Source organism: Mastigocladopsis repens PCC 10914, assembly GCF_000315565.1.
In the GTDB taxonomy this organism is placed as follows: domain Bacteria; phylum Cyanobacteriota; class Cyanobacteriia; order Cyanobacteriales; family Nostocaceae; genus Mastigocladopsis; species Mastigocladopsis repens.
In genome coordinates this window covers 5,148,866-5,379,551 of record NZ_JH992901.1, presented here as the reverse complement: position 1 = coordinate 5,379,551, position 230,686 = coordinate 5,148,866, and the positions used below count along the sequence as shown (strand labels likewise).

Below are 230,686 nucleotides of genomic sequence, written 5' to 3'. Positions count from 1 at the left end.
CAGTACATATTCTTTAACTACCACAACTACATGGACTAATGCTCAAGCACAAGCACAAGCTGCTGGAGGAAGCCTGGTTACTGTCAACGATATTAATGAGCATAATTTTCTTCTGAGTGCGTTCGGCACTACTGAATCTTTCTGGATTGGGTTTACTGATCAAGATGAAGAAGGTGTATTTGAATGGATTAGTGAGGAACCTGTCATATTTAAAAATTGGGTTCTAAGTGAGCCAAATAATTATGATGGTAGTGAAGACTATACTGCGATGAACCAACATACAGCCGGAGGTTGGAACGACCTAAATGGTCAGAATGTTTTGAGGGGTATTATCGAAGTTAAAACCACTTCCGTTCCTGAACCTTCTTCTACACTGACTTTCTTGGTCGTTGGTGCTTTAGGTGGAGGTTCATTGCTGAAGCGCAGACGGCAATAAACGGCTGAGGATAGTGGAATCGCTGCTATAACGGCGTTCTAAAATTGTCCTTTGCCAGTTGCGAAAACTTCGTGACACTAACCGGAACGTGGGTTAAAGCTTAACCGATGCGTGACAAGTTAAGGCGTGGGAGGGGTCAAACTGTTGCTTTTTTAATGCAGTCTCCTTATCCTCCCATCTTCCCACTCTCGACTGAAGACAGAGTAACATCAGGCAAACAAACTGAAGGAGTGGACGCAACTAAACAGTCAAAGGGAACAGATGAACAATATCAAGGAAATCTTTCGTGTCATCCTTGCTGTATGTATGATTGTCGCCGGAGTAACGCACTTTACGTCTCCAGACCAATATGTCAAAATTGTGCCGCCGCAACTGCCCTACCCTCTACAATTAGTTTATCTGAGTGGCTTTTATGAGATTTTGGGTGGTATTGGGTTATTAGTCCCACCTCTAAGTCAAGCTACTGCTTGGGGACTAATTGCTCTTTTTATCGCTGTTTTTCCAGCCAATATCAACATGGCCGTTAATAACATTCAGATTGAACATATACCAAATTCGCCCTGGTTACAAGCTGTAAGACTTCCTTTTCAGGCGGTTTTAATTGCCTGGGCTTGGTGGTATACAAAACCTTCAAATCCAGAAAAACAAGCTTCCATCATTCCCAAGTCTCTCATTCCCAAGGAACTGGAACAATTGCAGTGAGTCCCTTTTGCAGACCTCTGGGTAACCGCTTCTAAACAGGAGATAGAACAGAGGTAAAATAATGAGGGTGCAAGCGGAGTCGATATGGCTATATCAAAGACGGTTCAACAATTGCGGGCTGAATGGATAACTCCGGAAAATTTCCGTCGATACGGACAGGTGATTTTTGCTCAGTTAGACGGCACATCGTTTGATGCAGAAGATGCTCAACTCGTACTTGACAAAGGTATTCCCCGCTTTTATATCATGCAGCTGCACCGCAGAGGGCGGAAATTTCACACCATCACTCGCCATGTGCAATGCACTCAATGTTTGGGTTCATTGGAAGGGAAGGACTGGTTGATTGCCGTTTGTCCTCCTAATAATAATATAGATGAACCATCTCTAGAAGACATTGCTGCTTTCCGCATTCCAGGAAATTGCTTTATCAAGTTGGAGGTAGGAACTTGGCACGCTGGACCCTATTTTGAGCATGAAACCGTGGATTTTTACAATTTGGAATTAAGTAATACAAATGTGGTGGATCATTTCACTCACAATTTTCTCAACAGTCACAATTTGGAGTTTGAGTTTGAGATTTTGTCATTGAAATAGCACTTGATTCCAATCTTCTAAACCAATTATTCTACGCTTCCTAGGAATGAGTCTCGCCAAGAGTAATATCGCCTGCCGAAAATTCGACGACCTTCAATGACACCCTTTTCCAAAACCTTTAGGCTTTTTTCCAGTAGGATAATGTCTGATGACTCTCTGGCAATATCTACACCGGTATCGACGGAAATAGCAATATTGGCATTTCGTAGCGATACAGCATCGTTAATGCTATCGCCTATGTAGCCAACTATATGACCTTTGCGCTTTAGGATACCGATAACCCGGGCTTTTTGCATAGGCGACATTTTGGCAAACACTGTGGTGGTGTCCACGATGTCTGCCAGTTCTTCATCACTCATGCGTTCCACCTCACTACCCAGGACGCTATGGTGAACGTAGAGTCCTACTTGTTTGCAGATTTTACGAGTGACAATATCGTTGTTGCCTGTGATCACCTTAACACTAACCCCATGCTCTTGAAAGGTAGCAAGTGCCTCTGCAGCACTATCGTTAGGTGGGTCGAAGAAGGCTAGATAACCCACCAGTATGAGGTTGCTTTCATCTTTAATTTCATACTTATCTTTGGGTGGAGAAACCTCCTTGTAAGCAACAGCAATCACGCGCAGCCCTTCTTCATTTAGTCTCCGTGTCACTTGCAATACTTCTTGATTCAAGGACTCGCTCATGGGAACAACCTGCCCATTGAATTTGGCGTGAGTGCAGAGGCGAGCAATTTCTTCCACTGCTCCCTTGCAAATCAATATGTGCTGCTGTTGGTATTTCAAGACCACTGACATCCGATGACGAACAAAGTCAAAGGGCACTTCATCCACTTTGCAGTATTCCTCTGCGGGTTTTAAGGTGGTTTTCTGTTCTACGTGCTTTAGTAAAGCGACATCTAGCAGGTTCTTCAAACCCGTCTGGTAGTAAGTATTGAGATAGCCGTACTTGAGGGGTTCCTCGTTTTCTTGACCATGAATATCGGTATATCGCTCCAAAGTAATTTTGCCTTGGGTCAGTATGCCTGTCTTATCGGTACAAAGTATATTCATCGCACCCAAGTTTTGAATGGCACTCAGGCGCTTGATGATGACCTTCTGCTTTGCCATCGCTAAGGCTTTCTGTGCTAGGTTCACCGTGACAATCATGTGCAATATTTGTGGAGTTAAGAAAGTGGCGATCGCCCAGTTCCCCTTACCAATGCCATTGAGCAGGAACACAACTGACACCATAACCGCTATCAAGCCAATCAGTCTCCAGTTCCAACCGTTAACCCCTTTTCCAAAACTAGTCAACGCCTGTTTGCTAGCCATATTCTTTGCCAGCCAACCCAAGCAGGTGCGCTTGCCGGTTGCAACTATGACTGCTATTGCTGTGCCACTGACTACGCTTGTTCCCATAAAGCCAACTGTGGACGTGTCCAACGGATCTCTGCTGTTGCGACTGTGACTAATTGCCATCTTCTCAACCACACTGCCCAAAGTGTTGTGTTTCTTAAGGGAAAGGGCTTCTTGAAGGAGAACTGCTTGGCTGACAAACAAATCCTTGGTAAACAGTAGTCGTACATCAGCTGGTATCATGTCTCCAGCTGATAAGTGAACAATATCCCCTGGCACCAAGTCCTTGATGGGAATTTCTTTACGCCGTTCGCGATTAAAGCGTTTGTCCAAGCGGCTAACAGTAGCAGTCACACTCACCATTGCCTTGAGTTTTTCCTCTGTTTGTATAGAATAATACTCCTGCACAAAGCACAGTAATCCCCTCACCATCACCAGGAGCATCAGCACAATCGTTATCTCCATGTTTTTGGTCAGGTAGGAGACAATCGCCAACCCCATGAAGATATAGATGAGAGAGTTATTAAAAGAATTTAGCAGTAGGAAATACCACTTCGCAGGTTTTCCATAGGTCACTTCATTGCAGCCATACTGCTTGAGCCGATGGCAAGCTTCTGCTTCGGTCAATCCCTTACGGCTAGTATTGAGGAATACCAGTAATTTCCCTAATTCGGTGTTTGCTTCTTGCACCACAGGCATTGATGGTCGTAGGGGCTGAGGTTTCTCCTGGCGTAGTTTAAACAGCGATGGTAACGAAACTTGCATAGCTTCACGTCTATTACGGTATGAAATTTCTTGTGGGAATACAGTTTTACGAATCAAGTTTTGTACAGTGAACAGTTATCAGTAAGAAGACGCAAGACTAATAATTATTCACTAGAACTCTTGCAAAAGTATATTTTTTTATAAAACCACTGATGGACGAGGCAGTGCGTTGCGGAGAGAAGTTGCAAGGAGGGTTTCCCTCCGGGCAAACTGAGCGCAAAGCGCACGCTACGCGTTAGCAAAGCTCCTCCGCAGGAGGCACGGGGGGTTCCCCCCGTTGTAGCAACTGCCGTACCGATGCACACTGATGAATTATCTGTGTAAATCTCGTGTAGCCTACGGCACGACTTACGCCTACATCTATGGTTTATTTTTAAAGATAATTGACTTTTGCAAGAAATCTACTATTTGCTGGATACTGATTTGTTCAATTTGTCATGCTTGAATTACATGTTTTCACCACTTTGCATGATGAAATATGCTGATTTTTTAAATAAAAAATCAGAGATCAGCCTAATTCATGCATGACTGTTGTGATAGGAAAAATCGATGACAAAGACGATAACCCAACTCCTTGACATCTTCTCAAAAGTTCAGGAACTGGGAACTATAAATTATGCAGTTGAAATTAAACTTTGCATCGTTCATCTCCTTTTTTTGCAGTCGCTGTGCCCAGTGCCGACCAGAGATGAACCGCATAACTCTATATGAGAGCCAGTAGGGGCAGATTCATCACAGAATTCGTCAACTGTCCACGGCAGGAACTCTGGTCTGGGTCTTCGTCAGACACGATGGATTCCTCAATAGTAGTTTGGCTACTACTACTACCAGAAGCCTCCATTTCACCTTTCTCCTTACGAAATGGTTTTACGATTTTGAATTCAGAAGTTAGAAAAAAAAGGTTCTAACTAAGGAGCTTCAAGATAACACAGAAATATTTCTGCATTTATCTTAATTAAGACAAAGGAATTAATACCTATTAGGAGTATAGCAAAGAGTTTTCATATTAGGATAGTTACCGAAAAAAGATAATCATGGTTAATTTAGTAAAACGTTGTTGTTTTTAGTCTTAGATGAAAATTCGACTTTTGTCTTGAGCCAAACGGTAGAGGAGCATCTCATAATTAGTCGTTTATCTTTGTCATGAAAAACGACTAACATGACCAAGATAAACGACTAATGATTATTGGCTAAGAACAACTTTAATCAGAAAAAATGTAGTTTGAATGCGTTACAGGCAGCAAATAAGCAACCATAAAAAAAAGTAATATATATTACATCGCTTTTAAGAGTAAAATAAAAGGCTACTAACTCCTAAATAGTTTTAGATTTCAAACAGATACCTAAAACCTTTCTGTAGAAGCTGCTCTCTTAACTGAGATATGCGCTAACGTAGGGGATAAATAACCCTCTTTTAGAAACGTTGATACGGGAACCAGAGTTATTTTCAGGTTACGTGGAGAAGAATGAGGTCTTGGTCTAGCTAATGTTCAGAGGTTTGCCATGCATGAACTGGTTCAAACTGTCTTAAAGAGTGATGAGAAAACTGCTCTGCGTCATTTGGTCAATGCTCTGAGTGCCTCAGGTAAAAGGTACTTCCTGAGGAATGAAATTCAGCAAGCTTTTGCCGACTACTGTCAGCATTCGCAAAAGCCAGCCTACTTCTTCCACTCTTCCTCTCTAGGAAAACTAATACACTACACCCATGAAATGATTTCGGAGGAGGAAAGTACCTGGTTCCTTGTCCGACCAAGGATTGGTAGCCAAGAAGTTTGGCGGCTGGGAGCAAATATGACAAGCTTCGAGCAAATGACTTCAAAGGCTTTACTAGATGTGGGCGATCGCCTAGTTAACCGCTCTCAACCCCAAATCTTAGAAATTGACTTCAGCCAATTTTACCACGGATACCCCAGAATTAGCGACCCGAGAAACATTGGTCAGGGTCTAGGCTTCCTCAACCGTTACCTGTGCAGCCAAGTCTTGACAGACCCAGAATACTGGTTAGAGGTCTTGTTTGACGTTCTTCACCGACGTTCTTACGATGACATCCCCTTGCTCATCAATGCTCGCATTCTCTCAGGTTCCCAGCTCGCCAAACAAGTGAAGCAAGCCCTAAGTTTCCTCAGCGAACGTCCTCATAACGAACCCTACGAAAAATTTCGCTTTGACCTGCAAGAACTTGGCTTTGAACCTGGTTGGGGTAACACCGCATCGCGGGTTCGTGAAACCTTAGAACTCCTTAAGCGACTGATTGACACTCCAGAACCAGCCATCATAGAAGCCTTTGTCTCCCGTGTTCCGACAGTCTTTCGCGTTGTCCTCGTTTCCATACACGGCTGGGTTTCCCAAGAAGGTGTGCTGGGAAGACCAGAAACAACAGGTCAAGTCATCTACGTTCTTGAGCAAGCTCGTCACTTAGAAAATAAACTGCAAGAAGAAATCAAACTTGCTGGACTAGACCTACTGGGTATCCAACCCCAAGTCATCATTCTGACTCGCCTCATACCCAATTGTGAAGGAACACTCTGCAACCTACGCTTGGAAAAAGTTGACGGAACAGAAAATGCCTGGATTTTGCGCGTTCCTTTTGCTGAGTTCAATCCTAATGTGACTCAAAACTGGATTTCTAAATATGAGATTTGGCCGTATTTAGAAACATTTGCCCTGGATGCAGAAAAAGAACTCCTTGCACAGTTTCAGGGGAGTCCGGATCTGATCATTGGCAACTACAGCGATGGTAACTTAGTTGCCTTTCTGCTGGCGCGCCGTCTGAAAGTCACTCAGTGCAACATAGCTCACTCTTTAGAAAAGCCCAAACACCTGTTCAGTAACTTGTACTGGCATGATTTAGAGGATAAATACCACTTTAGCGCACAATACACTGCTGATATCATCGGGATGAATGCAGCAGACTTCATCATCACATCCACCTACCAGGAAATTGTGGGGACACCCGACACACTGGGTCAGTATGAGTCTTACAAATGTTTTACTATGCCCGAGCTGTATCATGTGGTCGATGGGATTGACCTGTTTAGTCCTAAGTTCAACAAGATACCGCCAGGGGTCAATGAAAATATCTTCTTCCCCTATAACCAAATACAAGACCGAGATATTTCTGTTAGCAAAAGAGTCCAAGACCTACTTTTTACCCGCGAAGACCCCCAAATTCTCGGACACTTGGATAACCAAAGCAAGCGACCCATCTTCGCGGTTGGTGCCATCACTCCTATCGATAACCTTGCCGGCTTGGCCGAATGCTTTGGCAAAAGTCAGGAATTGCAGGAGCGTTGCAACTTAATTATTGTGACTGATAAGCTGCATCCACACCAAGCCATAAATTCAGAAGAAGCAGGAGAAATCGAAAGACTCCACAACATTATCAACGAGTATAATCTTCACGGTCACATCCGTTGGGTGGGAATACAGCTGCCCATTGCTGACCTTGGGGAAGCATACCGTGTTATTGCGGATTTTGCCGGAATTTTCGTCCATTTTGCCCGCTTTGATGCCTTCGGACGAACCATTCTCGAAGCTATGAGTTCCGGGTTGCCAACTTTCGCCACTCAATTTGGCGGTTCCTTAGAAATTATCGAAGATGGAGAAAATGGTTTTCATCTTAATCCAACAGACCTAGAAGGAACAGCCAAAACGATATTGAACTTTGTTGACCAGTGCAATGCTTATCTAGAACACTGGGATAAAATATCAGAGTGGGCAATTCAGCACATCCGTAACAAATATAACTGGCAGTTACATACCAAGCAGTTGTTATTGCTCTCTAAAATCTATAGCTTTTGGAACTTTGTCAATCAAGAAAGCGGCGAAGCTAGATCTCGCTACCTGGAAACTTTATTCCATCTGCTCTACAAACCTAGGGCTGAAAAAATTTTGGAACAACATATGCAAAGGTAACGGTTTCATCTCAAAAACCCTGGTTTGTTATGGATAAAACAGATTATTCCCACCACTTTATTTATACAGATTGGACACTCATCGAAACTCAGCTAAACCCCAACAAGACTCACCACAGAGAAACTGTTTTCACAATTGGCAACGGTTATCTGGGAACGCGGGGTAGTTTTGAGGAAGGTTTTACTCATGCATTGCCAGCGACCTTCATTCACGGGGTCTATGATAATGTTCCTCTTGTCTACACAGAACTTGCCAACTGTCCTGACTGGTTGCCATTGGTTGTGAGTGTCGATGGCGATCGCTTCCGCACCGAACGCGGCGAGATATTGAGCTATGAGCGGCAGCTTGACCTCCGTCGTGGTATTGTGAGCCGTAAGATACGCTGGCGCAGTCCAGGCGGTAAGACCATAGACCTCTACTTTGAACGTTTCGCGAGTCGAGCGGATGAGCATGTGTTGGGGTTGCGCTGTCAGTTAACGCCTGTAGATTGTGACGTTTTGATTGAAGTTCAGGGTAGCATCAACGGCTATCCCGAAAATCAAGGTTTCAACCACTGGGAATGGATAGACCAGGGCAAGACCGACCAAGGAACTTGGCTACACCTGCGGACTCGCAACACCCGCATTAGTTTGGGCATGGCTGCTGGAATGACAGTATCGGGAACTGACGCCGCGATACAAGTCACCAGTCCACCAGGCTATCCGACTTTGACCAGCACATTCCAAGCTTCTTCAGGACAGACCATAACGGTGGATAAGCTGGTGACAGTTTTTACATCGCGAGAGGTGGAGAATGCTTTGCAAGCAGCTTGTGATAAACTTGTTCAACTGCCTGCTTATTCGGCGCTCATAGATGCCCATGAACAAGCATGGGATGAAGCGTGGCACAAAAGCGACATTATAATTGAGGGAGATACGAAGGCACAACTTGCCGTCCGTTACAGTATCTTTCAATTGCTCATCAGCGCCCCACAGTATGATGATAAAGTGAGTATCCCAGCGAAAACGCTTTCAGGTTTTGGCTATCGCGGTCATATATTTTGGGATACCGAAATTTTTATCCTGCCCTTTTTCATTTACACTCAACCAAAACTTGCTCGCAACTTGCTCAGTTACCGCTACCATACGTTAAATGGTGCGAGACGCAAGGCATTACATTACGGGTATAAGGGGGCAATGTATGCTTGGGAAAGCGCGGATACGGGTGATGAAGTAACACCGCGTTGGTTGCCTCCTAATGATTTTTACGGAGAAGACATCCGGATTTGGTGTCGCGATCGCGAAATCCACATTAGTGCTGATATCACTTACGCCGTCTGGTACTATTGGCAAGCAAGTGGCGACGACGAGTGGATGCGGGACTGCGGCGCGGAAATTATTCTAGATACCGCTGTCTTCTGGGGGAGTCGTGTTGAGTATGACACCAAGGACGAACGGTATGAAATTCGCGGTGTGATTGGAGCAGATGAGTACCACGAGTTTGCAGACAACAACGCCTTCACGAACCGCCTGGTGCAATGGCACTTACAGAAAGCGCTCTTAGTCTATGACTGGCTGCGTAACATTTACCCCGACCGAGCTAGTACACTAGAGCGGCAACTGCAACTCACCTCAGGACGGATTTCTCGTTGGCAAGACATCATCAATAATATATGGATTCCCTACGACCCATCGACAGGACTTATTGAGCAGTCCGAGGGATTTTTCCAATTAGAAGATATCAACTTGGCTGACTATGAACCACGTACGCGCTCAATTCAAGCCATTATAGGTATTGAAGCAGGGAACAAGCGGCAGGTGCTTAAACAGCCAGATGTGTTGATGCTTCTCTATTTAATGCGGCAATCACAGGAATTTCCCTACACCCAAGAAATGCTGCAGAAAAACTGGGACTACTATGCACCTCGTACGGACATTACTTATGGCTCATCTCTTGGACCTGCGATTCACGCCATCTTAGCCTCAGATTTGGGCAAATCAACAGAGGCTTACGAACGGTTTATGCAAGCCGCATTGGTAGATATAGAAGATGTTCGTGGCAACGCTGAGGATGGGATTCATGGGGCTAGTGCTGGTGGTGTTTGGCAAGCAGTAATTCTAGGTTTTGGTGGTGTCCAACTTGCAGAAGATAGACCAACAGCAACGCCACAACTGCCTCCGGGGTGGAAACGTTTGCAGTTTAAACTTCACTGGCGTGGCGAGTGGCACGAGTTTGACCTGCGTCCAGGGCAAGATCACCTGGCGCCTCTCAATATCCGGGGAGTTATCTTCGATTTGGATGGTGTTCTCACAGATACAGCAGAATACCACTACTTAGGCTGGCAAAAGCTGGCAGATGAAGAGGGACTGCCCTTTACTCGTCAAGCAAACGAAGCTCTGCGGGGTGTGTCTCGCCGGGAGTCGCTGCTCAAGATAGTTGGTAGCAAAAAATACTCAGAAGCACAATTCCAAGAGATGATGGACCGCAAGAACCGCTACTATGTGGAATATATCCAGACAATGACACCAGCGGATTTATTGCCGGGGACAATTGTGTTGTTGGATGAGTTGAGGCAAGCTGGTATTAAGATAGCTCTTGGCTCTGCAAGTAAAAATGCTCGAACGGTGATAGAGAAACTGGGTATTAGCGATCGCATTGATATAATTGCAGACGGTTACAGTGTGCAGCGTCCAAAGCCAGCACCAGATCTGTTTCTCTATGCTGCCGACCAGCTAGGACTCGAACCTGAGCAATGTATCGTTGTAGAAGATGCAGCAGCAGGCATTGAAGCTGCTCTCGCGGCTGGAATGTGGGCTGTAGGACTTGGTCCTACTGAACGAGTGGGAGCGGCTCACGTTGTTTTACCTAGTCTTGCAGGCGTCCACTGGGCAGAACTACGAGACAAATTGAGCAGCAGTAAGTAATGAGCAGTGAATTCTCCTCACTGAAGTTATGGGTATTTTCTACTCACAATTCGCTTGCTCGTCTCCATATTTAATAACAATTAATAACAAAGCGTTCACCCCTCAAGGGGTGGGCGCTCTGCGCCATCGCGTTCTTTTTGTTTTGCTTGAGTAAGAGCTTTTTCAGCAGCATTTATAAGAGCGCCAGGGTCAGTTTCCGACTCTGGAATCATGCTAGCAACACCCAAACTCACAGTTAAAACATTAGCTGGAAGACCACCGACGCCAGGATATTCGTAAGCAATCTTCAAAGCTTTGACTTGCTCGCGGATTTTTTCAGCGATAGATATAGCAGTCATAGCATCTGTTTGAGCGAGAATGGCAAATTCTTCACCATCATAACGAGCTACTAATACAGAACTACGTTCATAACTGGCATATGAAGTACTCTTAACAGTGCTAGGTTGTGAGAAGCTGCTCAGACGCTTCACGCAATTATAAACAACATTAGCAATTTGTCGTAAACAATCATCTCCTGCTGTATTTCCGTAGTTCTTTTTATAAATTTTAAAAAAGTCAATTTCGCACAAAATCAGTGACAGGGGAGTGCATTCGCGAGCGGCTTTTTTCCACTTTATTTGCAAGTAGGTGTGAAAGGTGCGGCGACTGATGAGTTGAGTCAGTTCATCCACAGCAGAGAGAACTTGTAATTGCTGGTTCTCTTTTTCCAACTGATTCACAACAGAATTGTTCCAATCCTCTGTTACTTTAAGCTGCTCTCTAAAGTAGAGACGATATAATTCATATGTGGGATAACAGTAATCACCTTGCAAGTTAACTAATCCCATACTCTGTAATTTATATGCAACCACTGGCTCTAATTTCAGAGGATTTGTAGCAGAAATCACCTCACCAAAAGCAGCTTCCAATTCTGGCTGCTCTCGCAGTGCTAGCATATACTGCCTTAAATACTCATTGTAAATCCCTGCTTTTGTTGGTGCTTGTTGCAACAACTGCTCCAGATCCCGTTGTAACCCCCCCTGACCCATGAGGTGATACAAAGCCAGTCGAACTAAGTAAGGATGTCCCCCTACCATTGCCATCAATTTTTCAACTTCGGAACCATTTGTCCAATCTAGTCCATGACGTTGTGCTAAATCTTGCACCTGCTCTTTTGTAAACGGCGGTAACTTTAGTGGTAACCCGATATTCAAAGGTGATTGAGTCAATCTCGGGAGAACAAAAATTTCCGCTGAATAAGCGAGGACAAAACGAAGTTTTTGCCAAATCTCTACCCCTTTGGCTTGCTCGTACCAAAAGCGTAGCAGTGGTAGAAACTCGTTGGCAATTTCTGGATACTCAAAGACCCAATCTACCCCGTTTAAGACCAGGACAAGGGGATTTTCGAGAGTAGATAGTATATACTCTTGGAAATACAAAGAGCAGCTGACTTTACTGCCAATTTCCTCATCCCAATAATCACTAAGTTTTACTTCTAGCCTTAACTTCCGAGTGACATTGGCGCAGAACCAGCGCAAAAATTTATCGATATTGGCAAAGACTGCTTTATCTGCTTCCTGAAAGTCCAAACTGACAGTGCTGTATTCAAGATTTGCTGCGTGAACAAGAATTCGTAAAATGAGGGAACTCTTACCCATCTTTTTGGGAGCTTTAATGCAGATGACACTCCCAGGTTCTGCTATTTCTGCGTAAGCAAGTTCCTCAATTGGTGGACGAGGGATATAAAATCTAGAATTAAGGGATACCGGACCACTAGGAAATTCTAGGGATATGGCGATGGCTGTACGGTTGAATTCCTGAATTAACTGCTGTTGCGCTCTATTTAGGCAGCGAGATTCTAAAGTTTGACGAAAGTTAGATTTATTAATAGGTTCTTGCCAAACTTCACTCAGCAATTGCCATAAATGAGATGCTACTTTTCTGACTCTCTCTTCTCCGTAGTGGGCTTCATACGCTATACTGATATAAGTCTTGCCATCCCATGAAGAGCGCAGCACTATTTCTTGGAGTGGGGTTAAAGCGTTTGGAAGGATTGCTTTTAGTAGCAGTACAACTTCATCTATAGTCATCAGTCATTGGGTCCGACTTCGGTGTAAGAATTCCCTAAATAATTTTTCTTTGTTAAATAAAGTTTAAGTAATGAAGATAACCCTAATGTAGCCCCCTGACTAAAGATGACAGTTAGTCTTTTCAAAAAAAAGCTACAAAGTACTATTGACAATTCTTCTAAATTATGAAAATAGATACCATATTAGGTAATAGCTTTTTTTAAAAAAAGTACTCTAGTTTAGAATATCGTAACGTTACATACTAATTTTTCAAAATTTTTAGACAGTAGATGAACGAAATGTAGCCAATTTTTTCTTTATGAATGCGTTGACGACCAAAAGAGTGGTTACATCCCTCGGTGTACGTGTTCTCTGGCTGCAATTCAAATGAGTGATAAATCTGAGTGATCTCTCACCTAATGATACAAGGGTTAAAAAAATATTAACAAATTAGACACTTTCCATGTTTATACTGTCGTCAGGGGCTTAGACGGCTGAGGAGCTATAGGATATCTTCCTCATCGTACAGCAGTTATGTATATCGAAGAATTGGCCACCAATCAATGGGAGTTACAGCTTTCATCGCTCCTTGCGCTCCTACTCAACCCATATATGTAAGCTAGATGTGAACGCGCTTATCTAGAACTTCGACTTTTATGCATACAACTCGTAAGTTGCCAACTCAAGCAATAGGAGCAAAAATTTTCCACTGGATTAACATTATTAGTTTGTTTATTATGCTGACCAGTGGACTGCAAATTTACAACGCCAATCCCGTTTTTGGTGGACGAGCAGGTTGGCACATTCCCCCTATATTTACTTTAGGTGGTTGGCTCGCCGGAGGTAGACACTGGCACTTTGCGGCTATGTGGCTATTTTCGCTTAATCTTATGTGGTATGGAATTTATATTTTCATCAGTCGGCGCTGGCGACATCGGTTTGTGGGTGTTAATGACCTCAAAGCATTGCAAAAAAGTAAAAATTCCAAACGCCTAATTTATGCTTGGCATCGCATTTTATATACAGCCATTATTCCTATTTTGCTGCTAGCTTTATTAACAGGTATAGGTATGTACAAACCCGCTCAATTTCCTTGGATTGTAGATATGTTTGGCAGTTGGCAAGCACTGCGAATTGTTCACTTTTCTTCAGTACCAATACTTATTTTATTTGTCATGGCTCACTTTTTGTTAGGGCGTAAGGCTGGAGGTGAGGAGTTAACTGAATCAATGTTTTGGTAAACTAACCGTAGAAGAAGAGTGGGGGAGTGGGGGAAGAAAACTAATGACGAATAAATAATGACTAATTCTATGAAATTAATTTCTGTAAATCGTCCTGAATTATCACGCCGTGAATTTCTAAAAATTTCTGGACTCTCTAGCATGGGTTTTCTTCTGGGTGGATGTGGCACACCACTATTTGAAGATGTTGTGGGCAAAGTTTCTGAACCACTTAATCAGAAGGTTGAAGCTTTCCTCTTTAACTCACAAAAGCCAGTCCCAGAATTTTCTCCTCGTGAGATTCAAGCAGAATCTTTGTTAATTAATAGCTTCAGGTCTACTCCAACTATTGACCAGGCAAAATATCGTTTAATTGTTGATGGTGAAGTAAATAATCCTCTTAGCTTGAATTTAGCAGAAATTCAATTTTTGCCCCTAACTTCCATGATTATTCGCCATGTTTGTGTAGAGGGTTGGGCGGCAATTGTACAATGGGGAGGTATTCGTCTGCGAGAAATTGTTGCTCTTGCCCAGCCTAAGGCAAATGTTCAGTATGTTTACTTCAAATCAGCCGATGGCTACTATTCAAGCTGGGATATTGCTTCAGCTTTGCATCCCCAAACTTTGTTAGCTTATCAAAAAAACGGTGAATTTTTGCCAGTTGAAAATGGTGCGCCTTTGCGTTTAGCTTCTCCTATTAAACTTGGATATAAGCAAAGTAAGTGGGTCATTCAAATTACACTTGTGAGTCAGTTGTCTCGTTTTAAGGGCTATTGGGAAGACCAAGGTTACGAATGGTTTGCAGGGCTTTGAAAATTTTTTATCGTTTAAAAAAAAGCAAGTATGAACTTTTTTGATAAATTAAATCAGTCAATTTCACAAAATCAGAGTTTACTATTTGTAGGGCTAGACCCCAACCCAGAAATGATGCCCACCCGCTACAAATCTCAAGATATCATTTCTGGGTTGTGGGATTGGTTACAATTCATTATTTCTGAAACAGTCGATAAAGTCTGTGTCTATAAGCCTACACTAGGATTTTATGAAGCTTTGGGTGCTCCAGGTTTAGAATTGCTGCATCGAACTCTAGCAGCTATCCCCACCCAGATTCCGATTATTTTAGACGCCAAACACGGTGATTTAAACACAAGTACTATCTTTGCCCGAACTGTGTTTGCCCAATGGGGTGTAGATGCAATAACATTGAGTCCTTATATAGGACAAGATCATGTAGCCCCTTTTTTGGTTTTCCCAGATAAGGCTGTTTTTATTTTGTGCTGTACTTCTAATCCTACTGCTGCTCCTTTACAGCAATATCCTTCAACTGAGTCACCTCTTTATTTGCAAGTGGTTAAGGAATCAAAAAGTTGGGGAACTCCAGAACAACTGGGTTTAGAAGTGGGAACTACGAATCCTGATATTTTGGCACGTATTCGCGCAGTTGCCCCCGAACGAATTATCATGACTCGTAGTATCTGGGCAGAAGGTAACAACCTTTCTAAAATTTTAGCAGCTGGTCTTGATGCTAACGGTGATGGTCTACTCATTCCTGTTCCTCAAGATATGTTGACAGAGGAAAATTTATCTGAACAAGTCCAGTCTTTGCAATTAGAAATTAATCAAGCAAAAACTGAAATTACCAATGATGCTTCTAGTTGTTCTGTATGGTTCCCTGATGTTTGTTTATTGGAACAACACCCCCAACAAGACTTGATTTTGCAACTTTATGATATCGGTTGCATTATATTTGGTGATTATGTGCAAGCATCTGGTGCCACATTTTCTTATTATGTTGATTTACGAAAAATCATTTCCAATCCGCAAGTTTTTAATCAAGTTCTCAATGCCTATGAGGAGATATTGAAAAGCTTGAAATTTGATAGAGTCGCAGGTATTCCCTACGGTTCTTTACCAACAGCAACTGGTTTAGCCTTACGTCTCAATTGTCCAATGATTTTCCCTCGCAAAGAAGTCAAAGCACATGGAACTCGAAGGTTAATTGAAGGGGAGTTTTATCCAGGCGAGACGGTTGTTGTTGTTGATGATATTCTCATCAGCGGAAAAAGTGTAATGGAAGGAGCAGAAAAGGTAAAATCTGTGGGATTAAATGTCAATGACATCGTGGTGTTTATCGACCATGGACAAGGGGTGAAAGACCGATTACAAGAAAATGGTTATCGAGGTCATGCCGTTTTAACAATGTCGGAAATTACAGAAACACTCTATCAAGCTCAACGAATTAATGAGGAGCAATATTTATCTTTGAGCGAAAAGCCATCGCTTTAGAAGGCGACTGGCGTCCCGTCTCTACAAAGGTTATCGCTAGGGAGATTATCCGAAGCGGATTGCTATCACTGCCCCTAATTCATTCAAATCTGTCATCTATCACAAGGTAGAAAGTAGGTTGCAATCAGGGCTGAAATGTACGCCGTAGGTATCAATTTGAATATCTTGACAGCAAGATACATTGAGTTAATGCTGAGGTCATTGCTCCGTACCGCAATACGCGATGTTCAGCAATCCTGATAAGTTATAGAGCCTGATTTGCCGAAAGTCTGCACAAATCAGGTGAATCGGGATTTTGGGTTATCACTGGGTTGCCAGTAGTCTTACTGCTATTTTAAATAAACTTTACAAAAGTTAAACTAACTGTTACATTAGTTTACGAAGCGGATGAAACCACAGGTCAAGGGTTTCCATGAGCACGAAGCCACGTCATTCATGACTAAGGTGAGCGCCACCGCTATGACCCAGATGTACTTGCACGCGTAGCTCCCGGGTTGGCTTCACTGCGCTTGCAGAAAAACTCAATGTGCACGCAAAGTACCATAATTGGTTTTGTCTTGCTCTTGGCGCTCCCTAGGGTTCTGACTAGACACGGCTTGATGGGGGAGCCTGCCTGTTTAGTACTTGAACCTCCTACGCTCTGATTTTGAAAGCAACAAGTTAATAAACAAACCAGGAGATTCTGACGATGTCCTTTTCTATCGAGTCGGCGCAAAAGATTTTCTCTGGCACTCAAGTTCCTAGCCCAATTCCAGCCACCATAGCACTGTTCGATCAACTTAGCGTTGACGATAAACTGGCATTACTCTGGTTTGCCTACACTGAACTAGGTCGTTCAATCACTCCCGCAGCACCTGGAGCTGCACGTCTGCAATTAGCAGAAGGACTGCTAAACCAAATTAAGCAGATGTCTAATGACGAGCAAACCCAACTCATGCGGGATCTTGCTGCTTATGTAGACACTCCCATCAGCCGGTCCTATGCCAACTTTAGTGTCAACACCAAGCTAGCTTTTTGGTTTGAGTTAGGAGAGTTGATGAAAAAGGGCATTGTTGCTCCCATCCCTCCTGGCTATCAAATCACTCAGGGTGTCAAAGTCGTGCTAGAAGCCATCCAGAAACTCGATCCAGGTCAGCAAATTACAGTACTTCGTAATACTGTAATAAACATGGGATTCGAGCCTGAGGTGAATTCCAGTGGGTACGCAAAAGCTGCTAAAGAACCCATGTTTCCGCGTACTCAGCCAGCTCCTCAGCTCACAGTTGAAGGCATCACAGAACCTGCTGTATTGAGCTATTTTGAGGCTCTCAACGCAGACAACTTCGACGCTGCTATTGCTTTATTTACTCCCGACGGTGCTGTGCAACCGCCATTCCAGAAGCCGATTGTTGGTCGTGAGTCGATCGCGGCTTATATGCGTGCAGAAGCACAGGGACTCAATATTATGCCGGAGCAGGGTATAAGCGAGTCTCTACCAGATGGCTCTAAGCAGCTCAAAATCACAGGCAAAGTCCAAACTCCTTGGTTCGGTGTCCAAGTTGGAATGAACATTGCATGGCGGTTCTTACTCAATCCCGAAGGCAAAATTTTCTTCGTGGCAATTGATATGCTGGCATCTCCTCAAGAATTGATGAATTTGCGTCCTACTAAGTAGAGCGATTGGGCGCTTGGGCGAAGCCCAGCGCCTTCTGCAAACAACCCGCTAATCTGACTTGCTCGTCTAACCCTGAGCAACCTGCATCACCAGGTCATAAGCTTACTCATTCGTCAGATTGAGTTTATGTAGGGGAATGAGAGAGTAAAGCACCATAATAAATCTCGAAAGATGCGTTACGGACTTCGTCCTAACACATCCTACAATTCTTTTATGGCATTCATGCAAGAGGTACTCTAAAACCGCTCGCCCTACACCTTAAACTTCTCCGTAATCCGCTGCATCGCCTCCTCCACATTCTCCCGACTGTTGAACGCCGAAATGCGGAAGTAGCCTTCACCCGCAGCACCAAACCCAGAACCGGGTGTGCCTACAACATTGCAGGTATGCAGCAACTTATCGAAGAAATCCCAACTGGACAAACCATGGGGTGTTTTCACCCAGACGTATGGCGCATTCTCACCGCCAAAAACTCCTAATCCCGCATCTGTGAGTTTCTTGCAAATAATTCTCGCATTTTCGAGATAAAAATTGACTAATTGCTTAATTTGTGCTTGTCCTTCTTCCGAGTAAACTGCTTCGGCTCCGCGTTGCACAATGTAGGATACACCATTAAACTTGGTGGACTGGCGACGGTTCCACAGCTTCCACAGTTCGACATCGGAACCATCGGCTGCTTTTGCTGTTAAAGTTTTCGGCATAACTGTGAAAGCACACCGGGTTCCGGTAAAGCCTGCATTTTTGGAGAAGGAGCGAAACTCGATCGCACACTCCCTTGCTCCTTCTATCTCGTAGATGGAGTGGGGAATTTCTGAATCGGTAATGTAAGCCTCGTAAGCTGCATCGAAGAAAATGATTGAGCCATTTGCTCTAGCATAGTCCACCCATGCCTTCAGGTGTTCTTTAGTGGCGATCGCTCCTGTGGGGTTATTCGGAAAGCAGAGGTAAATTAAATCGACTTTTTGAGAAGGAATCGTTGGTGTGAAGTGGTTCTCAGCCGTAATTGGCAGATAAACTAAGCCCTCGAACTCGCCGCTATCGTTGGCGGCTCCAGTATTTCCCACCATCACGTTGGTGTCTACATACACCGGATAAACGGGGTCAGTCACGGCGATGATGTTGTCATTGCCGAAGATGTCGAGAATGTTGCCATTATCGCACTTAGAGCCGTCGGAGATGAAGATTTCGGATGCATCAACTTCGCATCCCCGCGCTTGGAAATCTTGTGCGGCTATTTTCTCCCGCAACCAAGCATAACCTTGTTCTGGACCATAGCCTTGAAAGGTAGCGCGATCGCCCATTTCTTCAACCGCCTTAATCATTGCTGTGCGGCAAGCTTCTGGCAGTGGTTCTGTGACGTCACCAATGCCCAATTTGATTATTTTAGCATTACTGTTGGCTTCGGCGAAGACATTGACCCGTCGCGCAATTTCGGGAAACAGATAACCAGCTTTCAGCTTGAGGTAGTTGTCGTTAATCGTTGCCATAGTTCATTGTTACAAATGCTTTAAAATAGCTTACTGCAATTGCTATATGTGATTGGATGAATGATTTATTGAACAAACCTCGCAATTTATTATATTGCAATGCGTTGCAATGCATGGCATAATTTTATTATGCGTTTTACTCCTGAAAAGGGAGATAGCTATGAGCAAAGAGAATATTACATTTCGCCTTGATAACGAAAAAAAAGCGGCACTCGATGCGATCGCCTCAGGAATGGATCGAGACCGAAGTTATGTGCTTAATGAAGCAATCAGCCTGTATTTGGATATGTACCAGTGGCAAATACAAGAAATTCAAAAAGGTATTGCAGAAGCAGAAGCGGGAGATTTTGCTAGCGAGGAAGAAGTACAAGCAGTATTTGCAAAGTTAAATAATGCAAGTTAGATGGCTCAAGAAAGCACTGCGAAACTTAGAGCAGATGCATCAATACATTTCTGAAGACAGTCCTGAAGCAGCAGTACAAATCATCCAGAAAATTCAGGTAGGAGTAGATCAACTAGCATCTTTTCCGAACATGGGAAGGGTTGGTCGAGTGGAAGGAACAAGAGAACTAGTCATCCCCAACACTCCTTATTTTCTTGTGTATCGAGTCAAGGGGACAACGGTAGAAATCTTACGGATTTTGCATGGCTCAAGAAAGTATCCTGAATAGGGCAATGCTGACTCAAACCTCTAGGACAAATTAAATCATAAGCTATCGAAATTTTGAATCGCTGCAAATCCTTCCGACTCCGACGAGTGATTCCCTGGGCGTATGGAAAAGAGCGTTTGCATTCCAGCAGCCTGTGCAGCTTTCAGTTCAGCGGTGACATCTGAAATAAAAAGAATTTTTTCTGGTGCGACTCCAATAGCATCGGCTATTTTTTGATAACTCTGCGCTTCCCGTTTAGAACCCGTTTGGGTGTCAAAGTAACCGCTGATAAAATTAGTCAAGTCTCCCTCTTCACTGTAACGAAAGAGGAGCTTTTGTGCTTGGGCACTACCAGAAGAGAAAATAAATAGCTGCTTGAGCGCAGTTGTCCAACGTTCAAACGCGGGTTTTACGTCTGCAAACATCTGCGATCGCAACCTCCCATCTCGATACCCTTGATTCCAAATCTTACCCTGCAACGATTTTAACCCTGTGGATTTGCGGTCGATAGCAATCAAATGGTGGATGTAAGGAACAGCCGCCGTCGCCTCTGTTCCTCGCCAATCAGGAACAGATAAGCCCTGCACCAAATCTATTTCGTACTCTTGTCTTAACCGTTGGATATCACTTTGAACCTCTGCATCTTGCTGATGTGCTGTGAGAAAATCAGCAACATGGTCACGAGCAAAGGGAAATAACACCCCAAAAACATAGTTAACTGGGGTAGTCGTGCCTTCAATATCCAAGAGGATAACGTCTGCTGTATCGGAATAGCGTGCAGTCATAACTAAATCAGGGAACAGTTAACAGTTAACAGTTAACACTAACAACTGAATAACTGATAACTGACAATTCAGCGACACCCCAAGCTGTCACGAGTTGACACGCCTGTCACCGGATTGACGCCATCAGCACGATCGCACATCAACTTGACTTCATAGGTATCAATAATTGCACCAGAAAAATCTGCCCCTGTAATCACCGCATCAAAGAAGCGACTGCTGCTGAGAATGGCATCAGTAAAAATGGCGTCCTTTAAATTGGCTTCAGCAAAGATGACGCGATCGGCAAATGTTTCCGTAAGATTAGCTCCGCTTAAGTCTGCCCGGTAGAATGAACCCTTAGTGATAATAGTTGTACTAAGATTCGCTCCTTGGAAATTTGCCTCCTGCATATTTGCACCAGCAAAGGAAGTTCCGTGCAAGTCTTTATTGGAAAAGTCCTGATATCGCAAGTCGGCGAACGTATAGTTGACGGTGTTTTCCTGTGCTAGAACAGCGGGGGTAGTTAGGAGCAAGTAGCAAAGAGTCATCACAAAAAGCAGCAGGACAGAGTAAGTAGAGCGTAATCTAGTTTTCATTTTCTGCTTCATTTTATATTACCTGAAAAAACTGTTGTAAGGGTATTTTGAACCGCAGATGGACGCAGATGGACGCAGATAAATTATCTGTGTGTATCTGTGGTTTGATATTAAATCAATTTTTTTTATAGACATATTGATTTGAATTTATTCTCATTTCGTCTCCTGTTGAGTATTTAGGCTGGCGAAATCGAATAACTAGGTATCGGCGAGATGGGATGGGCAAACATTCTGAAGGCTACTAAATATACTCTCAATTCTGCCGGGGTTTTCCCTTCTGGGATTACGCGTGTCACAATGCTGTAGGTGTCTTCTTCTACTATCCTGTAAGGTACTCCTAAAGATTCTAAATACTCTGGTAGTATGTGTTCTGGAAAACCTGGCTGTTTCTGATCCAAGTTGACTGCACGAATCTCAAAGTGTACTGGTGCTCTGCGTTGGAGGTTGAGGAGTAAATCGAGCATGGTGTAAGAATCTTTACCGCCTGATAGGCAGACCATAATGCGTGAAGCGGAGCTATCTCCCTCAGGTGAATCGCCATCCGAAATCATGTTGTAATCATGGATAGCCTTTCCTACCAAACTACGCAGGTGCGTCTCTAGTTTTTTAAAGGTCTTGGAAGTGAAAACCTCCGTTGCTTCCATGAACTATCTCCCTGTTTTAAGATTCTAAGAACAAATATACGGAGAAAGAATTACATTGTCAGAAATTGGGACTCAAAATCTAGACATCGCGAAAATTTCTATAATTATTCCGGTTCTCAATGAGGCAAGAAATATAAAACAAGCTATCGCCACTACTCAACAGAGTAGGAATGTGGAAGTGATTGTTGTAGATGGTGGCTCAAAAGATGACACAGTAGAAATAGCTAAATCATTAGGTGTAAAAGTTATCTTTGCTCCTCGTGGTCGTGCTGCTCAAATGAATGCAGGTGTGGTGGCTGCAACTGGTGAAATTCTGCTGTTTCTACATGCAGATACCCGCTTGAGTGCTGATTTTGACATCATGGTTCGCACAGCACTGCAACAGCCTGGCGTTGTGGCGGGTGCATTTGCAGTACGGATAGATGCGCCGTTGTGGAGTTTGCGGCTGGTGGAATGGGGGGTGAATTGGCGATCGCATTTTTTGCAAATGCCTTATGGGGATCAAGCCATTTTTTTGACTAAAGAAATATTTCACCGAATTGGTAACTTTCCCCAATTCCCTATTTTGGAAGACTTTGAACTGATACGACGCTTAAAACGGGCTGGAAAAATTACCATCATCCCTGTGCCTGTTTTAACATCTGCACGCCGATGGCTGAAAAACGGAGTTTTCCAAACCACCCTGACCAATCAAATCATCATTCTGTCTTATTTACTTGGTGTTTCTCCAAAGCAGATTGTCAGCTGGTTCCGACGCTAAAAATTTAAGAAAGGTTTTCAGTCCTTAAAAGGTATTCTTAAATGGGAATGGGAGTATCGCAATTGCATCCTCTGTTGTCTAATAGGGAAGTGCTTTGAGAGTATATGTCAAATTTATAACAAAAAAATAATTGCAAAACTTGTCATCCTTGTGAAGTTAGCATTCTAGATTTTTTCCTCTGCAAAAGTAACACCCATAAGGATTTTGCATTTCAATTCTCAAAGGAGGTACACCAATGTCAGAATTCCAAAGAGTTACAGTTCGCCCGATGGATGAGTATAACCAGACATTGGTTTCCTACGTACATCCACAGGATTGGGTCAATCCTCAACCTGCCGATTATTATGACTTAGTCGTTATTGGTGCGGGGACAGCAGGGTTGGTGGCGGCGGGAGGTGCAGCGCTGGTGGGTGTGGGTTTGAAAGTCGCATTGATTGAAAAGCACCTTATGGGTGGGGATTGTTTGAATTTTGGTTGCGTACCCTCCAAGACCATTATCCGGTCTTCTCGCGTGGTTGGTGAAATGTGGAATGCCAAACAATATGGAATTCACGCGCCCAAACATGTTGATGTTGATTTCCCGGAAGTGATGGGACGGATGCGGCGGATAAGGGCTGGGATCAGCCATCATGACTCAGCGGAGCGCTTTCAAAAGATGGGGGTGGATGTCTTCTTAGGGAGCGCTCAGTTTGTCAGCGACGATACCGTGGAAGTAGGTGACAAGACTCTCCGCTTTAAAAAAGCCGTAATTGCTACAGGAGCCAGAGCCGCGTCACCTTCCATCCCAGGAATTGAAGAAGCGGGTTATCTAACCCATGAAACAGTTTTTTCTCTGATCCAAAAACCGCAAAGGTTGGCGGTGATTGGTGGGGGTCCAATTGGCAGCGAATTGGCGCAGGCTTTTCGACGTTTGGGTTGTGAGGTGACACTTTTCCATAAAGGGACTCATATCCTGAATAAAGAAGATGCTGACGCAGCCGAGATTGTCCAAAAAGTCTTTATCCGCGAAGGAATTCGCTTGGTACTGAATTGCCAGATACAGAACGTGGAAAAGACCAACGAGGGGAAAACCGTTTACTTTACCTACGATGGTAAGCAAGATGTTGTCACAGTTGATGAAATTTTAGTCGGTACAGGACGCGCCCCAAATGTGGAAGGTTTGAATTTAGAAGCAGTCGGGGTAGAATACGACCAGCACCGGGGTGTGCAGGTGAATGATTACCTGCAAACCACGAATCCAAGGATTTATGCAGCTGGCGATATCTGCATGAACTGGAAGTTCACCCATGCAGCAGATGCAGCAGCCCGGATCGTCATCAGAAATGCGCTGTTTTCTCCTTTTGGTTTGGGACGACAAAAACTGAGCAGTTTAGTCATGCCTTGGGTCACTTATACCGATCCCGAGATTGCTCATGTAGGAATGTACGAACACCAGGCGCAGGAAATGGGTATTGATGTGGCGACGATTAAAATTCCTTTTAGTGATGTAGACCGAGCACTTGCCGATGGTGAAGAGGAAGGATTTCTCAAAATTCACCATCCAAAAGGGTCGGATAAAATTTTGGGCGCTACCATTGTCGCCCGTCATGCGGGTGAGATAATTTCACAGATAACGACGGCAATGGTTGGGAATCTTGGCTTGAATAAACTGAGTCAGGTGATTCATCCTTACCCAACTCAAGCTGAAGCCATTAGGAAGGCAGCAGATGCTTATTATCTCTCCACTGCCCTGACACCCAACATCAAACAACTGTTAGCGTGGGTGAATAAGTTTTCCTAAGTATTAGAGCCATGCATCGCACAAAATGGGCGTCAGAATAAAAGATGAACATTCGCAGTTCCACAACAAGCTGTCGTTAGGATTGCATAAGTTGTCGTTAGATCCGAACAAGCTGTCGTTAGATCACAACAAGCTGTCGTTAGATCCGAACAAGCTGTCGTTAGATCACAACAAGCTGTCGTTAGATCCGAACAAGCTGTCGTAACGAATAAAAATTCCGTGAAAGCGCCGTAACGTACCAGCAAACAAGATGGTGCGTTGAAAGCGCCGTAACCCAATACAGTTCATACCAAGTTACCTTCAAAAACCTCACCCCGCCAGGGCGGGGTGAGGTGATACGTATGAATGCAACGTGCGTATAAGGAGAGGGATGTCCGTAAAATCGATGCGATTAAAAGCGCTGTATATTTACATGATTTTTGTAAACAAACCAGGTTGTTTGGTTTCCTTCACTCTGCTGAGTGTTGCACCTGGTAGGTATGTTCTCAAATGTCACTTGCCAGTAATCTAAGGAGGTAGATGCCTCCTTTGACTTGTTGTGCCATTTGACTTTCTAAACTTGACAAAGCAAGTAGCTAAATTATTGCGATGGTAATCTGTCTCTAAATAACTTTAGATGAATGGTGCGTTACGGCTATCGCCTAACACACCCTACTGGCTGACTTTCAAAAATTGCTTTTGGAATTGGCGATTGGGGACAAGGGCTTGGGAATATTCTCCAGTTGCTCATCCCGAACTACAATATGATGTTTGGAGTCAAAACCAATTTTGCCTTGTTGTTGTAACTTGCCTATAAGTCGTGTAATCGTGACTCTGGTCGTGCTACACGCGCTTGCAAGTTCTTCATGAGTGAGGCGAACCAAAAGGCGAGTTCCCTGTGGTACTGGTTCACCAATTTCCTGTGTTAAAACCATTAACAATTGGTGAAAGCGGTCTTGTACCCGTCTTCTACCAGCGATCGCCAAAAAGGATTCTGTTTGCCGTAACCGTTGATTGATTTTTGGTAACAGGGTATGGCTGAGTGTTGGTGCAGCTGCAATTTCTGCAAGGTGAATTGACACTAACTCTACATCCGATAGGGCTGTTGCTTGGTAAATGTGTAGCGCGGTCAAAGTTGAACCAAAAACCATTCCCACTCCTGCCAACCCAACCATGACTTCTTCGCCCGTTTCACACAGCGTACTCAGCTTGACACAACCTTTACACACATACCAAATGACACCTGGGTTGAGGGGGATTAATTCTCCTTTGCAATATTTATGCCAAGGGCGGTCTAGAGTTAGGTCGCCGTCATTTTTCAACAGTCCTAATTCTACTTGCTTGCGCTCAGTAATATCACGCAAAAGCCAGCGTAGTCCTATTGGCTTATCTTGCTGATTGCGAATCACTCCCACTGTAAAGGCGGCGTCAAACAACTCGCCATCGCGTTTTTGTATGCGTACTACTAACTCTGTTACCTTGTTATATTCAGGTATCTGAATGAGGAAGCTGCGAAAGGTTTGACGGTCTTGTAGCGCTATGAAGTTAACAATTGGTTTGCCTACCAGATACTGCGGTTGTAAGTTAAGCAACTTAGCTGCGGTACGATTGGCTTCGCGAATCATACCTATGGTATTTGTCACCAAATATCCGTCTGGTGCAAACTCAAATAAATCCTGGTAGCGTTGGCGTTCCGCTTCTAGCAAATTTCGTGTTTGTATAAGTTCTTCATTCTGCTGATGTAGTTCTTCTGTAGCCACATTGACTATTTCCGAAGCGCTACCAAGTTCGATGAGAGCTTGCGGTAGCACATCAGCCATGATAGGCATTGTGTTCAGATTTTCGTATAAATCTGCTAAACGCCTATACATTCCCTTTGTGCGTTGAGTAAATTTGTCTATTTCTAACTTGTCTATATCCATTAGAAATTGCCACTCCCAAGCCAGCAAAAGTTGAACAAATATGCCACTTTATTGATCTGTAGGATGGACAGAAGCCAATTCAGCAACCCTACAAAACCAAATGATTGAATAATAAAATTAAATGACGCTATGCTGCACAGACTCACTAAATTAACTCTATAGCATTCCTAAATGATTTTTGAGAAGGTGGTAGGAGGTGTGAGGTATGATTTTTATCCCTATTTTCCAAATCACACCTATGCTCTACAATTTGATGACACTAATAGGATTGCTATATAAATTTACATTTAAACGTTTTCGGTCATTTCCTACCAGAGACAATTTTTCCTAAAAAGTATTGAGTGTAGCAGACAGTAAAAGCCATTCTTCCTAAATAGATAAATAGACAAGGCACCCTTTCAAGAAATTACAATAGCGGACATAAGCCAAATATCGCTTCTATCTCTAGTGGGACTAGACTGAAAATTCAAGCACACAAGGAAGAATCTCAAGTTTGACGTTTTCCGTTTCCACTTTCTCCTAAACTAAGATCAGAAACCGTTTTCAATTTCAATATCTAATTTTCACCTCCTGCAGGGGATTCATACGTAAGCTACCCTGCCCTATATTTTTTTTGTAAACTATACTATTTCGCATCACCCTCGTTGTATCTTATGCAAACTCCAAACGGTATGACTTCTACCTTCCAGGACGTATCGCGCAGGGAATTGCGAGAGTTAGTTAGAGTTCAATTACAAATGCTGTTAGAAGCGGGGGACTTGCAGGGAGCAAAGGCTATTCTGGTACCTGTACAGCCTCCGGATATTGCTGAAGCGATTGAAGGCTTACCAGAAGCAATGCACGCTTTGGCATTTCGCTTGCTTTCTAAACAAGAAGCAATCGAAGTTTATGAATATCTCGATTACAGCGTCCAAGAAAGGCTGATTGAGGAATTGAGAAGTCAAGAAGTCCTCGATATTGTTGATAGAATGTCGCCGGATGACCGAGTTAGGTTATTTGATGAATTACCAGCAAAAATCGTGAATCGATTGCTGGAACAACTTAGCCCAAACGAACGCCAAGCTACGGCTCAACTGTTGGGTTATGAAGCTGGAACTGCTGGGCGAATCATGACGCCAGAGTTAATCTCGCTCAAAGAAACTTTTACGGTGGCGGAAACTTTGGAGCGGATTCGCCGCCTAGCTAATGCTAGCGAGATGATTTATTATCTCTACATTAGTGATGGAGCAAGGCATTTGACTGGTATTTTGTCTTTGCGGGAGTTGGTGACATCTCAACCAGAGCAAAAGATTGGCGACGTGATGACCCGTGAAGTGGTGTATGTCTACACCGATACAGACCAGGAAGAAGTCGCCAGGTTGATACAAAGATACGACTTTTTAGCTGTGCCTGTGGTGGATCGAGAACGGCGGCTTGTGGGTATTATCACTGTTGATGATGTTATGGATATTCTGCAACAGGAAACCACTGAGGATATCTACACTTTGGGTGGTGGTGTGCAATCAGGAGGTGACAACTATTTTCAGTCGGATTTAATCACAATTGCTCGCAAACGAGTTGTGTGGTTGTTGGTCTTGCTTGTGACCAATACCGTTACCGGAACTATTATTAGGTCGCAAGAGGATCTTTTGTCAAAAGTTGTGTCGCTGGCGGCGTTTATCCCCTTGCTGACAGGTACTGGCGGTAATGTTGGCGCTCAATCTTCCACAGTGGTGATTCGCGGGATGAACACGGATGAAATTCGTGCCATGGGACCTTTGCAAGTCGTAGGACGGGAAGCACTTGCAGGTGCGTTGCTGGGAGGAATATTGGGGATTATTGCTACGGTGTGGGCTTTTTTGTTGCAAAAGAATTTAGAGGTGGCGATCGCCGTCGGAAGCAGTCTTGTCGCTATTTCTGTTTTAGCTTCCGTCTCTGGTTCCGCACTACCATTTTTGTTCCGCCTACTTCGTTTAGATCCGGCATTGATGTCAGCACCATTCATTACTACAGCAGTGGATGTAGTAGGTGTTTTGATTTACTTCAACTTAGCGCGGTTCATTTTAAGGTTATGAGTGATCAGGAAGAACTCAGAATGAAGTCTTTATTCAAAATTCTGAATTCTTCTTTTACCTGTCCAAACTTTTTTTCACAAATTTGATGCCGTATCTGGGGCTACGATTTCGCCAGTTCCCAAATTCAGTATCATGTCCTGATCGGTAATGAGGTCGGTGAGTTCCTTCACCTGTAAATTCATTTCCTCACAGGCTTTGCGTAATTCTTGTGCAAAGGTGTTGAGGTCATCTCCATAACCACAATAGTAAGCAGCGGTTTCAATTCCCTGCTTGGCATTTGCTCTTGCACAATCTACTAATTCGGTGCCTTTGAGTGGTGTTGGGGATGCCATATCTATGATTATTTTAATTAAGGTTTTCTTTGTTAGATTATCAATCCATTTAGGATTATCTCATCTTCCTAATGGTTTAGGAGAGTCAGGAGACAGAAATTATCAACTATAAATTATGGATGATAAAAAAAATCATCATCCATAACTTACACTTCACAATTGAATCCCAACTCTTACCTCTTTACCCGTTGACTACTGTACCACCATTAGGATGTAACACTTGACCAGAGAAATAAGAAGAGTCATCAGATGCTAAAAATACATAGCTAGGTGCGACTTCTTCAGGTTGTCCGGCTCTTTGCATTGGGACTTGTTTGCCGAAAGTTTCAACTTTCTCTTCTGGGAAAGTTGACGGTATTAAAGGGGTCCAAATTGGACCGGGAGCTACAGCATTCACACGGATTCCCTTTTCTACTAAACTTTGTGATAAGGCACGTGTGAAGGCAACGATCGCACCTTTTGTGGAAGAGTAATCAAGTAGTTGCGGGTTACCTTTATAAGCTGTTACCGATGTGGTATTAATGATACTGCTACCTTCTCTCAGGTGCTTCATCGCTGCTTTTGTCATGAAAAACATCGAGAAAATATTAGTGCGGAAAGTGCGCTCTAATTGCTCTTTGCTGATATCCTCAATGCTTTTTTGCGGATGCTGTTCAGCAGCGTTATTGACTAAAATATCTAGCTTGCCAAACTCATCTACAGTTTGTTGGATAACTTGCTGACAAAAAGCTTCATCGCCAATGTCGCCAGCTATAGCTACCGCGCGACGCCCAAGAGATTCAACCAAATGTTTTGTTTCTTTCGCATCATCGTGTTCGTTTAGGTATGATATCGCTACATCTGCTCCTTCTTTAGCAAATGCGATCGCTACCGCACGACCGATCCCACTATCTCCACCTGTTATCAATGCGACTTTGTCTTTGAGCTTGTCACTTCCCTGATACTGGGGATCATCGGCTTTGGGTTTCGGCGTCATTTGTGATTCAACGCCAGGTGGTTGCTGAGATTGAGGTGGCTGTAATTGTTCTTCTGGCATATTATAACTCTCCCTAGAAATGGACAAAGCAAAAAATTGCGTTCCAAAACTAAACCTTGGATCGATAATTCAATCCAAGGTTTAATTTTTGTGTCTCTCCCAATTGCCCTTTACCAGTTTCGGCTTTTCCCCCATTTGTCAGCCTACTACTGTTATTAATTCTCCTCACACTTGACGCACGCTCTTAGTCTGACAATTGAACACAACTACACAACACAACTCTACCGAAATGAAAGTCTATATCTTTCACCCTATGTATTAAATTAGCTGCTGTGTCGCTAGAATTTATCGCTCTTTAGATGTAAACAAAATCAAATTTTCTCAATCTAAGGAGGGAAAAACAATTTATACAAACTGAGTCAAGAGCCAAGAGCTACAAAAACTTTTTAACTCCTTTCCATCTCACTTCCCCATCTTCTCCACCACCTGAGTGCCAATTCTTTAAGAATTATTGAGAGTTCTATGGGTTTATCCCTTTGATAGTAGAAATCATGAAAGGGAAAGCCGTATGTAAAAGAAGTGTTGCATATGATCGGCATCTAAAAATTAGTTACGTTATACCATTAGACAGTGCTGGACGAAGCAAGGCAGGGTTAAGCAATTCAAAATACAAAAATCTAAAAGCCGATGGGGGCAAGTCACCTGAACGCTTACGTGTATGCAAATTAACTCTATGCAAATGAAATGTGGGACACCCTATTACTATGCAAATGCTCAATGTTTCCTATTTAGAACAAATTGACAAGTTTAGAAATCTTCAATTAACTTTAGGCGAACGCTGGAAAACAGTTGAAATGTTTGATAACAGCGACGCGGATATTTTAATCATTCCCTCACTCAGCATCGACCAGCGCGAACTGAGAAAAATTGAAGGTTGCGATCATTACGAAGAACGGCTGCTGTTCTCCTTAATTCGTCTGCAAAATCCCCGCAATCGATTGATTTACGTTACATCATTACCATTGCATCCTAGTGTCATTGATTACTATCTGCAATTGTTGCCAGGAATTCCCTTTTCTCATGCTCGTAATCGCTTGCTGCTCCTTTCGACTTACGATGCCTCTCTTAAACCCTTGACGCAAAAGATTTTGGAACGCCCGCGTCTGATGGAGCGGATTCGTCAAGCCTTAAGGCTCGACAAATCATTTATGGTATGCTACAATGCTACAGAACTAGAAGCGGAATTGTCCCTAAAATTAGAAGTACCACTATACGCGGCTGCACCTGATTTGCAAATTTGGGGGACTAAGAGTGGCAGTCGTCAAATCTTTGCACAAACCGGTGTTCCACATCCAGATGGCAGCGAAAGAGTTTGGAATGAATTAGATTTGGCTGAAGCCGCTGCTGATTTGTGGGAACGCCAGCCATCGTTAAAAAGGATGGTGGTAAAACTCAACGAAGGAATCTCCGGAGAAGGGAATGCGCTGTTAGACTTAAGACCGATTTCGAGTTTAGCACCTCCCGATGGTTCTCGTAGCGAACGGGTAGCAGCGATGAAAGAGCGCTTTGTGACGATGCGCTTTCAGGCAAAAGAAGAAAATTGGGAGAATTTTTCTGGAAGAATCACCGAGTTAGGGGCAATTGTTGAGGCATTCGTGGAAGGAGAAATTAAGCGATCGCCTAGTGTGCAAGGACGTATTACACCTAGTGGCGACGTGGAAATCCTCTCAACCCACGACCAAATTCTAGGAGGACCAGACGGTCAGATTTATCTTGGATGCCGATTTCCCGCAGATGAAGCTTATCGATTGCAATTGCAGCAATTAGGGTTAAAAATTGGCAGAAACTTGGCTCAAAAAGGCGCATTAGAAAGATATGGAGTTGATTTTATCGCCGTTGACCAAGGTGATGGACAATGGGATCTTCAGGCGATTGAAATTAACCTGCGTAAAGGCGGTACGACCCATCCCTTGATGACCCTGAAATTAATGACTAATGGTCGCTATGGACTCTCGACGGGTTTGTTTTACAGTCAGCAAGGGCGTCCCAAATACTACATTGCCACTGATAACTTACAAAAAGAACGCTATCAAGGACTTTTGCCTAACGATTTGATGGATATCATCGCTCACCACAGGCTGCACTTTGACACCGGAACCGAGACGGGAACGGTATTTCATTTGATGGGTTGTCTTTCCCAGTTTGGCAAGTTGGGATTGACGAGCATAGGCGACTCTCCGCAACAAGCGGAAGAAATTTACAACAAAGTCGTCAAAGTCCTGGATGACGAAACCCCCACCAAGAATAACAATTTCGCATCATTATCAGAATACGCCTTGCCCATTACCTGGGATGGGTGTAGCTGTTAGGAAATGGTTCGTAGTTGCGCTTAAGCACAACTACGAACCACTTCTCTATCGCCAGTTATGTACAATCGACTCAGGCTATGTCTTTGAGCGCTTGTGTTCCACATCAATCAAAATGCAGTTCATTGCATTAATTCAGATTGTCCGCGTCCTTATCCCCAGCCTTGGGGAAACAAGTTTTGCCACACCTGTGGCGCACCCCTACAGCTTTTAGACCGTTATGTTCCACTCCAGCGTTTGGGGTCTGGTGGATTTGCCCAAATTTACACAGTTTGGGATCAAAAGACGCAAACAGAAAAAGTGCTGAAAGTGTTAGTGGAAAGTTCACCAAAAGCGCTGGAATTGTTTGCTCAAGAGGCGGCGGTTTTAACAAGTTTGCGACATCCGGGTGTTCCCAGAGTCGATGCTGATGGGTATTTTTCTGTCCAAACGTGGCATACCACATCTGTACAAGGCAATTCAAAACCTCACCAGTTCCATTGTCTGGTGATGGAAAAAATTAACGGTCAAACTCTAGAGGAAGTCTTCCAGCAGTATCCCCAAGGGTGTCCCCAGGAGTGGGTGTTAAACTGGCTTGTCCAAGCTGTGGAGATTTTAGAGGAGTTACACAAACGCAAGATCATTCACCGGGATATCAAACCTGCTAATTTAATGCTGCGTACCTCCCAAGCCTTCCTTAACAAAGGGGGAACAAGAGGGGATCAGCTCGTACTGATTGATTTTGGTGGAGCAAAACAATTTAATTCCAAGCTGTTTGGCGCAAAGCCTTCCTCAACTAGGTTGTATTCTTCTGGCTACAGTCCCCCAGAACAAATTGCTGGGGGTATTATCGGACCCGCTACCGATTTTTATGCCCTCGGTCGAACGATGATTGAGATGTTAACGGGTAAATCTTTCTCAGAGTTGGAAAATCCCGTGACAGGAGAATTGCTTTGGCGCAATCAGGTGAATATTAGTCTCCAACTGGCAGATTTGCTAGATGAGATGATACAGGAGGATGCGCGATCGCGTCCAGCAAATGCCGCAATCATTCAAAAACGTCTTGTGAATATTTCCCGATCGCCACAGCAGGGGTTGTTCTCCCAAATCGAGCAATCTTTTCGGCAAGGGTTCGGACAAGTAAAGGGGTTATTATCCCAAGTGGAGGACTCTGTTGGACAAGCAGTTGCTACCTCTGCTCACGCCGTTGGTAAAACGACTCTCTTTATACTGAAGGCGGTTTTCAACGTTTTTCTCGCCTGTCTAGACACATTTTGGACAATGCTTCTGACCGGCATAGGCGCTAGTTTTGGTGCAATGGCTGGCTTTGTTTTAGCGTCTAGGACAACCATAGACGAGCAAGTTGTTGGCTTCATGTCTCATCAGCTAGCCGCACTGGTTCTCAACACTCAAGCTCTCTCAGGGTCAGAGCTTCTTTTGTTTACAGGAGCTGGTTTGGGAACAGCATGGGGACTAACGCTTGCTGGGGGTTTTGGTCAGAAGCGGCGGTTGTTTGTGATGTCGTTCATGGGCATTATTAGTTACGGGTTCGGTTGGTTAGTTTTACAATTAATCACACCACAACAGGGACCAGAGGGATTAGTAGGATTGATTTTGGCTGCTGTTTCTCTACTCACTATTAGTTTGGGTCTTCGCAGCCATCATATCGTTCACGCTGTGATTGCTGCATTTGGTACCGCTGTTGTCTTTGCGGTGTTAATTTTTTTCGGATTTCCAACAAATATATTTGAATTCCTTCGTTCACCCAACTGGAACGCGATATGGCTTCCAGTGACTTTTTTTGGTTTTGTAGGCGTCTTTCTTAGCTTCTGGCTGGGAGTGAGTTCCTACCTGATTGTGCCTGGGTTGCGCTTGTTGGGTTGGCGTTAACTTTGGGGGTAGTAGAGGGAGTGGAGGGAGAAAAAGAAATTAATTTGATTTCCCCTACTTCCCCTCCCCTACTTCCCCTACTGCCCTAAAATTAATTCCCCCCAGCCGTTTTTATATCTGGCTCGGGGGGAACAAATAGGTCGTAGGCTATAGAGTTTCTGTATAGGTCTGAAGATGTCTCTATTCTATTAACTATGTTCACTTTTGAACAGTCTAATTATAAGAATTTACGGGAATTTAATAACTTCTTTATGAGTTCTTCATTCTTTTTCTATGCTGAACTATTCTTATATGTAAGTATAGCATTACATCTTTGCCCACATTTTCATGCCTTGAGTTTATCAGTAAAAATATGAACATTAAAATTATCAGTACTACGGTTCTATTCACTTTTTTTGGGTTAACAGCACAAGCTTTTGCACTTAACGAGCAAGACTTGGAACTCTTGAAAGCAACAAATGCTTGTCCTCGATGTGATTTAAGTGGTGCTGACTTATCTCAGGCTAATTTAAGTAGGGTAAATTTACGAGATGCGAATTTAAGAGGTGCTAATTTATCTGAGGCAAATCTCGCGAATGCGGATCTCACAGGTGCAAATTTAGAAACTGCGGTATTAACTTCCGCGAATCTAACGGGTGCTTCCTTAACAGGTGCAAGTCTCAAATCAGCATCCCTAGAAAACGCTGATTTGTCTTTTGCTGGATTCATAAGTGCCAATTTGGAAGGTGCAAATATTAAGGGTGCAAAAATCGAATACACAAACTTCCGAGGCGCAAATTTCCGGCTGACAACTATGCCTACAGGTGTCGTCACTTCTGACAAACCCTATGGGTGGTCATTGCAGCGTGAAACTCAAAAAGAATGTGACAAGTTCAGAACTGAGAAGGTTCCTGGTTCAACCTGCTACGGGGAGTGAGGATGAAGGAGATGAGGGAGTCATCTCACACCTCCAGGAGACCCCCACCATATCTGTACTCAGATTGGTGGCGGGAGGAATGGAGGGTTAATTGTGAGACACCCCTTGACTGATTTTTTGCGTCAGCAAAAACGGCGTGCCGTCAGGCAAGACGTTAGTGGCGGGTAGTTTACTACTCCCCTTGCTTCCCCTACTCTTCCCCCATTCCCCACTGCCAAAAAATATGGAAGTTAAATCAGCAGCTGGTTAACATTTCTTTATCATGGGAAAAATGGCAAAACACTGTATAACTTAATTCACCAATGCTGACTCGTATTAAAGACTTAGCAACAAAAGTGGCACCCCGCTTAATTGAGATTCGTCGTCACATCCATTCTCACCCCGAACTGAGTGGTCAAGAATTCCAAACCTCTGCCTTTGTGTCTGGTGTTTTATCTTCTAGTGGTATTCACGTACAAGAGGGAGTGGGTAAAACCGGCGTCATCGGAGAACTGCAAGGTAGCGGCAAAGATGAGCGTTTATTGGCAATTCGCACCGATATGGATGCCTTGCCAATTGTAGAACGCACTGGTTTAGAGTTCGCCTCTCGCTCACAAGGTATCATGCATGCCTGTGGTCATGATGTCCATACGACAGTCGGCTTGGGAACGGCAATGGTCTTGTCTCAAATGGCAGAGGAGTTACCAGGTCGAGTGCGGTTTTTATTTCAGCCAGCAGAGGAAATTGCCCAAGGCGCTAGTTGGATGGTGAACGATGGGGCAATGGAAAAGGTTTCAGGTATACTGAGTGTTCATGTATTCCCTTCCATAGCCGCAGGTTCCATTGGTGTGCGTTATGGAGCCTTGACGGCGGCAGCTGATGATTTAGAAATTATTATTATTGGTGAATCCGGACATGGCGCTCGTCCTCATGAGGCAGTAGATGCTATCTGGATTGCCGCGCAAGTCATAACTGCACTGCAACAAGCGATTAGCAGGACGCAGAATCCTTTACGTCCCGTAGTCTTGAGCATAGGGAAGATTGATGGTGGTAGAGCGCCGAATGTGATTGCTGATAAAGTGCAGTTGCTGGGAACAGTGCGATCGCTCCATCCCGAAACCCGTGCCAATTTGCCAAACTGGATTGAAAAAATCGTCGCTAACGTCTGCAATTCCTACGGCGCAAAATATCAGGTGAATTATCGCCAAGGCGTGCCTAGCGTCCAAAACGATTATTTCCTAACGCAGTTGTTGCAATCAGCAGCAGAGGAAGCATGGGGTAGCGATCGCGTTCAAGTGTTACCCGAACCTTCCCTGGGTGCTGAAGATTTTTCTATTTATTTAGAACACGCTCCCGGTTCCATGTTTCGCTTGGGTGTAGGCTTTAGAGATAGAGTCATGAATTACCCGTTGCACCATCCCCTGTTTGAAGTTGATGAATCTGCCATTATCACTGGGGTTGTCACTTTGGCGTACACGGTTTATAAATTCTGGCATCAGAATTGTTAAACTCAAACACCCAAGCCAATACAACAAAAACTCCCATCAGTAGATGCTGGGAGTTCATATTCAACCAAGACCAATCACCAGACGCCAAAATTGCGTCTGGTAATTCTATCAACTATTTAGCGCCGACTACGCCCATTTTCTGTTGAATTTGGGTTTTAGCAGCTTTGAATTCTGTAGCCATTTGCTCGCTTTGCTGAGTGCTTAAGTTGTTGCGAATAGCAGCGAACATTGTGCTTTCTTCTTGACGAATGTGGTCGCCAACAGCGTCCATGAGCTGTCTGATTTTATCTTTGAATTGATCCATGTTAGAGGGGTTGATAGCCTTGATTTCCTCTAACATGCGCTTCATTTGGGCTTGCTCGTCATACAGCTCTTGAGTGTCGTTCTGACCGTAGAAAGGACGGACTCTGGGGTAGACGACTTGCTCTTCAGCTTCAGCGTGAGCGCTCAGATCCTTGTAGATTTGACCGAAGTACTCTTGAATCTTTTGTGGATCTTGGCTTGCGAGAAGTTCGGTGAACAGGGTGTTGACCTTGTTGTGATCCAGGCGGATAACATCCTGGATGTTCATATCTTTTTTGTCAGTGTTTTGGGTAACCGCGCTACCGACAACGCCGCTTACTGCAGCCATAGCGTCTTGAACGCGTGCCCAAATACCCTGATCAGCTTCTTGTCCAGTCAATTCACGGACACCAAGAATTTCCAGAACACCCTTGAGTTGCTCTTGGTGAGCGCGGTTCTCAAAGTTAACGGTGTTCAGAGGTCCGATAGCTAGCATGACATCAGCACCAACTTTTTGTGCTGCCTTATGAATTGTCAAGCCTGTCATGACTTGTTGGTGCTTGAGCAATTCATGCTGAAATACTTTCTCATATATGCTCAATTTAGAGCCTTGCATCAATTCACGAATCTTTGAAACCATTTCGCTAATGGTTTTTTCTGGCTCAGCTTGGATGCCATATTGACCGATTACAGTTTCCAGAACACCCAGGTTTTTTTGATCATCTTTGAGAAAGTCCCGGAGACGTTGAGCGATTTCTTCGTCGTTGACTTCTCTGATAAACTGTTGCTCATTTTCAATCAGCAACTGTTGAATTGCTTTCATACCTGCCAGCTTAACGGCAATGGCAGAACGCTTGGTATCATCTAATGTTGCAACCATTTTCTGGTTCCCCTCTGGAATGTTTGTTTCGTATTATTTCCAATCTCAAATTGGCACATTAATCAAGTTGGTTCCATCTTTCTTTTGACCGATAGCCTCACAAACTAAGGATAGAAAAACGAGAATTTAACTGAAAACTAGTAAATCTATGCTTTTAGGTAGAGAATGACTAAACATATTGCTCCATCGTCAGATAGATAAATTTCTTATGCCAATTTTCTAGATTGACGCAAGGATGGTCAAATAGGAGATAAAGTCATAATGCCCGAGAATCAGGGGCTTGGACAACAGGCGCTGAATAAAGCAGCAGAAATAGGTTTATCTAGCCAATTAGATGAAGTAGAAAATTTGGATGTAGAGGTCAAAACAGACCCGCTAAAACTGGTTCAAGGGCAGGTCGATGCAGTCACAATTGAAGGCGAAGGATTGGTAATGCAAAAAGACCTCCGGATGGAGGCGTTGGAAATGCAAATGGGTAGCGTTGCCATCAATCCCCTAAGTGCGGCTTTTGGTAAGATTGAACTCACCAAACCAACTCAAGCCAGTACGCGGGTTGTTTTGACCGAACAGGATATCAATCGTGCTTTCAATTCAGAATATGTCCGTTCACAATTGCAAACCCAAAAAATTCATGTCAACGGACAATTAATGACGATTATTCCTAAACAAGTAGATTTTCGCTTACCAGGGAATAGTAAAGTTGCAATAAGCTCCTCCATTCTATTAAGAGAAACTAATGAAACTCACCAAGTCGCTTTTTCAGCAGTACCCAAAGTGAGCGGTACCGGACAAACAGTTTCTCTAGAAAATGTTGAGTATGGTGACACAAAGGAAATCTCTCCAGATTTGACAAAAGCATTGATAGATGCAACGAGCGAAATTTTGAATCTAAGTAACTTTGATTTAGAAGGAATGACCCTACGAGTTAAGCAACTCGAGGTGGAAACAGGTAAACTGATACTGCAAGCTGAAGCTTACGTAGAGCAAATTCCCTCTGCATAAAATCACGATACAAAAACATACTAAAAACTATGGAAACTACAGAGAGAGCTTCGACACCGTTCCCAAATCTCCCACCAGTTATTGAGAGTGATGATAGAGAGTATCACGATACTGGTGTACCTAGCACAGTTGCGATCGCAGGGCATCCCTTACACCCCCTGAGTGTCATCTTTCCTATTGCCTTTTTAGCCGCCGCCTTAGGGAGTGACTTCGGCTACTTCTTAACTCGTGATTTCTTTTGGGCAAGAGCCTCAATGTGGTTAATCGGACTCGGATTAGCAGCAGGCGTGGTAGCAGCGCTGATTGGTATGAGCGACTTTTTGCAAATTGAACGAGTCCGCAAGCGCTCCGCTGGCTGGGCGCACATGATTCTTAACGTGAGTATCCTAGTCTTGACACTTGTTAACTTCATCCTGCGTCTGGGCGACCCTGCCTCAGCCATATTACCTTGGGGACTTATAATCTCACTCATTGTTGGTACGCTGACTAGTGCTTCTGGCTGGTTCGGTGCCGAACTATCCTATCGGCACAAAATTGGTGTGGTGGGTGCTGGTAGCAGAAGATATCCGTGACGAGATTTGAGATTTCGCAAATCGCAACCCAAAAAGCTTTGGTGCAAGGGCTAAAATTTTCCTTAGTCCCTAGTTCCTAGAAAATGCTATCAAAACCAAATCAAAGCTTTTATATCATCCCCTCCCTGCTCATCGTTATAGCGATGGGCTTTTTCTTTAAGTACTACACTGGTCTTGCCCACAAGTGGTTGAATGATTACGGAGCCGCTGTCTTCTACGAAATATTTTGGTGCTTGTTTGCATTTCTGTTTTTTAGAAGTCGCGCAGCAGTGAGGCAAATTCCTTTATGGGTCTTTATCATCACCTGCATACTGGAATTCTTGCAATTGTGGCATCCCCCTTTACTGGAGGAATTTCGCACTACGTTAATAGGTAAATGGTTAATTGGTACCACCTTTGCTTGGTGGGATTTTCCTCATTATGTGTTGGGTTGTCTTTTAGGGTGGTTGTGGTTGCGACAATTACACGGAAAAGGTTATGCAAAAAAAAGTTAAAGTTAAACCTAATTCAAAAATTCAAAAGATTGAGGAAGAAACTGACGGCAGTCTTACGGTACATTTAAAATCCCCTCCTGTAGATGGTAAGGCTAATGAAGAGTTAATTAAACTACTCGCTAAAAAATTTGACGTGCCAAAATCTAATATCACAATTAAATCTGGTTTATCTTCTCGGCAAAAGCTTGTTGAGATTGACACAGAGTAAGCAATTTAAAATTCCTCTTGTGAGGTGGAGAGAAGTCTGATTGCCCCTTGGGTAATCAGAACTTCGGAGCATCTTACCCGCCCAAAATGCTGGACGGGCGAGACATTGAGCGCACAAGACTACACAAGAAATTAATTTTGTTTGAAGCAAAATTATCAAGGCTTTATTTCTTCTGTAATACTGATATAGCTAGTCTGTGCTTTCACTCTTTCTATCCAAGATTGGATAGCAGAAAATTGTGTCAAATCAAATCCACCTTCATGAGCGACATGAGTGTAAGCAAATAAACAAATATCCGCAATTGTATAACGCTCCCCAACGAAAAAAATGCGGTCAGATAAATGTTTTTCCATCACCCTAAGAGCGGCGTAACCAGGTTCACGTTTTTGCTCTATTGCTTCATGATATTCCTTCGCCTTACCTAGAATAGAAATCCAAAATCTCGATGTAGCAATATAAGGCTCATGGCTGTACTGTTCAAAAAATAACCATTGTAGGACTTGCGCTCGTAAAAAGCGGTCATACGGTAAAAATTCTGTCCCTTCACTTAGATACACCATAATGGCATTTGATTCTGCTAGATATTTCCCTGGTTCCACTTCCAAAACGGGAATTTTTCCGTTTGGATTTTTACTTAAAAAGTCTGGCGTTCGAGACTCATCTTTGGTGATATTAACCTCTACTCTCTCAAATGGCATACCAATTTGTGTCAATAAAAGACGAATTTTGTAGCCATTGCCTGAGGGTAAAAAATCATACAGACGCAGGGTTTCCATGCCAAAAAAGATTGAGATGAAATAGTTGATGAATCATGCAGTCAAAATACAACATATTATAAAAAAAGACAAATAGACACGATAAAATAGTTTTATATATAGCATTTTACTACACTACAGAATTCTCTGAAAGATAAAAAATAAAAGTAATATTTATTGCACGATATTGGATGTTTAATGTTAATTAGTGGTCGAGGAAAAAAGTATGTGTGGAAGATTTACTTTGAGCCAAACACCAGAAGCGATATCCCAAACCTTCCAGATTGAAAAAGTCCCCGACCTAGAGCCGCAATATAACATTGCTCCTACGCAAATGGTGACAGCAGTATTGTGTAACCCAGAAAGCGCGCACCGTGAATTTCAAAAGTTACGCTGGGGATTAATACCTTCTTGGGCAAAAGATCCAGGAATGGGGGCGAAGCTCTTCAACGCTAGGGCAGAAACAGTAGCAGAAAAACCTGCTTTCCGTTCTGCATTCAAGCGCAGGCGCTGTTTGGTGGTGGCGGATGGCTTTTACGAGTGGCAGCATCAAGAAGGCAAAAAACAACCATTTTATTTTTGTCTCCAGAATGGAAAACCCTTTGGTTTTGCAGGGTTGTGGGAGCAATGGCAATCGCCCGCAGGAGAAGAAATCGCATCGTGTACAATTTTGACCACGCAAGCCAACGAATTACTGCAACCGATCCACGAGCGTATGCCAGTGATTCTTCAACAGCAGGATTACGATGTGTGGTTAGATCCCCAAGTGCAAACACCCGAACGACTACAGCAGCTGTTGTACCCCTACCCATCAGAAGCGATGACAGCTTACCCAGTCAGCACAGTCGTCAACAGCCCTAAGCACAACAGTCCAGATTGTATTCAACCAGTCCTGAGTCCATAGGGACGCAATAGCTGGCAGCGGTACTGATGCAATAGTCTAAGATTTCAATACTTTTTGAACGCCAACGAAACAATCAGCGTTAAATTAGCTATTGAGTGATAGCAACCACCAACGCAATAGCTGAACATCACATAAGCCCTTATGCCAAGAATTCAAAGAAAAGATAACTTTATTGACAAAACCTTTACGGTCATGGCGGATATAATCCTCAAGGTTCTGCCAGCCGATAAACAAGCCAAAGAAGCTTTTGCTTATTACCGAGATGGTATGTCAGCGCAGGCAGAGGGAGAATACGCCGAAGCTTTAGAAAACTACAAAGAAGCCCTAACACTAGAAGAAGACCCCAACGATCGCAGCTATATCCTATACAATATGGGGTTAATTTATGCTAGCAACGGCGAACACGAACAAGCTCTAGAGTTATATCACCAGGCTCTTGAGTGCAACCCACGCCTACCCCAAGCCTTGAACAACATCGCGGTCATTTACCACTATCAGGGAGAAAAAGCCAAGGAAGCAGGAGACGACCAATTGGGAGAAGCACTGTTCGACAAAGCCGCCGATTATTGGATTACAGCTATTCGCCTAGCTCCCAATAACTACATCGAAGCTCAAAACTGGCTGAAAACTACTGGGCGTTCTCAAATTGACATATTGTTGTAGTCATGTGTTATTTGTCCTTAGTCATTTGCTAATGATTAATGACTAAGGACTAAGGACTAAGGACTAAGGACTAAACCATGATTGACCGTGAACAAGTTCGCAAAGTAGCTCATCTTGCTCGTTTAGAGTTGACACCAGAAGAAGAAGAGAAATTTACGACTCAGTTGGGAAGTATTCTTGACTATTTTCAACAATTGAGTGAATTAGATGTCAACAATGTGCCACCGACAGCACGGGCAATTGATGTGAGCAATGTCACACGAGCAGACGATCTGCAACCTTATCCTAGCCGCGAAGACATTCTTCAGAGTGCGCCTGAACAGGAAGGCGACTTTTTCAAAGTACCTAAAATCCTTAACGAAGAATAGTCATGAGTGATAAGTCCTTCGCGATAGCCAATGACGAAGGACTCATGGCTCATGACTCATAACTTAAAGACTAAGGAGTTATTTATGGGTTTGGGAATCCTCAAGGATGGTCAGTGGGTATCTGAGCGGGAGCAAGAAGACTCACAAGGTAAATTTATCCGTCCTTCAACGACTTTCCGCAATCATATTACAGCTGATGGTTCCAGTGGGTTTAAAGCGGAACCAGGACGCTATCACTTGTACATTTCTTGGGCGTGTCCTTGGGCGAACCGCACTGCTATTTTGCGTCAGTTGAAAGGGCTGCAAGATGTTATCGGTATGTCGGTGGTAGCGGCAGAAATTCATGAGAACAGTTGGGAATTTTCTGATGAACCAGGATGTATTCCCGATACAGTTAACGGCACTCAGTACCTGTGGCAAGTTTATTTGAAAGCTGACCCTAACTACAGCGGACGGGTGACAGTTCCAGTTTTATGGGATACACAAACTGGGACTATTGTCAATAACGAATCTCGCGAAATTATCCGGATGTTCGATACAGAGTTTAATGCCTTCGCCAAACAAGATATAAACTTTTATCCAGAACATTTACAAAAAGTTATTGACGAGACAATTGATGCAATTTATCAACCGATAAATAATGGTGTGTACCGGGCGGGATTTGCCACGACTCAATCAGCTTATGATCAAGCGGTAACTGAACTCTTTGATGCACTCGACCACTGGGAGAACGTCTTAGGAAAGCAACGCTATCTCTGTGGAGAGCAAATAACTGAAGCGGACTGGTGTATGTTTACTACCTTGTTTCGCTTTGATGCGGTCTATTATGTGCATTTCAAATGTAACTTACGCCGAATTATTGATTATTCCAATCTGTGGAACTATCTTAAAGACCTTTACCAATATCCGGGAGTCAAAGAAACTTGTAACCTTGACCACATCAAACGGCATTATTACAGAAGCCACCCCAAGGTTAACCCAACTCGCATTGTGCCGAAAGGACCACTCATTGATTTTGATGCACCCCATAATCGCGATCAACTGCGTACATCTGTGCAAGTCTGAGGGTGTAGTTATCCCAACCTACTTCTAATGAGCAATAAATTAGGGTGGGCAGTGCCCACCCTAATCGCTAAAATCTTGAAATAAAAGGTTATACTTCAATACCGTTCAGATAAGACCAAAACAGTTATCAGCACGGCAATGTAGAGACGCGCCATGGCGCGTCTCTACACCTCACCGAATCTCACCAAAAATCCTTAACTGAACCGTATTGGGTTATACTTTAGATAGATGCGGATTTTTCACCAAACCTATCTTGAAAACTACTTTACAATCCCTGTGAGGGACTCAAAGAATTCTGGGTAAGATACGGCAGCTGCTTCCGCACGATGAATATTGGTGGTACCAGACGCGTTGAGAGCGGCAATAGCTAAACTCATCGCTATGCGGTGGTCAGTATGGCTATCGACATCAGTCCCTACCAAGGGAGTCCCACCAGTAATTTCCATACCATCGGGTAATTCTGTCACCTTGGCTCCCATTTTGTTGAGTTGCTGTGCCATGACAGCGATGCGATCGCTTTCTTTGACCCGCAACTCAGCAGCGTCCCGAATGATTGTCGTTCCTTGGGCAAAAACGGCTGCTACCGCCAAAATCGGGATTTCATCAATCAACCTGGGGATAATATCCCCTGCTATTGTGCCACTTTTCAAACCACTGGAACGGACTCGTAAATCAGCAACTGGTTCCCCAGCAACCTCCCGCTGATTTTCCTGTTGGATGTCTGCTCCCATCATTGCTAGAGCTTCTAAAATGCCCGTGCGGGTGGGATTCACGCCAACATTTTCAATCACCAGTTCGGAATCTGGTACAATTGCCCCAGCTACCAGCCAAAAAGCGGCTGAACTGATATCCCCTGGGACAATCACTGATTGCCCATAAAGTTGAGTTGGTCCTGTGATGGTAACACTGTTGGTTTCAGGGTCAGTCACCAAATCTGCCCCAAATGCCCGTAGCATACGTTCGCTATGGTCGCGCGAAAGCGCTGGTTCTGTGACGGTAGTTTTTCCTTCTGTCATCAAACCCGCAAGGAGGATACAGGATTTGACTTGGGCGGAAGCGATGGGAGAATTGTAGTGAATTGGTTTGAGGGACTTTCCTTGAACTGCTAAGGGTGCGAGTGTATTGCCTTTACGTCCCCAAATTTCTGCTCCCATTTCTTGTAATGGTTTGATAACACGGGACATGGGACGCGATCGCAAGGAACTATCACCCGTCACGGTAAAAAAGCGCCCTGCATGAGAAGCCAAAAGTCCCAGCATCAGGCGGATTGTTGTCCCAGAATTACCAGCATTCAAGACATCAACTGGTTCTTGCAAATTCCCCAGACCAATGCCTTTAACCCGCACCAATTCCGTATTCAGTTCAGAAATTTCTGCCCCCATAGCTTGGAAACAGCTTGCTGTACTACGTGGATCTTCTCCCAAAAGAAGCCCTTCGATTTGGGTTTCGCCTTCGGCTAAAGCACCCAACATCAAAGCCCTATGGGAGATAGATTTATCGCCTGGAACACGGATGCGACCTTGGAGAGAGAGTTGAGAAGCGGGTCGCTGAATAATTAAATTTTGAGAAGCGTTTTCCCTAGTTTCGACAGTTATAACAGATGCTGACATTAGGATACATTAGCGTGTGACTGCGCTAGTATCCTATCGCTTTCCCTGTCCCGCCAGCTCTACCAAATATTGATCAATTTCTTTTTGTCATTCATTTCATTTAATGGCTTTTAGCCCTTATCGCTCCCATGCTAACTCAACATCGTAAACCCGTGTGCCTCTCACTCCTTTCCACAGACCTACCCGTTTGGTCTGTTGTCGAAACTGCCGCGACACTCTATCAAAAAGACCACGACAGATTCCACCTACTTTTGTCCACACCGCCTGTAAAAAATTGTGAAGTGGGAAACTCCCTGTGTAAACAGAACACTCTTTGCCAACAGGAAGATAATTCTCAAGTCCCCAGTCCTTCCCGGATGTTATGGCTAGAGATTTCCCCAGACCGAGTGATCATGACCATGCAAGGGAATAGCCAGTTGAGTTACCGTCACGTTTGGGAACAGGGTATTGACGGTGTTACTCGCTATTGGTTGCCGACTGAATCATTACAACCTAACGAGCCTATCCGCTTGCGAAATTTTACTCGCAGCCTGATACTTAGCGGGCACCCATTACCAGAGCATTTGCGCGTGGAATACGAACTGTGGGCAGGAGAAGTCCAGATGGGATCTTATATCCTTAATTTAGAAGTAAAACATTGAACATTACTCCTTTAAATCCTCCTTTGCGGTTATTTCTCCTTTGCTAAGGAGGATTTTTATTCTGTCATTGGACAGATGCTATAAACTCAAAACTTTTTAAGCAGCAAAATAACTTGGTTCGTTGCCAGCTTTCCACTTAATATTGCAACCGATACTCGGCTTTTGCTCACCTTCAACTGGTTGATCTGCCAAGACTGCATCAATGGCTGCGCGTAAATCTGCACCTGTTACAGGTTTGCCATTGCTTGGGCGGCTTTCATCCAATTGTCCGCGATAAACGAGTTGGCGCTTGGCATCAAATAGGAAGAAATCTGGTGTACAAGCTGCTGTGTAAGCTTTTGTAGTTTCTTGGGTTTCGTCGTAGCAAAAAGGAAACTTGAAATCAAGTTCTATCGCCATTGCCTTTAACAACTCAGGTGCATCATCTGGATAATTCTTGGCATCATTGGCGCTTATGGCAACTATTCCTAAACCATGACTAATGTAATCTTTGCCTAACTGCGCCAATTCTTCCTTCACGTGCTTCACAAACGGGCAATGCCGACAAATAAACATCACAAGTAAAGCTTTTTTTTCGGCAAACGTGGAAAGTGAAATCGTTTGTCCAGACACCACATCAGGTAAATGAAAATTTGGTGCTTGAGTACCCAATGGCAACATTGTTGAAGCAGTTAAAGCCATAGCTCACCCGATATGTTTTCCCTGAAGGCTGAATTTATCAATCCTTTTCAATATATTAATTCTTCGTGATTAATAACACCAGAGCCTAGAGTGACTTTTCACAAGTTGCAATTTGCCTGCGTTGTCATTATATTTTTATCTCATAAAATACTTTTTACCCATGTAGCGAAAATTGCGTGCCTGGGGCTGAGATAGATTCCGAGACGGGGAAGGCGGCACTTTATTTCGCAAAAGGAGCAATGGAATACTAAGGACTCCAAAAATAATCACTACACTCGTCATCATCCAAACGGCAAATCTATTGGGTTGATAGTTTCCTTGTTCAATTTGCCAAAAAACTTGGTTGTACCGCCAAGCTGCTAAAAATAAAGTAATAATACCAAAGATTACCAAAGAAATACCCAAATTTTCTGAGGTGAAAAAGGGATGTGGCGATGGTTCCTGTGGCTGTTGAGTCAGCGTAAAATTAAGCTGGCGTATAAATAGACCAAATCTAGCAATGGCAAAACCAAAGCCAATTAATGCTATTGAAGTGCGTAGCCAAGCTAGAAATGTCCGCTCGTTTGCTTGATGCTCCCTTTGTCGGTCAATTTTGGGTATGTTGCTCATAAATACTAGCTGCACTCCCGTTTATACAAGAGAACACTACCGTATTAAGTCAAATACATACTCCATCTATTGGCTAGCTTTTACAAACGTAGAGACGCGACATTAGACATCTCTACATTGCCAAGTTAAGAACGAGTTTTTACAGGCTTGTTAACAAACCAAAGATGCCATGCCCTGTAAACACTTCCAACCCTATTAAAGACACAAAACCAAACATTGCCAAACGACCGTTAAGCATTTCTGCATAGGGAGTGAACCCAGTGCGATCGCCTTGTTCATCCACATAAACCTTTGGCTCAATCGCAAAATTGTTCATTTTGCCTGCTTCGTCAATAATGGCACCTTTGTACTGCATGGAAGTGTCCTTATGAAATTATTGCTGCTATGTAAAGAAGTGTAACAAAGAAATTAAGAAATGTAAAGAAAATGAGCGCTCAGGCGATCGCGTCGGTGTAACCTGAGTAGCTAAACTTTTCTAAACAATTAGCTCGACGAGCACCAGTTGTGGTGGTATGTTAGAAGGTTGGTTTTTTAACTTATTAACCAACCATGACAGCAACGGGTAAGGCAACCAAATATCACTACAAAGCACTCCACAAGCCTAACCAGCTGATTTATGGTCAAGGTCAGACAGCAGTGATTACGGGATGGACTGTAAAGAGTGCGATCGTAAAACATTTGCAACCACAAGAGTATGCTGTTATTGGGCAGCTATACTCACCCACAAGGGGAATAAACTTTCTGATTCGCAATTTGCTGTATAACCCCCACGTCCGCTACTTAGTGGTACTGAACGCAACAAAAGAAGACAAGAATGCGGGTGGCTGCGGCTGCTTCCTAGACTTTTTCCGCAATGGCTTTAAAGAAGGTTTGTGCGATACTGGGAAGCTTTGTTGGGTCGTTGATTCTAAAATTCCTGGGTATATTGATCTTGAGGTTAAAGCTAGTGCTTTAGAAAACCTAAGACAATCTATAAATTGGAAAGAAGCAAAATCAATGACTGAAGCTGTCAATCAAGTTAAGTCTTTTGCACATAGAGAAGCGGTTGAACCCTGGGGTTTCCCATTAGAATTTCCCATGTCTACCGTAGTACCAACTATTTTACCAGGACCACGCTACGGACACAGAATTGAGGGAAAAACGATAGCAGAAACTTGGGTAAAAATCATTCATCGTATTAAGACGACAGGGACAATTCGACCAACTGCATATGACGGACAATGGCAAGAATTAATTGATTTGATGGCAATTGTCACCTCAGAACCAGAAAATTTTTATTTTCCAGAACGAAATTATTTACCAATTGACCGTAGTTTTCTTCAAGAGTATATTTCCCAAATTTTAGATGATGCACCAAAACAAGAAGGAGTGAAATATACTTACGGTCAACGTTTGCGTTCTCACTTTGGGTGCGACCAAATTCAGCTTTGTATTGACAAGTTAGTGGCTAATATTGATTCAGCAAGAGTAGTCATGTCTTTATGGGATGTTAGCAATGATTCTCATGATAGTCCGCCTTGCCTGAATCATATTTGGGTCAGAATAGTTGATAATGAACTCTCTCTAACAGCAACTTTTCGTAGTAATGATATGTTTTCTGCATGGTGTGCAAATGCTATGGGTTTAAGAGCATTGCAAATGCATATTAGAAATGAAATTAACAAAATTGCTAAATATAATGTGAAATTGGGACCACTAATTACCATTAGTCAAAGTGCCCATATCTATGACGATTGTTTTGAAAACGCAGAAAAAGTTATAAAAACCTATTATCAAAGAGTTTGCCAACAAAGAGATTACAATGACCCCACAGGCAGTTTTGTCATTACTGTGCAAGATAGCGAAATTATTGTAGAACAGATGACTCCTGGTTCAGGAGAAGTTGTTAACTGCTATTTGGGTAAGTCTGCAAAACAACTTTATCAGCAAATAGCAGCAAATTGTCCAGGTTTGCAAGTCGAACACGCGATGTACTTGGGGACGGAGTTACAAAAAGCTGAACTTGCTTTGTCAACAAAACAAGAGTTTATTTATGAGCAAGATAAACCATTAAAGAAAGAGTGAAGTATGAAGGATAAAGAATAAAAAATTTTAGACTTCGTACTTCATCATAGTTCATTAAACTCTAGCTAGAGTAACTATTTCTGGTTGATCCTGATATTTCCCCTGACGAGCTTCGTAACTAATAGCGCAGCGTTCGCCTTCTAAAAAGAGCAACTGTACAACACCTTCATTAGCGTAAATGCGACAGTCAGCACTAGAAGAATTGGAGAACTCCAAGGTCAGATGACCCCGCCACGCAGCCTCTGCAGGCGTTAAGTTTGCAATTATACCACATCTAGCATAAGTAGATTTACCTATACAAATCACTGTAATATTGTCTGGAACTTCTAGCCTTTCTAAAGCAACTCCTAAACCATATGAATGAGCAGGTAATATAAAGTAACTACCGTTACTATCTGTATGTAGTGGAGTTGGTTCCAGATTGTGAGGATTAAAGTTTTTGGGATCAACGACCGTTCCGGGAATGTGGCGGAAAATCCGAAACTCAACTGGAGAAAGGCGGATATCATACCCATAAGAAGATAAACCGTAACTAATGACACGCCGCAACAGTTCATCTTCACTAATTTTTATTTCTCGAATCAGGCTTGGCTCAAACGGTGAAATCATACCCTTGTGAGCCTTTTGCGTAATCCAAATGTCGTTCTTAATCACTACTTCGCTACTAATTCAAACCAAATAACTAGAATAGCGCGAATCTAGTTCATTAGAGAATAGTCCTGAGTTCTGTAGAGACCCGCAGGGTGTGCTGAGTCAGATAAAGGAAATTCGGAAAAAGTTGCTGGAAATTCATTGCTCTGAACTTAGAACTCACCACTAATGAACTGAATTACGGTTGATGAGTGCGACGGATTTCGGTGATTTGGTCTGCTATTTCCAGAATAGATTTGGGCATTTCTGATCCTGTGAGGATGATATCAACGTGGGAAGGACGTTTTGCCAGAAATGCTAAAACTTCTGTTTCAGGAATTAAGCCAAGGTGAATGCCTAAGCTTAACTCATCTAATACAACGAGAGAATACTTACCCTCCAAGACGACCTTTTGTGTATGTTGCCACAACTTTTGTAGGGATTGAGTTTCAGTTTCGTCCAAGTCTGGTGTATCAATGCAACGAGGCAAATCACAGCGAATCCAATCTAATTTTTGTCCCAGTCGGATGGGGTTTTCGTGTCCTTGACGAATGCCGCCCTTGAGAAACTGTACTATTAACACTGGTGTGCCTTGACCAGCAATTCTCAGTGCTTGAGCCATGACACTCGTAAAAAAGTTACGATGAGAGCTAGTGAAAACTTGTATCAGCCCTTCAACAGAATATGGCGATATGAGTGTCGAATTTACGCTCGGGGTTTCTAGCTGAGCAACCATAGAAAATGTTTAAAAGGATACAACACAATAAAGTGCTTTTGCTTAAAGTTGTTCTGGCAAATTTACCTGTATAATCTAGCTGTTTTTGACAAGATGTCATGTATTTGCCAAGTCCCATTCCTAGTCAAACACTACGCTTATGCTGAAGTCAAGAGTTATGGAAACCGAGATTCTTGCCTTTGGTAATAAAGTAGCTGTAAAAATGAAAACATACAACTGAAAGTACTCATCCATCAAAAAAGCAGGGAAGATGACTGTAAGAGTCTAAAAATCTTCTAGATTGGGAAAAAGTAAAATTTACCGTTGGCTTTGGCAAAACAGATAGATACCGTTGTGAATTGGATAAAATCAGGAGTGAATTGTTGTGAGATTAGTGATTTTAGGAGGTTCGGGAGCGGGGAAAAGCACTCAAGCACAAGAGCTTTGCAGATACTTTGATATTCCTCTGATTTCCGATGGTGAGATATTACCGGATGCAATGGCGCAAAGCGCCGCGCCGCCAGCAACGAGCGTAAGCTTTAACAATTTGGGTTGTCTGTCACACTCACATCTGGAGATGGGGGAACTTGTCTCGGACAAAATAATGATTGAATTGATTCAGACTCGGTTAAAAAAGCCTGACTTTGACCGTGGTTGGGTGTTAGAAGGTTATCCCCGTACAGCGTTTGAAGCTGAAGAACTCGACTTTTTGTTGGACAATCTAGGGCACAATTTAGACTGGGCAATTTATTTACAAGTCCCACAAGCAGTGATGGTGAGTCGTTCCCTAGGGCGATCGCTTCCAGATGACCAACCGGAAATTGTACAGCGTCGTGTAGAAATATTTTATGACCGCACCATTCCTATCTTAGAGTACTACGATCGCCGTCGCCGCTTGCTGACTATTAATGGTGACCAGTTCCCAGAGGTTGTGCATCATAACATAGTTACTCTGCTCTCAACTCCCGAGTAGGATATGTTGTTCTCTTCACAATCAATACAAACAATACAAAAAATTCAAAATACTTGGGATGCCTTTATCTGAATCATTTAACGATGTGAAATATTAAGTTTTTCTTTAAAAAGACTTAAATCGTAATAGTGAAAGCATAACCGGCTGTATTGTATATAAAAATTTTGAGGTAAACCCAATGGCTTGGCAGCGTCCAGACGGTCGGCAACCCTACCAACTACGTCCTATTAGCTTCGAGCAAGGTTTCACCCGCTTTGCTCCTGGTGTTGTTCTGACAAAGTGTGGCGAAACTCAAGTCCTTTGTAGCGTTAGCGTTACACAGGGAGTCCCCAAGTTTCTAGAAGGAACTGGCAAAGGTTGGCTAACTGCTGAGTATCGGATGTTGCCATCAGCCACACCGCAACGACAAGAACGGGAATTTATGAAGTTGTCTGGACGAACTCAAGAAATCCAACGTTTGATTGGACGTAGTTTAAGGGCAGCAGTGGATTTAGGTGTGCTAGGAGAACGCACGCTGACTATTGATGCAGATGTATTACAAGCAGATGCTGGAACCAGGACAACCGCGATTACAGGGGGGTTTGTGGCGTTAGCGTATGCAATTTCTAAATTGTTGCAGGAGGGAGTTTTAGAGCGATCGCCTCTTGTAGGACAGGTAGCAGCAGTTTCTGTAGGCTTGTTGCAGGGAGAGCCATTTTTGGATCTCAACTACATTGAAGATGTCACCGCTGAGGTAGATTTGAATGTGGTCATGAATCAGCAGTTGGGCATCATTGAGGTTCAGGGAACTGCTGAATCCGGTAGTTTTAGTCGTACTCAACTCAATCATATACTAGACTTTGCTCAAAAGGGAATTGAACAATTGTTAGTTGCCCAGCGCGAAGCGATCACAGACTGGAATAAACTGTATCAGGGATCAAAAAATCATGAGTAATTTACACTCAGCACTGAAAACTATTTAGGTAACGTTAATAAATATTTTTGTTACGATTTGGCGAGATTTTTTACAACTGCCAAGTTAGGCTGTGTTGAATTCAGAGAAATGATCTTAAAAGTTTCAAAAAGTAAAAAGGTAAATAGTCATAATTTCGCTATCGTATTGCTGGAAGTCGCTAATGTGATGTGAAGGGATGAGCAAAAAGGTTGAAGTTCTTCCAGATCAAGGGGCGCTAATTACGCGAGCGCTAGAATTGATCCTGTCCAAGATCGAAACGGCTATTAAAGAGCACGGGCAATTTACCATTGCCCTGTCTGGTGGCAGTACACCTAAACCGTTGTACGAAGCAATCTCTACTCAAAAACTGCCTTGGGATAAAATTCATGTGTTTTGGGGAGATGAACGTTACGTTCCACCCGACCATCCAGACAGCAATCAACTGATGGCACGTCGTGCCTGGTTAGATCGCGTTGATATACCAGCGGCTAACATCCACCCTACGCCCACAGATGAAGCAGATCCCGCAGTGGCAGCTGCTAAGTACGAAAGACATCTGCAAGAATTTTTTCACTCTTCTTCTGGAGAGTTCCCCTCTTTGGATGTGAATTTGTTAGGAATGGGCGATGACGCACATACCGCATCTTTGTTTCCCCACACGGAAGCCTTAAAAGTAACAGATAAGCTCATTACCGTAGGGAACAAAGACGCAAACCCCCGCATCACCTTCACATACCCATTCATTAACTCTGCCCGCTGCGTTCTGTTTGTCGTTGCTGGTGCCAATAAAAGACCAGCTCTTGCTCAAGTCTTTGCACCAGTGGCAGATGAATTCACTTACCCATCCCGCTTAATTCAGCCTCAAGGAGAACTTTGGTGGCTGCTCGATGCAGCAGCAGGTAGTGACCTAAAACAGGATGCAGGATAAAACATGAAGGATGAAGTATTAAGGATGAATAATTAATCACACTTCATGACTTAATACTTCATACTACCCTACCCTACAGGAAGTTGCCCTCTGGGCGTCTACACACTTCAGCCTTCAAACGTACTTGTTAAAATCGGAAGCTAGAGTTGCCCCTCTGCTTGAGCGCACTATTTTACGATTGAACTTCAACAAAGGCTTAACCTCATGATCGTCTGCCCTAATTGCAATCACCCAAACCCAGACGGCGCTGTCCAGTGTGAAGCTTGCTACACCCCATTACCAGCTACTACTACCTGTCCCAGCTGTGGGGCAACCGTGCAGGCAGATGCAGCTTTTTGCGGTCAGTGTGGTTATAACCTGCGTACAGCGGCTCCCACCGCTGTTGCCGCAACCGTCGCACCTGATATCTCACCAGATGTACAGCCACAACCTATAGCAGTCAGTGGCTCTGCTAATTACACCGCCTCTAATTCCGCACCCATACCATCGACAGCAGTGGGGGTTCCCGAGCCATCAGTGGAGGTCACACAAAGCAGCGCGCCGCCACCAACCGTCGCTGCTCCACCCCCAGCACCTGCTGTTAGCGAAGAGCAATCAATTCCAACTCCACCCCCAGCACCGGAGCTATCCACAACACCCATTGCCCCAGCAGCCCAAACTCCACCCCCATCAGTCGTACCGTCTGCTTCTAGAACTCAATTGCAGCAAGTGAGCGCACGGCTCATCCATGTTCAAACAGACAGGGAAATTGAATTGCCTTACAACCTCTCTGTTGTTCATATCGGCAAGCCCAACGATCGCATTCCTCCAGATGTGGACGTTTCAGGATTTCCTAGTTCGGAAATTGTTTCGCGGATTCATGCCGATATTCGCATAGAAGGAGACGCTCACTATATCGAAGATGTGGGAAGTTCCAATGGAACTTATGTCAACAACTTGCCCCTACTACCAGGAAATCGCCACCGTCTGCGCCCAGGCGATCGCATCAGTTTAGGTAAGGGAGATATGGTAACGTTCCTATTTCAACTCGCTTAGTCGGAGCTAGTGTCTGGCGGCGGTTGACAGTGCCGCTAGACATAAACTGCGGTTAGGATGGATACAACTGCAATCAAAGCAATAGGTGTAGTTAAGGAAAGCGACCCATGAGCAATGTTGGGAAAGATTTTGAACCCTTGCTAACAAGAGAAGCTCCACGAACAGTTGAGCAGATGGGGCTGACTTGGCTTATTGCCGCAGCGATCGCCACCATTGTGCTGTGGCAAGTCCCAGTAGGTAATTACATTTTATACCCATTCACCATTTTGGCAACTTGGTTTCACGAAATGGGTCACGGCTTGATGGCATTACTCTTGGGCGGACAGTTTCGGAAATTGGAGATTTTTGGGAACGGTTCCGGTGTAGCAAGTTATGCCATATCCTTGTCATTGAGACCAATAGGTCCGGCTTTAGTTGCAGCAGCAGGACCAATGGGACCGCCTATTGCTGGTGCAGCTTTGATTTTGGCTTCCCGCAGTTTTAAGGCAGCTTCGGTGAGTTTAAAAATTTTAGCTGGTTTTTTACTCGTTTCGACGATAATTTGGGTGCGATCGCTGTTTGGAATTGTGGCAATTCCCCTATTAGGTCTTATTATCCTGGGTATTGCCCTGAAAGCGCCCCGTTGGGTACAAGGGTTCGCAGTTCAATTTCTCGGCGTGCAAGCTTGCGTAAGTACCTACCATCAACTTGACTATTTATTTAGCGATGGCGCTGGTCCGTTGGGACTTTCGGATACAGCACAAATACAGCAGCAGTTGTTGTTACCTTACTGGTTCTGGGGTGGGTTGATGGCAGTTGCATCTCTGGTTATTTTGGTGCAAAGTCTCCGCGTCGCCTATCGTTAAAATTAAACTGTTGAGTAATATTATGTCCGGTTGATTACTTATAAGTATTCATCCGGACATGATATTAAACTTTTTTTAACTTATCCTTAAATCCGTAATGAGAAGCTTTTAGTTATTGAAGTAAGGTATTGATAAAAATATCAAATTAAATAAGCAAGTCTTGTCTCAGCACAAAGAGGGTTGCAGAAGGCAGTATTCCATAGCACAAAAATGGTTTTTCTTTCTGCCATTTCCTAACTATTGGTCTGTCATTTTAAGAATGACAGAGGTTTATCGCTTCGTTTTTTCTCAAAGCACTGGAAAGTTATGATTTTGCTCGATCGCCTTAGCGTGACTTACAAAGGCGAAGTGATAGGACTCCACCCTACTTCTCTAGACTTCCTTAAAGGTCAATTTACCGTCATTCTGGGAGCTTCTGGATCGGGTAAATCAACTCTGTTGCGATGTCTCAACTTTCTCAATCGACCGACGACTGGCACCGTCATCGTTGAAGGCTTAGGTGACTTGCGCGATCCAAGCATATTGCACGAACATCGCAAGCGCACGGGGGCAATCTTTCAGCAGCACCAGCTTATCGGTCGGCAAACGGCGTTGCAGAATGTCTTGGTCGGTCGTTTAGGCTATCATTCAGCGCTGCGGAGCTTTTTTCCCTTACCTAAAGCTGATCGCTACATAGCTTTAGAATGCTTAGAACGAGTTGGGCTTTTAGAAAAAGCGTTAACAAGAGTTGATGCCCTCAGTGGCGGTCAGCAACAGCGAGTGGGTATTGCTCGCGCCTTAGCACAGCAACCACAGATCGTTTTGGCAGACGAACCTGTTGCCAGCCTCGATCCGGCAAGCGCCCATAAAATACTGTCGTTTCTCCGGCAAATTTGCCGAGAAGATGGCATTACAGCGATCGTCAGCTTGCACCAAGTCGATTTGGCTCAAACTTATGCAGATCGCATCATTGGATTATCGAAAGGGACTATTGTACTTGATGGCAGTCCCACGGAAATCGATAGTAATAGATTGAACAAACTTTATGGTGATACCAATGCTCAACACTACGACGGTTTTAAGGAAACTGCCCCTCTTTAACATTTCTTGATAGCTTTAGTCAGTGCATTCATCTGTATAATCAATCCAAAATCTAAAACACTATGACTGCTTTATTTAATAGGCGATCGCTCTTTTCTTTCACACTGACTGCATTTGCCTTGATCGGTTGTCAAACTAATAGCAATACTGCCACTGCGCCAACTGGAAGCAACCCAGTAGCTACCGTTGCCTCAAAAACCGTCGATCCCGAAACCTTAAAAGTAGCTCTTTTGCCTGATGAATCGCCTTCCAGCATTATTAAAAACAATGAAGGTTTAAAGCAATATTTACAAACCAAGCTCAATAAAAATATTGAACTTTTCGTGACGACAGATTATTCTTCTATGATTGAAGCTGCCAGTAACAAGCGGGTCGATTTAGCCTATTTCGGACCCCTTTCCTACGTTCTGGCAAAGACCAAGAGTGACATCGAACCGTTTGCGGCTATGAAGAAACATGGGAAAACTACCTATCAGTCGGTCATCATTGCCAATATTGGTAGCGGCGTTAATACCCTGCAAGCTGCTAAGGGAAAGACTGTAGCCTTTGGCGATCAAGCGTCAACGTCCAGTCATTTAATTCCCAAATCGATGCTAAAAGAAGCAGGGTTAGAACAACAAAAAGACTATCAAGAAGCCTTTACAGGCTCTCATGATGCGGTGGCGATGGCAGTTCAAAATGGTAACGCTCAAGTCGGTGGATTGAGCAAACCCATCTATGAAACTTTGCTCGAAAAGAAAACGATCTCGCCTGATAAAGTTAAAGTCATTGCCGAATCGAAAGAATATCCTCAGTATCCTTGGACGATGCGCTCCGATCTCTCCCCAGAACTGAAAGAGAAGGTTCGCGCTGCCTTTATTGAACTAGACGATGAAAAAGTGCTTAAACCTTTCAAAGCCGATGGGTTTGGGGCGATCGCTGATAAAGATTACGACTCGATTCGCGATTTAGCCAAAATTCTCAAGCTCGATTTAGAGAAAGTCAATAAATAGGTTTAGATGAGTGAAGCCAAGGTTCGCCAGCAATACGATCGCCTAGCAGACATTTACGATCGGCGATGGCATTCTTATGTTACCGATACACTCTCGTTTTTAAACACCTGGGCAGAGCTTTCGCCACAGGCAAGGGTACTCGATGTCGCTTGTGGAACTGGGGAGTTTGAGCAAGTTATTTTGGCGGAGAATCCCACACAATCAATAATTGGGGTAGATATTTCCGAGAAAATGCTGGCGATCGCTCGACACAAATGCCGCAACTATAGCAACGCAGTCTTTCAAACCGCTTCGGCTTCGTTGCTTCCCTTCGCCGATCGCACTTTTGATGTCGTTATCTCTGCCAATGCCTTTCATTACTTTGATCGCCCCGAAACCGCCTTATCGGAAATGAAACGAGTTCTCAAACCCGATGGTCGAGTCATTATTCTCGATTGGTGCAAAGATTATTTTTTGTGCCGACTTTGCGATCGCATCTTGCCACTTTTCGACTCCGCTTACAAGCAATGCTATACCCAAGACGAATTTCACCGCCTTTTAATTGATGTGGGTTTTGAAATTCAGCGCGATCGCCGAGTTCATTTTGGGCTTTTATGGGGATTGATGGTAGCTACGGCAACCAAGGGAGGCTTTTGAAGCATTATTATCTTAAATCATGCCCGTCAAGAAAAAAAATCCCCGAACTCCCATCCCACCCGATCCTAAACCTCAATTTGAGCGATTGTTGAAACAACAGCGTCGTCAATGGAATCGCTCAATTGTTATTGCCGCGATCGTTTTTCTCGTTATCTGTATTTGCTTCTATTTCGTAGGACTTCTAGATGGCAATCGACTCGCCGATGGAGTTCCTAGCGGCATCCGATTGGTTAGCCAGATGTTACCTCCCGATTTTAGCGATGGCTTCAATTGGATTAAGCCCCTATTTGATACTCTAGCGATGAGTGTTGCGGGAACAGCGATCGCAATTATCTTTTCACTACCCCTGTCCTTGCTGGCTGCCCGTAATACAACTCCTCATCCCCTACTGTTTCATCTCTCTCGTCTCATTCTCAATGGCTTGCGTTCCATTCCAGAATTAATTATGGGGATTATCTTTGTTGCTGCCGTCGGCTTTGGAGCGCTGCCAGGAACCCTAGCAGTAGGATTTCACTCCATCGGGATGGTAGGCAAATTTTTCGCTGAATATATCGAACTGGTCAATCCAGCCCCTTTAGAGGCAGCACGCGCGGCAGGAGCCAACAAAGCTCAGGTGATCTATCACGGAATTCTGCCCCAAGTCTTTCCCCAATTTATGGATCTGACTCTCTATCGCTGGGAATATAACTTTCGCGCCTCTACTATCATGGGTGCAGTGGGGGCTGGTGGCATTGGGTTCGAGCTAATTGGGGCGCTCCGCATTCTCCAATACCGGGAAGTTTCGGCGCTGCTGATCGTCATTCTGTTAATGGTCATCGTGGTAGATGGTTTCAGCAACTATTTACGCAAACGTCTCAATTAATATTTTTTTATAAAAAACGGCATTAGCTTAGATAGTGCTGCAAAATTCCTTATACCTGATATATGCGAGGGAGTGTTGGAAAGTTTTGACCTTTAAACTGCTACATCTAGCCTACTTTTTTTAGCAACGCAACCTTCAAATAAGGGTTCATGAATAAATTAATCATGGTTTACCATCGTCCCAAGTTTACTGGCAACTCCTACCGCAGAATTGACCGTAGGGTTAATTATCGGACTAGCCCGTCGAATGTTAGCAGGCGATCGCCTTCTTCTTTATAGCGCTTCTCGTTTGGATGAAGTACAGATTTATCTGTGTTCATCTGTACGCCAGTCGCCACAACGGGGGGCTTTGGGGTCCCCACGGAGGAGCCAGCCGCGTGGGCGGGTCTCCCGACTTGAGCGGACTGGCGTTGGGGTTGGGGGGAGACCCCCCTCCGGGTATGCCTGCGGCACGCCTGACGGCGTTGGCGTAGCCTGTCCGCAGGACTTACACCAGTCGCCTGGGTCGGGAAACCCTCCTGCATAACGCTGGTTCACCGCAAGGCGCTGGCTCGTCCATCTGTGGTTCTTATTTCTTGATGTATTGCACTCAACTGAGAACCGCTATAGCCATAGTTCGGACTGGGAATTTTCGTGAAGCCGCAAGACAGCTAGGCATTTCTCAGCCTGCTGTTTCCCAGCAAATTAAAAAGCTAGAAGAATTGCTCAAAGTGCAACTGCAGAGTAGACGCAGACGCTATATAGCCTGCAAAGGCAGGCTTTGTACCCTGCGGGAAGCCGCCCTCCGGGCGTCTATGTGTAGCCCCACCCTTCCAGGGTGAAGGATAATCAACCACACCCTTTACATTTGCCAACATCAACTCATCACGTTGTTGCCAAACTGCAAATATTTCTTCTCTGCCATCATAAAGCGTCTCCGTGTCAATTTGATAGACTGCATTATTTACCCGCTTCAGTTTCAAACCCAACAAATTCAACAATCGATTGAGTATTTTTATCGGGGAAATGTACTCTTTTTCCTGCAACAAATTAATACCAAGCGCCCTTTTGATATGTTTACTACATTGAAAAGAAATATTTCTTAGTAACAATAAATCGGCATCATTTTCGCTAAATTCTCGTTCTGGTTCGAGATACTGTAGCATTCCTAATGCTCTCAATGCTTCCACTTTAAGCGTGTTAGTCTTTAAATCTGGCAAAAAAACTTTACCTTCACCCCAAGACAATTGCTGAGACCATTCTTGCTTATCTCTCAGGCGAAGAAACTCGCTTTCGTGAGTTAGATAATAGTGTGTTAATAATTTGCAATAATATCCTTTGTCATCCCGTAATTTTAGCAGGGGAGTTATTTCAATACCATACTTTTGTCTTAAAATATATTTATTAATTTGGTTGCGTTCCTCATGAGTAAGGGCGTGTTTAACTAAGAAATGCTCGTATTCCACATAATCAATATCTTTAGCAGTGGCTACAGCAGTTGCAGCAGTCAATTGATTTTGGCGCTTAATTTCTCTAATTTTACAGTCAATTTCTTTTGATTTATTACGGCTTTGAAACCAATCTTTTTGAACTTTAAAAATTTCTAATATCAACCTTTTCCGAGTTTCTAAGTCATGTGGTTCAGTTGCTAGAAAGGCAAGGCGTAAATCTCGAATAATATTTTTTTGAACGTCGTTACTCCGTACATAAATTTGATGTCCATCAGAAATTAAACCATCTTTCATAGATTGACGGTAAAGAGTCATAGAAGCATTCACCCTTGCAGATAACTTTGCCCAAGTTCGCAAATGAGTAGGGTCATAAACTAACGGCAAATCTACATCAATTTTATGTAGAGGACTAAGTAATGCTAAATTTTCTTTTTGATTCTCCTGATACCAATAAGACAACGAACGATAATTTGTACTTCCACTACCAATTAAGCCAATTCCTCGCTTAGCACACCAAACAACACGCGGTACATCGTCGCGTACTCTTGCTAATGCTTGTCGTGCTTCAGAGTCAGGAATAACTCCTTGAAAAATACCGTAAACGCGGTCGAAGTGTTGGACATCAATGCTAATTCCTGTCCCAAGGCTAGGAGTGACAAAAACAGTGCTGTATTCAGTAATTTTTTGATTAATAGCTGCTACAAAATCAACGGCTTCATGACCGGGTGTGTTTGTCGTATGACTACTGATAACTAAAGTTTTTGGGAATTGCTGTTGCAATCTTTCTAAACGCTCTTTAAGGTAACGTTCAATTGTTTCACAACTGTAACGTCCAGAGCGACTATCGGTCGTAACGTAACATTTATGTCCTGTGATTAAATCTAGTTCCAATTGATGAATTAAGGGAGTTGGATTGGGGGAATCATAAAAAGTCACATCCCAACCTTGCTGTGGCTTCCACTGATTAACAATTATCCAAGGCGTTATTTGAATTCCTGCCAATCCCTGCAAATATTCTAAGGAGACATCTGATAAATCAGCATCTTGGGCAATAACTAAACCTCCAGTTATCAGCACAGTAGAAAGAATCTGCTGGAAGACTTTTAAAATTTTGACACGCTTATCTTTACAAGTATCGCTGTTAAGTAGATGCCATAAAGACTGTTCTACTTCATCCAAAATTATGATTGCCCCTCGCCAATCTTCAGGATTCAGCTTCCAAACAGAATCGATACATAGTCCGAGAGAATTAGGCTTGTAGTAAGCACTTAAACGCTCATTACGAAACCATTCCTCTTTACCCATTCCCCATTGAATGCCAATTTTTTCGCATAAAAACCTTCCCAATTGAATTCTATGAGTAATGAGTAATACGGGTTGATTTCTGCTTTTGGCTTGATTCACAACTGCTTGCACTGTTGTGGTTTTTCCTGTTCCTTTTGCAGACTTCACTCCAACTAATCCGGAGGTGGGGAACGGTATTTCCCCTAAGTAGCGACGGTTGAGAGTGAGTGCAGCAGGAATGGTTAACTCGGTGTGGGGTTTGATTTGGGCAAGGTAAACTTCTAAATCAACGCTTTGGCGATAAATTGCGTCAAAAGCACTTGCACCTTTGGCGACAATAAAATCATCAACCCCTTTTTCCATTCCAGGAAGTTCAATGACTTGGACGGGGCAATTTTTTTCTTGAAATAGAAATCCTAGCTGAGAGATAGCATTATTGACTGCTGCGATTGTCTTAGGTTGAGTTTCAAAATCAAAGCAAATGTAAAAGATTCGCTGAGTATTAGTAAACACCGCCAAATCAGGGATCAGCTGGCGCGAAATCAGTTTGCCAAAATTATCCTTAATGACGCGGTAACCACTGGTAATTCCAGGGATGGCTAGAGATGCATATCCTTGTGTCAATAGTGCTGCTGCTTTTTTAACACCCTCGCAAATAATCACAGGAATGTTTCGTTCTATAACCCATTGCCAAAAGCCTTTGGCTTCACCATTACAGGCAATGTTGATATTGTCGGGCATGGCTACATTGTAACGTTGGGCAACTTGCTGCCAAATACGTAGCGATACCCGCAGACAAAATACCCGTGTTGGTGTGCTGGGTGGATGCTCGTACTTAATCAACTTGCCATTTTCATTCAATCGAGGTTGGTTGGGCTTTAAGCACCCCCACTCCATGGTATGCCAATGATTTAAGGGATCAAGTCCAGAACACCACCAACCACCTTCAGTGATATGGCTGTACCGCTGCAACCACCCACTTTTGACCATTCCAGTATTTGTACGGGGAAGATGTTCAGAAATTAGCAGGTATTCATAAGTGGTTCTGCCTTGTAGAGACATAAAGTTGAATCTAGCAAGGTCTAAATCTATACCACTCTCTTTGACTAATTCCTCAAGGTGTTGGGGATGTAAAGAGTACAAATGCATTAGGTTAGGCGGCAAAGGAAGACAATGGAGTTAACACCTTATCATGCATTTACTGGTTTTGAGATAAGGGGTTCTGAAACTTTTCTAAGACTTTTTGCTGAGTTTAAAACAATACATCGTTAACTGATGCAAAGTGTGATTTTATCTTCTATACTTACTTAAATAACAAAGAAAAAAAACAGAGAGTTTGACAACTCCTCAAAGGATTCCTATCCTATCTTGAACTTCGAGAAGTCATACGTTTATAGACAAGACGAGACATTTTAGGAAAAATTTCTACGTCATCAGCATATGCTGAATCTTGAGCAAAAGTCGCCAAAATATAAGTACCTTTGCTATTTTCTGTAACAACCATTGCTGCTTCTGTTCGAGAAACAGAAGTCCAGCCTGCCTTAGAATGCAACTGAACACGAGTATGGGGTAAAGATTTACCAAAAAAGGTTCGTACAGGGTTGAAATCATAAGAGTCTGCGGGTTGCCAAACTTTGGGATTTAAATCCCTTTTGAGCCACCCACACATTTTTTTGCTAGCTTGTAGAGAAACAGCCTGTTTTGCGTAACAAATTTCGTACAATAGTCTAGCTGCGTGTTTGGTTGTTATCCTATTCCAGTTCCGTGAGTTACCTAGTAGCTGCGATTCATTTCCCTCAGGTTCTGGGAGATTAATGTAGTAAATGGGAAATGTTTTTTGAATAATACTAATATTGTTGTAACCAGCTTGTTGAAAAAATCGGTTAACTTGTTGGCGTTTATTTTTCCAAATTTGAAATTTTTCACTTTTTAGTTTTGGTTTAGAACTTGTACCTGTGACTTGGTCAAGAATAAAGCTAGCAGAACCATTATCAGACTCCTTGAGCATTTTTGCCAAATAAGGAGCAAAATCTTTTTCATTTTTCCAAAGACCGCTCTCTATTTGAGCATATAAAACAACCATCCAAAACATCTTAACTACACTAGCGGGATATCTCGGGATATCTTGCTGATATCCGGCAGTTTCGCCAGTTTTTGCATCTATTAAAGTAATAGATAAAGGCTTTTTAGGCAAATTTTGAGCAGTCGCCAGCTTGACAACATCGTTAACAATGGCTTGTAAATCTTGAGAGTGTTTAAAATTTGGAGGCTTTTTGAGATTGTAAATAACTTCTAAATCTTGTTTTCCTGGTTGACGAGAGGGTATGGGTAGTGACTTGGCGATCGCCCAATCAGGAATCGGCGGAGGTGGAGTTGGCGATTTGAACTTTTGTGGAGTGGATGTCCCAACAACCTGGACAGTAGGAAGTGGCGATGGTACAGGCGATGGTTTGAACTTTTGTGGAGTGGATAATTTGGCAGCCATACGAACAGCAGGAAGTGGCGAAGGTGCTGTCGCTAAATCCAATCGTTGTCGGGCAGATGATTTTACAAATTGTTCTGCCTCATATTTAGTTATGAAAGCGGCTACCAATAGACCCAGAATGGTCAGTCTCACTGTCACATAATTTACTTTGATACCAAACCTTAGCTTGGAGAATTGGTTAAAGAAAACCTGATGTATACGCCTTTTCGGCATTTTCTCTAACTTTAGAATTGTTTTTTGCAAAAGAAAACATGAAAAATTATACCACAAAGGCGTAAATTGTAACAAATACAATTCAGGTATTTTCTTAATGCAAATAACAAGCCTAATAGCTTATCCTCTCGCTAACAACAGCCGCATTGAGTTGGTCGAGAATTGACCAAATGTGCTGTAACATTGGTTCTAAACCAGCACCCGTAACCGCCGAGATGAGAAAAACTGGAGAGTAGGAAAGGTGATTGAGTTGCGTAGCTAGCGCTTCTAAATCCTTTGTTTCTCTATCAACAGCATCAATTTTGTTCAGCGCCAAAATTTGCGGACGCTCTTCTAAACCCCGTCCGTATGCTTGCAATTCTTGTTGAATTGTTTTGTAGTCTTCTACCACATCTTCGCTAGTTGCATCAATGAGGTGTAGCAACACACGCGTGCGCTCAATGTGACGCAAAAAATCGTGTCCTAGCCCTGCTCCTTGGGAAGCGCCTTCAATGAGTCCGGGAATATCAGCAAAAACTGTGCCATCTCCGCTAGGCTTCCGCACGACACCCAAATTTGGAATCAAGGTTGTAAAGGGGTAGTCAGCAATTTTAGGACGTGCGGCTGATAAAGCTGAAATCAAGGTAGATTTTCCAGCATTTGGCAACCCAATAATCCCGACTTCAGCTAAGAGTTTCAACTCCAAACGCAGTGACTTGATTTCTCCTGGTAGTCCTGGGAGGGCGTACTCTGGGGCGCGGTTACGGTTACTTAAGAAATACTTGTTTCCCAATCCACCTTTACCGCCTTCAGCAACCAGCAAAGTTTGCCCAGGTTCGACTAAATCCCCCAGTATCTCATCAGTTTCCGCATTATAGGCAACGGTTCCGCAGGGAACCTCAATGATCAAATCTTTGCCATTTGCCCCTGTGCAATTATTTGGTCCACCACGAGAACCGTTTTCTGCCTTAAAGCGGTGCTCATATCTAAAGTCAAGCAACGTTTGCAGGTTTTGTGCAGCAACTAACAACACTGAACCGCCTTTTCCCCCATTCCCACCAGCCGGACCACCCGCTGGCACATACTTTTCTCTCCGGAAGGCGACAATACCATCGCCACCCTTTCCTGCTTCAACTTCAATTTTTGCTTGGTCGATGAATTGCATAGTTAGTGAGTGAGTTGTTAGTTGTTAGTTGTTAGTTGGTATAGCAGTCCTAAATCATTTGTAAGAAAAATGAACCACAGATGCACACGGATGCACACAGATAAAATACGACGCTCTCACGATTCATCTAGGATTGCTATAGTTGTTAGTTGTTAGTTGGTAGTTGTTCCACTAACTACTATCTAGTACCCTAAACATCATCGTCTCAAATAGAACTGGTGGTTCATAACCACTACCTACTATCTACTACCCACTAACTACTAACTACTAACTAAATATACGGCGAAATATCTTCACCGCAGTCATCCGCAAGATAGGATAGGGCGCGGAAACGTAAGCCGACAAGTTGTTCGTAGAGTGGGTTGAGTTTGCACAACGGCGGGATATGAACAATTTTGCGTCCGAACAGTGTGACATCACGCTCAAAGGGACAGTGAGAAGGTACCATTTTGCACAAAAAACGAGCAACTCTGGGATCTTGGATGTCTAACTGATCAAGCCAGTCGCGCATGGGGCGCAGCGCATCAATTTGACGCTGTGTAGGTTCAGCTTGTAAGGGAATTGGAGCCGTTACGGAAACCTCCGGCTGTGGGTGTTCGAGGGTATGGCGGAGGGCTTCTAAGAGATTTTCTGGCTGTTCTAGGGTTTTGCATAACTGGTGCAGTAGATAGTCCTCGCTAGAAGAATAGGTGCCATCTGCGATCGCGATCATAACTGCTGTGCGTAAGAAATTTTCTGCTGTTTTTGTACCTTTGCCCAAAACGGCGGCTAATTCCTCTGGTTCTATGGGGTCTAATGACTCTATCTTGATGCCAGGAGCAAGTTCATCCTCGGTGATGGCGGTAATTAATTCCTGTTCTTGGGCATCGAAGTCACCATCAGCCCAAGCAATCGTGAGAAGTCCACGCAGCCAAGCGGCAATTTGTTCGCTGGTATAAGGAGATTTCACAGCACTTGTCATAGATACACGCCTTAAGCAACTCTCACGTCCATACTAACCTGGGGTTAGATAACAACCTGTAGTGCTTATTGCCAAAGCTTTTCAGAGTCTTGAGTGCTCAACAATGAGTTTTGAGTCATTTTTTCGATAATTTCTTGTCCCCTATTGAGCATTCAGGGCTGTCTTGCGTACCCTACTTAGTACTCAGTACTGTCTTGCGGTACAATCCGTCTCAAGGGAGTATTAAAAATCTTTTCTATTTAGAACAACAAACAGCAAATAATTTAAGGTTTAAACAAAGGCACATAACATAAATGTTCTATTTCGGTATTGAGCATGAAGTAGCTTTCCTAAACAAAGAAGGAAAATTTGCTGATTTTTCCTGCACAAAATTTGTTGAATTCAATCAAATTATTGAACAACTTCCCATGTACCCCAACGACCATACTCAACTGCGCGTTGGGGACGCTGGCATTAGGAAAAAAAGGTGGTATATTGAGGGATTTGAAAGATTTGCAGATTCCGAACAAGTTATCGATTGCGTTCCTAAAGGTATCGAAATCAGAACAACTATACACCCTGATATTCAAAGCACTATTGCTGAATTATCAGAAAGCTTTCATCTGCTATGTGAGATTGCTGCACAATTTGGTTTTTCGCCGATTTTAGTCAGTTTTAATCCGTACCGTACTGTTTATCAGCCTGAACCACCATTAAATGATTATGAAATAAAACAATTACAGGCTTATCCTGAAGAGCAAACTGCCAACATTCACATGGTGACATATGGACCAGATTTAAATATTTCAGTCGCTGATTTACCTATTGAAAGTGTGATTGATATTGGCAGAAAGCTAACTTATTACAGTCCATACATCGTTCCTTTCAGTTATAGCTCTCCCTTTTATAAGGGGAAGTTGTGGCAAGGACTGTCAGTGCGAACGTTTGTTAGAACAGGAAAAAGACCAGCGACGCTGGTTTTTGTGGAGAAACAAGAACAACTGATTAAAAGCGTCCCTTCATTGACGAAAATAGCACGTCTCCCAGCGGAAGTAGGTCGCATCGAATTTAAAGCATTTGATAGTTGTGATGATTTTTCTATCTATGCTGCTTTGTTAAGCTTATTGAAAGGTCTTGTTTTAGACCAAACCCTTATGGGTAGAGCAACGATACCCGACGCAGCTTTGCACCAAGTTTCGGCACAAGAAGGGTTTGACAACGAAGAGATTTTTGCGATCGCCTCACAGGTTTTGCAAGCTGCTGAAGTTGCGCTTGTAGACGATCCAGACGTTCATTTGTTAACACCACTCAAAGTTCTTCTCCAAAAGCGAAGAACTCCAGCGCATCAACTGATTGAGGTTTTCAACAGGGTAGGTGTGATAGAACAGGTCCTCAGACAGACTTACAAAAACTAGGGGGGGTAAGGGTGTAAGGGTGTGAGGAACAGTGAACAGTGAACAGTGAACAGTGAAGAACTGATAACTGATAACTGGTAACTGATGTGTGAGGGGGAGAAGAAAATAAACTTATATGTAGTAAGGACAAGAGTCCTTGTTTTCGCCCAAGAGGACTCTTGTCCTCACTACCCCACAAGAATTCTATTGATAGAAGGTGCTTCCGCTAGGAAGTAGAAGACAGAGCTAGTTTAATTTGATTAAGCTATTAGCTATTAGCAATTCAGCTGTCGGCTTTTTGGGTGTTGGGGTTAATTGCCAACTTAACTTAATCCCCTAAAAAGGCAAACGGCTGACAGCTAGTCGCTATTGATTGATGGAGATGGATGTGGTGCAAGCGACAAATACAGAAGCCAAACAGCGTGTTCAAGAACTGCGACAACTACTACAAAAAGCTAGTTACGCCTACTACGTCCTCGATTCTCCCATCATGGAGGACGCAGTCTATGACCAGCTGTATCGAGAATTGCAACAGATGGAAAATCAATATCCAGAATTGCTGACACCTGATAGCCCCACTCAAAGGGTGGGAGAGAAACCAGCAACCCAGTTTATCTCGGTACGCCATAATATTCCGCTCTATAGTTTAGAAAATGCGTTTAACATCGACGAATTAAAGGCATGGGAAGGGCGCTGGCGGCGACAAGCACCTAACGTAGGAGAGGTGGAGTATGTGTGCGAGCTGAAAATTGATGGTTCTGCCTTAGCGTTGACATATGAAAACGGTATTCTCACCAGAGGTGCAACCAGGGGTGATGGGGTTACGGGTGAAGACATCACCCAGAATGTGCGGACAATTCGCTCAATTCCTTTGCGGTTAAATGTAGAAGGTGTAGAGAGGTTGTATGCAACCTCTCTACAGAGGATAGAGGTGCGGGGTGAGGCGTTTTTGCCCTTGGAAGTGTTTAAACAAATTAATGAGGAAAGGCAAAAAGCAGGTGAAGTAGTCTTTGCTAATCCTCGAAACGCAGCTGCAGGTACCCTAAGACAACTAAATTCCCGAATTGTCGCCAAACGGCGGTTAGATTTCTTTGCCTACACGCTGCACATTCCTGGTAGAGATGATGCCAGTATTGCTAACACACAGTGGGAAGCCCTGAAATTACTACAACAGATGGGGTTTCGCGTCAACCCTAACCACAAATTGTGTTTCTCTCTACAAGAAGTTGCAGAGTATTACAAATACTGGGACACCCAAAGGTTGAATTTGCCCTACATGACAGATGGGGTGGTGGTAAAACTGAATTCTTTTAAGCTTCAGGAACAGCTGGGGTTTACGCAAAAGTTCCCCCGTTGGGCAGTAGCGCTGAAATATGCAGCAGAAGAAGCACCCACCCGCGTGGAAAATATTGCTGTGAACGTAGGACGAACGGGGGCGCTGACTCCGCTTGCTCAAATGCGCCCTGTGCAACTGGCAGGGACAACGGTTTCCCGTGCTACCCTACATAATGCTGACCGCGTTGCTCAATTAGATATCCGCATTGGCGATACAGTTATTGTTCGCAAAGCTGGGGAAATTATTCCGGAAGTGGTGCAAGTCCTTCAAGAACTCCGTCCTGATGATGCTCAACCCTTTGTTATGCCTTCCCATTGTCCGGTTTGCTCAAGTGCAGTGGTTAGGGAGATGGGAGAGGCGGTGACTCGCTGCGTCAATGCTTCCTGTCCTGCTATCCTCAAGGGGGCGATCGAGCATTGGGTCAGTCGCGATGCTTTGGATATCAGAGGTCTGGGCGAAAAGCTGGTGCATCAACTGGTCGATAGAGAAGTGGTGCATTCTGTTGCCGATTTATACGACTTGACAGAAGACAAGTTGTGTGAATTAGAACGAATGGGGAAAAAGTCGGCACAGAAGTTGGTGGAAGCTACAGCCCAATCAAAAAACCAACCTTGGTCGCGGGTATTGTATGGTTTAGGCATTCGTCACGTTGGTAGCGTCAATGCTCAATTGTTGAGTGAGAAGTTTCCTACGGTGGAACAGTTAGCTGAAGCGTCACAAGCAGATATTGAAACTGTTCATGGTATCGGTGAGGAAATTGCCCAGTCTGTACACCAGTGGTTTCGCATCAGTGCGAATCAAACTTTGATTTCTCGTTTGAAAGATGCTGGGTTGCAATTTGCTAGCGCAATGGAAGCAACAGCAGTGAGTCATAGTCATCAAAAGTTGGCAGGTAAAACTTTTGTGCTGACTGGTACGCTTCCTACGTTGAAGCGGGATGAAGCAAAGGCGTTGATTCAACAGGCTGGTGGTAAAGTGACGGATTCTGTGAGTAAGAAAACAGATTATCTGGTTATAGGAGAAGATGCTGGTTCTAAGTTGGCAAAGGCGCAAGAGTTGGGAATTCCTCAGTTGAGTGAAGGGGAGTTGTTGGAGATGTTGCAGGATTAAACCGCACCCTTCAGGGTGACCAAGAAAGGGGTATAGGGGAAAACAAAGGGTTTAGGGGGATAGGGGTGTAGGGGTGTAAGTGAAAACAAAGGGTTTAGGGGGATAGGGGTGTAGGGGTATAAGTGAAAAGAAAAATAATTTACGTAGATTCGTTTGTTTCCTTCTTCCCCCCTACACAGTTATCAGTTATCAGTAAACAGTTATCAGTTTTTTTTGTCCACTGTTTCACTGGTCACTGTTCACTGTTCACTGTTCACTGTTCACTGTTAACCCTGACACCCTTACCCCCCTATTCTTCCCCCCTACACCCGCAAGGGAGCGCATTGACGGCATCAGATGCTAATAATTAAGTGCAACATCTAGCGTACGCACCAAAAAAGCCCAAATATCTGCTGTTTCCTCAATCCTTTTAGCTGTGGGTTTGCCAGCACCGTGTCCCGCCTTTGTCTCAATTCTAATGAGCACTGGCGCATCACCAGTGTGAGCAGCTTGCAAAGCCGCAGCAAATTTGAAACTATGTGCGGGAACAACGCGATCATCATGATCAGCTGTGGTGATCATTGTTGCTGGGTATGCTGTACCCGGTTTAAGGTTATGCAGTGGCGAATAAGCATAAAGTGCTTTGAAATCTTCTTGGTTGTCCGGTGAGCCATATTCAGAAGTCCATGCCCAGCCAATGGTAAATTTCTGGAAGCGCAACATATCCATGACCCCCACAGATGGTAAAGCAGCACCAAATAAATCGGGACGCTGAGTTATGCAAGCACCTACCAGTAGTCCACCGTTGCTTCCACCACCAATTGCTAACTTGGCTGGCTTTGTGTAACCGTTGGCAATCAGCCATTCAGCAGCAGCGATGAAGTCATCAAACACATTCTGCTTTTTCAACTTCATTCCCGCCTGATGCCATTCTTCCCCATACTCACCACCACCACGTATGTTGGGCATAGCATAAACACCACCCATTTCCATCCATACCAAACTACTGACAGAAAAGGTAGGGGTTAGAGAGATATTAAAACCACCATAACCATAGAGGTAAGTGGGGTTATTTCCATCTAATTTAATTCCCTTTTTGTATGTGATAAACATTGGCACTTTTGTGCCATCTTTGCTTTTATAAAAAACTTGTTTTGTCTCGTAATTATTTGGGTTAAAATCAACTTTTGGCTGACGAAAAACTGTGCTCTTTCCACTTACCATGTCGTAGTGATAAATAGTCCCTGGCGTAGTAAAGCTGGTGAAACTATAAAAGGTTTCGGTATCATTCCGCTTACCATCAAAGCCTCCAGCAGAACCGATGCCTGGTAATTCTACCTCACGCACACATGAGCCGTTCAGGTTAAAAATTTTGATTTGGCTGTGAGCATCTTTAAGATAACCAGCAACAAACTGGTTGTTAATTGTACTAACACTTTCCAAAGTTTCCACAGCTTCAGGGATGATTTCTCGCCAATTTTCTCGCTTGGCATTCTGAGATTCAATGGCAATAAGTCGTCCTTTGGGCGCATCTAAATCAGTGCGAAAATAGAAGATGCTATTGTCATTGTCGATAAAATTGAAATTTGACTCGAATTCCTGAATGAGTTCTACAACTTCCGCATTTGGTTTAGTCAAATCTTTGTAGAAAACCAAATTTCTGGGGTCAGTTCCTTTCCATACTGAAATGATAAGGTAACGTCCATCTTCTGTCACATCGCCATTGAATCCCCATTCTTTTTGGTCTGGACGATGATAAACCAGTAAGTCTTCTGATTGGGGTGTCCCCAGCTTGTGGTAATAAAGTTTTTGGTAATAGTTGACATCTTCTAATTTTGTTTTATCATTCTTCGGCTGATCGTAGCGACTGTAAAAAAATCCTTTATTATCACTTGTCCATGATGCGCCAGAGAATTTAATCCACTGCAAGTGGTCTTTGAGGTCAAGACCTGTTTCCACATCCCTGACTTTCCATTCTTGCCAGTCAGAACCGGCAGTAGATAGACCATAGGCTAAAAGTTTACCGTCTTCACTGATAGCTATTCCCGAAAGAGCAACGGTTCCATCTTCTGAAAGGGTATTTGGATCAAGTAAAACTTTTGGTTCCGAGTCGAGGGTTTTGAGAGTATACAAAACGCTTTGGTTTTGCAGTCCGTTGTTTTTAAAGTAAAAGTAACGGTTGCCCTCTTTGAAAGGAATACTATATTTTTCGTAATCCCACAGTTTAGTGAGACGTTCCTTAATTTTTTCTCTTGCAGGAATTTCCTGAAGATAGCCAAAAGTTACTTTATTTTGTGCCTCTACCCAAGCCTTTGTTTCCACGGAGTCAGGATTTTCTAAAAGGCGGTAAGGGTCTGCTACTAAAGTACCGTGGTAGTTATCTACTTGGTTGCTCTTTGGGCTGGTTGGATAACTCAAGTGTTTTTGAGAAGACATAGTTTGGGGTGAAGGGGGGACTTTTACATAGTGCAGGGGTAGCTCCTCACTTATGCCATTTGGGATTGGTGAATACCAGTCAGTATAAGTTTTGGCAACTGCAACAGCAGGAGCTAGCAAGCACCTAAATATAATGATAGTTGTCAGTAAAGTGAACAAAAATCGACGCAGTGTACTCATCAATCATTAGTCAACACAGGTTGTGTGAGCTAACGCTAGCACACTAGAAATTATGAATTATACCAATTCTCAAAAGTAGAACCACATATCGTTAGTAGTAAGCACTGAAGTGCTCACTACTGTCATCATATTTTCGAGAAATGGTATGACTGCGATTGCGCGTAAGTCCTGCGGACTGGCTGCGCCAACGCGTAGCGTGTCCCTTTGGGACTCAGCGCAGTGCCCCTTGGGCAATCGCCTCAAGAGCAGGTTTAGTCCCTCCTGACTCCTAAGAACTGCTGCTACTGTGGACAAGTTTCTCGCCGTTGAGCATCCGCGATGCTCCTTCTAGTAAAGCTTCCTCAAGATATGGTTTGGTGAAGTAGCCCCTTGCACCTAGTTGAATTGCCATTTGTCTGTGCTTGTCTGCACCCCGTGAGGTGAGCATGGCAATTGGCAAATGATTGAGGCTGGGGTCTTTCTGGATGCGCGAGAGCAACTCCAGACCATCGCAACGGGGCATCTCAATATCGCAAAATACAAGATCACATGGTAGACCAGAACGCAGTTTATCCCAGGCTTCCTGACCATCACGCGCCTGTTCTACACGATAACCTGCCTTATTAAATGTCATTGACAGCAATTCCCGTACTGTAATTGAGTCATCCACAATCAGTACTGTCGGGTCAACCTTAACACCAGAAGTGTCTGTTTCGACGGAATTCGCTTTCTGCTCCCACAGGCTGACACCACGCTGTTTGGAGATTCGTCCTTGGAAGATGTCAATAATTTCCAACACATCAGCAATGGGCATAATGCGACCATCACCTAGGACAGTCGCACCAGCAACACCAATGGGTTTAGGTGCAGGTCCTTCAAATTGCTTAATAACAATTTCTTGCTCGTTAAGCACCAGGTCTACCTCTAGGGCAATCAAGACATTTGCCGATCGCACAACGACGACACAAATCATCTCCTCGTCGCGGTTCCCACCATAAACATTTCCTCGACTGAGTTGACGATTGAAAGTTAAAATTTCTTTCAGCGGTCGCAAGGGCAGCAGTGTATCACGCCAAGGGATATATTTTTGCCCGTCAGAACCTTGCTGTATACTTTTTACAGGAATATCTAAGGTATCTTCCACACCATCCATTGGGAAAGCAATGCGGGCTTTATCGGATACACAGCATAAAGCCTTGCAAATACTTAGGGTTAGGGGTAAACGAATGGTGAAGGTTGTTCCCCTACCTATAGTGGAATCAATGTTAATTGTCCCTCGAATTTCACTAATCCTAGTGAGAACGACATCCAAACCGACGCCACGACCTGCCAATTCATCTTCCTTTTCTTTGGTAGTGAAACCTGGTTGGAATAGCAAATCGTAAACATCATGGTGAGACATTGACTGAGTTTGTTCTGGCGTCATTATGCCCTTCTTGATTACCTTTGCTTTGACCGCTTCTGGGTCAATACCTGCGCCATCATCGGTGACAGAAATGACGGTTTGATTACCTTGGTGGAAGGCGCGGACGGTAATGGCTCCCACGGCTGGCTTACCAATGGCTTGTCGCACTTCTGGTGTTTCGATACCGTGGGCGATCGCATTGTTGAGTAAATGCGTCAGCGGGTCTTTTAGATGCCCCAGAATCATTTTGTCAATCAAGGTGTCCCGACCTTCGATAGCTAGTTGCGCTTGTTTGCCACACTTAATGGCGCTCTCGCGTACTCCTCGCTCTAAAGGAGTGGTCACTTCAGCAAAAGGCTCCATTCGCGATCGCGTTATGCCTTCTTGGAGCTGAGTTGTCACTTGCCGGAACTGTCGCGCGACTCGCTCGGTTTCATCTGTCACAAAATCAATGTCACTTGCTGCCTCACGCACCCGCACAATCAGTTCAATCATTTCCTGAGACAGGGTATGGAAAGGAGTAAACCGATCCATTTCCAATTCAGTAAAACCCCTGTCCATATTATCTCTATTGTTATAGCTGCCACCGCTATTTCTGCGGCTGGCTAATAGAGATGCTTCTAATAGGGAGCGCTCGTACAATTCCTGCATCCTCGCTCCGACATCATTTAACTGCTGCACCTGAAGCAGCAAGTTATCTAAGAACTGTCGCAGACGTTCTTGATCCTGTTCTAAGGTATTACGGTTAACGACCAACTCTCCAACCAAATTACTGAGGTCATCCAGATGCTTAACTGGAACCTTCATCAGTTGTTCAAATTTCGCAGCGCGAGAGACAGAGGGACGGGGAGGTAAATCTCCCTTAACCATCTCTTCCAATTCCTGAAATCGAATGTCAATATCCTCTTTAGCAGCGCCTGATGTCACCTGGTTTGGCACTACACCCAGCAATTTTGCTTGAGCACTCATTTCTTCTGGTTTGAATGCAGCACTGACACCTGATACAACTTCCTGATCTAGTAACTTATCTAACTCAGCAAATTCATCATCTAAAGAGGCGTCAATTTTTTGAGCAAATTCCTCTTCTGAGGAAACTACTTCTGCCGTTCCCGTTGTTGCTATTGAGACAAAAGCAGTATCTTCTATTTCTAGACTAGCCAACAATTCGGATAAATCATCTTCTTGAGCATTTACTAGCTCCTGTTCATCTTCAGATATCTCGAATTCATCTAATAGATTTTTCTGATTGATTTGTACTGTACTTTCCTCAGCTTGCAACTCACCTTTTGCTATGTTTTGTAATATCTGTTCTGGATGAGCCTCTGCCAACATCGTTTCTGCTGCAAAGAAATCTTCATCTAATTCAAGTTCTAAATCTGGTTGTACACTGGCTGCAACTGTTGTATCTGAGGTAGTCTCTACTTCGATGTTTACAGTTTCTAAATGTCCCTGTACTTGTGAAGACTCAGAAGACACCGTAAAACTTATGCCTTCAGGAGGTTCTGTAAACAACAAATTATTGAGAAAATCCAATTGCTGCTCTGCAAAAGGATTGTCTGTACTTTCAAAAAGTTGGACATCGTTTGAGTTATCTGTTAGCGTCTCTTCAAATAAGACTGGCAGAGTGTTTTCATTCTCAACCTCAAGAAATTCTATATCTAGTTCAGCAGATGGTTGTGTTAAATCCTCTTGTGAATCTGGAGACGAAGTGGTAAATTCTGGAGTTAATTCTAGAGCTTCAGGCTGTTGTGAAAATCCGCTTATTTCTGTATGAGACCCCGCCCTATAATAAGCTCCGATTGGGTTGTCTGCATCAGTGTCTATAAGTGAGGAAGGAGTTGGATTTGTTGGTGTCAAATCCTCAAACAAATCCTCATTAGTTTCTGATGACAACATCAAATTAAACTGCTGATCTTCTGTCTGAAAACTAAGATCCAAATCTTCCAAATTCAAATTTTCTGAGGTCGATCTCAGGGGTTGATCAACATCACCAAAAATGTCCTCAGCAGCAGCAGCCAATAAAATTTCTTCCAACTCCCTTGCTGCATCATGCTCAAGGATAGGATAAAATTCGCCCTTTTCTCCCTCCTCGACTTCTGGCTCCCAGAAGTGAATCAAATCGTCTGTTTCAGGCAGTGTGGTAAATAAATTAGTAGATGTTGACTCATTCTCAGATAAGGTTCTGCTAATATCTTCTGTCTCGGAAAATAGGTCTTCTAGAGTCAATATTTCATTCTTATATGAGGGAATTTTTGATTCTCTGCGGGAACCAGAAGCATTTTCCTCCACAGGATCTGCTTTCGCCGTTTCTAAGAATAAATCATCAAAGCTGTTTTCTTGGTTATTAGAAAGCTCAATATTGGGAATAGTCTCTGTTTGTATTTGATTTATTCCACCTGTAAGTAAGGGTTCATTTTCATCCAGTACCAGTTCTAATAAACTGCTTACCTTATCGTCTATTTCTTCACTGGCATCAATCAGATTTTTTGAGTTGTTTTGCGTGAGTGTTTCGGTTACATTTTCCGATGCAACTGTCTTGTCGCTACTCAACTCTACGGTTAAGCCAATCGTTTCCTGAGTTACCGATTCTAAATTCTCTTCTTCTAAGACATCACCAAATAACTGTGTCCGCGTGAATTCTGCTTTTGCTCTTGTTTCTTGGTGCGGAACACGAGTCGTCTCTTCGTCCAATAAAAAATCAGCTTCACTATCAGTTTCTTCAGTGTTGCTGTTACTTAAATCTATTGTTAATTTATTCTTAGCATTAATATCTAAAATTTCTTCTTTATCCCACGTTACAACTAGGTCGGGACTTTCATCTTCAAACAAATCAGCCAGAGTATTTAACTCAGTTATTCCTACCTCTGAACCATTATTAGTTTCTGTATTGCTAGGAGTCAAAGGTACGTTATCATGCTCATTAAATTGCTCGGATAGCTCAGATAAGTTAGTAATTTTGTCTTGCGGCTCGAAGTCCAAAAGCTCTATAGAAGCAGGATGACTTGTTGTTTGTGCATCTTCATCAAGACTCGCAGTCTCGAAGGTGCTTGAAGATATAATTGGCTCTGGCAATTCTAATAGTTCTGCTGGAGTATTTACCGACTCATCTAGCAAGTCTAGGGGGATTTCTAACAATTCAATTGCTTCTTCTACCCTGATAAGTGCTTGCAGTTGCTGACTAATTGTAATTTCAGTGTCTCTGCCTGCAACGACTAATTCCAGAGCTTGTTTAATATCTGTAATAACGATTTTGGCTAAAGTAAGATAGGTGTTTTCGGGATTGGCGATCGCATTTCCTGCTGTTCGACATAAAGTACACCAGTTAGACAAATTTAATTCTTGACCGAGTTTAGCTAACTGGTGACAGCACTCCCAAAGCTTTTGCCGAGTTTCCGGTGTTGCGGTTTGTTTAAACAGTTGTAACATTTCCCGCAATGTATGGATAACCTGAGTTTGCAAGTTTTGCCAACTCTCGCTTTCTTTTAATGTTGCTTGTAGCAGCGTTGCGCGAGAAACTTCTGGTCTGCTATAAGTACTGTTTGTGACCTCAGGGCTACTTTGTTTTACAAGTAACTCCAAATGTTCGTGCAACCATTGGAAGACCGGTTCGGCTTCTGACATTAATGTATTTGCTGTTTCTTCAGTGAGTCCAAAAGGTTCCTGTAAATGCTCTAACAGCGCTTTCAAAGTATCAGATACACCGAGAAACAAAGATTCTAACTTTTGGTCAACTTTAACCGGATGCTCTTTAAGAACTTTGAAACAGTCTTCCAGACGGTGAGACGTGTGCTGAATGCTACTCAGTCCAAGCATTGCCGCTCCTCCCTTGATGGAGTGAGCCGCCCGAAAAATTTCGTTAATCATTTCCGGGTCGTCAAGGGTACTCTGGAGATTCAGCAACCCCTGCTCAATGGTATTCAGGTGGTCTTTTGCTTCCTCAATGAAGTAACCCAAAATGCGCTGTTGTTGTTCTGGCATCATAAAAAATGATGAATAATAAATTGTGAATGATGAATTTTGAATGAAGAATTATGAATGAAATTTATTTCAATTCATACATAATACATAATTCATAATTCAGAATTTTTTACCTAGTATTTTCAGCAGTTTCGACTCGGAAGCGTTCAACAGAGGTGATTAGGTCGCGAGAGACACCCACCAAATTTTGTAAGGCGCCAGAAACTCGTTGTGCTTCCCCAGATGTTTCTTGCGCCGTGAGTTCCACAGACTGCACAACCTGAGCCACAGCGCGGGAGGTTTCGGTTTGTTCGACTGTATCTGAGGTAATCCCGCGCACTAAAATATCAATTCGCTTTGCGACTTGAATGATGTTCTCTAGCGATCGCCTGGCTTCTTCTGCCAATCTTGTCCCTTTAATGACCTGTTGTGTCCCTTCTTCCATCGCAGTCATCACAGAGCCTGTTTCACTCTGAATTTGCATCACGATTTGTTCAATTTCTTTCAACGACTTTGCTGATTTATCCGCTAACTGCCGCACTTCATCCGCCACAATTGCGAAACCCCGTCCGGCTTCTCCAGCGCGTGCTGCCTCAATACTGGCATTGAGTGCTAACAAATTCGTCCTGGAGGCAATTTGGGAAATCAACGCCACAATCTTAGAAATTTCTTGCGATGACTCTGCCAGTCGCTTGACTTTTCGGGTTGTTTCTGCTACGGTTTCCCGAATTTCTAAAATTCCCGCCACAGTATTCTCCACTGCTTCTCCACCTTTGAGAGCGATTTCACCGGCATCACGGGTCACAGCTTCTGCTTCCCGCGCTGCTTCTGCTACGCGTTGGATGGAGTCAGTCATAATCTGTACAGAATTCAGCGTCACCGCCAATTCTTCTGCTTGCCGCAGAGCATCGCTAGATAATGCCCTAGCAAAGGTTTCAGAATTGGTTGCCCCTTTGGTGACTTCCCGCGCTGCCACTTTCACTTGTTGCACAAGATCCCGTAGGTTTTGAATTGTCAGGTTAAAAGCATCGGCAACAGCTCCGAGTACATCAGCTGTGACCTCGGCTTGCACCGTCAAATCTCCCCTAGCGGCTCCTTCCACATCGTCTAACAGGCGAATCACTTGGCGTTGCAGGTTTTCTTTAGCTTCCTCCTGTTCTTGAGCATTACGTGTAGCTTCATGGGTCGTCGTGAACATCACACGAGTCATTTCGTTAAAGCCAGCAGCGAGCTGCCCAAATTCGTCTGCTGAAGACACCGTGGCTTGGACATTGAGATTTCCTTGGCGCACGGCATCAAATTGAGCTTGCAAGTCTTGAGTCGTGCGGCGAATTTGCCTAAGGGTGAACCCACCCATAATACCTGTGGTAGCAAACCCAGCAATTCCTGCTGCCAAAGTCATTGCCCAACCTGTGTTTCGCAGCGACTCCCGTTGTTGGGGTGGCGAAAAGTTAGCAGAAACAAAGCTAACTCCGGCTACAACCAGTGCCGAGACAAAGCCTACAGTCCCAGCAACAATCCATTGCTTAGTTTCTAGGGGGGCATTTTCCAATGGAGCTAGAAAGCCTTGTTCAACCGAGACTTGAAGTTCTCTGTTCGAGACATCTGCTTCGGTAAAGACTGGGACTCCTTGTTGGGAACTCCTCATCATGAATAGTTCCGAGTCGCCCTCATCTGTAGGGGTGCTACGCGCAACAGAATCCTCCTTAAGCGTGCTATCCGTAGCGAAATCGCCGCGATTTTCAGGACTGGGTGCATTCTCTACTTTAGTGTGCGACTTACCGTTGTTTTCTACTGATGCTGAACGCATCTGTGAATCCTCAAAGGCAGAATCTCCTGTGAGGTCAAATCCCGGAATCTTCCCTAAGTCATCAAATTCATCAAAGTCGTCTAAAAATTCTACATTGTTACTTTTAGAAAGATTTCCATTGCGTGTGCTACTTTTGTCATTCTCTACAGATAATGTTTCGTCTAATCCAAAAGCAGACTCAAAAGCCTCAAAGTCAAAACTGTCGTTGTCGTCATCATCAAAGCTATTTTGCTGTGTTCTGGAGTCTACGCCAAGCTGTTTGTCTAGAAAATTGCTGTCAAAAGAAGAGGAGATTTCCGTAGAGACTGGGACGACCGTATGGTTATCCGATTTGGAAACCTCCTCCTGCTGTGATGAATTTTGTGGGATTTCAGAAAACTGTTCTTGAGCGCTGTATTTTATGTTATTTTTTGTCGCACTCGTGTTAATTTCCGTTTCACCTGTTAGCATTTCATCCTCAAAAGGACTTATTTTCAAGTTAAAATCTCTACTGTTTACTTCCTGTGAGTTTTCATCCTTGAAGATAGCCTGGTCTTCCAACCTACTACTTGTTGAGCCAACTTGTGTAAATGGTGAATTGCTAATATTTTGCTGTTGAATTTCTAAATTGTGGTTAGCAGAATTTGTACCACTTGTAGGTAAAGTACTATTTTTCTCTGGCTCTTGAAGACTCTTTTGAGACATATCTTCAAGCCAAAAATTTGGCAACTCTAATTCTGCTTGCGCTTCTCCATGACTTCCATGACTTAGTTGCTCTGCCTCTTGTGGAATAACAGCAAAAGGGTCATCGCTAGAATTTTCTTTGGAATTTGACATACCAACTACAGTACTATCGTCTAGTGGTAAGTCAAATGGACTACTGACAGATATTTCCCTGTTTTCTACAGCTTCCTGATGCTCATCCAAATTCAAATCAAAGCTGCTACTGTTAAAGCCTTGCTCATCCCCAAAATTTTCTAATTCTTGTTGAGAAACTGTTTGAGATTCAAACGAATCCGAAAAATTCTTATCCTCATTATCTTGCTTCTCAACGACTTGAGAGTCTAAGTCTTGTTGGTATTGAGTTATATTATCAATACCATTTTGAGCAAAGCTGATGATTTCTTTGTCGTCAGTGAACTGCAACACCTTTTGATATTCTGCTTTTGCCACGTCATACTGCTGCAAAACATAGTAGACGTGACCCCGCAGCAAACGGATATTAGCGTCTTCTGGTAAATGTTGCACCACTTGGTTAATGAGAGTGGCTGCTTCTTCATAGTTACCTTTCACATAGGCTTTATAAGCTTGCTGATATGTCTGCTCGCAATCCTCTATACTTGCTGCCATTTCGTGCCTCCCAAATTTATCCTAAGTTGCATCCAGCTATAGAGATTGACACGGGAACACGGGGACGCAGTGAAAGTACTTGAAAATTCCCCACCTCGCCGTGTTTCCCCTTCTTTGCATCTGTCTTGTTTTCTTGTTTGAAGGCAACGCCGGTTTCATCCTGCCCACCGCGCACTCCCCAAAATTGCGGTTTGATCGAGCAGCCGCAGACATTGATTTTCTTTTGCATCTAGTATCCACTCTCCCCGCAAAAAGGGAGCCATTGTGTCAGGCACGCTCGTTGATATGATCAGATGCTGTAAGTCAAACCAGTCCATACCGACGATTTTCTCTACTGCCAAACCAACTATTGTGTCTTGCTCTTCAATAGCAATCACAGGAATCTCCGCTCGATCCGTGTTTAAGGCAGTTGTGTCTCCTAGAAATTGACCCAAATCAGCCACCCAAATGACTCGACCTCGTAAATTTAGAGTACCCAAAAGCAAAGGCGAAGCATTAGGAATCGGGGTAATTTTATCAGGGCTTAGTTCGATGACCTCCCGGATACCTGTGGCTAGTAGTGAAAACTCTTGATAGGAGGGAATATAAAACCTTAAATATAACTCTCCTTCAAGACGTTCTACTTGTAATTCAGGACGGAGTTGGTCTTGTCCACTTCCTTCTAAAAAATCCGGTTTGCTGATCATGTTGAGTTCATCCTTATCCTCGCAGCAGTTGTTTGACTGTTCCCACCAACTCCGTTGGTTGAAAGGGTTTAGCTATGTAGGCATCTGCCCCTTGCTTCATACCCCAGTAGCGATCAAATTCTTCCCCCTTAGAAGAACACATCACTACTGGTACATCTTGGGTTTTTGGATCAGACTTTAGGCGACGGCAAACTTCGTAACCGTTCATCCGAGGCATGACGATATCCAACACCACTAAATCGGGACGAGCAGTTTGAATTGCCTCCAAAGCTTCTAATCCATCGCTGGCATGAGTGACGGTTAAGCCACTCGCTTTCAGGAGGTCTGTAATCATCTCCCTTTGTGCGATACTGTCTTCCACAATCAGAACTGTACTCATAAAACGCCTATATATTTCCTGATGTAGACGTTCCTAATTGGAACATTCCCTGGATTTCCCCACAAGCATTTACTGTATAAAATAATTCTATTCCTTCACTAATTTATTAGATAATGTTTCTTATACTGAGGCTTGCTATTTCCGTGATATTATTTTTTACCCCATTTTTTGTCGAATCAACAAGTGTTGTCTCTCTTTTGTCACCCGAAACTACACTGTAGTTGATATACCTGTTAACAAGCATTAATAACTCAGTGTCCGTAAACGGCTTTGTTAAATAATCTGTCGCCCCCAAAATTCTGGCTTTTGTTTGCTCAACAAACCTTAAGCGACCTGTAAGCAGAATAATCGGTACGAGTCGAAATGCTGTCGAGTGTCTTAGCATTGCACAAATCTCATAACCATCCACTTCCGCCATGGCAATGTTGCATAAAATTAAATTTGGCTTGAGTTGAAAAATACGACTGAGAGCTTCTAAAGAATTGGTCAAAGCAATGACTTCATACCTTTGCGGCTTCAAAATAGTTTCAACTATCTCACAAATCGTTATATCGTCAATACAAACTATATACGCCCTATGGTTTCTCTCTAATTCTTCTGCCAATTTTTCAGTGTTTTTACTTAAATTAATTAAATTTTTATATTTAAATTTTAGCCATCCTTGTTTTACGTACGGGTAAATAGTCTTAGCAACCGTCAAAATATCCCGGTTGAGATAGCGAGCAAGTTGACGCAATGATGTATTACCATCTGCCCAGTGCTGTAGTTTCTTCACGGTTGCAGCTGGTAGCGAAGACCGTAGCTGATCTATATCAGCAAGCAGTGGAAATTGCTCTGGAGACTGAATGAGTGGATATAACTGCTTCCACTCCTGCACCTGCTTAGTAATTTTGATAACCAAAGGAGCAATTTCCAAAGTGGTCAATTGCGGCGTAAGTGCTGAACCTAGCTCGAAAATAAAACGACCTTGATGTAAACTCAATATGTCAAATAGAGTCTCGTGTACAAAGTTATAAATAATACTACGAGCTTGTGCTGGTTTGATAATATTTTGCTCTAAGAGCGCCCATAGGTATCCGTACTCTGGTGCATTTAGCAACCCCCCAGAAGCTACTTGCATTTCGTTGAGTTGCACATTGACCCGGTAATAACGCAAGTAATCGTCAAGCCGAGACAAACTGGTATCGTCATTGGTCGCATAAACGATTTGACCGTTGAAAAAAAAGACAAACCAAGACTGTTGTTTGCATTCGGCATCGCGTACACGGACTTTGTAACTATTGTGATAGCTGTAAGCTTCAACAAATAGTAACCCTGTTCGCTGTCCCAACTCTATCAATTGCAGGATACTGCGAATATCAATTTCATTTAAATTTCCCTGCATTTAGCTAAAAGGCGCTCCATATATCATAAAATATTACCAAAAGTGTAAAAAACACCACATTTATGTAGACTTGCCATTTGAAGGCTCAGGAGCAGTTCACTTTATGCGTTGACAACTGTTACGCTGTCAATCTTCTCGCCAAAATGATGAGAGTCAGTGAACCCTGTTTATTACATTCTTTGTTCTAGTGTTCCCGTTTAGATAAAGATAATTAGAGTGATAAAAAAGTAAAAAAGTGTTTTCACCGATTGTGGTAGACAACAGACGCGAGTCCAAAAGCAAGCAAAGCATATAGGGACATAGAGCAGTGCTTACTGTTTTTTGGAACACATACAGCAGAATTCAGAATATGCCCTCCGGGCACGCTGCGCGTTAACGCAGTTCCGACCTAGGAGGCACAGAACTCAGAAGTAAAATTGGCTCTGTGTCTGGCTTTTAGACAAGAGCGTTGTACTTCACCTACTTGCAATGTGCTGTATCTTAAAAATTCTGCCAAGATACTTTGGCAATGTTAGTGATAACACGGAAGTCATCATAACTACGATCAGTACAAAATATAGATACGCGACAAGTCAGTTCCATAAATATTAAGACGTGACACATCGCGTCTATAAATATATTGTCTGTACTATCTGTCCATTTATCCTCCATTGAAGATAGGTGAGACAGGTGAGTGCAACTATTTAAAGTACAGCTCATAACACGAGCATTGAGTACACAAAAGGAATAACAGTGTGCTGTATTTAGCAGAAGTACAAAAACAGAAAGGCGGGTTACTCGGTGGTGGTGGCAAAACCGAACTAAAACTACTGGCTTGTCAGCGAACTGACCAGAGTTGGGGTACGGTTTCTGAAGAAGTGATTGCGGCTGAGGAAGCTAGCAAATTAAGTGATGGAATCCTTGTCTTGGTTGAAATGAATCCGAATCGTCAAGTGCAGCGGATTCAGGAGGCAGGACGTCCGTTAGTCAATATTTTGCAGAATTTTTCCCGTCAGGTGGAAAAATTTAAGGTCAAAGAAGAAGAAATTGACCAGTGGAAGCAGTCTCTAACGTTTCAAGCGCAAGAGTTGAATCGCCGTGAAATGGATATGGAAACTCGTTTGGAACAACTGCAACAAAAGGAAGATGAAGTTCAACGTTTAGAGACGCAACAACAACAAGTAGAGGTTTCCCGCCAGGAAATTGAAAAGTTACGAATGGAAATTGAGCGCAACCGTCAGGAACTGGAAGGAGCATGGGGTCACTTGCGGGGTGAGCAGCGTCGCTTGGAGGAGTACAAAGCAGAGTGCCAGCAGCAGGCTGTATTGGATGAGGAGCAAAGTCGAGTGCTAAATGAGTTACTTGCTCGGCTCTCTACTAGCGTTGCTCCAACACAAACAGTACGCGAACACCTCGATCTTGCTTTAGAAATGGTGGAAAGGCAGCAAGCAGTTTTGAACCCACACTGGCAACAACTGGAACAGCAAAAAACTGCAGTTGACCAACAGCAAGTGGAAGTTAATCGTCTGTCGCAAGAGTTATCTGAACGCCAAAAAGAATGGCAGCAAGCTCAAAATTCTCTTGAGCAGCAAATAGCCGAGTTGAAGGTGAATACAGTTACTCTTGAGCGCAAGCAAGAGTATGCGCGAATCCTGAAAGACCAACTGCGACACCACCAAGAGTTACACCAAAAGCTTCGCTCCTTTTCTGCAACAGTTGATGTGACTCCTACTTGTAAAGTTGATGTGGCAGCTTTGGAAAATATGCCTCTAGAACAACTGCAAAATATAGTGCGAGAGTTGCAGCAGAAGTTGAGCATTGACTCTAGCTTCGTTCATGAGCAGGAACAAGAACTAACAGAAAAACAAAAAAATATAGAAGAACTCCAACAGAAAATAAACCAAGGTTCTGAACTAGAACGCGGCTACTTAGAAGCCGAACTGGTGGATGAAAAAGATCTCTACCAGATGCTTAATGAAACATTGGTAGGACAACGCCGCAGCTTGCTTGAGCAACAGGATATTTTCAAGCAACACCAAACAGTACTGCAACAGCGAGAAGGAAAATCTCTTGTCAATGAACAAGAGGAAACAAATATTGATTTAAAAGCAATTCTGCTGCAAATTGAAATGCAGCAACAACAACAGTCACAAGAGTTGCAAAATCTCGAGCATGAGATTTCGCAGATGCATACCAGCATTGAGCAAATGCAAGGTGTCATTGCAGAGCAAACGCAACAGCAACAGACTCAGCGCGACTCACTGCAAACTATGGAGCAAAACTTGTTTGTTTTGCAAACAACAACCGCAGAATCTCGCGGACGGTTGAATTTATATCAAGAGGCGCTACAACCTATTCAATATTCCGTGGATGAGGTGCGGCAAAAGTTACAAGGAATGACTGAATCGTTAGCAAGAGTGCAGGAAACAGGTGATTATCAACTCCAAGCTATTGCTCAAATGCGTCAGACACTCCTAAGTCTGATGTCTCAACCGCAGTTGACAGCATCTTAGACAGTAGAGACGTTGTATTGCAACGTCTCTACACACCTTCTTGGATGAAAAATCACTACTTAGTACTCAGTACTCAGAAGTGTTTTAGGTATATCCAGTCACCTTCAACTTGGGCGATCGCACCACCTGGAAATGGATCAGTCTGCGAACGGTTTGGTGCTGTCATTAAAGCTGTCAGTTTTTCAATTTGCTCGAAACTAGGAGCGCAAGGAAGTCTTTCTTGTAATACCTGACGCATGACGCGACGTTGTAGCGCCAGTGGTGCTTTCTGTAATACACGACGGTTGAGCCTTATTGGTTGTGGGTTATGGGGAATCCCTCCCTCATCTCCCCATCTCCCTATCTCCCCCGCCATCGCCTCTTCCCGCAACTGATGAGCAGCTTGTTCTAAATATTCCACTTCTGCTTGTAGAATTTCGGCAGTCTGGGCAAGGGCTGATTCAACTAAGGGGTTGAAATTTTCTTGCAAATATGGTAATAAATGTTGACGAATGCGGTTGCGAGCGAATTTCAAATCTTGATTGGTTGAATCTTCCCAAACAGGAAGCTGAAAGTCTTGGCAAAATTCCCCTGTTTGCGTGCGAGTGATTTCTAACAGTGGACGTAGAAGCAAGATGTCACTATCAAGCAGACGTTTCCAGGTTAATGCTTGCAAGCCATCGGCACCAGTGCCACGAATTAAGTTGTAAAGCAGAGTTTCAGCGCGATCGCTAGCTGTGTGACCTGTCACAATACAGTTAAATTGGTTTTCACAGGCGATCGCACTCAAAGCTTGATACCGCCAATTGCGTGCTGCGGCTTCGCTTTTTAAAGGTTCGTTCGCTGTTTGTAAATAAAATGAAAGATCCCAATTTTTTGCTAAATTTTCTACATGGCTCGCATTAGCTTGGGAGTCAGGACGCCAGCGATGATCACAGTGAGCAATACCTAAATGCCATCCCCATTTTGGTTGCAAATCTAATAGTAATTTGATGAGACAGAGAGAATCTTGTCCGCCAGAGACAGCGACTAATAGCCGTTGATTACGCTCAAATAATTGGCGCAAGCGGATGCTGCGGTGTATTTTTGCATGGAGGGGAGTCCAAGGAGTGCGATCGCTCATTTAGCAATTCAAAACTCAGGGGCTATGTTGATTGTTTTGTAGACATTTTGCAGAACGCACTCCATAACCAAAACCAACGAAAGTGAACTCAGTAATATTACTTAAATTAAAATTCCCAATCATGAGAGTGAGAAACAATTGTCATTAAGCCGTAACATTGAATTGTTAAGCTAATCCTAAGCAAATATTAAATTTGGTCATATACCACACTTTATGCTCTCTTGTTTGGTAAAACGCAAGAAAGCATTTTTATAGCATATATTTTGTTGGTCGTTTATTTCTTGTGTAACCTACCATGCCTTTTTTCTCGAAGCTACGTTCATTTATTCTGGTGGGATTTTTCTTAAGCTTCCTCCTAAGTGGAGTGCTGTCAGGAAGCAACTTCAGCAATGCTGCAACACCAAGTCTCCTCACACCTGTATCCGGTCTTGCCCTCACTCAAGGGGTACGTAAAACGGTATTGGAAAATGGCTTAACAGTGCTAACGAAAGAAGTCCATACCGCACCCGTTGTGAGTGTGCAGGTCTGGTATCGAGTAGGTTCGCGCAATGAGAAAGCAGGGGAGAATGGCATCTCCCACCAGCTTGAACATTTGATGTTCAAGGGAACCACTGACCGTCCGGTGCAGTTTGGTCGGCTATTTAGTGCATTAGGCAGTCAGTTCAATGCTTTTACCAGCTATGACGAAACAGCCTATTTTGGGACAGTGCAACGCGACAAATTGGAAGCACTGCTCACCCTAGAAGCCGATCGCATGGAAGGCGCTTTAGTTGGAGCCGAACAACTGACAAGTGAGAAGCGTGTCGTTATCTCTGAGTTACAGGGATATGAAAATTCTCCTGGTTATCGCCTTAACCGTGCCGTCATGCGATCGGCTTTCCCAAACCGAACCTATGGCTTACCTGTGGGAGGCACAAAAGCCGATGTGGAAAAATTCACGGTGCAGCAGGTACGGGACTACTACAATACCTACTACAGCCCTGACAATGCCACCCTGGTAATTACAGGAGATTTTGCGACTGAACCCGTGCTGAAGAGTGTCCAACAAACTTTCGGAAAGCTACCGAAACGGGCATCTAGAGTAGGGGGAGATGAGACAGAGAAGGGAACAATATCCCCTTCATCCTCTCCAGTCTCCTCAGGGGGTAAAAAATCGCCTATTGTCCTGAAAGAGCCAGGAAGTGCCGCACTATTGCAAGTCGTTTATCCTCTACCAAATGTCACTCATCCGGACGTACCTGCAATTGATGTGATGGATGCCATTCTCACGGGCGGGCGTAGCTCACAGCTTTACCAAGCTTTGGTAGAATCAGGCTTGGCAAGTTCAATAAGTGCAAGTCCTGCGGAACTGATCGAACCAGGTTGGTACGAAATTAATGCTACAGCGGCTCCGGGTCAAGAGCTATCGAAAATTGCTTCTGTGCTGCAACAGTCGTTGGCTAAACTGCAACAGGAACAAGTCAGTGTAGCAGAATTGAACCGAGCAAAGACGCAACTGCAAGCTTCCTTTGTACTCAGTAACCAAGACATCACCTCTCAAGCAACCCAACTGGGGTATAGCCAAACTGTCACCAGAGATTATCGCTATATTGAGCGCTATTTAGAGGCGATCGCCAAAGTCACAGCAGCGGATGTGCAGCGAGTGGCGAAAACTTATCTCAATCCTGCTAAACAAACTATCGGCTTTTTTGAACCAACTCTACCAGGTGGTAAGCCTGGGTCTTCCAGTGCTGGTTCTGATCGCACTGTAGAAAACTTCAGCCCTGGTAAGCCTGTAGACCCGGCAGAACTTGCCAAATACCTCCCTCCTGCTACATCAGCTACCGCTTCGACTCAACAACCGTTACCAGAGCAATTCACGCTTAAAAATGGGTTGCGAGTTCTCTTGCTGGCTGACCACAGCGTCCCCACTGTTAACCTAAGCGGACAAATTGACGCAGGTAGCGAATTTGACAAAAATCAGACAGCAGGATTATCGAGTCTCGTTGCTACCAATTTAATGAATGGGACTCAGACAAAAAATGCTCTGACTCTGGCAAAAGCGTTAGAAGACCGGGGAGCTAGCTTGGGATTCAATGCGACTCGTGAAGGCGTCAGTATTGGTGGAAATGGCCTGTCTGCTAATCTGCCGATATTGATTCAAACCTTGGCAGATGTGGTGCAAAATGCGACCTTCCCAGAGAACCAGCTTGAACTCAGTCGTCAACGAGCGTTGATAAGTCTGAAAGTACAGCTCGATGACCCTCGCGGATTGGGACGACGGGTATTCCAGCAGGCAATTTACCCTGAAAATCATCCGTTTCATAGCTTTCCTACAGAAGAGAGCTTAAAAAGCGTGACTCGTGCTGATGTGCTGCGCTTTTACCAGGAACACTACCGACCCGATACGACGACGATCGCCCTCGTGGGTGACTTTGAGCCAAATCAAGTCAAAGCACTGTTCAATCAAGCTTTCGGCAAATGGCAAGCTCAGGGTGAGCCTCCGACTCTCAATTTAGCTCCGGTGTCTTTGCCAGAAACGATGAAACGCTTAAGTTCAGTGATTCCCGGTAAGGCGGAGGCTGTGACCTACATTGGTTATAATGGGATTTCGCGGAAAGACCCTCGTTTCTACTCTGCTTTGGTACTGAATCAAATTTTGGGCGGCGATACCTTGTCTAGCCGATTAGGTACTGAGGTGCGCGATCGCCAAGGTCTAACCTACGGTATCTACAGTGCTTTTGCTGCTGGAGTTCAACCAGGTCCATTCTTGATTCAGATGCAGACTGCTCCTGGAGATGCTCAAAAGGCTGTTGCTAGCACCTTAGCTTTACTTAAGCAGTTGCGAGAGCAAGGAGTCACTGAGGCTGAATTGAACACGGCGAAACGCTCAATTACTAATAGCTATCCCGTGGACTTAGCCAATCCTAGTAATGTAGCGAGCATCATTTTGGACAATGCCGTTTACGGGCTTTCTCAGGAGGAAATCCGAGAATTTCCCAAGCGCATTGAAACAGTCACTTTAGATCAGGTGCAGCAGGCAATTGAGGAGTTAATTCAACCCGATAAATTGGTGATTGTTACCGCCGGACCAGGAGCGTAAAGAGATTGTGAGCAAAAATGAAGGATGAGTATAGCAGTCTTAAATGACTTGTAACTAGGTAGTGGGTGGTAGGTGGAATTCTTCTTTTGATCTACCACCTTTATTCTGATAATTTTGCATAAGCTTTTTTAACCCAGTATCCTCTAGCTGGCTTTTCAATGCCATAAGCCTTACACCATTTTTCGACAGCCTTGTCGGATACTCCAAAGTCTTTAGATATCTGTGCTGTTGGTTTTTCCCACACCAGTTTTTGTAATTCTTCTTTGGAAGGTCTTTCTACTTTTCTAGTATGAATTCTAGAATCTAAGTTTACCTTCCTAGTGGTTAAGTCAACTCCAAATTCCTTGTAAGTTCGCTTAATCGCTTCTTCTGTAAAGTTTGTAAAATCTTCCCACCAGTAAAAAGGATTAGGTGATTTTGGCGGTGTCGTTCTGATGCAGCAACCGCCAAATTTAATTGCTGGATAAATAACCTTGTAACCTTTTGCAGTTAAGTCTGCTATTGCTTTGGTAGCAGCAATATCTGCCTTATTTTTTGTATGATGCAGCACTACTAATATAAACCCTCTACTTGGTTCAATCATCGTACCAAATTAGCGGGCTTTAAGGGTTCGTATTTAGTTACAACGGGCGCGGCAGGATTCGAACCTGCGACCAACGGATTAGAAATCCGTGGCTCTATCCACTGAGCTACGCGCCCAAACTAAAGATACTAGCTGGCTGGACAGTAATTACCCAATATTATATCTGTGAACCTAAGCAAAAGGCAATTGAAAATTATTGCAGATTTCACATTAGCGAGGCTAAGATCCAAGTCGTTACAAGAGTTAGTAAATGTACACCGAAAACAAAGCAAATGGAGTATTGGTTAGTTATCCTGTTTTGTCAATGGGATGCTCCCGACAAACGCGAAAAAAGCGCACGCCAAACACAAGCTATGCAGCTTGCGTGCGTATAATGATATCTCCCCTTTGACGCTCCTCGACCTAAAGGTGCGAGGATTCTTGCCTCACCGGATCTTATCTAGAGCAGCCCCATGACTTACTCCCCGACAGAACTCCTCCGCAAGCAATTTAGTTTAAAGTTGACGACGCGCCCCACCGCCAACTATGTACAAGGAACACAAAGTTCTGTACAACCAAACCTCATTCGTTTTACGTACCCAAGGTTTCATGTATTGCACAATCTTTCTGGATACAACGCCCTACGAATTGTCAAGGTTCAGGCTCGTTCTCGCACTATGTCGTCGCTGTTGTCAGGAATTTTATTTTGGTCGAACATTGCGATTGGTGAGAAACAAGTGTCAAAAATTATACTAAATTTTTTGTAAAAAGTAAAGCGTCTAAAGTCCCCCTTTCAGGGGGAGGTTTTCAACCCAAAATTTTTGATAAAGAACGCCTTGGTGAGGAGTTATTGCCAGTGTCATGTTTATTCTGAAACGGCAAGATGTTGAAATCTCGACCATTCAGCACCCAAAGCAGGATCAGCTCTTGCAGATCCTCTATTATCAGGGGCAAACTTTTTGTTTGATTAGCGTCTTCAAAGCCAACCAAGAAGAAGAAGCCAAAGCCTTATGGAGAGAATTAACCGATAACCGAGGTAAAGCCTGTGTTCTCCTAGAGGAACCAGCACGCTACAGCGTTTGGCGTAAGGTTCGTTTAAAGCAGATAGGTTGTGACACGGGTAACCCTAGCAGGACACGAATTCTAACTCAAGCCTGTCTTTTGCTGCTGCAAGCCGTTTATATGGATGTAGAGGATTTTTTAGGTTCTCGACAAGCAGCGTTATTTGAGAAAGATATTGCCCAGGTGTTGCAGCAGTGGCAAATTCCTCAACTCTCTTCTCCAAAGTTAGTCAAAAATCTGCTCAATATGGATCTGCAACAAGTTAGCCAAATACCAAGTTGGCAAGAACACCATATTATTACCCTCTTACAGGAACTGCATCGCTTGGCAAAAGCATATTTTGGCAATACCAACTTTGCCGAGCAAGTGGTTGATAGGTTACAAGATATGCCTGAGGGAGAACGAGATCTTTTCATCAGTTGGCTAAATCTATCTTCGTTGAGTAAACTGTGGCATTAGTTCATAGCAGTTTTCTTGGTGTTGGATCATCTACTGCTTTTACCCTGAATTGACTCTTTCCCTTTCATGACGGTTATTTCTTAGACTGTCAATCAGCCAAAAAACTGCTAGAGTGCATTTATACAGTAAAGTTCTATGAGTAGCGTTTACAACAAGTCACACCATCCCAAATCCATGTTTTCTACTCAGAGCATCGTCTTAGCTAACCTTGGCTGGGGTGCGCTGGCACTATTGTACTTTCTTTTGTTTAGTGCCAGAATTCCAGCTACAAATGGCATGGAAAGGCGTGCTGATTGGTACGTCCTTGGTACAAATATTTTTGAAGCCATAGCTTATCTGGGTGCTGGTGTTTTATGCTTGAGAAATTGGCGTAGTCCAAAAATTGTTAGTGATCGCAATGTTTGGCTAGCAATCGGTATCGGTATGGTTTCTTATTTCCTAGGGGGGATATTCTTCGGTTATAGAGAAATAGTCTTGAAAGAAGAACCTATCGTTTCCCTTGGTGATGTATTTTTTGTGATGACTTATTTGTTGCTTGGTATTGGCATGATTTTGGCAGTAACTTCTAGGCGACTCAATCTAGAAAAATGGCAGTGGATAATTGTGTTGGGAATTGGAGCTTTCGGTAGTGCATTAGCGTGGTTAATTTCTAATCAACCACAAGCAATAGTTGAAACTCAAATGCCAACCGGGATAGAGAGTATTGCACCAATTTTGAATTGGTTTTATATCGTTAGCGATGTAGTGTTGTTAATTATCGCTACTACCTTATTGTTAGCCTTTTGGGGTGGAAGAGCGTCTTTGTCTTGGCGAATGATTGCGGCAGCAGCATTTTCGCTTTACATTGCAGATATGTGGTTTCAATACGCCACAAATTGGATTCCTAACTATCAAAGTGGAGAGATATTAGAGGTATTTTGGGTGTGGAGTGGAGTTTTATTTGGCATGGGCGCTGTCCTGGAATACGACGCATCTTCCTACCGTTCACGACGTACCAGTGGAAGAAAACGAGCTTAGAAATTTTTGGTGTCTACCGTGAGAAAACTAACAGAACCAGATAAACAAGAAATTCTTAAGTTATATCGCGAAACTGCCGAAACGACCTCAACTTTGGCAGAACGCTATGACGTAAGTAACTCGACGATTAGCCGCTTGCTCAAGAGTACTTTGCCAGAAGACGAGTATGAATACCTCGTCTCTTTGAAGCGTGCTGCTAGAACGCCTGAAGGAAGAGCACAGGTCAACTACGAAAACTTGCCTGTGTTTATCGACGAGCCACAGGAAGACCAGACACAAGAGCAACAGACAGCAGCAGATCCGGTTGCTGAACAGAGTGCGCTCGAGGTTCAGGTGCAGGAACCAGTAGTGGTAGAACAACCGCGCCTTGTGGAAGTTGATGATCGAACTCCTGCGGTTAGACGAGTGAAGCGGCGCTCTTCAGCTCCTGCAAAACCAATACCAAAACGAGTTGAGCGAACTGAGCAACCGATTGCTGAGCAATTGGAACTTTTAGAACAGAAACCTCCAGACAAACCCCCAGAAATCACAAGCATTCCCAGTCCGCTTTTGGAAGATACGCGTCCAGAAGCAAATGTCATAGCGGAAATGTTTGGCGAAGACTTGCTAGACGAGTCAGATGATTTGGAGGATTTAGAAGAAGATGAATTAGAAGATGACGACGAAGAGGAATACCTAGACGATGAAGATTATGAAACAGCTGCGCCTTTTGTCACAAGACCAAGGTCGGGTGACACATTAGTTCGAGTCTTGCCACTGTCAGCAGCCAGTTTACCCAAAACCTGCTATCTAGTGATAGACCGCTCCTCAGAATTAATCACCCGACCACTTAGAGAGTTTGGTGACTTGGGGCACATTCCTAACTTGGAAACCCAGCAAAGAACGCTGCCAGTCTTCGATAACCACAGAGTGGCAAAGCGCTTCTCTACCAAGCGCGATCGCGTGATTAAAATTCCTGACAGCAAAATGCTACATAAGGCACGTTATCATCTCCAGGCAAAGGGAATCACTCGACTGCTGATTGATGGTCAAGTTTATTCCTTATCCACATCTACAACGGTTTAGTCATGAGTCAGCTATCAGCTAGCTGACTCATGACTACCATATTTATGTGTTAGTTGCAAATTATGAATGAATCAGCTAACTACGGTGTCGTATTAGTAACGGCTTCTTCAGTGGAGGAAGCAGAAGCGATCGCCAATGCTCTTGTGGAAGCTAAACTTGCTGCTTGTGTAAATTTGTTGCCAATTCATTCGATTTATACTTGGCAAGGACAAATACACAAGGAGCAGGAATGGCAACTGCTGATTAAAACAGACTTGAGCAAATTTCTCATTTTGGAAGCAAAAATTCGCGAACTGCACTCCTACCAAGTGCCAGAAATTATTGCTCTGCCTATTTTTGCTGGTTCTCAGCCCTATCTCCAGTGGATTTCTCAGCAGGTGATACTAACTGCTGAGTCCCAAGTACCCAGTGCTGAGTGAAAATAACTCAGGATGTACTATGTTTTCTTAATTAGGCGGGTCAAAGCGATTGATGGAAGCTGCAATGGCAATCATTGGTAAGCTGACACCAAAGCAGATCAACCACTGGTCAAGGGTTAGTGGAGTTGTGGAGAAAACTTGGTTAATAAAGTTAGATTGACTGAAGATTATTTGCAAAATGACAGCACCGACAATTCCAGCAGCAATTGCAGGCGCACTTTTAATCGATTCGGTTGAACCACTCCATTTGGCTGCTAAAGAAGGCAACAATTGGCTAATGCTTAACAGATAAAAGATTCGCCCCATAACTAAAGCCTGAATCGCCATTGTACGGGCTAGTGGCAAGCTACCCCAGGGCGCTTGGCGTATCCATTCAAACAACCCAAAAATCAAAGTCCAGTTGTAGAGAGAGACAGCTAAAATACGCTTAATTCGATTGCCTGTCAAGAAGGGTTCATTGGCTGGGCGAGGTGGTTGTTTCATGACCTCCGTAGATTTCGGTTCAAAAGATAACGGTACAGTCATGGTGATGGAATTCAGCATATTGAGCCAGAGAATTTGCAATGACAAAATGGGTAATTCTCTGCCAAGCAGCGTACTAATTAAAATTGTCATGGATTCTCCACCATTGACTGGGAGAATAAAGCAAATCGCTTTGATAAGATTTTTGTAAACTGAACGACCTTCTTCGACAGCCGCTTCAATTGAAGCGAAGTTATCATCTGTGAGCACCATATCAGCAGCTTCTTTGGAAACCTCAGTACCGCTTCCCATCGCAATGCCAATATCTGCTTGCTTGAGGGCTGGTGCGTCATTCACCCCGTCCCCAGTCATCGCCACAATCTCGCCTCTAGATTGTATAGCCTCGACCAAACGGAGTTTTTGTTCTGGGGCGACACGGGCAAAAACGACACCGTCTTCGACAGCGTTTTTGAGTTCGGAAGTGTTCATTTGGGCGAGTTCAGTACCCGTGTACGCCACGATTTTCTTATTTCGGTTGCGGAACCCCATGCGACGGGCGATCGCACTTGCTGTTGTCACGTTATCGCCAGTAATCATCTTGACTTGAATTCCCGCTTGCTGACAGGCATGGATAGCGGCGATCGCTTCTTGTCGGGGTGGATCAATCATGCCTTGCAACCCCAAAAAAATCAGCCCGGTTTCGATGTCAGAATGGTTTATGGAATTCTGAGTAGGCGGCATCGACTTTTTAGCAAAAGCAAGCACCCGTAACCCCTGCTTTGCCATGACATCGGCTTGTTGATACAAAGTCTCTTTAACTATGGGAGTCAGATTTCCCTGAGCATCCAGCATTTGCTGACAACGCTGAAGAATAGCCTCCATCGAACCCTTCACATAGATAATTCTGAGTCCAGTATTTTCCTGACTCCCTGCTGTGTGTAAAGTTGCCATGTACTGAAATTGGGACTCAAAGGGGATAGAGTCTAGCCGTGGCATTAACTTTTCTACAGATGGTTGTCGCAATCCCGCTTTGTTGGCAGCTGCAATCAATGCTGCCTCAGTTGGATCGCCAATTACTACCCAATTGCCATTCTTTTGCTCTATGTGGGAGTCATTGCACAACAATCCAGCTACGAGGCATTCTTTAAGAGATGGAGCCTGCTTTAAGTCAACTGGCTGTTGATTGAACAAAATTTGCCCTTCTGAGCCGTAACCACTACCAGTGACAGCACACAACATACCTCCGACATAAATCTCTTGAACAGTCATTTGGTTTTCTGTCAAGGTGCCGGTTTTATCAGAACAAACAACAGTTGCACTACCAAGAGTTTCTACAGCAGGCAACTTACGAACAATTGCATGACGACGTGCCATCCGCGCAACTCCCACAGCCAGCGTGACAGTAATTACTGCTGGCAATCCTTCGGGAATTGCACCAACTATCAAAGCAACCGCAGCTTCTAAAGCATCATTAAAGCTTCTTTGTCCCAGTCCCACGGCAAAAGTCAGAGTTGCCATACCCAAGACAAAGTACAACCAGTTTTGGCTGAATTGGTTGAATTTCCGAGTCAAGGGAGTCGTCAGATCAACCCGTTGCTCAATTAACTGGGAAATTTTGCCCGTTTCAGTATGATTGCCAATGGCGACAACAATGCCTGTGCCTTGTCCAAACGTCACGAAGCCTCCTGCATAAGCCATGTTGGTGCGTTCTGCCAGAGGGGTTTCTGGAGTCAGGACTTCTGTCTGTTTTTCAACGGCAACCGACTCACCCGTAAGGGCTGATTCATCGATTTGCAAATCACGCACTTTAACCAGACGCAGATCTGCTGGGACTTTGTCGCCAGAACTGAGCAGCACAACATCGCCAGGGACTAACTGCTGGGATGAAATACGTAACTTCTTGCCATCGCGGATAACAGTCGCTTCTGTTTGAACTGCGGAAGCTAAAGCAGCAAGCGCACTTTCGGCTTTAGCTTCTTGAAGAAAACTGATAATGGCATTGGTGGTAGTTACGCCCCAAATGACCCCAGCATTAATCCACTCTCCAATGAGCGCCTTGATAGCTCCCGCACATACCAAGATAATCAGAAGCGGCTGATTATATTGCAGGATAAATTTTAACCAAAGAGGTTTTTCTTTCTTAGCAGATAGCTCATTTGGTCCGAATTGAGTGTGTCGCTCAATGACCTCAACAGCAGTTAAACCCTTTTCGATGTGACTACGTAAACTCTTTTCCACCTGTACTGGAGAAAGAGTATGCCATTGATTAGAGGTTACTGTTTTCTCAGAGGTTACTGTTTTCATTGTTTTTGGAGATGTCAAGCCTGATTTGAAAAACTTGTTGTTTAAAACTGGGAAAGATTTTTCTAGTTTCTATTCGTCGTGAGCAAAGCGGCGGTAGAGGAAATCTAGAGCGTGGTTCCGCAGCTGGTAGTATTGTGGGTCTTCCATAATCCGCGAGCGATCGCGCGGACGGGGGAAAGGAATTTCAAGGATTTCACCGATTTTGGCAGCAGGTCCGTTCGTCATCATCACTAAGCGGTCTGCTAGAAACAGTGCTTCATCAATATCGTGAGTAATCATTAGCACTGTGCATCGCCGTTCGTTCCAAATTTTCAACAATTCTTCCTGTAATTCTTCTTTGGTGATGGCATCTAATGCCCCAAAAGGTTCATCCAAAATGAGAACTTGGGGACGAATTGCTAGAGCACGTGCAATGGCAACCCGTTGTTTCATCCCCCCTGAAAGTTGCGGTGGTTTTTTGTCAGCAGCCTCTGATAGTCCCACGAGTGCCAGATGGTTACGTACAATTGCTGACTTCTCCCCTTTTGACTTGTTGGGAAAAACGGCATTAACAGCCAGATAAATGTTTTCAAAAGCAGTCCGCCAAGGCAACAAAGCGTAGTTTTGGAATACCATCATCCGGTCTGGACCAGGCTGAGTGATTGGCTTGGAGTTAAGCAGCACTCCTCCAGAGGTTGGCTTGGTAAAACCAGCAACCATGTTCAGCAGTGTCGATTTGCCGCATCCTGAGTGACCGATGACGCAGATAAACTCACCCTCATGCACGTTGAGATTAACGCCATCTAATACTGTATAAGGACCTTTGGGCGTGGGATAGACTTTGGAAGCGTCCTCAATGACCAAGAAAGGATTTGAACGCTTAGATGTTGCTACAGGCTCTCTGAGGGTTTCGGTGTAGGTTAAAGCGCGATTTAACATAGCTATTTTGGATTGTGAATTGTGGATTTTGAACCGCAGATGAACGCGGATACACGCAGATAAAACAGACAATTATCCGCGTCCATCCGCGTCCATCTGCGTCCATCTGCGGTTGAAATTTTTAAGCAGCTACTGGAGACTGCCGTGAGTTGATGACAACTTCTGCAATTGAAAAATCGCGTTTAATCGCCAGACTGTTGAGATAGGCGATGGGGTCATCAGCATTGAACACAGTACCATCGAATAACTGGATAGGACCGCGATGATATTTGATATCAAGCAGACCTAGTTCTCGTGCTGCGGTGCTGAAGACATTGACTCGACAGACCCGTTCAAGAATTTCTAACCAGTTTCGGGGGAAGGGAATATCACCCCAACGCGCCATTTGAGTCATCATCCATAAATGTTCGGTGCGGCTGGGACGATTAACGCCATCTCCAAAAAACAGGTGATGGGCATACTGTCGCATTGGTTGTTCTAGGCTACAAACAGAGGAGTTTGGATCGCCAAGTTGGATATAATCTTCATTGGTACTGACATACTCCCGTCGAGCCAAAATTTGACGCACTTCTTGGAAGTTGTTCTCATCAGCACAGTATCTGCATGCCTCTAACAAGGCTTTGACTAAAGCTATATGGGTATTGGGATAAGCTGCAGCCCAGTCTTCACGAACCCCTAAAACTTTGCCTGGGTGTCCTAGCCAGATTTCTAAATCTGTAGCGATGGTAAAGCCTATTCCTTCTGTTGATGCCCGGAGGTTCCAAGGTTCGCCCACACAGTAACCATCAATAGTTCCTGCTTGCAAATCTGCCACCATTTGAGCCGGAGGAATAGTTTTGAGGGAAACATCTCGGTCTGGATCAATACCACCAGCTGCTAACCAGTAACGCAAAAGCAGATTGTGCATTGAGGAAGGATGAACCATCCCCAGAGTATGCCGTTGATTTGCAGACTGTTGCAGCAATTGTTTGAAGTCTGCGAGCGTGTACACCCCTTGGTCATAAAAACGTTTATCTAGGGTAATGGCATTGCCGTTGCGGGTGAGAGTCAAGGCGCTGACAACTGGCACAGGACGACCGTCATTGCCTCCCACAGTCAACCAAACTGGCATTCCAGAAGGCATTTGAGCAGCATCTAAATATCCACCAGCAATGCCATCGGTAATGCCGCGCCAACTAGATTCGCGTACTAGGGTGACTTCATCCAGACCATGTTTGGCAAAGAAACCTTTTTCTTTTGCTACAGCTAAAGGGGCGCAAGCAGTGAGAGGGAGGAAACCAATTTCGAGGTTCACTTTTTCTAAACCATGACGAGCAATGACCGCTGTTTTTCTTGCCCTCAGCTTTTTAATCAGTTTCTGTTGGTTGAGGAAGTAAATCATCTCACTTCGCAAACTGTAGTAGCTAGGATGTTCCACCACTTCCATCCGCTTGCGGGGTCGAGGAATATCCACTTCCAAAATGTCTCCAATCTTGGATTCTGGTCCGTTTGTCAGCATCACAATTCGGTCGGACAACAGCACCGCTTCATCAACATCGTGAGTCACCATGATGGCAGTGACTTGGTTTTCCTCACAAATTTTCATCAACTGTTCTTGCAAGTTGCCTCGCGTGAGTGCATCTAACGCACCAAACGGCTCATCAAGCAAGAGTAATTTGGGACGAATCGCTAAAGCACGAGCGATCGCTACCCGCTGTTTTTGTCCACCCGATAACATTCCTGGCTGTTTATCAGCATGAGGACGCAACCCCACCATATCGATATGTTGCTCTACAATTGCCCTCCGCTCACTCGCAGGTAGATCATTCATCGTTGCATCCACAGCAAGGGCAATGTTTTCTCGTACCGTCCGCCAAGGCAACAGAGAATAATTCTGAAACACCACCATCCTGTCTGGACCAGGTTTAGTGATTCTTTTTCCTTCTAGCGTCACTACGCCCTCAGTTGGCAGATCCAGACCTGCAACCATATTAAGTAGCGTGGATTTACCACAACCTGAGTGACCAATCAGAGAGATAAATTCTCCCTTTTGAATTTGAAGGTCAATTTCTTTAAGGGCAACATAATGACTACCATCGGCTAGGGGAAAGACTTTCTTAATTTGGTCAACCGCAACAAAAACACTCATTTGTTATTTGTCCTTTGTTATTTGTTTGTTATGGCGCTTTTCATCTGAATGAAGTAATTATTTATCTGTGTCCATCTGTGTCCATCTGTGGTTCATTATTTCTTTGTGTACCTTACCCAATTGTTTGTTATTTGCCCTTTGCCATTTACTCATGACAAAGGACCCTTCGGGTATGTCCTTCGGACACGCTACGCGAACGCCAGTCGCCTGCGGAGGGAAACCCTCCTGCAGCGCTGGCTCACTAATGACTATTTCTGTTCTTCTGGCAGAATTCTTGACTGTACCCAAAGCATCAACTTATCTAGTAACAAACCAACAACACCGATATAGACGAGAGCCAAAATAATTTCACTGACGTTGTTATTCTGATAGGCATCCCAGATAAAAAAGCCTATTCCAACAATGCCGGACATGATAATTTCTGCGGCAATAATTGCCAACCAAGCTAACCCAATCGCAAGCCTCAACCCGGTAAAAATGTAGGGTAAAGCAGCAGGTATAAGGATATTAAAGAAATATTCGCGACGAGAAAGTTGCAGAACTTTGGCTACGTTGTTGTAATCTTGGGGAATTTGCTTTACCCCAACTGCTGTATTAATTAAAATTGGCCAAATCGCCGTGATAAAAATCACGAAAAGGGCAGCGGGTTCGTTTTGTCGCAAGGCGGCAAGAGAAATTGGTACCCAAGCCAGAGGCGGCACAGTTCTGAATAATTGGATCATCGGATCTAATGCCTTGGATATGGTTTTATTCGTACCAATCACAATGCCCAAGCCAATACCAAGAATTGCCGCTAGTGAATAACCAATCGCTACCCGTTGTAAACTAGCGAGGATTTGCCAAAATAAACCTTTATCTATCCCACCCCTGTCATAAAAGGGATACATAATGAGTATCCAAGTTTCTTGCACCACTTGGATTGGTCCTGGTAGTGTCGCTCCAGGAGTCCAAGCAAATAGTTGCCATATCACTAGAAAGATGGCGATCGCGATAATTGGCGGCACAAGATTGGGATATTGCTTTTGCAGACGGGACAGCAAAGCATTCTGGGTAGTACGCGATGGAGAGCGTCTTTGTAGTGTTACCATGATTGATGTTTTCCTTAAATTTTGTGTTGGCTACTGGGTTGTTAAAGATTTGCTGTTAGCTACTCGTGAGTTTAGGTTTTTTTAATATTTTGGATAAAAAAATTTTTTCTAATTAAAAATCCCAACCCAAATAATTAGCTAACAGAGTTATCGAGCCTAAACTTTCACTTTTTTAATCTTGAGGCTCTGCAAGTAAGCCTTCGGATTTTTTGGGTCAAACTTGATGCCATCAAAAAATTCTTCAACGCCACGAGATGTACTTGTAGGAATGTCAGCAGCAGCAACGCCCATTTCCTTAGCGGCTTCTCTCCACAAATCCTCGCGGTTGATTTTATCTATCAGCTTGTTGGCATTTGCTAAGGTATCCTCTGGTAAGAAGCCCCAGCGTACACTTTCTGTTAAAAACCAAAGGTCATGGCTCTTGTAGGGATAGGAGACGCTACCTTTTTCATCTTTCCAGTACAAAGCTGCCATCGTTCTATCGTCAATGGTGCGACCATCGCCCATGTCGTATTTGCCCATGAATGGGTCGTTCAGAATTGCTACAGGCACGTTGAAGTAATTTCGCCTTGCAAGGATTTGAGCAAGTTCTTTTCTGTTGTCAAAGTTATCGCACCATTGCTGCGCTTCCATAATGCCTTTCAAAATTGCTCTGGTCGCCTTAGGATTTTTGTCAACCCAATCTGCCCTCATGGCAAAGTATTCTTCAGGATGATTTTTCCAGATTTCTGCTGTTAGTGCCGCCATGAAGCCAATCTTATCTTTGATAATCCGGTAGGGCCAAGGGTCGCCAGTACTAAACGCATCCATCGACCCTGTCTTCATATTTGCAACTGTTTGAGCTGCTGGCACTGTCAGCAATTGAATATCATTGTCTGGATCAACACCCGATGCAGCTAACCAGTAGCGAATCCAAAAATCCTGATTCACTCCTGGGAAGGTTTGGGCAGCTTTAAACGCAGCATTTGCTGATTTGAGTTGAGCAAAAAACGTTTCTTTGCCAGCAATTTGTACACCGATACCTTTGCCTTGGTGTTTACTTGCGATCGCAATTCCATTACCTTGAGTATTCAATTGAGCCAAGACATACATGGGTATTTTTCTATTACCCTTAGTAATGCGTCCTTCAGAAATTAGATAAGGCATCGGCATCTGCCATTGACCGCCATCAATCCCACCTCCAGCAGCTCCAATTTCTACGTTGTCTCTTGCTGAACCCCAGTTGGCTTGCTTGGATATATCAACATTGGTCATGCCGTACTTTGCAAAGAAGCCTTTTTCTTTCGCAATAATCAGGGGAGCAGCTTCAACAATGGGAATGTACCCTAGCTTGACCGTAGTTGTTTCCGGTCTATCTGCTGGATTGATATTGATAGCAGCAACTTGTTGTACTTGAATTGTGTTCGTGGTATCAGGGGGGTTTCCTAAACATCCCTTGAGGAATACAGACCCCACCGCAGAAGCTCCAGCAGTTAATAGAAATTTCCGCCGAGAAAATTGATTGGAAAATTCAGCCATACAATCTTATTTCGTTTAATTTCAAGTGTTTCCAGCAATCCAAATTAGGGCAACAGAACAGTTGTGTTCATTGCTCTATCAATGCGTTATTAATTTGTTATCTGAAACCTATTTCCGCCTCAATTAAATTAACTGAAGCGTTTTGAATGCCCAAAATTAACTCTTGTAGATAAAGTTATCACTTTTTAATCAGGACTGGTTAACGCCTAAACCAAAATACTTAAATAAATCTTATATGGTTACTATAAGTAAAAATTTAATTAAATACGTACTCTAATTGAATTTACTCTATTTTATAGAAAATTCTCGATAGTCTCTATTTAAGATTGTTGATGATTCCTTAAAATTCCAGTATCCTCCAGATGCACACAGATAACTTATCTATGTTAATCTGTGGTTCTAAATATTCCTTAATCATATTTTTGCAAGAAGTCTCTTGCAAAGAGCCATGAACAAACATCCTCTATTTACCAATCGAGTAGCAGTCTTAGCGACTATGCATCATAAGGAGAGGGTCATCGCTCCAATTCTTGAACAAGAGTTAGGAATAAAAGTTATAGTCCCTCAAGACTTTGATACTGACAGCTTCGGTACATTTACTAGAGAAGTCAACCGGATAGGAACCCAAATTGAAGCAGCAAGGTGCAAAGCAGAAAAAGCACTACTTTCCACAGGTGAAACTTTGGCATTGGCAAGTGAAGGGACATTTGGTCCTCACCCTAGTAGCCCATTTATTCCATGTAACCGGGAAGTTGTCTTCTTATTAGATAAAAAGAATGGGCTAGAAATTATCGGTCAAGAAATTTCCACTGAAACTAACTTCAGCCATAGGGTTGTAGAAAGTTTAGAAGAAGCACAAAATTTTGCAGATGCAGTTGGCTTTCCCGAACACGCCCTAGTTGTCATGCTGAGTTCTTCACCCAAAAGCAAAGATGAAATTATCAAAGGTATTAAGACCACAGAACAACTTGTTGAAGCAGTTCAATTTGCTTTAAACAGTTCCAAAGATGGCAAGGTCTATATAGAAACGGATATGCGTGCGCTATATAACCCAACGAGGATGAAAAATATTGCAAAAGCTACCCACGACCTAGTAAGAAAACTAAATAACGCTTGTCCCAACTGTTCCTGCCCAGGTTTTGAATTAGTTCAAACGATAAAGGGATTACCCTGTGCATGGTGCAACTCACCCACACAGTTAACTATTGCAGCAATATATAAATGTCAAAAATGCGAATTTTCCAAAGAAAAGTTATTCCCAGATGGATTAGAAAAGGCAGACCCGTCGCAATGTATGTACTGCAATCCTTAATCAAAACTGATTAATAATGTGACAGTCAAACAAGTGTCTACTTCAAATATTAATTTTCCGGAGCAACAAAAATCATCATGTAATCATAAAACCCTTCTTTATATACAAAAAATAAATTTAATATATTCTGCATCAATAGCACTAAGAAAGGAAAATTTTTAGAAATTCTATGGAACATTTTAGGTAGTTTTTCGACCTTAGATTTAAAAGCAATACCTACAAAATTTGGTAAAGTTTATGAAACGGTTGCTTAAGTCTTTTGTGACAATTTCTGCATTGTCTTCTGTGGTCGTTGCTCCTATTTTTCTCGCATCTGGTGAAGCTTCTGCGCTTCCTCGACCAACAAGAAAGGGTACTGATGCTAGCTATGTTGGTGCTGGTGTTTCTGCTGGCGTTACCAATGGCGGACAAAATGGTGATGCAGCTACATTTGGTGGCAATGTCTCAGGTCGTCTAAAATTAGGAAATACACCTTTGTCTGCACGCGGTCAGGTCAACTTTAGCGATCAGACGAGCGCAATTATCCCCCATGTTTCCGCAGACGTGGGAATTGCTAGGGGTACTAATGCTTTCGTAGGTGTTGGTTATCAATTTGTAGAAGCTAATGGCAAACCAACTCCCAGTGGCAACAAAGATGGAGTGGCAGTGGTTGCTGGTGTAGAATCTGAAGTTGGCAGAAACTTCCTCATCTACAGTAATGCCACCCTAGGCGTTAATGCTTACGAAAATAGTCCTGCTTCTGCGCTCAGCATCAATGGTGGTCTAGGCTATCGCTTTAAGTAAAAGCTGTAGTTCATATGTCGGGTTGAACATACAGCTTCCAATGCTCGCAAGAGCTATACCCTCGTGGGTGGAGAAATTATGGACGAACCATTCGCCTGTTTTACGTCAAATGGTAAGTCATAACTCATAACCATAGTATAAATAATATTGCTGGGTTTATCTAAGTGTTACATCACTGAAAAACCCGGCTTTTTGCCATGTTAAAATCAGAATATTCTTCTTAATTCCGACCGGATTATCGGAAATAAATAAGCCGAAAGGTGCTTCTAAGTTACGCTTCGGCACATTGTAATAGTTTATTTAAAAAAAACTCTGTACCACTCCAATGGTTAAATCTGCCCCTCCCCTGACCACAAGCCGTAAGCCTTCCAAAGTAGAAGCCCTCAAGGAACGCAGCAATTCTTTGCGTGAACCTGTGGCAACTGAGATACTCCAGGACACGAATCACTTTAGTGAAGATGCAATACAAATACTAAAGTTCCATGGTTCTTACCAGCAAGATAACCGTGACAATCGGATCAAGGGACAGGAAAAAGATTACCAGTTCATGCTGCGGACAAAAAATCCGGGTGGGTTGGTTCCACCGCAGCTGTATCTAACTTTAGATAAGCTAGCTGATGAATATGGCAATCACACTTTAAGAGCAACGACTCGTCAAGGATTTCAGTTGCACGGGATTTTAAAGAAAAATCTTAAGGCATCAATGGCTGCCATCATTAATAGCATGGGTTCGACGCTGGGAGCTTGCGGCGACCTGAACCGCAATGTCATGGCACCTCCAGCGCCGTTTAAAAATAAGCCTGAATATCAGTTTGCCTGGGAATACGCTGATAATATTGCTCAGTTGCTGACACCCCAAACAGGTGCTTATTACGAAATTTGGCTCGATGGTGAAAAAGCAATCAGCGCCGAAGAAAACCCAGAGGTGAAGGCGGCGCGAGAAAAAAATGGCACTGGCACAATCTTCCACGACAAGGAAGAACCCATCTACGGTACTTACTATATGCCACGCAAGTTTAAGGTTTGCGTGACTGTACCAGGAGATAACTCGATAGATTTGTATAGCCAAGACCTCACGTTGGTGGTCATAACTAATGACAACGGAGAGTTAGAAGGATTTGATGTCTTTGCTGGTGGCGGTTTAGGACGGACGCATAATAAAGAAGAAACCTTCGCCAGACTCGCAGATCCAATTTGCTATGTAGACAAGGATGACGTTTACGATATTGTCAAGGCGATTGTTGCGACTCAAAGAGATTATGGCGATCGCACTGACCGCCGTCACGCCAGGTTAAAATATCTCATCCACGATTGGGGCGTTGAGAAGTTCCAGTCAATGGTCGAAAAATACTTTGGCAAGCCACTGGAACCCTTTAAGCCATTGCCAGAGTTCAAATATGAGGACTTTCTCGGCTGGAATGAACAAGGCGATGGTAAGTTGTTCTTGGGTATTTCCGTAGACAACGGTCGGATTAAGGATGAAGGAAACTTCCAACTCAAAACCGCGTTGCGGGAAATAGTTGAGCAGTTTAACTTGCCCATCCGCCTAACACCCCACCACAACGTCATTTTCTACGACATTGAACCGAAGAAGAAGCAAGCTATTCAAAAAATTCTCAACCGTTGCGGTGTTGTTTTTGAACCAGAAAAAATCGATCCTCTTGTGCGGTATGCAATGGCTTGCCCAGCTTTGCCCACTTGCGGTTTGGCAATTACCGAATCAGAACGAGCAATTCCAGGAATTTTAGACCGGATTCATGCCCTTTTGGATAAACTGGGTTTACAAAATGAGCATTTCGTGGTAAGGATGACCGGTTGTCCTAACGGCTGCGCTCGTCCTTACATGGCAGAACTCGGGTTTGTAGGTAGTGCTCCCGAATCTTACCAAGTTTGGCTAGGAGGTTCGCCCAATCAAACCCGGCTGGCATTACCTTACATGGAGCGGCTGCACCATAATGACATAGAAACCCAGCTAGAGCCGATTTTTGCGTACTTCAAAGAGCAGCGCCAGCCAGAAGAAAAATTCGGTGATTTTTGCGACAGAGTTGGTTTTGATGCCATCCGCGAGTTTGCCGCTAAGTACGAATCTCAAACCGTTGCACCGCCGGAAATCACAGACGATGCTGATGGTTTGGTGGAGACGATGGCAGATTCTACCACGGCACCAGTGACAGAAGAAAGTGAGCGTCAGGAAGTGGCGATTGCCTACGGCAGAGCTTCGCTTAACGCTAACACAACGACTGCGACAAGCAAAACCCGCCGTCGCATCACCCTGCAGGATGAGGTTTACAACAAATTGAAGGAAATCTCTCAGCGTCAAGGCAAGCCGATGACTAATTTGGTGAACGAGGCGCTTTTGGATTACTTGAAGAATCTGTAGCGCATAGCATAAGGTAGAGGCACAGCATCCTGTGCCCCTACAACCAACTTATATAGTTTAAGAATAGGAAAAACAACAAAACCAATTCGAGAAAAATGCCAGCTATTGTTAAACTACAACTCTCCTTGGAAGCTTTAGCAGAAGTCATATCTTCCCTTAATTTAGAAGAAAAACATCAACTTCAAGAGATAATTGAGCAACAAATTTTTGAAGCTGAAGAAGCGCTGTACGAAGACGATACAGAAACACAGGCAGAAATTCAAGCCGTTCGCGCTGAGTATGCAGTTGGTGAGTACACGACTATAAATGAATATCTTGCTAACCGCTCAAATTAAGCATCGTGAAGCTCATTATTGTTATTTCAAAGTCGGTACAAAAGCAGATTGACGACTTGCCAAATGATGTTAGAGAGCGCGTTGTTGAAAAAATCCAAAATCTTGCAGATGAACCGCGTCCTGATGGAGTTATCAAATTAAAAGGCTCTGATAACGAGTATCGTATCCGGGTTGGTGATTATAGAGTTCGCTATGAGATTGATGATGAAAGTCAACTCGTGCAACTTTTACAGTGCAAGCATCGGAAAGATGTTTATAAAAAATAAAAACTATTTGTTCTGTGGTGCTATGTTAGGGTCTAAATCTAAATTATCACAAGCATTTTCAAAAATTGGATAAATTTCAGGAAAAGCCCTATCGGTAACTAAAAGATTACTGCCAGTAAACTCAATTCGCAACAAAGTTTCAAACCCCAATTCGTAAAATTTCTTCACCAAAAAATCTAATCCTGGTGTTTTCTCTAGCGCCAGTAGAGCCTTACGATCTTCAGGATGCTGATATTCAAGAGGATTAAGTCCTTCAATTTTCTTGATGCTTACCATAGAATCGAATCTCCATTTACAAACCGATAAATATCAACTTTTAAGCAGAAAAATAGCAAAATAGTCTAATGTGGAGAAACCTATTTTTTCAGAGCAATGTAGAGAATATCTGATAACGATTGTCAAAATAACTACTTATAGATAGCAAAACTTGCATGAACAATAATTTACATATCATAAACTTAATCCCGATATTTTAGCTGGTTCATTATTAGCAGGAAAAAAAATACGAACTTCACCAGGTAATCCACCTAAATTATCATTACGAGCAATCAAATATATTATTTCTTTACCATCTTCCTTGTTTGCTCTCAATCCAACTTTTGTTCGTCCAGGTTTACTAGAAATGATTTGCGCGGGACGTTTGTAGCGATTGGCTACTTCAAATGATGGACTAAAGTGATTTTTAATAAATCTTTGTTCTATTTCTCCATTTAAAAACAAAGAGTTATGGGCAATCACCTTAAATTTCTGAATTCCTAGCTCAATTTTATAACTATATAAAGCATCAAATAATTTATCGATAAGGTCAGAGACAATTTTATCTTTTTCCGTAACTGATCCTTGAGTAATATGCGGATCTTCAACTTGAGTCAAGACGCCATCATGACTTACATTGGATAGTGTGGAAAGTTTAAAGGATTTTTCTTCTGAGGTTGTAGTTTTTTTAATAATCTGAACTAATTCATTTAATGGTTCAGTTTCATTAATTGACTGATGGAACTGTAAATATCGTATTGATGCTAAGAATACTTGCCCTTCAGGCAGTTTCTTAACACCTGGCAGTAAAACTGGAATAATACGCTGGTTATTATTTTGTGAACAGAACATGATGAATGCAGCTAGTTCCCAAATTTCAGGAAATTTTCCAAAACCCTGTAACCCTATAAATAATGCAAAATTACGCGATTGAACAAGTCCATCCTGTACTTTTGTTGGAATAGAATCTCCTGGATGAATTTGCTCCTCATCAATCCAAGGTTTCAAACCTTGCTGTGTGAGTTTTTGAGCAATGGCTCTAACTTCGAGTTTGTCCTTGCTATTGTGAGCTAAGAAGATATCGAATAATTGAGTATTTTTCATCGTGAAACACTCCTGTTTATTCTGTCACCTGCAGAAAGCTACAAATACACAATAGCAGATTCCAGAAAAATTCTGTCTAAGAATTCTGCCGAATATGTTAAAATTCTGAGGACAGAACCCTCAACCTGTATTCCAGCAGCAACAACAGAGACAAGATGGGTTCCTTCTAGGCTCAAAAAGCGTAATCTGGCTTGCTCAAGAGAAATGGAGTTTGAGAAAGCACACCTCATAAACTTGAGGGGCATCTCTATCGTCGCAAAACTCAGATCCAATTCTCCCTCAACTTTTGCGCCGATAATATGTATACCCCGGTGGCTCAACAGTTCTCGCGCTTTTGTATTCGTACACAGCCAAACAATTCGGTTAGCAGAGAAGCTGCGCTCATGGTTCCACTCATCAGATTTGGCAGGGTCATTAAGTTCATCGGTGTTGCTTCTAAAGTCAGCCGTTTTACCTTCAACCACCGCACGAAATAATTTCTCATCCACTTCGGTAAGCACACCGAACTTTTCTCGCGCTGATGTCAACCACTGGTGGTCTGCACTGTCTCCCATCATGACGCTGCCTATTTTTCAGATGAATCAGAGCTTACTCACTCATAACGCGATTTCAATTATACAACTGTTATCTATGACCAGAGATAAATGTTTAAATGTATATCTTGTAGACTTATAGTGAAACACAAGAAAACGTTTCATTACGAGGATTACCTTGTGAGAAAATCAGTTTTCTTGCCTTCAAATTCATTACAACCGTTGATACAGTTCCATTTCCTTTTATGATGGTTGTTTTGGAGTCACCTCTAATATCTTTTGGGAGCGATAAAAACAAACATTAAATTCCATGAAAAAGTTCGCTTGTCCTAACAAAAGTGGTATCTGAGTAGCCTGCGTCCAAGCAAATACCAATCTAACACTCGGAAATTGCCCAACAGTAGCAGATAAAATTAACACTCGTGCTTCAAACTGTGCTAAGTTTCCTGATAATTGAAGCATTGTTGTTTGCTCTTCCCAAACTGCTCCTAATTCAACTCCAACTTGATAAGGAAGCACATTTACCATCGCTCCCGTATCCAAAAGTCCAATAACTTCCTGTGATTTTTCTTTATAATTCAACGTCACTGGCAAAAACGGCTTGAAGCTTGCTTCTCCCAAACTGCTATCAGTTGCAATGAAAGAATACCTTGCTGGATTAGTCATGATTTAAGGAAGCTTCAGCATTCAACGCCTCTAACATAATATTTGCAGCTTCCACTGCATCGTAAGGAGACCAAACTGGATAGGATGCACCAGATTTTATCAAGTTAGTTTCTTCATTTGCCAGTTCGGCAGCCAGAAGTTGAATTACCATGAGCTTATCTACGCGATTGAGTTTGCGTAATTGTTCCACTAACTCAGTAGATACCATTTTTAACCTTAATGTTTACTGATTTAATCTCAATTTTCAGGATAACCTGTAAGATTATTATTTTGTTCAGCTTGTAAGACTGAAGGTATTCTAAAAGCTCATTAGAATAACAAAGGTGTTTTGGCAGAATTGGGATGCTCCCAAATTGAGACATAAGAAAACATTGCGTTACGAGGATTGCCTTTATTATCCCTAGAAATCTATGTCACAACTGCAACGAATCGCGATCGCACCCTCTCAATTACAACAAGAGCAAATCTTGCTCACGCCTCAACAACAACATTATCTGGGGCGTGTTTTGCGCTTGCGCTTGCGCGATCGCTTCATAGCAATGGATGGCAAAGGGAAATGGTGGTTGGCGCAGCTACAAGGAGAAAAAGCGCAGGTTTTAGAACCACTGCCAGTAGAAACCGAATTACCTGTATCAATTACACTAATGGTCGCTTTGCCGAAAGGCAATGGATTTGATGATGTAGTACGGTGTTGTACTGAGTTGGGAGTAGCCGTTATTGCTCCAGTGGTGAGCGATCGCACTTTACTCAATCCCAGTCCTCAAAAACTCGAACGTTGGCTGCGTATTGCACAAGAAGCTGCAGAGCAATCAGAACGCGCCTTTGTCCCTACGATATTAGAACCTGTTTCTTTTAGCACTGGTCTTGTCACAGAGACAGCGACTCATCGTTATATTTGTGAGGCGCGTGGCAGTTATCCTCATTTAAGAGAGGCAATCAATCAAGTGTCTACCACATCTGAGATGATCATTGCGATTGGACCAGAGGGAGGATGGACCCAAAAAGAGCTAGACTGTGCTATTGACGCTAGATTTCAACCAGTTTCTCTCGGTCGTCGCATCTTGCGAGCAGTGACAGCCCCGATTGTTGCCTTATCTATTGTGGCAGCTGAGTTAGAATCGGTGGCATTCAATTGAGTCAGTCAATTATGCTTGAGCAAGTTGCCACCGCCCTTGAGTGCAAAGATTATCACACAGCTGCCAAATTATTGAAACAGTTGCAAAAAGAATCACCAGAAAATCCTTTGGTGCAATTTTATATAGGACGATTCCATGAAGTGATGGGAAAGCATCAGGAGGCGGAAAAAGTTTATCGGCAACTGTTGCGTGATACAACCAATGCCAAAATCTTGACACAAGCACGTCAGGGTTTGCAGCGCCTGCAAGAAATTGAGGAACAAGAACGACAGCAAGCCATTTCCCAAGCAACTGCGGACGCCAGTAACGCGGAACTTGGCGTTCTCGTCTTAGAACCTGTTAGCAATGAACACAAAACCCAAGCCGTGAAACAATTTGCCCAGATTATGCAGATTGACCCCTACAGCGCACGGTTGATGCTACCAAGTCGTGGCTGGCGCTTGTATCGGTCTGGGGCAATAGGAGAACTAAAATATTACGGTGAACAGTTACGAAACTCTAACATTCCCTGTTTCTGGACAACATTAGCTGAAATTAAAAAAATTCAAGTTTTTCAAGTCAAATATTTCCAACAACTTACCCCAAAAGCAACCCTTGTTTGTCGCAATCATGCCAATCAAGTCGGTTCTCTCAGCTTTGACTGGTCAGAAGTCAAAGGACGGGTATTGGGACTGCTACCCATATTTGAGGAAGTTGTAGACAGGGATGCGCGGGGTAAATTAGAACGCAAAACCCAAACCCAAGACTACTTTCATTTTTGCGATTTACATTTACCTGAGAGGGGTTGTATTTTGCGACTTTATGATAATGGCTATGAATTTCAGCAAGGGATAGAAATTGCTCACCAGGCAAGTCAAAATACCATGAGAATTAATTGGAATAACTTACTGAGTTGGCTTGACCAACAATTACCAGAAGCCAAGATTTGGTCAGACTTCACACCTTTTGCCCAAACAGCTTTAGACCAAACAGAAATACTGGGTCACATTCAGTCTCACATTCACCTATTTCGTAGGGAACAGACTAATTGGGACCCAGTATTTCATTTATATAGCGGATTGGCTTTTGTGAAAAATGTTACTCTTTCCCAAGCGTCATCAAATGAACAGTAGGGCGGATATTCTCCACCCTAACAAACATTAAAAAGTTAGCTAGGGGTTTTCACCTGACGTGCCATGTCTAAGAAAGAACTCATGTTTGCACCAGGACGCCGACGACCATTGGTCGTGTTGGGTACGGCGAGATATTTTGGCGCAAAAGTGGTTTCAGCTGGCTGCTGTTGAATTGCTTTTTTCGCTTCAGCTTTTGTTGTTTTAGCAGGTTCAGCCTTAACACCATTTGCAGTTTGTACTAACTCAACTTTAGCTGGTTGTGGTTCAACACTGGGTGCTGCGTCTTTTTTTCCGTTCTTGCTTGCTGCTGCTTGTGCTGCAACAGGTTCCGCTGCTTTCTTAGCTTTCGATGCAACAGGTTCAGCCGCTTTCTTAGCATTCGCTACTGCGGGTTCAGCTGCTTTCTTAGCATTCGCTACTGCGGGTTCAGCTGCTTTTTTAGTACTCGATGTCACTGATTGAGCCGCTTCCTTAGCACTCGATACTGCTGATTGAGCCGCTTCCTTAGCTTTCGATGCAGCTTGTTGAGCTGCATCTTTCGTTGCTTCTACGGCTTCATCGAGTTCCATGTAGTAACCGCTTTTCTTACCACCGAAAAGCCCAATGAAGAAATTCAGAATCCCAGCAATTAAATTTTTGATAAAACCGAACATGATAATTTCTCCTGCCTCTTATACCTGGAATATGACCGCAATCTTTAACAAATCACGGAATATTTTAATTTTTATCAAGATATTCTTGACCCACCTATTCGTCAGTACAACCAAATGATGGTGACAGCTTTCATAGGTTGATTTCTCAACTAAAGTTGTTTTAACAGTAAGTGACTCATGCTCTTAACTCTTGCTCTCAGGCACTTGCCACTTGTACACAGTCAGACCTAATTATTAAATTTTACTGTAACTAAGGGCAATATTTTGAGAGTACGCTTAACAAAACTTAATTTATACTTTTAACAATGCGTTTTGAGTCTTGAGAGCGATGTTGCTCGAACCACTGGAGGGAGTGTCATAGCTTTTTGGCAAATGGGAATCATACTCGACTAGATTAGGTAAAGATAGTACTTAACATTATTTTGTACATGAATAACGTAAAAGAACGGCGAAATCCCGTGTTATTAGTACATGGTATTGATGATACAGGTCGAGTTTTCGATACAATGATTCCCTACCTGAAACAGAGGGGTTGGACTGTGCATGATCTGGATCTAGTGCCAAATAATGGCAATTTAGGTCTTAACACGTTGGCTCAACAAGTCGCTGATTATATTGATGCCACTTTTGAACCAGAACAACCCTTAGATGTCGTGGGCTTTAGCATGGGAGGTATCGTCAGCCGCTATTACGTCCAACGACTGGGAGGAATCAACCGCGTACAGCGATTTATTACCATCTCATCACCGCATCATGGCACTTGGATTGCCTACTGTCGCCAAGGTCTTGGTTGTATTCAAATGCGTCCTGACAGTGTTCTACTAGAAGATTTGAATCGGGATGCAGCGATGTTATCGCAGATAGATTTTACCTCTATCTGGACACCTTATGACTTGATGATTGTGCCCGCAAATAGTTCCCAAATGCCTGTGGGACGAGAGGTGATAGTACCAGTATTGAATCACGCCTGGATGCTGACAGATTCAAGAAGTTTAGCTGCGGTGGCAAAGGCGTTGGTAACTCCGGTTAAGCAATTTAAAAACAAACAAGTTAGCACTGGTAGATACTTTGCTCTTGACAAAATGTCATAAAAATGCATAACAGCTTAAAGGAGCATCGCCCAAGGGGCGGCTCCCTCTGGGAGCATCGCCCGTGAGGGCGCTGCGCTGAGATCAATCGCCAATTTGCGTGTACTCAGCACTGCCAAAAATCGCTTCCGGGTAACGGTAATACTTAAACTCCATTAAATTGTAAAAAGGGTCTTCTAAAAAGAAAGTGCGATGCTCTAAGGGAGAATCCACAAAGCGGTGTTTGGCTTCTTCTCTAAAAAGGAGCTGTTGCTGTTGCGCCTTTGCTAGTAAGTTTTCCCAATCGCCAACTGATGTAAAAATTATCCCAAAGTGTCTTGGATATATACTACGCTGGGGTGTGAGCGGTTCTTTTGTGACGTGAGCGACCAGTTGATGACCGTAAAGATTGAGAATTAAGGCGTTGCGGTTTTCCCGTCCAGGAGTGCAGCCTAAACCATCCACATAGTATGCTTTCGCTTGGGCAATGTCTGTGACGGGAAAGGCAAGATGGAAGAACGTTTGGTTCATTGCTTGTGTCTGTAAGACTGGTGATTGATGCTATCTACAATGTATTCTCTTGATTCCTTGGTTTGTGCGAGATGCGAGTTCTATTACCCCGAACTCTACGGTTGTTAAGATGGTTTGTTATACCTGTAGCAACAGTTAATTCTATGAAAATAAAACCACAGATGAACACTGTCTTGGAAAGTTCTGAGTCTCCTCCGGAGACGCTACGCGAACGGAGGAAACCTCCGCTCAGACTTTCCGCAGATGCACACAGATGAATTATGTGTGTAGCCTACGGCATGGCTTACGCCTACATTTGTGGTTCTAACTTCTCAATACATATTATTGTAAGAAGACACGCTATTAATTAATACAGCACATTGCAAGTAAATGAAGTACAACGCGCTTTGTCTAAAAGCCAGACACTGAGCGAATTTTACTTCTGAGTTCTGAGTTCTGAGTTCTGAGTTCTGAGTTTCGAGTTCTGAGTTCTGACGGATGTATTCTGCTGTATTAAATATTTGCCTGCTGCCTTTGATACAATGACCAGTACAAACCTTTTTGTCGCAACAAATCCAAATGGTTTCCACGTTCAGCGAGAATGCCCTTTTCTAGCACCAAAATCAAATCAGCACGCTTGAGGGGGGCGAAACGGTGGGCGATGAGAAACACGGTGCGGTTCGCGGAAATTCTTTGGAGGTTTTCCAGGACTTGCTGTTCAGTTTCGCTATCCAAAGCACTGGTCGCTTCGTCTAAAATTAAAATCGGTGCTTGTGAGAGAAATAACCGCGCCAAGGCGATGCGTTGACGTTGTCCACCAGATAAAGCTGTACCGCGTTCTCCGACATTGGTTTCATACCCGTGGGGTAATTCACTGATAAAGTCGTGGGCAACGGCACATCTTGCAGCTTCTACGACTTGTTCTGCAGTAATGTCGGGATTACCGAGAGTTATATTGTCCAAGACAGAACCGTTGAATAAAAAATCTTCTTGAAGGACAACAGCAATTTGTTGGCGCAGCGAGGCTAAATCAGCACTTTTAATATCAAAACCATCAATAAGAATGCGTCCGGATTCAATTTGATAAAGGCGTTGCAACAGTTTAGAAAGGGTACTTTTCCCAGAACCGCTGCGTCCAACAATACCAACAAACTGCCCTGGTTGGACTGAGAAGGAGATTCCTCTTAAGACAGGTTCAGTACTCTGTCGATAGCGAAAGAAAACTTGCTCAAAGCTAACTTGACCTTTGAGGGATGGTAAAACTAAACCTGTTCCTGGTTCAGCTTCTGGGGCAACGTTGAGAATATCACCAATACGGTCAACAGAAAGCAATACTTGTTGGAAAGTTTGCCAAAGCTGCACTAAGCGCAAAAGTGGTGCTGTCACTCTGCCAGAAAGCATTTGGAATGCTACGAGTTGACCAATAGTCAATTCCTGCTCAATGACAAGCTTGGCACCAAACCAAAGAATGAGCAAGCTAGAAAAATTGGTGAGGAAATCAGCGATATTACTGCTAATGTTTGAGGTGGTCGAGGCTTTGAAACCCGTGCGGACGAAGCGCGCAAACAAACCTTCCCAGCGATCGCGTGCTGCTGGTTCTGCTGTATGTGCCTTAACTGAGTGAATTCCTGTGATGGTTTCGACAAGAAATGATTGACTATCAGCACTGCGGTTAAAAGTTTCGTTTAGCCAGCTGCGAAGAATTGGCGTTGCTACTAGCGTTAAAGTGGCAAACAAGGGTAGGACTGCCAAGGCCACAAAGGTCAATGGGATATTATAGTAAAACATCAATCCCAAGTACACCACAGCAAAGATGCTGTCCAAAACCACAGTTAACGCCGTACCTGTAAGAAATTGGCGGATTTGTTCTAGTTCCTGAACTCGTGCAACTGTATCTCCTACCCGCCGAGACTCAAAATAAGCTAAAGGCAACCGCATGAGGTGGCGAAACAGCTGTGCTGATAAACTTAAATCTAGACGACGGGCAGTATGAGTAAAAATAAACAGTCGCAGAATGCCGAGGACTGCCTCAAATATTGCTGTTAGCAGGAGTGCGATCGCCATAACATCGAGAGTTGGCAAACTCTCCTGCACCATCACTTTATCAATAACGACTTGCGTAATCAGTGGTGTTGCCAACCCCAACAGCTGTAATGTAAAGGACGCCAGCAGTACTTCACTCAGCAATCCCCGGTACTGCCAAACTGCTGGAGTGAACCAATTGAGGTTAAATTTTTCTTGCTTGTTGATCAGTTCTACTTGCCACAACTGCCCATCCCAAGTCTCTTCAACGACTGATCGTGGCAAGCTTTCACAGGTGTGATTGGGATTTAAGGGATTTGCAACAGTCAGGCGATCGCCCTTCATAGCATACGCTACTACCCAACTACCCTCTCTGCCTTGTGATGCTTCCCAGCGCAACAAGGCTGGAAATGATAACTGTCGTAACTCACTCCAACTGACTTGTAACCGCCGCAGTACAAATCCTAACTTTTCTGCTGCTTCTACAAGATGTTTCGGTCGCTGTCCTCTAAGTTGGCGTTGAACCCATTCGAGTTGGACGGCATTATCTAGCTGTTGCGCCACCATTGTTAAACATGCAGCCGCCGTGTTCCAACTTGAGACGAATGGGTATGTTGACACCGAAGAGGAGGGGGAGACTTGGGGAGGGGGAGACTTGGGGAAAGAATCTTCCCTTGTCCCCCTGTCCTCCTGTCCTCCTGTCCCCGTGTCCTCTTCATTGCCTAACCAAAATCCTTCAATTTGTGGTGTGGAAAATTCTGCCCATACTGCTGTCGTCCAGCGCACCACAACCACGTCTTTACTAGCAGCGACAGCCTTGCACTCCACAGAAAACCTGTTTAACTCACCAAACCAATCTCCTGACTGTAGCGTTGCCAAAGGCTTATTCCCAAGGTTTTCTTCCCGCAAGCGGACTTTTCCAGAAACAATTAAGAACTGGAAACCTTCCGCTTCTTGTGACCAAATTTTTTCTCCTAAATTGTAGCGAAGAGTTTCTGACACCTGTTGCAGTCGGCTTTGTTGTTCAGGAGTTAGCCAGCAAAGTGGTGGTTGATTCCAAGGTAGAGACGCTAGCACACTACTTTCTGAAGATTCCTCACCTAAAAGTTTTAATTCACCTGCAATTTTACCGTTAGTTTTTGAATTTTCTCTGCTAGCCATTTCTCAAACAACTCATTTTGTAGTGCTTGCCTTAGTTGAGTATCTTCTAATGACGCTGGCAGAAATTGTTCTACACGAAACAATCCATAACGTCCTTCCAGTTCTATCGGTCCTACCAATTGTCCGGGACTAGCTATATCAATAGCTGCCCTAAGTGTATCTGGCATTGTTCCCCGACTAACTGGTCCCATCATACCGTTGACAATTTTGTCATCTACTAGCGAATACTCTCGAGCGAGTTGCTCCAAGCTTGCTCCTTCTTCAATTTGGGTTTGTAGTTCTTCCGCTAGTTCCTGACTATCAATAATAATTCGTGAAAGTACGACTCTATCCAGATAAATTTTACGCTCGATGAAATATTCTTGCAGCTTTGATTCTGTCACGACAGCTTTAAGTTTTTCTACCTTAAAACCGTAAGCAACTGATGAGTGAAAGGTATCATAGTCCGTCCCGTTCTTCTGTAGCCATTCTTGGAACCTCTGGGGGTCTGTTAGCTGATTTTTAAGCCGAAAATCAATTATAGTCTGTTCGGTCAAAGCAGAACTGATAACTATATCTTCTCGTGTTTGTAGTTCTTGCTCAATGACGAACTGGCGGAGAACATCCCCAATAAATTGTCCCAATTTTCCTGAGGCTTGCATATATTTTACTGCTTGCCCAAAAGAAATCGGTTTATCATCTACAGTTAAAAATGATGAGGATTCCATGAATCTAATGAGTAGAAAAACCTAAGTATAAAATATACAACTTTTGATAAAATAAATTTGCATTTGAGTTGACATTTTCATGCAAAAACAGTCTGGCAATCTTAAGTAGTCTTAAGTCAGAATCACAACCAAACTTCAAGGGGATTGCTAGAAAATACTCAACATTTTAGAAAAAGAATTAGGTCATGACATTTGCCCATATCCAGGCAAATAAAATTGCTGTAGTTGCGCCTATCAATGTGTTGAAAATATTCACCACTTCATTAGTTAGCCAGTTAAAGCGAGATTGCACTGTTGCCCCGATTACACTTTCTAAATTGGTGGCAATAAACGCCGCTAGAACACACCAAAGGAGACCTAATAAATCTATCAAACCCACTCCCCAACCAAGGAGTGCTAGAGCCAGTGACGCTACAGCACCCGCTAAAGTTCCCTCTAAGCTAACTGCCCCTTCCGTTCCCCGTGGCACTGCTTGCAGCGTGGTAATCAGAAAAGTACTTTTACCATAAGCCTTACCCACTTCGCTAGCGCAGGTGTCAGAAAGTTTTGTACTAAAACTCGCTACGTAGCCTAGCAACAATAAGGTGTCAAGTGTGGGGTGTAGGGTTTGAGGTGTGGAAAGGATTCCCAAATTTGTCATCAATACTCCTAACGCACACAAAGCCGCAGTTAAAGCAGAACCCCAGACATTTTCTGGACCTCTAGCACCCGAACGCTTTTCTGCGATGCCTTCTGCTTCTTTTTGCGCCATACCTACGCGCGTGATCAAAGAACCAACCAGAAAATAGAACATGACAACTACATATCCTTGCCACCCTAGTGTTCCCCAAATCAGGACACCAAGTAAGCAAGCGTGGAATAATCCAGCTGGAGTGAGCAGCTTTTTGGGGACCATCCAAGCCACAACCAGCAAGATAGAATTCAATCCTACTCCAACTAGCCAAGGATTCAGAGAATTAGTGAAAAAGAACATTATAAGCAACTAATCTTCTAAGGAGTATTTTTGCCAAAGTAACAATAGAATAACTAATTTAGAACAGATGTGATTACTGAGCGCAACCCCCAGTTGTAGAAGAAATGTCTGGCATCATGGTATTATATATTGCTGAACATTTTTCTCTTCTCTCCAAATCCCAAAGAGACTATAGCTTATCGTAAATAGGGGAGGAGAAGATTCAGGAATAAATTTTTTCTAGAGATGGCGAAAAGGATAGCCTTTTTCCCCTTATACCCTACTTTAGCTATTCACAAGCAAAGAAAGTGCGTGTCTCCAGTAAGCTTGGCTTCAAAGTTGAGAAGGTAGATCGACAAAAAACCTCTTCACGACCTGAAACTTTCTGCCCTCTTTAAAGAAGAGGGAAAACCGTTTCCGTAATTCTACGTATAGCGCGAGTTTCAATTGCATAAGATACCTTCAGCCTAGAACACAGAACGCAGAATTCAGAATATTCTCGAGTAAAGATTAAGTAAATTTTTTCTATGATTTTGGTAAATTTATACACCAAAATATTTTTTTTCATGAGAGAAAGCCGATATTGATTATTGATGTAATATATACCGTCTGTATACTCCTTAACCTATGTCAGCGACTGTTCCTGGAAAGTCTCTAGAGACTGCTAAAAACTTAAATATTGCTGTCAATCCTCAAGTAGTCAGCGATACATTAGGTGGCAGACATAGTGATTACTACAGCTTTAGCTTGAAAGGTCGTAGCAGTTTTAACCTTGATTGGGAAGATTTGAGCTTAAATGCAAAGGTAGATTTAATTCAAGATGCAAATAGTAATGGTGTAGTGGAAGAGGGTGAACTCATCAAGAGTTCTATTTCTAGTAGCACAAACGCTGAATCAATCAATAAAACCCTAAACCCAGGATTTTATTACATCCGAATCTATACTAATGAAGGTGTAAACACTAACTATAAATTGGCTGTTTCGGCAACGCCTATTGACAATGCGGGAGATGTCTTGAAGGCTGCCCGTCGTATTACTGTTAATTCTAAAAATAAAACCTACAGTGACTGGGTAGGTCTATCAGATACTAACGACTACTACAAATTTAGGCTGAAGACGACCAGTGACTTCAAATTAGGACTCAGTGGTCTGAGTGATGATGCAGATGTGCGATTACTTGATGTTAACGGCAATACCCTTGCCAGTTCCGTTAACCTAGATACCACAAATGAATCAATAACTCGCAGTTTAGATGCAGGTATCTACTATGTACAGGTAAAGCCGTACCAGGGCAGTGAAACTTCATATAACATAAGTTTGTCAGCAACCCCTGTATCTGATAGTGTTTTATCACCAACTCCCACTTCCAGCAACACACCATCTTCCACTTCTAGCGGCACACAGCAGTCCACCACTGCTTCTGCAAGCACAACCCAAACCCTTGACAGCAGTACAGAATATACACAAGGAACTCTCCGGGCAGATACCTTTACTTACCAATCTGCCTACAATCGGACGGTCTTTTCTGGCATTGGCAATGTTGACTATGGTAATGGATCGCTAGACTTACTGGATCTTGGGCTATTTTCTTCTACAGAAGTCACAATCGAGTTAGTAGAGAACACAGGGGGTGTCATGTACAACACTGGCAATGGGACTCGCGTATTTGACGCCATAACATTCAGCAACGGCAAAGAAATTTTGTTTGAGGGAATTGAAGCCATTAAATTTACAGACACAACAATCAACTTATCAGTGACACCTAATGACCCCCTGTTTAATCAGCAATCGAACCTGCACATGATGGGTGTTCAAAGCGCGTGGCGTCTCACAACTGGTTCCAACAACGTACTGATTGGAATTGAGGATACCGGCTTGGCTGCCAATGGTGAGAATCTTCACACCGATTTACGTTCCACTGATAAATTAAGTAACAACTACTTGGATGAAATGAGTAACTCCACTGCCCACGGGACTTCAGTTCAAGGGGTCATTGCTGCTGCTAGCAATAATGGCGTGGGGATGAGTGGTATCAACTGGAGTTCTGATGTTTTCCAAATCGATGTTATGGGAGGTGACGCTGGAGATTACAATTTAGTGAGTGCCACACAAGCATTAATTAATCAGGCAAATAGTAAAGGTCAGCGTCTGGTCATAAACCTCAGCTTGACTGGTGGTAGCTCATCGGAATTTGAGCAACTGATTGCTAATAACCAAAATACAGTCTTGTTTGTGATTGCTGCTGGAAATAGCAACGGCAATAGTCTTGAAAGTCCTGCCGACTTAGCGAGCAAGTATGGCAATGTCATAGCGGTTGGTGCTTCTTGGGGACTTCAAGACTGGTATGGCAATTCAACAACACCCGGACAACGCATCTCCTATCAAGACATAGGATGGTGGGGTTCTAACACAGGAGATGGTCTGACTCTGATGGCACCATCTGAGTACCTCACAACTCAAGCTACCAAATCCTCTGATACTTTTGAGTTCAGCTATGATGAACAGTTCAATGGCACTTCAGCAGCAGTGGCAAACGTGACAGGAGTTGCTTCATTGGTATGGAGTGCTAATTCAAATCTCACTGCTACCCAAATCAAGTCGATTCTATCAGAAACAGCCTACGACTTGGGTAAATCTGGCTATGATACAGAGTACGGTTCTGGGTTTATTAATGCTGATGCTGCTGTTAGGAGAGCAAAGGCTCTTGGACAGGGTGCAGCGTAATTCCATCTGGACTTCTTGAAGAAGTCCAGGATCTGGTTATCTACAGATAAATGAATGGTCATTGATCATCAGATTTCTTACAAAACTCCGGTTTAAAGATATTTTGAACCACAGATGAACACAGATGATTTATCTGTGTAGGCTACGGCACGGCTTACACCTACATCTGTGTTTTTTTTCATAAACATTGATTTTTGCAAGAGGTTTATTAACTAACTACAAATTTTCCTAAATTCTCCTTGCGCCACTGAGCATCAGCTTTGCGATTTGTTCGCAATTCTAAAACCCGAATTCCCTTGGTTGGGAGCGGGTTTAATCTTAAGCGCAACTGCTTCCAGGAAGTTATCAATTCATGCTCGACACCATAAGTAGCAGAGAGTTGAGCAAAATCAATATCTTGCGGAGTTGCAAAAAATTCTTCAAATGGTGGGTCAAATTTAGAAATAGGTAACATTTCAAAAATTCCCCCACCATTGTTATTAATTAACAAAATTGTTAAATGCCCGACCAATTTATTTCTGATTAAAAATCCATTTGTGTCGTGCAATAAGGCTAAATCACCTGTTAACATGACACTGCTTTGCTGGTGATGGGCAATTCCCAAAGCGGTGGACAATGTGCCATCAATACCATTCGCACCTCGGTTGAAAAAGGGTTGCACTTCTGATTGACTCGGTTTCCAAAAAAATTCGACATCCCGGACTGGCATACTGTTGGCAATAAAAATGGGTGTTCTTGCTGGTAATGCCTGAGAAAGTAACCAGGCGGCTTTACCTTCAAATAACTCCTCCATTGTTGCTAGGGTTTGGTCAACAGTTGCCCTCACTTTTGCTTCTATTGCACACCACATTTGAAGATACTCACAGGAGGATAAGGACGTATTTTCTCCCCCATCTCCCCATCTCCCCAATTCTTCTATACTCATTCGCAAGTCAGTTGTTTTCCCGTGCAGAGGGTCGAGGTTTTGGTCGCTTGGATCAATGATCCAACGTCGCCCCTGTGTGGAAGTTAACCAATGACGTAAATCTTTACTGGTGGGCAATTCACCAATTTGAATCACCACGTCTGGTGCTAGCTGTTTTGCTAATTCCTGATTCCGCAAAATGAGGTCATAAGTGGAAATCATATACGGATTGAGGTCAGCATAGTTTCTCACTGGGGAGAGTCCCTCTGCCAAGACGGGGAATTTTAGGGTTTGGGAGAGTTGGGCGATCGCGCGACAATACTCCCGTGGTCTTTGGGGTTGGGCAATACCAGCGATGATGATTCCTCGTTGAGATTTTAACCACTCTTGTAAAGGAGGAGGTGAGGAGGTGGGATGATAGGGAGGTGAGGTGATGGTTGTGATATGAGAGAAGAAGTCTTCAGAGTCAAATTGGGACTGCAACAATTGTAGAGACGCACCATGGTGCGTCTCTACATCTGCATTAGGAATGGGTGCGAGGGGGTCGCGAAAGGGAACATTGAGATGTACTGGTCCAGGTACGGGAGTTTGTGAACGTTCCCACCCATGAATGACTATTTGCCGCAGATAAGCAAGCATTCTCATGTCCATAGAGGGAATAGCTAACTCTGTCTGCCAGTTTGGATAATTCCCGTATAATTTCAACTGGTCTACAGTTTGCCCAGAGTGGCAATCTCGCAATTCTGGAGGTCTATCAGCCGTCAGCAGTAATAGAGGTACGCGACTTTCTTTAGCTTCTATCACCGCTGGGTAAAAATTCGCTCCCGCTGTCCCAGAGGTGCAAACAACGACCGTGGGACGTCCGGTTGCTTTTGCTTGACCTAAGGCAAAAAAGGCAGCTGAACGTTCATCAAGAATGGAAATTGCTTTAATATCGGGTGATTGTTGGGCAAAGGCGACTGCTAGAGGTGTAGAACGGGAACCTGGACAAATCACGACACAGGTCAATCCTAAGCGCTTTAATGTCTCGGCAGCAATCGACGCCCATACAGTATTAATGTTTCTAAAATCAATTGCCATCAATTTTGAAAGTCCAAAAGTCCTGAGTCTTGAGTTTTGAGAAAAAATAGGGGTTTTCTCTTAGGTGCAATACATTCTGACCAAGAAAGGGGTGTAGGGGGAAGAATAGGGGGGTAAGGCTGTCAGGGTTAACAGTGAACAGTGAACAGTGAAACAGTGAACAGTGAACAGTGAAACAGTGGACAAAAAAACTGATAACTGTTTACTGATAACTGATAACTGTGTAGGGGGGAAGAAGGAAACAAACGCGCTCTACGTAAATTATTTTTCTTTTCCCCTACACCCCTACACCCCTAAACCCCTATCCCCCTAAACCCCTATCCCCCTAAACCCTTGGAATACACATCAGCTTATTTTGTCCCAAACAATCTGTCTCCAGCATCTCCCAATCCAGGAATAATGTAGCCGTTTTCATCCAAATGGTCGTCAATAGCCGCAGTGTAAATAGGGATATCTGGGTGTACCTCGGTGAAATGCTCAATCCCTTCTGGTGCAGCGAGTATGCAAACAAACCTAATTGACATCGGATTCGTTGATTTTAGCCTTTCAACCGCTGCTACTGCTGAGTTGCCAGTTGCCAGCATTGGGTCTACCACCAGCACATCTCGCTTGTCCACATCTTGAGGAACTTTGAAATAATACTCGACAGGAATTAAGGTTTTCGGGTCACGGTACAATCCAATGTGTCCCACCCTTGCCGCTGGTATGAGTTCCAGCATCCCATCCAAAATTCCCTGTCCCGCCCGTTGGATAGACACAATCACCAGCTTTTTATCTGGAGCAAGCACTGGAGCATGCATTGGGGCTAGCGGTGTTTTAATCAATTCATATTTTACAGGCAAATCGCGCGTGACTTCATAAGCCAACAGCAGGCTAATCTCTTTGATGAGGACTCGAAATTCTGCCGTGGTGGTTTCGGCTTTACGCATCAGCGTTAGTTTGTGTTGAATCAATGGATGGTTAATTATTGTGACTTGATTGTGCATATGTCTTAGAAGTTTTATATATTGTGCAAACCGCGAAGACGAGAACACTTTCGTACGCAGGTTTCCCCCGCCCTTGCAAAATGTTCGTTGCTAGGGATGCCAAGACAAGATGTATCAGCCATTAGCTTTTTGTCCACGTCGGTTGCTTTTTCCAAAGCTAATGGCTAATGACTAATGACCAATGACCAATGACTACTGACAGCTAGAATACAGTACCGTCGCTTTCTATCTGTATGGGGGGTATACCACCCTTCGGATACCGTTGGCGAATTCCCAAAACATCTAAACTGAACGGGTCAGTTCAACAATGAAACGATTGAGAGCTTTTTGAGCAGTTTTATACCCAGGTGCTTGTTTACCTAACTTCAGTTCAGACAAAACACGGTCACGTAAAATTTCAAGTTCTGCAACCATTGGCAGAGCAATAGACTGTTCTGTAATAACGGGATTAGATGTTTGATGAAAATCCTCTTGTCGTGTATTACACGGAGGAGGTTCGTTTTCTGGTCGAGTCTGAGTGAAATTTTCTGAGTCTAACCGTGTAATACTCGGTAGATTCTTATGCCTAGTAATGTGTTCTAAATAATCAGCCCTGGTTAAGCCTAAGCATTCAGAAGCAATACCAATAGCCTTCCAGGTTTCATCAGTTAATCTCAATGAACGAACTAGACGATAATCTTCATTCTTGAGAGCAAATTTCCCCTGAATATCTCGTTTTAGCATCCCAACTTCCGTGTATGACACCGTCTTAGTTTAACCTGAAAACCAGGTCTCTCACCGAGTAATACACGGAAAAAGCAACAGATTATTTCGTAGGATTTAAATGTTTGGTTCTGCCAGAAGCGCAAAGTGTGAGGAGCGAGTTTTAGCCCGTGGTATCTCCTCCAACCAAGCGAAAACTCGACCTAGATTGATAGCGGCTGCCGTCAGGATATGCTGTAAGTGAGTTTTAGCTAGCCCAATATAACGGCAGTCGCGCATTTCAAATGCTCGGATTCCTTGAGAGATAGTTCCTTCAATACCTGAGCGCAGCCCATACTGTTTTTGAAACTGTTCAGTTTTTTGTCGTTCCCTGGCTTTTTGAAGAGCTTCGTAATCGGATTGCACCTGTATGGTTAACCCACGAGGGTTTGTTTTTGCACGAGTGCATTGAGACCGAACCGGACACGCTAAACAATCACGCTGCCGAAACTCGACGTAAATTACGGGTTTTCCATAAACGTCTTTATTCTTTTTCCAAAGGTAACTACGCTTACCTTGAGGACAATATACGGCTTTATGCTCCCAATCTATTTTAAAATGAGATAAATCAAATCCAAGACCTGCTTTTGCTTGCCATCCAACGTTGAGGGCTACTGGCCCGAACAAATCAATGTTATAGTCTCGCTGTGAGCTAGAAAGCAATTGGGAAGAAGTATACCCTTGATCAACCAAATGCTGTTGAGGTAAAAGGTCTTTCTGCTCCAGAGCTTGATGAATTGAGGGAACAACCGTTTGGTCTTGACTTGTAGCAGGAGTAGATTCTACATGAGTAATGATATGAGGTAAATTTTCATCACAACTTTCTGTTAGATGCACTTTGTACCCTGTCCAGTTGGTAGTGCGCTTAGTACTATTACGCGCTTCTAAGTCGTAGGGTGAGCGAATTCGTAGTGCCGAAGGCGGGCCATCTTTTTCATTGCGTAACTGAATTTTCTCTGTTGGTGCATAGTATTGCTGTAACCAGACCTGACGCAAAACTTCTACGGCTGGCAGTTGTCGCAATTCAACGGGTGCTGTTTGAGAATAGATAGCATCAAGTAAATCAAAGCCATCAGCCCCAATTGTCACAGCCAAAGCTTCTCGTTCTGGAGCCGTTCTGGGTAGTCGGGAATCTTCAAAGCGTTTGCTATAGCGGTCATACCATTCGGGGGGAGCCAATGACTTCAGCCAGGTGGGTGCTATTTCTGCCACAGCATTTAAAGTATACCGCAGGGTTTCTCCCAGATGTTCCAGTCTTGTTAACTCTCTGACCACCGCTAGTATATGAGTTGAGTCAGTGCGCTGTTTTCCTCTTGCTGACAGCAGTTTGAGTTCCTGAAATCTCAACAGCATCTTGTCTAGTATTTGCTGCTCAATACCACCTGAGATCAATCGATCACGGAATTCGCTTAAAATACTAAAGTCAAAACCTGGATCTGTTAACTCCAACGACAAAGCATATTTCCAATCAATCCGTCCTTGCACTGCTTGGGCTGCTTGCCTGTCTGAAAGATTTTCTAAATATTGCATCACCAGTACCATTGCCAAACGCCAAGGTGCAAGTGCAGGTTGACCGCGTTGTGGATAAAGCGATGCGAAATCTTCATCCTGATAAAATACCCCAAGTTCATCACGCAATCGCATATATAAATTACCTTTGGGAAACGCGGCTTTGGCTACACGTACCGTTTCATTGGGAACAGGAGGAATTTTTTCCGGATGTAAGCACATATACTGCCTCCAAAGGTATTTCTTCTAGTTTATTGATAATTGAGGCAGCTAAGTTCATTTTTTGTTACCGTGTATTACATGGTGGAGTGTAGCTCTCTTTATCATGTAATACACCGTAAACTCTCCGTTTTTATGTTAAGTAATATTTCGCCAACGGTATCCCCTTCGTGCGTTCAAGCGCAATTTTTCGCCCAGCTGTCCAAGTTCCACCTTGTAGGATTCTCACCAATGGCAGTTCTTCGGCACTCATGCCCAACTTTTCCCGTATTGTGGCAGCAATGTGATCTAAGAGAATCACGGTTAGGGCACGCCATTCAACAATCACCTCTGATGCAACTGGATGAGGTTGCAGCAGAATTTCCGGGCGTTTAGGACTAATGAGTCCCAAGTCAAGGCATAACCCTCCATTCCGATATTCTGCCAATCCAGTCAGGGCATCTAAGCCAGTTATTTCTAAACCAAGTTCCTCTAGAGGTTCTAGCAGAGAATAGGTCAGCCACTGGGACAGTTTGTGAAATGGCACTAAGCCATCCTCAGCAACATCTGGATGAAACCAAACATCCCCCAGATTAATCCCAGCAACTTCTATTCGTCCAGACCAGATTTCACTCAGTCCTTCCAAAACTGTGCCCAAGACTGTTGCTGCGGCTAGCTGGTTATTACTAGACTTTTCCGTTAAGTATTTTACCAAATTGCCCGGACGGGGATTTTGTTCTCCAAATAAATGAGGTGAAGACAGTAGGGCTTGACCTAATTTTTGCAACAAGTGCAACCGCCCAGCAATTCCCACCAAAGGATTCTCTGCATTGACCTGAAATCCGTCTGCCAGTTCTTGTTCTGTTAAGGCTTGCAATCTTTCAGCATTAACTTGCAAAGGTGCTGTTTGCTTGTTACTAGAAAAAGTTCCGTCACAAAACATCTCAAAACTGGCAACTGCCAAACCTTCAGAACGCCTAAAATCTAGCTGCGTCTCTTGCTCGCAATAGGACCAACTCTCCCCGGCACCAGCATCCAATAAAACACTGATAATCGCCAAATCAAACTTGGCAACTGCTTTCTCCAAAGGCGTTAGCCCTGCTAACTTCTCATCCAATTGAGATAGACGCGCTACACCCCCAGCCTCAAAATGCCGCCAACGGCTGTGAAAAGGAATTTGCAGATCCGGGTATTGTTCCTGTATTATCTCAATAACATAATCCGCTACTTTTGGCAACTGTGTCAAATCGCAACTAAAGTGACGCGACTTGCCTTCAACTACCAACGCAAACATCTGCCCACAACGCTCCCGGATAGCATGAGGAGAACGCAGATAAGCCACCAACTCTCTATTATCTCTCCTCTGCGACCTCTGTGCCTCAGCGGTTTCCATCTCCATTCTTACTCACTCCTGTATTGATACACCCCTTAGAGTCCAAAAAATTCTGTAAAGACGTGCCATGGCACGTCTCTACAACTTGTGACTCAATCTACTAAAGAACGTCCCTTAACCGCAGCCAAACTGTTGGCATCTAACACCTCTCCTGTGGTGTAGTAACCAGCTGCCTTCTTCGCCTCTATCTCCACCCGCGCATCTTCGGGAATCAACTCTTCTGGAAGTGGTATTCGTTCCATAATCTCAATTCCCGACTGCGTAATGGCGTTGTACTTCATATTACTCATCGATACCATGCGGTCAATGCGGGTTATGCCCAACCAGTGCAACACATCGGGCATTAGTTCTTGGAACCGCATATCTTCCACGCCAGCCACACACTCAGTGCGGGCAAAGTAGGCATCAGCGCGATCGCCCCCCTCTTGACGCTTGCGGGCATTGTAAACCAAAAATTTCGTCACCTCTCCCAAAGCACGCCCTTCCTTACGACAGTACACAATGACACCTGCACCACCCTCTTGTGCTGTTTGTACGCAAACTTCAATACCGTGTACCAAATAGGGGCGACAGGTGCAAATGTCCGACCCAAACACATCGGAACCGTTACATTCATCATGTACCCTTACTGCTAAAGGCTTATCGGGGTCAGTAAGAGCTGCTACATCCCCGACGATATACACAGTCACACCTCCGATTGGTGGCAAAAATACCTCCAAATCAGACCGCGTCACCAATTCTGGGAACATTCCCCCAGTTTGTTCAAACAAAGCACGTCGCAACTCTCCTTCTTTGATTTGGAATCGCTTGGCAATACCTGGTAAGTACCACACTGGCTCAACTGCGGCTTTTGTGACGACTAAATCGCCACCAGGTTTCATAATCTTGCCATCAACCTGTAAGCGTCCTTTGACCACCGCCTCTTGTAATTCAGGTAAGTTGATGTGCGCCTTTGTAATGGCGATCGTGGGACGAATGTCATATCCCTGTGCGTAGTATGATGCAAAAACCTCACCAACAATCGCCCCAAATGGGTCAAGCGAGACGATTTTATCTGGCTCAAACCAGCTGGGGTGTGGTCCTATGTATTCTACTGGAGATGTGTTGGTAAGATCCGCCCTGTGATCTGACTGAAGTGCTCCGCTAGCCACCGCTAATGCCCGATAAACCGCATAACCACCAGAGTGAGTGCCAATGACGTTGCGGTGTGCTTGCTTAGTCAGAGTGGCAATCACTGGACCGCGTTGCATTGGATCAGCTGCTCCCCATTGGATGGGAATCGGTTTGGGACCAAAGCGACTGGGATGCGAAGTGAGAACAATATGCTTGGAAACGCCTTTTTGCTTTGGCATAGTCGTTTCTTTTTCTTTTACTTTATTATTAATTCTTAGTCATTAGCGATTTCTCTACAACTACCAAGAGGTTGTGAATTGTAAAAGTATGGCATAGTAATGACCTCTCACTTAATGACTCTAAATATGGAATCAAGGACTAATCGTATTGCAGACTACAGAAGATAGCAAATTAATTGCTCATTTTCCATTCCATTGTCTAGAGTTCTGTAAGGATTTTTTTGAATTTTTGAAATTTTAGTCAATACTTAGCACCATTTAGTGACTTATTAGATAATAATGTGCGAAATTTGATCCAAAGCAACTATCACCGACCTCGAATTCATGGATTCTTTATTTATCAATTCCTTACTTGAAGACTTGAAAAATCCCGATGAAACAGTCCGCGACCAAGCAACCAGGAAAATTTGGCGCATTTGGTTTCAGCAAAAGGGAGTGCATGGACTGTCCATGATTGAACGCAGTCAAAAGTTAATGGATTCAGGAGAAATGACTGAAGCCGAAGCTGTACTGACAGAACTCATTAACGAGCAACCAGATTTTGCCGAAGCTTGGAATCGCCGAGCTTTTCTTTACTATACCAGTGGCGAGTATCGAAAGTCTTTAGCGGACTGTCAAATGGTCATCCAGATCAATCCAGTACATTTCGGCGCGCTTCACGGTATGGGCTTATGTTATGCCGCAATGGGAGAGTATATTGAAGCTATCAGAGCATTTCACTATGCTTTGGAAATTCAACCTTATTCCCAAATTAATCAAAAATTGATTTTGGAATGTACGCTCCGATTGAACTGACACAGCAAATCAGAGAAAGCAAAATTTTAATATGAATCCGTCACCACGCTCATCAACAACAATTCATACCCTGAGTCTCGCCAGTTTATTCAGTATGCTGAGAGTGTTCATTACCCAGTTGTTGATGGGGGTGCGGTAGATTTTTTTGCAATGGCATTGATGTTGTCAATGCCATTGCAAAAGAAATTCTCAGAACCAGACTGGCTGCAATCTAGCAACATATTTAATAAAATTGCAAATATGACAACAACACCTGTGAAATCATTCGACTTGGATGCCCTGATTAATTCTCTTAATGGCATTGAAATTATCACTGACCCTACTCAAGTAACAAAATTATCGCAAGATTATCACACCTTCAGCCCAGTACTCGTACCCAAACTAGAAGGAAAAGTTGGGGATATGGTTGTGCGTCCTGCGAACGAACAAGAAGTGTTAAAAGTCGCAGCAGCATGCGTGAAACACAGAGTCCCCGTAACAGTGCGCGGTGCAGGAACGGGAAATTATGGGCAATGCGTACCGTTACATGGAGGCGTCATTGTAGATATGACGCGGATGCAAGAAATACGCTGGGTAAAACCAGGAGTCGCGCGGGTTGAAGCCGGAGTCAAGTTGGCAGCGTTGGATAAAAAAGCACGAGAAATAGGTTGGGAAATGCGGATGGCACCCTCGACCTACCGGACTGCAACCATTGCCGGATTTGTTGCAGGTGGTAGCGGCGGAATTGGGTCGATACAATATGGTTTATTGGGTGACAGGGGAAATCTTCTGGCTTTACAAGTCGTGACAATGGAAGATGAACCCCGTGTTATTGAACTGCGCGGCGATGATGTACAAAAGGTGAACCATGCTTGGGGCATCAATGGTATTATCACTGAAGTAGAAATCCCATTGGGACCCGCTTACCCTTGGGCAGAAGTGATTGTGACCTTCTCTGAATTTATGACAGCGGCAAAGTTTGGTCAAGCCTTAGCCAATGCCGATGGGATGATTAAGAAGGAGATTAGCATCTTTGCATCCCCCATTCCACAATATTTTGCAGCCCTGCGGCAATACATCCCCGATGGAACTCACGCCGCTTTACTGATGCTTGCTGAACCGAGTTTGGAATTATTACCAGGGTTAGTGCAACAATATGGCGGCGAGATGACATATCAAAAACCAGCGCAGGAAGCAGGAAAAGGGACGCATTTAGGTGAATTTACCTGGAATCACACCACCTTACACGCGCGAACTGAAGATACTTCCATCACATACTTGCAAAGCATATTCCCTGTAAATGTAGAGACGCGCCATGGCGCGTCTCTACAACTGGTAGAGCATCTGTATCACCACTTTGGAGATGAGGTGATGATGCATTTAGAATTTATTCGGGTTAACGGTGCAGCAATTCCTGCGGCTTTGCAACTGGTGCGCTACACAACAGAAGAACGCCTCAACGAAATTATCCGCTATCACGAAGAGCGAGGAGTGTTTATTGCCAATCCTCACACATATATTATTGAAGACGGGGGGAGAAAAGTCATTGACCCTGAGCAGTTGAAGTTTAAAGAAATGGTTGACCCCTATGGGTTGATGAATCCTGGTAAGAGCAAGGTGCTGGAATTTAAAATTTAAACCGCAGATATAGGCGTAAGCCGTGCCGTAGGCTACGCGGATAAACGCAGATGAGATTAAACTATTAGACATCTCCAGAAATTAATTGTGCGTTGACCATAACCCTTGTAGAGACGCGCCATGGCGCGTCTCTACATTGTTTTTCACCAGATGTCTAATAATTCAATATATATTAGACATCTCCAGAAATTAATTGTGCGTTGTCTACAACCTTTGTAGAGACGCGCCATGGCGCGTCTCTACATTCTTTTTCGGAGATGTCTATTGAACCCTACACCCTTCTTCTTGACGGGGCTATCAAGCTCCCGCTAAGTTTTAGGTATTAAGTCAGTAAAGCGCACTCCTTCAAAATCCACAAGTGCTATATCGTGAGCAAGTCTTTCAACCCCTGCTCACGAAATTTAAATACTTAACACAGGACTTACGCAACTGGCACACATATTTTCTGGTATAAGAGTCATAAGTCTTGGGTCAAGGGTCAAAAATCAAGGTTTTTGGAATGCCTGACTTTTGACTTTTGACAACCTCCAAAGAAAAAAATATGACACTTGCGTAAGTCCTATTAACAATTAGACGAGATATCTTTTTTCCACTAATCAAACATCATTCCCCGGACGCCACGCACCGAGTAACGCAGCAATACCAACTGCCGCAACCGCAATCGCACCCCATTTCACCGGCGGATTCATTTCCAACCAATCCGAGACAGTTGGTATCACCAGGTGGTCAAAGTCTCCCTTTATGCGATCATACTCTGGTATGGTAGGTGCAAAAAGATTGTCTGGTCCTTCTTCTGATTTTGGTTCGTTGGTGTGTTGTCCTGGAATGCCGACAACCGCTAATATGGAATCTACAAGTTCTGGTGAAACGCGCTGCAACACATCCAGTATCCTGCCCACATCCCCAACGATAAAATCACGGGTCGGATGTTCGGCAGTATAAAGAATGGCATCTACAACAACATTGGGTTGATAATACGGTGGTATCCCCGTAGGCTTAACCCCTAGTTTGGTGCGAACTTTGTTGTAGTAAGGCGTATTAATGACCGCAGGTTTTATTGATGTGACACTGATGGGCAATTTTTCGTGTTGCAATTCAACGCGCAGTGCTTCTAAGAAACCTTCTACACCATGCTTGGCAGCAGAGTAGGGACTTTGCAGTGGCAAACTGCGCCTACCCTCCATTGAGGAAATATGAATTAATGCCCCGCGTCCCTCTTTTTTGAGATGAGGTAGTGCTGCCATTGCACCATGTACCTGTCCCATCAAGGTAACATCAATGACGCGTTGAAACTCCTCTGGTGTAATTTTCTCAAAAGGAGCAAGTACACCTGTTGCCGCAGCATGAACCCAGGTATCTAATCTTCCGTATTGTGCTACGGTTTTGTCTGCGATCGCCTTAACTTGTTCAAAATCGCTGACATCTGCAATGATATATGTTGCTTCACCGCCAAAGCGTTGGATTTCCTCTACCAAAGACTGTAGTCCTGATTCGCTGCGTGCAGCAACCATGACCTTTGCACCACGTTGGGCAAATCTTAGCGCTGCTTCTCTTCCTATGCCACTGGAAGCCCCAACGATGGCAACAACCTGTTGATTAATTGGCTTTAATTGCATGATTTATCATCCGTACCCTCTCCTTTCTGTATTAAGCTTTATGAAGCCAATGTTCATCTTTCGCAGGTGTGAGCTAGTGGCTTATTTTTAGAGGTTAGAGGCGATGCTCCCAAAGGGAGCCGCCCAAAGGGCGATCGCTCCATATTGTACACAAAGACAATTTCTAATACATAGCTGATAAATACACTGGAATTTCAGAAACCATCCGATAGCTAACCGTTACACTTTTTCTAGCAGGTTACGTTCAATTTTCGGTGGTGGAATAGTCTCAGATTTGGTAGGTCATTAGATTAGACATGAGACATTTGTGATGGTGCTGGAATAAAAATTAATCATAAAACAACACTAAAGAATGATGACAATAATGTTGTTATCAAATTAAACCACATACGACACGCACTCACAGATCACTTGACTTTTGACTTTTGACTTTTGACTTCCCCGTTCGCGCAGCGTGTCCGTAAGGACTCAGGGGCTGACCCTCTCAGCCTAGTGAAAGCAACTCATGTTTAGACTCAAAATCTGTAACAGCGCGTCTTGGTGTTGTAGCTAAGAAAAAATTGAGCAGTCAGAGCGATCGCCCAAAACAAGCAATGGAGTCATATCCTCTGTTCAATGTATACATGAACCAACATGAAGAACTACAAAAACAGTACAAACTGCTAGACGAGAAAATTCTCCGCTTGCGAACCGCGAGGATTATTGAGACAGACGCTTTAGTGCTGTTCAAGTTGGATAATCAGATTAACGAGGCAGAAGAAGAACGCCGTAAAATCGCACAGGAGATTGATAATCTAGAGTCAGTAGCTTGTAGTGAAGAGTTATACCGTGCTTTATTGAAATTAGGCTACCGGGAACAAGTACGCTCATTCCTCAGATTTCTCAAAGCGCAATCAATAGGGGCTTTTCTGATTCACGGATTACTAGATCACGGACAACGTTGGTTACTGAATCGGTTAGTCACACAGCATATTCGCTTCGGTACAATGGGCAAGATGGTGCGAATTGAACTTGACCGTATAGGACGCAGAAGAGATATTTCTGCCTTGTGGCGCGAACTTGGTGGGCGTGTGGGCTTGGGGAGACAACACTTACCCCCAGAAATTGCAGAACGAGTTTTTCAGTGGTGGAAGACACAGAATGTCATCCTTGTCTTTCATGGTGTGGATTGTATGCCAGAAGGGTACTTGCAAGAGCTACTCCACGATTTTTGGTTGCCATTAGCGACTCAAGCACGAGAGGTTGTATCTCAAACAAAATACCAGTTACTCATGTTTTTAGTAGATTATGAGGGCTGTGTGGGTTGTCAGGATACGATGTTCGTTGAACAATTAGAGCCAACTTGGGAACCAAAAATTCCTATCAAACTACCAACTATAAATCCGTTTGGCGATCGCACTCTCACTGACTGGTTTGAGATGGTTGAGACAGAGTTCCACACATTACCTCTGGTTGAACTCATAAATGAAATAGAAGATTTAGTCAAAGAAATTTTGGAAAATAGTGATAATGGGGTTCCAGAACTAGCATTTTTAGAAATTTGTCATCGGTGTGGCTGCAATTGGTATGAAGAAAGGGAAAGATGGTTAAAAATTTAACTCATACACAACTTGAATACACAGGCAAAGTGCAGCCGCACTTGGGAGAACGAGATGCAACTGGGCAACTGTTGTATCCTTACTTACCAGATGAAGAACTGATAGAAGCTGTTAACCTGGCAATATACCTCGAACGACCACTCCTGCTGAAGGGAGAACCGGGATGTGGTAAGACAAGATTGGCTCGTGCAGTGGCTTATGAACTTGGTTTACCGTTAGAAGCTTGGTACATCAAATCTACCACTCGTGCCAAAGATGGTCTTTATAGTTATGATGCGGTCACGCGCTTACGCGATGCTCAACTTGCAGCAACAGGTCGTATCATCAAAGATGAGGAAATTCCACGAATTAGTGATCCGGCTACCTATGTGAAGTGGGGACCATTGGGACGTGCTTTCCAGAATGAGCAGCGGACTATAGTATTGATTGACGAAATTGATAAGGCTGACATTGACTTTCCCAATGACTTGTTATTAGAACTTGATGAGCAACGGTTTATTGTCGAGGAAACAGGACAGGAAGTTCAGGCAAAAGCACCGCCTATCGTTTTTATCACAAGTAACGACGAAAAAGACTTACCAGATGCTTTCTTGCGGCGGTGTTTGTTCCACTACGTAGAATTTCCTAGCCCCGAAAGATTAGTAGAAATTGTAAAAAACCACTTTCCTGATTCACCCAAGGCGTTGGTAGGTAAAGCTGTGGTTCGCTTCTTAAATCTGCGGGAGGAAATGCGGAAAGATAAAGGAGAAGGTGGTAAGAAAGTGAGTACCAGTGAATTGATTGACTGGTTTCGGGTGCTGCGCCGTTACCCAGAAGATGAGGTTCTGGCAAAATTGGATGGTAAGCTGCCATTTGCTGGTGTATTGCTGAAAAGTTGGGATGATCATATTCGTCATATGAGGCAGAACCGTGGACGTGAATGAATTGCCACTCCAAGAACTCTTCACTCGCCTACGGGAAGCTGGCTTACCACTGGGTATTGATGAGTATCAGTTGGTTTTGCAAGCTATGCAAGCTGGTTTTGGGATGGGTGATAAAGCAGCTTTGAAGCGTTTGTGTCAGACTTTGTGGGTTAAATCTGCGGAGGAAAAGCGGATATTTGAGTATCACTTTGAACAATTGATAGGCAGTGATGCTGTTGTACTAAGTTCGGAAACATTGGTAAAGTCAATTGAAAAGCGTAAGATTGACCGCATTATTGACTATTTAGCGCTGGCAGGTGCTTTTATTATTGGATTTTGGATTATTAGTTCGGGTATTGGATTTTTTATGAACAGAAATCCAACTCAGTCGAATAAAAATCCAATACAGCAGATTGTAGAGCAAATTTGGTCATCCGGATCAACTACCAACCAAACTCCAAATACACAAGCGAATCAAAACCAAAATCAAACGACACAGATTAATCAAAACCAAAGCCAGATAAATTGGAATGCGATCGCCCAGATAACTAAGACTATTGTATTAGTATTAGTGAAGGGGACAACTGTGACTGCTTTTGTATATAAATTGTATACCTGGGTAGATAAGCGGGTGCTCTCTAAACAAAAAGTTGGTAATGATAAAAGCTTTCCAGAAGCAACTCCAAGTGCGCCATCTTCCTCCGTTCTGCCTGCAAAATTGACACAGGCAACAGAAGATGAAGTGCAAGTCGCACAAGCAGTGTTACAAGCTACCAGTAGAAATGAGGAAATTCTTCACAGTCGCTTTCTTCTGACATCTGAATATTTTCCTATAACCGAGCGGCAAATGAAACAGGTATGGCGCTACTTGCGCCGCCCAGTACGCGAAGGACAACCAACAGAGTTAGATATGGAAGCAACGGTTAACCAGATTGGACGCCAAGGTATACTGTTCAAACCTGTGTTAGTTCCACGTCGGGTAAACCAAGCGGATTTGCTGTTACTCATTGACCAAGATGGCTCAATGGTACCTTTTCACACACTATCACGTCGGCTAGCAGAAACGGCTTTGCGCGGAGGTCGTTTGGGTAAAGCGGGCATTTACTACTTTCATAATTGCCCCATCGAATATCTCTACCACGATCCCAACCATCAGCAAGCGGAGTTAGTCAGCGATATCGTTACTCATGTTTGTTCCAATAGGACAGCTGTGTTGATTTTCAGTGATGCTGGTGCAGCCCGTGGCGGATATAGCGAGGAGCGCTACGAATTAACTAAAGAATTTTTTACCAAGCTAAAACAAAAGGTGCGTTACATTGCTTGGCTTAATCCTATGCCACACTCACGCTGGAACAAAACAACAGCTGGCGAAATTGCACGTCTGTTACCGATGTTTGAAGTCAGCCGCCCAGGTGTACAGGATGCTATTAGTGTGCTGCGCGGACGCCCAACGAACTTTGAGGGGCGGAAAAAATGAGCAAAATGAAACTTGAAGTTGTTAAGCGACGCATTGAGTCTTTTGAAAAACGCTTTGGAAAAGTACACTTGTATTTGGCATATCATGCTGCTTTTCCCTTATCACTCACACCTGACTTGTTATATCGTCTATGGGCTAACTTTCAAAAGGATATTCACAGTGAAGTACTAGGCATCCCTTGGATAGCTGTAGCAGATCTGCTGCTTTCTAGCCTGTTTAATGAAGTCGGGCATGAACTTTATGAAATGGATTTGGCAGTGCGAAATGAGCTGTTGAGTCGATTGAAGGAAGATGAAAAGTTTGCTCAACAGCGGATTAATGAACTGTCAGACTTCTTACTTGAGTATGTACAGCAGCAGCTATTGAGTGATGATCCCGATATTCAAGACTTTGCCCAGGCTCAGCGGTGGGTTGCTCTAGCATACACCCGACCTAATGAAGCTGCTCGTGAACTAGCATTAGCATTCTCGAAATTGGATCATAAGGATAAAACGGAACTAGTGCGGATGGCTTCATTGGCGGAAACATTTGCTGAACCATTGACTGAATTTCAGCCACTCCTAATTTACGCTCGTGGGATGGAAAAGTTTGCCCGTGGCAATTTGAAAGATGCAATAGATCGACTCAGAGAAGTCCCTAAAAAAGGAAACGTTTTACAAGTTGCTGGAATAGATTTGTCTATTCCAGAACAATTACAGATTCCTAAGACTAAAAGACGATCCCATCTGAACATCCCTTGGTTCAGCTTGCTTAAGTTTCTAGGGACAAGTGTAGGGGTAACTACTCTGGTGGTATTCATGCGCTTCTGTGGAATATTTCAGGCATCAGAACTTTGGTTTTTCGACCAAATGATGCAATTTCAACCAACTGAATCGCAAGACGATCGCTTATTAGTTATTGAAGTCACTAAAGAAGATATTGATAAGCAGGAGGGAATAAAACGAGGCTCCCTAACAGACAAAACATTATTGACTCTTCTCAAAACACTGCTAAAATATCCGCAAAATCAACCTAAAACTATTGGGCTAGACATTTATCGTGATTTTGCAACAGAAACAAAGGAATTCTCTCAACCTGAAAACAAGAAATTATCTAATCTTCTCAAAACAGAATCTCGCATTATTGCCGTTTGTAACATAGGTGATCTCAGTCAAAACAATAAAGGTACTGCACCACCACCTGAAATTCCTACAAAGCGATTAGGATTTAGTGATTTCCTATCAGATAGTGAGGGAATTGTGCGTCGCCAAATTTTAAGCATTGAGACACCAAAAAGCTCCCCTTGTTGGTCATCTAAAGAGCCAGTGAGTAATGCCTTCAGCCTTGAGTTAGCTCAACATTATTTAGGCAAGCAGTATGAAGAAATAAAAGATAGAAGTATACGTTTGCGCTTAGGTGATACTACATTTGACTTGCTTGATGGTCGTCATCGAGGTGGATATTCATTCTGGACAGATTTAGAAGGGTATCAGGTACTACTAAACTATCGTGTTTCATGTTCAGAAAAGAAGAAAAACGATTGTTCTCCTCAATATGTTGCAGAAAGAGTTACGCTTGATGACGTTAACAAGTCTGATTTCCTGACAAAGTACTCTCTAAAAGACAAAATTGTTTTGATTGGAGTGAGTGATTATTCTTACGAAGCTCCTTGGTTCACTCCCTTTTCATCAAAAGGTCATGCACCAATACCAGGGGTTATTATACAGGCTCAGATGGTCAGCCAGATTGTGAGTGCAGTTTTAGATAAGCGCCCTCTATTACGAGTTTTGCCTATTTGGTATGAGATACTTTGGATTTTATTTTGGTCACTGCTTGGAGGAGCGATCGCTCAGTTGCGTTTTTCCAGTATCCCTCAGTTGAGTCTTTCAACTGAGGGTTTAATTATATCTGGAGGATTTGTCTTCATTGGTTTGTACTGTTCCTGCGTTATTTATTTCATTACCCCTAATAAGTATTGGATGCCCTTTGTACCTTCTGCTTTAACCTTCCTTGGTACTGGAGGAGTAGTAATCTATGTCAGATCTTTGTCCAGTGGTAGAGTTTTAGAGCAATAACTCTCTTTCCTCAAGAGCAAATGCTAAAATCTGCATCACAGTGATATTCTATACTCTATGTTAAAACACTGAATTCGTGAAAACTGACAGTATTTTCTATCGCCTATTTCAAGAATTTCCCAGCATCTTCTTTGAACTCATTGGTGAACCAGCAGAAGAGGCTAACGCTTACCAATTTTCATCCGTTGAAGTCAAGCAAACAGCTTTCAGAATTGATGGTGTATTTCTTCCTGCTGAAGAAAGCGACAACCCATTTTATTTTGTGGAAGTCCAATTTCAAGGAGATTCAGGAATTTATGCACGGCTGTTTACAGAAATCTTTTTGTATCTGCGGCAAAATCAACCACAAAATGACTGGCGTGCTGCTGTGCTATATCCTACCAGAAGTCTGGATACAGCAGATAGAAAACATTATCGTGAATTCTTTACCAGTCAGCGTGTTAGCGTTATCTACCTTGACGAATTAGGTGAAGCTGTATCTTTACCAATTGGCGTTGCAACTGTCAAGTTAGTGATTGAGAATGAAGATACAGCAATTGAGAAAGCAAGGGAGTTGATAGATAGAACTCAACAAGAGATAAGCTCACAACAGCAACAGCAGCAATTACTACAATTAATAGAGACGATTTTAATTTACAAGTTTCCGACAATGAGTCGAGAGGAGATAGAAGCAATGTTTGGATTAAGCGAGTTAAAGCAGACAAAGGTTTATCAGGAAGCATTTGAGGAAGGCAAGCAAGAAGGAGTAGAAGAAGGTGTCCGTCGGGAAAAGTTCAGAACAGTACCTCTGTTGTTAAGATTAGGGTTGACTGTGGAACAAGTAGCACGAGAGTTAGATCTGACTGTAGAAGAAGTGCAAGAGGCAACACAACAGCAATCTTCCAATCAATAAGTCGAGAGAAGATAGAGATGATGTTTAGCTTGAATGAATTAAAGCAAACACGGTTTTATCAGGAAGCATTTGAGGAAGGCAAGCAAGAAGGTGTCCGTCGGGAAAAGCTCAAAACAGTACCTCTGTTGTTAAAATTAGGGTTAACTGTAGAACAAGTGGCACAAGAGTTAGAGTTGAGCGTAGAGGAAGTGCAGCAAGCAGCGCAGCAACAATCTTCTTCTTGAAAAACAAGAACCCCGACTTCTTAGAGAAGTCGAGGTTCTGAAGAGTAGTTAATTTTCATGAAACGATTTGAGATTTGCTATTTTTTAGCAAGCTTTTTCTTGAAAACTGGTATTTGTCCCTGTGCAAGGTTTTCCATTTGAATAGCAACAATACCTTCATCAAAAGCTCTTTGAAAAATATCTTGATTATCTAAATTTTTATACCCTAGACCATCATAAAACCCCTGAGCAAATATAATCGCCGCTTGGTCTTTTATAGGTTGGTTCATCCCAATTGTATAGTTAATATATTGGCTAATTGCCTTGGCAGCTTTTTCTGAATAACAAGCATTTAACAGCACACAGTTTACATATTCAGCGTGCAACTTAAACAATGCAGCCAACCCTTCTGGTGATACAGGTTTGTGTTTTCCTCCATCATCCTCTAACACCAAGCTACCATCCTCCATGCCATGACCACAAAAATGGACGATTTGAGGATGTACTTCTGCGATCGCCCTACGGATATCTTGAGAGCGTACAGCAGTTCTGACATCAATTTCAAATAAATCGCGTCTTGTCGCCCGTTCGATAGCTGTCCTAATTTCCCGCATCTCTTTGTCTAAACGCAAATCATGCGGTTGCGGAATTGCTGCCAAAATCAATATTTTTTGCTGTATCTTTTTAGAATCAAATTTTGTTGAAAGCGGTGCAGATTGTAACTGATTTTCAATTTTATATAACTTATCATCAAGTTCCTTAAGCGTACGCTCTTCTTCTTGAATCTGCTGTTCATATTGAAACTTACGTGATGGATCAGTTTCAATAATCAATGCTTTTTGTATCCTTTCAACTTTCTCACTTTGGAGTTGATACAATTGTTTAAACGAGTTTCTTTCTCGTTCCAATCGACGCCGTTGGTCTTCTGTTATCATATTAAGTACTTATGAAAGTATGAGATTGGGTTGTAGCTACTTAATCTTTCCACAAAGCAATACCACCCAACAAACCAGTTATATTAGGAATAATCTTCACATTTGTCGGCAACTGAATATCTACTCTTACCGCTTCACCACCGCCAATATATAGGTAATCGTAATTGAATAAATGTTGCAGAAATGCGATCGCCTTTTCTAAGCGTCTGTTCCATTTCTTCTCACCTACCTTTTCCAAGGTTGCACGTCTTAGCTGTTCCTCGTAAGTCTCGCCTTTGCGAAATTCATGATGTCCCATTTCTAAATTCGGCACTAGTTTACCATCTACAAACAAAGCGGAACCAAAACCCGTACCCAGCGTAATTACCAATTCCACGCCTTTTCCAGAAATCGCGCCTAAACCCTGCATATCAGCATCATTGATGACTCGCACAGGTTTGTTTAAACGATTTGACAATGTTGTCGCCAAATCAAACCCAATCCAATCTGGATTTAAGTTCACAGCTGTCTGCGTTACCCCACCGCGCACCACACCAGGAAAACCGACCGAAACACGATGAAACTCACCTTGAGTCGCTGCTAGCGTTACAATTGCATCAATCACAGCCTCTGGTTTTGCAGGTTGCGGTGTCTCTGTTCTCGCCCGTTGAGTCAAAGGTTTCCCCGTAATATCTAATACCAATACTTTTACACCACTCCCACCAATATCTACTGATAAAGTGCGGATAGCTCCATTATTTTCAACCATTGAATTTTCTCTCATTAGTGTTTGCTAAGTGGTTGATATCTTCTAATGTATCTAGGAAATACAGCACTTCTAAATAAATTGTGAACTTGCCCATTATGCCTGATAGTGGGTAGTAGCCAACAACTAACAACTATCCACTATCAACTAACAACTATCAACATATATGCATAGCTTTATTCCTCCACAACGCTTTTTTCCCTACCTCACTTGGACTGATATCCAGGCAATGCCAAACAAGGAAAATGTGGTTCTTATTCAACCAGTCGGAGCAATTGAACAGCATGGTCCTCATCTGCCGCTGATTGTTGATGCTGCAATTGGTGTGGCGGTACTCGGAAAAGCATTAGAAAAGCTGGATGAGAGCATTCCGGCATATGCTCTGCCAACTCTGTATTATGGGAAATCAAATGAACACTGGCATTTTCCTGGTACAATAACTTTAAGTGCTGAAACTCTGCTGGCAACCCTGACGGAAGTTGCAGAAAGTGTTTACCGTTCTGGGTTTAGAAAGCTGGTGTTGATGAACTCCCACGGCGGACAACCCCAAGTTATGGAGATTGTGGCGCGAGATTTGCATATCAAGTACAGTGACTTCTTGGTGTTTCCGCTGTTTACCTGGCGAGTTCCACATATTACCTCGGAATTACTGACACCAAAGGAGAAGCAACTCGGTATTCATGCCGGAGATGCGGAAACGAGCATCATGTTAGCAATTTTACCAGAACAGGTGAAGATGGATGCTGCTGTTGCCGAGTATCCACCAGAACAACCAGCAGGAAGTTTGTTGAGTATGGAAGGGAAGTTATCTTTTGCGTGGGCGACACAGGATTTAAGCAAAAGTGGTGTGGTGGGAGATCCTACAGTTGCAACTAAAGAAAAAGGCGATCGCATTCTCGAATCTGTGTCTGGTGGCTGGGTGCAAGTTATAAAAGATGTGTATGCTTTTCAACAGCCACAACCTGAATAAGTGTTAGGCGTAAGCTGTAACGCATCTTATAACTATTACGAAAGGAACTGATCAGATGAAAATTAGAGGAATTAAACGCGGTAAAACCATTGAACTATTAGAGCCTATGGATAGTATACCAGATGGAGCAGAAATTCTAGTTGATTTAGAACCTTCTTCCACTAAAGGTGCTGAAGTTAAAAAATCTCTAACGGATGAGGAGAAACTAAAAAGACTCAATCAATTGTTTGGCGTTTGGAAAGATCAGCCTGGGTTAATATTGTAACTAAAAAAAAGGCGATCGCATTCTCGAATCTGTGTCTGGTGGCTGGGTGCAAGTTATAAAAGATGTGTATGCTTTTCAACAGCCACAACCTGAATAAGCTGGTAAACATTTTGTGAGAATGGTGTGTAGACTATTGGCATCAGAACTATAGTAATTTACCGCACAGAATATTATACGATCGCACAATCCAATACAGTCATTATGGTTGCGATCGCCTTAAGATGTCCGCTCCGTGCGATCGCCCAACTACCAATTCAAAATATCCTACCCGTCGCCTGAACTTCAGTCAACGAAAGCCGAGAATCTGTCAAGCTGCTTGAAAAACTTGTTCGGCGGTTAACGCCAGTTCTGGAAATGTCGGAGATTGAATGCGCTCTCCTCCTCTAAACTGAGTCACTTGATACTCACCTTCAATCAACTGGTACACTGAGAGAGTCGGCTGCTTGGGGTTGCCAATAAACGCTCGTCCGCCTAATGCTGCGTAATCCACAATCCAGTATTCAAGGATACCCATTTCCTCGTAGTCAGCAAGTTTTTTGTGATAATCGTCACGCCAATTACTGCTAACAACTTCAACCACCAAGGGGATTGATCCTGCGTCCGATACAGTTGACGCTTGTTTCCACAGAGGTTCGTTGATGAGATGGGGACGATTTAATAACAGCACATCTGGTGAATAAGCTGATTTGCCGGAAATTGGCTTAATGAACGCGGTTTTGGGGATGAAATAAGGAAGATTCAAGCGACAGTATTCTACGACTATTTCTCCGACCAAAAACCCCACAACCTCTTCATGATCGCCTGTTGGTGATGGCATCTCAACAATGACTCCATCATACAATTCATAGCGTCGTTGCGAATTCTCTGGATACCAGGCAATAAATTCATCAAAGGTTACTTGTTTGGTTAAAGCTTGAGTCACTTGTCCTCCTTTTTCGCTAGTTCCAGGTTGAGCCAGATGCACCATACATACATTGAGAATTCTTTTATTTTAGGTGAGTTTTTCCTGTTAATAACTCTTGCATCATTCCCTGTTAGAGGTTTTTATATTTACCAAAGCGATTTAATATTTTGTATGCCTCTACCGTTGCCAATGACAAGAACTCAAAGCTTGCTTGTGTTTATGCTGTTAATTTTGTAAAAAATAAATTTAGATCGCTCCGCTCCGCTACGCTTGCACAGAGTAAAGGAAAGAAGAGAAAAGGGGAAAAGTGCAAAAGTGTCAAGGGCTAAAAAGTCCTCCCGAACGCGCAGACAACACGAAAACCAACATAGTCGTCGATGTCGTCGCGCTCCGCCCTAAGGTCGAGGCGAGACGCGGAACGGCAGAAGACAGGACCGTCGTACCAGGAACCGCCCCGCAGCACTTGTATTTGATTATCATTCTCAACCCACGCCCTGCCATCAACAGGCGCTCCTTTATAGTTGTCATGCCAATTATCTTGACACCATTCCCAGACATTCCCGTGCATATCGTATAATCCAAACGCGTTGGGCGGAAAACTTCCTACTTCTGTTGTTTGTTGTCGATATTCGCCTTTTGGTGCAGAAGCGTAAGTGTAGTTACCGTTATAATTTGCTAAATCCGTTGTCAGAGTCTCACCAAAGTGGAAAGGTGTTGTCGTCCCTGCCCTACAAGCGTATTCCCACTCTGCTTCACTAGGTAATCTATAGGTACGTCCTGTCTTTTGGCTGAGTTTTTTGCAAAAATCCATTGCATCATTCCAGGACACTTTTTCTACAGGACGTTTCGCTCCGATAAAATTAGACGGGTTTTTACCCATCACTTGCTGATACTGTTCCTGGGTGACTGCAAACCTGCCCATAAAAAAAGTAGGCACCTTTACCGTGTGCTGTGGTCCTTCACTTTCCCTTCGACCGTTTTCTCCTGGTGGCGAACCCATTGTAAAAGAACCAGCAGGAATCTCAACCATCTCTAGAGTTACGTTATTACCCAAGTCCTGGCTAAAAAACTTTGCCTGACCTGGGCGGCGATTAATTTCCTTTCCACGTTCATCTACCGTCACTACTTCAAAGTTAAAACTTTGTAGCGAAATAGGTTTGTAAATTTCATGACCTATCACGGCTGTCACTAAGCCTGCACCTCCCAAGCCAGCCAACTGCAAAAACCGTTTTCGGCTTATTCGCAATGGAGTTGTAATAGTTGTGGCTTGTTGCTGCCGGCGTCTTTCTACCTCCTGTTGCTTCAGCTGTTCTGCTTGCTGCTGTCGCCGTAATCTCTCTGCTTCTTGTTGCTGCCTTATTCTCTCTTCTTCCTGACGTTTTCTGTACTCCGCTTCCTTCTGGACAATAATTGGCTGTTCAATCTGCGATATTTCTTCATTACTAAGTTGCAGAGATTGTTGTAAATTTCTTAACCTCCCACGAGTTGACTCACCCAGAGGAAATTCTTGCTCAATTGCTTTAGTGAAGTCTTGTTTGTAACGAACTAAATTCTGGCGGTGCGCTTTCGCCTGTTGAGCAATTTGTGATTCTTGGGTGGGTTCAGAAGTTACTGACCTCTCTCCGCTTCGCAACGAAGTCATAGGCTCAGAAATTGAGATTATAGGTTCAGAGCTTCCTCGTTGGCGCAGGACAATCCTTTCAATAGCATCAACTGCATCCCAATCACCACGAGATGCTGCCAAAACCCTCACCCATAATTGTTTTGCTAATGACAAATCCCCTCTATTTTCAGCTAAAGATGCCTGGTACTTCAATGGTTGTACATCTTTGAGAGTGGCAGATTGCTCCAACAGAATATAGTACATTTTGTGGGGCGGCTCTGCCTTGAGATAAGGATTCTGTTTGGGCTTCCTATAATCAGCATTAACTTGTGGAACTTGACGCTTCAAATGTTCATAGAGACGTTCTACTGTGGCACAATTCGCTTCTCCCTGTAGCCGCAGTCCTGCTAACAGCGTATAAGTAAATGACCCATGTTGTAATTCATCAATTTCCCAAGATTGTTGATGAGCAGTGCAGGAATAGAATGTAATCACTCCCTGATGCTCATCTATCCCAATTCCTAATCCCCCACGACTTCCTTGATCTCGGCAAGCATCTAAAAACAATACTACGTTATCTGCTCCGCTACGGCGTAATCGTTGTGTTATGTAATCAACAGAGAGAGCTGTATGTTCTACATCTGTTGGATCACTGTCCGAAAGCATGAGATAATCTTGGTCTGCCGAACGCCTACCATGACCAGCAAAGAAGAACCAGAAGTTATCTTCTGGTTTTAACAAAGGTTTTTCAGTGTTCTCGAACTGTGCTTGCAAAAATCGCCGCAGGCGACCAAAAGTCGGTTGGGTTTGTATGGGTGGAGTGGTTGGTATGGGGGGCGAATCTTCTGTAAACAAGAAAACTGACTCAAACTGAGCTTCCTCTCTCAGCCACTTAGCCATCACTTCAGCATCTCGCTTGGCATACTTAAGTGGTTGGAGGTTATCGTAATTGTTTATCCCAACAACAATTGCCCAGTTCTTGCCCATTTTAACTTAGGTGCTGATTATTTTCGCTTAAATTTAAAGGTCATAGCGCCTTTACCCCCAGCTTTACCACCAACGCCAAACAAGCTGACTTTTCCTTCTCCATTGATTTCCACTGATAGCTGAACTTCATCAAGCTGCATTTTGGAACTAGGTTGGTCAGCTTCATCAAGTATTTCTTTCATTGCTTGCAGAAATCCTTGCATTTCCTCCTTAAGTTTGGTGACTTCTACTGCTCTGTGTTTCGTGTTGACGGCTTCTTCAGTTCTTTCAACTTCCCTTGTCGTTTCTCCTAGTCTTCCTCCTATATCATGACCACTTCTGGAACCAGTTGTCGTCTCTGTTTGGGATGTTTCTTCAACAATAATCCAGATTTTTTCAGGGGTTGAGATTTCTTGTGACATAGGATAAGTTGTTAATCAGCTTTTTGAGATGACTAGTCCAAACATTGTCATTATGAAGCTCTTCATACTAAGTCCGGATCTAATGCTCCCTTTATAATTTAGTCCGCGTAGGCGGACTTTGTTTGTGTAGCCGCGATTTCTAATCGCCTGGACTAAAAGGGGCTTTGGTTGTGAAAACCAAGGGCTATAATCAGTATTAACACGTAAAATTCCAATAAGCAAAGAAAAATCAGCCTATTGGAACAGGACTTACGCAAAAATAACGTAATTCCGTCATTACGAGCGATAGCGAAGTAATCTCCCCTGACGCTGGGATTGCTTCCCTACACTCCGTTCCGGTCGCAATGACAATATCGGTGTTGCGTAAGTCCTATGGAAGTTGATAGTGGCAGCAAGAGAATTGCTAAGGGTTGAGCGATCGCCTACATTACAGTATTAAAATCACCACATTGACACAACTTGTTTCCCAATCAAAGCTAACGCTACACTAATCATCACAATCAGCGTCACCTGACGACCAGGAACTAGCCGTTGACTTATACTGTTTGATTGTTCTTGTTCTTGACGTTGCTTCCAACTCATCAGTGCAGGAATAATCCCACCCAACACTGATATACTGAACGTCCCAGCATAATCTAAAGCAGTCAAGAAAATACTAGGATTGAGCGCCCCTATACTCATAGGTGGAATAAGAATGAGTGAATACACTGGTAGGCGCGATGGTTTGTGAGGTGCAACAGGTACAATATCCTGAAAGAAATCTAGCAAACCGTACACAAATCCAATAAATGATGTCACAATAGCAAACTCAGAGAAAAAGGATACTAACACTCCTAACTATTCTCCCGCACCACCATCGCGTAGAATTTGCAGTGGGTCAAAAGTTCCACCTCCAGAAATGCCCTGTATCATATCAGGACTCACGCTTCCCAAAATCACAGCATTCCAAGCCAAGAACATGATCAAGGGAATCGCAGAACCAATGACAATGCTTTGACGTATCTTGCGGGCATCTCCTTCCAGTTGAGTGGCAACTGTTGGCACAACGTTATGGTAAAATAGCGCAACCAGCATGACTGGAACGGATGCAGGAAGGGCTGCCCAATCTTGAAATAAGAAAGAGGCAGTTTTAAGATGTGTTACGCCTAGCAATAAAAGTCCGAGAAAAGATGTTAGGACAATTGCCACAAAGGCGCTATTTAATTTCTCCACAAATCTTTCTCTGCCAAGATACATAATGCCGCCAAATATGAGGGTAAACGTTGTTGTCCCTACCCAAGTCGGCAAAACATTCTGTAAACCCAGCACTTTTTCAACAGCGGAGACTAAAATCTCTCCACCTTGAGCAACATACGCTACAAGTAAGGCGTAGTGCAAGAACAAATACGCACCAGCAGCAAAGCGCGCACTCAGCCTCCCAAGCGTCCTCTCAACCATCACCAAAAAACCTAAACTCGGACGCCCCACAAAACGCATCGTGTTTAAAGTGACTTCTGCAATCAAAAGACCAGAGACTAAAGCGTACAGCCAAACAGCAACAAGTAGAACTGTTGATGGCACAACACCAGATGGCAGAGTCACTGCAGGCAATGCGAGAATACCAGCACCAACCGTCGTTCCAGCAACAAGAGCAGTACTTCCTAAAACACTACCTGGTTGATGATTGAGCTTATTGTTATGGAGTTCGAGGTTAGAAAACAATCGAGTGACTTGTGGGGTATCCGACTTGAGAACAGCCTTCATATGGGTCTTGCCAAGATACTCACATTCTGAAACAATTTGAAACAGAATATTAACTAATTTTAACGTATTTTAGCAAAAACTCTTGCAAGACTTCCTCATGGTGCTGCCTCCCTGACTTGCTCTACTCCTGTTGTTTTTACTCCGGTAACTGATATTGTCCAACGATGCGCTTGGCAAACTCTGGAACGTGTCCCTCTAATTTCTCTGGGTGATTCCGCTTCACATAGAGATAATTACGAGTAAAGTGAGAATCAATCGAGAAACGACCGTACTCCAAGCCTTTAGGACCTATTCTTTCGATAACGACACCCATAAGTTTTGCTGCCCACATGGGGAGGGTCACACCTTTATCGTATGCAGGTATACTTTGTTGGATTGCTGCTTTGCGATCGCCCTTCGACATGACAGGCTGGGTTTCCAGTTGGTCTTTCACCAAATCCAGCATTTCCTTGCCTTGTTCATTTCTTACCACAATCCATTGCCACCCGAAAGGTGCGCCCATGTAACCCACCACCAAATCTGCTAGAGAATTAACATAGTCAAAGCAACTCATGCACGAAGGGGCAAAAACATCTTTGAGTTGGTTCGTTTTCAGTCCAAAAAAAGGCACTGTTTCGCTTGAACCATCCTCATGTTTGAAGTGAACCCGAAAGTCTTGCATGAATTCGTAATGCACGACTGTGTCAGGCGATTTGCTGGTGGTTTCTAAGAATTTTTGCAGTCCAGCGCGGTTAACATTATCTACACAGGGCGTACCTAAAACGTAAAGTTTTTCTAAGCCAAGTTGTTTTTCAACAGCTCGTAATGCCTGAATTTGACACCCAACACCAATCACCAACAGTCGCTTCAACCCGGATTTTTCCACCTGTTCCAATACTGAAAGGTTTGGTGAAAGTGTTGGTTTATTTACCTTAGCTGCCAGTATTTCTTCTGGGGTACGAGCGATGACGGGCATAGGTTGAAAGCGGTCTTCTTTGGTGTTTTGTACACAAACAACACCTTCTACAATGCCGCGATTGAGCATTTCAATAGCAATGGTACTTACAATTCCCGTCCATTGTGCCCCAGGAATCGGCTGCTGTTTCCGCGCCGCCATCATGTCTTGATGAACACCAAAGTATAACTCATCAGGATTTTCTAAATCACGGGAGCGAGTATGCGTCTGTTCTTCAAGTTCGTCTATTTGTTGATTGATAAAGGCGCAAGCTTCCTTGACATAGTGAATATAGTATGTATCGCACAGTCCGCACTCGCTACAGAGTTCTTTAGCAGGGCGACGGCTACCGGGTTTGAGGGCTTTGGCTTTTTGGTGAGGAGACAACGAGGTCATATTAAGAGCAGTTTATTAACTAGAAAAATAAGATATCCCAAGGCTTTACTTTACACAAACTTTAGAAGCATTAAGCAAGTGTTCATTGATTCTTACGAAGCTGTAACAGTTCACTAGCCTAAACTAGCGGTGGTACAAATTGCTGTTTAAAAGCTTGACAGGCTAAAGGAAATATAGAGCTATGGAACAACTGTTTCACCGCATTAGCCAAATGGTTAAGGCTGAACTAAACCATATTAATAGTGAAATTGACATAGATAAATATAAAGGTGCTACTGCTACTGCGTTTGCGGCGATAGGAGGCATAGCTGGTGCTTCTATTGGCAAAATAGGAATATTGGCAAAAGGTGCTGGTTTTAGCGTTGGTGCTGTTCCCTTGACTGCTGCTGGTGCCTTAACTGGTCTTGCCTTATATGAAGCTATCAGAGCAATAGTAGAGGGGGATGCTTCGTCTGCTGGCGCAGCAGCAATTGGATCTGCCGCAGGTGCTGGTGTTTCTGCTGCCATTGGCGGTGTAGGAGTAGCCATAGGGGGAACAGCCTTTGGTGTTGGCATGGCTTCTATGGCAGCTGCTGGATCTGTCGCTGGGCTTAGTATAGCTGCTTTGAATCAACTACTTCAACAAGGAACTGACCCAGAAAAGCTGCTAGACTTGGCTATTGAGGATATGCAGGAAGACTTGCTCAAGTTGCGTCAGGCTGTAATCCCAGTCATAGCGGCTCAAAAACGCACTCTGCAACACTACGAACAAGCCCAAGCTGAAGAGAAAAAGTGGCAACGCCGCGCTTTGCTGGCTGTGCAAAAAGGCGATGATAATCTGGCACGGCAAGCACTGGAGCAAAAGAAGATTTTTACTGAGAATGCTAATACCCTCAAAGTTAACTTGGATGAGCAAACCGCTCTAGTGGATAGCCTCCAGAGTAAGCTATTCGCCTTTGAAACTAAGGTTTCTGAAGCAAAGGCGAAAAAGGCAATGCTCAAGGCGCGGATAGCCGCCGCCAAAGCCGAAGCGCAACTGCACACTGTTGGGCGGCTGGGTAGTAGCAGTGCGATGGCTGCCTTCGAGCGAATGGAAGAAGAAGTCTTGCTGCAAGAAGCTCGTGCCCAATCGGCAGCAGAATTGGCTGGTGCGGATTTAGAAAGCCAATTCGCCGCTTTGCAATCTAGTGGCAACGTTGATGATGAATTGGCAGCTTTGAAAGAGCAAATGGTACACGGACTTGCCACATCGCCAAAACAAGCACAACCTTGTGAGCAAGTAGTTGATCAAGAGTTGGAAGCGCTGCGAAAACAATTGGATGAAATGTAACTAATACATTCCTTATCCGAAAGGTTTTAAAAAGCTACCGAAGAGCGCACCTTATACCTTTAAACAAGCTTTAAGAAAACTAAGAAAAATTTCATTGTTTCTTCCCCAAGAGCAACAGTTCTCTCATTTAGTTTATATGTAATATTTTTGAGCATAATAGATAAAATAGTGACAAAACATCCTCCCAACCCACTGCAAAAACTGGTGCGTGGCGTAATTCGGGATTTGATTCATCAGGCTAATAGTCAAAAGTCTGATAAACCAAAAAAGACAGCTGGTATTTCCGCAACAGTAGGTGGGATGGGATTAGCGGGAGGATTTGGAGCAGTCGGAATTGGGACGGCGCCTGTAGTCGGTGCTGGCGGTGTCGTTGGTGCAGCGGTATATGGCGCTTTCAAGGCAATAGCAGAGGGAGATGCTGTTGCTTTCGGTGCTTTGGGAGTTGGTGCCATAGGCGGCGCTAGTGTTTCTAGCGTTGTCGGCGGTATGGGATTAGTTGCACCCAAAATAGGTTTAGCTGTTGGTATTGGGACAATACCTATGGCAGCAGTTGGTGCTGTGGTTGGACTCGCTGCTTATGGTATTGCCAAGCTACTGGACGAGTCTGGAACTGCGGAAACTCCAGCACAGGTTTTTGACCGGATGGAAGAAAAAGTCTTGCAGATGGAAGCCTATTCCGCAGCAGTAATGGAGTTAGAGGCATTTTTATCTGGTGAAAACCTCAACCAAAAATTTGCAGCCTTGGAAGTTGAGGATGAGTTACAGATGCTTAAGGCTGAAATAGACAAAGAAACTGAAACAAACTCCTCCCCATCTGTAAAGTCTGAAATTTCTGCCCCTAACATTGAAACAAAAGTAGTATCCCTAAACACTCAGCTACCCGAAACTTGGAGATGTGTACAGACTCTCAAGGGACACACAGCCGCAGTAAATGCGATCGCCATCAGTCCTGATGGTCAAACTCTAGCTAGTGGAAGCAATGACACAACTGTTAAGCTGTGGAACTTGAAGACAGGAACATGGCTTTACACTTTCGCTGGGCAAGAAGAGGCTGTTTTATCTGTTGCTATCAGTCCCGATGGTAAGATACTTGCCAGTGGCAGTGTCGCTCGCAAAATCAGCTATTGGTATGTAGATACAAAAAAATTTCTCCGTACATTCTTTTATTTGAACTCTCCCTACAGTCATACTGGCTTTGTTTACTCAGTTGCCTTCAGCCCTGATGGCAAAATTCTTGCCAGTGGCAGTGGCGATAAGAGTATTAGACTATGGGGACGATACACAGGAGAAGTAAAACGTACCTTGAATGGACATTCAGACACCGTTTTGTCTATTGTCATCAGTCCTAATGGCAAAATCCTTGCCAGTGGTAGTACCGATCAAACTATTAGACTTTGGGATTTAAACAATTGGGGACAAAGCCGTATTCTTACTGAACATTTGGAAGCAGTTAATACAGTTGTTATTAGTCCTGATGGTGAAACTTTAATTAGTGGTAGTACAGACACTACAATCAAACTGTGGAATCTTCACAGTGGCGAATTGCTTCACACTCTGACTGGACACTCGACGGCGATTGTGTCCCTTGCCATCAACCCTGATGGTCAAACCCTCGCCAGTGTTAGCACAGACGGTATCATCAATATTTGGAATTTACGGACTAGGAAACTACTACAACAACTTTCTGGACGAGGTTGTGTTGCCTTCAGTCCTGATGGAAAGACATTGGTGAGTGGGGGTGAAGGGGGTATCATCAAGATTTGGCGTCAAATGCTTAGTAGTGATAAATCCATCCCTGAATCTGTGCTGTTTGGGCAATGGTGGGAAGTCTTGGGCGTAGATAGAGCTGCTTCTCCAAAGGATGTTAAGGGTGTTTACCTTAGATTAGCAAGGCGGTATCACCCTGATGTAAACGGTTCTACCAATGCAAAAGCTGCAATGCAAGCAATTAATCAGGCTTATAAAGAGTACCGGCAGAAAGTTAACGCTCTAAATTTGATACGTTAACGAACAATTTTTTACTCAATCGCTTTATAGGAAATATGGACAGTGCGATCAGCGTTGGTAAATGTCCCGTTTTCTCACCCCAAATCAGTGCAGGCAACACCACATCTGCTGGTTGAGCGTTTCCGTCTCACATAAAGGAAGTGATGCTTATTTATACTTATCTAGAAAAAACTTAGGAGAAATAGACAAGAGCTAATGTAGCTACGTATATACACTCATTTTTTACAGAAATTTTACAATAAATTTTAAATAATTTACGGATTAACACTGAACAAAAATAGTTTTCTTGGGCTACTATGTATATATGCATACTAATTTATTTCATTTTTTTAGTTAAAAATAATGAAATAAATCATAAAGAATTTTTAAGTAAGAGTTCTAGTAGGGTGGGTGTGTCTAATAATGAGTTTTGTGAAGCCAATTACAACCTTTCTCATCCATTGTAGTAATTGGTACATAATGTGATTCGAGATGAAATTAGTCTCGCTCAGGGTCAGAAGGCTAGTCAGTCTAAACAGTCTGAGATTTAAAAGTCCGCTTTTAAATCACAATTTACATTGAATCAACGTAATATAATAGGATTCTCCTGTAGAGGAAGTACCCAAGTTGTGCCGCCATTATAGAAAAGCGGTATGTATCTTTTTTTAGGGTGTACTTTTATGGGTGTCTACACTTACTTATATTCACACATCACTAACTGTTACAGTTTTGTATGCAGAAGGCTGCTACTACTTTCTCGTTTTTCCAGAAAGCAGTCAGCCTAATGGTTTAACGGATTCTCATTCTATGAAAATACTAAATAATGGGGTATATCGCGAATAGGTCTCGAACGCTATTACACAAAGAGTGGATTTAGCTTTCGCTAAACTGCTTCGTTACTATTGCCAAGGCAAATTATAAAGATTTTTTGCTGTTTCAAAAATTACTTGTTCTTCACTTGTGTTGCCTGTGAATTTTTCTCTCAGGCAGGGAGGGCGGAAAACCTGTATTTCGCCTCTACTCTTGTGCGCTTTATTTTATCTGTTTTACTTTTAGAATCTCATGCAAAGCAAATTGATGTAAAATACACAGCGCTTGATAAGAAGTGAGAGGTAAAATTTAAAAATCGTATTGCATCTTGTGAAAATTTGTTATAAATTCTTATCATATGGGCGTGGGCACATCATTTCATTCATAGTCAGAATAATCTCTAGCTGTTTTAAGTAATTTTACTTAAATAACATTTGCAAAATATCCAAACATTACATAGTAGTTGAGATATGTATTTGTTTGGTAAAACAAAAATTGTTGGAGTTCAAACAGAACAGCAATGATGAAAAAATAGAGTTTATGTGACTGTTTGATGTGAAAAAAACGACGGCTTTCATTTACAAAGAGATAATTAACAGAAAGAAAATAACTTTCAATTAAGCCGCGAAAAATGAGCAGCCAGAGCCGTAGTTGCTGCGAACATCTTGTAGCGGACTGTGTTTGCTATTTAATAAATTCAGCATTGTTATGATGAGAATAGCAGCCAGAAGTTAATCATTGGTGCATCTACAAATAAACCACAATCTACTAGATAAATGGAGTTGTTCCGGCAATGCAATTAGATGACTTGGTATCGAGTGACAGTATAGAACAAGAAGCATGGAGAGCACTAGAAAGCTCAATTCTCTACTATGGAGGTCGCCCTGTAGGGACGGTAGCTGCTTATGATGTAACGGTAGAGGCGCTGAATTACGACCAATGTTTTGTTAGGGATTTTGTATCTTCTGCTCTAATTTTTCTCATTAAAGGTAGAACAGATATTGTCCGCAACTTTTTAGAAGAAACCTTAAAATTACAGCCTAAAGAAAGGCAATTGAATGCTTACAAGCCGGGTCGGGGTTTAATGCCAGCTAGCTTTAAAGTTGTATCTGACGCTGAGGAAGAATATCTAGAACCCGATTTTGGTGAACACGCTATTGCGCGAGTCACACCTGTTGATTCCTGCTTGTGGTGGGTTATTTTATTGCGTGCTTATGTAGTTGCTTCAAAAGATTTTTCTCTGGCTTATCAACCTGAATTCCAAAACGGTATCCGATTAATTATGGAACTGTGCTTGGCAACTCGGTTTGATATGTACCCAACACTTTTAGTTCCAGACGGCGCTTGTATGATTGACCGTCGTATGGGTATATATGGACACCCGCTGGAAATTCAAGCTTTATTTTTTACAGCATTGCGTGCTGCTAGAGAGATGTTGATTTGTCAAGGTAACGAAGATATGGTGACAGCCATAGATAATCGATTACCGCTTCTACGCGCTCATATTCGCCAGCATTATTGGATGGATCTTCATCGGTTAAACAAGATTTATCGCTTCAAGAGTGAAGAGTACGGCAAAGCAGCTGCAAATCCCTTCAACATATATGCAGATTCGCTTCCATACTATGAATTGGACAAATGGCTGCCTAGAAAAGGTGGTTATCTTGTTGGTAATGTTGGACCTTCACAGCTAGATAATCGCTTCTTTTCTTTAGGAAATTTGATGGCTATTGTCTCAGATCTCGCCAGTGAAGAGCAATCACAAGCAATTATAAATCTCATCGAAGAGCGATGGGATGACTTGGTGGGAGATATGCCCATGAAACTTTGTTTCCCAGCTTTGGAAAACGACGAGTATAGAATTGTCACTGGATGTGACCCCAAAAATAGACCCTGGTCGTATCATAACGGTGGAAGTTGGCCAGTCTTATTGTGGTTGTTGTCGGCAGCTGCTGTGAAAACCAATAGAATGGAGCTTGCACATAAGGCTATCGAAATTGCCCAAGCACGCTTGCATCTTGACGAATGGCCAGAGTATTACGACGGTAAGAAAGGACGACTGATTGGCAAACAAGCCAGAAAATATCAAACCTGGACAATTGCTGGATTCTTGTTAGCAAAAGAATTATTGCGAAACCCTACATTTTTACCTTTAGTAACTTTTGCTCCATTTACTGTAGAACCTGCTTCGAGAGCTTGTGAGTTTGAACTTCCCAAGGTTGACACTATATTCATGGGATAAATCTTGTAATATAACTTAAAGTTCATTCTCATTAAAAAGAATCTTCCTCACACTAAGGTGCGTTACCCTCACGTAAGCGCACCTTATTAGTTCCATGCATTTCAATTGCACCGGCAAAACCGCTAGGATACAGGAGACTTGCTAGCATTGGCTTGTTCAATTTTAAATTTTGTAGACGCCCGAAGGGCTTCTTGGAAGATATTTTGATTTGCTTATCTCCCCGTCAACTAGCTTTTATTGCCTTGCGGGACGTTCACAAGGGCGCTTATGCTGATATTGCCCTAGACCGAGTGCTGCAAAAAGCAAATTTACCTGATACTGACCGCCGCCTAGTCACAGAATTAGTCTATGGTTGCACCAGAAGACAGCGTACCCTTGACGCCTTAATCGACCAATTGGGTAAAAAGAAATCCCACCAACAGCCGAAAGACCTTCGCACCATTTTGCATTTGGGCTTATACCAGTTACGATATCAAGAACGAATTCCTGAAAGTGCTGCTGTAAATACCACTGTTCAACTCGCTAAAGAAAATGGCTTTTCTGGACTAACGGGTTTTGTCAATGGTCTGTTGCGGCAGTATATCAGAGAAGTAAGCAAAGTTGGGGGAGAAAAGACTTCCTACCCTGACCCTCTCAAATTACCAAAAAACCCAGAGGAACGCTTGGGTATTTTGTACAGCTTTCCTGACTGGATTATTCAAGTTTGGGTAGAACAATTTGGTTTAGCACAAACAGAACAACTCTGTTTATGGATGAATAAAACTCCAGCCATTGACTTGCGGGTCAACCTCCTTCGCACCTCTACAGAAGAAGTTGCGGCGGCTTTAACATCTGTTGGTGTTTTGTGTCAACGTGTTCCTCACCTACCGCAAGCTTTAAGATTGATCAGTAACGCTGGTTCTATTCAAAATCTACCTGGTTATCACGAGGGTTGGTGGACTGTACAAGATAGTAGCGCTCAGTTGGTCAGTCATTTACTCGACCCTCAACCAGGTGAGGTGGTGATTGATGCTTGTGCTGCACCAGGGGGGAAAACAACTCACATTGCAGAGTTGATGAGGGATGAAGGTAAAATTGTAGCGTGCGATCGCACTCCCTCTCGTTTAGTAAAACTCCAAAAAAATGCTCAACGGCTGAAGTTAAAATCCATTGAAATTTCCACTGGTGACAGCCGGAATTTGCCCTATCAAAACACTGCTCACCGCGTACTGGTGGATGCTCCATGCTCCGGTTTGGGTACTTTGCACCGCCATGCTGATGCTCGTTGGCGACAGACACCAGAAACTGTGGAAGAACTCTCTGTGCTTCAGAAAGAATTATTATCACAGACATCGTCTTTTGTCAAGCCTGGTGGTATACTCGTTTATTCCACCTGTACCCTGCATCCAAAAGAGAATGAAGAAGTGGTTTCGTCTTTTCTAGCTGAGAATCCAAATTGGGAAATTGAGCCTCCTAGTGTTGATTCCCCTGCTAGTGCATACTCCACCCCACAAGGATGGATTAAAGTCTTGCCACACCAACAGAACATGGATGGCTTTTTTATGGTGCGCTTACAGCAATTTTCGGGTAAATAGACCACACTGTAAGGGCGAACGGCTATTCGCCCCTACCAAAGATTGTGGTTCAAATATATGAAAAACGCTTCTTGGTTCAGCCTAGACCAGCGGTTGTGTCCAGCAAATAAAAATAGTTTGCTTCCCGAAAGTACCTGCACACTAAAATTGATCGCGTCTAACAATAAATGCGATCGCCATCGCTTCACGAGTGTGTGTTACCACTGACACACTATCAGGCTGACGGCAGCTGGTATTGCTGCCGTCAGCCTCATGTCGTATTGTTCCGGATGTAGCTGGTGGGCTTTCTGCTTCAATTTTTGTAAGCTTTTGTGGTGAAGGGGAAATAGGGAATGGGGAATGTGGAAAATAGGTAAGAAGACCAATTCCCAAGTCCTAATTCCTTGAGGAAAAATTAATGGTTAATAATTCCAATGTGACAAACTTGGTTAAAATCCTAATTGGAGCAGCTTGGATTGATGGCAGAATTCAGCCAGAAGAGAGAGAATATCTTCGCAAAATCGCTCAAGAAAAGGGTGTAGCTAACGAGCCAGAAATACAGCCTTTGCTGTATGAATTGGTTGCTGTGCAGCCAGAACAGTTTTACGAGTGGGTGAAGGAATATTTAGGCGATCGCCCTAGTACAGAAGATTGCCAAAACCTGATTGAAGCCATCAGCGGCTTAATTTACAGTGATGGTGAAGTGGCAACAGAAGAAGCAAGACTGCTAACAAAATTACAACAATTGTCAGGCACAAATGATTCAACCGAACCTGGGTATAATGGCATTCTCAAACAAATTCAAAAGCTTTACCGTCGTTGGGTTGAGGTTCAGAACTAAAAAAGCTCTGAGTTTTGAGGCATAAGTCCAACACATACCTGCGTTCTGAGCAATGAGGAGCTTTTTGCCTGGGGAGGTTTCCGAACTTGAAGAGCGACTGCGTTGCCCAAAGAAGTTGTAAGGTCCGAAGGAGATAGCAAGTGGTATGCGACAGGCGTTCCTGAGTAGGTCTTGTCTTTGTGCCACTTATTTTTTTGTTATCAAACTAAAAAAACAGAAGCTATGATACTCAGCGACGTCAAAGCCGCAACAAGGGAAACCTGCTAACGGCGCTATCTCCTCAGCACTCACAACTCAGGACTATCTAAGATTTCGGCTCACCCAGTCCTGGAGTCTCATCTTTGTCAACTTTAGGCACAAAGTCAGGACGGTCTTTATCTTCCCAACCGACAGGGCGCTTAGAGTTGTACCAAGCAATTGAGCCAATTGTGACAGCAGCAATAAAGCCAATAACATACACAGATGTGAAAGCCCAAGGAAATTGGTATGGTTCTTTGGCTGCTTGCGCTGCTGCTTCCATGAAAAGATACATAAGTATAACCTCCTAACAGTAAGCAACACTACTTAAGACCCTATAAAAAGAGCGTACCACCAACATCGACCCCTGGGGAGAGAGGGAGAGGAGAAGTGATGGAATAGGGGGTGTTTTATTCCTTAATTAAGGCGGTTTTAACTGTTTTGCGGTAAAAATAAAATAAACTATTTACTGTTGTCCTCGATTTTCTCAAGAGCATCAGGTTTGTGGGCTGCTTGTTTCCCAGTTTTGTCACTTTTAACCAAGTACTCAGGGTTATCTTCTGAGGCTGCAACGTGATGTCCTTTGATATCTGTGGCTGAGGTGAGTTTCTTTTCCACCTTACCAGTCGTTTCTCCTTGCGATGTATTCCATTTAACCTTATCGCCTTTGTTCAACTCGTCAGTCATGGGTTTTTGTGTTTAATGTTTTACACCGTAAATTATGTTTATGGTCTCAAAGGAATTAATCTGTCAATTGACGGAAAAGGTGAGATAAAACTTTTGTTTGTAGTGAGCGATTTATCGCTCTGTATAAGATTTTAAAGGGCTAAAGCTCTAACGCGCGAGTTTTTATTTAATTAAGCTACTTATTTTAAGAGGCAAACTGATTCAACTACCCCGCCCTGCCTAACGGCTGAGGACGGGGATTGCTAAGAACAAACTTAGCAACGCAAGTGTTGAATAGCCCACTGAGACTAACTGCGGTTAAAACTTCCAAATACTTCCCCAGTTTGGAAATACTTTAAGACCTTTTGTTAGGTCGTCGGGCCCTTGCCAAGACATCTGTAGTTAGTTGGGCGAGGGGACATCAACTCTGAAAGGAGAATTATCTTAAATGCGAATTCCGGTAATTTCAAAAGGTGGCAAACCACTCATGCCTACGACTCCTAGTCGTGCTAGACGTTGGATAAAGGATAGTAAAGCAATCAAAAAATGGTCAAAGCTAGGCGTATTCTACGTACAGTTAACCGTTGAACCAAGCAATACCAAGACTCAACCTATTGTTATTGGACTAGACCCTGGCAAGCTTTACTCTGGGGTTGGCGTCCAATCTTCCAGATTCACGTTGCTGATGTTGCACCTTGTCTTACCATTCAAAACCGTAAAAGACAGAATGGAGCAAAGAGCGATGATGCGACGTGGTCGTAGAGGGAGACGCATCAACCGCAAGTTGCCATATATTCAACGCGCTCATCGTCAAGCACGATTTGATAACCGCAAACAAAAGAAAGTTCCTCCTAGTATTCGTGCTAACAAAACGCTTGAACTACGGGTATTGAGCGAAATAGTCAAGCTTTATCCAGTTCAAGGCATCATTGTTGAACGTGTTATGGCACGAGGGGACAAAGGATTTAGCCCTGTCATGGTTGGGCAATTATGGTTACGTAAACAAGTAGAAAAGCAATTCAGTATTGAGCCGTCAACTATTCAGGGGTGGGAAACTTCTAACTTGCGTAAACAGTTAGGATTGCCCAAAGACAAACAAGACAAGTCACGCCAAACACCAGAAACTCACGCAGTAGATGGTGTCACAATTGCGGCTAGCCGTTGGGTTAAGTACGGAATAACGTCAATTAACGGTATGGGTTGGAAAGGTCAAATCAATATCACTCCCTCCCAATTTGTTATTGTTAAGCGCCCACCTGTTTCAAGTCGTCAACTACACCTCATGGTTCCGGCAAAAGGCGGAGTGAGGCGCAAGTATGGCGGGACCGTAACTCGTCACGGATTTCGGAAAGGTGATTACGTCGAAGCCACCCAAGGAGCTAAAACTTTTTGTGGATGGGTGAGTGGCGATACCGAAAAACAAGTTTCTGTAAGTGATGCGTCCTGGAAGCGTCTTGGACAATTCACTGCTAAGAAAGTCCGATTGATACAGCGAAGCACGGGGTTAATCGTGCTGTCAACTCGGAGATTGTCAAACCTCCTCCCGTTGAAGGAGTCGGTTTGACCCACTATCCCTCCCCGCCTTGCTTCGCTGAAGGCGGGGTCTCTCGTGGAAACAAGATGAAGTACGTCTGCGTGTTTTGCGGTTCTAGCATGGGTGTACAACCAGCTTATAAACAAGCTGCTCAAGCATTGGGCGAAGCATTAACACGACGGAAGTTGGGTTTGGTGTATGGGGGTGGTAATGTTGGGCTAATGGGTACAATTGCTGATGCCACTTTAGCAGCTGGTGGTGAGGTGATTGGGGTGATTCCAGATTTTCTGGTTGCTCAGGAAATTGCTCACACTGGACTGACGCAACTCCACATTGTCCAATCCATGCACGAACGCAAAACCATGATGGCGCAATTGTCTGATGCTTTTGTAGCACTTCCTGGAGGATACGGAACGCTGGAGGAGTTTTGCGAAATTCTGACTTGGGCACAATTAGGGTTACACCAAAAGCCTTTCGCTCTGTTTAATGTCAAGGGTTATTACGACCCTGTGCTAAAATTTTTCGACCAGGCTGTCACTGAAGAATTTTTACGTCCTATCCACCGTTCTCTAGTATTGGAAGCATCCGAACCAGAAAATTTACTGGATTTATTGGCGAATTATCAACCTAAAAATGTTGAGAAATGGATCACCAAAGAGGTGAAGCCTTGATAGAGAGACAAACTTTAAAAGACCAATCTAATCTCATCAAATGGCTTTAATTGCCTACCCTGGAAAAGCCAAGGTACGAGCCTATAACGATTGACTAAAGAGCAAAAATATGACTTGTACCAATCCCACAATAAAGCCTAAAACACCGCCTAAATTCACAATTGCCTGCAATTCGTTTTTGACAATTCCCTCAATTGCTGCTTCTAAATCAGCAGCTGATGTTGATTTTACACGGTCAACAATCACCTGGTCAATTGCCAAAATGGGGATGACCTGAGTCACAATTGCTTCTAAATCTCTCTCCAAATACCGCTCTAAAACAAGAGCCAGTTCTTTGCTGACGACTTCCAGCGAACTACTTACAACACCAGAGGTGCTGAGTCGATTCACCAGCAACATGGCAATATTCTCCCAATCAACGGAACTACCTAATCCTTGGAGTAAGTCGCTACCGCGTGTTTGCAGGTAATGGCGGACGCTTTCGCGTGTCGTTTTTCGCAGTTGCCTAACTGTGCCTATTGGCAAATTTTGTAAAGATAAACTGAGCAGAAATTGCTTGAGGCGATCGCGCACCTGCAACTGTTGAAGCAAGTCCTGCAAACGAGCATTGGTAGCGTCTTTTTCATCCAAGCAATAAGTCCGTAGTCGGCTCAAAGTATTGCGTAAGCCAAATAGATTTGCCACAACCCAATAAGTACCGCTGGTTTTTTCCCGAAAGCTTTCATCAATAGTTTGAATTGTGCGATCCGTCAAAAAGTCAATTATTGTCTGTCGCAGTACATCCGGCGGTATAACCACTTGCAACAACCAATCAGCAAGGCGAGTGGCTTGTTCCTCTGTAAGTTGAAAATCCAGTAATATCTGGTCAAAAATTTGATTGACCTGTGCTTCCAAAAAGTCTTCTCGCCGCGCCAACACCTTCAAAAGACGAGGTAAGGATTCCCCTAACAAATCCCGCAATATTCCCGACAAAATCTTGGCGGTTTTCTGCTCTTTATCAGATTTTAGTTGGTCAATTGCCAGTCGTAATATCCACAGAATTGCTCCTTGTACTCGTTCGGTTTGCAACAATCGCCGCGCCAGTTTTTGCAACTCCTCTGGAGTCAGCAGCGATCCCATGATTGTATTTGAGACATTCTTGGCAAGCCGTTCCTGGTTACGGGGAATCAATCCAGGCGTAAAAGGTACCCTTCGTCCACTGATGTAAATTGCACGGTAGGGACGGAATAACATTTTGATGGCTATATCGTTAGTAAAATAGCCAATAATTCCACCCACTACCGGGGGAGACACATAAAGCCAAAGGTGAGACCAATCCATTAGTTATTACTTATCAGTTAGTCGTTAGTAGTTATTAGCTAGTCACTACTAACGACTAACTACTCAGCTTTCGTTATCACTAGCACTCCCATCATACCGTTCGCAATGGGGTAGTGTGTTGCTGTTGCAAAACCAACTTGACGAGCTATCTCTCGTTGCTCCTTTCCTGTGGGAAAGCGGTCTAAGCTGGGACTGATGTAGGCGTATTCTTCCTTGAGACCTAGATGATTGGCGACTGGAACAACAAGATTGTCCAGATACCACTGCTGAAAGGCACGCTTTTGAGGACTGCTGGGACGATGAAAGTCTAAAATTGCGGCTTTAGCACCCGCTTTAAGAACGCGGTGTAACTCTTTCAAACAGCGGGGGATATCTGTTACATTTCTTAAACCATAGCCCATTGTTGCGGCATCAAATTTATTATCTTCAAAAGGTAAGTCCAGAACATCAGCTTCCACCCAAGTGATGCTGGGTTGGGGATACTGGCTTTGAGAACGTTTTTTGGCAATTTCTAGTAATTGTGCAGAAAAATCCACTCCATACACCTGTCCGGTTCTTCCTACACGCCGCGCCAGCCGGAAAGATAAGTCTCCACTACCGCAACACAAATCAAGACTTGTATCTCCTGGTTTGGCTGTACTCCATTTCACTGTCATTTCCTTCCATATGCGGTGTTGTCCCAGACTCAGCCAATCATTTAACTGGTCATAAACAGGAGCAATGCGGTTAAAAATAGTACGAATTTCACTAGACATCGGTCAAGGGTTAAGGGTCAAGGGTCAAGAGTCAAGAGTCAAGAGTTTTACTTTGAACCCTTGACTTTGGACTTTTGACTATTTTGTAGGTTGATAGTAGCGAGTACAAGTGAGTGCGATTACCCTTTAGGACACTGCGCGGAGTACAATCGCCACCAGTTGGGATGATAAATGAATGAATTTCAGGTCATCTTGGCGCAAATTGCAGGGTTGTTTCCACTGTAGTGATAACACCGCTAACACTTCGTTGTGATAGGTTATCGGAATCACCAGATGTGCTTCAACACCGTTAGCTGGGTAATGAGCGACACCAGCCAATTTTTGGTCGTTAGGTACATTGACCGAGACTTGCATTTGGTGAGTGGCGATTGCGCGGAGCGCAGCGCCCTTAAGGGCGATCGCTTCGGTTGTGAGTGGGTCTTGAGCTAGCCAGTTTTCTACAGTACCTGTAGTACTGTAAGTCCCTTGCTTTGCAACTAAGGCATTACCTTCTACTAGCTGGAATATACAACCATCAGCCGCACAACTTTTACCAAATATCCTAGCGATGGGGTTGAGAGTTGCCTCTAAAGTGGGAGAGTTTTGAGTAAGCTGCACTAAAACACTCAGCAGCGACACTTGAGCAGTCGCACGGCGCAATTCTTCTGTTCGTTGCTTGAGCAAATCATAGGTTTGAGCCGCCTGCTGAACCACCGCCTTCAACTCCCCTGGGTTCCAGGGTTTGGTAATATACTTGTAAACTTGTCCTGCATTAATCGCCTCTACCAAGTCTTCAATATCGGTAAAACCTGTGAGGATAATTCTTACGGTATCCGGAAACTGAGGCACAGTCTTGCTGAGAAATTCTGTTCCCTTCATTTCTGGCATTCGCTGGTCTGATATGATAACAGCGACTTCTCCTTCTGCTGCCAACACTTGCAGAGCGTTCATACCACTGTCTGCTCTTAGGACGTTAAAGTCGCGGCGGAAGGTGCGGTAAAGCAAATCCAGATTATCTTGTTCGTCATCCACTACCAAGATTTTCTGCTTTTTCGGTTTCTCTATAGTCATTAATTGACACCCAATCTTATCTAGTTCCAGAAATTGATAATCCATAAAAGCAATCCTTTAAATCTTCATCTTGTTGTTATATTCAATACCAAAATGGATTAAAATATAACACGTTCGGAAGCAGTAGATACTTAATATTAGGTTTTTCTATTGACTCTTAAAACCTTTCTTTATAATTTTTCCAACAATAATTTTGACTGTTTTAAAATTATTTGTGCGGGTAAATACCTAAATAAAACAACGATGAACTGTCTTTTTTATCGATAATCTATCAATCGGCTTGACAGTAGAGTATTAAAGTATATGCTTTATGCAGCTAGGAGTTGACTGTTTGACAATACAATAAGACTTGCTGCATAAGTATAAACCGCCTTCCCTTGAAGCTTGTTAGTGGATTATGACTCAATACCGTTCAGATAAGACCAAAACAGTTATCAGCACGGCAATGTAGAGACGCGCCATGGCGCGTCTCTACACCTCAGCGAATCTCACCAAAAATCCTTAACTGAACCGTAGTGGATTATGACTGACCTACCACCCAATGTTCAAAATTCTGATAACAACGATGTGGCACCATTGCTGCAAAAGCTCAGACAAAAGCAAGGTACCTGGGTGGAATGGGGAATTGCCATAGCCCAACTGCAAAAACTCGGTTATGATCCCCAAGCTATTTTTGAAGCAACTGGATTTGAGCCGATGCAACAAAACCAAGTTATTGTTGGCGCTCAAGTTTACAATTCTATAGAAAAGGCTGGTGCATCCCAAGCAGTGCGATCGCATTACACCACACGTGGAAGTGATGTTTTATACGAACTGCGCCTGCTGACCCAAGATGAACGCGCCGCAGCTGCGGAACTCACCTTCCAACAAAAACTTGACGTTGATGAGGCGCGCGAAGTCGCCAAAGCAATGAAGGATTTTTCCCGCTTCCGTACTTTACCGGAGGGATTTGAAAATCATCCGGGAGATGCAATAGCTTATCAATGCTGGAAACTAGCCCGCCAAAACTCAGACTTACAAGAACGCTCCCGCCTCATAGCCAAAGGTTTACGTTTTGCTCACTCACAAACAGCAAGGAAACAAATCGAACAGTTGTTGACTGATTTTACAGTCGTACCTAAACGTCCTGCTCCCTTGTTACCCTTTTACCGATTGGAATCAGAGGCAGAATTGCCGCGTATCATACCAGTGGTGGGTGAGTTGCCATTGACACCAAAAGACCTGAAAGCAGTACCTTTAGTAGAGGAGATAGAACCATTTCGTCTGGTTAAGTTTGCTGGAGAGCAAGCTTGGGTACCGTTACCAGGTTGGCAAGTTTTGTTAAGTGCAGAAGATCCGGTGGTGATTTTGTGCAATAGCGATCGCTTTCCCAACCAAACACAAAATCTCGCTGAATCTGTGTTGGTTGTCATAGACCGGCAAGAGCGAGAATGGGACGCTAGCAGTTATTTTGTGGTTGATAACTCTGGTGAATTAGAGTTTCAATGGTTTGAAACAGCACCGGAAATTCCTCTACTTGGTAAAATCATTGTGATTGTGCGACCGAAGAAGATTTTGGATGAAAATCTGACCAAGGATTCTTGGCAAATCGACGAATAGATATAGGTTTTAAAAAGTAAAAAGAGAATCCCCATAAATAAATGCGGGGGGATTTACAACAGCAATTCCTGAGGGAGTAAGCAGCCTCATATAGAATTGGTATGAGCAGTTTATAGCGATTCCCATATTCGTGAGGTGCAGGAAGAAAGAATTAACCGCAGATGGACAAGGCAGTGCGTTGCGGTGAGGCAGTCCGGTCTTGGTGGTTTCCCCAAAGAGGAACTGCCGAACCCGAAGGGAGGTTCCCTCCGTTGTAGCAACTGCCGTGCAGATGGACGCAGATAAATTTGTACCTCACCAGACTAGGAAACGCTATAACTCTTTACTGTTGTTCCATTCTTATGCAGTGCGTCAGGGTACGGCTGTCTTACTTTCTTATTTTAAAGGATTGATTATTTCTAGCTTATTAAATACGATTAAACCGTCTTGCATATCTTCAGAAAAAAGAATACGAGTATCTGCATATAAAGCAGTAGCTACAATCAAACTATCCCAAAATGAGAAATGATATTGAGTTCGCAATTGCGATGCTGTTAAGAGAATTTCTTGATTTATCTCTATAACTCGATATTTTATATAATAAAGATTTAATCAAGTTTTCTATTTGCTGCTCATTCAGGATTGATTTTTTGAGCAGATTAACGCAAACCTCACTAATGACTTGAGTACTTGTTACTATCACTCCCTCTTTGCTTGATATCAAATATCGAGCTTTCTCATGTCTTTTGTCAGTTTAAGTGCTAGTTATTAAGGCATACAGCCATATGTTTGAATCTAGAAAACAGAGAGACTGTGAAGGTTCACTCATAAATCTCATCTCGTTTTAATGGCTGAAATTCCTCAACTTGTAGGGGATTCTTTAACAGTTTATCAATCAAGTCTTCTACGGGAGCATTTTCTTCTGGTTTCAGCAGAATAACTTTAATACTTTTTTGTGTGACGAATTGTGATTTGTATTGCTCGGGTATTTCGATAAAGCCATTTTGGATATTAGCTTGAAATTCTACAGCAAACATAGCTAGCCTCTGAGAAGAACTCATCTTGTCTTATTATAGAACTCGCTTCCTTCTGAAATGAAATACAAAAAAAGGTAGAGCAGTTGCATACTCTACCTTTTATTCAAGGAGTGAAGAAATATTTAATCTTCTTTCTTCTTTCTTTTTTCTTCTTTGTTTCTATTCAACGACAGGGGTCAACAATTCCCGGCGCTGTTCCGCTCTCACCGTCACATTGCCAGTATCATCTACATCAACTATGGCTGTATCACCCTCCTTGATGCGACCAGACAGAATCTCTTCGGCGAGGCTATCTTCTAACAAGCGCATAATTGCTCGACGTAATGGTCTTGCGCCGTAGCTGGGGCTGTAACCTTCTTGGATGAGGCGGTCTTTGAATCTGTCGGTAACTTCCAGTGTGATGCCTTTTTCGGTGAGGCGACCAAACACTTCCTTGAGCATGATGTCGGAGATTTGAGAGACCTCTTCTTTGCTCAATTGACGGAAGACGATGATTTCATCCAGACGGTTGAGGAACTCAGGACGGAAGTACTGCTTGAGTTCTTCGTTAACCAGAGATTTAATCCGGTTGTACTGCGCTTCTGTTTGATCTTCTGCAACATCGAAGCCAAAACCGCTACCACTCTTCTCAATCACCTTAGAACCGATATTGGAAGTCAAAATCAGTAAGGTGTTCTTGAAGTCTACGGTGCGACCTTTAGCATCGGTTAAGCGTCCGTCTTCCAGAATTTGCAGCAGCATATTAAAGACATCGGGGTGTGCTTTTTCGATTTCGTCGAACAGCACGACCGTATAAGGACGACGCCGCACGGCTTCGGTCAATTGACCGCCTTCGTTATATCCGACATAACCAGGAGGCGAACCAATCAACTTGCTGACGGTATGGCGCTCCATGTATTCCGACATATCTAAGCGAATCATCGCCTCTTCAGAACCGAAGAAGTAAGAAGCCAAAGCTTTCGCCAACTCGGTCTTACCCACACCTGTGGGACCCGAGAAAATGAAGCTCGCAATGGGTCGATTAGGATTCTTCAAACCGACACGAGCGCGACGAATTGCCCGCGAAACCGCTTTCACAGCATCTTCTTGACCAATCAAGCGCTGATGGAGCGTGTCTTCCATGTGCAGCAACTTCTCGGATTCGGATTCGGTGAGTTTGTTCACCGGAACTCCAGTCCAGGAAGCGACAATGTGAGCAATGTCTTCTTCGGTTACGACAGGTTCGTCACCTTCAGTACGAGTCGCATTGGTCTTGGTTTGAGCAATGGCGCGAATTTCGGCTTTGATTTCCATCTCGCGATCGCGCAATTCCCCAGCTCTGTCGAAGTCTTGAGCGCGGACTGCATCGTCTTTTTCTTTCAAAATCTGACGCAGTTCTTTGTCCAACTCTTTCGCTGCAGGGGGCAGTTGGGAGTTAATCAAGCGAACTCGGCTTCCTGCTTCGTCAATCAAGTCGATTGCCTTATCTGGGAGATAACGATCGCTGATATAACGGTCAGACAACTTCGCCGCTGCGACCAAAGCTTCATCGGAGATTTTCAGCTTGTGGTGCTGTTCGTAGCGATCGCGCAGTCCGTAGAGAATTTCAATCGTCTCATCTACTGATGGTTCACCGACCATGACTGGCTGGAAGCGACGCTCTAGGGCTGCATCCCGCTCGATGTGCTTGCGGTATTCATCTAGAGTTGTGGCTCCGATACATTGCAATTCACCTCGCGCCAAGGCTGGTTTGAGGATATTTGCTGCATCGATTGCGCCTTCTGCCGCACCTGCGCCAATTAAGGTGTGAACCTCGTCAATCACGAGAATGACATTGCCCGCCTGACGAATTTCATCCATGATTTTCTTCAGGCGTTCTTCAAATTCACCCCGGTACTTGGTTCCTGCGACAAGTAAACCGATATCCAGAGTTACCACACGCTTGTCTTCCAAGATGTCAGGGATATCTTTGTTGGCAATGCGTTGTGCTAAACCTTCGGCGATCGCGGTTTTACCTACCCCTGGTTCCCCAATCAGCACAGGATTATTTTTTGTCCGGCGACCCAAAATCTGAATCACCCTTTCAATCTCTTTGGCGCGTCCCACTACTGGGTCGAGCTTGCCGTCGGCTGCCATTTGGGTTAGATTCGAGCCAAACTCGTCCAAAGTAGGGGTTTTGTTCCCGCGTGGTTGACCACCCGCACTCACCTCAGCTGTTTCTCCCAGCATTCGGATCACTTGGGTTCTTACCTTAGACAGATCCACCCCTAGGTTTTCTAGCACTCTGGCTGCTACACCTTCCCCTTCTCGGATTAAGCCCAACAGCAGATGCTCGGTGCCAATGTAGTTATGCCCTAATTGGCGCGCTTCTTCCAAGGATAGTTCCAGTACCCGCTTTGCCCGTGGCGTAAACGGAATTTCCACAGCAACAAAGCCAGAGCCTCGACCTATGATTTTTTCTACCTCAATCCGAGCGTCTTTGAGATTGACGCCCATAGACTTCAGTACTTTAGCCGCTACTCCGGTACCTTCTCCAATCAGACCCAAGAGGATCTGCTCGGTACCCACGAAATTATGCCCAAGACGGCGAGCTTCTTCCTGGGCTAGCATTATTACCTTTATGGCTTTTTCTGTGAAGCGTTCAAACATATGGCATTCATCCCATCACCTGCGTCGTGCCGGTACGCTGATTTTAGCACAGGCTAAACTGGCGGATGCCTGTATAAAGAAAATAGACATCCGACACGAGTTACCCAGGCTTATGGGCGATCGCTAAATTTTTATGACTTTTCTTTACTTTTGTTTACTTTTGGGCGGCCAGTGTGCTGAGGAGTGTAACCTGGTTTACCTTTTTTAGGTTTGACCACGAACAATTGATGGCTAGATTGAAAAATTTTTATTCAATCCCAAAGAAAAATTTTTATCATATTACAGGGTTCTTGTCAAGAAGATTTTGAACTTTATGATAATGTCTTATATAATGGAAGACGCTAAATTGTAGAGTCTAGCGCCTGCCTCCTACACAAGAGCAATGCTTGCACTCCGCGTGCCCTTTGCGCTTAGCCTTTAAAGGGAGAGTAAGACTGTTCTCCCCTACAGCTCTATTGCATTCAATCGAAAATCGTTATAAATAAAACAAGAAAATAAGAAATTGAATAAAAAGCTAATCTAATACTAATGATGGATGACTAATGACCAAGACGCTTTTGTTTAATGGTCATTAATAATGATGTACCAATTATCTAAAGTTTGTTGAAATTGCGGCTGTTGCAAGTCTGGTAGCCAAAGTATCAGGGCGTCCTCATCGTTATCCTTGTAGTAGCGCCGCCGACGTCCAGCGGTTTTGAAGCCAAATTTCTGATATAAAGAAATTGCCGCCGAGTTGGAAGCTCGCACTTCGAGGGTAGCTCGCTCCAAGCCGCGATCGCAAGCAGTCTTTAGCACAGAATATAGTAAAGCCTGTCCAAAACCTTGACGTTGGTATTGGGGATGAACCGCCAAAAGAGTAATGTGTGCTTCATCTAAAATTGACCAAAAGCAACCGATTCCCAGTACTTTGATGACACAGACAGGGGAAAATAAACCAAGTAAATCACTGTTAGGACTATCTAACTCTCGTTGGTAGGCATCCATTGTCCATAAACCGCCAAAACAGGTTTTGTCTAGTTCTAGCACGGCAGTTAAATCAGCTGGAGTTAGATGTCGGATTTCTAATTCTAATTTGCTCACACTTGTTTGTAATGGTACAAGCCCTTTGTAAACTGGGAATCGGAGGACTTACTCACGCCCGTAATTTAAACAAGGACAACTCTTATAGTTATGGTATCGACACACCCTGCTGGGGTTCAATATTCTGGTAGTCAGTATTTGCCACAAGCAAGCACTACAAACACAAGTCTTTCCCCAAATCAGGAACTTCTGCCGTTGACAGCCAGAATCAACACTCATGACCATCTGGAAATAGGTGGCTGTGATGTTACAACCCTAGTTCAGCAATTTGGTTCACCGTTATATATTTTAGATGAAGAAACCCTGCGAATAGCTTGTTCCCAGTACCGGGACAACTTCCAGCGCTACTACAAGGGTGAATCTCAAGTACTGTACGCTTCTAAAGCGTGGAGTTGCGTGTCTGTTTGCGCGATCGCTGCATCGGAAAGTTTAGGAATAGATGTCGTCTCTGGGGGCGAACTCCACACAGCCCTGAGTGCGGGTGTAAGCCCCGATAAAATCTACTTCCACGGCAATAATAAATCTCGCCAAGAACTGATTTTTGCCATTGAGTCTGGCTGCACCATTGTTGTGGATAACTGGTATGAGTTGCATACCTTGGTGGAGATAGCAGGGGAAGTAGGGGAAGTAGGGGAAGTAGGGGAAGTAGGGGAAGACAAATTAATCTCTTTATCTCCCTCCACTCCCTCTTCCCCCATCCGCATTATGCTGCGGCTAACACCCGGTATTGAATGTCACACACATGAGTACATTCGCACGGGACATCTGGATAGTAAATTTGGCTTTGATCCCAATCAACTCGATGAGTTGTTTACTTTTGTAAGTCAACAATCTGTCGTTAACTGTGTAGGGTTACACGCCCACATAGGTTCCCAGATTTTTGAACGCCAACCGCATCAAGATTTAGCTGGGGTGATGGTGCAGTGGATAAGTAAGGCTGCTCTTTACGGTTTATCAATCAAAGAGTTGAATGTGGGAGGCGGCTTAGGGATTAAGTACACAGAATCAGACGATCCACCTAGCATCGAAGAGTGGGTCAAACCGATTTGTGAAGTGATTCACCAAGCTTGTGCAGCAGCAAATTTGCCTTTGCCAAAATTATTATCTGAACCAGGACGTTCCCTGATTGGAACAGCTTGTGTGACAGCATACTCTATCGGCTCTTCCAAAGTCATTCCAGAAACACGCACCTACATAGCAGTTGATGGGGGAATGTCTGATAATCCACGCCCAATTACTTACCAGTCAGTGTATCGCGCTGTTGTTGCCAATCGATTGTCTGCTCCATCTACAGAAACTGTAACAATTGCCGGAAAGCATTGTGAATCAGGAGATATTGTAATTAAGGATGCCCAGGTACCAAAAACTGAACCAGGGGATATTCTCGTAGTCATGGCAACTGGTGCTTACAATTACAGTATGGCATCGAACTACAACCGCTTGCCTCGACCGGCAGCTGTTATAGTAGCGAATGGCGAAGCAAATTTGATTTTGCAACGCGAAACTTATCAAGACTTAATTCGACAGGATTGTCTACCAGAAAGGCTCAAAAGTTAGTCATTAGTCATTAGTTATTAGCTAATAACTAATGACTAATGACTGTTAAGTGTTGACTAACTTTATTAAAGGCAAAGGGTTAAATCCAGATGTCATGGGAGATTGGTGGACGCAATGGCTGATAAACCTAGGAAGGTCACAGTCTTTGCTTGTTGAGACTCTGGATATTGTGTTAGTACTGGCGCTGACGTACATGATACTAGTTATTATTAGTGAGCGCCGGACACTGTGGATGGTGCGAGGATTTATTATTTTGATGTTGGCTTCAGCAGTCAGTAGCAGATTGCAGCTACAACTGCTCAACTTTGTGCTAGAGAAGTTAGTGATTGGTTGTGCTGTCGCAATGGCGGTTGCTCTCCAGTCAGAGTTTCGCCGCTTTTTGGAACAATTGGGACGTGGCGAATTCCGGCAGTTGTTTCAACCGTCCCGTCTAGCGGTACCTAAATCTGATAGTGTAATTGATGAAATTGTTGATGCTGTTAAAGAATTGTCAAAAAACCGGATTGGAGCTTTGCTAATTTTGGAAACCACTGGTCCTATTGATGAGCGGGATTTTTCCGTGCCAGGAGTAAAGCTAAATGCCGAAGTTTCAAAGGAACTTATACAGACAATTTTTCAGCCGAAAACTTTATTACACGATGGGGCGACGTTGATTCGTGGCTCGCGGATTGTGGCATCAGGTATAATTCTACCGCTATCGGGACGTACCGCTTCGCGCCAGTTGGGAACACGCCACCGGGCGGCAATGGGAATTACTGAGCGCGTCGAAAATTGCATTTGTGTCGTTGTATCAGAAGAAACGGGTTCTATTTCCTTAGCGGAACGGGGAACTCTCAATAGACCACTGACTACTACGAAGCTGAAAGAGTCATTAGAGGCTCGATTTTCCCCAACTGTAGATCGGGAGGCTGTTGCTCCTGGTTTATTGAGCTTGGGTCGTCAGATTCGTGGTAAGGCACTAGCACTGATTTCACGTTTACTTGGATTACCATCGACTGCTTCGCGACGAGATAAAAAATGACAGCACAACACACTGAACTGCAAGAGTTGCCCCCTGATTTAAAACGAGAACTATTGCCCAAGCACGTTGCGGTGATTTGTGATGGCAATGGTCGATGGGCCAAGCGTCGAGGACTCCCCCGCTTTGTAGGACATCAGCGGGGAGTAGATGCGCTGAAAAATTTACTTCGCTGTTGTGATGATTGGGGAATTGGGGCACTCACAGCTTATGCTTTTTCAACTGAGAACTGGGGAAGACCCACCGAAGAAGTCGATTTTTTGATGACTCTATTTCAGCGTGTTTTGCGCCAAGAACTGCGGGAAATGATGGAGGAGAATGTTCAAATTAGATTTGTGGGTAATTTGAGCGCCTTACCTCATCCGCTTCAACAAGAAATTGCTCGTTCAATGGAAGAAACGAAGAACAATCGCGGTATTAAATTCACAGTCGCGACCAATTATGGGGCTAGACAGGAAATTTTACACGCATGCCGTACAATTGCTCATAAAGTAAAGCAAGGTACACTCCAACCAGATGAAATTGATGAGGCGACTTTTGAACGTCACCTCTACACTGAGGGAATTTGTGACCCAGATTTATTAATCCGTACGAGTGGAGAAATGCGGGTCTCGAATTTCCTTCTCTGGCAAATAGCTTATGCAGAAATTTATATAACTGAATCTTTCTGGCCCGATTTTAACCGCAATGAATTTCATCGTGCTTTATGCGCCTACCAGCAACGGAACCGGAGGTTTGGCAAAGTTTAGGAATAGGTAGTGGGTAGTGGGTAGCGGGTAGTGGGTAGTAGGAAATGCAACTACCTACTATCAACTACCTACTATCAACTACCTACTATCAACTCCCTAGTTATGGTCCTGAAAAAACAGCTCGTTCTATATCTTGTCGGCTGAGGGAATACTTGAACGCGCGTTGGATATCTTGCCCACCTTCTCCAACTTGGAGATATCGCACGATAATTTGCTCGATATCCAGCCAAAGTTCCGCTTGCCAAGCAGGTCGCTGAATATGCCAGCAATGCAGTTCTTTTTCATCTTGTTCGCAGCCTTGCTCTCTCAGCCAATGTTCAATTTGGGGGAGAGGATGGTTATATAAGGGGGTTTCAGAGGAAGGAAGAAGCATAAACAATACAAAAAATTATCAAAATCAAAAAAATTTTATTTTTAATTAACTTAATAAGATAGGGGGTGTTGGTTGAGAAATACTGATATCGCGTTGTTGTACTGCTGGGGTATTTTGTAGCAGTTGCGTTTGGAAGGCAGCCTCACCACGGGTTAAACCGATCGCGATCACTAGCAGCAAGCAAGTTAAAAATGTCAGTCCCAGAATAAACAAAGCAAAGATTTCGCCAGTTGAGAGGGGGCGATCGCTGGCATCAAGGTAAGCTGATTTCGACCAGTCGTAGGAATAGGAAACAGGATGATTCAAGTCGGGGGGTGGTTGGATCACCCCAAAGCGCGAATAACCAATTTTCAGGTCGTAGCTAAATCTCCGTTCTGGACTGCTGAGGGTGGCGTACGCCTCGTTAAGTTGCTGAAATTTGGCAGTAGCTACAGGAGTGGGCAATTTTGTCGTATCTGGATGATAGTGCTTGCTCAGTTCCCGGTAAGCGCGACGGATTTCGATTGCCGAGGCGGAGGGATGCAGTCCTAGCAGGGAGTAATAGGTCGGTTCGCTGCTTTGTGGCATTGCCCCATTCTTATTCACGGCTGTTTGAGTCACTTGGCGATAAAGTTTTTTCTAATATTCTAAACCCAACCAACTGCCCAGCAGATGATTGGTAGTTGGTAGTTGTATTTTCTACTAACTACTATCCACTATCCACTAACTACTAACCACTACCTATTTCACTAAATCAGCGCGGGGTTTAAAGGTTTCTATCTGCCGTAACTTTTCGTAAAGTTCACGTTCTTGCTGACTAATATTTTTTGGAGCAACTATCTGAATTTCCACCAATTGGTCACCACGTTCGCCATTTTCCTTAGGGTAGCCTTTGTTGGCAAGGCGGAAGCGTTGACCAGACCTGACACCTGGGGGAATAGACATTTTCACTGGTCCATCTAGGGTTGGTGCTTCTACCTGTCCTCCCAAGACTGCTTCAGTAGGAGTCACCGGCACCTGAGTGTGTACATTTGAGCCTTCTATTTTAAATAAAGAATGAGGATTGACAGTAATTTTTAAGTATAAATCGCCACTATTGATTCCTTGGTTTTTCAGGCGGATAGTTTGACCTGTTACCATACCTGGAGGCATATTCACTTCGAGCGATCGCCCATCTTCTAGGCGAATCCTCTCCGATCCACCTCTATAAGCTTTTTCCAGTGGCAGGGTCAATCTTGCTTCTATATCCCGACGAGTGGGTCGGGAGTTGACTGTATATTGAACTTTTCTGTTAGGTGAACTAAACGGATCGCTATTAGCGCCATTGGTGGAGTTTTCGTTTCTATTGTCTTTGCGAACCCCTACACCAATGACTTGATTAATAAAACTATCAAAATCAGCATATTTCCCTGGATCTACCTCTTGAGGACTACTACGACCGTTAGAGCGATTTTCCCAAGTTTTAGCTCCTCGTGATGCCTGTTTGCCTCCAAAGCCTTTTTGTTCCCAGAAACGGCTAAACTCGTCATACCGTGCGCGTTTCGTTGGATCGCTTAGGACTTCATAAGCCTCACCAATATCCTTAAATTTTTCCTCTGCAGCTTTGTTTCCTGGATTAAGGTCTGGGTGATACTGACGCGCTAACCGTCGATAATTCTTTTTAACTTCTTCATTTGTTGCCTCTTTAGGTACTCCTAAAATCTCGTAGTAATCGCGAAAATTCTGCAAATTTGGCATACTTCAGTTGTTTATCTTTAAATTTTTAGATTTTAAATTTTTTAATGGTAGTTCATTAATTATTGAACTACTCACTAATTACCTATTACCAAGTACCAGGTCCCAAATCCGAATGCCGAATCAACCTCTTTATCTTTCATTCCATCTGTAAGGCGTCATTTTAAGGGTTAGGGGCAGGGTTTCTGGCCAGTGAAAGTTATAGCCCCATTTCCAACAAATATCTAGAAGATGTCATAACCAATCATCATCCTCATCGTCCCAGTTATCCTGGTAGCTAGGACGGGGTTTGCGTGAAGAACCGCTGTCGTAGGAGGAACGACCTCCTCTGTCATAGTCCCTGTTATAATCTCTGTCGTAGTCTCTACCATAGTAATCGCGATCGCCCCTGTAGGGCGGGCGTTCTGGGCTATCGCCTCTTGGACGGCTCCCTCCAAGAGTATCGCGGTACGTCTCCCTTGGAGATTCGCGTTCCCTTTCCTTCTCGCCGCCAGTGAAGATGTCACGGATAGTACCGAACAGGTCGTCTTCTTCGTCGTCTACGTAATACTGGCGGACTTCCCGATTTAGCTCATACAAAGCATCTTGCAGGTCAGCGTAGGCTTGGTCAATGCCTCTGTCATCATTGGCTTGTAAACTCTCACGCAGTTCTCGGCAGATATTATCTATTCTTTGACGACGGCTGCGGGCAAATTGCATCCCGAAATCCAGCGCCACTTCTCTAAGTTGTCGTTCTGCTTGTATAATCAATGCCTCAGCACGAGTGCGTTTTTCTACTCGTTCTTTACGTTCTCGGTCTATATCGGCGTATCTCTCAGCATCCTGGATTGCCTGCCTGATTTCTGCTTCGTTTAAGGTAGAAGCGCCTTGGACTGTGATACTCTGCTCTCTCCCTGTGGTTCTATCGAGAGCCGTTACCTGTAAAATGCCGTTAGCATCTATATCAAATGACACCTGAACTTGAGGTACCCCGCGTGGTGCTGGTGGGATGCCATACAGCTTGAACCGTCCGAGGGACTTGTTATCTGCTGCCATCTCGCGTTCGCCTTGGACAACGTGGATTTCCACGGTGTTTTGGTTATTTTCTGATGTGGAAAAAATGTCAGAACGACGGACTGGTATGGTGGTGTTGCGGGGAATGAGTTTTTTCATCACGCCGTTGACGGTTTCTAATCCCAGAGATAAGGGCGTGACATCCAATAGCAGCACATCCTTGAGTTCGCCAGCGAGAATACCCGCTTGTATTGCTGCACCCACCGCTACAACTTCATCAGGATTGACGTTTTGGTTGGGTTCTTTGCCAATCATTGCCCGTACAAGCTGCTGTACCATTGGCATACGCGTGCAACCACCCACCAGCACAACTTCATCAATGTCTGCAGGTGTTAGACCAGCATCTTTCAGTGCGCGTTTGACTGGAAGGCGCACCCGTCCAAGTAAGTCATCGCACAAACCTTCAAACTCAGAACGAGTCAACCGAGTTTCGAGATGTTTGGGACCCTCTTCTGTGGCGGTGATAAAGGGTAAATTAATCTCGGTTATACTGACGGAGGAAAGTTCAATTTTGGCTTTTTCCGCCGCTTCCATCAGACGTTGTAAAGCTTGGCGATCGCGTCTTAAGTCTACTCCTTCGGTTTCCAAAAATTTCTCTGCCAACCAATCGACTATTTTTTTGTCAAAATCATTACCACCAAGTTGCGTATCTCCACTAGTGGCTCTGACTTCAAATACCCCATCGCCAACATCTAGAACCGACACGTCAAACGTGCCTCCACCCAAGTCAAATACTAATATGGTTTCGCTGTTGCCGCGATCTAACCCATAAGCTAAAGAAGCAGCGGTGGGTTCATTGAGAATCCGCAGCACTTCTAAACCTGCTATTCTACCAGCATCCCGTGTTGCCTGTCGTTGGGAATCATTAAAATAAGCTGGTACGGTAATGACTGCCCCTGTCACTGGTTCACCCAGGTACTTACTGGCGTCTTCTGCCAACTTCTTCAGCACCATCGCAGAAATTTCTTCTGGGGCAAAATCCTTATCGAGGCGGGGACAAGAAATTTTGATGTTACCAACCTCGTCTTTACGGATAGTGTAGGGGACTCGCTTTGATTCTGGACTTATTTCGGCATACCTGCGCCCAATGAAGCGTTTTACGGCGAAAAATGTATTTTGTGGGTTGAGGACGGTTTGCCGCCGTGCCATTTGCCCAACAACTCTTTCGCCTTCCTTACTAAAACCAACAACGGAGGGAGTTGTTCGCATTCCTTCTGCATTGGCAATGACCACCGGCTTGCCACCCTCCATGACGGCAACTACTGAGTTGGTTGTACCCAAGTCAATGCCGACTACCTTGCCCATGCGTTACTGTTCTCCTATAGTGTCTTATAAATGAATTCGTTTAGAACTAATGCTTGATTTATTGTATCTTGCTGTTGAGAATTACATGGTCAAACAGTGTTCAGTGCTAGTTAATTTGTGAATCTGAAGAATCAACTGGAAAATCACCTCACATCAATAGCCCGCGAACGTGATCCTTATCTGGCGACTGCTGGACATTTTTTTGTCCAAGAATACATTCGTCAACAACTTGCACAATATGGAAGTGTGGAAATCCACACCTTTAGAGTCGGGAACCAAACCTGTGAAAACCTCATATTGAATTTACCTTCACAAGGTGAGCCACAAAAGGGATTGCCACCAATTTTAATTGGTGCCCATTATGATGCAGTACCTGGAACACCAGGGGCTGATGATAATGCCACGGGTGTGGCGGTTTTGCTGGAATTGGCAAGAATGTTTGCTACCGAACCGACAAAACATCCCTTGCGGCTAGTAGCTTTTGATATGGAAGAATACGGTTTACTAGGTAGCACTGACTATGCAGTTAAGCTAAAGCAAGAACAGCAACCACTACGCTTAATGATTTCTCTAGAAATGTTGGGCTATTGCGCTGCGACTCCAGGTTCTCAAAGTTACCCTCCTCCTCTGGAACGCTTTTACCCAAATCGTGGAGATTTTATTGCTTTAATTGGTAATTGGCGGACAACTCGTGACTTAATTTGTATTAGCCGCAGTATTCGTAAAGTTGGTGTACCGAGTCAGTGGCTACCAGTACCTAACAGAGGTTTAATCGTTCGGCAGACAAGACAAAGTGACCATGCGCCTTTTTGGGATGCAGGTTATCCAGCAATAATGGTAACAGACACGGCATTTATGCGAAATCCAAACTATCATAAACCCAGCGATACTATTGATACTTTGGATTTAGATTTTCTCACTGGTGTCTGTCAAGGTTTGGAAAGCGGTATTCGGCGGTTATGAAAAGGGGTTGAGGAGAACTCAGGACGCAGAATTCACAAATCAGAATATCCCCACGGCTTCGTACCTTAATTATCACTCAGTCGTACAAAATTCATGCTGAGTTCTGTGTTCTGACTTCTGAGTTCTTTCTTAAGTCAAAAGAATTTTTTTACTAGTTACTTTCTTTCCCACTCACGATTTCCTTTTCTGTGTAAGAGTAAACGCTGGGAGTCAGGCTGATTAAATCTTCGATATTACGTTTCATCGTATTGCAAATTGCATCTAATGGCAAATCGTTAGTATCGTGACCAAAGGGGTTTTCTATCTCAACACCGATAGCTTCAATGCCGAACAAAGTAAAACTAATCAAAGCAACAATTAAACCCGTCCACCAACCCAGATTGTGTACCAGTTCAAAAGGTAGCAAGAGGCAATAAAGTAACAACAATTGCTTCAGATGAATGGCATATGCTAGTGGCATGGGAGTCTTTAAAATGCGTTCGCAAGCTCCTAAACTATCAACTAGACTATTCAAAAGTTCTTGGTTGGATATCAACTGGTAGTTATTTAGGCAATTGCGGTTGTACTGGTGTTGTAAATAATCTCCAATCCAAAAAGCGACCTCTAGGGGAGGATTATTCATCGTCTTCAGCGTGAGGTACTTAGAGGATGCCATGAATTCTTTTAACTCACTATTTACAGCTTCTCCCCGTAAATGTAATTTAGTTGCCACGGCAAAAGCGACTAATAACCGCAAAACTGAAATTTTATTTTCTCTATCCTCTGGGGTGATTTCATCTACTGATACCCAAATTTGCCGCGCTAAATTTCGGACTTGATTTACGATATTACCCCAACATTTTCTTCCTTCCCAAAAGCGTTCGTAAGCTGTATTGGTGCGGAAAACCAGTAATAAACCTAAAACAATACTGGGAATAACACTTTCTAAAATTGGTTGAGATACAGGCAGTCGAAAATGGTAAAGTATAGAAATCAAAAAACCAAAAATCCCACACCAAAAAACACGTTGATAAATTGCTGTGATAATTGAACCCTTAAGCTGGAAAGCCGTTTGCAACCATTGTTTTTTTTGCACAATCATGCAGCTACCTTAGAGGAATATTTAATGAACCGATAAAGTTAAGCATCTAAAGTAAGCATCTGATACTTTAATAAAAATAATAACCCTGAACTTAGCATAACTGGCAACGAGGAATCTACCATGACTGCGGTATCAGCATCTTCTTCCCGTTGGGAATTTTGGATTGACAGGGGGGGTACATTCACTGATATTGTGGCGAAGCGTCCTGATGGGCGGTTGGTCGTTCACAAGTTGCTATCAGAGAACCCCGAACGCTACACCGATGCACCAGTCCAAGGAATTCGGGAGATTTTGGGAATTCCATCTGAGGCGCCGATTCCAGCAGATCAAATTGCGGTGGTGAAGATGGGAACTACTGTGGCGACGAATGCACTACTGGAACGAAAGGGCGATGCCACAGTGTTAATTATCACCAAAGGATTTCGGGATGCATTGCGAATTGGTTATCAAAACCGTCCCGATATCTTTGCCCGTCAGATTATTCTGCCAGAAATGCTATATGAGATGGTCATTGAGGTAGAGGAACGCTACAGCGCCCTGGGGGAAGAATTTATTCCCGTAAATCTCGACGCTGTTCGTCCCCAATTGCAAGCGGCATATGATGATGGGATTCTTTCCTGTGCCATAGTTTTTATGCACGGTTACCGCTACCCGGAACACGAGAAGCGGGTGGCAACCATAGCAAAGGAAATAGGATTTACCCAAATCTCAGTATCCCACGAAGTCAGCCCGTTAATGAAAATAGTTAGTCGAGGCGACACCACCATCGTAGATGCTTATTTGTCGCCAATTCTGCGTCGGTATGTAGATCAGGTGGCGAGTCAGTTGAGAGGAGGGGGAGTTGGGGGAGAAAATACTTCCTCCACTTCCCCATCTTCCCCCACTTCCCCATCTCCGCACTCCCCAGTTAAGCTGATGTTCATGCAATCCAATGGGGGACTAGCGGATGCTGAGAACTTTCAAGGCAAAGACAGTATTTTATCTGGTCCGGCTGGCGGTATTGTTGGGGCGGTGCAAACCAGCCTCATGGCAGGATTTGATAAGATGATCAGCTTTGACATGGGTGGCACATCTACAGATGTCGCTCATTACAATGGTGAATATGAACGCACTTTTGAAACGGAAGTGGCTGGGGTGCGCTTGCGTACGCCAATGATGGCAATTCACACCGTGGCGGCGGGTGGCGGTTCGATTTTGCAATTCGATGGTTCGCGGTATCGGGTAGGACCAGAGTCAGCAGGGGCAAATCCAGGACCTGCTTCTTATTCTAAGGGTGGTCCGCTGACGGTGACGGATTGCAATGTGATGGTTGGCAAGTTACAACCTGCATTCTTTCCCAAGGTGTTTGGACGAAATGCTGATTTGCCCTTGGATGCAGAGGTGGTACGGCAGAAGTTTATCGAGTTGGCAGCGTCTATCGGTGATCATCGCACACCGGAAGAGGTGGCGCTGGGGTTTGTTGCGATCGCAGTTGAAAAAATGGCGAACGCGATTAAGAAAATCTCGCTTCAGCGTGGTTATGATGTTTCGGAATATACTTTGTGTTGCTTTGGCGGTGCAGGGGGGCAACACGCTTGCTTGATTGCAGATGCGTTGGGAATGAAGCAGGTGTTTATTCATCCTTACGCTGGGGTGTTGTCGGCTTATGGCATGGGTTTAGCGGATGCACGGGTGATTCGTGAAAAGGCGGTGGAAAGTGTTTTGAATGAGGGGTTGGTGTCGCAGTTGAAAGGTGTGTTGGTGGAGTTGGAGGAGGAGGGGAAGAAGGAAACGTTCGCGCAGCGTGTCCGGAGGACATACCGCCAAGACGCAGAGGGCGCAGAGGAAGGAGAGATTGAGAGTTTACGAAAGGTGCGTCTTAAGTATGAGGGGACGGATTCAGCGTTGGTAATCGATTTTGGTGATGTGGGGGCGATGAAGTCTCAGTTTGAGGAGTTGCATCGTCAGCGTTATGGGTTTGTTGCGCCTGAGAAACGGCTGATTGTTGAGGCGGTTTCGGTTGAGGTGGTGGTTAAGAATAATGTGCCAGTGGAAGCAGTGGTTTCACGTAAGAATCCTGAAAAGCCAATAACGGTTGATACTGTGCAGATGTACACTGCTGGTGCATGGCATTCAACTCCAGTTTATCAACGAGATGATTTGCAACCGGGTGATTGCATTTCTGGTCCAGCTATCATTGTGGAAGCAACGGGTACGAATATTGTAGAACCGCATTGGCAAGCCCAATTAACTCCACGCAATCATCTGGTTTTATCTGTTGTCAGTGATCAGGCGTCAGTCGCGAAGGACAAAGCGACGGACGTGGACAAAAGACAAAAACCCGATCCAGTGATGCTGGAAATTTTCAACAATTTGTTTCGGGCGATCGCCGAACAAATGGGCATCACTCTACAAAATACCAGTTCCTCAGTAAATATTAAAGAAAGGCTGGATTTTTCTTGTGCAATTTTTGATGCTTCTGGACAATTGGTAGCAAACGCGCCTCACATTCCCGTGCATCTCGGTTCCATGAGTGAAAGCGTGCAAGCTTTGATATCTGCTTATGGCGACACCATCAAACCTGGGGATGTCTTCGCCTCAAACAACCCCTACAATGGCGGGACTCACCTCCCCGATATTACCGTTATTACCCCCGTTTTCTCTACCTCCCCCCCTTCCCCCACTCCCCCCACTCCCCTCTTCTACCTCGCCTCACGCGGACACCATGCAGATATTGGCGGTATCACTCCCGGTTCTATGCCACCAAACAGCATAAGTGTAGAAGAAGAAGGCATTTTACTTGATAACTTTCAGTTGGTTGATGGGGGGAAATTCAGAGAAAAAGAACTTGTTGAATTAGTTACCAAAGGTACTTATCCAGTCAGGAACATAAAAAATAATATTGCCGATTTAAAAGCACAAATTGCGGCAAATGAACGTGGTGTACAAGAACTCCATAAAATGGTGGAACACTACGGATTAGAAAGTGTACAAGCTTATATGGGATTTGTACAAGATAATGCCGAAGAATCGGTGCGTCGTGTTATTGAGGTTTTGAAAGATGGCAGTTTTCACTATTCTTTAGATGATGGTAGTGTTATTCAGGTTGCAATTACAATTAACCGCCAACAGCGTAGCGCCAAAATAGATTTTACTGGAACTTCGCCGCAACAACCTAATAATTTCAATGCCCCTGCTGCGGTGTGTAAAGCAGCAGTTTTATACGTTTTTCGGACGTTAGTAAATGATGATATCCCCTTGAATGCAGGTTGTCTGAAACCTTTAGAAATTATTATTCCTGAAGGGTGTATGTTGAATCCCCGTTATCCTGCTGCTGTGGTGGCGGGAAATGTGGAAACTTCTCAAGCCATTACCGATACTTTATATGGTGCGTTGGGTGTGTTGGCCGCATCTCAAGGAACAATGAATAATTTCACTTTTGGAAATGAACGCTATCAATATTATGAAACTATTTGTGGTGGTTCTGGTGCGGGTGCAGATTTTCATGGTACAGATGCAGTGCATACACACATGACAAATTCCCGTCTGACTGATCCAGAAGTATTAGAATGGCGCTTTCCCGTACTTTTAGAAAGTTTTGCAATTCGTACCCAAAGTGGTGGAAAAGGACATCATCATGGGGGAAATGGTGTGATTCGTCGCCTGCGTTTTCAAGAGACAATGACTGCGGGGATTTTGTCTAATCACCGTGTTGTTTCGCCTTTTGGTTTGCACGGTGGTGAAGCGGGTGTAGTTGGGAGAAATTATGTTGAAAGAAGTGATGGAACTGTTGAGGAATTGGGTAGTAAAGCTGTGGTGGAAATGAATTGTGGGGATGTGTTTGTGATCGAAACTCCAGGAGGCGGGGGATATGGTTTTTCTACTTAGCGCGGTAGATATTCCCCAGCACTAGGTTACAGGTTTTTCCTTTCTCCCTGTACCCTACTCTCTCACTGTCTCCTGTTCCCTGTCACCTGTACCGTGTCCTCTTAACTTTGGGTAAGCAATGCGCTTATGGTGGAATTGCTGCCAAACTTGCACGAAAATTTCAGCAATTTGGCTCATTTCCTCTCGTGTTAACCCAGAATCTACCAGTTGATTGTCTTGCCATCTAGCACGAAGAATATTATTTAACATTGCCAGGGCTTTTTCTGGAGTGGCGTCTCTAAGCGATCGCAGCGCCGCTTCGCAGGTATCTGCTAACATGACGATGGCGGTTTCTCGTGACTGGGGAATTGGACCATCGTAGCGAAAATCTGCCTCGTTGACTTTTAAACTAGGATCCGAGAGCGCCATTTGCTGTGCTTGGTGATAGAAATAGGCAATTTGCATCGTTCCCTGATGTTCTGGAATAAAAGCTTGAATTGAGGATGGTAAACTGTGCTTCCGTGCCATCACCAAGCCTTCACTAACGTGCTTTTTGATAATTTCCGCACTGATCCAGGGGTCTTTAATTTCTGTATCGTGTTTATTCGGTTCCCCCATTTGATTTTCAATAAATGCCATGGGGTCGTGCATTTTACCAATATCGTGGTATAATGTGCCTGCTCTTACAAGTTCGACATTGCATCCTAGTTGTTTGGCAGCTGCTTCGGCAAGGGTAGCGACAAATAAGGTATGCTGAAAGGTTCCGGGAGTTTCAGTCGCCAGTCTTTTCAATAAGGGACGGTTGGGGTTGGCTAGTTCTGCTAAACGGATTGGGGTTACTAAATCAAATAGTTTTTCTAGATAAGGACTCAACCCCATCCCCACGATGCTCCACACTAAGCCCGATAAAGCAAATAATGCAGTTTCTTGTAGGATGATGTAGTACGAAGGAATGCCAAAAGCTGCACTCACCAAGAGCTTGAGGATCAAGTAAACACCACCCTCTGTTGAGGCGATCGCAACACTAAGAAGTGCTAATTCCTCACGCGATCGCAACTTTTGTGCTACGCAACTGCCCAAAAATCCCCCAGATGCACCCGCCAAAAGCGCAATTTTACTCATTTCTAGACTTATGGGTAGCAGGAGCGACAGCAGCCCAATCACAGTCACGCCCAAAGTTGGTCCGTAGAAGCTACCTAACAATAAACCCACGGCGCTCCAGGTGGTATACCGTGTACCCATCATCAGTACCAGTGGTACACTTAGGGTGAGCAGCAACACCAACAGGCGATCGCTGTGCCGCAATCGGCATCTAATTCGCCGTTCTACAAAGGCAAAAACACCAACACACCCACTGACAGCGCTCCCTAACTCTATCAATCCCAGCCAATGAATTTCGCGCTCAATCAGGTGATAATGCTCCAGTACGTCAAAGTTCCATGCGGTAATCGTCTGTCCCAGGTGGACAATCACCTCACCTTTGTGTACAGTGACCATCACGGGTTCTACCTCAGCAGCTGCCTTTGCAGCCATAAGTTGCGTTCTTAATTCATCTTTTTTAAGATTTGGCTTAAGTACGGCTAACAAAAGTTGGGTAGCCAAGGGTTCGGCGTCTTTTGGTACCAACGTCTGCACTTGTAGGCTGACTGCATCTTGGAGAATGTTTGGCGGTAGTCCGGGTGAAATACCTTGGGTAAGAATTCGCTTGACACTTTGCTGGATTCCCACTTGGGTTTTCGCCCAATCCTCATCTGACAAGTCTATGAGGGATGTTTCATCGTACACTGTTTCTGGTTTAGCAGTTTTGATCTGTGTCAGTTTGGTCTTTGCTTGAGCGTATCTCTGCCGTACTTTTGCAATTTGAGCGATGAGTGAGGATAACTTTTGCTGGGAAGTTGTTTGGCGGTAAGCTTCTAATTCCGCCACTGCTTGTGTAAAGTCTGGGTTTTGGAAATCATTTTTTGAGTCTTTAGTTGCGTAAGAAGCTGAAACTGGGGGATGTATTGACGCTTGGTGTGATGTGGAGACAATCAGTTGCGGTGATGCTAAGACAGAAAATTTTTGACTCTTCTGCTTTTGAGTTAACAGTCCTAGCTTCTGCTTACCAGTATTTTCTACAGATAACAGTAGTGCTTGCCATTCCCAATGGGAACAGGAGCGTAGGTAACGCTGGGTAGAGACGGATAAAACGAAAGTATCAAAAAAAGGAAAAGACCCTACAGGGGTACGAATTTCGTTACCCTCTTCCAGAATCTGTTGTAAATTTTGCTTAATTTCTGCATTGATTCGTGCATCTACCATGAGCAATGGTAAGGAGCTTGTGGTTGCGGTTTTGCGTATTTCCTCGGTTTTTTTCTTATTCTCAATTCTTGCAGTTGCTGGTGCTTTCATCGTCTGTGGCGCGACTGTCCCCACTTGCAATTGGGGTTGGTTGTATAACTTCTGCCCCATAACCCCTGTCAGAAAGACAACGACGATCGCGAAAACAATGGGGGAACGCTTTCCTCTCACCCAACGCGAACCGACTGGGTAAATACCATTTTTATCTTTGACCGATTGTGTCATTGAGCTTGACGCTCTTACTATTGAGTATCCGTCTTTGGCACTTATTTTTGATAAATGCACATGACGGCGTAGTACTTTGTACTGTCGCCGCCAGAAAGTCAATTTCTGGGTCAAGGACTGAAAAAATTGCTGCGTTTTCATCACCTATGACCGCAGTTGTTTACTTTGAGAGCTTAAAACAAGACAATCCGGAGCGGGAACATACTTGAAGCCGATTTGCCACAATAGGTACCTACATATTTTGATTTAAGGTTTCTTTTTCAATCCTAGTATTAAAACTTACTTTCCTATATGAGATTAGGCTCCGTTTGTATTATGTAATGCTTGGCATCTAGCTACATTGACCAGTGGAAATAGCATTAGCGTGACCGAATGACGCGAGGAGCTGCTGTTGCCTGCAAGTATCCCAGACGCGGTGCAATCGCACTTCCTTCTTCGGTGACTTCATCTGGATGTGGAGCAAGGTCACACACTCCTGACCATACAGCCACAAGTGCTTCAGCTAATTTTATCATTCTCGAAGAGCCAGTCATCCCTTGTTCTGATTTTGCTTGCAAAAGCATAACCTGCCAAGTTACGGGAATACCGACCGCACTATTGTATACTCCTGATAAAGCACCAGTAATAGCACCTACAGTTTTTGAACAATTATTAATTTGAATAGCCCGCAAAACTGAAAGCCGAAAGTCTTCTATCGTACTAAGGAAGCAGTAAAAAGCCAGAGCAATACCATAACTTAACTTTTCTTCCTTACTGACTTCAGCTTGTGCCCTTTCTAACCCTGCGCTGGATTCTAACAAATGATTAATTTGTAATAATTTTTCTGGCAAGCTTGTCGGTGTTTCCCCAACAAAGGAGATAGTCTGAGAAATGAGGGTTGCTGGAGTGAGTGTTTCGGTGAGGGATTTCGCGATCGCATAGCCCACTGCCAAGATTCCATCCCGCACAATTGGGTCATGATGGCAATCCGCCGCAAGCAGCAAGTTGTGTCGTAGTTTAATCGTATTTTCGTGAAAAAATAGCGCTATAGGCAATGTGGCAAGAATAGCCCCATAGCTATTTTCTAAGTTTTTAAGTTCTTGTTCTTGGCGTTTGCGCCAATCTTCTGTATCAAATCTACCCAAAGAAATTAAACTTTCACCACCCACAATAACCAAATCACTCCAGTGCAAAGATATGACTTGCGACGTCCCTGCACCCTGTGAGTTATTTCTACTACTAGAAGCGATCTTTTCCCCAACAAGTGCGCCGAGTAAAGTGCCTTTAAACCGACTTACAAGAGAGTAGCGCATACTGCAAAAATTCTGAATTATAAATTATGACTTATTTAGATTCATAATTCATCACTCATAATTCATGATTTTCGTAAATGATATACCAGTGCCTGCAAGCCTAATAAATAACTTTGTGCCCCAAAACCACTAATTTGACCGATTGCTACTGGGGCTATATAGGAATGATGACGGAACTCTTCCCGACGATAGATGTTACTCAAATGTACTTCTACTGTAGGCAAGTTAACACCAGCGATCGCATCTCGTAACGCCACACTTGTGTGAGTGTATGCCCCTGCATTGATGATAACTCCGTGATGTTGCCCTAATGCCTCATGAATAGCATCTACCAGAATACCCTCATGATTTGACTGCAAGGGAAACACTTTCGCCTGTAGTTTTGCTCCTTCTTCTTCTAAGGAGCGATTAATTTCAGCCAAGGTTAGGGAACCATATATTCCTGGTTCTCGCTGTCCCAGCAAATTCAGGTTTGGTCCATGCAGCACCAGAATGCTTAAGGGTTGCAATGTCTACTCCAGCACAGTTAAGGTTCTTAGCGACGGCGTGAACGTTCGTCTACAGGAATCGGAATCAGCTCCGGCTCCTGTTCAGGCTCTGGTCCCAAAAGGGCTTCTATCAGCTTGCGTGCCAATTCCTTAAGCTTTTCTAGCACCTTTTCTATATAATCCATTAAACTGACCGCTCCTGAGATACTACTAAATATCTTTATTATCATTTACGCGGAAACCAGAGTATTTTTGCACCTCTGGCTTAAGATTAGGATTGTTTACACTTGAGGAACTTTTAAAATTCGGTGTTATTTTCTCTCCTACATTTTAGAGTATCACATCACCCCCTATCAGACTGCATCCTACTAAGGAGAGTTTTGATGAGAGTAGGGGTGTAGGAGTTAAGGGGGTTAGGAATATTTTCAATTTTGTTTAATAATTTCTTTATTCTTTACCTATCCCCTGACACCCAGTTTCAAGAGCTTTAATGTTTGTGTCAAAAGTCCAGAGTTAATAGTCAACCCAGATGACCAGAAAAAGAGGAAGCAGGAAGTTGGGGAGGGAAAGAGTGGGGAAAAGAGGAACTCTTCGCTTGCTCCCCCACTCTTCCACTCCTCCATTCCTCCACTCCTGTTGTGGATGATTAACTGTGGAATTTTGAGCTTAACTAGCCTTTTTTGTCATTTTTTTTTGCCAGTGGTGGTTGACGACTTTGTGGTTGATTTAGAGTTAGAATTCGCTGATTTACTCGTTGTTTTGCGAGTAGATTTTGTCGTTGATGCTTTGGTTGCCAACAACTCAAGCGCTGAAGCAAGGGTCATATCTTCCACTGATTGACCTTCTGGGATACTCACATTAGTTTTGCCGTGCTTAATGTAAGGTCCATAGGGACCATTGTAGATATTGACTGGTTCGCCGTCCTCTGGGTGAGAACCCAATTCCCGCAAAGCTGCCTTAGATTTGCTGCTGGTGCTACTGCGTCCTTTTTTCGGCTCAGACAACAACTCCAATGCACGTTCCAAAGAAATTGTCAATATATTATCCCCTGCTTTGAGAGACCGATAGTCTTTTTCACCACTTTGGTTATGAACAACGTAAGGTCCAAAGCGTCCCAAATTTGCTTGGATTTCAGCGCCGGTGGCTGGATGAACCCCCAGTTTTCGGGGTAGAGACAACAGACCAACAGCCTGCTCAAGGGTGACGTTTTCCGGCGTTATTCCTTTAGGCAAGGAGGCTTGTTTAGGTTTAGGGTTTTCCTCGGACTTGTCACCCAACTGGACGTAAGGACCGTAAGGACCAATGAGCACATAAATCGGTTCACCCGTTTCGGGATGACGACCGAGCTGTTCGGGACCTACGGTTTTTTGCCGCAGTATGGTTTCTACCTTTTGAGGGTCAAGGTCTGCAGGAGTCAAGTCTTTGGGAATGGAAGCGGTGACAACACCATCACCATTCTCCTTTTCCAAATAAGCACCATATTTCCCAATGCGGACTTTGGCATCTAGGTTTTCCAGTTCCACTGTCCGGGCAACATTTGCATCAATTTGGTTTTCCTGTTCCTTAACCAGGGTTTCTAGACCTTTGTCTCCTAAATAGAATTCCTTGAGGTAGGGTAGCCACGCAGCTTCACCACTAGCAATGTCATCTAAGGTTTGCTCCATCTTGGAGGTAAAGCTGGGATCAACGACATCGGGGAAGTGTTTTTCCAACAGTTCCGTGACGGCAAAAGCGGTGAAGGTGGGTATGAGAGCGTTACTCACCAATTGGGCATAACCTTTATCAATAATGGTGCCAATAATGCTGGCGTAGGTGCTGGGACGCCCAATGCCTTCGCTTTCTAGAGTTTTCACCAAAGTTGCTTCGGTGTATCTCGCAGGGGGTTGGGTTTCGTGACCAACTGCTTCTAAATCAGTACAGTTGGGACTATCTCCCACTTTTAGGTTAGGCAAGATGACCTCTTGGTCTTCCAGCGCTGCTTCTGGGTCGTCAGAACCTTCCACATAAGCACGCAAGTACCCCGGAAAGTCAATGCGTTTGCCTGAGGAGCGAAAACCAGCATCTTCCACTAGCAGTTGCACGATGATTTGAGTTTGGCGAGAGTCTGCCATTTGGGTAGCGACGGTGCGCTTCCAAATTAAGTCGTACAGCTGGAACTCCCGACCACTTAAGCCAGTTTCTTGAGGAGTTCGGAAGCTGCTACCCGCCGGGCGAATAGCTTCGTGTGCTTCTTGTGCGCCTTTAGATTTGGTGGTGTATTGCCTGGGTTGGGGGCTAAGGTAATCTTTACCGTAAAGTTTTTCCACACAGTCACGAGCAGCGGCGATCGCCTGATCGGACAAATGCACCGAATCTGTACGCATATAGGTAATGTACCCCTGTTCGTACAAATTCTGGGCAATCCGCATCGTGTCCCGTGCGCTAAGGCGCAGTTTCCGGTTAGATTCTTGTTGCAGGGTCGAGGTGGTAAAGGGCGGCGCGGGTTTACGCGTCACAGGGCGTTCCTCGATGTCTGTGACTTTCCAGGTTTTCCCGGTCAGCCGTTCGGTGAGGGCTTCTGCTTGCGCCTGATTAAGCAAGACGACATTGCGATCAGCGGGTATTTGCCCTGTGGCGGGATCGAAGTCACCACCATTCGCCAGCCTTGTTCCTCCCAGTGTTACCAGTTGGGAAGTAAATGACTGCTTGGGAGAATCAGCAGGGGTTAACGTTGCTTTCAAATCCCAGTATGAACCTTGGCGGAAAGCACGACGTTGGCGTTCCCGGGTGACTAAGACCCGTACAGCAACAGACTGTACGCGCCCAGCAGATAATCCCCAGGCGATTTTTTTCCACAGCAGGGGAGACAGGGTATAGCCCACAAGTCTGTCCAAAATCCGCCGCGTTTCTTGGGCGCGAACCAACTGTTCATCAATGTTGCGGCAGTTTTTCAAAGCTTTTTTGATGGCGTCAGAGGTAATTTCGTGAAACACCATCCGCTTTGTTGGAACTTTTGGTTTGAGCAACTGGTGTAAATGCCAACTAATGCTTTCACCTTCCCGGTCTTCGTCCGTTGCCAAAATCAGTTCATCTGCTTCTTTGAGGGCGTCTTTGAGCTGAGTGACAATTTTCTTTTTATCTTTAGGGACGACATACAGTGGTTCAAAGTCGGCGTCTACATTTACCCCGAGCTGCGCCCACTTCTCCCCCTTTACAGTAGCGGGAATTTCACTAGCCGACTGAGGAAGGTCACGCACATGACCCATAGATGCTTCCACCCGAAAGCCTTTTGGCAGGTAGTTGCGAATGGTACGAGCTTTGGTCGGAGATTCAACGATGACGAGAGTTGACATGGAAATTTTAAAGAAAAAGAATAGCTGCTAAGCTAAACAGTCAACTGAAATCATTAAAAGCGCATCGGTTAAGCGAAAACCTCACGCTAAAGAATATGTGATTTCATCCTTACACAAACCGCCCGCAATGGCGCAAGTCCCCCCCCAGAGGGAAAGGTAGCAGCAGCGCTTGTGTGAGTGTCCAGTTATCTCAATCTTTAACTTATCTAAGGCATAATTGACGACTACAGTTTTCAAAATCCCCCTCAAGGTGAATACAGAAATTTCTTGTATGATTTCAGTTTGCCTGATTGTTAGGGCTTTTGTTATGGGGAGATCTGCCCCTCCCCGTGTCCTCTCTCCCAATCTCCCATCTCCCGAACCACCCCACCTCCCTGCATCATGACACAATTCCACAAAACCCAGATTTATATTGGCTATGGCAAAATTCAATAAAACTTGATAGCTTCTGTGATGCGGGGTGTGAACCAATTGCTTCCAGGAGAAGCTATGCAACCCATTATTTGTTAATACTAGGAAATCACATCACTCTTGGCGCCGTAACGAACTACTATCTGACAGGGTGTCATATTTCATTTTTTATTTTTGCCAGGAATACACTCTATTTTTTATAGAGTCTAGTGTCGATATTGAGCCAATTTACTTAGGAAAAATAACTTGCCTTAGTACAAGATACATTCATACCTGGCTTGTTCTTCTTTATAGAAAATCAGCACGAGAGGCAGTTGGCTGGGTGAGTTGGGGAATTGAAGAAAGCAAATTTTTTGTGCAAACGAAATTCTCAAATTTAAAAATAAATTAATATCAACTACCTGTATCCTATATGATTGCAGCCGGAAACTTGCTATTAAAAATAGTATGAAAAATCATCTATCTTAAGAAAGATTTGAGAGTGATACTTCTGTATTAAAAAAATAGGTAATACTAGATACAATTCCCAAAAATCAAGACCAAAGGATAGATTTAACCTTTGTTTAAAAAAGTTGTGTTAGGATAATCCAGGAGAAGTAAATTCGGCGATTCTGACCTTGTTATTATCAATAACTGCAAGCGGCTCTCCGGATGGACATCTCTTGTATATTGGATTCTGGAGAGTTTCATGTCAATTTACGTAGGGAACCTATCCTACAGCGTCACACAAGACGACCTCACTAAGGTATTTTCTGAGTATGGTACCGTAACGCGCGTTCAACTACCCACTGACAGGGAAACAGGTCGCTCCCGGGGTTTTGCTTTTGTAGAAATGGAATCAGAAACGGCAGAGTCAGCTGCTATTAACGCTCTAGATGGTGCCGAGTGGATGGGTCGCGCTCTGAAAGTCAACAAAGCAAGACCACGGGAGGAAAAAAATAGTCGCTCTAGCAGCGGTAGCTGGGGTAGAAGCACTAACAGTGGATATTCTAGTAGACGATATTAAGGCTTGAAGTTATTGATGCAAGCTTCAGAGCCATTGCCAAAAGGCACAAGAAGCATTCGCAAGACGAAACTTAATATGCTACAGAAATAGCAGTTCAGTCAATAGATGGATCTGCTCTTTTGAGTAAAAGCAGATCGGTATGTTACCGATCTGCTTATTGGTATGAGAACATAGAGAACGACTTTGTGTTGGCTATTCAATAGCGAGCGCTAAAGTTAAACATAATTTAATCTGATGGTGGCGGCTTAATACACACAAGTGAATGCAACGCTAGCAAAAGACAATAGAATGAACACAGTTAGACCATTACGTCTGATAGCCAGAACCTTTACAGCTCATGGATTTTGCTAATCTTGCATCCCAGTTGAATGCTGGAACGATTTTGCCAGAGGGGATTGTGATTGTCACCCTCTTGGCGGTTTTAATCGTTGATTTGATTTTAGGGCGGACATCCTCGCGCTGGATTGGATATCTAGCAATTGCAGGTTTACTTGCTTCTATAGTCGCCCTCTACTTTGAATGGGATAATACAAATCCCATCTCCTTTGGCGGTGCCTTTAATGGTGATGACCTGAGTATCGTCTTTCGCGGTATCGTGGCATTGTCTGCCGCTGTCACCATTTTGATGTCGATTCGCTACGTTGAACAAAGTGGTACTGCATTAGCCGAATTCATAGCGATTTTGCTAACTGCGACCCTGGGAGGAATGTTTTTATCAGGGGCTAGTGAGTTGGTGATGATTTTCATCTCTCTAGAAACCTTGAGTATCTCCTCCTATTTGCTCACAGGTTACACCAAGCGTGATCCCCGCTCTAATGAAGCGGCGTTGAAATACCTATTGATTGGCGCTTCCAGTACAGCAGTGTTTTTGTATGGAGCTTCGCTGCTGTACGGTTTATCGGGTGGAGAAACTCAATTGAGTGCGATCGCCAATGGAATAGCCATATCTGGTTTTGGTCAATCTCTAGGTTTGGTGATTGCTCTAGTTTTCGTAATTGCAGGTATTGGCTTCAAAATCTCCGCTGCACCCTTCCACCAGTGGACACCAGACGTTTATGAAGGCGCACCCACTCCAGTGATTGCCTTTTTATCAGTCGGTTCCAAAGCAGCTGGGTTTGCCTTAGCCATTCGCTTGCTCACAACAGCCTTCCCCCTCGTTGCTGAGGAATGGAAGTTTGTCTTCACCGCCCTCGCCGTCCTGAGTATGGTGTTGGGTAACGTAGTCGCCCTCGCCCAAACCAGCATGAAAAGGATGCTGGCATATTCTTCCATTGGTCAAGCTGGCTTCGTCATGATTGGCTTAGTCGCTGGGACACAAGCAGGATATTCCAGCATGGTATTTTACCTGCTGGTCTACCTGTTCATGAACCTGTGCGGCTTTACCTGCGTGATTCTGTTCTCCCTGCGGACAGGAACAGACCAAATTGTGGAATACTCTGGTTTGTACCAAAAAGACCCACTCCTGACTTTGGGGTTAAGCATTTCCCTACTATCCTTGGGTGGTATTCCGCCACTAGCTGGATTCTTCGGGAAAATTTACTTGTTCTGGGCTGGTTGGCAGGCTGGACAATACGGGTTAGTCTTGCTGGGGTTAATTACCACGGTCGTCTCCATCTACTACTACATCCGCGTAGTCAGGATGATGGTGGTTAAGGAACCTCATGAAATGTCCGATGTGGTGAAGAATTATCCCGAAGTGCGTTGGAATTTGCCTGGGTATAGACCTTTGCAGGTGGGATTGGTCGTCACATTAATCGCCACTTCCATCGCTGGGATTTTGTCAAATCCGCTCTTTACACTGGCTAACAATTCCATCGCTCATACCTCAATTTTGCAACCAACAGCAGTTGTGACCACTCAAGTAAGTGCAATGAACAACGAGTAAGTTAGTCATGTGTTGGTGGTTGCGCGCAAGCGTAACTACCAGCCCAATTATTAACTAAATGTTGAGTCAATTCAGAACAATATTGCGGAGAATATATACCACGTTTTGTGTTATTTAGCTATCTATCATGAGCCTGTTTTTTATCCCACTCATTTGTTTATACTTTCGACGTGTGCCTACGTCCGCGCTTGTCATTTGGCGTAAACTCGTGTGTGTGGTAGATTGTTTATTTTAAACAGGGTAAAGAGAATATTTTGTGCTCTCCTGAATGTCAGGTAAACATAACAATTACGTAAATTCTTTTAGATTTATAGTCATTTAAACTACTATTTACCATCAGCAAATTTGATAGTTACTATCTAAAAAGTTAACTAAAACTTAACAATTATCTTTTTCATTAGCATACATAATCTTGAAAAGTAGATCAAAGCAATTCCCTGTTTCTCCATCTTAATACGCTCCATTTCTAAGAAAATACTAATAAACCGGATAGAGCTTGTCCTACTCTTTTTAAATTACTGAGTAGTTGAAGTAACAATGTATCTTTTATTTTAGTCAATATTTATAAATCTGGATATTTACTGATATTTTTCTTCTGAAAAAAGGAAATAATTTTATCAGGATAAAAATCTGACAAAAGAAAAATACTGTTAAACACCATAAATACTGATACCAATTTAAAAAATGTTTGCGACAGATAACCCCTCCCGCCCTATCGGGCACCCTCACGCCACTTGCTACAACGGAGGGAACCTCCGCCTTAGCAAGGGGAGGGTTGGGGAGGGGTTTAACCGATGTGTTGCATTCTTTTTTCAAATTGGTATGACATGAAATTTGAAATCAACGACACAGTATTGACTTCAAAAGTAATAAGCGAGGTTTATTGTCTCTATTTGTAAAGCATGGTGTAACAGGGAATTTTGTCCAAAATTCAATTATTAAATGTGGGTTCCCGAAAATGAAAGAAGTCCTTGCGTTGGTTGAAAAAAGGAAGCAAGAATTCGCCCAGTTACCGTTCTTTAAATTTCTGCAAGACAAAAGCATAGACCCAAGGCAAAGGCTAGCTTGGGCACCTTGTGCAACTCCTTTAGTAATGGGTTTTGGGCAGTTGAATAGATACGATCTGCGAAAAGAGAGAACTGATGAACCAATTCAGGAATTAATCAACAGGCACACTTATGAAGATGATCATCACTGGGTGTGGTTTCTAGAAGACCTTGAGAAACTAGGGTTTGACCACTCAATGAAGTTCAGTGATGCTATGAGATTTTTGTGGGGTAAAGAAACGTATAAAACACGCCAGGTATGCCATCAAATTGCGCTACATACTTTCCGCTCAGAACCTATTGTAGTGCTAGCAGCAATTGAGGCGCTAGAGGCAACAGGAAATGTTGCTTTTACTCTAACTGCACAAGTAGCGCAGGAACTCCAACAAATGACCAACCAAAAGTATCGCTATTTTGGTCAGTATCATTTTTGTGTGGAAATTGGTCATGTTACAGGAACCGATGATATAGAGAAGTTGCTTGAAAGCATACAACTCACAGAGGAACAAAAAGCTAAAGCTTTTGAGGTGGTTGAGAAAGTATTTGAAGTTTTCACGGAAGCCGTTAATGAGATGATGGCGTATGCAGAAAAACACTCTATCGTTCAACAGTTTAAAGCCTCATAAATAATCTAACTGTTAATTCTTCTGTGTTCCTGAAACTGTAAGTATGTTAAATTAATATGCTTATAAATACTTTATGCCCTCGAGAAAATTAACAATATCTATTTCAATTTAATCTAGTAAAATGTCTGAGAATGGAAATTAATGAACGTACCGAAAGAGTTTGAATACTTGATTATTGGTGCTGGTCCCGCTGGGCTTCAACTGGGCTATTTTCTGGAAAAAGCCAATCGAAATTACCTAATATTAGAAGCAGGCAATACTCCCGGAACTTTCTTCAAGAATTTTCCCCGGCATCAAAAATTGATTTCAATTAATAAAGTTTATACTGGGTACGATGACCTAGAAATCAACCTTAGATGGGATTGGAACTCTCTACTAAGTAATAGTGAAGAAATGCGGTTTAAAAATTACAGCAGAGAGTACTTCCCGCATTCAAATGACCTAGTAAGATATCTCAACGATTTTGCTGCCCACTTTAACCTAAAGGTTAAATACAATTGCCAAGTTGTCAGGATTGCCAAAAACGACAAATTCATGGTAGTGGATAGCAACGGCAACGTTTATTCTGCAGCACGCCTAATCATCGCTACAGGTTTTTCTAAACCCTACGTTCCACCAATCCCTGGAGTCGAGTTAGCAGAAAATTACACAGATGTATCCATAAATCCGGAAGAATTTGCGAATCAAAGGGTTTTAATCATTGGCAAAGGCAATTCTGGGTTTGAAACTGCTGATAATTTAATTGGGACAGCAGCACTGATTCACCTAGCCAGTCGAACTCCCGTATCCATGGGATGGAAGACTAAGTATGTAGGAAATCTGCGAGCAGTCAACAATAATATTCTCGATAGTTACCAGCTAAAGTCGCAGAATGTAGTTCTGGATACAACTATCAATAAGATAGAGCTTCGGGACAGTAAATACGTGGTGTCTTTTTCCTACACACATGCCAGCGAAGAACAAGAAGACCTGGTTTATGACCGCGTAATTGTGTGTACTGGATTTCGCTTTGACGATTCTATTTTTGATGAATCATGTCAACCTGAGCTAGTTATCAATAACCGCTTTCCGGCTCAAACTAGTGAATGGGAATCAACTAACATCAAAGACTTGTATTTTGTTGGGGTATTGACTCATATGCGGGATTACAAGAAGAAGCAATCTGGCTTTATTCATGGATTTCGCTATAATATACGGGCATTACACCACATTTTAGAGCGGAAGTACCATAACCAAGAGTTACCACATCAGCTAATTGACCCTACTCCTGATAATTTGACGAAGGCTATTATTAGAAGGGTCAATTTAACCTCGGGATTGTGGCAGCAAACTGGTTTTCTGGGCGACTTAATTGTCATTTCTAATGATGGCAAAGCAGCACTGTACTATGAAGACATAGCAACTGATTACGTACATGATAGTGATTTAGGTCAGCACAATCACTACTATATCGTGACGCTGGAATTTGGACTTGATATCATCTACGCAAGTCCAGATCCTTTTGCGGTTGAGCGCATCCACAAAGATGATGTTGACCGAGCCGCGCTCAGCTCTGGTATCCACCCTATCATTCGCCGCTTTTCTGGGAATACGCTGGTTGCAGAACATCACGTTATTGAGGATATAGCCAGTGAATGGCTGGAAGATGTGCATATCAATCCATTGCTGGAGTTCTTGCGTAATCAGCTTTCAAGGGAGATGTCTTTGGCAAAAGTAGCACAGTAAACTGCCACAGGAGAACGTGGTTGAGTCAAAAAGTTCCATAATAGCTTCATGCAGAAGAAAGTAAGATGACAGTCAAGCAGATATGTGTGATTGGTGCTGGAATAAGCGGTCTAGTCGCAGCTAAAACCTTTATTGAAGAAGGCTACGACGTTACCGTGTTCGAGAAGCAGAAAGGACTTGGTGGTGTCTGGGAAAAATCAAGAACTTACCCAGAGCTAACCGCTCAGAACCCCCGCGACACATATGCTTTCTCAGACTATCCTATGCCTGCATCCTACCCAGAGTGGCCCACAGCAGAGCAGATGTGGAATTACTTGCAGTCCTACGCTCACCACTTTGGCGTTACTGAGAGAATTTGCTTTGGAGCAGAAGTTACCAAGGTTTCAAGAAGGACTGGAGGGCAACTAGGATGGGTCATTAGCGTCAGCTATCAGGATAATAATCAAAGAAGAATAAGAGAAGAAAAGCATGAATTTGACTTTGTTCTCGTATGCAACGGTGTTTTCAATATCCCAAAAATTCCTTCCTTACCTGGTCAGGAAGAGTTTATAGCATCTGGAGGAAGGGTGCTACATTCCACCGAATTTAATGATGCCTCTGTTATCAAGGGTAAACACGTCATCGTTGTAGGCTTTGGCAAATCCGCTACCGACATTGCCAACTTTGCTGCTACTCAAGCCTTGGAATGTACTCTCGTCTTTCGCAATCTCTTGTGGAAGGTTCCTAGATTTTTCCTGAGTCTAGTCAACGTGAAGTACATTCTGTTAACGCGCTTTGCGGAAGCTTGGTTACCCTATCGTCAGCTTCAAGGGCTAGAGCGGGTACTACACACTGTAGGAAAGCCCTTGGTGTGGGCTTTCTGGCGAACGAACGAGACGCTCATCCGCCTACAATTTGGTCTTGATGCTAATAGGATGCTACCTGACATACCCCTGAATAAATTCGTAGGTTGTACCGCTAACGTAGCTGCTGAAGGATTTTACAAGCACGTGCGTTCTGGCAAAATTCGAGCGAAAAAGACGAGCATAGCCAGGTTTGTTACAGATGGCGTGGAATTGGCGAATGGTGAGCGGTTGCAGGCAAATGTCGTGATTTTTGGCACAGGATTTCGTCAAGATATCTCTTTTCTTGAAGAAAATGACCGTCGTCTGGTAATTGATCACCAAGGAAATTTCCACCTGTACCGCCATCTCATTCACCCTGATATTCCGCAGATGGGTTTTGTCGGCTACAACTCCAGCCTCTTTTGCCAATTAACATCGGAGATAGGAGCTTGGTGGCTTGTAGAATATTTCAAAGGCAACTTGGTTTTGCCTTCAGCGTTGGAAATGCACAAGGAAATAGAGGCAGAATTTGACTGGGTGAAGACTGAAGGGCATTTTATTCAATTTAATGGGACATGCATAGCCCCATTTGCCTTCCGTCACCTTGAGCAACTTCTACAGGACATGGGGGTTAACAATCACCATTCAAGTTGGAACCGAATTGCACAGATGATGATGCCAGTAGATCCATCGGTATACAAGAAACTCAGGCAGGAATTGAGAGCAAAAAGGCGTCCATCGGTCAATAATTCTCATTAGAGAGTTGAGCCTGTAAGGGGGAGTTAGTAAATTCTTACCTAACAGATGCTTGAATTTATCCTTCAATCAGTTTCATTCCATCCTACTGTACTGTAGGTTTTAAGTTCCTTACTATCGCATCGGTATCTCAATTACAAACTCAGTACCTTGTCCTGGAGTAGAATTACAGGTTAATTGTCCCTTGTGTTTGTCCACTACAATTTGATAACTAATCGACAACCCCAATCCTGTACCACTTCCTATTGGCTTAGTGGTAAAAAATGGATCAAAGATTTTCTGCTGCACTTCCTTAGTCATGCCAGAACCGTTATCAGCAATCCGAATTCTTACATTGGAATTTGCCAAATCAGTACGAATACAAATTTTTCCTTTGTCCACGTTCGTCGCTTTGTTTTCTTGAAATGATTGTTCGAGCGCATCTATCGCATTACTTAGGATATTCATGAACACCTGATTAAGCTGTCCAGCATAACAAGTGACTTTGGGCAGTTGTCCGTATTCTTTGATAACTTCAATCTCTGATCCCTCGTTCGTGCTTTGGAGTCGGTGTTGCAAAATCATCAAGGTGTTGTCAATTCCCTCATGAATATTTACTGGCTTCATTTCAGATTCATCTAAACGGGAGAAGTTACGTAAGCTCAGAATAATATTGCGAATACGCGAACTTCCAAAGTTCATTGAATCTAAAAGCTTTGGCAGGTCTTGTGCTAGGAAATCCAAGTCAATTTCCTGCATTTTCTTCTTAACTTGATCTGTAAGATTGGGATTTTCCTGCTGATAGATAGCAAGCAAATCGAGTAAGTCTTCGACATAGCGACTAGCATGACTAATATTGCCATAAATAAAGTTGATAGAGTTATTGATCTCATGAGCAATTCCTGCCACTATTTGCCCCAAGCTCGACATTTTTTCACTTTGAATCAATTGGGTTTGGGTGCTTTGCAATTCCTTTAGAGCTTGCTTCAAACGTTGATTTTTTTCTTTGAGTTCTTGCGTTCTCTGCGCTACTTTTTCCTCTAGGCTAAGGCTGTATTCCTCCAAGCGTTCATTCGCTTGTGCCAAACTTTTGTAGAGGATCGCATTCTCTAGGGAGATTGCAGCTTGGGTGGTAATCAGTTTGAGGAGTTCTACGCGATCGCGTGTAAAAGCTGCCGTTGTTAGATTATTTTCTAGGTAAAGAATGCCGAGCAATTTGCGTTGATTGATAATCGGGATACACAATAAGCTCTTAGGTTGCTCGCGGATAATGTAGCAATCGGTTGCGAGGGAGTCAATAGCCGTTGCATCATCAATGACCCAGATTTCCTGCGTACGCTTGACGTAGTTGATCAAAGTTATGGGAACATCTTCGCTTGACTCTAGGGGAATTGATGCCAACGCCGTGCAGATGGGGACACAATCGGAACTGGAACTGACTGCGGTGACGTCTACATACAAGCGATCGCCTTTCCTTAAAATTAAAGCGCACTTAGAGGCTCCGGCGTTTTCCATGACCACTTGCATTAAGGTGGAAAGCAGTTGCTCAAAGTGAATTTCCCCAGACAGTGCTTGCGAGGCTTTGATAACAGCTGCTAAATCAAGCGAGTCTGAAACGCTTGTGTTTGAGTCAATAACAGTTTCGTTAGTGCTAGAAGTGGATACGGATGTTCTACGGTCAGAGGTACTATTCTTACTGGCATCGAGGCTAGGTTTTTCTCGCTGGAAAATTGGGGCAAGTAATTGGGGATAGCGTTTTTCCAAGTCGTCAACTTTGGCTAATGCTCCCCAGCGAACGTAACCGTAGTAGGCATCAGTGAGGTAGGTTTGGGCAATCTTCTGTTTGCCCCACTCTAGATAGAACTTAGCAGCAAGTTCGTTAGCCAGGGCTTCTTCATTTATGTATTCGTGTTCTTTGGCAAGCGTGATGGCGCGATCATAATCCTCCATTGCTTCGAGATATTGACCAAGAACCCAATACCGTTCAGCCTCCACTAGATAAAATTTATGTAAATAATTCATGGGGGCATGATGTGCCCAGTGCTGCATCTTTTTTTGATTAGCTGCGACTTTTTCCAAAATTTGTTTTTGTTCAGATTTTTTGGTATCAGGATACGCTGCCAGTCTTGCTAGGGAATCGTAGAAATGGAATTGAGGAGTTACTAACGTTCCTATTCCAGCATATAAATACTGTTCTGCCCTTGCAGCATTTTCAAGTGCTTGAGAGTACTTACCAAGCAGATAACAGAGTTGAAGCTTGCAGAAATAGACGAAGAAAAGTGCCATTCCGTCGTTGGCTTCAAGATGAAGCGTTAGCATTTTTTCCTCATCATACGCTTCCCCGATTAAACGACATGGATCTTTGACAAATCCTAGTAAATTCAAGATTGTTTGGCGGTAAATTTCATTCCAGTGAAAAGCCCTTTCTTGCTTGATTTGACCTATGGCATTGCTGTAAGTCGCTGTCTCGTGTTTCAAGGCTGTTAGTTCTTCACCCGTGAAAAACGCAATATAAGAGTAAACATAAAGAGCATACGCTGCAAATTCTAGATCTCCTGTTTCCAGACCAGCAGAGTAAACTTCTAGCAAAGGCTTTAATGTTTCCCTGATATGCTCTTTCCAAGGTCTAATAAGTGAATTAAATGACTGCAAAACCTTCACAGAGACTTCTTTAATCTGGAATTTAGACAACAGACTCAAAGCCAGTTTCCCAAATTGATAGCCAGACTCGATATCTCCCACAATTCCACAGAACATTAGACCGTAAGCAACATATGCAAGGGCAGACAAGGGAGCATTGCCATGTTTGAGTGATAAATTAATTTGTTTACAACAAATCAGCGGCATCAGTTCAGGAACAGCTTGATAGGAAAAAACAATTACATTAGATAGGATACGCATGACTGCCAGCGATTGCGCTTCCATCATTTCTGGCAAGTTCATTAGGTCTTCAATACGTCTATTAGCCAGATTTGAAGCTGTTTTCTCCAGTTCACTTTGAACATCCGATTGGCTCGGATTTTCAGGAAACTGTATTCCCAACAACTTCAAAAAGGATAGTGCAATATTAACCGCCTCTTGTGCTTTGTTCTGGGCTCCATAAGCCTGAATTTTGACTTCATACACTTTCACTTGATCCAGCAGAGTTTTCGCTTTTACCAACACTACCTCTACTAATTGTTCTGTCTGCTCAAAGTCGCCGCTGAGGTATGCCGCCTCTGCTGCTGTTTCATATAAAGCTAGAGTGAGATTATAATTTGTCTGCCAGCTATCATCTGGTAGTAGTTGGATCCCACTAGTTAAATACTTAACCGCCGCAGCATAAGCTGTTGATGCCATAGCTCTACGTCCAGCATTCAAATTCATCCTTGCCAGTGCATCACGCTCAGTCTGATTCGTAATTAATTCCAATGCCCTATTGAGCTGATTGACAATATCAAAAATCTTTTCTTCCAGTTCTTCAACTGGGGTTTTGTTCAACAGCAATTGCCCTATTCTCAGATGAATTGATTGTTTTTCACCTTCGGGAATCAGAGAATAAGCGGCTTGTTGTACTCGGTCATGTACAAATTTATATTGGGGTAATTGCGATTTGGTAATTGGTGATTGTTTATATTCTTTACTATCAATACTTGCTGATAATTCATTGCTATCTATAAATAACTTGTAACTTTCTACTTCAGGTAAAACTAGTCCTTCAATTAAGGATGGCCAGAGGTCTGCCGCCGTATCTACCTCAAGTTTTTGATGCACAATTGCGAGAGTCTTTAAGTCAAAATTATTACCAATGCAGGCAGCCAGTTTCAAGACTTTCTGACTATGTTTTGGCAACTTCTCTATTTGAAGTGCCATGAATTCCACGACATCATCTGTTAGAGCTAATGCCTTGACCTGAGCAATATCACACTGCCAATGACTGATATCAAAGTTAAACTTAATTATTCCTTCCTTATGCAAATATTTAAGAAATTCATTGGTAAAGAAGGGGTTCCCTTTGGTTTTAGGAAATACCATTTGGGTGAGAGGAACAGCTACCGCTTCTTGACAACGAAGAGTATCAGCAATGAGACGGTTTAAATCACCTTGATTTAATGCTTCTAAGGTTATTGTATTAATGGTCACTCCGTTTTTTTCGATTTCATTGAGTGTCAAATAAAGGGGATGCGTTCTGGAAACTTCGTTATCTCGATACGTACCAATGAGTAGCAACCCCCCCTCATTTACACCACCTTTATTCATTTCTTCTAAAAAGGGAGAAGAATTTGTTATTTTTTTAATTTCTGCGTTGCTCTGACTTAGTAATAATTGAATAAATTTCAAAGAAGCTGTATCAGCCCATTGCAGGTCGTCTAGAAAGATAACCAAGGAATGCTCTTCCGTGGTGAATACTTTGATGAATCTTTGAAATAATAAATTAAAACGATTTTGGGCAGCCGTGGCAGAAAGTTCAGCTACTGGGGGTTGCTTGCCAACAATCACTTCAAGTTGGGGTATGACATCAATAATGACCTGAGCTTGTTCACCTAATGCTGACAGAATCTTGGCTTGCCACTGTTGAATTTCCGCATCAGTTTCACTCAGCAGTTGCCTAATTAAATCCCGAAATGCTTGCACTAATCCTGATAAAGGAATATCACGCTGGAACTGATCAAATTTCCCTTTGATAAAGGTACTATGCTGCGGCGCAATTGCTTTATGGACTTCATTAACGATAGCGGTCTTGCCAATACCGGAAGCGCCAGCAACTAGTATCATTTCAGTTTTCCCGCCTGTCACTCGCTCAAAAGCAGCAAGTAGGGTTTTCACTTCATGTTGACGACCATAGAGTTTTTCAGGGATGAGAAAACGGTCTGAAATATCCTGTTCTCCTAACTTGAACGCTACAATCTTTTTAGACTCCTGCCATTGCTGGAAGCACAGTTCTAAGTCATGCTTTAACCCCAAAGCACTTTGATACCGGTCTTCAGCGTTTTTTGTCATCAGCTTGCTGATGATATCAGATACGATTGACGGAATGTTGGAATGAATACTGCTAGCTTTTGGGGGTTGTTTGGCAATATGGCAGTACACTAACTCTGTGGGGTCAGTGGTGGTGAAGGGTAACTGTCCAGTCAGGAGTTCAAAGAATGTGACACCGAGGGAATAAAAGTCACTGCGGTAGTCGATACCTCGGTTCATCCTTCCTGTTTGTTCAGGAGAAATGTAAGCCAGCGTGCCTTCTAAAAAGTTAGGATTGGTGACGAATTGAATTTCTTTGGGCAACAGGGAGGCAATACTGAAGTCAATAAGTTTGACTTCAAGCGTCGTGGGATTAATAACAATGTTCGCAGGTTTAATATCTTTATGAATAATGCGGTGACGCTGCAGCCCGTCCAAAGTGGAGGCAATTTGAATGGCAATGTGGAAAAACTTATTCATTCCTTCACGGGTTACCCCTAGACCGCTACCCAATCGCCCCATTTCCTCCTTGAGGGAAATACCGCCAAAGTCTTCCATGACTAAAGCATAGCCGTTGTGATAGCTTTCTAAGCTAAGGGGTTTAACAATACCTGGAAGGTCGAGGTTTTTGGTGATGGTGTACTGGTTGCGGAATTGCGCGATTTCATTAGAATCAGTGTATTCATTCCGCATCAGCTTAATGATTACAGGTTGTTGGTCTTTTTCTCTAATGCCCCGATAGACCAACGTTTTACTTCCTAGGTAGATTTCCTGAGAAATCCGATAGCCAGGAATAGGAAAAATTCTACATAAGTGTATAAACATTTACACTAAAGCTCTGAGTTTGGTTTCTATTGCTTAGTGTTCCCATTGACGTGCTATCTGTATCATGATAGAAAACAAAATGAGAATTTTTCGTAATTTGGAATAAAAACTTTAAAAAATACAATATTTTGTGATATTTAGCCAATTTAATGACTTTATTTCTCTGTATATCTTGCTATAGCTGTCACAAGTGAGTAGTCGTGGCATCTGATTAGTAACAGCCATCAGAAAAAATATGTATTTTTGGATGTGCATTGACTTATGTATAACTATGGAGATATTGATGATTTTACTACATTAAAATTTTATCATCAGTATTTATACGTTTTTCAGCCACGAGCCAAAACAACAAAAAAGCCTGCCAGATTCCACATGAAGACACTCTTGGAACGTCTATGCTCCGCTTGTGGGTAAACTCTGGCAGGCTAGTTGGTCTACTAGAAACCAATATACATAGTTCAGCTTCTGTTATTTGATTTTCTGCTTAATAAAAGTGACAACTTGAGCTAACTGTTTCTTCAAACCATCAATTTCCGCCTGCATTTTGGCAATTTTCTCATTTAATGCTTGAATTTGGGCGGCTGATTCTCCTTCACTACTAGAGGTCGCTGCTATTGCATTATTTACAGCAGGTGCTGCTACCTTTTGACTAGGTTCTTGGCGCGGCTGTTTAGCCTTTGTCATTGCGGACTTAATCGCGCCAATGAGTTGCTTTTGGTCAAACGGCTTTCCGAGAAACTCAAAATATTCAAAGGGTTCTATGATTTTCTCCGTCACCTCTTCTTTACGACCAGACATAATGACCAGAGGAATTTTTCGTAGGTCTGGCTGGGATTGAATTTGCTGAAAAACTTCCCAGCCACTCATTTTAGGCAGCAGAAAATCTAGCATTATCAAACCGAGTTTTTCCTGACGGATTAAATTCAATCCTTCTAGACCATCTTTTGCTTCCAAGACCTGGAAGTTGCCTGGTGGCAACATTTCTCGCACTTTTACCCTGACAACTGTAGTGTCATCGATAACTAAAATTTTGTTACTTGCCACGACTGTTTGCTCTAATAAAAACTTTAGGTTTAGATGGCAGTTTCGCCAATTAACGCCAAGAATTATCCCACTATACTCAATATTTCTTTTGGTTGGGGGAGAGTAATTTCCACCAGAAGTGGCAGTTTTTAATGTGTTTTGTCCAACCTCGGCTCCTTAATTTGTGTCATGGTGATATTTAAGGTAACAAGGGATCAGCAAGAGTTAGGGGAGTAGGGAAAAAGACTTCCCCCCACTCCCCGGCTCCTCTACTCCCTCACTCTTATCTATGTGCTTATGACTTCTTCACAACAAGCCCAACTTAAGTCTGAAATTACGGAAATGCCGAGTTGGTTGCGTCGTCCAATTGGCAAAGCTAGTGAACTTTCTACAGTACAACGTATTATCAAGCAGCGCCAAATCCACACGATTTGCGAGGAGGGACGTTGTCCCAACCGGGGTGAGTGCTACTCCCAAAAAACCGCAACTTTCTTACTCATGGGATCTACCTGCACCAGGTCTTGCGCTTTTTGTCAAGTAGATAAAGGTCATGCGCCTATGCCTCTTGACCTTGAAGAACCGCAAAAGGTGGCACAGGCAGTGCATCTGTTAGGATTGCGTTATGTTGTGCTGACTTCTGTTGCTCGAGATGACTTGCCAGATAAAGGGGCTGGTCATTTTGTCAAGACAATGGAAACTATCCGCCAGCTTACCCTGGAAACTCAAATTGAGGTGTTGACACCAGATTTTTGGGGCGGTGCGGGTGCGCTTAAGCAAGGTCAACGCGAGCGTATATGTAAGGTAGTGCAGGCAAAGCCTGCCTGTTATAATCACAACATAGAGACAGTGCAACGGTTACAAGGACCAGTGCGCCGAGGTGCAAAGTACGATCGCTCGCTCTTTGTTTTGCAAGTCGTCAAAGAAATTGACCCTTCCATTCCCACTAAGTCTGGTTTAATGCTGGGACATGGGGAAACAGTCGAGGAAGTGATTGAGACAATGACGGATTTACGCAAGGTAGGATGCGATCGCATCACAATTGGTCAGTATATGCGTCCTTCCTTGGAACATTTGCCCGTCCAAAAGTATTGGACACCAGAAGAATTTGATGAATTAGGCAAGATAGCACGGGAAATGGGATTTAGCCATGTCCGTTCTGGTCCTCTAGTTCGCAGCTCTTATCACGCAGGGGTTGAAGGCTAAGGGGGCTGTAGGGTGCAGGGGTAGGAATTTACCAGACCCTACACCCGCAAGGGAAGGGTCTGCTTGCTACATTTTGTTGATTTTTGCTGAGTTGTGGTGCAAAATCCACAAAAATATTCTTAAAGATTCTCGCTATATATGACGGCTCTTTGGTATTTGTTAATAAGTCTTTAAATAGGAGAGAAAACAATGACGACTGAAGCCAAGTTCGCACCTGCTAACAAAAAAGTTGGCACAGACGTTGCTAAAACTGGAGCCAAACCGCCCTACCCCTTTCGCACCGTAATCAGCTTAATTCTACTAGCAGGTAACATCCTGGTGGCTGGGATCTACTTTCATTTGATTAATCCATAATTGCCATTTTGATGTCACATTAGGGAACTGGGGACTGGTGAGTGGTTAGTTGTTAGTATTCAGTTTGACTAATGACTACTGACTAACGACTAACAGTTCCCAATTCCTATGTTCTGGTGTTGCTCAAATTGTGCCTTTGAACAAACCTTTAGGACGAACAAGCAGCACAAAAATCATAATTAACAGAGCCACTCCTTGTTTGTACTGAGAACCTAGCAAAGGAGTGCTGACTTCCTGGGCAATACCAATGATAAAAGCTGCGGCGATCGCACCGTAGGGATTGCCTATCCCTCCCAAAATGACTGAAGCAAATAAAGGTAAAATCAAGAACCAGCCCATATTGGGGCGCACAGCTGTCATCAAGCCATACATACTTCCGCCTAAAGATGTCAGACTACCAGCAATAACCCAAGTCCAAAGGATGACTTTGTCTACATTGATACCAGAAACCCTAGCTAAGTCCAAATCGTCTGCAACGGCTCGCATTGCCTTGCCAATTTTGGTGTTTTGCAAAAGGTAGTGTAGTATTACAATTGCTAATACTGCTAAAAATAGAACCAACAATTGATTTTGCGGTACTTTCACGCCCAGAATGTCCAAAGCAGGGGTCACAGGCAGATTGTAATTTTTATTACTACCGCCCCAGAGCAGGATAATGCCATTGCGAAGGAATAGGGCAAGCCCGATAGAGATAATAATAAGAGTGGTGGAATTAGCACGGATAGAGCGCATTCTTGACCACAGCAACTTCTCCGACAATAGCATGATTGCTACCGTCCCTATCGCAGCAATGACCATAGACAGCCAAATATTGACACCAAAGGTATTAACCAGCAGCGTCAGATAAGCCCCCAATGTTACAAAATCACCGTGAGCAAAGTTAGATAACCGTAAAATCCCGTAGGTCAGAGTGAGTCCAACTGCTGCTAAAGCAATAATGCTCCCCACAGCAATACCGTTGACAATTAATTGAGCGAGTTGTGCATTCATAGTCTTTTACTTGGTTTTCCGTCATTACAACATAGAAATTACACGAAATAATGTGTGGTATACAGGTCAATACCTTCAGATAATATGGTTTGTAAGCACGATTGCCGAAGTAGAGACGTGCCATGGCACGTCTCTACACCTATGGAATTGTCACAAATACCTCTTAATTGACATGGTATAAACCTATAAGCTGTAACCTTTTCCCAAATCTCTTGATTGCCCACCTAAAATGGAAATCATCGGGTGCAATAGCGTTTAGACAGGATTGGAAAAGATGCTAACAGAGAAACTTGAGCAACTAAAAGCGTTATTTGTAGAAATGGAGCAAGCTCTGATAGCCTACTCTGGTGGCGTTGATAGCACATTGGTAGCCAAGATTGCTTATGATGTCTTGGGCGATCGCGCTTTGGCTGTCACAGCTGTTTCTCCCTCACTGTTAAGCGAAGAGTTGGAAGACGCCTCCATTCAAGCAGCAACTATTGGGATTCCTCATCAAATTATCCAAACACGCGAGATGGAAAATCCCAATTACACTTCCAACCCTGTTAACCGCTGTTATTTTTGCAAAAGTGAACTGCATGATACTCTCAAACCCTTGGCGATCAAATGGGGTTATCCATACGTGGTAGACGGAGTAAATGCTGATGACTTGCATGATTATCGCCCTGGAATTCAAGCAGCAAAAGAAAGAGGTGCGCGATCGCCCTTAGCAGAAGTTGGTATCACCAAAGCTCAAGTTCGCCAAATTTCCAAAGAACTCGGTTTACCTTGGTGGGATAAACCCGCACAACCCTGCTTAAGTTCCCGCTTTCCCTACGGTGAAGAGATTACGGTAGCCAAGCTACAACGAGTGGGTAGGGCAGAAATATACTTGCGAAAGTTGGGTTATCTGAATTTGCGAGTGCGTTCCGAAGGTGATACAGCACGAATTGAATTACCGCCAGAACAAATCAAAGAGTTTGTGTTGAAGATTGATTTGCAATCAGTCGTTTCCGCTTTTCAAGAGTTTGGTTTTATCTACGTAACATTAGATTTAGAAGGTTATCGGAGTGGTAAGTTAAATCAGGTGTTAAATCGAGAAGCTTTAGGTGTTAAAGGATAATTCATGACATTAAACCCAACATCCGCAAAAAGCTGGGCATACGTCGGTGGGGAGCGAAAAATAAAAACTTGTCCCTGACTGATATCCTTAGCGCTGTAGGGGTAGTTTGTTAAGCTACTCTCAAAGTTACCAAACAAAACATCAGATCTTTGCAGATATGCTCTTTTGTGAATGTACATCTGTCAACCATCGTAACAATAACCCTCCCGGTGTAGGGCGGGTTGAAAGTGGTTAACAGAAGACCAAGCAACTTTTTATATGAGTAACAATAACCTCCCCGTGTAGGGCGAGTTGAAAGGAAAACAAAGTATTCTATCATTTAGGGATGGGTTGAAAGGGTTCGAGTCCCATTACTCGCTTACTGCCGTCAACAGTGGCAATTAGACTTTAAATGTGTTGTACAGTGACTTATTAAATGTCGTCGGTACAAATTGATGCCGTTTAAGTGCCAGTGACAGATTAATCTGCCGTAACTCCAACGGTGAACACTGACACGATACTCCTTGGCATATTTTTGTTGGGTTGCCAGGCTACCTGGACATTTTTGCTCTGCTGTTGACTGAATTTCGCTTTGTAATATTTCCCGCATATCGCTCATCTTTGGTAGAACAATACTAACAGCTTTGTATTTCTGGGCGATCGCCTACGGTTCGGCGAAGCCGATCACGCTTTTTATATTTCAGATTCAACACTACTTCCTAGCTACTAAAATACCGTAATAAGTAGTTTTGTCGTTTTGAGATAGTTACTTAGTCTTTTCCTTTTCAGCTAAAGTTAAACTATATGTAATGGTTTTTTTAACTGGCGTTAGCGTTGCTTTTTTGTAAAAAGTTTACACTGTCTTCAGCGACATTAATTTGTGAACGGTACCTCAAAGTAAGCAAAAGACCTAAATTTATTAATTGCGACGTTATTTTGTGAAAAAACGACGTGAATTTGGCAAAAACGACATCACTTTGTGAACAGCGACATCTAATTTGTGAATGTACAGCAACTCACATCTTAAGTACAGTCATACCACTTCTCTAAGCGGGCGATGGGACTCGAACCCACGACGTTCACCTTGGGAAGGTGACATTCTACCACTGAATTACACCCGCAAATAGCTGATATCCGAAATAAAGTTATCAGCTATTATAACATGATTTGCCCATTTCAACTAGCAAGTGGCAGATTGAGAATCCCCATTAACAGCACGACACCAAAACCTCTACTCGCGTGGTAGTTTGGATTTGTGTGCTCCAAAGACATAGCTGGTTTTGTGCTAAAGTCGTAAAGATTTGCGACATCTCGCCTACAGACTGCTAGCACATATGTTTACCTATGAGGAGCTACAAGGAGTTATTTGCATTCTTGTGAATTCTCCAAGTACAACCAAATTATACAAATTTGAGAGAAACCAATAAATAATTTGGTATCTAAACTAAGTAACTACTATTATGTTTAATGCCACTGAAATCTTAATTGATGCATTTGTAGCACAAATTCGCGAAGGCTACCATCGCACCTATGGCTGCTTAAAAAACGATTACCAAGATATTATAGCTTGGGCGGGCAATATGGCTTTGGAAAACATTGCCAATAGTGATGCCCTCTATCATAATGTAGAACACTCCATCCTAGTCACCCTTGTTGGACAGGAAATTTTACGCGGCAGACATATCCGTGAAGGTGGTGTTTCCAGTGAAGACTGGTTGCATTTTATTATCTCGTTGGTATGCCATGATATTGGTTATGTCAAAGGAGTTTGCCGACAAGACCGCGAGGATGAAGGTTTGTATTCTACCGGGAAAGATGGGAAAATGATTCCTCTTCCTCCTGGAGCTTCTGATGCCAGTCTCACACCGTATCATGTTGACAGAGCCAAACTCTTCATTGATGAGCGTTTTGGTGGTCACAAATTGATAGATTCAGAGGTCATAAAGAGCAATATTGAATTGACTCGTTTTCCAGTACCAGCCGCAGAAGACCATCAAGATACAAATAATTTTGCAGGTTTAGTGCGTGCTGCTGATTTAATCGGACAATTAAGTGACCCGCGTTATTTAAAAAAGATTACTTCTTTGTTCTATGAGTTTGAAGAGACCGGGATGAATAAGGTGTTGGGTTATCAAACCCCCGCCGACTTACGCAAGAACTATGCCAAATTCTACTGGAATGTCGTTTATCCTTATATCAAAGATGCATTGCGCTACCTTTCCCTAACACAGCAGGGAAAGCAAATTATTGCTAATCTCTACTCAAATGTGTTTGTTGTAGAACACGAAAAACCTCAGGAAGAAACCCTGTATCTCATTGAAAAACTCCTTGCCTAGTCCAGAGTCCATAGTTTAAATGACTTTTGACTCTTGACTTTTGACTCTTGACCCTTGACTCTTGACTTTTGACTCTCGACAAAAAACTATGAATTGGTGGCATCGACTAAAGAAAAATCCTGTGGCAAAATTTGGGGCAATTTTACTCTTAGTTTTCTATGTAGCAGTGATTGCAGCGGATTTTGTCGCCCCTTACGATCCTTACGTCTCACAACCAAATGGTTCTCTATTGCCACCAACTCGCATTTACTGGGTTTCTCAACAAACAGGGCAATTCATTGGTCCTCATATTTATCCGACAACTCAGGGAGACACAGATTTAAAAACGGGCGATCGCCAAATCATTGTAGACTTCAAAACGCCCTCTCCTCTAAGATTATTTGTCACCGGACCAGAATATCGTCTGTTTAGGGTGAGTTTGCCTTTACCCCCAAAATGGGACGAGGTAGAAATATTTGGTGGTATCCCGCTCAATATACATTTGTTTGGTGCTGTCGGTAAGGCAAAGTATAACCTTGTAGGTACAGATGAACAAGGTCGGGATCAATTTAGTCGCCTGTTATATGGTGGTCGTATCAGCTTATTTATTGGGATTATTGGAGTAGCCTTAACCTTTCCCTTGGGGATGTTGATTGGGGGAATTTCCGGCTATTTCGGTGGCTGGACTGACAGTGTTATCATGCGCCTAGCCGAAGTCCTGATGACTTTTCCCAGTATTTATCTGTTGGTGACCTTGGGTGCTGTACTACCACCAGGATTATCTAGTACTGATCGCTTTTTGCTGATTGTTGTGATTACTTCGTTTATCAGCTGGGCTGGATTAGCACGAGTTATTCGTGGACAAGTCCTCTCTATTAAAGAGAGAGAATATGTCCAAGCGGCAAAAGCAATGGGTGGTAATCCACTTTACATTATCCTCCGTCACGTATTACCGCAAACCGCTACTTATATAATTATCTCCGCAACACTTTCCGTTCCTAGTTTTATTGCGGCAGAGGCAGTATTAAGTCTCATCGGATTAGGAATTCAACAACCAGACCCGTCATGGGGTAATATGTTATCTCTGGCAACTAACGCTTCAATTTTGGTGTTGCAACCTTGGCTGGTTTGGCCCCCGGCTGTGTTGATTATTCTCACGGTGTTGGCTTTCAACTTGTTGGGTGATGGGCTAAGGGATGCTTTAGATCCGCGTAGTTTGCAGAGGTAAGTGGCAACAAAAGCACCGCACCCCCTCCCCGGATGCGGGGAGGGATTTTAGTTTCTACTAATGCACAGTCCCAATTGGTTGTGTTTCCTCAATATCTGGACTACGTAAATCCTCCACCAGCGCTTGAATTTCTGCTGGAGGAGGTGGCGTTAGACGAGACACCACATAGGTAACAATCAAGTTCAGCAGCATACCCACAGTGCCAATTCCTTCGGCAGAAACCCCAAAGAACCAAGGTGGCATACCCCCGAACTTAACACCTACGATATATGCGGTAGTGAAAATTAAACCTGTCAGCATCCCAGCGATCGCCCCTTCTTTGTTGGTGCGTTTGTCAAAAATACCAAGGAAGATCACCGGGAAGAAACTAGAGGCGGCTAAACCGAAGGCGAAAGCCACCACCTCACCGACAAACCCTGGTGGATTTACGCCAAAGTATCCAGCAGCAACGAGGGATAAACCAACCATCAGGCGTCCGACAAACAGCCGTTTTTGTTCTGATGCTCCCGGATCGACGATGCGGTAGTAGACATCGTGGGCTATGGAACTAGAAATGACCAGCAACAGCCCTGATGCTGTAGACAAAGCTGCTGCTAATCCCCCAGCCGCTACCAAAGCAATGACCCAAGGAGCCAGTTTAGCAATCTCTGGAGTTGCAAGCACAATGATGTCTCGGTCAATCGTAATCTCGTTCGTGTCTTTTTTTGGAGTTAGCTGTAGCCGTCCGTCACCATTTTTATCTTCAAAACTCAGCAGTTTGGTGCGTTCCCACTTGTTTGCCCAGTCTAACTGGCGCACTTCCTCAATAGTATGGTTGTGCAAGGAATTAATCAGGTTGTAACGAGCAAACATGGACAGAGCTGGAGCCGTAGTATACAAAATGGCAATGAATAACAGTGCCCAACCAGCAGAAAACCGAGCTGAACGCACATCAGGTACTGTATAAAACCGTACAATAACGTGGGGTAGCCCGGCTGTTCCCACCATCAAGGCAATGGTGACAAATAGCACGTCCAGCATGGGTTTGTTGACAAATGGTTGAGTATACTGTGCAAACCCGAGGTCAACCTGAATTTGATTCAGCTTGTCGGCAATATCACTAAAGGTAAATGCAAACTGGGGAATCGGGTTGCCTGTAAGCAATACAGCAATTGCGATCGCTGGAATGAGGTAAGCAACAATCAAGATGACGTACTGTGCTACCTGTGTCCAGGTGATGCCTTTCATGCCGCCCAGCACAGCAAAAAAGCCCACGATGACCATGCCGATGACGACGCCTGTGTTGATGTCTACTTGCAGGAAGCGGCTGAAAACAATACCGACCCCCCGCATTTGTCCGGCAACATAAGTTAGCGAGACAAAAATGGCTGCCACAACTGCCACCAGACGGGCAATGTTGGAGTAGTATCTGTCTCCTACAAAATCGGGTACTGTATACTTACCAAACTTGCGGAGGTAAGGAGCTAGCAACAGTGCCAGCAGCACATACCCTCCCGTCCAACCCATCAAATAAATGGAGCCATCGTAGCCCATAAAACTAATCAGCCCCGCCATTGAAATGAACGAGGCTGCAGACATCCAATCAGCGGCAGTGGCGGCACCATTTGCAATGGAGGGAATTCCCTGATCCGCTACAAAAAAGCCTTTACTATCTTGAACTCGTGATTGCCAACCAATGTAGAGATATAACACAAAGGAGAGTCCAACTATTAAAATAGTCCAAATTTCAACTGACACGGCTTTTCCTCACCTTCTAATATTGTGCTTGCGGTCTAACTTGTCCATTTGAAAGGCGTAGATGAAAATCAACGCCACAAAAATCAAGATTGAACCTTGCTGTGCCATCCAAAAGCCAAACGGTACGCCAAAAAAACGTACTGCATTTAATGGTTGTACTAACAAAATACTGAAAACGAGGGACACCAGCGCCCAAACTATTAAAAGGTTGCGAATTAAAGCAGTGTTTGCACGCCAATAAGAACGACTGTTTTCGCTATCCATTTTTTAGGTAAATGCATGAAAAATGTAACAAAAATACTACCAGAAGTAAGAGTTAGGGTCTAGAAAAGTTTAAAATTCAAAATGATTTTTTTTATTCATAATTTTGTTGAATTGTCAAAGCCTCACACTCTGTCTCCACTCTCATAAGCGAGCGTCCTAAGAAAGCAGTTCTTGAGCAGCTACGTATCAAGTTTTTTATAAGTATTACTTATGAATTTTAAAAGCAAAACTAATTAGAAAATCCTTAAGATTGCTCGAATAGTCTTAATATTTTGTTACATTTATTTACATAAATATGAAAACTAAAAACCATCATGCATGACACCAAAGACAATGCAGTTATCGCCGAATAGACAGACTGAAGCACATTAAATTGCAGAAACCATCCTGCCAGGATGATTGCGGAAACTAGCTTTCCCAATTTTGATTTTTGAATTTTAAATTGCTTCCTATGGTTCTCTAGTCAAATCCAGGTTATGAAATGCCAATCTTTGCAGTCTGTATTATGGATGCCAATGAACTGATAAGACACTACGTGGCTGGTAATAGGGATTTTTTGCAAGTGAGCTTGCGACAAGCTCACCTTAACGAAATCTGTTTAGCCGGAATCAATCTTAGTCAGTCGGATCTAACTGGAGCGGCTTTATCAGCGGTGAATTTGCGAGGAGCAAATTTAAGTGAAGCGACTTTGGCGGAAGCAAACCTATGGAGAGCCGACTTAAGCGAAGCTTTTATGATTTGGGCAAATTTGTACAAAGCAAATTTGATCCGAGCGAGTCTTTTCAAAGTGGATTTGCACAAGGCTACCTTAGCTAAGGCTGACTTACGGTTAGTTGATTTACGCTACGCTGACCTGAGCAACACAAATTTAGAAGGTGCAGATTTACGCTACGCTGACCTGAGCGGTGCTAACTTAGCAGGTGCTAACCTGAGCAAGGCAAACCTAACAGGAGCAAAACTGAGTAAGGCAGATTTGTATAAAGTAAACTTGACCAAAGCCATTTTGTCAAGAACTGACTTGTGTCATGCTGATCTAAGCAGCATTAATTTAGACGGTGTGGATCTGCATGAAGCAAACTTAATCGGCGCAAACTTACCAGAATCATCCTCAAGTAGGGCAAACTAACGGTATCCTGCACAGTGCTATCATTCATCCATTGAAGAATGACTAATGACGACCCTACCCAGAGGACCAATGATTAATCCACGAGAACAGCCCTATCACCGAAAACCTTACAAGCTGCCAGAACCAGAGCCAGTGCCACAGCCGTGTCAGCATATAAAAATTTTAGATTGCAACAAGCCAATTAGCCGAGTTTTTTACGAGTGCTATCATTGCCGCCAAGGGTTGTTGACTGAATGCAAGGGACATCTTCCAGTGCAGGAGCTTAAGTTACCCTGTCCTACCTGTGGCAAAACTGCTATCTATCTGGTAGCAAATGAGGTTCTTTCAACAACGACTATCCCCTCGCCTTGGGGGGAATAGACTTCTTACAAAAGTTCCCCGTTGCATGGGAGAAGTCGATGCAAGTGGGGAATATATATGACCTATGAACAGGTAAAAGACCTCAAAACAGAAGACTTTAAACGCTTGTGTAGTGTACGTCCTTTGACTTTTACCTAAACGCTAGAGGTGGTGCGACGATTTGCCCTTACGGGCAATCGCCGTCAAATACATACCAGATGTTATAATTAACAAGTATTATTTGACAGTTTTCAGGGTCTTTTGACTGCAAATAGCTTTGGAGAGGTGTCCGAGTGGTTGATGGTGACGCACTCGAAATGCGTTTTAGGGTAACCTAACGGGGGTTCGAATCCCCCCCTCTCCGTTTATAGAGTTTCTGCTCTAACCGTGGCATTTGTTTCAGTAGTCTTCGTGTCATTCTCCTTTTTATTCCATCACTGCTAACACCGATTTTGGCAGCAATTTATCTTTAAACCAAACAATCCTAGCAGGCACATCATTTAATTTGACTCCTGCTTTATCCAAATTCAATCGCTCAGAAATTGCCAAAATCAAGTTATTGCATCCGGAACGTCGCACCTGTGAAAACTTCTTTTGTAAATACTCCGGTCGCCAATAACCTACAATTTCTAATAAGAACGATCGCCCATCAGGATGAACTAATCTAAAATCGGGAATCATGACACTTCCAGGAATGGGAATGAGGTCAACTTCTCGCTCTAATGCCCAATCAGTTTTCATTGATTCCCACTTATTAGCAAAAGATTCTTCCAGCATACTATCGTATGGCTTGCCGGCTGAATAATGAGACACCAAACCACACTCTGAATTGAGGGTAAAACGTCCTGTTTTCCAAGTATTTGTGTAGACATCACGAATTTGCAGCGTGGCGCAAAGACTCCATTTTGTCACATGAAGTAAAGCCGGGATAAGTTTCGCTATAGCCAAACCATAGCGCGTACTTGGAGTAAACAAACTCGTAGGACCATCAATCGTAATTGTAAACCCGTGGTCAGCATCTCCCTCTATGTAAGACATTAATTGAAACAGCTTGAGATAGCGAAACAAAAGCTTATATTGTCCCGGAACATTACGATGAGCATTTATCACCAACTGACTCGCCTTATAAAACACCCCCTGCACCTGAGATAAATTGTATCGATGCAAGACTTCCTTAGGTGCTGGTGCATCAAAAGTAGTTAAAATCTTATTCTCAGACAAATCTGCATATAACCCTTCACGAACTTGTTTCGGCAAAACTTCGCGCTCAAGTTCATGACTCAACTCATCAGCAATTTTTGTCACAGTCACCTGTGTTAATTCTCGACTCGGAGGAGACTTCGCCGCCAGAGCAAAAACCCTTTCTCGTAACATTTGAGGTTCCAAAGGACTCACCACCTCAAACGTGCAAAAACTGCTCTTAAGGATATAAGCCAAACCACGCTTCAACCTATAATCAGGGGTATCCCCCTCCAACTCCAATAACTGACGCTCAAGCGCACCCTGAGTATCACCTACCGCCTTTTGAAAACAAGCCATTAACTCAGTGGCTAAAGCCAAATTCTGATCATCAATCTTCAGTCTCTTCGGGATTATTTCCTCGCCGTTTTGTCTGTGACTGAGTAACTCTGTTGGTAACATTGGAATTTTAAACCGCAGATGGACGCAGATAATTATTGAAACATGATTAGGTTTCTTCCGGGTTTATCGGCGGTTTTTTTTGAACTTTATAATTTATTTCTAACTGTTCAGCAGCCTTAAGACTCTTTTCCTTTCCACTTCCATAAACAACCCGCAAATTCCCTTTCTTCTCCTCCTCTCCTCTGCGCCTCTGCGGTATGTCCTGCGGACACGCTGCGCGAACGTTTCTCTCCACTCCTCTTCTCCTCGCCGAGGTTCCCTCTTCACTCGTATCCTCTGCTACTACCTCATATAAAATTGCCTGCTTATTATTATCCTTTCCTTTTCTTAACACCCTTCCCAATCTTTGAATATACTCGCGTGCCGAACCGGTACCAGATAAAATAACAGCAATAGAAGCCGCAGGAACATCAACACCCTCATTCAAGACATGAGAAGCAACCAGCGTTTTATATTCTCCCTCACGAAATTTGGTTAATATTTCATGGCGTTCTTTTACAGGCGTTTGATGAGTAATTGCTGGCACAAGAAACTCTTGGGAAATCAGGTAAACCGTGGCATTATCAGCAGTAAAAATCAAAACCCGTTCTGGATAATGTTCTGTCAAAATATCCGCAAGAAGTCTTATCTTCCCATCAGTCCCCAAAGCGATTTCTTTCGCTTCGCGGTGTGCTAACATTGCCCTACGTCCAGCTTGCGATCGCGCACTCATTTGCACAAATCTTTGCCACCCTTGAAGACTCCCTAAAGAAATCTTTGATTCCTTCAAAAACTCGTTGCGAAGTTGAATCAGCTGATTGTACTTTTCCCGTTCATGCTGTGATAATTTGACCTTAATTTGGACAATTTCATGTTCTGCTAGCGCCTTCCCTGCTAAATCTTCAGCCCTTTTACGATAGACTTCTTTTCCTATCAATATATTTAAGTCGGCGTGTTTGCCATCTGTGCGTTCTGGTGTGGCGGAGAGTCCTAAGCGGTAGGGTGCGATCGCGTATTCTGCAATCACTCGACTAAAATCTGTTGGCAAATGATGACATTCATCAAAAATTAATAAAGCATACAGATTCCCCAGAGTTTCTGCATGAATTGCGGCACTATCGTAAGTCGCAACCAGTACTGGTGTTCTATCCCGCGAACCACCCCCTAGCAACCCCACTTCAGTATCGGGAAACGCCGCCTTGAGATGTGCATACCACTGGTGCATTAAATCCAGCGTTGGTACAACAATCAGCGTCGTGCGCGGTGTCGCTTGCATCGCCATTTGCGCCAGATAAGTCTTTCCCGCTGCTGTGGGAAGCACAACCACCCCTTGTCTTCCTGCGAGTTTCCAAGCTGCTAACGCCTCACTTTGGTGGGGGTAAGGTTCCATTTCCAGACTAGGAACCAACTCTATGGGATAAAATGCCTTAGCTTCATCGATAAACTCAGTATTTTCCGCTTGCAGTGCTTCCACTAAAGCACGGTACTGGATAGCCGGAATGCGGAATTTTTCCACTCTATCATCCCATGTAGCATAATCCATCCAAGCTTTGCTGCGTGGTGGCGGATGCAAAATTAACGTGCCACGATCAAAGGTTAATGTGGGGGTGCGAGCCATTTTTCGCTTGTGCCAGCTTTCTTAACATGAATGCAAGATATGTCTTACATTTAACTATTAATAACGCAAAAGCTGCTTGACACTCCCATAGTTAGGTTAACGGATTCTTAAGAGTCAATTCTAACTCGTAACGGTTTAGGGAGATCCAAATAAAAAAATGCCCAACCTTCAATAATGAGTTGGTGTACGAGTTGGCGCAAAGTCTGCCGGACAGAATCCTCTGTCCGGCAGACTTTGCGCGTGGAGGTTGTCAAGCACCCGAAGGGCACAGGACTTGCGTTGGGCTTTTTTTTTCTTGTAAGTGCCTTAGCCAAAAATCCTTTAGACACTTGGAAGTAGGGGAAGTCAAATTAATTTCTTTTTCTCCCTCCACTCCCTCCACTCGCTTCTGCAGTTTGACCGACTCTGGAATTAGAATTGACGTATCGCTTTCTGGTTGCTAAAGTGTCTGATTCTCTGCCATTGCGCGAAAAGTATCTCGCCTTAATCGACGAAATTGTCCAAAACACACTCAAGGGCAAGATAAGTTCCCAAGAGCATGTGTATCAAATGTTGCTTAAAGGTGTGACGGCTGACACGGGGGAAGTTTTTGAGCTAGCTTTGAGCGATCGCCTCAATTCCACCCAGCAACAAGTAGACACCGAAAAAGATGAACTCAAGCAAGCGAAAGCAACCCGTAGTCTCAGGGCAATTAAGACCATTCAAAGTCAATGGCAACGCGCTCAACAGCAAAATAAAGCCACAGAAGCTATCGTCTCAGCAATAAAAGAAATTACCACTGCCCAAACAGGGGGGCGGCTAGCTGCATTCTTACGCATAACTGACCCCAACCGCAAGAATGCTCTAAACTTCCAGCAAATACAGCAAGTGTCAAAATCTTTACAGCAATTCGCCACCGCAGATTCTGATTTCCAAGAAATATCAGAAGGTATCACCCGTGGTGTGGCTGCTTGGCAACGACTGCAAGACCACTTGATTAGCTGGATGTACGAGCAAAGCCGGGAGTCGCTGGGATTTGGTGGTGTACCGGGAGAACAAGGTCCTTGGGCAACTTGGGCAAAGCAAGTCAATAGTACCTTCCTCCAAGCACTGTTTCGCACCTTAGCTTTGGAGCAATCTGCAATAGACTTTGCCCAACAGCAGCGCAGTATCACCCTCAGCGACTGGGTAGAAATGGCAGTGATTTTGCAGTACTTGCAACGGGGGTTAGTTAACTGGTTTGACCAACAACCATACAATGTCAAGGCAGGGTCAAAGTTGTCGATTTCGACTTTTTTGACGTTTGCAGTCATTTGGAGTCAACTGGCAGATGGTTTTAGTAGCAGTGCGGCGGTGTATACTGCTGGTTGTTCTCAAGTGATGCTACAGATTCTGCGAACCTTTGCACAGCGTCCATACTTTCCTTTGTACGGGGGAATTTTTGCCTCTTTTTCTGGCACCTACTTGCGAGATGCGCTGAATTACCTGGATGAACCACTGCGTCAAGTAGAGGGAACTCAGGAAAAAGCACGAATTTTGACACTATTAGGCTATTCTCAGCGAGCCTTTGGGCAATATAGGCGCTCTGGTCAGTTTCATCAGCAAGCACTAGAGATAGCACGCAATGCAGGCGATCGCCCTTGTGAAATTGCCAATCTCAACCACCTCAGCCGTAGCTGCGTTGCCCAACAAATGTATGCTGAAGCAATAGACTACAGCCAACGCGCATTAATACTTAGTCGGCAAACCGGCGATCGCACGGGAGAAGCAAATGCTCTGGTCAATTTGGGCTACAGCGAAGTCATGCAAGCACAGCAGCTAGAACAAACAGAACCAGAGATTTATGAAACAGCAATTAACTACTTACAACAAGGTTTAACACTATCAGAAAGGTTGGGTGATGTTCAAAGTAAAGCTCTCTGTTTTAGTAGTTTAGGGATAGCCTATTTAGTTATTGAACAACCTCAAACAGCAATGAAATATTTGGAAGACGGCTTCCAAGCAGCACAATTTTCTGGGGATTTGTATCTCCAAGGTTTAAATTTGGCTAATTTGGCAGAAGCTTATTATCATCTACAAGACCAAGAAAAAGTAATTTACACTGGGTGTTTGGGAATGTATTTGTTAAACCAAATTTCTTCAAATGAATGGCGTAAACCAGCAAGTTTGCTAACAAGTTTACGCGGACATCTAGGGGAAGAAGCTTTCATTAGTTTATTGCAGCAAAATCGTTCTAAAATCATTCCTGTGATTGGTGTAGATGGGTATGATTACATTCCGCAACTGTTAGAAGAATATAAGGGAAGTATGTAGGTAGAATTTTGATATTTATCGTCGCTATCGTCGCCACCCTTTTGAGCGTGTGTTTCAACTGTAGTCACGATATCCCTATTAGCAATCCAGGATATTAGCGAGGCTTTATCGTATGGTCAACCCTACCATCGCCATTCCCAGAATATTCAAAGTGAGTCAAGAGCAGTTCCAGCAACTTGCCACCGTTAACCGTGATTTAAGGCTAGAGAGAACCGCGACTGGAGAGTTAATCGTCATGCCTCCAACCGGAAGCGATACAGGAAAACGAAACATAGACATTGAAGGGCAACTTTGGCTATGGAACCGTCAAACCAAGTTAGGGGTAGTATTTGACTCATCCACCGGATTTCACCTCCCTAATGGTGCAGACCGCTCACCTGATGGGTCTTGGGTGAACTTAGAGCGATGGGAAGCACTCACACCTAAGGAGCAAGAAGGTTTTGCTCCCATATGCCCAGATTTCGTTGTAGAACTGCGTTCACCCTCTGACAGCATAGAAACGTTACGGGCAAAGATGAGGGAATACATGGAAAATGGAGCTAGTTTGGGGTGGTTGATTGACCGCAAAAATCGAAAGGTAGAGATATACAGGCAAGGCCGAGATGTGGAAGTATTAGACAATCCCACTACTCTATCAGGAGAAGATACGCTATCGGGATTCGTCTTGGACTTAACCGAGGTTTGGTAGCAATATCATATCCGCACAACGTTAATACATACTTAAAAATACTACTTCAAGGGTTGTGCAAACCCAACCAACATAAATATCGACTGTGAGATAGCAAGGGTATCATAGAAATGGGATGCCCGGAAATTTATTATGAAAACGCTTATATCTCATTACAAAGAAATAAAAGAAAAGCTAAAATCTCAATTAGAACGTGCAGAAACAACTGAGCAAGTTCTCAAGATAGTTCAAGAAGAGATTAATAAGCTTGCAGACTACAGTGGTGATTACATTAAAGGATTGACCCCACCACAGGCACGCCTTGCCATAGTCATGTTAAAGGCACTCAATCAATACACTAGCATTTTGATATTAGTCAAACTGCAAGATTCAACCCCAAATACTCTAGAGAAATCTAACAGCAGTGCCAACTCCCAATCCGAAAGCCAGCTAGGCTTGACTGAGTTAACCTCTAACACTTTATCGCCATTTCACACAATTATTCAGGTAGAAAAAAATTTAAAAGCATTGACATCGCTGGATTATTACAAACAGGCGTTATCACAACAAGTACACAACAACCGCGAGGTTATGAGTAGCCTACTTGCTGGCGGTATAACAGGAACCTTGGCTGGGGGTTATTCATGGGGGTTAATAGGAGCAATTACGGGTGGAGTGATTGGAAAAATAGTTCAGCAAACACAGTTGTCTGAGAACGCAGGTATCGTTCCACAGTTAGAACCTGCTAAAAATGAGTTGAAAATAGCTGTCGATATTGATAAATTACTTGACCATCTCTATCAAGCTTTTCAATCAATTGACCTAACTGTTGCTGCTTACGGGGGCACCCAAGAGAAAGCACCCAATCCCGGTTTGGAAAATCATTTGGACTTGTTAGAGTACCTACAAGACTTGATGGCAGAGGGACTGGATGAACAAACTCAACTCCCAATTGCCGTGCGTAGGCGCATTGAACAAGCTGCAACGATTTTGAGACGCTACGGAATTGAGACACGAGTTTATCAACCCACAGAAGAACAGGACTTGGGAATGGAAGCTTGGTCAATGTTCTACTTTGAGCCGAGTCTCGACCCACAAATTACAGATTACATAACCCTGAAGCACGCTTTTGTTAAAGATGATCAGGTACTCTTACCAGGGTCGGTCGTTGAGCCTGCATCGTCTTCAGCATCGTAGGATAGGCAAAATCCATCATTTTACTCTCGTTCTCACGCAGAGCATGGAAACGAGTCAATAGTATAAATTCTATGGAGCAGACAGAATTACTAATGCACGACTATCATAATATTAAAATCATAGGATTTGATTTAGGGCATGGAGAAACGGCTCTGACCTGGGTGCGAGCAGATAATCCAGAAACGACTCCTCAAAGTCTACTGATTAATAATAGGAAAAGCCAAATTACCGCCATTGCTCATCATCCTAAAAAAGGAATTTTCATAGGGGAAATGGCGTGTCAAATGCCTGATGCTACCATCTTTGAAATTGCTTTTAAATCTAGGCGATTTAATGAAACGGCATACAAAAAAAACATTAAAGAATTTGTCAATGCTATTTACAAGCATTTGATTGATACTAAACAAATTCAGTTGGAAGATAACAACCACTTTTTCATAGGTTGTCCCTCAGGATGGTGGCAAGAAGAAATTGAGAGTTACAAACAACTTCTTTCTGAAGATTGCTTGCCAAATGCAACCGTAGTCAAAGAGTCACGCGCTGCTTTAATGCATGCCAAAGAAAGTGGCATATTCACTATAGAAGAATTACAAAAGTCGGTGCTGGTTATCGACATTGGTTCGTCCACCACAGACTACACCCTTGTCAAGGGTATGTCTGACACCCCGATAGATTTTGGGCACGACTTGGGTGCATCTCTAATTGAAAAAGAAATTCTCAAAAAAACGCTGGAATGTCAAAGACAATATAGGGAGGGACGCGAAGAAATTTTACGACTTGGAGAAATTCTCAGAGATGAAGAAATTTTGCAACTCGAAGAAATTTCGCAGCTTGAAAAAATTTTTGAGCAAAACCCAATATACAAAAATCGCTGTGAACTCCGATGTCGTAAAGCAAAAGAAGAGTATTTTACCTATCAAGATTCTTACGAAGAGAACTTAGTTAATGTAGGTATTGAGGATATTCAAAGAAAATTTAAATTTTTGCCCTTGGTTAATGGCAAAATTATGAACGCAATCCTCAGCCAACCTCTGCCAGAACTTGACAACAAAAGTTGGCATGATGCTTTCCGTGATCAGTTACAGGCAGTAAAACAAAAGTTAGAGCACATAGGCTTTCAACCCAGTGCAATTCTCCTCACAGGTAGTGCTTCTAAAATGTGGTTTGTTCTAGAAATATGCCAAGAGATATTTCCCAATTTGCCTTGCAAGAGAGACGGAGAGCCTGAACTTAGTATTGCTAGAGGATTGTCACGTTGGGGACGGGTCTACATCCGCACAGCGGGATTTATAGAAGAAATCAGTCAATTCCTTGACCAAGAACTGACAGGTATTGTTGGAAATCACATACCGGCATTTTTGGAAAAATTAGCAGAGGAACTGGCAAATGGTTTGGTAGATGAGGTCATAAAACCAAGTGTGCAATCTTGGCGGAACAGAGACATCATAACGCTCTCATCTCTTGAATCTGAAATAGAGCAGAAAGCTAAAGTTTGGCTAACAGGAAACGATGCTAATGACAAAATGACAACTTGTTTAGTTGAGTGGTTGTCACAAGTTCAGAACGAGGTTAGGGAAAAAACAGATTCAATTTGTAGGAAGTATGGTTTACCACTAGACACCTTTGGTAACAAAACAATTGACTTGGGTGACCACACTCAAAAAGTTCCTACATCCATATCTTTTGATGATTTAACCGGACTTTCTATATTTGTTGGACACGTTGTTGCTTTAATCGTAGGTGTTGTCCTAGCAGGATTATTCCATATCCTACTTTTTGCTGGAATCATTGCACCGATTGTTGGGATATTAGCTTATTTTCTAGGGGAGTCCTTAGTTAAGGATACAGATATACCTGGCTGGATACGCAAATTGGTTCCAGATCAGAAAATTGACGAACTAGCATATCAAAAGAAACCAGAGTTGCAGCAAAAAATCCAACAGACTTTGACTCTAGATCCAACAATAGCTGTCAAATTGGGTAAATCTATTAGTGAGTGGCTTAAGGAGAGTGTGCAAGAGCAAGCGGATAAGGCTAGATTGCTCATTGCTTAATGCTTGAGCGTAGTAAGTACTTTAGCACTCTTCGTGCTTACTACGAACGATATGCATCATCTTCATTTCGTTACCAACTTTTGCAATCCTGAACTTAGAGAGCGATCGCTACTATTTTGAATAGCATTTTTCGGAATTGCAGATATTATGGCACGAATGAAATAGAAGTATGAAATGTCCTAGATGCCTATCAAACCGACATCAGAGCCGTGATTTGACAGAGCGTTCAGAAAAAATAGCCTTCATCAAGTAATAGTAAATTGTGAAGAGAATTGTTGAGAAGATTTGTTCACCCCATCCACCGTGCCAAAATTCAAATGCTTCTTTCCCCCAAAAGGAATTTGCAAACGCTAGCAACATAATTCGGGGTACATTCAAAACAAAAGCCAAAGTAATCCCTACAATAACTAATCCTACTGTTTGCAGCCAGCTTTGCTTAAGAATTAAGCCTAATAACAAGCTAGTTGTAGCCATAGTAATAGCCATATCAGTGCCGGTACAGCCCCACTCTACCTGGATTGCACCTGTGCCTAAATAGATCAAATTATGAGTTGAAGTCGCTGACTGACCTATAGCTTGAAGTGCTAGACTACTACTCCAAGCCACCAATTGTTCTAGAGTGTGGTAATTAACAGTTCTC

185 protein-coding genes, 3 tRNA genes and 5 pseudogenes (2 of these 193 cut by a window edge) are annotated in these 230,686 nt (G+C 43.5%); 101 read left to right on the top strand and 92 right to left on the bottom strand.

Translation table 11 applies throughout. The features are described 5' to 3' along the window. The 3 genes from MAS10914_RS0125865 to MAS10914_RS0125855 form a co-directional block, all read left to right on the top strand. On the top strand, window positions 1-436 hold the 3' portion of the coding sequence (locus tag MAS10914_RS0125865) for a lectin-like protein (protein WP_017318851.1). 98 nt of this gene lie to the left of the window's left edge; 436 of the gene's 534 nt are visible here — the last part of the coding sequence; its start codon lies off the left edge, out of view; the stop codon is at window positions 434-436. A 261-nt stretch (window positions 437-697) separates the two neighbouring features. Continuing rightward, window positions 698-1,138 (top strand): DoxX family protein, encoded by a 441-nt coding sequence (locus MAS10914_RS0125860; protein WP_017318850.1) that lies wholly within the window; start codon window positions 698-700, stop codon window positions 1,136-1,138. 84 nt (window positions 1,139-1,222) lie between these two features. Then, complete coding sequence (locus tag MAS10914_RS0125855) at window positions 1,223-1,732, top strand: ureidoglycolate lyase (protein ID WP_017318849.1); 510 nt, start codon at window positions 1,223-1,225, stop codon at window positions 1,730-1,732. 26 nt (window positions 1,733-1,758) lie between these two features. Here MAS10914_RS0125855 and mgtA read toward each other — a convergent pair whose 3' ends face one another. Then, window positions 1,759-3,834 (bottom strand): magnesium-translocating P-type ATPase, encoded by a 2,076-nt coding sequence (gene mgtA / locus MAS10914_RS31045; protein WP_084786408.1) that lies wholly within the window; start codon window positions 3,832-3,834, stop codon window positions 1,759-1,761. A 703-nt stretch (window positions 3,835-4,537) separates the two neighbouring features. Then, window positions 4,538-4,675 carry a hypothetical protein gene (locus MAS10914_RS34665; protein WP_017318846.1) on the bottom strand — a complete coding sequence of 46 codons (138 nt, stop codon included), beginning with the start codon at window positions 4,673-4,675 and terminating at the stop codon, window positions 4,538-4,540. A 662-nt stretch (window positions 4,676-5,337) separates the two neighbouring features. On the opposite strand from MAS10914_RS34665, the gene MAS10914_RS0125835 reads away from it, so the two are divergent. Beyond that, the gene (locus MAS10914_RS0125835; RefSeq protein ID WP_017318845.1) at window positions 5,338-7,749 is read left to right on the top strand and encodes a sucrose synthase; all 2,412 of its coding nucleotides are present in this window, start codon (window positions 5,338-5,340) and stop codon (window positions 7,747-7,749) included. A 29-nt stretch (window positions 7,750-7,778) separates the two neighbouring features. Beyond that, entirely contained in the window at window positions 7,779-10,652 is a 2,874-nt protein-coding gene (gene pgmB / locus MAS10914_RS0125830; protein WP_017318844.1) for a beta-phosphoglucomutase, read from the top strand. Between the two features lie 95 nt (window positions 10,653-10,747). Here pgmB and MAS10914_RS0125825 read toward each other — a convergent pair whose 3' ends face one another. Then, on the bottom strand, window positions 10,748-12,721 hold the full coding sequence (locus MAS10914_RS0125825) for an AAA-like domain-containing protein (RefSeq protein ID WP_017318843.1): 1,974 nt from the start codon (window positions 12,719-12,721) through the stop codon (window positions 10,748-10,750). 635 nt (window positions 12,722-13,356) lie between these two features. On the opposite strand from MAS10914_RS0125825, the gene MAS10914_RS0125820 reads away from it, so the two are divergent. The 4 genes from MAS10914_RS0125820 to MAS10914_RS0125805 all read left to right on the top strand — a co-directional run bounded on the left by MAS10914_RS0125820 (window position 13,357) and on the right by MAS10914_RS0125805 (window position 17,860). Then, window positions 13,357-13,941 carry a cytochrome b/b6 domain-containing protein gene (locus tag MAS10914_RS0125820; protein WP_017318842.1) on the top strand — a complete coding sequence of 195 codons (585 nt, stop codon included), beginning with the start codon at window positions 13,357-13,359 and terminating at the stop codon, window positions 13,939-13,941. Between the two features lie 69 nt (window positions 13,942-14,010). Next, window positions 14,011-14,733: a molybdopterin-dependent oxidoreductase gene (locus MAS10914_RS0125815; protein ID WP_017318841.1), complete on the top strand. Its 723-nt coding sequence runs from the start codon at window positions 14,011-14,013 to the stop codon at window positions 14,731-14,733. A 30-nt stretch (window positions 14,734-14,763) separates the two neighbouring features. Continuing rightward, window positions 14,764-16,206, top strand: a complete 1,443-nt coding sequence (locus MAS10914_RS0125810) for a bifunctional orotidine-5'-phosphate decarboxylase/orotate phosphoribosyltransferase (protein WP_017318840.1) — start codon at window positions 14,764-14,766, stop codon at window positions 16,204-16,206. Window positions 16,207-16,894: 688 nt separating this feature from the next. Next, window positions 16,895-17,860, top strand: coding sequence for an orange carotenoid protein N-terminal domain-containing protein (locus MAS10914_RS0125805; protein WP_017318839.1), 966 nt, complete (start codon window positions 16,895-16,897; stop codon window positions 17,858-17,860). Window positions 17,861-18,111: 251 nt separating this feature from the next. Here MAS10914_RS0125805 and MAS10914_RS0125800 read toward each other — a convergent pair whose 3' ends face one another. Further along, on the bottom strand, window positions 18,112-19,347 hold the full coding sequence (locus MAS10914_RS0125800; protein WP_017318838.1) for an LL-diaminopimelate aminotransferase: 1,236 nt from the start codon (window positions 19,345-19,347) through the stop codon (window positions 18,112-18,114). Between the two features lie 160 nt (window positions 19,348-19,507). Between MAS10914_RS0125800 and MAS10914_RS0125795 the strand changes: the two genes are divergently transcribed. Both MAS10914_RS0125795 and MAS10914_RS0125790 read left to right on the top strand, forming a co-directional pair. Then, window positions 19,508-19,750 (top strand): CopG family ribbon-helix-helix protein, encoded by a 243-nt coding sequence (locus MAS10914_RS0125795; RefSeq protein ID WP_017318837.1) that lies wholly within the window; start codon window positions 19,508-19,510, stop codon window positions 19,748-19,750. After that, a complete protein-coding gene (locus MAS10914_RS0125790) occupies window positions 19,740-20,018 on the top strand; it encodes a type II toxin-antitoxin system RelE/ParE family toxin (protein WP_017318836.1) in 279 nt (92 codons plus the stop codon). The genes MAS10914_RS0125795 and MAS10914_RS0125790 overlap by 11 nt, the downstream gene beginning before the upstream one ends. Window positions 20,019-20,053: 35 nt before the next feature. On the opposite strand, the gene mtnC is transcribed toward MAS10914_RS0125790, so the two are convergent. The 3 genes from mtnC to MAS10914_RS31775 all read right to left on the bottom strand — a co-directional run bounded on the left by mtnC (window position 20,054) and on the right by MAS10914_RS31775 (window position 22,001). Next, complete coding sequence (gene mtnC, locus MAS10914_RS0125785; RefSeq protein WP_017318835.1) at window positions 20,054-20,782, bottom strand: acireductone synthase; 729 nt, start codon at window positions 20,780-20,782, stop codon at window positions 20,054-20,056. A 68-nt stretch (window positions 20,783-20,850) separates the two neighbouring features. Continuing rightward, window positions 20,851-21,309 carry a pentapeptide repeat-containing protein gene (locus tag MAS10914_RS0125780; protein WP_232224285.1) on the bottom strand — a complete coding sequence of 153 codons (459 nt, stop codon included), beginning with the start codon at window positions 21,307-21,309 and terminating at the stop codon, window positions 20,851-20,853. A 224-nt stretch (window positions 21,310-21,533) separates the two neighbouring features. Then, a complete protein-coding gene (locus MAS10914_RS31775) occupies window positions 21,534-22,001 on the bottom strand; it encodes a tRNA 2-thiocytidine biosynthesis protein TtcA (protein WP_017318833.1) in 468 nt (155 codons plus the stop codon). Window positions 22,002-22,056: 55 nt separating this feature from the next. Here MAS10914_RS31775 and MAS10914_RS0125770 point away from each other — a divergent pair, with 55 nt between their 5' ends. Both MAS10914_RS0125770 and MAS10914_RS0125765 read left to right on the top strand, forming a co-directional pair. Beyond that, window positions 22,057-22,761: a TIGR04283 family arsenosugar biosynthesis glycosyltransferase gene (locus MAS10914_RS0125770; RefSeq protein ID WP_017318832.1), complete on the top strand. Its 705-nt coding sequence runs from the start codon at window positions 22,057-22,059 to the stop codon at window positions 22,759-22,761. A gap of 235 nt (window positions 22,762-22,996) precedes the next feature. Next, window positions 22,997-24,541, top strand: a complete 1,545-nt coding sequence (locus tag MAS10914_RS0125765; protein ID WP_017318831.1) for a mercuric reductase — start codon at window positions 22,997-22,999, stop codon at window positions 24,539-24,541. Between the two features lie 665 nt (window positions 24,542-25,206). Here MAS10914_RS0125765 and MAS10914_RS0125760 read toward each other — a convergent pair. Next, window positions 25,207-26,442: a PAS domain S-box protein gene (locus MAS10914_RS0125760; RefSeq protein WP_017318830.1), complete on the bottom strand. Its 1,236-nt coding sequence runs from the start codon at window positions 26,440-26,442 to the stop codon at window positions 25,207-25,209. Between the two features lie 653 nt (window positions 26,443-27,095). Between MAS10914_RS0125760 and mgtE the strand changes: the two genes are divergently transcribed. Then, on the top strand, window positions 27,096-28,496 hold the full coding sequence (mgtE, locus tag MAS10914_RS0125755) for a magnesium transporter (protein ID WP_026082821.1): 1,401 nt from the start codon (window positions 27,096-27,098) through the stop codon (window positions 28,494-28,496). Window positions 28,497-28,570: 74 nt separating this feature from the next. Here mgtE and MAS10914_RS0125750 read toward each other — a convergent pair whose 3' ends face one another. Both MAS10914_RS0125750 and MAS10914_RS0125745 read right to left on the bottom strand, forming a co-directional pair. Then, window positions 28,571-28,828: a hypothetical protein gene (locus tag MAS10914_RS0125750; RefSeq protein WP_017318828.1), complete on the bottom strand. Its 258-nt coding sequence runs from the start codon at window positions 28,826-28,828 to the stop codon at window positions 28,571-28,573. Between the two features lie 181 nt (window positions 28,829-29,009). Continuing rightward, window positions 29,010-29,864, bottom strand: coding sequence for an SDR family oxidoreductase (locus MAS10914_RS0125745; protein ID WP_017318827.1), 855 nt, complete (start codon window positions 29,862-29,864; stop codon window positions 29,010-29,012). A gap of 704 nt (window positions 29,865-30,568) precedes the next feature. Between MAS10914_RS0125745 and MAS10914_RS0125740 the strand changes: the two genes are divergently transcribed. The 4 genes from MAS10914_RS0125740 (at window position 30,569) to MAS10914_RS0125725 (ending at window position 36,442) form a co-directional block, all read left to right on the top strand. Next, the gene (locus MAS10914_RS0125740) at window positions 30,569-32,173 is read left to right on the top strand and encodes a peptide ligase PGM1-related protein (RefSeq protein WP_017318826.1); all 1,605 of its coding nucleotides are present in this window, start codon (window positions 30,569-30,571) and stop codon (window positions 32,171-32,173) included. 93 nt (window positions 32,174-32,266) lie between these two features. Further along, window positions 32,267-34,039, top strand: coding sequence for a serine/threonine protein kinase (locus tag MAS10914_RS0125735; protein WP_017318825.1), 1,773 nt, complete (start codon window positions 32,267-32,269; stop codon window positions 34,037-34,039). 352 nt (window positions 34,040-34,391) lie between these two features. Next, window positions 34,392-34,955: a pentapeptide repeat-containing protein gene (locus tag MAS10914_RS0125730; protein ID WP_017318824.1), complete on the top strand. Its 564-nt coding sequence runs from the start codon at window positions 34,392-34,394 to the stop codon at window positions 34,953-34,955. A gap of 302 nt (window positions 34,956-35,257) precedes the next feature. After that, window positions 35,258-36,442, top strand: a complete 1,185-nt coding sequence (locus tag MAS10914_RS0125725; protein ID WP_017318823.1) for a M20 family metallopeptidase — start codon at window positions 35,258-35,260, stop codon at window positions 36,440-36,442. A gap of 112 nt (window positions 36,443-36,554) precedes the next feature. On the opposite strand, the gene MAS10914_RS0125720 is transcribed toward MAS10914_RS0125725, so the two are convergent. Then, window positions 36,555-37,604 (bottom strand): hemerythrin domain-containing protein, encoded by a 1,050-nt coding sequence (locus MAS10914_RS0125720; RefSeq protein ID WP_017318822.1) that lies wholly within the window; start codon window positions 37,602-37,604, stop codon window positions 36,555-36,557. Window positions 37,605-37,865: 261 nt separating this feature from the next. Here MAS10914_RS0125720 and MAS10914_RS0125715 point away from each other — a divergent pair, with 261 nt between their 5' ends. The 4 genes from MAS10914_RS0125715 to MAS10914_RS0125700 all read left to right on the top strand — a co-directional run bounded on the left by MAS10914_RS0125715 (window position 37,866) and on the right by MAS10914_RS0125700 (window position 39,880). Beyond that, the gene (locus MAS10914_RS0125715; protein WP_017318821.1) at window positions 37,866-38,606 is read left to right on the top strand and encodes an LmeA family phospholipid-binding protein; all 741 of its coding nucleotides are present in this window, start codon (window positions 37,866-37,868) and stop codon (window positions 38,604-38,606) included. A gap of 29 nt (window positions 38,607-38,635) precedes the next feature. Beyond that, on the top strand, window positions 38,636-39,178 hold the full coding sequence (locus MAS10914_RS0125710; RefSeq protein ID WP_017318820.1) for a DUF2231 domain-containing protein: 543 nt from the start codon (window positions 38,636-38,638) through the stop codon (window positions 39,176-39,178). An 83-nt stretch (window positions 39,179-39,261) separates the two neighbouring features. After that, complete coding sequence (locus MAS10914_RS0125705; protein ID WP_017318819.1) at window positions 39,262-39,672, top strand: ribosomal maturation YjgA family protein; 411 nt, start codon at window positions 39,262-39,264, stop codon at window positions 39,670-39,672. Then, entirely contained in the window at window positions 39,656-39,880 is a 225-nt protein-coding gene (locus MAS10914_RS0125700) for a DUF167 domain-containing protein (RefSeq protein ID WP_017318818.1), read from the top strand. Before MAS10914_RS0125705 ends, MAS10914_RS0125700 begins: the two co-directional genes overlap by 17 nt. 155 nt (window positions 39,881-40,035) lie before the next feature. Here MAS10914_RS0125700 and MAS10914_RS0125695 read toward each other — a convergent pair whose 3' ends face one another. Then, window positions 40,036-40,656 (bottom strand): glutathione S-transferase family protein, encoded by a 621-nt coding sequence (locus MAS10914_RS0125695; protein WP_017318817.1) that lies wholly within the window; start codon window positions 40,654-40,656, stop codon window positions 40,036-40,038. Between the two features lie 205 nt (window positions 40,657-40,861). Between MAS10914_RS0125695 and MAS10914_RS0125690 the strand changes: the two genes are divergently transcribed. From MAS10914_RS0125690 to MAS10914_RS0125675, 4 genes are all read left to right on the top strand, one after another. Next, window positions 40,862-41,539, top strand: coding sequence for an SOS response-associated peptidase (locus MAS10914_RS0125690; protein ID WP_017318816.1), 678 nt, complete (start codon window positions 40,862-40,864; stop codon window positions 41,537-41,539). A gap of 141 nt (window positions 41,540-41,680) precedes the next feature. Next, window positions 41,681-42,202 (top strand): photosystem I assembly protein Ycf3, encoded by a 522-nt coding sequence (locus tag MAS10914_RS0125685; protein ID WP_017318815.1) that lies wholly within the window; start codon window positions 41,681-41,683, stop codon window positions 42,200-42,202. Between the two features lie 77 nt (window positions 42,203-42,279). After that, window positions 42,280-42,570, top strand: a complete 291-nt coding sequence (gatC, locus tag MAS10914_RS0125680; protein WP_017318814.1) for an Asp-tRNA(Asn)/Glu-tRNA(Gln) amidotransferase subunit GatC — start codon at window positions 42,280-42,282, stop codon at window positions 42,568-42,570. Window positions 42,571-42,654: 84 nt separating this feature from the next. Then, the gene (locus tag MAS10914_RS0125675) at window positions 42,655-43,635 is read left to right on the top strand and encodes a glutathione S-transferase family protein (RefSeq protein WP_017318813.1); all 981 of its coding nucleotides are present in this window, start codon (window positions 42,655-42,657) and stop codon (window positions 43,633-43,635) included. A gap of 260 nt (window positions 43,636-43,895) precedes the next feature. On the opposite strand, the gene aroA is transcribed toward MAS10914_RS0125675, so the two are convergent. After that, window positions 43,896-45,245: a 3-phosphoshikimate 1-carboxyvinyltransferase gene (gene aroA / locus MAS10914_RS0125670; protein WP_017318812.1), complete on the bottom strand. Its 1,350-nt coding sequence runs from the start codon at window positions 45,243-45,245 to the stop codon at window positions 43,896-43,898. A gap of 128 nt (window positions 45,246-45,373) precedes the next feature. On the opposite strand from aroA, the gene MAS10914_RS0125665 reads away from it, so the two are divergent. After that, a complete protein-coding gene (locus MAS10914_RS0125665; RefSeq protein ID WP_026082820.1) occupies window positions 45,374-45,886 on the top strand; it encodes a hypothetical protein in 513 nt (170 codons plus the stop codon). A 96-nt stretch (window positions 45,887-45,982) separates the two neighbouring features. Here the strand turns inward: MAS10914_RS0125665 and MAS10914_RS0125660 are convergent, their stop codons facing one another. The 3 genes from MAS10914_RS0125660 to MAS10914_RS0125650 all read right to left on the bottom strand — a co-directional run bounded on the left by MAS10914_RS0125660 (window position 45,983) and on the right by MAS10914_RS0125650 (window position 47,531). Continuing rightward, window positions 45,983-46,567 carry a thioredoxin family protein gene (locus MAS10914_RS0125660; protein WP_017318810.1) on the bottom strand — a complete coding sequence of 195 codons (585 nt, stop codon included), beginning with the start codon at window positions 46,565-46,567 and terminating at the stop codon, window positions 45,983-45,985. 135 nt (window positions 46,568-46,702) lie between these two features. Next, a complete protein-coding gene (locus MAS10914_RS0125655; protein ID WP_017318809.1) occupies window positions 46,703-47,176 on the bottom strand; it encodes a YidH family protein in 474 nt (157 codons plus the stop codon). Between the two features lie 139 nt (window positions 47,177-47,315). Further along, a complete protein-coding gene (locus MAS10914_RS0125650; RefSeq protein ID WP_017318808.1) occupies window positions 47,316-47,531 on the bottom strand; it encodes a high light inducible protein in 216 nt (71 codons plus the stop codon). A gap of 194 nt (window positions 47,532-47,725) precedes the next feature. On the opposite strand from MAS10914_RS0125650, the gene MAS10914_RS0125645 reads away from it, so the two are divergent. Then, the gene (locus MAS10914_RS0125645; RefSeq protein WP_017318807.1) at window positions 47,726-49,240 is read left to right on the top strand and encodes a thymidylate synthase; all 1,515 of its coding nucleotides are present in this window, start codon (window positions 47,726-47,728) and stop codon (window positions 49,238-49,240) included. 54 nt (window positions 49,241-49,294) lie between these two features. Here MAS10914_RS0125645 and dcd read toward each other — a convergent pair whose 3' ends face one another. Next, window positions 49,295-49,894 carry a dCTP deaminase gene (gene dcd, locus MAS10914_RS0125640; RefSeq protein ID WP_026082819.1) on the bottom strand — a complete coding sequence of 200 codons (600 nt, stop codon included), beginning with the start codon at window positions 49,892-49,894 and terminating at the stop codon, window positions 49,295-49,297. Window positions 49,895-50,069: 175 nt separating this feature from the next. Continuing rightward, window positions 50,070-50,606, bottom strand: a complete 537-nt coding sequence (locus tag MAS10914_RS0125635) for a P-loop NTPase family protein (protein WP_017318805.1) — start codon at window positions 50,604-50,606, stop codon at window positions 50,070-50,072. 364 nt (window positions 50,607-50,970) lie between these two features. Between MAS10914_RS0125635 and MAS10914_RS0125630 the strand changes: the two genes are divergently transcribed. From MAS10914_RS0125630 to MAS10914_RS35930, 12 genes and pseudogenes are all read left to right on the top strand, one after another. Beyond that, entirely contained in the window at window positions 50,971-51,558 is a 588-nt protein-coding gene (locus tag MAS10914_RS0125630) for an adenylate kinase family protein (RefSeq protein ID WP_017318804.1), read from the top strand. Between the two features lie 178 nt (window positions 51,559-51,736). Beyond that, window positions 51,737-52,492, top strand: coding sequence for a ribonuclease PH (gene rph, locus MAS10914_RS0125625; protein WP_017318803.1), 756 nt, complete (start codon window positions 51,737-51,739; stop codon window positions 52,490-52,492). Window positions 52,493-52,688: 196 nt separating this feature from the next. Continuing rightward, window positions 52,689-53,420 carry a 6-phosphogluconolactonase gene (pgl, locus tag MAS10914_RS0125620; protein ID WP_017318802.1) on the top strand — a complete coding sequence of 244 codons (732 nt, stop codon included), beginning with the start codon at window positions 52,689-52,691 and terminating at the stop codon, window positions 53,418-53,420. Between the two features lie 204 nt (window positions 53,421-53,624). Further along, window positions 53,625-54,455 carry an FHA domain-containing protein gene (locus MAS10914_RS0125615; protein WP_017318801.1) on the top strand — a complete coding sequence of 277 codons (831 nt, stop codon included), beginning with the start codon at window positions 53,625-53,627 and terminating at the stop codon, window positions 54,453-54,455. A 107-nt stretch (window positions 54,456-54,562) separates the two neighbouring features. Further along, entirely contained in the window at window positions 54,563-55,300 is a 738-nt protein-coding gene (locus MAS10914_RS0125610) for a M50 family metallopeptidase (protein WP_017318800.1), read from the top strand. Window positions 55,301-55,606: 306 nt separating this feature from the next. Further along, entirely contained in the window at window positions 55,607-56,380 is a 774-nt protein-coding gene (gene phnC, locus MAS10914_RS0125605) for a phosphonate ABC transporter ATP-binding protein (RefSeq protein WP_017318799.1), read from the top strand. Window positions 56,381-56,442: 62 nt separating this feature from the next. After that, entirely contained in the window at window positions 56,443-57,372 is a 930-nt protein-coding gene (gene phnD / locus MAS10914_RS0125600; protein ID WP_017318798.1) for a phosphate/phosphite/phosphonate ABC transporter substrate-binding protein, read from the top strand. 6 nt (window positions 57,373-57,378) lie between these two features. After that, window positions 57,379-58,008, top strand: coding sequence for a class I SAM-dependent methyltransferase (locus MAS10914_RS0125595; RefSeq protein WP_017318797.1), 630 nt, complete (start codon window positions 57,379-57,381; stop codon window positions 58,006-58,008). 19 nt (window positions 58,009-58,027) lie between these two features. Next, on the top strand, window positions 58,028-58,870 hold the full coding sequence (gene phnE, locus MAS10914_RS0125590; RefSeq protein WP_017318796.1) for a phosphonate ABC transporter, permease protein PhnE: 843 nt from the start codon (window positions 58,028-58,030) through the stop codon (window positions 58,868-58,870). 149 nt (window positions 58,871-59,019) lie between these two features. Further along, window positions 59,020-59,148, top strand: coding sequence for a hypothetical protein (locus MAS10914_RS36320; protein ID WP_269635078.1), 129 nt, complete (start codon window positions 59,020-59,022; stop codon window positions 59,146-59,148). A 14-nt stretch (window positions 59,149-59,162) separates the two neighbouring features. Beyond that, window positions 59,163-59,342, top strand: coding sequence for a hypothetical protein (locus MAS10914_RS35935; RefSeq protein ID WP_232224232.1), 180 nt, complete (start codon window positions 59,163-59,165; stop codon window positions 59,340-59,342). Window positions 59,343-59,447: 105 nt separating this feature from the next. Further along, window positions 59,448-59,546, top strand: a pseudogene (locus tag MAS10914_RS35930) (helix-turn-helix domain-containing protein); the annotation flags it as partial. A gap of 15 nt (window positions 59,547-59,561) precedes the next feature. Here the strand turns inward: MAS10914_RS35930 and MAS10914_RS0125585 are convergent. Together MAS10914_RS0125585 and MAS10914_RS35925 are read right to left on the bottom strand one after the other, a co-directional pair. Beyond that, on the bottom strand, window positions 59,562-62,732 hold the full coding sequence (locus tag MAS10914_RS0125585; protein WP_017318795.1) for a plasmid replication protein, CyRepA1 family: 3,171 nt from the start codon (window positions 62,730-62,732) through the stop codon (window positions 59,562-59,564). A gap of 214 nt (window positions 62,733-62,946) precedes the next feature. Further along, complete coding sequence (locus MAS10914_RS35925; RefSeq protein ID WP_232224231.1) at window positions 62,947-63,777, bottom strand: serine hydrolase; 831 nt, start codon at window positions 63,775-63,777, stop codon at window positions 62,947-62,949. A 130-nt stretch (window positions 63,778-63,907) separates the two neighbouring features. Here MAS10914_RS35925 and MAS10914_RS35920 point away from each other — a divergent pair, with 130 nt between their 5' ends. Then, window positions 63,908-64,210, top strand: a complete 303-nt coding sequence (locus MAS10914_RS35920; RefSeq protein WP_232224230.1) for a hypothetical protein — start codon at window positions 63,908-63,910, stop codon at window positions 64,208-64,210. 183 nt (window positions 64,211-64,393) lie between these two features. Here the strand turns inward: MAS10914_RS35920 and obgE are convergent, their stop codons facing one another. Next, a complete protein-coding gene (gene obgE / locus MAS10914_RS0125575; RefSeq protein ID WP_017318793.1) occupies window positions 64,394-65,425 on the bottom strand; it encodes a GTPase ObgE in 1,032 nt (343 codons plus the stop codon). A 271-nt stretch (window positions 65,426-65,696) separates the two neighbouring features. Continuing rightward, window positions 65,697-66,386, bottom strand: a complete 690-nt coding sequence (locus MAS10914_RS0125570; protein WP_017318792.1) for a Mo-dependent nitrogenase C-terminal domain-containing protein — start codon at window positions 66,384-66,386, stop codon at window positions 65,697-65,699. Window positions 66,387-66,679: 293 nt separating this feature from the next. Here MAS10914_RS0125570 and MAS10914_RS0125565 point away from each other — a divergent pair, with 293 nt between their 5' ends. Both MAS10914_RS0125565 and ligA read left to right on the top strand, forming a co-directional pair. After that, the gene (locus MAS10914_RS0125565) at window positions 66,680-67,780 is read left to right on the top strand and encodes a glutamate--cysteine ligase GCS2 (protein ID WP_017318791.1); all 1,101 of its coding nucleotides are present in this window, start codon (window positions 66,680-66,682) and stop codon (window positions 67,778-67,780) included. Between the two features lie 361 nt (window positions 67,781-68,141). Further along, a complete protein-coding gene (gene ligA / locus MAS10914_RS0125560; RefSeq protein ID WP_017318790.1) occupies window positions 68,142-70,205 on the top strand; it encodes an NAD-dependent DNA ligase LigA in 2,064 nt (687 codons plus the stop codon). 339 nt (window positions 70,206-70,544) lie between these two features. Here the strand turns inward: ligA and MAS10914_RS0125555 are convergent, their stop codons facing one another. The 6 genes from MAS10914_RS0125555 to MAS10914_RS31035 form a co-directional block, all read right to left on the bottom strand. Next, complete coding sequence (locus MAS10914_RS0125555) at window positions 70,545-72,620, bottom strand: prolyl oligopeptidase family serine peptidase (protein ID WP_033366544.1); 2,076 nt, start codon at window positions 72,618-72,620, stop codon at window positions 70,545-70,547. 448 nt (window positions 72,621-73,068) lie between these two features. Next, a complete protein-coding gene (locus tag MAS10914_RS0125550; RefSeq protein ID WP_026082814.1) occupies window positions 73,069-78,165 on the bottom strand; it encodes a hybrid sensor histidine kinase/response regulator in 5,097 nt (1,698 codons plus the stop codon). A 106-nt stretch (window positions 78,166-78,271) separates the two neighbouring features. Next, window positions 78,272-81,280: a methyl-accepting chemotaxis protein gene (locus MAS10914_RS0125545; protein ID WP_017318787.1), complete on the bottom strand. Its 3,009-nt coding sequence runs from the start codon at window positions 81,278-81,280 to the stop codon at window positions 78,272-78,274. 155 nt (window positions 81,281-81,435) lie between these two features. Then, a complete protein-coding gene (locus MAS10914_RS0125540; protein WP_017318786.1) occupies window positions 81,436-81,966 on the bottom strand; it encodes a chemotaxis protein CheW in 531 nt (176 codons plus the stop codon). A 13-nt stretch (window positions 81,967-81,979) separates the two neighbouring features. Continuing rightward, window positions 81,980-82,345 (bottom strand): response regulator transcription factor, encoded by a 366-nt coding sequence (locus MAS10914_RS0125535; RefSeq protein ID WP_017318785.1) that lies wholly within the window; start codon window positions 82,343-82,345, stop codon window positions 81,980-81,982. A gap of 106 nt (window positions 82,346-82,451) precedes the next feature. Continuing rightward, window positions 82,452-83,729, bottom strand: coding sequence for a response regulator (locus MAS10914_RS31035; RefSeq protein WP_017318784.1), 1,278 nt, complete (start codon window positions 83,727-83,729; stop codon window positions 82,452-82,454). A 734-nt stretch (window positions 83,730-84,463) separates the two neighbouring features. Between MAS10914_RS31035 and hmpF the strand changes: the two genes are divergently transcribed. Next, window positions 84,464-86,221, top strand: coding sequence for a pilus motility taxis protein HmpF (gene hmpF, locus MAS10914_RS0125525; protein ID WP_017318783.1), 1,758 nt, complete (start codon window positions 84,464-84,466; stop codon window positions 86,219-86,221). 73 nt (window positions 86,222-86,294) lie between these two features. On the opposite strand, the gene tilS is transcribed toward hmpF, so the two are convergent. Beyond that, window positions 86,295-87,323: a tRNA lysidine(34) synthetase TilS gene (tilS, locus tag MAS10914_RS0125520; RefSeq protein ID WP_017318782.1), complete on the bottom strand. Its 1,029-nt coding sequence runs from the start codon at window positions 87,321-87,323 to the stop codon at window positions 86,295-86,297. Between the two features lie 295 nt (window positions 87,324-87,618). On the opposite strand from tilS, the gene MAS10914_RS0125515 reads away from it, so the two are divergent. Beyond that, a complete protein-coding gene (locus MAS10914_RS0125515) occupies window positions 87,619-90,405 on the top strand; it encodes a M16 family metallopeptidase (protein WP_026082813.1) in 2,787 nt (928 codons plus the stop codon). A gap of 100 nt (window positions 90,406-90,505) precedes the next feature. On the opposite strand, the gene MAS10914_RS0125510 is transcribed toward MAS10914_RS0125515, so the two are convergent. Then, a complete protein-coding gene (locus tag MAS10914_RS0125510) occupies window positions 90,506-90,988 on the bottom strand; it encodes a PDDEXK-like family protein (protein ID WP_017318780.1) in 483 nt (160 codons plus the stop codon). A gap of 43 nt (window positions 90,989-91,031) precedes the next feature. Further along, a tRNA-Arg gene (locus MAS10914_RS0125505) sits at window positions 91,032-91,104 on the bottom strand. 336 nt (window positions 91,105-91,440) lie between these two features. Here MAS10914_RS0125505 and MAS10914_RS0125500 point away from each other — a divergent pair. The 5 genes from MAS10914_RS0125500 (at window position 91,441) to cutA (ending at window position 94,989) form a co-directional block, all read left to right on the top strand. Then, window positions 91,441-91,734, top strand: coding sequence for a hypothetical protein (locus tag MAS10914_RS0125500; protein WP_017318779.1), 294 nt, complete (start codon window positions 91,441-91,443; stop codon window positions 91,732-91,734). A gap of 94 nt (window positions 91,735-91,828) precedes the next feature. Next, window positions 91,829-92,488, top strand: coding sequence for an Npun_F0813 family protein (locus tag MAS10914_RS0125495; protein ID WP_017318778.1), 660 nt, complete (start codon window positions 91,829-91,831; stop codon window positions 92,486-92,488). A 135-nt stretch (window positions 92,489-92,623) separates the two neighbouring features. Further along, window positions 92,624-93,505 (top strand): hypothetical protein, encoded by an 882-nt coding sequence (locus MAS10914_RS0125490; RefSeq protein ID WP_026082812.1) that lies wholly within the window; start codon window positions 92,624-92,626, stop codon window positions 93,503-93,505. Window positions 93,506-93,523: 18 nt separating this feature from the next. Beyond that, on the top strand, window positions 93,524-94,570 hold the full coding sequence (locus tag MAS10914_RS0125485; protein ID WP_017318776.1) for a hypothetical protein: 1,047 nt from the start codon (window positions 93,524-93,526) through the stop codon (window positions 94,568-94,570). A 62-nt stretch (window positions 94,571-94,632) separates the two neighbouring features. Next, on the top strand, window positions 94,633-94,989 hold the full coding sequence (cutA, locus tag MAS10914_RS0125480; protein ID WP_017318775.1) for a divalent-cation tolerance protein CutA: 357 nt from the start codon (window positions 94,633-94,635) through the stop codon (window positions 94,987-94,989). 27 nt (window positions 94,990-95,016) lie between these two features. Here the strand turns inward: cutA and MAS10914_RS0125475 are convergent, their stop codons facing one another. From MAS10914_RS0125475 to MAS10914_RS0125450, 5 genes are all read right to left on the bottom strand, one after another. Next, a complete protein-coding gene (locus MAS10914_RS0125475; protein WP_017318774.1) occupies window positions 95,017-97,755 on the bottom strand; it encodes an HAD-IC family P-type ATPase in 2,739 nt (912 codons plus the stop codon). Between the two features lie 69 nt (window positions 97,756-97,824). After that, window positions 97,825-98,673 (bottom strand): nitrate ABC transporter ATP-binding protein, encoded by an 849-nt coding sequence (locus MAS10914_RS0125470; protein WP_017318773.1) that lies wholly within the window; start codon window positions 98,671-98,673, stop codon window positions 97,825-97,827. A gap of 121 nt (window positions 98,674-98,794) precedes the next feature. Continuing rightward, window positions 98,795-100,801 carry an ABC transporter ATP-binding/substrate-binding protein gene (locus tag MAS10914_RS0125465; RefSeq protein ID WP_017318772.1) on the bottom strand — a complete coding sequence of 669 codons (2,007 nt, stop codon included), beginning with the start codon at window positions 100,799-100,801 and terminating at the stop codon, window positions 98,795-98,797. A gap of 248 nt (window positions 100,802-101,049) precedes the next feature. Beyond that, window positions 101,050-101,889, bottom strand: a complete 840-nt coding sequence (gene ntrB, locus MAS10914_RS0125460; protein WP_017318771.1) for a nitrate ABC transporter permease — start codon at window positions 101,887-101,889, stop codon at window positions 101,050-101,052. A gap of 156 nt (window positions 101,890-102,045) precedes the next feature. Further along, window positions 102,046-103,407 carry a CmpA/NrtA family ABC transporter substrate-binding protein gene (locus MAS10914_RS0125450; protein WP_017318770.1) on the bottom strand — a complete coding sequence of 454 codons (1,362 nt, stop codon included), beginning with the start codon at window positions 103,405-103,407 and terminating at the stop codon, window positions 102,046-102,048. Window positions 103,408-103,855: 448 nt separating this feature from the next. On the opposite strand from MAS10914_RS0125450, the gene MAS10914_RS0125445 reads away from it, so the two are divergent. The 5 genes from MAS10914_RS0125445 to MAS10914_RS0125425 all read left to right on the top strand — a co-directional run bounded on the left by MAS10914_RS0125445 (window position 103,856) and on the right by MAS10914_RS0125425 (window position 108,483). After that, window positions 103,856-104,719, top strand: a complete 864-nt coding sequence (locus tag MAS10914_RS0125445) for a DUF6671 family protein (protein WP_017318769.1) — start codon at window positions 103,856-103,858, stop codon at window positions 104,717-104,719. 237 nt (window positions 104,720-104,956) lie between these two features. Beyond that, a complete protein-coding gene (locus tag MAS10914_RS0125440; RefSeq protein WP_017318768.1) occupies window positions 104,957-105,502 on the top strand; it encodes a hypothetical protein in 546 nt (181 codons plus the stop codon). A gap of 325 nt (window positions 105,503-105,827) precedes the next feature. Further along, window positions 105,828-107,882 carry a sulfite reductase, ferredoxin dependent gene (gene sir, locus MAS10914_RS0125435; RefSeq protein ID WP_017318767.1) on the top strand — a complete coding sequence of 685 codons (2,055 nt, stop codon included), beginning with the start codon at window positions 105,828-105,830 and terminating at the stop codon, window positions 107,880-107,882. Between the two features lie 95 nt (window positions 107,883-107,977). After that, on the top strand, window positions 107,978-108,217 hold the full coding sequence (locus MAS10914_RS0125430; RefSeq protein ID WP_017318766.1) for a hypothetical protein: 240 nt from the start codon (window positions 107,978-107,980) through the stop codon (window positions 108,215-108,217). Window positions 108,218-108,222: 5 nt separating this feature from the next. Beyond that, on the top strand, window positions 108,223-108,483 hold the full coding sequence (locus MAS10914_RS0125425; RefSeq protein WP_017318765.1) for a type II toxin-antitoxin system RelE family toxin: 261 nt from the start codon (window positions 108,223-108,225) through the stop codon (window positions 108,481-108,483). A 3-nt stretch (window positions 108,484-108,486) separates the two neighbouring features. On the opposite strand, the gene MAS10914_RS0125420 is transcribed toward MAS10914_RS0125425, so the two are convergent. From MAS10914_RS0125420 to MAS10914_RS0125400, 5 genes are all read right to left on the bottom strand, one after another. Then, window positions 108,487-108,759 (bottom strand): hypothetical protein, encoded by a 273-nt coding sequence (locus MAS10914_RS0125420; protein WP_017318764.1) that lies wholly within the window; start codon window positions 108,757-108,759, stop codon window positions 108,487-108,489. 174 nt (window positions 108,760-108,933) lie between these two features. After that, a complete protein-coding gene (locus MAS10914_RS32305; RefSeq protein WP_017318763.1) occupies window positions 108,934-109,842 on the bottom strand; it encodes a toll/interleukin-1 receptor domain-containing protein in 909 nt (302 codons plus the stop codon). A 38-nt stretch (window positions 109,843-109,880) separates the two neighbouring features. Further along, on the bottom strand, window positions 109,881-110,399 hold the full coding sequence (locus tag MAS10914_RS0125410; protein ID WP_156818241.1) for a hypothetical protein: 519 nt from the start codon (window positions 110,397-110,399) through the stop codon (window positions 109,881-109,883). A 219-nt stretch (window positions 110,400-110,618) separates the two neighbouring features. Further along, window positions 110,619-111,041: a hypothetical protein gene (locus tag MAS10914_RS0125405; RefSeq protein WP_017318761.1), complete on the bottom strand. Its 423-nt coding sequence runs from the start codon at window positions 111,039-111,041 to the stop codon at window positions 110,619-110,621. Further along, window positions 111,034-111,249 (bottom strand): hypothetical protein, encoded by a 216-nt coding sequence (locus MAS10914_RS0125400; protein ID WP_017318760.1) that lies wholly within the window; start codon window positions 111,247-111,249, stop codon window positions 111,034-111,036. Before MAS10914_RS0125400 ends, MAS10914_RS0125405 begins: the two co-directional genes overlap by 8 nt. Before the next feature lie 202 nt (window positions 111,250-111,451). Between MAS10914_RS0125400 and MAS10914_RS0125395 the strand changes: the two genes are divergently transcribed. Together MAS10914_RS0125395 and MAS10914_RS0125390 are read left to right on the top strand one after the other, a co-directional pair. Further along, entirely contained in the window at window positions 111,452-112,177 is a 726-nt protein-coding gene (locus MAS10914_RS0125395) for a 16S rRNA (uracil(1498)-N(3))-methyltransferase (protein ID WP_017318759.1), read from the top strand. Window positions 112,178-112,188: 11 nt separating this feature from the next. Continuing rightward, window positions 112,189-113,289 (top strand): tetratricopeptide repeat protein, encoded by a 1,101-nt coding sequence (locus MAS10914_RS0125390; protein WP_017318758.1) that lies wholly within the window; start codon window positions 112,189-112,191, stop codon window positions 113,287-113,289. Window positions 113,290-113,324: 35 nt separating this feature from the next. Here MAS10914_RS0125390 and MAS10914_RS0125385 read toward each other — a convergent pair whose 3' ends face one another. Continuing rightward, on the bottom strand, window positions 113,325-113,942 hold the full coding sequence (locus tag MAS10914_RS0125385; RefSeq protein ID WP_017318757.1) for a hypothetical protein: 618 nt from the start codon (window positions 113,940-113,942) through the stop codon (window positions 113,325-113,327). Between the two features lie 428 nt (window positions 113,943-114,370). Between MAS10914_RS0125385 and MAS10914_RS0125380 the strand changes: the two genes are divergently transcribed. Continuing rightward, window positions 114,371-115,033 carry an esterase/lipase family protein gene (locus MAS10914_RS0125380; RefSeq protein WP_017318756.1) on the top strand — a complete coding sequence of 221 codons (663 nt, stop codon included), beginning with the start codon at window positions 114,371-114,373 and terminating at the stop codon, window positions 115,031-115,033. A gap of 81 nt (window positions 115,034-115,114) precedes the next feature. On the opposite strand, the gene MAS10914_RS0125375 is transcribed toward MAS10914_RS0125380, so the two are convergent. From MAS10914_RS0125375 to MAS10914_RS0125360, 4 genes are all read right to left on the bottom strand, one after another. Continuing rightward, window positions 115,115-115,540, bottom strand: a complete 426-nt coding sequence (locus tag MAS10914_RS0125375; RefSeq protein WP_017318755.1) for a VOC family protein — start codon at window positions 115,538-115,540, stop codon at window positions 115,115-115,117. A 492-nt stretch (window positions 115,541-116,032) separates the two neighbouring features. Continuing rightward, window positions 116,033-118,702 (bottom strand): peptidase domain-containing ABC transporter, encoded by a 2,670-nt coding sequence (locus MAS10914_RS0125370; RefSeq protein ID WP_017318754.1) that lies wholly within the window; start codon window positions 118,700-118,702, stop codon window positions 116,033-116,035. Further along, entirely contained in the window at window positions 118,651-119,409 is a 759-nt protein-coding gene (locus tag MAS10914_RS0125365) for a peptidylprolyl isomerase (protein ID WP_026082811.1), read from the bottom strand. The genes MAS10914_RS0125370 and MAS10914_RS0125365 overlap by 52 nt, the downstream gene beginning before the upstream one ends. 178 nt (window positions 119,410-119,587) lie before the next feature. Further along, the gene (locus tag MAS10914_RS0125360) at window positions 119,588-120,382 is read right to left on the bottom strand and encodes a TIGR00297 family protein (protein ID WP_017318752.1); all 795 of its coding nucleotides are present in this window, start codon (window positions 120,380-120,382) and stop codon (window positions 119,588-119,590) included. Between the two features lie 606 nt (window positions 120,383-120,988). Here MAS10914_RS0125360 and MAS10914_RS0125355 point away from each other — a divergent pair. Further along, complete coding sequence (locus tag MAS10914_RS0125355) at window positions 120,989-123,085, top strand: S8 family serine peptidase (RefSeq protein ID WP_017318751.1); 2,097 nt, start codon at window positions 120,989-120,991, stop codon at window positions 123,083-123,085. A gap of 208 nt (window positions 123,086-123,293) precedes the next feature. On the opposite strand, the gene menD is transcribed toward MAS10914_RS0125355, so the two are convergent. The 6 genes from menD to MAS10914_RS0125325 form a co-directional block, all read right to left on the bottom strand. Next, the gene (gene menD, locus MAS10914_RS0125350) at window positions 123,294-125,069 is read right to left on the bottom strand and encodes a 2-succinyl-5-enolpyruvyl-6-hydroxy-3-cyclohexene-1-carboxylic-acid synthase (RefSeq protein WP_017318750.1); all 1,776 of its coding nucleotides are present in this window, start codon (window positions 125,067-125,069) and stop codon (window positions 123,294-123,296) included. Window positions 125,070-125,419: 350 nt separating this feature from the next. Further along, window positions 125,420-126,055 carry a uracil phosphoribosyltransferase gene (gene upp / locus MAS10914_RS0125345; RefSeq protein ID WP_017318749.1) on the bottom strand — a complete coding sequence of 212 codons (636 nt, stop codon included), beginning with the start codon at window positions 126,053-126,055 and terminating at the stop codon, window positions 125,420-125,422. A 282-nt stretch (window positions 126,056-126,337) separates the two neighbouring features. Continuing rightward, on the bottom strand, window positions 126,338-126,778 hold the full coding sequence (locus MAS10914_RS0125340) for a hypothetical protein (protein WP_017313973.1): 441 nt from the start codon (window positions 126,776-126,778) through the stop codon (window positions 126,338-126,340). A gap of 96 nt (window positions 126,779-126,874) precedes the next feature. Continuing rightward, window positions 126,875-128,527 carry an IS1182 family transposase gene (locus MAS10914_RS0125335; protein WP_017313974.1) on the bottom strand — a complete coding sequence of 551 codons (1,653 nt, stop codon included), beginning with the start codon at window positions 128,525-128,527 and terminating at the stop codon, window positions 126,875-126,877. Window positions 128,528-128,657: 130 nt separating this feature from the next. After that, window positions 128,658-129,902, bottom strand: coding sequence for a URC4/urg3 family protein (locus MAS10914_RS0125330; RefSeq protein ID WP_017318748.1), 1,245 nt, complete (start codon window positions 129,900-129,902; stop codon window positions 128,658-128,660). Window positions 129,903-129,988: 86 nt separating this feature from the next. Beyond that, window positions 129,989-131,248 (bottom strand): GTP cyclohydrolase II, encoded by a 1,260-nt coding sequence (locus MAS10914_RS0125325; protein ID WP_017318747.1) that lies wholly within the window; start codon window positions 131,246-131,248, stop codon window positions 129,989-129,991. A gap of 324 nt (window positions 131,249-131,572) precedes the next feature. On the opposite strand from MAS10914_RS0125325, the gene MAS10914_RS0125320 reads away from it, so the two are divergent. Then, a complete protein-coding gene (locus MAS10914_RS0125320; RefSeq protein ID WP_017318746.1) occupies window positions 131,573-132,043 on the top strand; it encodes a tetratricopeptide repeat protein in 471 nt (156 codons plus the stop codon). A gap of 240 nt (window positions 132,044-132,283) precedes the next feature. Beyond that, entirely contained in the window at window positions 132,284-133,660 is a 1,377-nt protein-coding gene (locus MAS10914_RS0125315) for an FAD-binding oxidoreductase (protein ID WP_026082810.1), read from the top strand. Between the two features lie 596 nt (window positions 133,661-134,256). On the opposite strand, the gene MAS10914_RS0125310 is transcribed toward MAS10914_RS0125315, so the two are convergent. Further along, window positions 134,257-135,276, bottom strand: coding sequence for an SDR family oxidoreductase (locus MAS10914_RS0125310; protein WP_017318744.1), 1,020 nt, complete (start codon window positions 135,274-135,276; stop codon window positions 134,257-134,259). Between the two features lie 623 nt (window positions 135,277-135,899). Here MAS10914_RS0125310 and MAS10914_RS0125305 point away from each other — a divergent pair. The 6 genes from MAS10914_RS0125305 (at window position 135,900) to MAS10914_RS0125280 (ending at window position 142,423) form a co-directional block, all read left to right on the top strand. Continuing rightward, window positions 135,900-136,874 (top strand): hypothetical protein, encoded by a 975-nt coding sequence (locus MAS10914_RS0125305; protein ID WP_017318743.1) that lies wholly within the window; start codon window positions 135,900-135,902, stop codon window positions 136,872-136,874. After that, complete coding sequence (locus MAS10914_RS0125300) at window positions 136,859-137,797, top strand: AAA family ATPase (RefSeq protein ID WP_017318742.1); 939 nt, start codon at window positions 136,859-136,861, stop codon at window positions 137,795-137,797. Before MAS10914_RS0125305 ends, MAS10914_RS0125300 begins: the two co-directional genes overlap by 16 nt. Beyond that, window positions 137,784-139,253 (top strand): hypothetical protein, encoded by a 1,470-nt coding sequence (locus MAS10914_RS0125295; protein ID WP_232224228.1) that lies wholly within the window; start codon window positions 137,784-137,786, stop codon window positions 139,251-139,253. Before MAS10914_RS0125300 ends, MAS10914_RS0125295 begins: the two co-directional genes overlap by 14 nt. Further along, window positions 139,250-141,307, top strand: a complete 2,058-nt coding sequence (locus tag MAS10914_RS35915; protein WP_017318740.1) for a CHASE2 domain-containing protein — start codon at window positions 139,250-139,252, stop codon at window positions 141,305-141,307. The genes MAS10914_RS0125295 and MAS10914_RS35915 overlap by 4 nt, the downstream gene beginning before the upstream one ends. Window positions 141,308-141,383: 76 nt before the next feature. Continuing rightward, complete coding sequence (locus MAS10914_RS0125285) at window positions 141,384-142,199, top strand: Rpn family recombination-promoting nuclease/putative transposase (RefSeq protein ID WP_017318739.1); 816 nt, start codon at window positions 141,384-141,386, stop codon at window positions 142,197-142,199. Window positions 142,200-142,216: 17 nt separating this feature from the next. After that, complete coding sequence (locus MAS10914_RS0125280) at window positions 142,217-142,423, top strand: hypothetical protein (RefSeq protein ID WP_017318738.1); 207 nt, start codon at window positions 142,217-142,219, stop codon at window positions 142,421-142,423. 77 nt (window positions 142,424-142,500) lie between these two features. Here MAS10914_RS0125280 and MAS10914_RS31015 read toward each other — a convergent pair whose 3' ends face one another. Both MAS10914_RS31015 and MAS10914_RS0125270 read right to left on the bottom strand, forming a co-directional pair. Then, window positions 142,501-143,337: a CHAT domain-containing protein gene (locus tag MAS10914_RS31015; protein WP_017318737.1), complete on the bottom strand. Its 837-nt coding sequence runs from the start codon at window positions 143,335-143,337 to the stop codon at window positions 142,501-142,503. A gap of 40 nt (window positions 143,338-143,377) precedes the next feature. Continuing rightward, a complete protein-coding gene (locus MAS10914_RS0125270) occupies window positions 143,378-144,085 on the bottom strand; it encodes an ROK family protein (protein ID WP_026082809.1) in 708 nt (235 codons plus the stop codon). Between the two features lie 163 nt (window positions 144,086-144,248). Between MAS10914_RS0125270 and MAS10914_RS0125265 the strand changes: the two genes are divergently transcribed. The 3 genes and pseudogenes from MAS10914_RS0125265 to MAS10914_RS35910 form a co-directional block, all read left to right on the top strand. Next, window positions 144,249-145,052: a creatininase family protein gene (locus MAS10914_RS0125265; RefSeq protein WP_017318735.1), complete on the top strand. Its 804-nt coding sequence runs from the start codon at window positions 144,249-144,251 to the stop codon at window positions 145,050-145,052. Between the two features lie 55 nt (window positions 145,053-145,107). Next, window positions 145,108-145,317, top strand: a complete 210-nt coding sequence (locus MAS10914_RS0125260; RefSeq protein WP_017318734.1) for a hypothetical protein — start codon at window positions 145,108-145,110, stop codon at window positions 145,315-145,317. 4 nt (window positions 145,318-145,321) lie between these two features. Further along, window positions 145,322-145,414 (top strand): annotated as a pseudogene (locus MAS10914_RS35910) (creatininase family protein); the annotation flags it as partial. 210 nt (window positions 145,415-145,624) lie between these two features. Here the strand turns inward: MAS10914_RS35910 and MAS10914_RS0125255 are convergent. The 5 genes and pseudogenes from MAS10914_RS0125255 to MAS10914_RS0125235 all read right to left on the bottom strand — a co-directional run bounded on the left by MAS10914_RS0125255 (window position 145,625) and on the right by MAS10914_RS0125235 (window position 152,285). Continuing rightward, entirely contained in the window at window positions 145,625-146,239 is a 615-nt protein-coding gene (locus MAS10914_RS0125255; protein ID WP_026082808.1) for a Uma2 family endonuclease, read from the bottom strand. 307 nt (window positions 146,240-146,546) lie between these two features. Next, the gene (locus tag MAS10914_RS35905; RefSeq protein ID WP_017318732.1) at window positions 146,547-148,811 is read right to left on the bottom strand and encodes an SUMF1/EgtB/PvdO family nonheme iron enzyme; all 2,265 of its coding nucleotides are present in this window, start codon (window positions 148,809-148,811) and stop codon (window positions 146,547-146,549) included. A 17-nt stretch (window positions 148,812-148,828) separates the two neighbouring features. Beyond that, entirely contained in the window at window positions 148,829-149,212 is a 384-nt protein-coding gene (locus tag MAS10914_RS0125245; RefSeq protein WP_017318731.1) for a Pepco domain-containing protein, read from the bottom strand. A 441-nt stretch (window positions 149,213-149,653) separates the two neighbouring features. Continuing rightward, a pseudogene (locus MAS10914_RS33205) lies at window positions 149,654-150,955 on the bottom strand (amino acid permease). Between the two features lie 136 nt (window positions 150,956-151,091). Next, on the bottom strand, window positions 151,092-152,285 hold the full coding sequence (locus tag MAS10914_RS0125235) for a Coenzyme F420 hydrogenase/dehydrogenase, beta subunit C-terminal domain (RefSeq protein WP_017318728.1): 1,194 nt from the start codon (window positions 152,283-152,285) through the stop codon (window positions 151,092-151,094). 181 nt (window positions 152,286-152,466) lie between these two features. Here MAS10914_RS0125235 and MAS10914_RS0125230 point away from each other — a divergent pair, with 181 nt between their 5' ends. From MAS10914_RS0125230 to MAS10914_RS0125215, 4 genes are all read left to right on the top strand, one after another. After that, window positions 152,467-153,594, top strand: coding sequence for a PspA/IM30 family protein (locus MAS10914_RS0125230; protein WP_017318727.1), 1,128 nt, complete (start codon window positions 152,467-152,469; stop codon window positions 153,592-153,594). A 168-nt stretch (window positions 153,595-153,762) separates the two neighbouring features. After that, window positions 153,763-155,601 (top strand): DnaJ domain-containing protein, encoded by a 1,839-nt coding sequence (locus MAS10914_RS0125225; protein WP_017318726.1) that lies wholly within the window; start codon window positions 153,763-153,765, stop codon window positions 155,599-155,601. A gap of 1,582 nt (window positions 155,602-157,183) precedes the next feature. Next, on the top strand, window positions 157,184-158,632 hold the full coding sequence (locus tag MAS10914_RS0125220) for a glycoside hydrolase 100 family protein (protein WP_017318725.1): 1,449 nt from the start codon (window positions 157,184-157,186) through the stop codon (window positions 158,630-158,632). 191 nt (window positions 158,633-158,823) lie between these two features. Beyond that, entirely contained in the window at window positions 158,824-160,206 is a 1,383-nt protein-coding gene (locus MAS10914_RS0125215; RefSeq protein ID WP_026082806.1) for a 16S rRNA (cytosine(967)-C(5))-methyltransferase, read from the top strand. A 141-nt stretch (window positions 160,207-160,347) separates the two neighbouring features. On the opposite strand, the gene MAS10914_RS34645 is transcribed toward MAS10914_RS0125215, so the two are convergent. After that, window positions 160,348-160,578 carry a hypothetical protein gene (locus MAS10914_RS34645; RefSeq protein ID WP_156818240.1) on the bottom strand — a complete coding sequence of 77 codons (231 nt, stop codon included), beginning with the start codon at window positions 160,576-160,578 and terminating at the stop codon, window positions 160,348-160,350. 25 nt (window positions 160,579-160,603) lie between these two features. Here MAS10914_RS34645 and MAS10914_RS0125210 point away from each other — a divergent pair, with 25 nt between their 5' ends. After that, window positions 160,604-161,026, top strand: a complete 423-nt coding sequence (locus tag MAS10914_RS0125210; protein WP_017318723.1) for a tellurite resistance TerB family protein — start codon at window positions 160,604-160,606, stop codon at window positions 161,024-161,026. A 304-nt stretch (window positions 161,027-161,330) separates the two neighbouring features. Here MAS10914_RS0125210 and psb35 read toward each other — a convergent pair whose 3' ends face one another. Both psb35 and MAS10914_RS0125200 read right to left on the bottom strand, forming a co-directional pair. Beyond that, a complete protein-coding gene (psb35, locus tag MAS10914_RS0125205) occupies window positions 161,331-161,558 on the bottom strand; it encodes a photosystem II assembly protein Psb35 (protein WP_026082805.1) in 228 nt (75 codons plus the stop codon). 167 nt (window positions 161,559-161,725) lie between these two features. Continuing rightward, the gene (locus MAS10914_RS0125200) at window positions 161,726-161,950 is read right to left on the bottom strand and encodes a hypervirulence associated TUDOR domain-containing protein (RefSeq protein WP_017318721.1); all 225 of its coding nucleotides are present in this window, start codon (window positions 161,948-161,950) and stop codon (window positions 161,726-161,728) included. 427 nt (window positions 161,951-162,377) lie between these two features. Here MAS10914_RS0125200 and MAS10914_RS0125195 point away from each other — a divergent pair, with 427 nt between their 5' ends. After that, the gene (locus tag MAS10914_RS0125195) at window positions 162,378-163,493 is read left to right on the top strand and encodes an RRXRR domain-containing protein (protein WP_017317152.1); all 1,116 of its coding nucleotides are present in this window, start codon (window positions 162,378-162,380) and stop codon (window positions 163,491-163,493) included. A gap of 56 nt (window positions 163,494-163,549) precedes the next feature. Further along, the gene (locus MAS10914_RS0125190) at window positions 163,550-164,134 is read left to right on the top strand and encodes an LOG family protein (protein WP_026082804.1); all 585 of its coding nucleotides are present in this window, start codon (window positions 163,550-163,552) and stop codon (window positions 164,132-164,134) included. Between the two features lie 81 nt (window positions 164,135-164,215). On the opposite strand, the gene MAS10914_RS0125185 is transcribed toward MAS10914_RS0125190, so the two are convergent. The 3 genes from MAS10914_RS0125185 to MAS10914_RS0125175 form a co-directional block, all read right to left on the bottom strand. Then, window positions 164,216-165,454, bottom strand: a complete 1,239-nt coding sequence (locus MAS10914_RS0125185; RefSeq protein ID WP_017318719.1) for a DUF445 domain-containing protein — start codon at window positions 165,452-165,454, stop codon at window positions 164,216-164,218. 59 nt (window positions 165,455-165,513) lie between these two features. Further along, on the bottom strand, window positions 165,514-166,209 hold the full coding sequence (ubiE, locus tag MAS10914_RS0125180) for a bifunctional demethylmenaquinone methyltransferase/2-methoxy-6-polyprenyl-1,4-benzoquinol methylase UbiE (protein ID WP_017318718.1): 696 nt from the start codon (window positions 166,207-166,209) through the stop codon (window positions 165,514-165,516). Window positions 166,210-166,335: 126 nt separating this feature from the next. Beyond that, complete coding sequence (locus MAS10914_RS0125175) at window positions 166,336-167,304, bottom strand: response regulator (RefSeq protein ID WP_017318717.1); 969 nt, start codon at window positions 167,302-167,304, stop codon at window positions 166,336-166,338. A 477-nt stretch (window positions 167,305-167,781) separates the two neighbouring features. On the opposite strand from MAS10914_RS0125175, the gene MAS10914_RS0125170 reads away from it, so the two are divergent. Beyond that, window positions 167,782-168,858 carry a RuBisCO accumulation factor 1 gene (locus MAS10914_RS0125170; protein WP_017318716.1) on the top strand — a complete coding sequence of 359 codons (1,077 nt, stop codon included), beginning with the start codon at window positions 167,782-167,784 and terminating at the stop codon, window positions 168,856-168,858. 800 nt (window positions 168,859-169,658) lie between these two features. On the opposite strand, the gene MAS10914_RS0125165 is transcribed toward MAS10914_RS0125170, so the two are convergent. Together MAS10914_RS0125165 and MAS10914_RS0125160 are read right to left on the bottom strand one after the other, a co-directional pair. After that, a complete protein-coding gene (locus MAS10914_RS0125165) occupies window positions 169,659-169,898 on the bottom strand; it encodes a hypothetical protein (RefSeq protein WP_017318714.1) in 240 nt (79 codons plus the stop codon). 135 nt (window positions 169,899-170,033) lie between these two features. Further along, window positions 170,034-172,502: an ATP-dependent Clp protease ATP-binding subunit gene (locus MAS10914_RS0125160; protein WP_017318713.1), complete on the bottom strand. Its 2,469-nt coding sequence runs from the start codon at window positions 172,500-172,502 to the stop codon at window positions 170,034-170,036. On the opposite strand from MAS10914_RS0125160, the gene MAS10914_RS34640 reads away from it, so the two are divergent. Then, a complete protein-coding gene (locus MAS10914_RS34640; protein WP_198015074.1) occupies window positions 172,474-172,629 on the top strand; it encodes a hypothetical protein in 156 nt (51 codons plus the stop codon). The two genes, MAS10914_RS0125160 and MAS10914_RS34640, sit on opposite strands and share 29 nt — an antisense overlap. Before the next feature lie 434 nt (window positions 172,630-173,063). On the opposite strand, the gene rimI is transcribed toward MAS10914_RS34640, so the two are convergent. Further along, a complete protein-coding gene (rimI, locus tag MAS10914_RS0125155; protein WP_017318712.1) occupies window positions 173,064-173,582 on the bottom strand; it encodes a ribosomal protein S18-alanine N-acetyltransferase in 519 nt (172 codons plus the stop codon). 90 nt (window positions 173,583-173,672) lie between these two features. Between rimI and lysA the strand changes: the two genes are divergently transcribed. The 3 genes from lysA to MAS10914_RS0125140 all read left to right on the top strand — a co-directional run bounded on the left by lysA (window position 173,673) and on the right by MAS10914_RS0125140 (window position 176,906). Further along, window positions 173,673-175,139, top strand: a complete 1,467-nt coding sequence (lysA, locus tag MAS10914_RS0125150; protein ID WP_017318711.1) for a diaminopimelate decarboxylase — start codon at window positions 173,673-173,675, stop codon at window positions 175,137-175,139. A 94-nt stretch (window positions 175,140-175,233) separates the two neighbouring features. Next, window positions 175,234-176,160 (top strand): diadenylate cyclase CdaA, encoded by a 927-nt coding sequence (cdaA, locus tag MAS10914_RS0125145; protein WP_026082802.1) that lies wholly within the window; start codon window positions 175,234-175,236, stop codon window positions 176,158-176,160. Continuing rightward, on the top strand, window positions 176,157-176,906 hold the full coding sequence (locus MAS10914_RS0125140; RefSeq protein ID WP_017318709.1) for an isoprenyl transferase: 750 nt from the start codon (window positions 176,157-176,159) through the stop codon (window positions 176,904-176,906). Before cdaA ends, MAS10914_RS0125140 begins: the two co-directional genes overlap by 4 nt. A gap of 100 nt (window positions 176,907-177,006) precedes the next feature. Here the strand turns inward: MAS10914_RS0125140 and MAS10914_RS0125135 are convergent, their stop codons facing one another. The 4 genes from MAS10914_RS0125135 to dnaK all read right to left on the bottom strand — a co-directional run bounded on the left by MAS10914_RS0125135 (window position 177,007) and on the right by dnaK (window position 181,350). Continuing rightward, entirely contained in the window at window positions 177,007-177,279 is a 273-nt protein-coding gene (locus tag MAS10914_RS0125135; RefSeq protein WP_017318708.1) for a DUF3143 domain-containing protein, read from the bottom strand. Window positions 177,280-177,324: 45 nt separating this feature from the next. Then, entirely contained in the window at window positions 177,325-177,846 is a 522-nt protein-coding gene (locus MAS10914_RS0125130) for a J domain-containing protein (protein WP_017318707.1), read from the bottom strand. Window positions 177,847-177,999: 153 nt separating this feature from the next. Next, window positions 178,000-178,995: a DnaJ C-terminal domain-containing protein gene (locus MAS10914_RS0125125; protein ID WP_017318706.1), complete on the bottom strand. Its 996-nt coding sequence runs from the start codon at window positions 178,993-178,995 to the stop codon at window positions 178,000-178,002. Between the two features lie 231 nt (window positions 178,996-179,226). Then, a complete protein-coding gene (gene dnaK, locus MAS10914_RS0125120; protein WP_017318705.1) occupies window positions 179,227-181,350 on the bottom strand; it encodes a molecular chaperone DnaK in 2,124 nt (707 codons plus the stop codon). 117 nt (window positions 181,351-181,467) lie between these two features. Between dnaK and MAS10914_RS0125115 the strand changes: the two genes are divergently transcribed. Continuing rightward, complete coding sequence (locus MAS10914_RS0125115; RefSeq protein WP_017318704.1) at window positions 181,468-182,313, top strand: M28 family peptidase; 846 nt, start codon at window positions 181,468-181,470, stop codon at window positions 182,311-182,313. Between the two features lie 151 nt (window positions 182,314-182,464). Here the strand turns inward: MAS10914_RS0125115 and MAS10914_RS0125110 are convergent, their stop codons facing one another. Further along, window positions 182,465-183,394 (bottom strand): bestrophin family protein, encoded by a 930-nt coding sequence (locus tag MAS10914_RS0125110; protein ID WP_017318703.1) that lies wholly within the window; start codon window positions 183,392-183,394, stop codon window positions 182,465-182,467. A 120-nt stretch (window positions 183,395-183,514) separates the two neighbouring features. Here MAS10914_RS0125110 and MAS10914_RS0125105 point away from each other — a divergent pair, with 120 nt between their 5' ends. Next, window positions 183,515-187,261 (top strand): hydantoinase B/oxoprolinase family protein, encoded by a 3,747-nt coding sequence (locus MAS10914_RS0125105; protein WP_017318702.1) that lies wholly within the window; start codon window positions 183,515-183,517, stop codon window positions 187,259-187,261. A 54-nt stretch (window positions 187,262-187,315) separates the two neighbouring features. Here MAS10914_RS0125105 and MAS10914_RS0125100 read toward each other — a convergent pair whose 3' ends face one another. The 6 genes from MAS10914_RS0125100 to MAS10914_RS0125075 form a co-directional block, all read right to left on the bottom strand. Next, the gene (locus tag MAS10914_RS0125100; RefSeq protein ID WP_026082801.1) at window positions 187,316-189,946 is read right to left on the bottom strand and encodes an HD family phosphohydrolase; all 2,631 of its coding nucleotides are present in this window, start codon (window positions 189,944-189,946) and stop codon (window positions 187,316-187,318) included. Between the two features lie 218 nt (window positions 189,947-190,164). Beyond that, window positions 190,165-191,097: an ADP-ribosylglycohydrolase family protein gene (locus tag MAS10914_RS0125095; protein WP_017318700.1), complete on the bottom strand. Its 933-nt coding sequence runs from the start codon at window positions 191,095-191,097 to the stop codon at window positions 190,165-190,167. Between the two features lie 62 nt (window positions 191,098-191,159). Then, window positions 191,160-191,606: a type II 3-dehydroquinate dehydratase gene (gene aroQ / locus MAS10914_RS0125090; protein WP_017318699.1), complete on the bottom strand. Its 447-nt coding sequence runs from the start codon at window positions 191,604-191,606 to the stop codon at window positions 191,160-191,162. A gap of 26 nt (window positions 191,607-191,632) precedes the next feature. Then, window positions 191,633-191,770 carry a hypothetical protein gene (locus tag MAS10914_RS35060; protein WP_017318698.1) on the bottom strand — a complete coding sequence of 46 codons (138 nt, stop codon included), beginning with the start codon at window positions 191,768-191,770 and terminating at the stop codon, window positions 191,633-191,635. A 498-nt stretch (window positions 191,771-192,268) separates the two neighbouring features. Continuing rightward, on the bottom strand, window positions 192,269-194,917 hold the full coding sequence (gene topA, locus MAS10914_RS0125080; RefSeq protein ID WP_017318697.1) for a type I DNA topoisomerase: 2,649 nt from the start codon (window positions 194,915-194,917) through the stop codon (window positions 192,269-192,271). Window positions 194,918-194,998: 81 nt separating this feature from the next. Next, a complete protein-coding gene (locus MAS10914_RS0125075; RefSeq protein ID WP_156818238.1) occupies window positions 194,999-195,388 on the bottom strand; it encodes a hypothetical protein in 390 nt (129 codons plus the stop codon). Window positions 195,389-196,016: 628 nt separating this feature from the next. On the opposite strand from MAS10914_RS0125075, the gene MAS10914_RS0125070 reads away from it, so the two are divergent. The 5 genes from MAS10914_RS0125070 to MAS10914_RS0125050 all read left to right on the top strand — a co-directional run bounded on the left by MAS10914_RS0125070 (window position 196,017) and on the right by MAS10914_RS0125050 (window position 203,199). After that, the gene (locus MAS10914_RS0125070; RefSeq protein WP_017318695.1) at window positions 196,017-196,334 is read left to right on the top strand and encodes an RNA recognition motif domain-containing protein; all 318 of its coding nucleotides are present in this window, start codon (window positions 196,017-196,019) and stop codon (window positions 196,332-196,334) included. 337 nt (window positions 196,335-196,671) lie between these two features. Then, complete coding sequence (locus MAS10914_RS0125065) at window positions 196,672-198,219, top strand: NAD(P)H-quinone oxidoreductase subunit N (RefSeq protein WP_017318694.1); 1,548 nt, start codon at window positions 196,672-196,674, stop codon at window positions 198,217-198,219. A 958-nt stretch (window positions 198,220-199,177) separates the two neighbouring features. Continuing rightward, window positions 199,178-199,891, top strand: coding sequence for a hypothetical protein (locus tag MAS10914_RS0125060; protein ID WP_017318693.1), 714 nt, complete (start codon window positions 199,178-199,180; stop codon window positions 199,889-199,891). A 141-nt stretch (window positions 199,892-200,032) separates the two neighbouring features. Then, the gene (locus MAS10914_RS0125055) at window positions 200,033-201,616 is read left to right on the top strand and encodes an NAD(P)-binding domain-containing protein (RefSeq protein ID WP_017318692.1); all 1,584 of its coding nucleotides are present in this window, start codon (window positions 200,033-200,035) and stop codon (window positions 201,614-201,616) included. A 65-nt stretch (window positions 201,617-201,681) separates the two neighbouring features. After that, on the top strand, window positions 201,682-203,199 hold the full coding sequence (locus MAS10914_RS0125050; protein ID WP_017318691.1) for a flavin-containing monooxygenase: 1,518 nt from the start codon (window positions 201,682-201,684) through the stop codon (window positions 203,197-203,199). A 111-nt stretch (window positions 203,200-203,310) separates the two neighbouring features. Here MAS10914_RS0125050 and MAS10914_RS0125045 read toward each other — a convergent pair whose 3' ends face one another. Together MAS10914_RS0125045 and MAS10914_RS0125040 are read right to left on the bottom strand one after the other, a co-directional pair. Next, entirely contained in the window at window positions 203,311-208,938 is a 5,628-nt protein-coding gene (locus tag MAS10914_RS0125045; protein ID WP_017318690.1) for an ATP-binding sensor histidine kinase, read from the bottom strand. Between the two features lie 468 nt (window positions 208,939-209,406). Then, window positions 209,407-209,982 carry a response regulator gene (locus MAS10914_RS0125040; RefSeq protein ID WP_017318689.1) on the bottom strand — a complete coding sequence of 192 codons (576 nt, stop codon included), beginning with the start codon at window positions 209,980-209,982 and terminating at the stop codon, window positions 209,407-209,409. Window positions 209,983-210,258: 276 nt separating this feature from the next. Here MAS10914_RS0125040 and lipA point away from each other — a divergent pair, with 276 nt between their 5' ends. Both lipA and psaX read left to right on the top strand, forming a co-directional pair. Next, window positions 210,259-211,164 carry a lipoyl synthase gene (lipA, locus tag MAS10914_RS0125035; protein WP_017318688.1) on the top strand — a complete coding sequence of 302 codons (906 nt, stop codon included), beginning with the start codon at window positions 210,259-210,261 and terminating at the stop codon, window positions 211,162-211,164. Window positions 211,165-211,353: 189 nt separating this feature from the next. Then, the gene (gene psaX, locus MAS10914_RS0125030; RefSeq protein WP_017318687.1) at window positions 211,354-211,518 is read left to right on the top strand and encodes a photosystem I protein PsaX; all 165 of its coding nucleotides are present in this window, start codon (window positions 211,354-211,356) and stop codon (window positions 211,516-211,518) included. A gap of 123 nt (window positions 211,519-211,641) precedes the next feature. Here psaX and MAS10914_RS0125025 read toward each other — a convergent pair whose 3' ends face one another. Then, window positions 211,642-212,508, bottom strand: coding sequence for a branched-chain amino acid ABC transporter permease (locus MAS10914_RS0125025; protein WP_017318686.1), 867 nt, complete (start codon window positions 212,506-212,508; stop codon window positions 211,642-211,644). A gap of 274 nt (window positions 212,509-212,782) precedes the next feature. Here MAS10914_RS0125025 and larE point away from each other — a divergent pair, with 274 nt between their 5' ends. Further along, on the top strand, window positions 212,783-213,610 hold the full coding sequence (gene larE / locus MAS10914_RS0125020) for an ATP-dependent sacrificial sulfur transferase LarE (protein ID WP_017318685.1): 828 nt from the start codon (window positions 212,783-212,785) through the stop codon (window positions 213,608-213,610). Here the strand turns inward: larE and MAS10914_RS33195 are convergent. From MAS10914_RS33195 to MAS10914_RS35895, 4 genes and pseudogenes are all read right to left on the bottom strand, one after another. Continuing rightward, window positions 213,610-213,774: pseudogene (locus MAS10914_RS33195) on the bottom strand (CapA family protein); the annotation flags it as partial. The gene larE and the pseudogene MAS10914_RS33195 sit on opposite strands and share 1 nt — an antisense overlap. 293 nt (window positions 213,775-214,067) lie before the next feature. Continuing rightward, window positions 214,068-214,253, bottom strand: a pseudogene (locus MAS10914_RS35900) (hypothetical protein); the annotation flags it as partial. Between the two features lie 385 nt (window positions 214,254-214,638). Then, a tRNA-Gly gene (locus MAS10914_RS0125015) sits at window positions 214,639-214,710 on the bottom strand. A gap of 55 nt (window positions 214,711-214,765) precedes the next feature. Then, window positions 214,766-214,921: a hypothetical protein gene (locus MAS10914_RS35895; protein ID WP_232224227.1), complete on the bottom strand. Its 156-nt coding sequence runs from the start codon at window positions 214,919-214,921 to the stop codon at window positions 214,766-214,768. Between the two features lie 128 nt (window positions 214,922-215,049). Between MAS10914_RS35895 and MAS10914_RS0125010 the strand changes: the two genes are divergently transcribed. After that, complete coding sequence (locus MAS10914_RS0125010) at window positions 215,050-215,925, top strand: Npun_R2479 family HD domain-containing metalloprotein (protein WP_017318684.1); 876 nt, start codon at window positions 215,050-215,052, stop codon at window positions 215,923-215,925. Window positions 215,926-216,013: 88 nt separating this feature from the next. Next, window positions 216,014-217,132, top strand: a complete 1,119-nt coding sequence (locus tag MAS10914_RS0125005) for an ABC transporter permease (RefSeq protein ID WP_017318683.1) — start codon at window positions 216,014-216,016, stop codon at window positions 217,130-217,132. 57 nt (window positions 217,133-217,189) lie between these two features. On the opposite strand, the gene MAS10914_RS0125000 is transcribed toward MAS10914_RS0125005, so the two are convergent. Both MAS10914_RS0125000 and MAS10914_RS0124995 read right to left on the bottom strand, forming a co-directional pair. Further along, window positions 217,190-218,869 carry a sodium:solute symporter family protein gene (locus MAS10914_RS0125000; RefSeq protein WP_017318682.1) on the bottom strand — a complete coding sequence of 560 codons (1,680 nt, stop codon included), beginning with the start codon at window positions 218,867-218,869 and terminating at the stop codon, window positions 217,190-217,192. A 9-nt stretch (window positions 218,870-218,878) separates the two neighbouring features. Beyond that, entirely contained in the window at window positions 218,879-219,133 is a 255-nt protein-coding gene (locus MAS10914_RS0124995; protein ID WP_017318681.1) for a DUF4212 domain-containing protein, read from the bottom strand. Between the two features lie 505 nt (window positions 219,134-219,638). On the opposite strand from MAS10914_RS0124995, the gene MAS10914_RS0124990 reads away from it, so the two are divergent. From MAS10914_RS0124990 to MAS10914_RS0124980, 3 genes are all read left to right on the top strand, one after another. Further along, entirely contained in the window at window positions 219,639-220,259 is a 621-nt protein-coding gene (locus tag MAS10914_RS0124990; RefSeq protein WP_017318680.1) for a pentapeptide repeat-containing protein, read from the top strand. A 45-nt stretch (window positions 220,260-220,304) separates the two neighbouring features. After that, entirely contained in the window at window positions 220,305-220,619 is a 315-nt protein-coding gene (locus MAS10914_RS0124985) for a hypothetical protein (RefSeq protein ID WP_017318679.1), read from the top strand. A 258-nt stretch (window positions 220,620-220,877) separates the two neighbouring features. Beyond that, window positions 220,878-220,962 (top strand) — tRNA-Ser (locus tag MAS10914_RS0124980). A gap of 62 nt (window positions 220,963-221,024) precedes the next feature. Here MAS10914_RS0124980 and MAS10914_RS0124975 read toward each other — a convergent pair. Both MAS10914_RS0124975 and MAS10914_RS0124970 read right to left on the bottom strand, forming a co-directional pair. Continuing rightward, a complete protein-coding gene (locus MAS10914_RS0124975) occupies window positions 221,025-222,239 on the bottom strand; it encodes a DUF790 family protein (RefSeq protein WP_017318678.1) in 1,215 nt (404 codons plus the stop codon). 46 nt (window positions 222,240-222,285) lie between these two features. Beyond that, window positions 222,286-223,836: a DEAD/DEAH box helicase family protein gene (locus MAS10914_RS0124970; protein WP_017318677.1), complete on the bottom strand. Its 1,551-nt coding sequence runs from the start codon at window positions 223,834-223,836 to the stop codon at window positions 222,286-222,288. 444 nt (window positions 223,837-224,280) lie between these two features. Between MAS10914_RS0124970 and MAS10914_RS0124960 the strand changes: the two genes are divergently transcribed. The 4 genes from MAS10914_RS0124960 (at window position 224,281) to MAS10914_RS0124945 (ending at window position 230,046) form a co-directional block, all read left to right on the top strand. After that, the gene (locus MAS10914_RS0124960; RefSeq protein WP_026082799.1) at window positions 224,281-226,128 is read left to right on the top strand and encodes a tetratricopeptide repeat protein; all 1,848 of its coding nucleotides are present in this window, start codon (window positions 224,281-224,283) and stop codon (window positions 226,126-226,128) included. Window positions 226,129-226,240: 112 nt separating this feature from the next. Further along, window positions 226,241-226,816: a Uma2 family endonuclease gene (locus MAS10914_RS0124955; protein ID WP_017318674.1), complete on the top strand. Its 576-nt coding sequence runs from the start codon at window positions 226,241-226,243 to the stop codon at window positions 226,814-226,816. A 132-nt stretch (window positions 226,817-226,948) separates the two neighbouring features. Beyond that, window positions 226,949-227,992 (top strand): hypothetical protein, encoded by a 1,044-nt coding sequence (locus MAS10914_RS0124950; RefSeq protein WP_017318673.1) that lies wholly within the window; start codon window positions 226,949-226,951, stop codon window positions 227,990-227,992. Between the two features lie 71 nt (window positions 227,993-228,063). Continuing rightward, window positions 228,064-230,046, top strand: a complete 1,983-nt coding sequence (locus MAS10914_RS0124945) for an Hsp70 family protein (protein WP_017318672.1) — start codon at window positions 228,064-228,066, stop codon at window positions 230,044-230,046. Window positions 230,047-230,247: 201 nt separating this feature from the next. Here MAS10914_RS0124945 and crtC read toward each other — a convergent pair whose 3' ends face one another. Then, a protein-coding gene (gene crtC / locus MAS10914_RS0124940; protein ID WP_017318671.1) for a cyanoexosortase C crosses the window boundary here: on the bottom strand, window positions 230,248-230,686 show its end. The gene runs 446 nt beyond the window's last position; 439 of the gene's 885 nt are visible here — the last part of the coding sequence; the start codon falls outside the window, past its right edge; it ends in the stop codon at window positions 230,248-230,250.

What these genes read in the sequence shown, in the direction of transcription:
- MAS10914_RS34640 (WP_198015074.1), top strand. Translation starts at nt 172,474, where the DNA reads ATGGCTTTTTCTGTGAAGCGTTCAAACATATGGCATTCATCCCATCAC.
- ubiE (WP_017318718.1), bottom strand. Translation starts at nt 166,209, where the DNA reads ATGTCTAGTGAAATTCGTACTATTTTTAACCGCATTGCTCCTGTTTAT.
- MAS10914_RS0125515 (WP_026082813.1), top strand. Translation starts at nt 87,619, where the DNA reads ATGCCTTTTTTCTCGAAGCTACGTTCATTTATTCTGGTGGGATTTTTC.
- MAS10914_RS0125070 (WP_017318695.1), top strand. Translation starts at nt 196,017, where the DNA reads ATGTCAATTTACGTAGGGAACCTATCCTACAGCGTCACACAAGACGAC.
- MAS10914_RS0125230 (WP_017318727.1), top strand. Translation starts at nt 152,467, where the DNA reads ATGGAACAACTGTTTCACCGCATTAGCCAAATGGTTAAGGCTGAACTA.
- MAS10914_RS0125595 (WP_017318797.1), top strand. Translation starts at nt 57,379, where the DNA reads ATGAGTGAAGCCAAGGTTCGCCAGCAATACGATCGCCTAGCAGACATT.
- MAS10914_RS0125510 (WP_017318780.1), bottom strand. Translation starts at nt 90,988, where the DNA reads ATGATTGAACCAAGTAGAGGGTTTATATTAGTAGTGCTGCATCATACA.
- MAS10914_RS35060 (WP_017318698.1), bottom strand. Translation starts at nt 191,770, where the DNA reads ATGGATTATATAGAAAAGGTGCTAGAAAAGCTTAAGGAATTGGCACGC.
- MAS10914_RS0125400 (WP_017318760.1), bottom strand. Translation starts at nt 111,249, where the DNA reads ATGGTATCTACTGAGTTAGTGGAACAATTACGCAAACTCAATCGCGTA.
- MAS10914_RS0125200 (WP_017318721.1), bottom strand. Translation starts at nt 161,950, where the DNA reads ATGACTGACGAGTTGAACAAAGGCGATAAGGTTAAATGGAATACATCG.
- MAS10914_RS0125540 (WP_017318786.1), bottom strand. Translation starts at nt 81,966, where the DNA reads ATGATCAGCAAACCGGATTTTTTAGAAGGAAGTGGACAAGACCAACTC.
- MAS10914_RS0125700 (WP_017318818.1), top strand. Translation starts at nt 39,656, where the DNA reads ATGCAAAAAAAAGTTAAAGTTAAACCTAATTCAAAAATTCAAAAGATT.
- MAS10914_RS0125490 (WP_026082812.1), top strand. Translation starts at nt 92,624, where the DNA reads ATGAGTAGCGTTTACAACAAGTCACACCATCCCAAATCCATGTTTTCT.
- MAS10914_RS0125165 (WP_017318714.1), bottom strand. Translation starts at nt 169,898, where the DNA reads ATGAGTTCTTCTCAGAGGCTAGCTATGTTTGCTGTAGAATTTCAAGCT.
- MAS10914_RS0125690 (WP_017318816.1), top strand. Translation starts at nt 40,862, where the DNA reads ATGTGTGGAAGATTTACTTTGAGCCAAACACCAGAAGCGATATCCCAA.
- MAS10914_RS0125585 (WP_017318795.1), bottom strand. Translation starts at nt 62,732, where the DNA reads ATGCATTTGTACTCTTTACATCCCCAACACCTTGAGGAATTAGTCAAA.
- MAS10914_RS0125025 (WP_017318686.1), bottom strand. Translation starts at nt 212,508, where the DNA reads ATGAATGCACAACTCGCTCAATTAATTGTCAACGGTATTGCTGTGGGG.
- MAS10914_RS0125300 (WP_017318742.1), top strand. Translation starts at nt 136,859, where the DNA reads ATGGTTAAAAATTTAACTCATACACAACTTGAATACACAGGCAAAGTG.
- MAS10914_RS0125125 (WP_017318706.1), bottom strand. Translation starts at nt 178,995, where the DNA reads ATGCCAAATTTGCAGAATTTTCGCGATTACTACGAGATTTTAGGAGTA.
- MAS10914_RS0125220 (WP_017318725.1), top strand. Translation starts at nt 157,184, where the DNA reads ATGCAATTAGATGACTTGGTATCGAGTGACAGTATAGAACAAGAAGCA.
- MAS10914_RS0125660 (WP_017318810.1), bottom strand. Translation starts at nt 46,567, where the DNA reads ATGGCTTTAACTGCTTCAACAATGTTGCCATTGGGTACTCAAGCACCA.
- MAS10914_RS0125465 (WP_017318772.1), bottom strand. Translation starts at nt 100,801, where the DNA reads ATGAGTGTTTTTGTTGCGGTTGACCAAATTAAGAAAGTCTTTCCCCTA.
- MAS10914_RS0125135 (WP_017318708.1), bottom strand. Translation starts at nt 177,279, where the DNA reads ATGCTTCTTCCTTCCTCTGAAACCCCCTTATATAACCATCCTCTCCCC.
- MAS10914_RS0125065 (WP_017318694.1), top strand. Translation starts at nt 196,672, where the DNA reads ATGGATTTTGCTAATCTTGCATCCCAGTTGAATGCTGGAACGATTTTG.
- MAS10914_RS0125050 (WP_017318691.1), top strand. Translation starts at nt 201,682, where the DNA reads ATGACAGTCAAGCAGATATGTGTGATTGGTGCTGGAATAAGCGGTCTA.
- phnC (WP_017318799.1), top strand. Translation starts at nt 55,607, where the DNA reads ATGATTTTGCTCGATCGCCTTAGCGTGACTTACAAAGGCGAAGTGATA.
- MAS10914_RS0125175 (WP_017318717.1), bottom strand. Translation starts at nt 167,304, where the DNA reads ATGGATTATCAATTTCTGGAACTAGATAAGATTGGGTGTCAATTAATG.
- tilS (WP_017318782.1), bottom strand. Translation starts at nt 87,323, where the DNA reads ATGAGCGATCGCACTCCTTGGACTCCCCTCCATGCAAAAATACACCGC.
- rph (WP_017318803.1), top strand. Translation starts at nt 51,737, where the DNA reads ATGGCTTGGCAGCGTCCAGACGGTCGGCAACCCTACCAACTACGTCCT.
- MAS10914_RS0125550 (WP_026082814.1), bottom strand. Translation starts at nt 78,165, where the DNA reads ATGATGCCAGAACAACAACAGCGCATTTTGGGTTACTTCATTGAGGAA.
- phnD (WP_017318798.1), top strand. Translation starts at nt 56,443, where the DNA reads ATGACTGCTTTATTTAATAGGCGATCGCTCTTTTCTTTCACACTGACT.
- aroA (WP_017318812.1), bottom strand. Translation starts at nt 45,245, where the DNA reads ATGTCAGCATCTGTTATAACTGTCGAAACTAGGGAAAACGCTTCTCAA.
- MAS10914_RS0125395 (WP_017318759.1), top strand. Translation starts at nt 111,452, where the DNA reads ATGTCACAACTGCAACGAATCGCGATCGCACCCTCTCAATTACAACAA.
- sir (WP_017318767.1), top strand. Translation starts at nt 105,828, where the DNA reads ATGGTTAAATCTGCCCCTCCCCTGACCACAAGCCGTAAGCCTTCCAAA.
- MAS10914_RS0125370 (WP_017318754.1), bottom strand. Translation starts at nt 118,702, where the DNA reads ATGGCTAGCAGAGAAAATTCAAAAACTAACGGTAAAATTGCAGGTGAA.
- MAS10914_RS0125725 (WP_017318823.1), top strand. Translation starts at nt 35,258, where the DNA reads ATGCTGACTCGTATTAAAGACTTAGCAACAAAAGTGGCACCCCGCTTA.
- MAS10914_RS0125405 (WP_017318761.1), bottom strand. Translation starts at nt 111,041, where the DNA reads ATGACTAATCCAGCAAGGTATTCTTTCATTGCAACTGATAGCAGTTTG.
- MAS10914_RS0124995 (WP_017318681.1), bottom strand. Translation starts at nt 219,133, where the DNA reads ATGGATAGCGAAAACAGTCGTTCTTATTGGCGTGCAAACACTGCTTTA.
- psb35 (WP_026082805.1), bottom strand. Translation starts at nt 161,558, where the DNA reads ATGTATCTTTTCATGGAAGCAGCAGCGCAAGCAGCCAAAGAACCATAC.
- MAS10914_RS0125105 (WP_017318702.1), top strand. Translation starts at nt 183,515, where the DNA reads ATGACTGCGGTATCAGCATCTTCTTCCCGTTGGGAATTTTGGATTGAC.
- MAS10914_RS35905 (WP_017318732.1), bottom strand. Translation starts at nt 148,811, where the DNA reads ATGGGCAAGAACTGGGCAATTGTTGTTGGGATAAACAATTACGATAAC.
- MAS10914_RS0125340 (WP_017313973.1), bottom strand. Translation starts at nt 126,778, where the DNA reads ATGCTAAAACGAGATATTCAGGGGAAATTTGCTCTCAAGAATGAAGAT.
- MAS10914_RS35915 (WP_017318740.1), top strand. Translation starts at nt 139,250, where the DNA reads ATGAGCAAAATGAAACTTGAAGTTGTTAAGCGACGCATTGAGTCTTTT.
- MAS10914_RS0125320 (WP_017318746.1), top strand. Translation starts at nt 131,573, where the DNA reads ATGGATTCTTTATTTATCAATTCCTTACTTGAAGACTTGAAAAATCCC.
- MAS10914_RS0125355 (WP_017318751.1), top strand. Translation starts at nt 120,989, where the DNA reads ATGTCAGCGACTGTTCCTGGAAAGTCTCTAGAGACTGCTAAAAACTTA.
- MAS10914_RS0125825 (WP_017318843.1), bottom strand. Translation starts at nt 12,721, where the DNA reads ATGACTATAGATGAAGTTGTACTGCTACTAAAAGCAATCCTTCCAAAC.
- pgmB (WP_017318844.1), top strand. Translation starts at nt 7,779, where the DNA reads ATGGATAAAACAGATTATTCCCACCACTTTATTTATACAGATTGGACA.
- MAS10914_RS0125060 (WP_017318693.1), top strand. Translation starts at nt 199,178, where the DNA reads ATGAAAGAAGTCCTTGCGTTGGTTGAAAAAAGGAAGCAAGAATTCGCC.
- MAS10914_RS0125420 (WP_017318764.1), bottom strand. Translation starts at nt 108,759, where the DNA reads ATGGTAAGCATCAAGAAAATTGAAGGACTTAATCCTCTTGAATATCAG.
- MAS10914_RS0125270 (WP_026082809.1), bottom strand. Translation starts at nt 144,085, where the DNA reads ATGGTTGAAAATAATGGAGCTATCCGCACTTTATCAGTAGATATTGGT.
- obgE (WP_017318793.1), bottom strand. Translation starts at nt 65,425, where the DNA reads ATGCAATTCATCGACCAAGCAAAAATTGAAGTTGAAGCAGGAAAGGGT.
- MAS10914_RS0125235 (WP_017318728.1), bottom strand. Translation starts at nt 152,285, where the DNA reads ATGACCTCGTTGTCTCCTCACCAAAAAGCCAAAGCCCTCAAACCCGGT.
- MAS10914_RS0125815 (WP_017318841.1), top strand. Translation starts at nt 14,011, where the DNA reads ATGAAATTAATTTCTGTAAATCGTCCTGAATTATCACGCCGTGAATTT.
- MAS10914_RS0125635 (WP_017318805.1), bottom strand. Translation starts at nt 50,606, where the DNA reads ATGGTTGCTCAGCTAGAAACCCCGAGCGTAAATTCGACACTCATATCG.
- MAS10914_RS0124975 (WP_017318678.1), bottom strand. Translation starts at nt 222,239, where the DNA reads ATGTTACCAACAGAGTTACTCAGTCACAGACAAAACGGCGAGGAAATA.
- MAS10914_RS31035 (WP_017318784.1), bottom strand. Translation starts at nt 83,729, where the DNA reads ATGCAGGGAAATTTAAATGAAATTGATATTCGCAGTATCCTGCAATTG.
- MAS10914_RS0125730 (WP_017318824.1), top strand. Translation starts at nt 34,392, where the DNA reads ATGAACATTAAAATTATCAGTACTACGGTTCTATTCACTTTTTTTGGG.
- mgtA (WP_084786408.1), bottom strand. Translation starts at nt 3,834, where the DNA reads ATGCAAGTTTCGTTACCATCGCTGTTTAAACTACGCCAGGAGAAACCT.
- MAS10914_RS0125470 (WP_017318773.1), bottom strand. Translation starts at nt 98,673, where the DNA reads ATGTTAAATCGCGCTTTAACCTACACCGAAACCCTCAGAGAGCCTGTA.
- MAS10914_RS0125210 (WP_017318723.1), top strand. Translation starts at nt 160,604, where the DNA reads ATGGTTAATAATTCCAATGTGACAAACTTGGTTAAAATCCTAATTGGA.
- dnaK (WP_017318705.1), bottom strand. Translation starts at nt 181,350, where the DNA reads ATGGGCAAGGTAGTCGGCATTGACTTGGGTACAACCAACTCAGTAGTT.
- MAS10914_RS31015 (WP_017318737.1), bottom strand. Translation starts at nt 143,337, where the DNA reads ATGATAACAGAAGACCAACGGCGTCGATTGGAACGAGAAAGAAACTCG.
- MAS10914_RS0125055 (WP_017318692.1), top strand. Translation starts at nt 200,033, where the DNA reads ATGAACGTACCGAAAGAGTTTGAATACTTGATTATTGGTGCTGGTCCC.
- lipA (WP_017318688.1), top strand. Translation starts at nt 210,259, where the DNA reads ATGACTTCTTCACAACAAGCCCAACTTAAGTCTGAAATTACGGAAATG.
- mtnC (WP_017318835.1), bottom strand. Translation starts at nt 20,782, where the DNA reads ATGACTGCACGCTATTCCGATACAGCAGACGTTATCCTCTTGGATATT.
- phnE (WP_017318796.1), top strand. Translation starts at nt 58,028, where the DNA reads ATGCCCGTCAAGAAAAAAAATCCCCGAACTCCCATCCCACCCGATCCT.
- MAS10914_RS0125710 (WP_017318820.1), top strand. Translation starts at nt 38,636, where the DNA reads ATGGAAACTACAGAGAGAGCTTCGACACCGTTCCCAAATCTCCCACCA.
- MAS10914_RS0125315 (WP_026082810.1), top strand. Translation starts at nt 132,284, where the DNA reads ATGACAACAACACCTGTGAAATCATTCGACTTGGATGCCCTGATTAAT.
- MAS10914_RS0125740 (WP_017318826.1), top strand. Translation starts at nt 30,569, where the DNA reads ATGCAAATGCTCAATGTTTCCTATTTAGAACAAATTGACAAGTTTAGA.
- MAS10914_RS0125430 (WP_017318766.1), top strand. Translation starts at nt 107,978, where the DNA reads ATGCCAGCTATTGTTAAACTACAACTCTCCTTGGAAGCTTTAGCAGAA.
- MAS10914_RS0125760 (WP_017318830.1), bottom strand. Translation starts at nt 26,442, where the DNA reads ATGGATATAGACAAGTTAGAAATAGACAAATTTACTCAACGCACAAAG.
- MAS10914_RS0125380 (WP_017318756.1), top strand. Translation starts at nt 114,371, where the DNA reads ATGAATAACGTAAAAGAACGGCGAAATCCCGTGTTATTAGTACATGGT.
- MAS10914_RS0124950 (WP_017318673.1), top strand. Translation starts at nt 226,949, where the DNA reads ATGAAAACGCTTATATCTCATTACAAAGAAATAAAAGAAAAGCTAAAA.
- larE (WP_017318685.1), top strand. Translation starts at nt 212,783, where the DNA reads ATGCTAACAGAGAAACTTGAGCAACTAAAAGCGTTATTTGTAGAAATG.
- MAS10914_RS0125100 (WP_026082801.1), bottom strand. Translation starts at nt 189,946, where the DNA reads ATGAAAACGCAGCAATTTTTTCAGTCCTTGACCCAGAAATTGACTTTC.
- mgtE (WP_026082821.1), top strand. Translation starts at nt 27,096, where the DNA reads ATGCAAACTCCAAACGGTATGACTTCTACCTTCCAGGACGTATCGCGC.
- MAS10914_RS0125645 (WP_017318807.1), top strand. Translation starts at nt 47,726, where the DNA reads ATGACAGCAACGGGTAAGGCAACCAAATATCACTACAAAGCACTCCAC.
- MAS10914_RS0125305 (WP_017318743.1), top strand. Translation starts at nt 135,900, where the DNA reads ATGAACCAACATGAAGAACTACAAAAACAGTACAAACTGCTAGACGAG.
- MAS10914_RS0125410 (WP_156818241.1), bottom strand. Translation starts at nt 110,399, where the DNA reads ATGATGGGAGACAGTGCAGACCACCAGTGGTTGACATCAGCGCGAGAA.
- MAS10914_RS0125535 (WP_017318785.1), bottom strand. Translation starts at nt 82,345, where the DNA reads ATGAGTACAGTTCTGATTGTGGAAGACAGTATCGCACAAAGGGAGATG.
- MAS10914_RS0125440 (WP_017318768.1), top strand. Translation starts at nt 104,957, where the DNA reads ATGAAACGGTTGCTTAAGTCTTTTGTGACAATTTCTGCATTGTCTTCT.
- lysA (WP_017318711.1), top strand. Translation starts at nt 173,673, where the DNA reads ATGGTATCGACACACCCTGCTGGGGTTCAATATTCTGGTAGTCAGTAT.
- cutA (WP_017318775.1), top strand. Translation starts at nt 94,633, where the DNA reads ATGAATGAATCAGCTAACTACGGTGTCGTATTAGTAACGGCTTCTTCA.
- ntrB (WP_017318771.1), bottom strand. Translation starts at nt 101,889, where the DNA reads ATGGTAACACTACAAAGACGCTCTCCATCGCGTACTACCCAGAATGCT.
- MAS10914_RS0125860 (WP_017318850.1), top strand. Translation starts at nt 698, where the DNA reads ATGAACAATATCAAGGAAATCTTTCGTGTCATCCTTGCTGTATGTATG.
- MAS10914_RS0125720 (WP_017318822.1), bottom strand. Translation starts at nt 37,604, where the DNA reads ATGGTTGCAACATTAGATGATACCAAGCGTTCTGCCATTGCCGTTAAG.
- MAS10914_RS0125555 (WP_033366544.1), bottom strand. Translation starts at nt 72,620, where the DNA reads ATGTCTTCTCAAAAACACTTGAGTTATCCAACCAGCCCAAAGAGCAAC.
- MAS10914_RS0125110 (WP_017318703.1), bottom strand. Translation starts at nt 183,394, where the DNA reads ATGATTGTGCAAAAAAAACAATGGTTGCAAACGGCTTTCCAGCTTAAG.
- MAS10914_RS35935 (WP_232224232.1), top strand. Translation starts at nt 59,163, where the DNA reads ATGAAGTACAGATTTATCTGTGTTCATCTGTACGCCAGTCGCCACAAC.
- MAS10914_RS0125800 (WP_017318838.1), bottom strand. Translation starts at nt 19,347, where the DNA reads ATGGCAACGATTAACGACAACTACCTCAAGCTGAAAGCTGGTTATCTG.
- MAS10914_RS0125375 (WP_017318755.1), bottom strand. Translation starts at nt 115,540, where the DNA reads ATGAACCAAACGTTCTTCCATCTTGCCTTTCCCGTCACAGACATTGCC.
- MAS10914_RS0125335 (WP_017313974.1), bottom strand. Translation starts at nt 128,527, where the DNA reads ATGTGCTTACATCCGGAAAAAATTCCTCCTGTTCCCAATGAAACGGTA.
- MAS10914_RS0124990 (WP_017318680.1), top strand. Translation starts at nt 219,639, where the DNA reads ATGGATGCCAATGAACTGATAAGACACTACGTGGCTGGTAATAGGGAT.
- MAS10914_RS34665 (WP_017318846.1), bottom strand. Translation starts at nt 4,675, where the DNA reads ATGGAGGCTTCTGGTAGTAGTAGTAGCCAAACTACTATTGAGGAATCC.
- MAS10914_RS0125650 (WP_017318808.1), bottom strand. Translation starts at nt 47,531, where the DNA reads ATGCAGTACAAAGGTGCCATTATTGACGAAGCAGGCAAAATGAACAAT.
- MAS10914_RS0125045 (WP_017318690.1), bottom strand. Translation starts at nt 208,938, where the DNA reads ATGTTTATACACTTATGTAGAATTTTTCCTATTCCTGGCTATCGGATT.
- MAS10914_RS0125820 (WP_017318842.1), top strand. Translation starts at nt 13,357, where the DNA reads ATGCATACAACTCGTAAGTTGCCAACTCAAGCAATAGGAGCAAAAATT.
- MAS10914_RS0125385 (WP_017318757.1), bottom strand. Translation starts at nt 113,942, where the DNA reads ATGTTCGGTTTTATCAAAAATTTAATTGCTGGGATTCTGAATTTCTTC.
- MAS10914_RS0125665 (WP_026082820.1), top strand. Translation starts at nt 45,374, where the DNA reads ATGCTAACTCAACATCGTAAACCCGTGTGCCTCTCACTCCTTTCCACA.
- MAS10914_RS0125140 (WP_017318709.1), top strand. Translation starts at nt 176,157, where the DNA reads ATGACAGCACAACACACTGAACTGCAAGAGTTGCCCCCTGATTTAAAA.
- MAS10914_RS0125005 (WP_017318683.1), top strand. Translation starts at nt 216,014, where the DNA reads ATGAATTGGTGGCATCGACTAAAGAAAAATCCTGTGGCAAAATTTGGG.
- MAS10914_RS0125705 (WP_017318819.1), top strand. Translation starts at nt 39,262, where the DNA reads ATGCTATCAAAACCAAATCAAAGCTTTTATATCATCCCCTCCCTGCTC.
- topA (WP_017318697.1), bottom strand. Translation starts at nt 194,917, where the DNA reads ATGTCAACTCTCGTCATCGTTGAATCTCCGACCAAAGCTCGTACCATT.
- pgl (WP_017318802.1), top strand. Translation starts at nt 52,689, where the DNA reads ATGAGCAAAAAGGTTGAAGTTCTTCCAGATCAAGGGGCGCTAATTACG.
- MAS10914_RS0125675 (WP_017318813.1), top strand. Translation starts at nt 42,655, where the DNA reads ATGGGTTTGGGAATCCTCAAGGATGGTCAGTGGGTATCTGAGCGGGAG.
- MAS10914_RS0125545 (WP_017318787.1), bottom strand. Translation starts at nt 81,280, where the DNA reads ATGGCAGCAAGTATAGAGGATTGCGAGCAGACATATCAGCAAGCTTAT.
- MAS10914_RS0125185 (WP_017318719.1), bottom strand. Translation starts at nt 165,454, where the DNA reads ATGGATTGGTCTCACCTTTGGCTTTATGTGTCTCCCCCGGTAGTGGGT.
- MAS10914_RS0125855 (WP_017318849.1), top strand. Translation starts at nt 1,223, where the DNA reads ATGGCTATATCAAAGACGGTTCAACAATTGCGGGCTGAATGGATAACT.
- psaX (WP_017318687.1), top strand. Translation starts at nt 211,354, where the DNA reads ATGACGACTGAAGCCAAGTTCGCACCTGCTAACAAAAAAGTTGGCACA.
- MAS10914_RS0125330 (WP_017318748.1), bottom strand. Translation starts at nt 129,902, where the DNA reads ATGGAGATGGAAACCGCTGAGGCACAGAGGTCGCAGAGGAGAGATAAT.
- MAS10914_RS0125265 (WP_017318735.1), top strand. Translation starts at nt 144,249, where the DNA reads ATGCATAGCTTTATTCCTCCACAACGCTTTTTTCCCTACCTCACTTGG.
- MAS10914_RS0124985 (WP_017318679.1), top strand. Translation starts at nt 220,305, where the DNA reads ATGACGACCCTACCCAGAGGACCAATGATTAATCCACGAGAACAGCCC.
- MAS10914_RS0125790 (WP_017318836.1), top strand. Translation starts at nt 19,740, where the DNA reads ATGCAAGTTAGATGGCTCAAGAAAGCACTGCGAAACTTAGAGCAGATG.
- MAS10914_RS0125260 (WP_017318734.1), top strand. Translation starts at nt 145,108, where the DNA reads ATGAAAATTAGAGGAATTAAACGCGGTAAAACCATTGAACTATTAGAG.
- MAS10914_RS0125475 (WP_017318774.1), bottom strand. Translation starts at nt 97,755, where the DNA reads ATGAAAACAGTAACCTCTGAGAAAACAGTAACCTCTAATCAATGGCAT.
- MAS10914_RS0125495 (WP_017318778.1), top strand. Translation starts at nt 91,829, where the DNA reads ATGTTTATTCTGAAACGGCAAGATGTTGAAATCTCGACCATTCAGCAC.
- MAS10914_RS0125810 (WP_017318840.1), top strand. Translation starts at nt 14,764, where the DNA reads ATGAACTTTTTTGATAAATTAAATCAGTCAATTTCACAAAATCAGAGT.
- MAS10914_RS0125655 (WP_017318809.1), bottom strand. Translation starts at nt 47,176, where the DNA reads ATGAGCAACATACCCAAAATTGACCGACAAAGGGAGCATCAAGCAAAC.
- MAS10914_RS0125390 (WP_017318758.1), top strand. Translation starts at nt 112,189, where the DNA reads ATGCTTGAGCAAGTTGCCACCGCCCTTGAGTGCAAAGATTATCACACA.
- MAS10914_RS0125685 (WP_017318815.1), top strand. Translation starts at nt 41,681, where the DNA reads ATGCCAAGAATTCAAAGAAAAGATAACTTTATTGACAAAACCTTTACG.
- MAS10914_RS0125130 (WP_017318707.1), bottom strand. Translation starts at nt 177,846, where the DNA reads ATGCCACAAAGCAGCGAACCGACCTATTACTCCCTGCTAGGACTGCAT.
- MAS10914_RS36320 (WP_269635078.1), top strand. Translation starts at nt 59,020, where the DNA reads ATGAATAAATTAATCATGGTTTACCATCGTCCCAAGTTTACTGGCAAC.
- MAS10914_RS0125745 (WP_017318827.1), bottom strand. Translation starts at nt 29,864, where the DNA reads ATGCCAGAAGAACAATTACAGCCACCTCAATCTCAGCAACCACCTGGC.
- MAS10914_RS0125500 (WP_017318779.1), top strand. Translation starts at nt 91,441, where the DNA reads ATGACTTACTCCCCGACAGAACTCCTCCGCAAGCAATTTAGTTTAAAG.
- MAS10914_RS0124945 (WP_017318672.1), top strand. Translation starts at nt 228,064, where the DNA reads ATGGAGCAGACAGAATTACTAATGCACGACTATCATAATATTAAAATC.
- MAS10914_RS0125310 (WP_017318744.1), bottom strand. Translation starts at nt 135,276, where the DNA reads ATGCAATTAAAGCCAATTAATCAACAGGTTGTTGCCATCGTTGGGGCT.
- MAS10914_RS0125010 (WP_017318684.1), top strand. Translation starts at nt 215,050, where the DNA reads ATGTTTAATGCCACTGAAATCTTAATTGATGCATTTGTAGCACAAATT.
- MAS10914_RS0124955 (WP_017318674.1), top strand. Translation starts at nt 226,241, where the DNA reads ATGGTCAACCCTACCATCGCCATTCCCAGAATATTCAAAGTGAGTCAA.
- MAS10914_RS0125565 (WP_017318791.1), top strand. Translation starts at nt 66,680, where the DNA reads ATGTTCTATTTCGGTATTGAGCATGAAGTAGCTTTCCTAAACAAAGAA.
- MAS10914_RS0125360 (WP_017318752.1), bottom strand. Translation starts at nt 120,382, where the DNA reads ATGTTCTTTTTCACTAATTCTCTGAATCCTTGGCTAGTTGGAGTAGGA.
- MAS10914_RS0125445 (WP_017318769.1), top strand. Translation starts at nt 103,856, where the DNA reads ATGAACAAACATCCTCTATTTACCAATCGAGTAGCAGTCTTAGCGACT.
- MAS10914_RS0125695 (WP_017318817.1), bottom strand. Translation starts at nt 40,656, where the DNA reads ATGGAAACCCTGCGTCTGTATGATTTTTTACCCTCAGGCAATGGCTAC.
- cdaA (WP_026082802.1), top strand. Translation starts at nt 175,234, where the DNA reads ATGGGAGATTGGTGGACGCAATGGCTGATAAACCTAGGAAGGTCACAG.
- MAS10914_RS0125750 (WP_017318828.1), bottom strand. Translation starts at nt 28,828, where the DNA reads ATGGCATCCCCAACACCACTCAAAGGCACCGAATTAGTAGATTGTGCA.
- MAS10914_RS0125805 (WP_017318839.1), top strand. Translation starts at nt 16,895, where the DNA reads ATGTCCTTTTCTATCGAGTCGGCGCAAAAGATTTTCTCTGGCACTCAA.
- MAS10914_RS35920 (WP_232224230.1), top strand. Translation starts at nt 63,908, where the DNA reads ATGGGTAGTGACTTGGCGATCGCCCAATCAGGAATCGGCGGAGGTGGA.
- MAS10914_RS0125610 (WP_017318800.1), top strand. Translation starts at nt 54,563, where the DNA reads ATGAGCAATGTTGGGAAAGATTTTGAACCCTTGCTAACAAGAGAAGCT.
- menD (WP_017318750.1), bottom strand. Translation starts at nt 125,069, where the DNA reads ATGGCAATTGATTTTAGAAACATTAATACTGTATGGGCGTCGATTGCT.
- MAS10914_RS0125365 (WP_026082811.1), bottom strand. Translation starts at nt 119,409, where the DNA reads ATGGAATCCTCATCATTTTTAACTGTAGATGATAAACCGATTTCTTTT.
- MAS10914_RS0125795 (WP_017318837.1), top strand. Translation starts at nt 19,508, where the DNA reads ATGAGCAAAGAGAATATTACATTTCGCCTTGATAACGAAAAAAAAGCG.
- MAS10914_RS0124970 (WP_017318677.1), bottom strand. Translation starts at nt 223,836, where the DNA reads ATGGCTCGCACCCCCACATTAACCTTTGATCGTGGCACGTTAATTTTG.
- MAS10914_RS0125835 (WP_017318845.1), top strand. Translation starts at nt 5,338, where the DNA reads ATGCATGAACTGGTTCAAACTGTCTTAAAGAGTGATGAGAAAACTGCT.
- MAS10914_RS0125615 (WP_017318801.1), top strand. Translation starts at nt 53,625, where the DNA reads ATGATCGTCTGCCCTAATTGCAATCACCCAAACCCAGACGGCGCTGTC.
- MAS10914_RS0125765 (WP_017318831.1), top strand. Translation starts at nt 22,997, where the DNA reads ATGTCAGAATTCCAAAGAGTTACAGTTCGCCCGATGGATGAGTATAAC.
- MAS10914_RS0125195 (WP_017317152.1), top strand. Translation starts at nt 162,378, where the DNA reads ATGCGAATTCCGGTAATTTCAAAAGGTGGCAAACCACTCATGCCTACG.
- MAS10914_RS31775 (WP_017318833.1), bottom strand. Translation starts at nt 22,001, where the DNA reads ATGGAAGCAACGGAGGTTTTCACTTCCAAGACCTTTAAAAAACTAGAG.
- MAS10914_RS0125570 (WP_017318792.1), bottom strand. Translation starts at nt 66,386, where the DNA reads ATGACAAGTGCTGTGAAATCTCCTTATACCAGCGAACAAATTGCCGCT.
- ligA (WP_017318790.1), top strand. Translation starts at nt 68,142, where the DNA reads ATGGATGTGGTGCAAGCGACAAATACAGAAGCCAAACAGCGTGTTCAA.
- MAS10914_RS0125715 (WP_017318821.1), top strand. Translation starts at nt 37,866, where the DNA reads ATGCCCGAGAATCAGGGGCTTGGACAACAGGCGCTGAATAAAGCAGCA.
- upp (WP_017318749.1), bottom strand. Translation starts at nt 126,055, where the DNA reads ATGCACAATCAAGTCACAATAATTAACCATCCATTGATTCAACACAAA.
- MAS10914_RS0125780 (WP_232224285.1), bottom strand. Translation starts at nt 21,309, where the DNA reads ATGACTCTTTGCTACTTGCTCCTAACTACCCCCGCTGTTCTAGCACAG.
- MAS10914_RS0125095 (WP_017318700.1), bottom strand. Translation starts at nt 191,097, where the DNA reads ATGCGCTACTCTCTTGTAAGTCGGTTTAAAGGCACTTTACTCGGCGCA.
- MAS10914_RS0125160 (WP_017318713.1), bottom strand. Translation starts at nt 172,502, where the DNA reads ATGTTTGAACGCTTCACAGAAAAAGCCATAAAGGTAATAATGCTAGCC.
- MAS10914_RS0125245 (WP_017318731.1), bottom strand. Translation starts at nt 149,212, where the DNA reads ATGTCACAAGAAATCTCAACCCCTGAAAAAATCTGGATTATTGTTGAA.
- MAS10914_RS0125190 (WP_026082804.1), top strand. Translation starts at nt 163,550, where the DNA reads ATGAAGTACGTCTGCGTGTTTTGCGGTTCTAGCATGGGTGTACAACCA.
- MAS10914_RS0125325 (WP_017318747.1), bottom strand. Translation starts at nt 131,248, where the DNA reads ATGCCAAAGCAAAAAGGCGTTTCCAAGCATATTGTTCTCACTTCGCAT.
- MAS10914_RS0125280 (WP_017318738.1), top strand. Translation starts at nt 142,217, where the DNA reads ATGATGTTTAGCTTGAATGAATTAAAGCAAACACGGTTTTATCAGGAA.
- gatC (WP_017318814.1), top strand. Translation starts at nt 42,280, where the DNA reads ATGATTGACCGTGAACAAGTTCGCAAAGTAGCTCATCTTGCTCGTTTA.
- MAS10914_RS32305 (WP_017318763.1), bottom strand. Translation starts at nt 109,842, where the DNA reads ATGAAAAATACTCAATTATTCGATATCTTCTTAGCTCACAATAGCAAG.
- MAS10914_RS0125170 (WP_017318716.1), top strand. Translation starts at nt 167,782, where the DNA reads ATGACTGACCTACCACCCAATGTTCAAAATTCTGATAACAACGATGTG.
- MAS10914_RS0125450 (WP_017318770.1), bottom strand. Translation starts at nt 103,407, where the DNA reads ATGGCTGAATTTTCCAATCAATTTTCTCGGCGGAAATTTCTATTAACT.